The sequence below is a fragment of the Colwellia polaris genome, assembly GCF_002104515.1.
GTDB classification, from domain to species: domain Bacteria; phylum Pseudomonadota; class Gammaproteobacteria; order Enterobacterales; family Alteromonadaceae; genus Cognaticolwellia; species Cognaticolwellia polaris.
Window position 1 is genome coordinate 1 of record NZ_NBOE01000006.1, and the last position, 230686, is coordinate 230686.

Below are 230686 nucleotides of genomic sequence, written 5' to 3' on the forward strand. Positions count from 1 at the left end.
CAGAAGATTCAACGCACACCAGTGTAAAGCTGCGCTGCGAGCAAGCCACACAAAGCCAACAACCCAAAACCCTCATGCCCTTTGTTGGAAACCCCAGAGAAAACATGCCCAAAGGCCTACCGTTTGAATTGACTGACTATTTACAATTAATCGAACTCACCGGTCGTTGTATCAGAGAAGATAAACCCGGCTACATCGACGAAAACCTACCAAGCATATTGAGCCGATTAAACATATCACCTGAAAACTGGCTAATCATCACCACTGAATTTAAAACACAGTTTCATGGTGCAATAGGCCGCGAAGATGTACTCAGTGATTATTGCGAACACCAACAGCTCAAACGACGACAAAACTTAAGCCACTGCAAAAAACTCTTTGCGTAAACTCCAGATTTACCGATTTTAAACACCATAAAGTCAACAAGTCAGTACTTGAGGTTGATACTTGCCAGAAAATTGATGTATTAGTATAGTTTAGGCCTAAAATGTTAATTTCGTTTCTATTCTTTGTTAAAAGCAGTCATTTGGCCATGACAAAGAGCAAGATATTATAATATCGCTGGTATGTGATGAGGCTTTATTTAGAATGAGTGTCATTATTAATTTGAAACCCTCTCTTTAAAAGCAGTGAAACCTACCATACAGAGCAAGAAAAACGGCGATTAAAACGCAGTAAAGGCAGGCCAAGGCTCTTTACACAAGGCGACTTTAATTTTGACCCAACCAGCAATAGCTGCATTTGCCCTGCAGGCAAAACCCTTTGGCGACAAAGTACAAGCATCATCAGCCAAGGTAAAAGCTACATTCGATTTACGGGCTATTTAAATGACTGCCGGTTTTGCCCACTGCAAAAGCAATGTATGCGAAAGCCGCCCAAATCAACCGGACGACAAGTCCAGCTCTTAACGAACCTGGTACAAAATGTCAGTCACAGTGACCGAATGAAAGTAAAAATAGACAGTCCCATTGGACGACGGCAGTATAGTAAAAGATTAGGCGCAATCGAACCGGTATTTGGCAATATCACCGTCAATAAAGGTATGAATAAATTCACTTTGCGTGGACAAGATAAAGTGAACACCCAATGGAAAATGTATTGCCTTGTTCATAATATTGAAAAGTTAAGAAACAATCTGCATTAAGGCCTAAAAGCCCAACATCACACGAAAAACCAGCCTCAAAACGACATAAACCACTTAATCATCACCCTTAATAAACCTTTAACGATGCAAAAATAAAAATCGTCCAAAAACGTAAACGTTTTTGATTGTTAAAAGAAAATAATCCAGTTAGAGTATTTTGATTAAAAATTATATAAAAAACGAGTAATTCTACAGGCTCGTTAGGTGTTTCTCTAGTGCGGGTGAATTTAAAAAGTATTCTAGGAATAATCATTGCTGTTTTATCTACGGTTATGGTGTTTTTCGGTCTTCAACTTATCGGCGCCCTACACTGGGTTACCAATGTAGGCACTTATAAAGAAATTGAACTCACTAAAAGTCAGTTGATGGAAGAACCCCAAGAAGATGTCGTTGATTTATTTCTTGAAATTTTACAGCAACATAATGGCTTTATGCTCAAAGAAAATGAGTTATATTCATTTGCATTCTATGTTGTAATTGGTTTGGTTTTATCGCTCATAGCATCGCTAATTTATAATTGGTATTGTGTTAAAACACCTAACAAGAAAATTAAGCGGGACTGCTAACAGTTTGCTCGGTTTCGCTCCGCTTCACATTTTAGCAAACTATTAATCAGTCCCTTATTTGGGCGTTATAACCCTAGGGGAAGTCTTGCTAAAATTTGATAAGTTTGCACTGTACTTGATGATACCGTTAGTTATTATTTTGTTTATTGTCGGTATGGGGCACGATTTTAGACCAAACAGAAATCCATTTTTGAGCCTACTAGGTATAGTTTCTGCCGCAATTATTTCAATTTATTGCTTTAGGTACCAATTCTTCGTTTGGTTACCGAAGAATAAAATAAAGCGGTACTCAATTAAGTGGACTATTAATGTATTTATCACTCTTTCTGTTATCCCCTTATTAGCCCTATTTTTCGGTAATATTGCATTTTCTTCAGGTGTAGGGAAAATATTAACTTCTTTAACAGGTACTCAGTTAGAACCAACAATTGTAGGGGCTGAAGTTGTTTATGTTACTAATTCAAGAACGTGGTGTCATAAGTACCTTGAATCCGAAGCGCTAGGGGGTGGGACGATTGGAATTAAGTTTTGCATTGACGATGATGTATATAATCACATCAGTAATTCAGTAGAACTTAAACTTATTAGTAAACAATCAAATTACGGATATTTAGTCGAAGAGTGGAGTGTTATCGGGTTATAACAACACGCCCTGAGGTGGACCGCAAGCATTAAAACTTGTTTTCCACCGCATATTTTAATAGCGGCGAGCCTTTGCTTTTTAAGGCCGCTAAGTACGTTGATTCATCATACGCTGTCTTTGTTTTCCAACACCGAAATAATATTCTTATCCACTTAAAAGCCAGTGACCTTATGATAGTGTTATGTGGCTTTCCTTTACTTTTTTGTTGTTCATAATACGCCTCGGCCCAAGTTGGCCTCTATTTAAGCTGACCATTTAAACATTAGCCTAAAAGCGCACAGGGCAGCTCTCAAAAAAGCTCAGCGATAGTAATACCCATTGGAATAAATAATCGATCAGTTTAAGGCGGTTTAAATCGTCAATAACTGCGTTGTTTTCAATCCCAATAGCCCGCTATTACTCGATAATATGCTCCTGCATTGCCCGAATGACTTACATCCATGTAATAATCAATCAAACGCCTTGTTATTGAACAACTTATCCTCGCTTAATATTGGTCAATAACTTATTACATTTGGTATAAATATAAACTATCGCCGAATATTAACGTAGCCAATTTATTCAGCTAATTTACTAACCAAAAAGACCTTTTAATTTATCTTTGAGTTTGTCTTTAACCTTTTCTTTTACTTTATCTTTAGCGCCGGAGCTTACATCAGGGCGTATTTTTACTTTATGAAATGGTCCGGTAATTTTAATCGGTATTACCACACCAGAGTCAGTACTTTCTGCTGCTTGCCCTTGAGTTGACGCTACTAATTTTGATTTAATATGCAAGTTAACCTTGGTTTCAGGTAAGTCGATATCACCAGTGCCCGATATTCTGATAAAGGGATTATCTAAAGACAAATTATCAGTATTAGCGACACCGTTATTAAGTGTAAATTTCCCGGTTAAAGCGGCAAAGTCGGTTTTTTCTGCATTACTAAAGTCACTGTCTAAACTTACTGCAGATAAGTTACCTTGCATTATGTTACTCGCACTTTTTGCAATAGCGGCTAAATTTAAGCCTTTAACTGCACCGTCGATAAAGCTAATGTCGAGCTGGCCATTAAGTTTATTAATAAACTCACGTTGGCTAAGCCCTTGAGTTGAAAGATCCCAAGATAATTGACCTTTACCTAGTAGTTTGTCAAAGCCAATTGCATCGGTAAGTAAGGGCTCGGCGTTAATATTAGCTAGCTCAAATTTAGTCGTGATCTGGTAAGGCTTTTTACTCGCATTAACGCTAATTTTACCGCTGCCATTACCTTCATAACCCTGGAAACTTTTTAATTGCACATCAGCAACACTATTGTTTAACACAATCGCTAATTCATTTTTACCAAGCTTGATATCACGTACCAATAGTTGACTCGATTGAATTGAAATATTGGCATTTATTGACCCTAATGCTGACAAATCAACCGGGGTATTATCCCAAACTATGGGTTGAGCCGCTTTATCATCGCTTGGTGGTGTTTCAACGACAGTGCTTGGTTCAGGCAAGTATGGATTTAGATCAAGCACGCCTAAATCGATTTTACTGGTAATATTAACTGGCGTTGTTAAAGCTATGCTAGTTGTGCCTTTAAACTCGAGGGCGTCTAAACTAACAATTAACTGTTCTAGACTCAGCTTATTGTTAGTAAAGCCAATATTACTTTTAATTGAAAACTTATTGAATGCTTCATCTTTAGCTGGCAATTGAATATTTTGCCAGTTGAGTAGCTCTTTAACCGAGTCACCGGAAACCGATAACTTGCCGCTTAACTCTTTGCCCTGTTGTATAACTTCACCTTGGTAATTTAATTTCAGCAAAGCGGATGATAAATCTAATTCTACAGAAAATGGCTGATTATTTATGGCCTTAGCGGGTGAAGTTATGCTCGATTCAAGCTCAAGCACTTGCGCCATATACCTTACACTGCCTGTGAGTTTAAGAGGTTGTTGTAAAGAAGGCAGTTTTACCGCTAAATTTAGTTGGTCGATAACCTGTGTTTGCTTATTTTGATGATCAATAAAAGTGAGCTTGCCACCATTAATTTCTACTTGGCCTAAACTAATATCAAAACCGTCGGGCAGGTTTACCGACTGACCTTTATTTGATTGCTCCTCTGCATTATTTTCTTTACTGTTTTCTGTAGTTTTTTCAGCGCCTGTTAATGTTGAAAACTGCCAATTAACACTGCCATCAATATTCTTCTCTAAGAGGATGTCAGGATTATTAATCACAAACTTTTCAATCGCCAATTCTCCCGAAAACACTGAAAGCCAAGGGATATGAATCAGTAACTCGTTAATACTCGCCATGTCTGACTTAGAGCCACCAGCCGCATTAGAAAAATGCACATCTTTTAATGTTACAGACAAGCTAGGAAAAACACGTAAACTCTGCTCGCCATTAACCGTTAATGTACGTCCGGTAGATTGTTCAACGTTAGTACTGACCCGGTTAACAATATCTTCTGTTGAAATTAACTGTGTTGCAACCACAGCTAATAAAATAATGGCAAGAATAAATATAATGAAGGATTTTAAAAATATGTTCATAGCAGCTCTTAGGTAACTAAAGTTATTGCCTACTATAGTAAAAAAGAAGATTAAATTCATCGAATAGGCAAATAAAGACTCGAGTATTTTGTAAACCAAGCAAATAAATGCATTAAGTAAATTTGCTGTACAAATAGGTTGGGGTTCATGCCGTAATATAGGTTTTAAAAATCGTATTATACCTATAACGTTACTAAGTTATCGTGATGCTGACTCACCTAAAACACTCGTGAAAAATATACAAACAAACACAAAAAATGTATTGATTAAAAATAAATTAGACATATTATGTCAAGGTTGCGATCAATTACTGGAGTTTAACATGCAGCGTATTGTCTTATTCTTATTAACTAACTTAGCGATTATGGTTGTGCTAAGTATTACCATGAGCATTTTAATGTCAGTATTTGGCATTGATCGTCAGGGCATGGGCGGCTTACTGGTTATGGCGAGTGTTTTTGGTTTCGGTGGTGCTTTTATTTCATTGCTAATGTCTAAATGGATGGCAAAGCGCTCTGTTGGTGCTTATGTGATTGAACAACCAAAAAATAACACTGAAAAATGGTTACTTGAAACGGTTAAGCGTTATGCCCAACAAGCTAAAATTGGTATGCCTGAAGTAGCCATTTTTGATTCACCCGATATGAATGCTTTTGCAACCGGTGCCAATAAAAATAATGCCTTAGTAGCGGTTAGTACTGGTTTATTGCAGCACATGACACAAGAAGAAGCTGAAGCAGTTATTGGCCATGAAATTAGCCATGTCGCTAATGGAGATATGGTAACGCTAACGCTAGTGCAGGGGGTAGTAAACACCTTTGTAATTTTCTTGGCTCGAGTGATTGCTGGTCTTATTGATAACGCTACTCGAAGCAATAATTCAAATGGTGCAGGTTTAGGTGGCTTTGCTTATTTTGGTATCGTATTTGTATTAGAAATGCTGCTAGGTGTGCTAGCGAGTACTATTGTGGCTTGGTTTTCAAGAAAAAGAGAATTTCGTGCAGACATTGGCGGTGCAAAGTTAGCTGGTACATCAGCAATGATTGGTGCTTTAGAGCGACTTAAACGTAGTCAAGAAAGCCATTTAGAGGGTTCTATGATGGCATTTGGTATAAATACTAAGTCTTCATTTAGCCAATTATTTGCAACGCATCCGCCGTTAGAAGACCGCATTAATGCATTAAAGTCTATCTAGAAATACGGTTATAAAAGCAAAGTTTTATCGGTAAACACGCTTGCTAAATGATATGTAAAAAGCGCTAACCTTGGTTAGCGCTTTTTATTTTCAGTGCACCGACCTATAAGTAGCTTAACGAATATTTAAAGCGCCTAATGCTGTTAATTTGGTGCTTTTGTGAATTCTTACCCTGCTAGAAAGATAAGTTCCTTTCAACAAATTTATAATGCAGGAGCATAGTGCTCAGGGTGTGCTAATTTAAAATCATTAATAACATTTTGAAATTCTTTGTTTTTATAAAGTTCTTCCGATAATTGTTGATATTTTTTAGCTGAATGAGCAATTTTAGATTTTTTTGATAAAGCAATAAAAAGTAATGCGGCATCATCTAAATCGACGGTCATTTTCTTCATACCTTTATTACTCGAACTTTGAAACTTTTCGAGTTCGTTAAACTCAGTTGAAATGACAACGTCAACTTTACCCGCGGCTAAAACACGAAATGCAGCCGCCATATCATTAACGTAAACTTTTTCAAAGTAGTCATCGGGCGCATTATCAAATTTTTCAAACTGTTTTATGCCCTTTAATACCGCTATTTTTAACCCCTTAAGATCTGCAAACTTAGTTATTGTTGGGCCGTTTTGGTTAACATAAAGAGACTTCTTACTTAATGATCCATATACCAGTAAATGTGCGAATTCTCGGCGTTCAGGTGCGTCTAAAAGGCCCGACATAATATCCACTTTGCCAGCTTTTAACATGCCTAAACAACGCCAAATAGAGTTGTCCTTTGTATATTGAATTTCATAACCGAGTTTATTAAATAAATAGCTTGTAGCGGCAATATTTTCACCAATAGGTGCTTGATTGGGCTGTACAATCTGGTAAGGCGGAAAATGTGAAACGCACATGGTTAATACTTTATCTTTAGCAGCAAAGACTGAGTTTGTGTGGGAAATTGATAATATAAATATCAAAAAAGGAATATATTTTTTTAACAATGTAAGGGCTCAAAACTAGGGCGTAAAACTTTATATATTATAAGGTAAGTAAAAAAAGAAATACAATATAGAGAGCAAGAGACTTTATTTGAAATAAATGATACTGACGGGTAACTAGGTTACAGTAAAGTTAAGCCACCTCAACTATAAAATAAATTTCAGACGATAAGTTTAGGCCTGCTGATTACACAATAAAAAATATATTTTTTAATATTATGCGTTAAATTCATTTGCTAAATTATTATGTCCAATTATTTTACAGTAATTATAACGTTGTGAATTTTAAAATATTTAATATATTGAAATTTAATAATAAATTATAGTTGGCTTGCTTTGTGCTTTTAGCTGTTTTGTGGATTAATGAGTGTGTCTAGCTTAGAAAACAGTAAGTGATGTTGTTTCACTTTAGTATTTACCTCAAGAGAGTTTGCTGAGGGATTAAAAGGAATATCAAATGAAATTTAAAATTTTGAAAGTTGCAATTGTAAGTATTTTTTTGTCTGTAAGTAGTTTTGCTAGTGCTACTTTGATACCTTTTGGTATACAAACCGATATCGATACAAGTACCTTAACCAATAACGGATGGAGTTTAAACTTTCAGTCAAGCTGGGGATCACAAGACGCCCATGACTACGATATGTTTGCTGGAATTGCTCTAGATGAATATGTCTTTATTGGCGCATTAGATATAGGAACTAATAACATAGCCTTAGGCTCTGCTGTGCTTTATTCTGATTTGTTAAACTATACCTTAGGTAATGCTACGAACGACTATAACGGTGCATCTTGGTATTTTAGAAACGATTACTCAATGGGCTTTGTTGATATAGGTGAAACAGTGACTTTAAACTCCGCTGATACATCTGCTGATAATGGTGCTTTATCAAAGTTATCATGGCATATGCATGATGACTATACTGCTGGATACAAAGTTGGAAACTATGCTAGTAACAGTAGCGGAGTGTATGAAAAAGTTGTATTTAGAGCTTCGGCAATCGACGTTCCAGAGCCATCTACATTGGCCATTTTTGCTTTAGGTATTATGGGCTTAGCATCACGTAAATTTAACAAGAAAGCTTAATGATTTCTTCTTTAAATGTGTAAAAACATCAATTGTTATGATTGGTGTTTTTTTGTATCTGGTGAATTCAAATATGCAGCCTAGATGCATTAAGTTTATTAATTTTTGAAGTTATTGTTTTGTTATTTACTGCGCTATTTAAGCTGCTTGGAGTGTACTGTTTTAGATATTATTGATATCAATAGATAGCGTTAACGAAACTAGCTCGGCAAACTAGTTTTAAATTATGCGCCCTTGAAGGTACATTTTTTAGTGTTTATATTATTGAACCACCATGACAGGTTTTATAACAAAATATTAAATAGTTAGATTTTTATCAAATATTCAATTAGTTAGTAACTTGTTTATGTCGAATTATTTTACAGTTAATAAATAGACAATAAACCCTGTAAATTTATTTTATTGAAATTTATAGGGTTTATTCTTTTGGTGTGCTTTTTGCTTTACTTCAGAAGTAAAAGTAAAACACAGGTAAAAGCTTGTACTAGTTCATTTACCTTATATAAAAGAAATAATAAATAACTAAGGGACATTACATGAAATTTAAATTATTGAAGGCGACAGTTGCTAGTTTGGCTTTATCTGTTTATGCAAGTTCAGCATTTGCTGGATTAATTACAAATGGTGATTTTGAGACAGGTGATTTTTCAGGTTGGTCTGTTTCACAGTCTGGCGGCTCGACACAAACAGTTCTTCCTGCATCTGGCGATCCAAGTCTGGGGGCATCTCCTACTTCAGATTTTTATGCATTCGCTGGAAATCAATCAGGTCCAAGTCAGAACATTTTTTGGCAATCAGTTGTAGTTCCTAATAACCTTTTATCAGCTAATTTCTCTTTTGATTATGCCTATCAAAACTTCGGTAGTGGATTCTCTAGCCCAAATACTTTAGCGTTCAATAATGTAAGTAACCAACAATTTCGTGTAGAGATTCTACTAGGCAGTTCACTTTTCGATTCTGTTGCACCAAGTGATATCGTATTTAGCGCGCTTCAAACAAACCCTGGAGACAATAATACTCAATCATGGACATCTTTTAATCAAAATATAACTGCTTCACTTTTAAGTTTGCAGGGACAAAACGTTTTAGTTCGATTTGCTCAAGCTGATAATAGTGGTCCATTTGATATCGGGTTTGATAATGTCTCTATTACTACAGAAACCACTAGTGTTCCAGAGCCATCCACATTGGCCATTTTTGCTTTAGGTATTATGGGCTTAGCATCACGTAAATTTAACAAGAAAGCTTAATAATTTCTTCTTTAAATATCTAAAAACATCAATTGTTATGATTGGTGTTTTTTTGTATCTAGTGGACTATAAATTAGAGAGAACTGTTAAATTTATGTTGTTGATAGTTTAAATGTTTAGGTTGGAACAATAACGTGAACTTAACTGAGTTTCATTAGCTTATTTATAGTTTATATAGTTTATATAGTTTATTTATAGCGAAAAATTGCCTGTTACTTGGTCATGTCAGTAATAATAAACGCTATGTAATATGTACCTTGCAGCAATAACGTAAGGTACATATTAATTAAAGCTAAGCTTTTTAATCTTATAATTATTTAATCTGAATACTATTTAAATGTACCCAGGCTGAGTCGCCATTATTAGAAAATTTGAATTGTATATAATTACCTTCAACTGAGACAAATTTCTTTATCGGTAAGGTATTTACGCCTCTGGCATAAGAGGTTAAGTCAACACAGTCAGCAGGTATTGCTCTTTTTACATAGTGTAAACTACCATAGCTGTTTTGCAGTTGTGTGATTCTATGAATTGAATTGAAATAAAGGCAGGTATAAGTGCCTCGCTCAATATATCCGGATCCATTTTTAATTTTTTCTACTTTAAGCATCTTAGGGGTTTTATATCCTAATTCAATCGCTTTACTATGGTTTACATCTCCGCCAATACCTTTGTAAATCATCTCTGCTAGTCTGACTTTACTGGCAGAGGAAAGGGATTTTAAGCCTTTTTCATAATACGTTCTTGCAACCTCAAGGTTTTTTGTTACACCAATACCACTATCATAATATTCACCAAGGTAGGCGTAGGTTTGTGAAGGATTTCTGTTTTTACTAAGCTGTTTATCTAACAGCTTATGTAGTAGCTCCACAGATTTACTTTTTTTATCTTTCGCATCGTAAATACGTTTCAAACCATAAGTGACCGAATCTATATTTGCAGAGAGTAAAGCATTATACATAGGCTCAGCTTTGGCATAGTCGCCTTTATTTAAATACCCTAGAGCTAAATTTGCTAACACTTGGTGTAGTTTATTTGTATGTTGGGAATTCTCTTTGGCCTTAACTCTTAATTTTTGCTTTTCTGTTGGTGATAATTTATTTTCTGAATTACCAGATATGCTGGTTATTATGCTCTCTGACTCTTCAGCAATAGTCGCGTGCAAATCTAAAATCAGCTGTTCGGCTTCTACTAAATAATTACGCTGAATAAGTTTATTTATCAGCATAATCTGATTTTTTTTCTCTTTTAGTAACCCAATTGTTGTTAATGCACTGTTGATCTTTTTATTGTCTATTTGTGCTATAGCAACTTTAATTCTGTGCTTATCTACATCATTTTGTTCAAACATAGCTGCGCTACAAGCCAGTACCAAAACTTCATGCGATGAAAAACGCTCTAAAACAGCTTTTGAATAATACTTGTGCTCTTGTTTGACATCTTTACTCGAGTTCCACTCATTACATAACTCTACTGCGTGGCTTGCAACTTGCATTTTTAAATACCACTTAGCCTGGGTTACTTCAAAAAATAATTTAGATATTACAACGCCAGAAATCAATATTAAGGATAATCTAAAGTATTGCGAATAATACTTGTAAGCTTTATTTATTGCCCACTGATCGGCGGCAGTCTTGTTTTGTTCTTTGTCAGCCAAAATTAATATCAGCCCAGTAAAAGAACCTAAAAAAGCACCCAATGATAAAGAAACAACGAACACGGTATTTGAGTTTATGAACTCATAAGATTTAACAAGCATCATAATGAAATACACAACAGCCATGAAGAAAAATGCTGATGCTATTACAATTTTACTTTTTTTTAATAACATAAATTTCTCCTAAAGTAATAAAAGCCAATTAATAATGCCAAAACTACCTAGCAATATTGAGGCTACTAGCAGTAGATTTCCTAAAAAGGTTGTAGGTGCTTTATATCCGCAGAAAGAGCATTTGTGTGCATTTGAAGATATTTGCTTTTCGCAATCAGGGCAGTTTATTAAACTCATTTTTTATTTTTACCTTTATATTAGCTTTGGTTAACGTGCGTTGGTCGTTAACTTACTGAGCTGGGAACAGTAAAAATATCGTAATATTAATGGTTTGTACTTGCTTTAACTAATCCGACTTTATGATGAACATAACCGACAAAAGATTATAAAGTGCTGTTAATTCAGCCTATTGCTATTAATAGTGCTTAGTATTCTATTTGGGTTGAATAAAATCGGAAGGCGATTTTTTGAAAGCTGTTTTAAAGCTGCGACTAAAATAGCTTGATGAATTAAAGCCAACTAAATCAGCAGTATTAGAAATTGATTTACCAGCGAGTAATAATGCTTTTGATGCTTGTAATCGATAATTACGAATAAACTCGGCTGGCGTTTGATCAAATAATGCTTTCATTTTTCTTTGTAATTGTCGTTCGCTCATCGCTATTTGATCGACTAACTGTTCAACACTAAAGTCGCTATTACTATAGTTTTTTTCAACGATGTTATTCAATTTAGTATTAAAGTGCGTATCTCGCTCAGATATGTATTGAGTCTCATGACTTTGAGATGTGCTATTAGACAAGTTAAGCAATGAAGTTCTTTTAGTTAACGTGTTTTGCACTTTTAGTAATAATTCTTTGGTATCAAAGGGTTTTGCAATGTAATCAATAGAGCCAAGTTCAAGCCCTTTTAATTCACTTTCTTTATCCGCTTTAGCGGTGAGCAAAATAACGGGGATATGACAAGTGTTGTCATGCTGCGCTAGTTGTTGCACTAATTGATAACCATCAAGCTCAGGCATCATTACATCTGAAATAATGATGTCGGGTATTTCTGCTATCGCAATTTCTACCCCTAATAAACCATTTTTTGCTGTTATTACTTGGTAATGAGTTGAAAAAATTTCAGCTAAAAATTCACGCAACTCATTGTTGTCCTCAACAATTAGAATGTTTTGTTTTCCGGGTACTGTACGGGGCTTTTTATTCGCTGCTAAGAGACTTATTTCATTTTGTGGTGTTGAGATTTTTTGTGGTTGAACAATACCATAGTCATTAATAGTTAACATAAATGATACAGAGTGGCTTGCAATGCTAATACATTCAATTTTCCAACTGTTTTGTTGGCAAATTTCTCTAACAAAAGCTAATCCTAGGCCAAAACCTTGTTCACTATCTGGCTGCCCTAAGCGTTCAAATCGCTCAAAAACTTTTTCAGTTTCTAATGTTGTTAATCCTTGGTGTGCGTTTTCAATGACAAGTTGATATTGACAACCTTTAATTCTAGAGTGCAGCTTTACCCAACCATTACTCATTGTATATTTAAGCGCATTACTGAATAAATTTTCGATTACTGATGATAACTCATGATTATCAGCATAAATTGTGGCGTTACTATGCACATTTTTTGATAATTTAATGTTTTTAGCCTGTAATAACGGCTCAAAGGCAATAATGTATTTATGTAATAACTCATCAATAGCAATGTTTTCTTGGGCTTTATCTTGTTTATCGATAGATGTTAAATGCAGTATTTTTTCAACTAAACTAAAAAGCCTTTTACTGTTGTTATTGGCCATTTTTAACAGTTTATTCTGTTTAGTGTTAAAAGTATTATCTGTAATTAACTGCTCTAATGGCGCTGTAATTAAGGTAAGTGGGGTGCGTAGCTCATGTGAAATATTAGCAAATAAATTTTGTTTTTGGATTAATAGGTTATTTACTTCAGCCGTTCGCTCTGCAATTTTATTCTCGAGTTCTTTTTGGGCTACTTTTGAACGTTTTACACGAATACTGTAAGCCGTAAAAATAAGACTAATTATTATCAAGAAATATAGCGTGTAAGCTATGTTGGTTTGCCAAATTGGCGGATGAACATTAACCGTTAGTAATTGAGTGTTTGGTTGCCAAATACCTAAATGGTTAGTTGATTGTACTTCAAGCTTTAATAATCCATATTCTTGATTGAGAAATTGAATTGTTTGCGTGTTATCAAGCTCGTTCCATTTTCCGTGATTAAGTTTATATCGATATTTTAATTTAGCGGGCGAGCGATAATCATCAACAATTAAAGTAATACTGAAACTATTTTCATCCGCACTTAAGTTAAGTGCGCTTTCACCGATAATTCGCTGTTTTTTATCTGACTCAAGCAAGTGCAAAGTTACAAAATTAATTGTTGGTGCAAAGTTACTCGAGGTAAACTGTTGAGTATTAACCTTAGTTACACCTTCAGTGCCTGAAAAATATAACCAACCATCTGGCGCTTTGAAGATACCTTTGGTATTAAACTCGTTCCCTTGCACACCGTCTTTTTTAGTGAATTTAGTGGTTTCATTATTAATTAAGTTAACGCGATATAAGCCATTAAAGGTGGTTAGCCATAATACTTCGTCTGACTCTTCTGCTATAGCCTGAATATATTGGCTGTCTAAAGTTAACGGGAAAGCAGTGAATTTATCTTCTGTGGTTGAATATCGATATAGACCAAAGTTAGTGCCTAGCCATAAACCACTTTCACCTTCAAAAATATAATAAACGGTTGCATTGATATATTCATCGTCGAGCAAAGTGTAATTGGTAATGCTGTTTAAGTGCTGATTGTATTTATCGATTCCGGCTCTTGAACCAATCCAAATATTGCCTTGTTTATCTTCTTTTAGGGCATATATTGACAAACTTTGTAATTCACCTCGGGGATCGTTTAGTTGGCCAATATTATCGAACTCAGCCGTTTTCTCATCTATTAACCGGCTAAATCCACCTTCCCAGCTCGCCATAAATATATCGCCATTACGTGCTTGAATTACATCTAATACAGCGTTCTCTCTGATGTAATGACTTGAAAAGTCGTTTTTAGTGAAGTGCGATAGCTCTTTTAACTGTTTGTCTAAATGCACAAGCCCTTGGTTGGTTCCTAGCCAATATGTATTGTCAGATGATTTAATTATTTTTAAGGCGAAAGCTTGATGTACTCTATCTAAAAAAGAAAGCTGTCCATTCTCACCAAGTTTGTAGCGAAATAGTCCACTGATAGAACCAGTCCACATTTCGTTATTTTCAACGAGTAAAGAGTTAATATCATCAGACTTTAAACTTACATTATTTGCAGCGTATTGGTAGCTTTGGAACCTAAAACCATCATTTGGAATTGATATTACACCCATTTGCTGGCTGCCAAACCACACAGTACCATCGGCACTGGTATAAGATGAGCGGTTAGAGCGATAAAGCCGGCCTGCTTTATTTGCTCGTATTAGCTTATATCTTGTAAAAGTATCAGTTGCCCTATGATAAATTGCAGAGCCTCTAATTGTGCCTATCCATAATTCGCGTTTTTCATTTTCTGTAAAAGACAGTGCCATATTGTGCGGTAAAGTGGTTGGGTCATCGGTTTTAGCAAGATAGGTTTTAAAGCATTGGCAGTTTTTTTGGTATTTATTTAACCCTTTTTGTTCAGTGCCAACCCAAACTTCATTGTAACTATCAACATACACACTACTTACTTGATTGCTGCTAAGCGAATGAGGGGTATCAGCTTGATGCTGAAAATAAGTATAAAAATCTTTATCATTTGAATATTTGTTTAAACCACCACCTAATGTTCCAATCCATATATTGTTGTTATTGTCTTTTGTTAATGAAGATATTTTTGCATGGTTTGTACCTGAGCCATTTTGTTGGCTGTGTGCAACTCGTTCAATTTTTAAAGTGCTTAGGTTTAATTTTGAAATACCTGAAAGAGTTCCAATCCATAAATGTTTGTTGTCACTCTCTAATGAAGTAATAGCATTACTACTGATAGTATTTAGGTCCAACGTGTTGTGCCTAAAATTTAAAAAATCATCCGTATCTGGCTGATATAAGCTTAACCCGCCGGTTTCTGTTCCAACCCATAGTTGTTTTTTTGAATCTACATGAAGGCTAGTAACTCTTACGCCTGCAAGGCTATATTTTTTATTTGGGCTGTAACGGTAGACTTTAAAGTTATTTCCATTAAAACGATTTAAGCCATCTTGGGTACCAAACCACATAAAACCGTCACTATCTTGCGTTATTGCGGTAACAATATTATTAGATAAGCCACTTTCTGTTGTATATGAAATAAAATTTGGATCTGGTTGATAAGTGTTTTCTAGTTCATTGGAGAGCGAGCAGAAAGAAATAATAAGTAAACAGTAAAGTAAAACATGAGGCATTTAGCTTTTTCTTATTTTAATTAGGTAAATAAACAAGTTATGACATACAGAGCTTACAAATATGTAAGCTTATTCACAAGTAATTCAGTTGTTCTTAAAAATTAGATTTAAAAGTTGTGACGAACCGTTAAAACGTGCTCTCTTTTTCTGTCTAAATCACTTAAAACGGTAGCTTTCAAATATTCTGCAATAAATTCAACTGGTTGATAGGGATTTTCGTGTCAGTTATTTTTACAACTGTACGAGTGTAAAAATAGAGCATATAACTAATGCATTGAATTTAAAGTGTAATTTTTTTTGGTGTGTTTTTTGCTTTTTGCACGTTAAGTGGGTTTTACTTATAAGGACTTACTTGCCAAATTTACTTTAAAAAAAACAAAAGGGATAAAGAATGAAAGGTTTTTCAAAAACGAAGTGTAAGTTTAGCAAAATGGTTTTTGCTAGTTTAATGTTTGTAATGTGCAACGCTGCAACTGCGGGCATTATTTTTGAATTTAAACTTGATAATATTAATGCTAATTCGGTAAATAATTTTGCTTCTGGAGACATATTTACCATTGAATTTGTAGATGATAGTAATTTTGGAACAGGGGTGACACTCGCAGATATAAATTCAATGTCATATGACATTGCATCACTAGGTGCTCCAGTATCACTACTTAGTCCTTTGGAGTACCTTAATATAGATAACTTATTTAGTTTTAGTAGTTTAGGGAATAATAATTGGGAGTTATCACTGGAAGTAGGAGGTGGCTACAGTGAATCTGCCTATCTAGTTTATGATCATACAAGCAATATAAGCCGCATGCAGTTAACACAGAATGAATACTCTACTTACTTGTTTTTTAGAAATGCGAATGATGAACAAGTATTTTACAATGATGACCAAATTCTTAACTTTACTACAAGTAACACCCAAAGCTTGGTTCAGGATCCAACACTACAAGTTCCAGAGCCTTCTACATTTGCCATTTTTGCTTTAGGTATTATGGGCTTAGCAGCACGTAAATTTAAGAGAAAAGCTTAATAACTTCTTCGCTGTGAGTGCTAAAAACATCAATTGTAATGATTGGTGTTTTTTTGTATCTGGTTTTTGATATCCTTATTATTCATAACCATAACCATAACCATAACCATAACCATAACCATAACCATAACCATAACCATAACCATAACCATGCATATTAAAATCTTGAGGTTATGAAAGGCTTGATTCTTTAATATGGTTAGGATATTTCAATAGTATTTAAGAGTATCCGAACCATAGTATTTATTTTTACTCGGTGCTTAAAGTTTAATGCAGATCTTCATTTATATAGCGAACAGATTTTGATGAACCTGCTATTTTTATTACTGTCTATTTTAAACGCTAAAGCTTTGAGGTAAGCGTTAAAATTTGAAATTAGCGAGTTCCTTAGTTTTTACCTCAGTGCCTTAAATGCTTTAATATTCAACTGATGTTTTTGTAATTTTCTATATAAAGTTCTAACGCTTACTTCTAAGCTTTGAGCTATAATTTGTGGTTGATTACCGTGTTCATTAAGTAATTTAATTATATGACTTTTTTCGTTAGAAATTAGATTGATTGGCGATTCTTCTAAGCTTGTTAGCGCAATGATATTGTGTGGCAAGTTTTCCACATTTATGAGGTCATCATCACTGAGTAAAGCACTTCGTTGAACGATGTTTTTAAGCTCTCTTATATTGCCTGGGTAATGATAGTTAGCTAACTTATTCAGTGCTTCATCAGTGAATTTTTTCACTGAAAACTCACTTTTAGACAATAAATGTTCTGCTAAGAGTGCAATGTCGTCTCTTCTTTCTCTTAATGTTGGTAAGGTAATAGGGAATGCTGCAATGCGATAATATAAGTCTTCTCGAAACTCACCTCGTTTAACCATTTGTTCTAAGTTTTTATGACTGGCACATATTAATCTAAAATTGGCTGTTTGTTTTTCAACACTACCTACGCGGCGATAATTTCCTGTTTCCAATAATCGTAATAATTTTACTTGCAAACTCAGTGGAATATCACCTATTTCATCTAAAAATAGGGTACCGCCATCTGCCATACAAACTAAACCTTTTTTACTGGTACTTGCACCTGTAAATGCTCCTTTTTCGTGCCCAAATAACTCAGATTCAAATAGAGATTCGTTAAGTCCAATGCACTCAACTTCGATGAAGGGTTTATCGGCGCGTTTACTTGCGTGATGTATTGATAAAGCGGTAAGCTCTTTGCCTGTTCCTGTTTCCCCTTGCAGTAATACGCTGATATTACTATTAGCGCTGCGAGTAATCATTTTAAGCAGCTCTTGAAACTTTGCACTTTTGCCTATTAGCTTTAAATCGCTACTCACGCTACTTGCAAAATCTACCTTCTCAAGTATCTCTAAAAAACCAATAGTAATACCTTGATTATCTTTAACTAACTTCATCAAAATATTGCAGTAAAGATCTCCAGAACCTGTTTTATGAATATGAAGGGCTGAGGTATTCTTACCTGTTTCTTTACATGATTTTAACGGGCAGTCCTCGCCTTTTTGATCGCAGGGCTTGTTGGAGTTATGTGATACCTCATAGCACTTACTCTCCCCCAGAATTACTTCAGTAGGATAAGTATCGCGGTATGCTTGATTTACTGCTTCGATTGCATAATCAGGCGTGATGAATATTGCCGGTTTTTCGATTGCTTCGATGATTGACTGTATTGTTTGATGAACCACTATTAAAGTACTCTTGGTTTTTAAGTCACAAGTGACAGTGCATGTCGTTAATTAATGACAATAATGACGTAGCTAAGGTGCTTTTTATAGTTTATTTTTATTTATTATTTAATATTCTTATTTAACAATGGCTTACTGATTTTGTTTTTGTGGCCCATTTTTTGCTGAGTTGCTGAGTGTGTGGTGAGTAAGTATTTGTGAACGATGAAATTTTAGTATTTTTATATTGAGTAAATAAGAACATTCTCGCTAAGTAGGCTATTTTTAAAAACAGTTGTTAAGTAAGTCAAAGTGTATTGTTAAATCAGCAATACAAGGAGAGCAATAAAGTGATAAATGAAACATTAGTTGAGTTATCGCGGTGGCAGTTTGCTATTACCGCATTATTCCATTTCTTATTTGTTCCGTTAACTCTAGGGTTAACGTGGATTTTATTTATTATGGAATCTGTTTACGTTATGACAGGTCGAGAGATCTATCGTGACATGACAAAGTTCTGGGGAAAATTATTCGGTATTAACTTTGCTATTGGTGTAGCTACTGGCTTAACCATGGAGTTCGAATTTGGCACCAACTGGTCATATTACTCTCATTATGTCGGTGATGTTTTTGGTGCGCCATTGGCTATTGAAGGCTTAATGGCCTTTTTTCTCGAGTCTACCTTTGTAGGGATGTTTTTCCTAGGTTGGGACCGATTAAGTAAACGCCAGCATTTAATGGGTACTTTTCTTATGGCGCTTGGCACAAACCTTTCTGCACTCTGGATCTTGATTGCAAACGGTTGGATGCAAAACCCAGTCGGAAGTGAATTCAATTACATGACGATGCGAATGGAGCTGGTAAATTTTAGCGAAATAATTTTCAATCCAGTTGCACAAGTAAAATTTATCCATACGGTAGCGGGTGGCTATGTTGCAGGTTCAATGTTTGTATTGAGTATTAGCAGCTATTATTTACTTAAAGGGAGGGATGTTGCATTTGCGAAACGCTCTTTTTCTGTGGCAGCAGGCTTTGGTTTAGCGGCTATTCTTTCTGTTATTTTACTGGGCGATGAGTCAGGTTACGAAGTAGGTGAAGTGCAACGGGTAAAACTGGCCGCTATAGAAGCCGAGTATCATACTGAACCAGCACCTGCGGCATTTACTTTAATTGGTTTACCAGACGATGAAGCAATGGAAACCCATTATTCAGTAAAAATACCTTATGCGCTGGGTATTATTGCTACGCGCTCTTTAGACGAGGAAGTTATTGGTTTACGCGACTTACAAAAAGCGCATGAGCCTCGCATTCGTAACGGTATGATAGCTTATGAATACTTAATGAAATTAAGAAATGGTGAAGACACACCTGAGAATATTGTTAAGTTTAATGAAGTTAAACATGACTTAGGTTATGGATTACTACTTAAGCGTTATACCAATAATGTAGTTGATGCCACTGAAGCACAAATTCAAATGGCGGTTAAAGACTCTACACCTGCTGTAGCACCTGTTTTTTGGGCTTTTCGCATGATGGTAGCATCTGGTTTTATTATGTTATTGCTATTTGCTTTAGCTTTTTATTATAACGCTCGACGTGAAATTGAACAAAAACGCTGGCTATTAAAAGCAATATTTTTTGCCTTACCGCTACCCTGGGTAGCAATAGAAACAGGTTGGTTTGTAGCTGAATTTGGCCGTCAGCCTTGGGCTATTAGTGAAATTTTACCAACATTTTTATCTACGTCTGATCTCGCTGTAGGCGATGTTATGTTTTCTCTTGTTGCCTTTATTGTTGTTTATAGCATTTTGTTTGTTATTGAAATGTATTTGATGATTAAGTTTGCACGCCTAGGTCCGAGTTCATTACATACTGGACGTTATCATTTTGAACAAGCACCAGAGTTAACATCTGGTCTTCGCAGCCAGAATTCTTAAGGAGAAAATACATGTTTGATTACGAAACATTAAAATTTATATGGTGGTGCCTTATTGGTTTTCTTTTTATAGGGTTTGCGATTACCGATGGAATGGATATGGGGGTAGGCGGTCTATTACCATTTGTAGCGAAAAGTGATGCTGAAAGTCGAGTGGTAATTAATACCGTGGGTGCTCATTGGGATGGTAACCAAGTATGGTTTATCACTGCTGGTGCATCTTTATTTGCTGCGTGGCCTTTAGTGTATGCAACCGCTTTTAGCGGATTTTACTTTGCGATGATGCTAACCCTATTTAGTTTGTTTTTACGTCCGTTGGCTTTTGATTATCGCAGTAAAATAGATTCTTTAAAGTGGCGTACTAATTGGGACAAGGCGCTGTTTGTTGGTTCAATGGTGCCGCCATTAGTTTTTGGTGTCGCTTTTGGTAATTTACTACAAGGTGTGCCTTTTAATTTCGATTCATTAATGCGGGTAACGTATACAGGTTCATTTTTTGCGCTGTTTACTCCATTTACGCTCTTAACCGGTATCGTGAGTGTAGCCATGATGCTAATGCATGGCTCAACTTGGTTGGTAATGAGAACAGATGAAGACGTTGCTCAGCGTTCAGCTAACTTTGGACGTGTTATAGCAATAGTGTTATCGGTTTCTTTTATTATTGCCGGCTTAATGGTTTGGCATAATGTTGATGGCTATTTGGTTGTTAGCGCTATTGATACATTAGGGCAATCACAGCCAACCATCAAAAGTGTAGTAACAAGTTCAGGTGCTTGGTTAACTAACTATAAAGAGACGCCATTATTATGGTTAGTACCAATTACAGGCATACTTGCACCATTTTTAGTTGCCGCTTTACTGAGTGTTAAGAAAAAAAGCACATCAGTAAAAGTTACCGCTTTCATTGGAAGTTCTATCACAATTATTAGCATAATTTTAACCGCTGGTATTTCGATGTTTCCTTTTGTTATGCCTTCAAGTAGTCATCCTAGCCATAGTTTACTGATGTGGGACACTGTTTCGAGTGAGGGCACGTTAAATCTTATGCTTATTGTGGTGGCTATATTTGTACCTATAATTTTGGGTTATACAATTTGGTGTTACAAAAAGATGTGGCGAACAGTTACTGTTGCTGAAATTGAGCAAAACAGTCATACCGCCTATTAATTTAGTTGGAATTAAACTGAGCGTAACAGTGATAAAAGTAACGTTACACTCAGCAATATATAAAATAATTGAGGAAAAATAATGTGGTATTTCAGTTGGATATTAGGAGTATTACTCGCCGTTGCTTTAGGTATTATTAACGTGATGTGGTACGAAATGGAGCAACACATAGACAATGTTTCTAAAGATCAAAATAGTGATGAAGAATAATTTTTTTAGTTATTAAAACAATGAGCTAGTACTACACAGGTTATTATGACAGAGCAAAGTGCAAAACAAAAAAAGCAAGTTAATAGCTGGCTCAAATATCAAAGAAAATACGCTCACGGTAAGCTAAGTCGTGCTATTGCATTTGGATCATTAAATGGACTATTAATGATTCTACAAACTGGAGTGCTTGCTTACCTTATTGATTTATTTATATTTGCTGAAACAGATGTGAGTTTGAATAAAAGCGAAATTACGGCAGTTAATAGCAATGTGATTTTTAATGATACAACACTAATAATTATATTATTGGTGTTGGTTATTTGTTGCAGGGCTGCTTTAGGCTATTTTAGTGAGTGTTATAGCCGTCGTGGTGCTATGGATATTAAGGCGAACATTCGTTCCCGTTTACTCAATAGATTATTTCAATTTGGTCCGGCTTTTACACAGACTAAAGGTAGTGCCAAGTTAGCTAATTTACTGCATCAAGGCATAGATTCGTTAGAGGATTATTTTGCGGGCTACCTTCCTGTTATTGCTTACTGTGCGGTTATTCCTATAGCAATACTTGTTGCTGTGTTTCCCGTTGATTGGCAATCAGGTTTAATTTTATTAGTAACTGCGCCTATGGTGCCATTTTTTATGATACTTATTGGTCATAAAGCACAGCGTTTAAATGAAGAGCATTGGTCTAAGTTACAGCGAATGAGTAGTCATTTTCTTGATATAATACAAGGGCTAACCCAACTTAAAATATTCAACGCTTCGCGCAGAGAAATTGCTGCAGTTAAAAAAATTAGCGACGACTATGGTGATGAAACCATGGGGATTTTAAAAATTGCTTTTCTTTCGTCGTTTGTTTTAGAGTTTTTGGCGTCTATTTCAATAGCATTAGTCGCAGTTATATTAGGTTTTCGTTTATATTATGGTGATGTTGATTATCTTTTGGCTTTATGGGTTTTATTACTCGCCCCTGAGTTTTATTTACCTTTTAGGCAACTAGGTGCGCAGTACCATGCAAAAATGGCCGGGGTAACAGCTGCCGAAGATCTTGTTGATATTTTAAATTCCCCGCTGTTATCTAACTCGCAAGAAATAATATTTACTGATCCTATTTCCATTAAACTTGAGCAAGTAGATTACGCATACCCCGATCGTTGCAATGCCCTTACTCATGTTGATATTGAGTTTTCATCACCAGGCTTATATGCCGTTATTGGTGAAAGTGGTTCGGGGAAATCAACACTCATTGATATGGTATTGGGCTTTATTGCGCCTAGTGCTGGTAAAGTAACAATAAATGGTAATCGACTATCTTCTGAAAATAGAGATCACTGGTTAAAACATTGCGGGTGGATCTCACAGCAAGCACAAGTTTTTTATGGCTCACTAGCCTTTAATGTCGGGTTGTCAGAAACTTATCAAAATGAGCGTGTGATAGAAGCGCTTGAAAAATCAGGATTAGCTGATTTTGTAAAAAACCTTGAGTTAGGCGTTGAAACTATTATTGGTGAAGGCGGTGCTGGCCTTTCAGGCGGGCAAATACAGCGTTTAGCGTTGGCGAGAGTGTTTTATCATCAACCTGATGTTTTAATACTTGATGAGCCTACTAGTCACCTTGATCAAAATACAGAGGAGATTGTCACTGCTTCAATTAATGAATATGCTGAAAACCATATTGTGATTGTTATTGCCCACCGTTTACACACGGTTATTGGCGCTAAAAACATCATTGTACTTGAACAAGGAAAAGTTATTGAGTCGGGCAATCACCAAGCACTGTTAGAACGTAATGGCTATTATGCACAACAGGTGAAAATATGAAAATTTATCTAAGTGTTGAAAACCAGAGCATAGAGGTAGGCAAATGAAAATATTTTTTCGCTTAATTATTTTATTTAAACCTCAGCTGCCTTTAATGTTACTCGGTGCGTTTTTATCCGTTATTACCGTGTTAGCGAATATTAGTTTATTGGCTGTTTCTGGATGGTTTATTACATTGATGGCCATTGCCGGCACAACCGGCATTACAGTGAATTACTTTACCCCGGCAGCCATTATTCGGTTTTTAGCAATAGTGCGAACAGCGGGACGATACGCAGAGCGTATGTTAACGCACAGAGCGACATTTAATGCACTGGCACATTTACGGCATTATTTTTATCAACAGCTTGAGCCCTTATTGCCTTATTATCAGCTTGATTTGCGCTCAGGTGATTTGCTCGCTCGCTTGCAGCAAGATATCGACAATTTAGATAATTTTTATCTACGTGTGCTGCTCCCAATTGTAGTCGCCTTAATTTCAGTACCCATTGTTTGCTATGCGCTCGCCATTTTTTCTCAAACTATTGCTTTGCTTATGTTAAGTACGTTATTAATTGTTGCTATAGTTTTACCCGTGATCAGTTATCTAGTATCAACTGAACTTGCCAAAGAAAAAACTCATTTAGAGGGGCACCTCACCACAGAGTTAGTTAATGGTATAGGTGCAATTAAAACATTATTAGTTTACCAAGTAGGCATAAGCTATCAGCGTTCAATAGCAAATATTACACGAAAATATTACGCGGTGCGTTATCGCTTAGTTAAAATTAATGCTGGTTTAAATGCGATAACCTTTTTACTCATCAACCTATCGGCGCTAGCGTGCTTATTCATTTTATTGCCACAACTATCTAGTGGCGAAGTCGACAGTAAATCCTTGGTAGCTGTTATCTTACTGGTATTAGTAAGCTTCGAAACAGTAAGTAACATGCCATTAGCATTACAGTTATTACCGCAAAGTTTAGCTAGCGCGGCAAGGTTGTTTGCTATTATCGATAAAGAAAAACCTATTGATATTGGTGTTGAAGCTATTATGCGTAGCGATATTCATTTTAATAATTTAACTTTTAGTTATCCGGAACAAAAAAATAAGAGTTTAGTCGATATTAATTTATCAATTAGCGCAGGCGAAAAAGTCGCCATTATCGGGGCAAGTGGAGCAGGGAAATCAACCTTAGTTAATTTATTAATGGGCTTCTGGCCAACAGGTAAAGCGGTGTCAGAAACTAATCAATATAACAACGGTTTGATAACTATTGGTGAGCGTGATTTAAGTTTAATTAAACGTGAATCATTACGCGAACATATTGCCTTAATGAGTCAGCAGGGGCATATTTTTGATGCCAGTATTGCCGATAATTTACGCTTAGCAAATGATAAGGCAACTTTTGAAGAAATGCGTGAAGTTTGCCAATTAGTTAATCTACTCGATTTTATTGATAGCTTACCAAATGGGCTAGATACTTGGTTAGGCTCAACGGGGACTGGCTTGTCAGGTGGACAAGCCCAACGATTACAAGTAGCCCAATTATTACTTCGCTCTGCCAGTGTTCTTATTCTAGATGAGCCTACCAAAGGATTAGAGCGTCGCAACGAAGAACTCGTGATGAGTAATATATTAGCTCATGTAAAAAAGAACAAACAAAGCTTATTGGTTATTACACATAAACCACTGATGTTAGACAAAATGGATAAAATCATTGTAATGGAACATGGAAAAATTACTGCTCAAGGGAGCCATCAACAGCTTTATAGCAGCAATACGTATTACCAGACCCTACTTAATTATTTTTAGCCTAATTTAACTTTAGGCATATCGTGCTTTTAACCTTAATAAATAGCACCACAAACACGTTATGGAGAATGTTATCAAAACAAAAAGCATTAATATGTTAATAGCCTGTACTTCGTCATTACTGATATTTTTTGCAAATGCAGAGGAGGGAGCTGTTAATCCACTAACCTTGGAAGCAAGGACATTAGCAAAAGCTTTTGGTGGTGACTTAAAAGCGGTATTAAAAACTTCTATGAAATCTGGAGGTCCTGAAAGTGCGCTACAAGTTTGTAACCTTCAAGCGGGAGCCATTGCTCATAAAAGTGCTATTTCATCAGGTTGGAACATAGGACGTACAGCACTGAGAGTGAGAAATATAAGTAATGCGCCAGATGAGTGGGAGCTGAACACTCTGCGTCAATTTGAACAGCGTAAAGAGGCAGAAGAGACTCTAAAGCACATGGAGTATTCTGAGGTAGTTAAAACAGGTGAAAAATCAGTATATCGCTATATGAAAGCAATACCCACTGGCGAGGAATGTACAACGTGTCATGGGAATAATATAGATGAAAAAATTAGCGGTAAAATTAAATTACTGTATCTAAATGATCAAGCTACTGGTTTTAATGTTGGTGATATTCGAGGTGCATTCACACTCGAGAAAACACTTAATTAGTACTGCGCTTAAATAACACTTATGTACTTTTAACTGTGTTTATTTAAGTTGTAAACGCTTTTAGGTTAATTGATTTTTTAATAAAAAAAATCCATTGGTGAAGTTCAAAACTCATACCTATAATCAGCCGAGTTCGGTTCGTTGAAACATAACTGATTTATGTCGCCTGCTGATATTGGTATATTGCACGGCTCTTCTTAAACGCATTTAAAACCTATGGGATCAGCTTCGTTGAAATTACTAGAACTTTGGTCTGCCTTGAATAAACTTAAATAAGTAATAAATTGCAGACGAAAAAAAACCTTAACATTGCTATTAAGGTTTCGTTTCTTCTCGTTAGAGAATAAATGGTGCCGACTGCCGGAGTCGAACTGGCGACCTACTGATTACAAGTCAGTTGCTCTACCAACTGAGCTAAGTCGGCACACGAAGAACGTGTGCGATAATTATGTTCTAGGAACTAATTATCTTGGCACCGAATCAACATCGGAACTTGTTGATTCTACAGTTAACTTAATTAAAAGCTAAAAGTGTAAATGGTGCCTCGACCCGGAATCGAACCAGGGACACGAGGATTTTCAATCCTCTGCTCTACCGACTGAGCTATCGAGGCACATTAACAATCAATTTGATTGCTCTGTACATTGTCTTCTTGGCTGTGCCTTGAAGACGGGGCGTATTAAACTGTTTTTCGTTTACCCCGTCAACCCTTTTTTTTAAATAAATGTTTGTTTGCCGATTTTTTCTACGTATTGTGCTTTTATGGAGCAGTTTTGTGGTTTTATTTCTTGTTTTGGCCGTTATTGGGGGATCTAAAGATTAAAATATCGAGGGAGAGTTCTATTAATTTTGGGGTTGAGTAAGAAAAAATTAATCACAAAAAGGTGCAATTTAATTATTTTTTATAAATTAAATGCAAAAAAGCAGGTAAATAATATTTATTTCCCTGCTTTTTTTAAATTTACTACGCGGTAATTATTTTTTTTCTGGGGTGTAACCTTCGATTTCAGGTTCTTTACCGTCGAATAAATACCCAACCATGGCAGTTTCTAAAAATGCACGGTCGTCGGGGTTCATCATGTTCATTTTCTTTTCGTTAATTAGCATGGTTTGCTTTTTTTGCCAAAGCCCCCAAGCTTCTTTCGAAATATTGTCAAAAATACGTTTGCCAATTTCACCCGGATAAAGTTGAAAACCAAGGCCTTCGGCTTCTTTTTGTAAGTTTTGGCAAAAAACGGTGCGGCTCATAATCAATTCTCTTTTTGTCTAATGTATTTGTATGGATAAATTAGTTAAACAGGTAGTTGTTCAAGCTGTTTAATTAATTTTTGCGTTGAAGCAGCTAAACCCACTGACGCGACTGTGGCTAAATTGTACCATTGCAAGGTGCTATTTTCGCAAATTTCTTTTGCGGGTAGCATTTCGCAGTCTACAACAATAGCCTCTATGTCGAGATGAAAATGGCTAAATGTATGGCGAAACTTGTCTAACGCGAATGTGCTGGTTTGTTTTAGGTTAAGTTTAGTTAACAAGCTAGGCAGTTCGCTAGTATCTGACATTTCTAGAAAACACCATAAGCCTCCCCAAATACCTGCAGGAGGGCGCTTTTCCATCAGTACTTGTTGTTGAACGCGTGGAATAACCATAATAGTGTGTTTTTCAGGTATGGTTTTCTTCGGCTTTTTTTGTGGATAGCTTGCTTGCTCGTCGCTAGCACTTGCTAAGCAGCTAGCATTAAGCGGGCAAATGTCACACTTAGGTTTAGAGCGAGTGCAAACCATAGCGCCTAAGTCCATCATGGCCTGATTAAACTTTGCAACGCCAACTTTTGGTGTTAATGCTTCAGTAATTGGCCATAAGGTTTTTTCATAAATAGCCTGGCCCGCATGGCCTTGTACTTTGTAGCAGCGCGCTAAAACGCGTTTTACGTTTCCGTCTAAAATTGCATGGTGCTTATTTAACGCTAAGCTTAATATTGCACCAGCAGTTGAGCGACCAATACCGGCTAAGGCAATAACCTCGTCAATATTTTCAGGGAATTTTCCTTGGTATTCGTCGCGTATTATTTTAGCTGTTTTGTGAAGGTTTCTTGCTCGTGCATAGTATCCAAGGCCGGTCCAGTGATGTAGTACGCTATCTTCATCTGCATTGGCTAAATCGATAATATTAGGAAAGCTTTCCATAAACCTTAAATAGTAAGGGATAACTGTTGCTACTTGCGTTTGCTGTAGCATAATTTCAGAAATCCAAACACGGTAAGGGGTTTTGTCTTGCTGCCATGGCAAGTGTTTTCTGCCTTGCAACTCAAACCAAGATAATACTTGGCCGCTAAATTGTTGCGCAGATTTGGCTGATATAGTGGTTTTATTTGTCATAATGGCGACAGTGTAGCGAATAAAGCTGAGATTTTCATTGCAAAAATTTCTATTGCCACTATCCTCACGCTCAAGAGTAAATATTTATAAAAATTAGCCTTGGCTTGGGCCAAGTCGTAAGGATTTAAAATGAAAATAGATGCAAAAAACCGTAGCAACCGTTTACGTAAAAAATTACGTGTTGATGAGTTTCAAGAGTTAGGTTTCGATATTGCGTGGAAACTAGATGATGGCGCTGATGATGAAACAATTGATGCATTTTTAACGAAATTTTTTGATGAAGCAATTGATCCAAACGGTTTAGGCTTTGGCGGTGAAGGCGATACTTTATGGCATGGTTTAATCTGTACACAGCAATTAGGTAAGTGTACTGAAGAGCATCGCCAATTAGTTGATAAGTGGTTAACAGATAATGGCGCTAGCTCAGTTACGGTAGGTCCATTATACGACGTTTGGTGGGCAGAGTAATCATTTAGCCTAACATCCGTTAAGTGCTATTCAAGCTAGCACCTTGCTAGCTTGAATAGCGTGATTTAGAAGTGATATTTTGCTAATAAATTTAAATTTTTCTCGTCAACCCCATCTATCCCAAACTTATTTTGCCAATAAACATATTCAAACCCAACAAAGAAGTTTGTCTTTAAATTTAAGTGCTCTGCTAGATTGTACTTTAATTGAGAAGTCAAATTCATACTTGAATGCTGATCTCCAGTTGCAATAACATAGTCAATAAAACCGTCATAAGTTAATGGGCCAATAGGTAGCGCCCAAGTAAAGGTAACTTGTTGATTGTTTTTTGCTGAGTCATTATTGCGGTGATAAATGTTGATGTTAGCGTAAGTAAAGTTAGGGATATTTAGCTTGGTACCTAGACCAACTAAGTAATGAGTGAAACCATCGCCAATTTCTGCTGTTGTAGCAATATAGATATTTTCGAATGCTTGATTTTTATAATCTGAAATTTGCAGCCGAGGCGCAATTTCAGCATAAGTTTCTTTGTCGCCATTTGATGAGTGAAGACGATCAACAAATAAAAAGCTATCTCCCCAGCTATAACCCGCGGCATGTTCGAAGGTAAATACAGTACGTTTATTATCACCAACTTCATAATCGTTGCCTCGCAATAATGTGGCACTGACATCTGACCATAATGTTTCTGCAACACTATTAAAGGCGGTAATTGCGCTAAACGTAAATATTGCTATGGTATATAGCTTCATATAATTTCCTTATTCGGTTTTAAATTGTGACACTAAACTTTGCAACTGATGCTTCTGTACATCAAGTTCATTCATTACCTGTGATGTACTGTCTGATAATATAGATATTTCTGTTGCCATGTCAGCAATTTTCGTCACATTCTGATTAAGTTCATCAATTACACTTGCTTGCTCTTTGGTTGCGGTTGCTACTTGAACGTTCATCGCGGTAATTTCTTTGATATCAGAAACCACTTCGCTCAATACGAGCTTCGCGTCATTTGTTTTGCTTAGCCCTTGTGTTGCCAAATTGGTATTTTCCTGCATGGCACTTACTGTTTCGTTGGCTTGTCCTTGTAAGCGTTGTATAACGTCGTTTATTTCTTTTGTCGAGCTTTGAGTTCTTCCGGCTAAGGTGCGTACTTCGTCAGCAACAACGGCAAATCCACGACCTTGTTCGCCGGCTCTGGCTGCCTCAATAGCGGCATTTAGTGCAAGTAAATTTGTTTGTTCAGAAATACTACTGATAGTGTCAATTACCGAGCTTATGGTTTGTGTTTGTAGCGCTAATTGGGTTATTTTTTCTTGGGTAGTATGATTGCTTTCTTGGAGCTTAAGCATAACATCACTAGATTCATCAACCCTCTGACTTGAAACGCTAATTTGTTTTTCTGACGTTTCTGTTTTAGTGGCTGTACTGCCTGCTAGTTCGCTAACTTCTTGAATGCTATGGCTCATTTCATTTGTTGCGGTTGCCACAGATTCAGATTCTATTTGTTGACTCATCACTAAGCTGTTTACGGTGTTGCCCATTTCTCGTAATTGCTCGAAAGATGTTGTCATAACATTTTCTGCTTTTTTTATCTCAACCATAATCTCTTGAACTTTAATTAAAATGGCATTAAAACCTTTAGCTAGCAGCCCAAGCTCATTGGTTCGACTATCGTCTAATCGTAAGGTTAAATCACCCCCTATATCTGCCATTTCAAGTAATCTATCGCCGATCAGTACAATGGGTTTTGTGATGCGATTAGCAACCAATACCATTAGTAAAATAAAACTTATTACAATAATAAGTGTAAATATGGCTGTTTTACTTAGCGCTGTATGAATTTTTGATAATGGCTCTGACTGAGGTAGCATTGCGAAAACTTTCCAGTTTACTTCAGGCAAACCAACACTAGCAACGTAGAAGTGATCACCGTTATGTGTTACATGATCAAAAATATAATCGCTTCCATTAGTGAGTAACTTCCCACTTGTACTACTAAAGCCATCGAGTTGTTGTAATGTTTTCGAAGCAAGCTTTTCTATTTGTGGATGTATGATGACGTTACCTTGATAATCAGTCACAAAGACATAACCATTTTCGCCTACTTTATTTGATAATATGTCAGCACTAATTTCATCTACAGGATAGCCCAAACCTGCAATCGCTAAGTTTTTTCCGCCGTGCTCTACTTTATAATTAATAAATGCGGTTAATTTTGATGTGCCTTCCTCGAGATCAAACGCTATTTCAAAAGGCTTGTTTTGTTGTATAAATTTATAAAACCAAGCATCAGTTTGTTGATTTATAGTTTTAATTACACCGGTTTGATTAAGATAGTTATTAGAAACATTCGACACCCAAAAAACCGTTAATGCATTATTCTTCTCTTGCATATGCTTAAGGAAATCGACAGCTTGTTGTTGTCCACTTTCGGGCTCTCCTGCCATAGCCCAGTCAATTAAAAATTTGTTTTGTGTAATGGATTTAGAAAGCTCAAGTGGTGTACTAAGTTTAAGTTTTATTCTAGCTTCAATTTTTGCTAATTGGTTTGGGAGTAAATCCTGTTCAATATTACGTTCAAAAACAGAAGTGAAAATATTACTGTTTAGGGCAAGTGTGACAATAGACAAAGTGACCAGTGAAGCTGAAATTACTACAATAAGTGATTTTCTTATTGAAATGTTATTAAGCCAATTACTCACAAGTACCTCTCGTTAATTTTCTTGTTTATACTATAGTTGTAGACCACTAAAACTTATTTCACAATTTGCACAGGTAAAGTTATTTGTGTTTGAATTTATTTGCTGAAACATAGATAATATGCGCCTTGATTTTTCTTTAAGAACGACTATGACTGAAAGAACCCATAAAACTATTGAGCAAGCAGAACAAGAAGGTAAGTACATTCGAAAAGTACGTAGCTTTGTTAAACGTGAAGGGCGCCTGACTAATGGTCAAGCTAAAGCCTTAGAAGAGTTTTGGGGTACTATGGGCTTAAACCACACAGATGGTTTACTTGATTTTAGTACTTTGTTTGCAAACAATAATCCTGTTGTGCTTGAAATAGGTTTTGGTATGGGCAAGTCGCTGGTAGAAATGGCAAAAAATGCCCCTGAGCTTAACTTTATTGGTGTTGAAGTTCATCGTCCTGGTGTTGGCGCTTGTATTGGTTTAGCACAGGAAGAAGGTGTAAATAACCTTAAAGTTTATGAGCACGATGCTATTGAAGTTTTAGCCGATTGTATTCCCGCTGAAAGTTTAACAACCGTACAGTTGTTTTTCCCTGATCCTTGGCATAAAAAGAAGCACCATAAGCGCCGTATTGTTCAAGCTAGTTTTGTTGAAGCTATTCGTGAAAAGTTAAAAGTTGGTGGTGTGTTTCATATGGCAACCGACTGGGAAAATTACGCTGAATGCATGTTAGAAGATATGACCTCGGCACCTGGTTACAAAAATTTATCAGCGAACAATGATTATGTACCACGTCCAGACTCTCGCCCATTAACTAAGTTTGAAGACCGTGGTCAAAACTTAGGTCATGGCGTGTGGGATTTACAGTTTGAAAAGTTAGCGTAATTTTGTAACGCGTATAAGCTTAACAAAGTAATTAATGAAAAAAGAGCGAAGTCGCTCTTTTTTTATCTTTGAAATATGCGTTTTAGCTTATACCGAGCGGATTAAATATTAATGAACTAACGGTGCAGTTTATCTCGTTCAACATGAAATAGGTGCTGACTATTTCGTAAGTTTCCCGTTGATTTTAACCATTGTTCATCAATAATCTCTCGCATTAATGCTGCTTGCAACACTCTACCTGCTGAAACACTCCAGTAAAGTATAGTCGCTTCTTGATGTGCAGAGTTATTCGGTAAATGCTCTGACCGTGTTTGCGACATTTCTTCAATAATATTCGCGATAACTTTGGGTTTTAATTCTTGTATTATTTGACGTTTAAATTGGGTGAAATGTTTAGCACGCATAAACTGCCAAATTAACCAAGCCAAAAACACAACCGCGATAACTGCAATAATTTCCAAAACTATACTCAAGTAATTCTATTTAAAATCGACAATATCATAACAGGATTTAAATCTTGTCTATATTTTTTTATGTTGTTTTTTATACTGTTTATTTTCAATTTTATCTTATGTAACCTGAACTCTGGATAATGAGTGCTTGAAACTCAAGTGAACCAAAAGCTTAGGTAATAAAGTAAATGCTATAGCCAGGTGAACATCACGAATAGATATCATCAATGCTTCATTTTATGCCATTTCCAAGGCAAAACGTTTATGAATAGCGGGCTATTTATCGACGTTTTAGCGCAGAAAATGGCTTAAAAGGGAACATTGAGCAAGTGCTGCTTATCCAGAGTTCAGGTTATGTAATAACCATCGTAAAACAAGACGGTGCAGTAATATGTTTAGGGTTTAAATTGTGCGCCTTCGTGCATTAATAATTTAGCCTTCAGTGCTAAACCACCAGCATAACCAGTTAACTTGCCATTACTACCAATAACTCGGTGACAAGGTACAATTAATGCGATTGGGTTGGCGCCATTTGCTGTACCTACTGCTCTAACGGCTTTTTCGTTATTAATACTTTTTGCGATCCAGCCATAACTTTTAGTTTCACCACAAGGTATTTCGGTTAATGCTTGCCACACTTGTTTTTGAAAGTTAGTACCTTTTGGCGCTAAGGGTAGATCAAAGTGCTTTCTCTCACCGCTAAAATATTCATCTAATTGTTTTACAACTTTAGTGAATTTACTGTGGTTTTCAGATAAGCCAGTAAAATCAATTGGAGATTTTCCAGTTTGAAAGGCGAGGGCACTTAACCCTTGCTCGTTTGCCGTTAAAGCAATTTCCCCTAATGGAGATTGATAAATACAGTAATACATGTTTTTGCGTCCTTAGAAATTTGTCTTTTGTACATTATTTTTATTGTGTTGCCAGCGATTGCCATAAATAAATAGCAGCATAAGCTCGCCAAGGGCGCCAATTTTCAGCCAATGTGAGTATATCTTTATTCTTAGGTTTAACTTCATTAAAAGTAAGGGCTTTAATAATGCCTAAATCAGCACTAGGAAATGCGTCTGGGTCGCTTAAACCTCGCATACCAATATAGTTGACTGTCCATGGCCCTATGCCTTTAAGTTTTGTTAATGAAGCTTCTAATTCTTCAATGGTTAAACCTTTGGAAAATATATTTTCATGTTGTTGAAAGTAAGTAACCCAAGTTTGTAATGTGGCAATGCGAGAGCGTGTTAAGCCAATGTCTTGATAATCTACATTCATGAGCGCTGCAATTTTTGGGAAGTACTTTGTTGTATTAATATTATCTGGCTGCTCAATATCAACAACATTTTCGCCATATTTTTCTACAATGCGTTGGGCCAAAGTTGTTGCGCCTTTAACCGATATTTGTTGACCTAAAATAGCTCGGATTGAAAACTCAAAAATATCCCAACAACCCGGTAAACGCAGACCTGGAAATTTTTCGATTACAGCTGCTAATGTGGGGTGAGATTTTAAATGCTGATGGATAAGTTGCATGTCGGCATCTAGGTCGAACATTCGTCTAACGCGGGCAATAATTTGATTTAAATAGCTATAGTCAGTTAAATTAACAGTAAGGTTTAAAGCACTTTTATTCTCGTGATGCGTTACTTTTATCCAGCCTTGGCAATTATCTAACTCTAGGGTACGAAAATAATGTTCTGTAGTAATATCTTCAATATTACTCATTTTTCTTGAACGAAAAAAGCTCAGCATTAATGGCCAGTCAAATGGTGCTTTATAGGGTAATAAAATAGTAACTTGGTTATCTGTTGTTGGTGATTTTTTACCTCTGATCTCACTTGGAGATACTTTGTAAGCCTGCAAAATTACTTCATTAAATCGACGGATACTGTTAAAACCTGCCGCGAAACCCACGTCAGTAATACTTAAACTTGTTGATATAAGTAATTTATGAGCAAGCAACAAACGTTGTTGATGAAAAAACTCACTCGGTGGAAGTCCATAATATTGCATAAACAAACGTCGAATTTGTCTGTCACTGGTTTCTAGTTGCTCAGCACATTTTTGCAAACTGTAATTATTCTCGTAATAGGCTTGGGTAATTTGTTTTATTTTTCTAGGTAATGGCAAATGTGGCGCAAGTTGCGGAAAACATCGTTTACAAGGTCGAAAGCCTGATTGTTGTGCAAGTTCAGCATTTGCATAGTAAGTGACATTTTCTGGCTTTGGAGGCCTTGCCGGACAAATAGGACGGCAAAAAATGCCCGTTGTGATCACCGCGGTAAAAAATTTACCATCGAAGCGAGCATCTCGACTTAAACGTGCATTTTCACAAACTTCTATACTGAACATACTTTTCCTAAATTTACTTTTTGAGCGCTAACTTAATTACTGAGTGATCATACGGCAGATAATGTAAATAACTAGCGATAATCGGACACCACCTAAAATATAAGCAATTTACTTTAAATTAACACTGATGAGGCATATAGTGATTAATAGATTAAATTAAAGCGATTAGTGTTATTACCCAAGCATAGCTATTTTTTAATCTGGTGAATATATTCAACTAAAGTTTGCTATTCCGCTAAGCTATAAGCTAAAACTTACAATAAACTAGCAATTGATAAATATAGGCATGAATAAAGTAATGAATGAAAAAAGTGCATTTAATAGTAAATTAAGCCGGCGTGTCTTTATTTACATTTTTTTGTGCAGTGCTTTATTGTCAGTGGCTTCTACTTTTATTCAATTGTATGTCGATTTTCAAGATGGTGTGGTAAGGTTAGATAAGCGTTTTGATAATATTGAATTAAGTTATAAGCAATCAATTTCTACTAGCTTATGGGATTTTAATGAGGAGCTCATCGAACAACAAATTGCCGGCGTACAGCGACTTCCCGATATTCGCCATGTGCAACTAACAACAACTTTTGGGAAAATATATCAAGTTGGTAACCGTGTAAAAGAAGCTAAAAAAGTTGAAAGCTACCCTATTGTTTTTGAAGGCACTGCAATAGGTAATATGACTATTTCTGCCGACTATCAAGATATATATAATCACTTATGGCAAAAAGCTGGTTTTATTGTTTTTACTGAATTTATTAAAATTTTTATCGTTGCACTCTGTACTTTTTTTATTGTTCATTGGTTTATCACCCGCCATCTATATCGAATTACCCTTTATTCTCAAGCGATGAGTGGAGATAGCTTAGACAGACCTTTAATGTTAGAGAATAGGAGCAATAAAACTGACGAACTCGACGAATTGGTTGCTGCAATTAACGATATGCGTCTGACACTTCAAAACGACATCATTAAACTAGAAGATGCTGAGAATGCATTGATTAACCTTAACGGTGATTTAGAAATTAAGGTTTATGAACGAACGTCGAAACTTTCTGAAAGTAATCAGCAATTACAGCGTTCGCTTGATGCACTAACCTTGGCCAAAGATCAATTAGTACAGTCAGAAAAAATGGCATCATTGGGGCAATTAGTAGCAGGTGTTGCACATGAGGTGAATACGCCGTTAGGTATTTGTGTTACGTCGCTTAGTGCGATGAAAGAAAAGTTTACTGAGCTGGAGCAATCGCTTAGTAGTGAAACTTTAACCAAAAAGCAACTAACTACGATGTTGGTTCTGTTTGAGGAATATGAAAAAATTATTGATCGTAGTCTACATAAAGCGGTTGATTTAATTCGAGGCTTTAAATCTGTAGCGGTTGAATATCATACCGATCCTAAAATAAAAATTAATCTATACCAACATGTTCATGACATTGTAAATACAGTGAAAACTTTATTTAAACAGAAAAATTATACAATTAATATACTTGTTAACGAGGATATTAATTTGGTTACTTTTCCCAGTGCTTGGAATCAAATATTAACGAATTTTCTGACTAACTCACATTATCACGGTTTTGAAAATACTCAAGATGGTGAAATTTCTATTAAATTTGAATTGAATGATGAAAGCCTTGTGCTGACTTATCAAGATAACGGTAAAGGGTTAGATGACAAAGTTAAAGACAAAGTATTCGATCCCTTTGTTACTACAAAGCGTGGTCTAGGCGGCTCAGGCTTAGGGATGAATATTGTGTATAACTTAGTTAATACTAAACTTCGCGGAAGTATTAAGCATGTATCTGTTGAACAAGGGTGCTGTTTTGTTGTTGAGGCACCTTTAGAGGGAAGCTCTAATGACACCGATAGCGAAGCTGGGCCGGAGTTAACCTTAATTCCATAGGTTTAATTCGATAGGCTTAATTCCATAGGCTTAATTCCATAGGCTAAACGTCATAAACTGATAAAGCTATTGGTTATAGTTTGTCGTCGCTTAATTAATTACTACCGCTCTTTCATCTCAATAATCAATACCTCATGGCTTAAGTCATGATTTAAAGCCACTAATTTATTTATACGCTAAGCTCTAAAGTTTAGGCTATACAAATAGGTATGCGGTTAATGTCCAAAGTACCCCTGCAAATGAAGCCGCTAGTGCGGCGGGTACAAGTTGTGATTTTACATGGTCCATTAAGTCACAGCCTGTTGTCATTGCACTTAGAATAGTGGTATCTGAAATTGGCGAACATTGATCACCAAAAACACTACCGTTTAATACTGTCGCGAAGCAAAGCATCATAAATAACTCTGGGTTTGCTACACCTTGGCTTTGACAAATTGCCCATGCTAGAGGCATTGCTAGCGGAAAAGCGATAGCATAAGTTCCCCAACTAGTACCGGTAGAAAATGCGATGATCATAGTGATTAGCTGCAAAATTACCGGTAAACACCAAAATGGCAGGTGCTCTCCTAGTAAAGACACCAAAAATAGCCCGCCTCCGGTTTCTTTACTAATACTGCCAATAATAACCGCGAGCATTAAAATCACTGAGGCAAATACCACTCCTTTTAATCCATTACCGAAACCTTCAACAACGTGGTCTAAAGACATACCTTTAATTAAAGCCATAATGGCAGAAAGCAAAAGTGCAGCGCCAAAAGCCCAGTTAATTTTAGGGGTCCCCAGTATTACAAAACTACCTACTGCAATGGCAGTTAAAGTAACTAAGGGTAAAATAAACTCAAGCACATGTGGTTTATAACCTTGAGGTATGTCTGTGCTTTGTAATTCTTTAGCACTTAATGGTTTGGCGTCAGGAGCGTCTAATTGGCCATAGGTTTCAGCACGAAATTTTGCTGCACGTATACGCTTACCTGAAAAAATAGTGACATTAAGACTAAGCAGCAATGTACCCATAACTGCAAACATACTGTAAAAACTAAATGGAATACTTTGAAAGAAAAAGCTAATGCGATCTGCTTCTGTGGCTAAAAAAGATACGCCGGGTATAAATATTAATGCTTGAACATAGGCTGGCCAAGCATTAAACGCTAATATTGATGCAATAGGAGAAGCCGTCGAGTCTACAATGTAACTCATTTCTTCGTGGCTTACTTTTGCTTTATCAGCTAAAGGTCGCACTGTTGTTCCTACTAACACTGTACTCATAGTGCCACCTTGGAAAAATAGCATACCAAGTAGCCATGAAACCACTTTCGCTGACTTTCTCCCTTTGACAAAGTGCTTAGTCATAAAATTGGCAAAAGCTTGTGCTGCACCTGTTTTCGACCATATACCTAATAAACCGCCAAGTAGCCATAAATACAACAATAACAACGCTGCTGTGCCTTCTTGTGCAAGATTAGGAATGATGACTTTATCGGTAAGATCATAACGACCGAGCATAATAGCGCCCACGACAACTCCGCCAAGTAATGCTGTTAGGGGCTCTCGGGTTAATAAGCATAAAATAATAGTTATTAAAGCGGGTAAAAGTGAGCCAATACCAAAATGAAAGGCCGGTTTAAGAAGTTTTAATTGTTGATTATCGTCTGTTACCCATTGCTGCTTAAGTGTTGGTGGTTTGCTTATATTGTTGAGGTTTTGTTGATTAAGCGGCGAGTTTTCGTAGCTAACTACAGCATCAATTATTACTCTTTTTTCTTTATAAATGTAACTCGAAACGCCTAGGGCATCAGTACTTACATCGTATACATAACTCTGTTCAACCCAATGAGGTGGAATAAACTGCTTAATATACACAGCCGACAATATGGCAAAAATAAAGGTAATTAATGCGATGCTATTATGTTTTTTTTGTACTTTTTCAGGCATTTGGTTTGGCATAAAAAATTATCTTTTTTAATTATCTATTTATTGAGATGTTTTTTATTCAGTCATAGCTACTTATGAAACTACTGAGTTAACGTGAAAAGCGCTATGCATAATTTATCTCTTAACGATAACAGATTTTAAAAGGTATGAAAGAGCATTGGTCTTGTTATGTTCACTTTTTAATGAGTAGCTAAATTAATATTTTAAAATATCTTAATTTAATAATTTTCAGGTGATTACGCTGGAAACTGTTGTAAGTTCACTTTGACTTTATCGCTTTGAGCATCTGCTATTGTTTTGTGTTTATCCCACGGTTCTTTATAATGGCAACAATATTTTTAGGAAGCCTTATATGAGCATTGTATATAAAACTAGAACTCAATTAGTTGTTGAAACACTTAGAGAAAAAATATTAAGTGGTGAGATTAAAGCAGGGCAACCTTTAAGACAAGCCGCGCTTGCAAGTGAGTTAAATGTTAGCAGAATTCCGGTTCGAGAGGCTTTATTGCAACTCGAAGGTGAGGGCTTAGTGGTTTTTGAACCGCATAAAGGAGCAACGGCAACTGAGCTTAATGCTGATCAAGTAGATGAGTTATTTGAGTTACGCGCTATACTTGAATCTGACTTGTTAGCTAATTCGTTGCCAAACATTAGTGACGAGAAACTAGAAGAAGCCACCTTGTTACTTGCAAAGTTAGATAAGGCGCTTGGTAAAGAAAATGCGGCTAACACTTGGAGTGAGCTTAACTCTAGTTATCACAATTGTTTGTATTCAGGCGCTAATCGACCACAAACTTTAGACTTGGTGAATACCCTTAATAAAAGTGCAGATCGCTATATTCGTATGCATTTACTTTGGGCTGGCGGTATCTCAAAAGCTGAATCTGAACACAATGACATTTTAGCATTCAGTAAAGCACGTAATATTGAAGCCGCAGTGGCGATGCTAAAACAACATATTCTGGGGTCACGCGATGAGATAAAGGCTTTCTTAGAAGCGCGAGAATCTAAAATGAATGGCTAACTAGTTGAATATCATGGTTATATTTACAATTGTTTAATGAGCTTATTTACCAAGATATTTAGTCTTTTTCTTCAAAACATACAAGACAAAATACAAAGCTTCTGACATAGCTTCAGTATTGCGATTTTTTCGTCACACAGAGCATAGATTATTAATCCTAGCGATAATGCTTAAAAGCATTTAAATGATTTTGTTGGGTAATGCTGATTAATCTTTTTAGGTAACTATATTGAGGCTAATTATTGAGACTAATCGGTTGAAAGTCACTTTAGTTTTAAAAGCCGGTTCTTTATAAATATTTACTTGTTATTCTTGTTATTTTTCTTGATGTTAATTTGAGCAAATATTGACATTTAACGAGTATTTCTATAGTATTCCGGCGCCTTCAAATCCCGAAAGATAACGTTTATCGTTGAACTTGCTTGGTACACATTATCATTCAGTAATATATTTTTTGGGCTACATCCAATGTAACTAAATTCAAGCTAGTTTTTTAAATTATGCTTGTTTTTTGATGTTCTAATCAAAGTAGAGATAATAATGTTTGAATTACATGCCAGTAAAGTGGCAAATTTAAAAAATGATGTTCTGTCAGGTTTCACTGTAGCCCTAGCATTGGTACCTGAAGCGGTAGCATTTGCTTTTGTTGCTGGTGTTGAACCATTAGTGGGTTTATATGCTGCATTTATGGTGGGTTTAATTACATCTATTTTCGGTGGTCGTCCTGGCATGATCTCAGGTGCTACTGGTGCTATGGCCGTTGTTATGGTGAGTTTAGTTGCTATTCATGGGGTCGAATATTTATTTGCCACTGTGGTGCTAACCGGAATACTGCAAATATTAGCGGGGCTATTTAAACTAGGTAAGTTTATTCGCTTAGTACCTCACCCTGTTATGCTCGGTTTTGTTAATGGTTTAGCTATTGTTATTTTCCTTGCACAACTAGGTCAATTTAAAGTGACCGATGAAAATGGCGTTTTAGCCTGGATGCAAGGTAGCCAGATGCTTACTATGGCTGGTCTTATTGTATTAACTATGGCAATTATTCACTTTTTACCTAAGTTAACTAAAGCAGTGCCTTCATCTTTAGTCGCGATTGTTGTGGTTACCATTTTGGTTCAAAGCCTTAATTTAGATGCCAGAACAGTCGTTGATTTTGTACGTGATATGACAAATGACCCTATGGCTTCTATTGCCGGCGGTCTTCCTGTTTTTAATATTCCAAATGTTCCTTTTAACCTTGAAACCTTACAAGTTATTTTACCTTTCGCATTAATTTTAGCGGCTATTGGTTTGATTGAGTCGTTGTTAACACTCACCTTGATTGACGAACTAACCGGCACACGCGGTAAAGGCAATAAAGAATGTGTTGCGCAGGGTGCGGCAAATACCGTAACGGGTTTCTTCGGTGGTATGGGTGGCTGTGCCATGATTGGTCAATCTATGATCAATGTTAACTCTGGTGGTCGTGGCCGAATGTCAGGTGTAACGGCAGCATTAGCGTTACTTGGTTTTATATTATTTGGCTCTAGTTTAATTGAACAAATACCTTTAGCTGCTTTGGTTGGTGTTATGTTTATTGTCGTTATTGGCACTTTTGAATGGTCTAGTTTCCGTATTATAGGCAAAGTGCCAAAAGCTGATGCTTTTGTCATTATATTGGTATCGGGTGTAACTGTAGCTACTGATTTAGCCATAGCTGTTGTTGTAGGTGTTATTGTTTCTGCCTTAGTATTTGCATGGGAACATGCTAAACATGTTGCGGTTCATCGCTCTGTTAATGCCAATGGTTCAACGGTATATGATGTGTCTGGCCCGTTATTTTTCGGTTCAGTTGCTAGCTTTTTAGAGCAATTTGATATGGAAAATGATAGTAATGACGTTATTGTTGAATTTAAAAACTCACGCGTTGCAGACCATTCAGCCATTGAAGCCATAGATACTTTAGCCGAACGTTATATTAGCCGTGGTAAGCAAATGCATTTAAGACATTTAAGTAAAGAATGTACGCAACTGTTAACTAAAGCTGGCAGTTTAGTTGAAATTAATGTTATTGAAGACCCTGAGTATTGTATCGCCACAGATAAGCTGGGTTAATTAATTCTTTTTCTTTAACGTAATTATTGGGTATATACTTAACCGTATCTACCCAATGGTTTAATTCAACTTTAGCCATTGATATTTTATGTTGTAAATATGATCAAGTGGACTAATTCATTGATAAATTTCAAATGCTTTATCCGTTTAATTTTTCCGTTGTGCTCAGTCACACGCCTTAAAATTGAACCGTTATTTGCCGTAAATGAAGAACAAACATTTAACCTGTTTGGTATAACATGCAATTAGAGTTTTTTGAAGTACCTAGTCCTTGTGTTGGCATTTGTCAGTCTGATGACAAAGGCCAATGTTCGGGCTGCTATCGTACGCGAGACGAACGCCTGAACTGGATCGCCTTCGACTCTAATGAACGGCAAAAGGTTATTAAACGTTGCTTACAGCGTAAAAAACGTAAAACACAACCTACCAGCCCCAAAGTAGCAGAAGTTATTGTTGAAAATAAGCAAGCTTCTTTACTTGATCCACCAAGCAAAACACGCATTGAAAACAGTAGCGAAATTGACTTTGGTGACTTTGAACTTTAAGTTGAACTAGTTTTTAGCACCCATTTATCGCAGATAGCTAACCGTTCAACGCAATTGCTTAACTCCTCAATAAGTCTGACTTGTTGTCAGCGACATTTCATAATAATGTAGCTATTAATCTCTTGTTAACATAAGTTAATGAACCTCAAAACTGTAGGTTCATTAACTTATGTTAACTTTAATTAACCCATAATAGCGCTTACAAATCTGCTAGAAAGTTCCATACTTTCTGCAGAGTACTGAGTAAAACAGGAATAAATCTATGCAAAAATTTCTACCATCTTTAGTGTCTGCAGCGCTTGCTGTTGCGCTAACAGGTTGCCTGCAAAGCGAACAACAAAACGAAAGAGTGGTTATAAAGAAAAACCCATATCCAAGTACTTATAAAGTATTACCTTTGCAAACCACCCTGATAAAAAATGCCACGGTGTTAACGGGCACAGGCTCACGTTTAGATAATGCTGATGTTCTGATGGTAGATGGAAAGATCAACCAAATAGGTACAGACTTAGTTGCAGAAGGTGCTGTTGAAATTGATGCTAATGGTAAATGGATAACTCCTGGTATTATTGATGTGCATTCACATTTAGGGGTTTACCCTAGCCCGTCTGTAGAGTCGCATGCTGACGGGAATGAAATGACTTCGCCTAATACCTCAGAAGTATGGGCTGAACATAGTGTTTGGCCACAAGACCCTGGTTTTGAGGCTGCACGGGAAGGGGGAATAACAACATTACAAATCCTACCCGGCTCAGCAAATTTATTTGGTGGTCGTGGTGTGACTTTGCGAAATGTACCTAGTCATACCATGCAAGGTATGAAGTTTCCTGATGCACCTTACGGTTTAAAAATGGCTTGTGGTGAGAATCCAAAACGGGTTTATGGTAGCCGCAAAGTATTACCATCAACTCGTATGGGTAATATGGCGGGCTATCGTATGGCCTGGGCTGATGCAACAGAGTATAAGCGCGCATGGGAAAAGTACGATGCTGATTATGATGCCGGTAAAAACCCTTTAGCACCAGAGCGTGATATAGAGTTAGATACCTTAAAAGGTGTGCTCGATGGCGATATCTTAATTCATAACCATTGTTATAAAGCTGAAGAAATGGCAATGATGATAGACCTAGGTAAAGAGTTTAATTACCATTCGGGCACTTTTCATCATGCGGTTGAAGCATACAAAATAGCTGATATGTTGGCAGAAAATGGCAATTGTGCAGCCATGTGGCCTGATTGGTGGGGCTTTAAAATGGAAGCTTATGACATGGTGCACGAAAACGTTGCCATTGTTGATGCAATGAAAAACTCATGTGCAGTCGTTCATTCAGATTCTGATAGTACAATTCAGCGACTGAACCAAGAAGCGGGTAAGGTTATGTATCGTGCAAACGAAAATGGTTTTGAAGTAACGCCTGAACTTGCTATTACTTGGATCACTTCTAATGCCGCAAAATCACTAGGTTTAGCTGACGAAACCGGTAGTTTAGAAAATGGTAAAAAAGCGGATGTAGTTATTTGGAATCAAAACCCATTCAGTGTTTATGCTCAAGCTGAACAAGTGTTTGTTGATGGTGCTAAGGTGTACGATCGCTTTGATGAAAAATACCAAGCGAAAAGCGATTTTCTGTTAGGTCAAAGGTAAGGTGAAGATTATGAAACATTTTAAATTATTTAAATCATCGCTAATTGCATTGGCACTAGCAAGTTCTACGGCGAGTTATGCAGAAAGTATTGCTATTACTAATGCCACAGTACACACAGTAACTGAGCAAGGTGTGTTAGAAAACGCAACTGTCGTATTCGAAAATGGAAAAGTTACCGCGATTAACCCTGAAACTATTAGTGCTGACACCATTATTGATGCCGAAGGAAAAATTTTAACCCCTGGCTTAATTGGTTCTATGAACCAGCTAGGTTTAGTAGAAGTTAGTGCTGTGTCTCGTAGTCGAGATGCTAGCGATAAAAAAGCTGACATTACTTTTGATGCTAGCTTAGCTTTTAATCCTCGTTCTACGGTTGTTTCACATAGCCGCAAAGGTGGTATTACCAGCAATGTTGTTAGCCCTCGTGGTGGTGAAGACATGTTTAAAGGGCAAACTTTTGTCGCTGATCTTTCTGGTGAGTTTGATAGCATTAGAGTGAACAATAATAGTGTATTGATTGACTTAGGCGCTAAAAGTGAAGGCTCGCGAGCGCTAAGCTTGCAAAACCTTCAATTTAAACTTGAAGACGCCGTTAAAGCTCAAGAGAAAAAAGGCACTAAAAACAAGAAAGAAGCTAAAGAACCAAGCCGTGAAGAACAAGTTATTAATGCCTTGCTTGCTGGAGATAAAGCGTTAGTTGCTCATGCCGATCGTGCAACTGACTTACTCGCTTTGTTGAAAATTAAACAGCAATTCGGACTTGATTTAGTGTTTGTTGGCGCGGCCGACGCTGTTTTAATTGCTGATAAAATAGCACAAGCGAAAGTGACCGTTGTGATGAATGCTTTAGATAATTTGCCAACGAGTTTTGACACTTTGCATTCTTCACTTAAAAATGCGGCAAAATTAACGAATGCAGGTGTAAAAGTTGCTTTATCGGTGAGCGGCGATACTCATAAACTTTATGAGCTGCGCTTTCATGCCGGTAATGCTATTGCAAATGGTTTATCAGCTGATGACGCATTAGCAGCTGTAACGGCTAATGTAGCACAAGCCTTTAATCTTGATTCGGGCACTATTGCCGTTGGCAAAACTGCTGATTTAGTATTGTGGAGTGCTGACCCATTTGAACTTAGTACTCAGGTTAGTCAAATGTGGATTAATGGTGAAGAATATTCGACTATAAGCCGCCAAGATGCTTTGCGAGATCGTTATACAACGTCAAGTGATATGCCTAGATCTTACGTGAAATAATGCAAAAACAGTGTGTTATATAAGTTTTTAAAACGCTGAATAATACTCAACCCCGTTAGTACAAGCTAACGGGGTTCCTTTCTTACTTTCAATTAATCCTTATAAGTTATCGTTAACTTAACCTCACTCAGACTTGCTAGAGTTCAGTTAATTATCTGCTCACTTTTATAGATCAACAAAAATTACCGCTTTAACCGTGCTGTAGAAGACAATTAATAAATGCATATGTTTGTTAAAACTCTTTTTTAGTTTTTTAGACCGGAAGCTAAGAACGTAAATACTACGACCAATGAGTAAATTTTACATACTATGAAATGACAAACTCAGTTGGTGATTTTTATATTATTGTTTTTATTGGTTTTATTGAGTTAATTTATTGGTCTAATCTTTGCAAAATGATTACTCACATAACATAGGTACTATCAAATGTAAGCATTTGGGACTTGGTTCAGTACTTATGCTCAAATTTAGGCAGTAGCAACAGGAAAAATATTGCTGTTAGCTATAGTGCTAAAAAGTCATCTTAAGGAGTTTACTTGACCAGTATATCAAAACCTAGAATTGCCATAACTGGACCTAATAAATCAGGCAATGTAGCTTGGTTTTTTACTGCTTTGAATATAAGGATTGCGGGAGGAAAGCCAATTAGGGTAACGCCTGAGTCTTTTGATGGCACGCTCGATTATGACGGCGTTATTATTGGAGGAGGTTCAGATATTCATCCAGAACACTTTATTAAAGAAAACACAGCGCCAGTAACTCGCTCTTTTTGGACGCAATTAAAAGAATGCTTATTGTATCCGATGGAATTAATGAGCCATTTTAGTTCACACCAATACGACAAAGAACGTGATGATATGGAAATTCAGTTTATTCATTATGCTTTAGACAACAACTTACCGCTTTTAGGTATTTGTCGTGGTCATCAACTACTAAACGCAGAATTAGGCGGTTCAATGTATGAGTCTACCTTACCGCTTTTAAAGGAGAGCGCTAGGATCCGAAGCCCCTTTCCACGCAAAACCGTGCTGTATACGACTAATGATTCCTTAATTTCAAAAATAGCAGGAGACGACCCTTTAAAGGTCAATGCAATACACTCTCAAGCCGTTGCTAAGCCAGCAAAAGAGTTAAAAGTTACTGGCAAAGAAGAAGCGGGTATTAATCAAGTTATTGAAAGTAAAAATAGTGACAAGGTATTAGGTGTTCAATGGCATCCAGAGTACTTATTCTATATGAAAGCCCATAGAAAAATCTTCAGTTGGTTAATACGAGAGGCGATAAAATGAAACAGGCAAACATTATAAAATTATGTCTATTATTTGGTGTTGTTATTGGGCTTTTATCTTTGTACTTTTTAACCCCCATTAGTGACTACCTTGAAATAGACAAAATTAGTCAATTAGCAAGCGACATACCTGATAATGCATTAACCGCGATGATCTTTTTAGGTGTTTTCTTTATTGGGGGAGCTCTTCTTATACCTGTGCCATTAATGGCATTTACGGTTAGCTTAGTTTTTAATATTTGGATCAGCGTATTAATTTGTATACCTGGTTTTCTTTTAGCTAGTTTAAGCGGATATGGAATAGGCCGTGCTATTGGAGGAGACTCTTTTGGAGAAGGCGTAAAAAAGCATACTGAAACAATAAAAGAAAAAATGGATAACAAAGGGGCATGGGCCATTTTGGCATTGCGTTTGGCACCCACACCACCTTTTACCGTAACAAGTATTCTAGCAGGTTCACTTGAAATAAATATTTTCAAATTTATGCTAGGCTCGACAATAGGTATTGCTCCTTTAGGGTTAAGCGCCGTATTTTTTGGTAAAGGTGCGCTCGAGCTAATGAAAGAGCCCTCGGCATTGGCAGTAACATCGATTATTGCTGCTATTATTTTGTTCGTGGTGTTCATGTTCCTAAGAAAAAAACAAGCAGAGTAAATACTAAAGCTGCTATTGATAAAGGTTAAGCAAGATTTTTATCTTTTAATGATAAAGCATAAACACGGAAAATAATTTACCTTAAAAATGCCTGACTAAGGCGAAAGGAGAATAATGTGAAAGTTTTAAATAAACATATATCGACACTAACCGTGCAAGGCAAGGATTATCACTACTTCGACCTATCTAGGTTGAACACAGACACAAAGCGATTGCCGCTGACTGCAAAAATATTACTAGAAAACTTACTCCGCCATAGCGATGAAAAGTATGTGCAGGAAGAAGATATTGAAAACTTAGCTAAATGGGATACGGCATTTGCCTCTGATACCGAAATAGCATTTGTACCTTCTAGAGTTGTTTTACAAGACTTTACTGGCGTTCCAGCCGTTGTTGATTTAGCTGCAATGCGTAACGCGATGTTAGACCTAGGTGGTGATCCCAATAAAATTAATCCGCTTAAACCCGTTGATTTAGTTATTGATCATTCAATAATGGTAGATGAATTTGGTAAGGCTGATTCGTTTGAGCGTAATACTGAAATTGAGGTTGAGCGTAATAAAGAGCGTTATCAATTTTTAAAGTGGGGGCAAAGTGCATTCGACAATTTCAAAGTCGTTCCGCCAGGAAAAGGCATAGTACACCAAGTTAATTTAGAGTACTTAGCGCGAGTAACATTTATTGATGAACAAAAGAGTACACCGCTACTTTACCCTGATACCCTAGTCGGTACCGATTCGCACACAACAATGATAAATGGCTTAGGTGTACTTGGTTGGGGCGTAGGCGGTATTGAAGCTGAAGCTGCTATGTTAGGCCAACCTGTTACCATGTTAATACCTGAAGTTATTGGCATGGAATTAAAAGGTAAATTACCTGCTGGAGCCACTGCGACCGATTTAGTACTTGCCGTTACTGAGCAACTACGTGCATTCGGGGTAGTAGGGAAGTTTGTTGAATTTTTTGGGGCAGGTTTAAAACATTTAACTGTGGCAGACAGAGCAACACTCGCCAATATGTCGCCTGAGTACGGTGCAACTTGTGGCTTATTTCCCATTGACGAACAAACAATTAAATACTTGGAGTTAACGGGTCGAAGTGATCTACAAATCGAGATTATTGAAGCTTATTCAAAAGCACAGGGTATGTGGGGAAGTGAAGCACAAGAGCATGCTGAGTATCATGCAACCCTCTCTATGGATTTAAATTCTGTTGTTCCTGCTATCGCTGGGCCTAAACGTCCGCAAGACAGAATTAACCTTGATCAAGCATCGACTTCATTTCAACGTTGGATAACAGAACAAAATGAATTAATTATCCCACCTAGCAGCAAACAAAAAGCAAACTTTGATGGTGAAGGCGGCGTAGAAAATATTGGCTCGAAAACGACTGTGGCCTATCGCGATAATAACCAAGACTTTGATCTTAACGAAGGCGCGGTTGTAATTGCTGCGATAACCAGTTGTACCAATACATCGAACCCTTCAGTGTTAGTTGCTGCTGCGTTGTTGGCCAAAAAAGCTAATGAATTAGGGCTTAAGGTTAAGCCCTGGGTTAAAACCAGTTTTGCTCCTGGTTCACAAGTGGTGACTGAGTACCTCAACAAAGCGGGGTTATCCCAAGAATTAGATAAAATGGGGTTTAACTTAGTCGGTTACGGTTGTACCACCTGTATTGGTAATTCAGGCCCATTACCCGAAGCTATTTCTAATGCGATTAGGCAAGGTGATTTAACGGTAACATCAGTGCTATCAGGTAATCGAAACTTTGAAGGGCGAATTCATTCAGACGTTAAAGCGAACTATTTGGCGTCACCGCCTTTAGTGGTAGCCTATGCATTGGCGGGTAATATGAAAGTTGATATCACCAAAGAGCCACTGGGTACGAGTAGTGCGGGCAAGCCAGTGTACCTGCAAGACTTATGGCCAAGCCAACAAGAAATACAAGAGATTGTTACTCGTGTAGTCAATAAGACCATGTTTACAGAGAAATATGGCTCTGTTTATGATGGTGGTGATATCTGGGAAAAACTAGAAACGGTTGACGCTGATATTTATAACTGGCCAGACAGTAGTTATGTGAAAAAACCAACATTTTTTGAAAACATGCCAGCAGAGCCAGAAGCAACTAAAGCTATTGTAAATGCACGCTGCTTATTAAAACTATCAGACAGTGTTACTACAGATCATATTTCACCGGCCGGCGCTATTGGTAAAGAAACTCCGGCAGCAGATTATCTTCGTGCTCATAACGTTGAACAAAAAGACTTTAATTCTTATGGTTCAAGACGCGGAAATCATGAGGTGATGATGCGGGGAACCTTTGCAAATGTTAGATTGAAAAATCAACTTGCCCCTGGCACAGAAGGCGGCTTTACCTGTAAACAACCGAGCGGTGAACAAATGACGGTATTTGAGGCCGCGAATCAATATATTGCTGAAAATACTGCGAGTATTGTTATTGCAGGTAAAGAGTACGGTACAGGCAGTTCTCGAGATTGGGCCGCAAAAGGACCTTTGTTATTAGGTGTAAAAGCGGTTATTGCTGAAACTTATGAACGCATCCATCGTTCTAACCTTATTGGCATGGGGATATTACCACTGCAATTTAAACAAGGTGAAGGCGCAAGTACTTATAATTTAACCGGTGCAGAGCAGTTTTCTATTCAGGCGATAGATGCAGGCCAGAAACAGGTAAAAGTAGAGGTGTTAAAACCTGATGGCGAGAATATTAGTTTTGAAGCAGATATACGTATTGATACCCCCAATGAGTTTGAATATTTCCGCCATGGTGGGATCCTTCAGTACGTGATCAGATCACTACTTTAGAGACTAACCTACAACGAGTAAAAATAGTCTGTATGGATTAAGGCATGCAGGCTTTTATTTAAGTAACCTGAACTCTGGATAAGCAGTACTTGCTCAATCCTCCCTTTTAAGCCATTACCTGCGTTGAAACGTCGATAAATAGCCCGCTATTCATAAACGTTTTGCCTTGGAAATGGCATAAAATGAAGCATTGATGGTGTAAATTAGTGATGTTCACCTTGCTATAGCATTTACTTTACCACCTAAGCTTTTGATTCACTTGAGTATCAAGCACTCATTATCCAGAGTTCAGGTTAAGTAATAACCTAGTTTTTTATGATACCTAGGTTAATCATCTATGCACCCATACACTTCAATTACCATACTATAAATTTATTCGTATTTTTAGAAACTTTAATAAGCTTGTATTACGCTTTGACAAACTCGTTTATTATTATCAAAACCTAGCAATAATTAAGCAATAATTAAGAAGTAGATTTGGATACAACTATAATGTTGAAAGTCACTTATCAGCCCTTAACTAATGGCCAATAAAGCTTTCATCCAAATTTTTAATTACTTAGAATAACAATACAACAATGACTATTACAAACTTGAAGAGACAAGGTTAAATGCTGAATGTACTTTTAGAAAATGAATTTGGACGTATTGAGCAATATGAACTTAGCCAAGGTCTGCAAGCATTACGCTTTGTTCATCAAAAAGGGCAAGGCTCAATTAGCTTATATGGCGGACAAGTGCTTAGTTGGCAACCTAGCGATCAACAGCCTGTATTTTGGCTCAGTGACACGAGTCATTATAGCTCAGGCAAAGCTATTCGTGGTGGTGTGCCATTATGCTGGCCTTGGTTTGGTGGAGAGGTAAAATTATCTGGTGGTGAGCTTAATCAAGTCAGTAACCATGGCTTTGCTAGACAAAAACAATGGGACATTGCTGAGATTGAAGTCTTAGCTGCTTCGGTTAAAATTACTTTAGTTTTGTCTGGAGAAAGTTGCTCGCCTTATTGGCCTGCAGCATTTGAATTAAAACAAACTTTACTGTTTGATGAGTCATTTCATCAAACGTTGACCATGACCAACCAGTCTAATAAAACGGTAGAATATACCGGTGCATTACACAGTTATTTTTGCGTTGGAAACCCACAAAAATCGGATATTCCAATGTTAAGTGAGCAGTTTTATGATGACAAAATAAATGGCTGTAATAAACAAAAGTCAGTGCTTAACAATTGTATGGGACCAATTGATCGTATTTACCATAATAACGATAGTATGTTGATAACTGACCATGAATGGCAACGCAAAATTGAAGTAACAAGTCAGGGGTGTGAAAACTGGGTATTATGGAACCCTGGTAGTAAAGATGCTAAAAACATGGCGGATGTTCATACAGGTGGAGCGTATGAATTTGTTTGTTTAGAAGCGGCAAATACTAACTGGCAGCCTATAGGTAGTCAACGTAGTGTCAGTATTAGTCAAACCATTAAAGTACATACACTTTAAAAGCGATAAAATTCAAAAAACAAAAGATTATACCCACTTGAATAACAAGATTAGCCGCTGCTTATCTGTAAATATGAGCAGCTAATAAATCAATTTGGTATTAGTTAAAAATTACACTTTGATTCCTACCATTGCTTTTAGCTTGATATAAAGCCTTGTCAGCACCTTGTATATAATCTTCTATATTCTGACTTTTTATGGGAGATTCACAAATACCAAAACTAATGGTTGTAGTAAAAGAACCGCTAGTTGTTGAGATAGGAAAAGAAATAGCAGCAATATTTTTTCGAATACGTTCAACAATAATATGGGCTTGATCTGCTGAGGTTTCAGGCAAAAGCATTACAAACTCTTCTCCACCCCAGCGGCCTACAACATCAATTTTACGTAACGTTTGTGATAGTTGCTCTGCAATAATACGCAAAACGTCGTCACCGACTAAGTGGCCATATGTATCATTAATATTTTTAAAGTTATCAATATCGGCGAGTACTAAGCATAAATTGTTATTGTTTTTGACGATTTCATCAAAGCGCCAATGAATATGACTTCGGTTGGGGAGTTGTGTCAGGTGATCCGTTTGGGCATGCTTAATTAATCGCGACTTTAAATAATTAATAATGGTCAGCAGCACCATATAAAAAACAATCACTATGATGAAAAACAACATAAAGCGGCTAATAAATATTGTCCAATATTCACTTTGCTCTGTAGCTGGCGGAGAAACAATAAACATTCGCCAATTAAGCTCTTGAATTGGCATCTGAGAAATTAATAAGCCTTCTTTAGTCGTGTATATAACGTCTGAATTTAATTGACTATCGGAAGGATTACTTTTGATAAGTGACTGATACCATGGCAAATCATTTAAACGTGTGATTAATTCTATTCTATGATGACTTTGAGATTTTATTATTTTGTTAGAAGACAAGGTAATAATATTATTGTTATCAACAAAATATAACTCAAAGCCAAAGCGGTCATTGTATTCTTGAAACTTGTTAGCAAAATGCTTTAAGTCAAGGGCTACACCGGTAAAACCAATAAATTCACCTGTATTACTACGGATTTTATTATCAAAAAATAAATGTGGGTTTTCAGCATTACCTATATCTGTAAATTGTTCACCAGGTAATTTTTTAAGCCGATGAAACCATTCTAAATTATTGCTATCTAGTGTGGCTACCTTCTTATTCGAATCTAACATAATGTCATGTTTTTCTAAGGCGATAAAAGCAACCATATTATAGGCTTTGGAGATTTTTTCTAAATATGAAATTAAGTAATCGTTCTCTATTTCTTTTTGTTGTGCATAATCAATAATTAGCTGATTTTTAGCCATAAAGTTAGAGACATTAAGAGGCCGTAATATTTCACTAGTCACTAAAGAAAATAAAGGCGTAACAGCACTTTGAATTTCTTTGTCATGACTATTAATAATATCTTTTAACGTAAAGTAAGATGTTAAAATTACCGTGAAAATTGTGACGAAAAAAATGACGGCGATGTAACGATCAAATGTATTACCAAGCTTCATTGCGAGAGAGTATTTCCTATAATAGTTCTGATTTAATATACTACGTGGTTAACCATTTTTGGCTATATTTTATTTATAATTTCTTTCAAGCTTAATCTTAAGCTTAAGCTGTGTCTAATTTATCCGTAGATGCTTGTTTAATAATGCTTGAGTAAAAGCGGTTTTTAAATAAAAGCCTCGAGGTAAAGTCATAAAAGGTTGGCCGTGGCGATTAAAAGCTTGAGTCTTGACACTACTATTAGCAGCTTTAGGACGTAATTGTAATACTTGCCCATGTTTACCGTGTATGTTCTCAACATTGCCTAATACGATCATATCTGTCAACTCTTGCCAATCGAGGGCTAATAGCTGCTCTTCTTCTGGCGAAGGTGACCAAATAAAAGCGGTACCTACCATGCGATCTGCTATCGCGATACTACGTTCTGAAATTACCGGGATCCACAACACGCGAGCTAATTTATTTCTTATGTGACTAGTTTTCCATTGCGCACCAACCAACCCGGTGAGCGGGGCAACACAAACAAAAGTAGTTTCTAGCGGCTTGCCATGCGCGTTTATCGGTAACGACTTTAGTTCAATACCTAAGTGTGGAAAATCAGGCTCTGGCCTTGAGCCTGCACTAGCACCTAATACTTGTTCAAGTAACAAACCTATCCAACCTTTTTCACGCTTTAAATCTTTCGGTACTTCAACATTAATTGCGGCCGCAATTTCTCCTAGCGACATACCGGCTAAATTTTGTGCACGAGTAAGTAACTCCGTTTCGTTTTTAGGAATGTTTCCGCTTTGCAAGTTAGACCCTACAATTGAGTGTTAATGTTCTTATTATCATTCAATTTTAACTACATGAGCAAGGCAATTAATTTTTTAGGTTAATGTTATTGAATGTTTGACTTAATACAATGAAGCGTAGCCGTATATTGTAATGATTTTTGTGAATAAAAGTTTGCCCCAAGGTGCAGAGTGTGGAAGAATAAAATTATAATTTAATGCTGTCAGGAGTTCCTGTGATAGATGCCGAAGGCTATCGAGCCAACGTCGGCATAGTAATAATTAATGACAGGGGGCAAGTATTTTGGGCAAGGCGTTTTGGTCAACATTCTTGGCAATATCCACAAGGTGGAGTTGATGAGGGTGAGTCTGCAGAACAAACTATGTATCGGGAATTGGACGAAGAAGTTGGTTTAAAACCTGAACATGTGAAAATTGTAGCGACCACAAAGCACTGGTTAAGATATAAATTACCGAAAAGGTTAATTCGACACGACAGTTTACCAGTATGTATTGGTCAAAAGCAGAAATGGTTTTTACTGCAATTGACCGCACCAGAGTCAGCGGTTGATTTATTACATTCAAGTCATCCTGAGTTTGACGACTGGCGTTGGGTATCTTACTGGTATCCTGTTAGGCAAGTTGTGTCTTTTAAGCGCGAAGTTTATCGCAAGGTAATGAAAGAGTTTGCGTTAGCAGCAATGCCCAGTTATCGACAAGAGCGTCGACGACGACGTGCTTAATCGTTTTATCTAAGATTATTATTATGCATTATAAAATAGCTCACTCCGGTGAGCTATTTAGTTTAAAGTTATTAAAAAATATAGATAATAACTTCAATATCACTCAATTGTACTGAGTTAGTACAGTTCAACCTCATCATACTAGTTTGTATGATATCAATATGAATAGCCAAAGAATGAACTAAAAGGGACGGTAATGCTTACTATTTTACGTCGAATTGTTCTAGAGTTTAGCCAAGCATCAGAGCTTGATCAGGCGTTGCTACGCTTAGTTAGCCAGGTTAAATCTGCTCTTAATACTCAATGCTGCACGGTATATTTAGCCGACCATCAAAAACAACACTTTATTTTAATGGCGTCAAACGGCTTAGCTGAAAATGCTTTTGGTCGAACTAGCGTTGGTTTTACTGAGGGGCTTGTTGGGCTTGTCGGCCAGCGTGAAGAGCCAATTAATATTGCGAACGCACAACAACACCCAGATTTCATTCATGCACCTGAGGTAGAAGAAGAAAACTTTAAAGCCTTTTTAGGTACGCCGATTATTCATCAACGTAAAGTCCTGGGTATTTTAACCGTACAACAAGAAAAATCTCGTGTTTTCACTGAAATGGAAGAGGCCTTTTTAGTGACCTTATCTGCACAACTTGCAACGGCGTTAGCCAGTGTAGAGGCTCAAGGTATGATTGAGCTTAATCATAATGCTCAAGGTATAGGTAAAAATATCTCCGGTATTGGTGGCGCACCAGGCATTGCGATTGGCGAAATGGTGGTTGTACACCCTAAAACAGATTTAGCGAATATTACGATTGAGAAAGCCGAAAAAATTGAGCCACAACTTATTATTTTTCAAGATGCTATCAGTCAAACTGTCTCTGAACTTACGCAAATGAGTGAAAAGCTTAAAGCGATAATATCTGACAATAGCCTTGATATATTTGATGTTTATAAGCACCTCCTAGGAAGTGATAGCTTTAAATCGGAAGTTATTGAAAAAATAGATAATGGTTTCAATGCTGAAAGTGCATTAAAACTCGTGGTTGATAGTTATGTCTTGCAGTTTGAAGCGCTCGATGACGAGTATTTACGTGAACGAGCTTACGATATTAAAGATTTAGGTAATCGCTTATTAAATAATATTAAAAATATTAAACAAGATGAACAGCTGTTACCTAATAAATTTATATTGGTTGCCGAAGATGTTAGTGCAACTATGTTAGCTGAGTACCAACACCTTGGTTTACAAGGGATTGTTTCTATTACTGGCTCAAATAATTCTCATACTGCTATTCTAGCTAAAGCATTAAATATTCCTGCAATAATGGGGGTTGATTATCTTACCATCCGCCAATTACATAAGAAAAAAGCAATTTTAGACGGCTACGGCTGCCAACTTTATGTAACACCTAGTCAAGCACTCATTAAAGAATATCGTCACATATTGGCGGCAGAGAGTGCACTTAATGCACAGGTGAAAGAAGTGGAACATTTACCTGCGACTACAATAGACGGCTTTTGCGTTAGCCTATTGATTAATGCAGGTTTATCAGCTGGGTTTGAGTATTCGCAAAATGTAGGTGCAGATGGCGTAGGTTTGTATCGCACTGAGATTCCATTTATGAACCGTAGCTGTTTTCCTTCTGAATCAGAACAAACAGCTTTATATCGAGATGTTTTAGCCTCATTCAAAGGTAAGCCGGTAACAATGCGCACTTTAGATGTTGGAGGCGATAAGTCATTACCCTATTTTCCTATTATTGAAGCTAATCCTTTCTTAGGTTGGCGTGGAATTCGAATAACTTTAGATCACCCAGAAATATTTTTAGTACAAATTCGCGCTATGATGAAAGCTAACCACGGCATAGGTAATTTGGCTATAATGTTACCTATGATTTCAAGTATTAGTGAGGTTGATGAAGCTATTAGACTCATTAATCAAGCTTACTTTGAGCTTTCAACTGAATTGTTTTGTCACGAAGATGAGCCCCTTATTCGCCCCAAAGTTGGTGTGATGATTGAGGTTCCCGGCATTATATTTCAGTTAGAAGACTTAGCTAATAAAGTTGATTTTTTCTCGGTGGGAAGCAATGATCTTACGCAATACTTATTAGCTGTGGACCGAAATAATAGCCGGGTAGCAAACTTGTATGACTTTTATCACCCGGCCGTTTTACGTTCTTTGTATTATATTGCACAAAAAAGCCAAGGCCAAAATATGCCAATAAGTATTTGTGGAGAATTAGCGAATGAACCCACAGGTGCACTTTTACTCATTGCTATGGGTTATAAAAATTTAAGTATGAGCGCACACAGTTTGGCGAAGGTAAAATGGGTTATTCGTCATGTTGAACATGACCAGCTGAAACAAATTTTAGATCATGTATTAACATTAACTCATACGAGTGATGTACACAGTTTTATGCACGAGCAATTAGTGCAACTAGGTTTAGGAGACTTTGTTCATGCAAGACTATAATCACTGCTATCAAACCCGTTTTTTACACCTTTGCTGCTTAAGTGATGCTAATGTTTACTAGTGTTTTTATCGCATGTGCTTTTTTGGGCGCTATTGTTGGCTTTTTTGCTGGTTTACTCGGTATAGGTGGCGGGCTTATTATTGTGCCTGTGTTAGTGTACTTGCTACCACTGTTAGGTATAAGTGCTGAGCTGGCATTTCCTATGGCATTAGCAACGTCTTTAGCTTCGATTATTTTCACTTCTACTTCTGCTGCTTTTGCTCACCATAAAAATGGCAATATTCCTTGGCCGCTTGCCAAAAGTTTGGTAGTAACTGTCGCTATTGGCGCAGTGCTTGGGGCTATTATTGCTGGGTTATTGTCATTACAGGCGTTAACAACCATATTTGGTAGTGCCGTGCTTATTCTGGCGCTCTATATGTTTTTATCGATTAAAATTGAGCGCAGTATCCCCTTACCATCTAAATGGTGGTTACAATTTATTGGTCTTTTTACTGGTATTTTAGCGAGTTTAATGGGCATTGCAGGTGGTGCCATACTCGTACCTATTTTAATGTACTGCTCTCTTTCTATGCGTCAGGCGATAGGTGTAGCTACCGCAAGTGGCATTATCGTCGCGCTATTTGGTACGCTTGGCTATATATTTGTTGGTTTAGGGCAAAGTGAGTTGCCACCTTGGAGTATTGGCTATATTTACTTACCTGCTTTATTAGGCATAGTGTTAACCTCGTCGCTATTTGCGCCGCTGGGTGTTAAAGCCGGCGCAAAATTGTCATTACCTTATTTGAAGAAAGGTTTCGCCATGTTTTTAATGTTAGTTGCCATTAAAATGATGTGGTATTAGCTAAATTTCTTAAAAGCACTCGATTATCCCCTTTATCCTGTTGTGAATATTTAGGCATTATTTACTCGATAAACACGTGCCAAAAATTGCTAAATACTGATAAACTCTACATAGTGAAGTTTAGTTTTTTACATTTAATTTTAGACCTAAATTTTGGCAGAACTGTCTGTTGTTATTTATAACCTTGAGGGAAAACTTAGTGAAAGCATATCTTGATCTAATGCGTCATGTCAGAGATGAAGGGGTTGAAAAATCTGATCGAACTGGCACAGGAACAAAAAGTATATTTGGTTATCAAATGCGTTTTGATCTTGCAAAAGGGTTTCCGCTAGTTACCACAAAAAAATGCCACCTTAAATCGATAATTCATGAGTTATTATGGTTTATTAAAGGTGAATCTAATATTGAATATTTAAAACAAAACGGTGTGAAAATTTGGGATGCTTGGGCAACTGAAGAGGGTGAGCTTGGCCCTGTTTATGGCGTTCAATGGCGAAATTGGCCGGCACAAAACGGCGAAACTATTGATCAATTGGCACAATTAATTGATGATTTAAAAAATAATCCAGATTCTCGTCGCCATATTATTACTGCTTGGAACCCCGCATTACTGCCAGATACATCGATTAGCCCTGACGCAAATGCGGCAATAGGCAAGCAAGCATTGCCTCCGTGTCATACTTTGTTTCAGTTTTACGTGCTAAACGGCAAGTTAAGCTGTCAATTGTATCAACGCAGCGCAGACATTTTTCTTGGCGTACCTTTTAATATTGCAAGCTATGCATTATTTACTATGATGATCGCTCAAGTATGTGATTTAGAGTTAGGCGATTTTGTTCATACATTTGGTGATGCTCATTTGTATTTGAACCACCTTGAGCAAGTAGACGAGCAGTTATCTCGCGAACCACTGGCTTTGCCAAGTATGTGGATTAATCCTGAGGTAAAAAGTATTTTTGATTTCACCTATGAAGATTTTGAACTTCAAAACTATCAGGCACACCCTCATATTAAAGCGGCCATTTCGGTATAGAGTGACCTATGTGGTAATGTTTCATAAAATATCAGACTAAGAGTGCTCTAAGCACTCTTTTTTTTTTAATACTTTTCTTTATTGCTGAAAATTAATAGTATCATTAATAGCTTGTATTACACTCTCAGTCTATTAGCCAAATTTGCTGAGTAAAACGTTAAAGTTTAAGTAAGTCGAGCTAATTCACGCTTAAGATTTATCAGTAGAATAACTACTGACTAAGTTTAATGACTGATAATCCTCTATTTTCCCGCATGAAAAAGTAGAACATTTAAATATTTAACCGTTTGAATATATGTTTTTATTAATAATTTGCAGGTTAAAAAATATACTTTTAATTGCTTGGTTTTCAATGTACTGTGTTAAATAAAATGGATTTAATTTTTTAGCTTCGCACAATAAAGTAGAGCAATTAATTAAATCGTTTAGTATTAACGGCTGTTTTTTAACTTTAAAAGAAGGATACTTTGATGAGCGCAGAAAACGCACTTTATATAATACTTATTGAAAAAATAAAACAAGATGCGTTAGTACTGCCTACGTTACCTGAAGTCGCTTTAAAAGTTAGACAAGCTGCTGATGATCCTGATATCAGTTTAGCTAGAATGAGCGATATTATTAGTCATGATGCAGCGCTTTCTTTAGGCGTTTTAAAAGTGTCTAATAGCGTTGCTTTTGGCCGAGGTGTAAAAGTAAACTCTGTTCCTACAGCCGTTACTCGCATCGGTTTAAGACAAATTAAAACTATTGCTACGGCAATGGCTGTTGAGCAAATGTTTGTTTCTGACAATCAAGTTGTATCTCAATACATGCAAAAATCGTGGCGTAAAACTATTGATGTAGCTTCGGTTGCTATTACTTTGATGACATTTTATTTACAAAAAAATAAGCAATCTAATTTTACCCTTGAATCATTAACGTTAGCCGCACTGATACATAATATTGGTATTTTACCTATTTTAGCTGAAGCAAAAAATCACCCTGACGTATTTGCAAAATCGGCTTTTTTGAATAAAGTGATCGTTAAACTCTCCAATGAAATAGCCGCTGAAATGACAAATGCTTGGGGGTTCTCAAAAGACTTTAGAGAAGTTGTGATTACATGGAACGACTTAAGTGTATTACCGAAAGAAGCACACTACATTGACTTCATTCGAGCTGGTGCCGTTTATCATGAAATATTTAAAAATGAATCTACCCAAGAGTTTTTATTGGAAAGCTATGTTGAAAAAGGCATTTTACCGAATTTAAACTTTATGAAGACAGAAGAGTTTACTGACAGGTTAGCGCAAGTTAAATCAATGTTTTAAAATCCACCTCTGCAATATTGTAGAATTCGAAACTTTACTTATTGATACTAAAAAGACGCTGAAAGCGCCTTTTTAGTTACGAGTAAACTTCTTTGATAAACCGCGATATTATACTTCTAAATAATCACTCGCTTTTAGTGAAAACTCAGCTAATAAATTATCTATAAAACGATTTAACTCGCCAGCCATTAAGGCAAAATCTGCATCGAGTTTGGCAACAATATCATCACTATCAATATCGTCATTCTGCTCTTGTATTACGTCATAGAACTTAAGGCGTTTAATCGCTAAGTCGTCACATAAGATAAACGATAATGACTCATCCCATTCTAGTGCTACTTTTACAACATATTTGTCTGCATCTAAGTGGGCTTTAATCTCTTCAGAAGTTAAGTCTTGATTCTTAACGCGAACTACAGCACCGTCATCTCCAAGGGCATTAAATTCTGCTTCCATGCCGAGTTGGAAATTAGCGCCTAAATTGCTTTCTACTAACCACTCTGTCATTAGCTCATCAGGTGCTTTTTCTGGTGAAGGTGTTGTTACTGGCAAGGTGCCAAGTGATTTACGTAAAAGCGCTAAAAAGTCTTCGGCTTTACCTCTGCTACTGGTATCAACAACAATAATGTTGTGTACAGGGTTGATATAAGCACGGGTATCACTAAAACGAGAAAAAGCTCTAGGCAGTAATTCAAAAATAATATCTTCTTTAAATTGCTCTTTTTCTTTCTTTGTAGCACCGCGAGATTGTTCAGCTTCTAATTGTGCTACTTTTTGCTCAAGCATGTCTTTAACAACAGGAGCTGGGAGAATTTTTTCTTCTTTACGGGCGCATAATAAGTAATTGCCGTTTACACCGTGTACTACAGTATCACCATGTTTACCTAACGCGTTAACCCAACCAAAATGTGATTGCTCAGTTGATGCACAAGGAGTAAATAAATGCTCAGATAATTGTTTCTCTAAATCTTCTTCAGAACATTCAAAAGGGCGGGTAAAAGCAAAAAAGTATAGGTTTTTAAACCACATTAAAATAATCCTTGCCCTGTTACTGTGGGCGAATAATTGAAAAACGACGGCTATATTACCGTACTTATATCAATCACGCACGCCTTAGATTAATCCAACGATATACTCAGTATTTAATGCATATTATTAAATTTTATTTCGTAAGCTAAGCCTTCATTAACGACAGAAGTTGCATGAATACTACCACCTAAGGTATCGGTGACTAAGTTATGTACTATATGAGTGCCTAAGCCAGTTCCACCTTTGGTGGCTTTAGTAGTAAAGAATGGATCAAACAAATGTGCTAATTGCTGCTCAGACAAACCGTGGCCGTTGTCTTTATACATAATATGAACTTGTTCACCATTAAGTTGAATATCTATTGTAATTTTACCTCGGTTGATATCCTTTAAGCCATGCACTACTGAGTTGATGATGAGGTTAGTAAATATTTGAGAAATAGCCCCCGCGTGGCAATATATTTCTGCATCGTTAGGGCAATTAACCTTAATTGTGTGATTGGTTTTTTTCAGCTTAGGGTGCAAAGAATGAATAATCTCGTCAAGGTATTGAGCTAAGTTAATTTGACGAATTTTTTCACTTATTTGATCAACTGCCACTTGTTTATAGCTAGTAATTAACTCTGAGGCCCGTTCAAGGTTGTTAAGCAATAAATCTAACCCTTGTTTTGAGTTATTGGTAAAATCGTTAAGCTCACGTTTTGAGAGTTTATTACTGTCGATGTCTGACTTAAGTTTACTCAGTAAATCTGTTAGATAAGTGGTTGAAGTTATACTGACGCCAATTGGGGTATTAATTTCATGGGTAACTTCTGCCGACATGCTCCCAAGTGCTGCCATTTTTTCTGTATCAAGTAATCGCTCTTGGGCTTTTTTTAATTCCTTTATTGAGCCTTTCAATTCATTATTAGTTTCTAAAAGGGTTTTTTCAGTAAGACTTCTTCGGCTATTTTCAGCTTGAAGTTTTTGTTGTTGCTCTAATAGCTCTCGTTGTTGTAGTTCCATTTTTAACATAGTGGTGCTTAATGAAGATGTTTTACGGGCGACCTCTTGTTCTAGCATTAAATTTTGTTCATCTAATTTACTGTTTGCTGAAATAACTTTACTTTGTGTTAAAGCTAACTTTTCTTGGTAGATCACGAGTTCATCAATTAAATTGTTGTATGCATTTTGAAGAATATTTAACTCATTATTTTCATAATTAATAACATGTAGTTTAGAGGCTTCAGGATCATCTATATCAAATTGATTAATTTGCTCGGTTAATTCGTTTAGTGGGTGCGTTAATAGGCTAGAAAAGGCTAAAGAAAAGAGCAATACAAGTGCTGCGGTTTTGACCATAGCATTACCAATGAGAAAATATATGCCGACTTGTATGCGATTGAAAATCACCTCGTTACTTGATAATAATGTCACAGAGCCAACTTTGGTTGTACGGCCTGAAAACTCAAAAATTAATGGAAAAGCATGGCCAAATAACCCTGTATTGTGTGAGCTAACATTAAAGTATTTTTGATCATCACCTGTTTTATTTGCATTTGAAGATTCTATAAAGAGGTTATCTTCTCCAGTTGTAACACCTAATTGGGCAATAACAAAATTATTCTCATCGGTAACTGTTATACCTTTAATCATAGGGATAGCGACTAAACCTTCGGCAATTGATATTGCCTGTTGGGTGTTAAGTTCCCATACTGCACGCGTTAAACTGCCACTAAAAGTTTTTTCTAAGGTGAGTAACTCGCTGGCAATGTGGTTTTTGGTATTTATATATTCTGCGCCAATCTGTACACAAGTAACGATAAATGTCAGCACAAAGTACAATGACAATACGCGCGTTAGAAGCTTTCGTGACAGACTTGTTGTTTTCATTAAATAGTTCTTCTATTAAGTGGTTGTTAACTCTTGCGGTTTTAAAAAGTTCGTGCTTTCAATGTTCAATGATAGATACCAATAGATTAGGCATTTAATAAGCCTAACTTCTCCGTGTAGTTAATTCAATATACGATATTAACTGCCTTATTTCTCTTAAAAACTTAAAAATAGTTCTAGGTATCAATAAATAAAAACAATTTTTTTAAAATTTCAAAAAAATAACTTCTTGTGTCACAAAAGTGTCATAAAAGTTTGGCAATATAGTCGAAATAATTTTTAGCCATACTTAAATTTACAAAGGTATCACCATGAAACATACTTACAACAAAATCGCTGTAGTTTTATTGTCTTCTTTATCAATGTCGGCATTTGCAGCTAATGTTGAAGTTTACGGTAAAGCAAATCTTTCTCTACAATCTTCTGATGAAGGAGAAGGCTCTTTTACCGAAGTAAAAAGTAACGCTTCGCGTATTGGTCTAAAAGGTTCACATGACCTGGGCGATGGCTTAACGGTAATTTATAAAGCTGAGTTCCAAGTTGACTTAGATGGTGATAGCGACAAAGGCGACAGCATTACAGATCGTAACCAATATGTTGGTTTAGCAGGTAACTTTGGTGAAGTATTATTAGGCAAAAACGATACTATGCTTAAACAATCACAAGGTAAAGTTGATTTATTTAGTGATTTAAATGGTGATATTAAAAACTTATGGAAAGGTGAGAACCGCATGGCGGACACACTTTCTTATAAATCACCTAAATTTAGTAATTTCCAACTAGGTGTTACTTATATTGCAGAAGATGCCGTTGATGCTGAAGATGGCGTTTCGGTTGCTGTGTTCTACGGTGACGCTAAATTGAAAAAAACTAACCTTTTTGCTTCTGTTGCTGTTGATTCAGACGTAAACGGTTACGACATTACGCGTGCTACAGTTCAAGGTAAAGTGTCGGGTGTTGTTTTAGGTGCCATGATACAGACTCAAGAAAAAGTAGACGGCTCAGGCGAAATGGATGGTTATATGCTGTCGGCTAAATACAAAATGGACAAAATAACTTTTAAAGGTCAATACCAAGCTGCTGACTTTAAAGACGGTGATGACAAATCAGGTATTACTGTAGGTGCAGACTATGCATTAGCTAAAAGCACAAAGTTATATACGTTTTACACAACTTTCGATATGGACAGTGGCGAAGATCAAAACTATTTAGCTGCAGGTGTTGAATATAAATTTTGATATTGATGATAAGTTGTCATTAAATCAGTGGGTCGAATTTTAGTTAAGACTCATTATAATTAAGCCGCATTTTGCGGCTTTTTTCTTGCCTATTTGTTTTGTATTCTTGATCATGATGTTGTTTAATTTATTATATAAACTAATGCAATTTTAGTTATAATTTTGCCGTTGTCATGAAACTGTCATATTTTTTTATCACAATGTTCACTATACGATTAAGCTATTAGGACGGATACATGAATAGACAGATATTAGTTGTTGAAGACGAAGCAGCAATTAGAGAAATGATAACGTTTGTTTTAGAGCAAAATGGTTTTAATGCCATAGAAGCTGAAACTATAGAACAAGCGCAAGCTAAAATTAAAGAACCATACCCAGATTTAATTTTACTTGATTGGATGTTACCCGGTGGTACAGGCGTAAAGTTAGCCAAATCATTAAAGCAAAACGAATACACGCGTTCTATTCCTATTATTATGTTAACCGCACGCGCTGATGAAGACGATAAAGTAAAAGGCTTTGACGCGGGTGTTGATGATTATGTAACTAAGCCTTTTTCCCCTAAAGAATTAATTGCTCGAATTAAAGCTGTTATTCGACGGGTGGCTCCAACCGCATTGGAGGAGTCAATCGACTTTCATGGTATAAACTTAGATCCAGTTGCACATCGTGTTTCTATTAACGATAAAGCGCTTGAACTTGGACCAACGGAATTTCGCTTGTTACATTTTTTTCTTACGCACACCGAGCGTGTGTATAGCCGAGAACAACTCTTAGATAATGTTTGGGGAACCAATGTTTATGTTGAAGACAGAACGGTTGATGTGCATATTCGTCGTCTACGCAAAGCTATTGCTGGTGATGGCCATGAAGAATTTATTCAAACTGTTCGAGGTTCGGGCTACCGTTTTTCGGGCAAAATTAAAACCTCAGGTTAGTCGCTAATATATGTATTTTCGTATTTCAGCCTCGGTACTCCTAACACGAGTTATTAGTGGGCTAATTGCTAGTGCTGTTCTGGGCTACATGCTTGGACAAACGTTTCTTGTTGTTAGCATAGTAGCCATAGCTTTACTTGCATGGCATTACAATCACTTATTTAAATTAATACAATGGTTATGGCAAGGTAAATCAATTTCTCCGCCTCAAGCAAATGGTATTTGGGGGCGAATATATGACGGCATGTATCGTCGCATTCGTAAGCAGCGCTTGAAACAAAAGCAATTAAATGAGCGACTTCGTAAATTTAGAGATGGTGCAGAAGCTTTACCTGATGGTGCTTTAGTGCTGTCAAATGAGCTTAATATTTTGTGGGGAAATAAAAAAGCCTCACAACTTATAGGTGTTCGTTGGCCTAGCGATGTAGGGCAGCGTATTGACAACTTGATTCGGTTTCCTGAATTTTCTAAATATTTAGTAAGTGGCGACTTCGAGAGTCCTTGTTTGATTATTTCTCCAATAAATAGCGAACTACAGCTTGAGCTGCGCATGATGGCTTATGGTAGTGATCAAATTTTACTTTTAGCGCGTGATATCAGTAAAATTCAACGACTTGAAGAAATGCGTAGAGACTTTGTCGCAAATGTCTCTCATGAATTAAAAACCCCGTTAACGGTAGTGCGGGGGTATGTTGAAATGGTGCAAGCGAGTGAAACAGCATTAGCGCCTCACTGGCAAAAAGCTTTTTCTACCATCGAAACCCAAGTATCGCGAATGGACAGGCTAGTTGAGCAGTTACTAGTATTAGCCAAGGTTGAAAATAACCTTGATTCAGACAACCATCAACAAGTTGATTTATCACGTTTAACTTTGACAGTAGTAGAAGACGCACAATGGTTAAATCAGGATAAAAAGCATGTTATACATTGTAATATAGCGCCTGATATTAGTATTAAAGGGAATGAGCACGAATTAAAAAGTGCCTGCCTAAATTTATTATCCAACGCAATAGCCTATACCCATGAAAATGGCACTATTGATGTGACATTGCGAATTGACGGGAATAAAATTCGCTTTAGTGTTAAAGATAATGGTCCTGGTATTAAACCAGAGCATGTTAACCGATTAACTGAACGTTTTTTCAGAATTGACAAGTCTCGCTCAAGAGATACTGGTGGTTCAGGGTTAGGCTTAGCAATAGTTAAGCATGTGCTTAATCACCACAATGGTGAGCTTTCTATCGAAAGTGACTGGCAACAAGGCAGTGAATTTATTATTCACTTTAAACCGACTTCAACGAGTTAACTTAAGTCATTCTTCTTTTAAAAGGTTTAAGTTAACTGCATTTTTCTGTTCAATTGTACTCCTACTTTAAATTCCCTCTTAACAGTGTAAACATAATGCTTTTCATTGTTAGCACTTAACTTCACTTAACTTCTCTTAAATTCGCTTAAACTTAGCGCTAGCCATCAAAAATAAATTGGCCTTTTATGATAAAAAAGTAATAGAAAAATTTTTTAATGCTTGTCATACAAGTGTCACAAACTTTACTTATTATTGTCATATTCACTTTCTATAGTGTACTCAATTTAATTATATATCTCATCGGAGAGTAACATGAGTTTAAAACGTACCTTAGGCGTTATTGGTTTATCTACCCTTATCAATTTTTCTGCATTTGCAGTTGATAGCGATTTACCAGTTTATAAAAAAGTAAGTGGTGTTTCAGGCAATGTATCGTCTGTTGGTTCTGATACATTAGCAAATATGATGACATTTTGGGCTGAAGAGTTTAAGCGCACTTACCCTAATGTAAACGTGCAAATTCAAGCAGCAGGTTCTTCTACAGCTCCTCCAGCGTTAACTGAAGCAACTTCTAACCTTGGACCTATGAGCCGTAAGATGAAGTCGCGTGAAATTGAAGCCTTTGAGAAGCGTTACGGCTACAAGCCTACGGCAGTTCGTGTTGCCATTGACGCCTTAGCTGTTTTTGTTCACAAAGATAACCCAATTAAAGGTCTACGTATTGATCAAGTAGACGCTATTTTTTCAAGTAATCGTAAGTGTGGTGCAGAAAAAGATGTAGATCGTTGGGGCGACCTAGGTTTAACCGGTGATTGGACAGGTAAAGACGTTCAATTATACGGTCGTAACTCAGTATCGGGCACATATGGTTACTTTAAAAAGAAAGCCTTATGTAAAGGTGATTTTAAAAATAGTGTGAATGAGCAACCAGGTTCTGCTTCTGTTGTGCAATCAGTATCTGCTTCATTAAACGGTATTGGTTACTCTGGTATTGGTTATAAAACTTCAGGTGTTAGAGCTTTACCTTTATCGAAAAAAGGCGGTAAATTTATCGAAGCTAACATGGAAAATGCTGTTTCTAAAACATACCCGCTTTCACGCTTCTTATATGTTTATGTTAACAAGCACCCGAATAAGCCTTTAGCGCCAATGGAAGCAGAGTTTTTGAAAATGGTACTGTCAAAATCAGGACAAACCATCGTTGAAAAAGACGGTTATATTCCACTACCAGCTTCAGTAGTAGAAAAAGAGTTTAAAAAGTTAGGTTTATAACAACTAACGTTATACTCAAAAATAAAAACAAAAAGTCCGTAATCAGTAATGATTGCGGACTTTCTTATTTTGATTTTTGTTTGAAGCTAACCAGCTAAATGAATATTAACCCATTAAAGCGTTTATTCTTAGCGAGAAATATCTACCATCAGGTCATCAGCTAAATTTTCAAGCGCATCAGTCATGGTATCTATTGTACTTTTTGCTGCTGAAACTGTAATTTTTGCTTTAAATAATTCATGACCGGCATGTGGTGCAATTTCTTGTGTACTGACTAATTTTAGTAAGTTACCACCGTGATGATGGATAATTGATGAAATCTCTTGCACTATGCCTGATCTATCATTTGCTGTTAATTCTAGAACAAAAATGCTTTCAGAAGCTGAATCTTGCTGTTGAACATGTTCAATTTGCATTTTAAAGCCAGGTAGCTCAGCCAGTTTATCCGCTAAATCTGTAGAATTTTCAACGGGTACTGCAATTTCCACAACACCAGCGAAAACGCCCGATATTTGATGTAAACTTGATTTTTCCCAGTTAGCGCTATGTTCAGAAATTAAATCAGATAAAACTTTAACTATACCGGGGCGATCAGCGGTCATAAATGAGATTATAAGATGGTTCATGATAAGTCCTTTGAAAATGTATTAAGAGTTAAAGGTAATTAAGTTCGGCTAAGTCTTGAAAGCTCTTTATTGAATTGTTCTTCGTCAGCGAGATTGAGTTCAATTAATCGACGTAATGAGCTGACACTATCGATATCAATACCGCTGCACTGCACGCGAATATCTTTTTTTTCTTGATGCACCACAACAACATTCATTATGATTTTTTCATCTGCTTGATTTAATCTAAATGAGAGTAACCCCATTTTATTTGAAAATATCGCTTCCTGAGTGTCTGCACAAAGTAACGCGCCGTTTAAAGATAGATCTATGATATTCACACCTAAACAGTGTTCGTCAATAGCTAGTTCAGCCTGTATTGAAAAAAGTATTCGGGTAAACTGACGTCTATTCTTCATGAGTAATATTTATAGCAAAGTAGTTTCTTCAGCATAGCTCGCTTTTAGCAAAAAGGCACCTTAATTAATACATTAAGCTGCCTTTATCTTATTGTTAACTAGGTGGTTATATATTAGTTAACCAATTTTTTTATACTTTATACGGTGTGGTTGAGTCGCCTCGGCGCCATAGGTTTTCTTCATCCATTCTTCGTATTCAGTATAGTTACCTTCATAGAAGTTGATTTGGCCTTCATCACGGTAGTCGAGTATATGTGTGGCGATACGGTCAAGGAACCAGCGATCATGAGAAATAACCATAGCACAGCCTGGAAACTCTAAGAGTGCCTCTTCGAGTGCACGTAAGGTTTCAACATCTAAGTCATTGGTTGGTTCATCGAGTAATAATACATTGCCACCTGTTTGCACTAATTTAGCTAAATGTACCCGGTTACGTTCACCGCCAGATAAATCACCAATAATTTTTTGCTGATCATTGCCTTTAAAATTAAAACGGCTTACGTAAGCACGACTAGGTATTTCGAATGTACCAATGTGCAAAATTTCATGGCCTTGAGATATTTCTTGATAAACAGTTTTGCTGTTGTCCATGTCATCACGGAACTGATCAACGCTGGCAAGTTTTACCGTATCACCAAGCTCTACGTTACCAGAGTCTGGTTGCTCTGCACCTGACATTATTTTGAATAAAGTTGATTTACCTGCGCCGTTTGGCCCAATAATACCGACGATAGCACCTTTAGGTACGCTAAAGCTTAAATCATCAATTAGTACTCTATCGCCAAAAGACTTAGTGACGTTATTAACGTCTACCACTTTATCGCCTAAACGTGGGCCTGATGGAATATATAATTCGTTTGTTTCATTACGTTTTTGATGATCTTGGCTATTAAGCTCTTCAAAACGCGCCATACGTGCTTTGCTTTTTGATTGACGAGCTTTAGGGTTTGAGCGAACCCATTCAAGTTCTTGCTTTATGGTTTTTTGTAATGCACTTTCACTTTTGCTTTCTTGTTCAAGACGAGCATTTTTTTGCTCTAACCATGAAGAGTAATTGCCTTCGTAAGGAATGCCGTGGCCTCTGTCAAGTTCTAAAATCCAGCCTGCTACATTGTCTAAGAAATATCTATCATGGGTAATTGCTACAACAGTGCCTGGGTAGTCATGTAAAAATCGCTCTAACCATGCAACAGATTCTGCATCTAAATGGTTGGTTGGCTCATCAAGTAGTAGCATGTCAGGTTTTTGTAATAACAAACGACAAAGCGCAACACGGCGACGTTCACCACCACTTAATACAGCAATTTTTTGTTCCCAGTCAGGTAAACGTAAAGCGTCAGCGGCACGTTCAAGCACGTTGTCAATATTATGCCCGTCGTGGCTGTTAATAATATCTTCTAACTGGCCTTGTTCTTTGGCTAAGGCATCAAAGTCGGCTTCAGGTTCAGCGTACTCAGCGTAAACTTGGTCTAAACGTGCCATAGCACTTTTAACTTCAGAAACTGCTTCTTCTACAATTTCACGAACGGTTTTTGTTTCATCTAATACTGGTTCTTGAGGCAAGTAGCCAATATTAGTACCTGCAAGCGCTTTTGCTTCACCTTCAAATTCGGTATCAAGGCCTGCCATAATTCGCAGTAACGTTGATTTACCAGAGCCATTGAGGCCAAGTACACCAATTTTTGCCCCAGGGAAAAATGAAAGCGAAATGTCTTTTAATATAGTGCGCTTAGGTGGAACGACTTTAGAAACGCGGTTCATCGACATGATGAATTTATCTGGTAATGGTTGTGCCATGGAAAACCTTTTTGAAGCAGGATTAGTATGGTAGCTATTCTAGGTTAATAGCTACCTTGTTGGCAATGAGGTTTTATGGTTGATTTTCAGCGAAATTTATACTTTCTTGATATTAATGAAAGAGCTTTAATCCATTAAATATACATGATTACGACCATGCGACTTTGCTTTATATAACGCCATGTCAGAGCGTGAGTAAAGAGCTTGGAAGTCGTTATCGGTTGCCTTTAACACAGATACTCCTAAGCTAATCTTAATCGGTAACTCGAGGCTATTCACCCTAATTATATTATTATCTAATAACTCACGCAGTCTTTCTGCTGCATGTAAGCTATCTGTTGTGGAAATATTGGGGAGCATTATTGAAAACTCTTCTCCACCGATGCGAGCAAAAATATCTTCGGCTCTTATGGTTGGAGAAATTAACTGAGCAATTTTTATTAACACCAGATCGCCAATAGGGTGACCATAATGATCATTTACTGATTTGAAATGATCAACATCTAAAGAAATAACGGCTAATGGTTGCTGATACCTTCTAGCTCTTTTAAATTCTCTATTAGCATTTTCAAAGAAATATCGGCGATTATAAATACCGGTTAATTCGTCTGTATTGGCGAGTTGTTCAAATTTTTCTTTTAGTTGGTATAGCTCAGTTACATCAGTAGAAAAAGCTATCATGGTTTGCAGATCACCTTTTAACTGAAAAGGTACTTTTGTGCTCAGGTAATGATGAATTTTATTGTCTGGCCCTTTTAATTTTTCATTCATTACTACTTTTTGGTTTTTCTCAAAAACAGCTTTATCACTTTTCCAAAAATCTGCTGCATACTTCGGAGGAACAACGTCATGATCGAATTTTCCAATAATATCTTCAGCGGGCAGGCCGATAAGATCAGCTACACGACTGTTGACATACCTATAGCGACGATTAGCATCTTTCATATATATGTAGGCATCAACATTATTTAACACAACGTCAAGCAAGTGTTTTTTATTTTGATTATCTGCTTCGAGTGCTTTTTGTTCTGTTATATCTGTGGATATTCCTGAAAGGCCTATAACTTCATGGTTATCATTGTATAGCGGGCTTTTAACAGTTCTATAGGTATGAATTTTCCCTGTTGATTTAATAACAGTGTCTTCTTCGATTGTTAAAGTAATGTTTTCATTCATCACTTGCTGATCGCTTTCTATAAGATCGTCAAGTATATCTAAATCAAAGAAATGAGAATCATCTTTGCCGATAATATATTCAGCTGGCTTTTGAAATAAAACTTCAACGTTAGCATTAGCATAAGTATATTTACCGGTTAAATCTTTGCTAAAAACGTATGAACCAATATTATCGAGTACTTTAGACATTACAGAAATTTGTTGCGATAACGTCTTTGTATTATTATTTTTATCTGACATAAATATATTCCACCATTGCTATTTTAACCTTTCTCGATTTCCTTTCGACACTTAATTTACAGGTTGTTAACAATTAGTGACTCGTCATGAAAAATACACTTCCCCTGAAGTTTTCAGACAGTTAATTAATATCAACTTTATTATACAAAATTGCAAATGTTAATTTAAATACCTATTAATAAGTATTGTATAGCGCATTAATTAAAGCATGTTTAAAGTAAAAATTTATTGTCACACTATAATTGAGCTTACCAGCAACACTGTCTTTAATTAAAATTAATAAACCTTAATTTTTCAAGTGTAATATATTGTGCTTATAGTTGAATTCAATGTGTGTTGGGTTGATACTAACTATCTTGCTAAATAGAGAGTACTTATTGCTTTGTCTGCTATTAAATTTACCTTAGATAATAAATTCACTAACACGTTTACTGCTGATGAAATTGCAGAGAATTACCCGCGACAAGTTATGTCAGCATATTCTTTTGTTGCGCCTAAAAAAACAGCAATGCCAACATTAATTGCCAGCAGCGAACTTGTTGCACAGCAAATAGGGTTGACTGAAGAGCAAGTCAGTTCACCTGAATTTTTACAGTTATTTTCGGGCAATGGTTTGTTAGAAAATATGCAGCCGTTCGCTATGTGTTATGGCGGACATCAATTTGGTCATTGGGCCGGGCAATTAGGTGACGGGCGAGCCATTAACCTTGCTGAAATAATAACCCCTAATAACGGTCACAAAACCTTGCAACTTAAAGGTGCTGGGCCTACGCCATATTCCCGTACGGCTGACGGTTTTGCAGTTTTACGTTCATCGGTGCGAGAGTTTCTTTGTTCAGAAGCTATGTTTCATTTAGGTGTTGCCACAACCCGAGCGTTAAGCTTGTCGCTTACAGGTGATAACGTAGTTAGAGATATGTTCTATGACGGACACGCTAAGGCAGAGCCTGGCGCTGTGGTTTGTCGTGTTTCGTCATCATTTATTCGTTTTGGTAGTTTCCAGTTACCTTCGTCAAGAAAAGATTTAAGTTTGCTCACTCAATTGGTTGATTATGTTATCGAACGTGATTTTGCGCATTTGGGTGCGCCAAGCACTGAGGTTTATTTAGCGTGGTTTAATGAAGTGTGTAACAGAACATGTAAGCTCGTTGTTGATTGGATGCGTGTTGGTTTTGTTCACGGCGTAATGAATACCGATAATATGTCGATCATTGGTGAAACGATTGATTATGGACCTTATGGTTGGATTGACAATTTTGACTTAAATTGGACCCCTAACACGACAGATGCAAATGGTAAGCGGTATCGCTTTGGTGTGCAGGCCGAAATAGCACAATGGAATTTATTTCAGTTAGCGAATGCCATATTCCCTTTGATTAAGGATGTTGAGCCTTTAGAAAAAGCACTAAATAACTTCTCTAAAAACTATCAACAACAATGGCAAACTATGATGGCGGCTAAACTTGGTATCGAACTACCCGTTGATGCATTTACTGAAGGGGCGAGTTCACTAGAGCGCAGTTTGTTTATTGACCTTGAAAATCTATTGATGATGATTGAAACCGATATGACCATTTTCTATCGTCGTTTAGCTGATTTACCTGATGATAAATCATTTTGGTTATCACATTTGAAGACATGTTTTTATAATGAAAATGAAATAACAGCTGACTATAAAAGCGTTTTATTTAATTGGCTTGAACGTTATAGCCAATTGCGTGATAACAGTAATAAGCATCGTTCTGATATTAGCAAAGCGATGAATGAAGTAAACCCTAAATATGTTTTACGTAATTACTTGGCACAACAAGCTATTGAATTAGCTGAAAAGCAAGACTATACCTTGTTAAAGCAATTACAAAAGGTTTTGGAAAATCCATATGATGAACAACCAGAATATGACCAATTTGCTGAAAAACGTCCGGATTGGGCAAAAAATAAAGCGGGTTGCTCAATGTTATCTTGTAGTTCGTAAGCCTTTATTTAATTTTTTACCTTTAGTATGAAAGCTTAATCTGCGCATTATTTAGCGCAGTTAAGCCTGCTTCAACTTTTGACGGTATTGGATTGCAATAAGCTTAATAATATCGCGCCAAGTAACAATACCAATAGCTTGTTGTTTTTCATTGGTAATAGGCAAGCACGATATCCTGTGATCATGGAATAACAATACAGCTTCAGTAAGACTTGTTTCTTCAGTTGCAGTGATAAGCTCTCGAGACATGATTAAATGCACTCTTTTATTCATCGAAAAACTATCTTGTGGCGTTTCGTTTCGGGTACCAACCGTTGGGCTAAGGTTTTTCCATAAGTCTCGGTCGGTAATTACGCCAGCTAGTGTCGATTCATTTTTTATCAAAATATGATGCATGGTATGTGTTTCAAACAACTTTTTTGCATCGTCTAACGTGTCATCCATATCAAGCGTTATTAAATCTCTTCGCATTATTTGACTCACGTTCATACTTCACCTGTTTAATTAAAATATTATCTGTTTCGAACGAAAAATAGCGGGTCATATTCACTTTATATAATCAGCGTAACATAAGCTATTAATAATCAGAGAATTGTTGTTTTAGTTTATTTAAGTACCAGTTTTTCGCTAATAACGCTTTGTCACAAAACTGTCATGTTAGTGTTTTATAATCGCTTCAGTTATAAAAATCATTATAGTTAAAGGTATTTTTAAGTGGCCATTGCTTCTAAATCAGCAAACTATCGCAAAGTGAAAAATTCATTAGCAAAATGGATGATCACCTTAGGCGGTATCAGTGTTTTATTTACTTTAGTTTTAATATTCATGTATTTACTTTATGTGATAAAACCTATATTTGAATCTGCAAAAGTTGAGCCTACGGCACAATTTGTTATTACTGAGCAAAGCAAAGTACTTGCAACCGGTGTTGATGAGCTTAAAGAAGTTGCTTATAGCATTACTGAGCAGGGCTTTATTAATTTTTACCAATTAGTTGATGGCGGCGGTCATAAAGCCGGCGATAAAATATTGTCAGAGCAACTAACTGATGACGGTGTTTATATCAAACAACTCGTTAATGTTGGTCAAGAAAAGAAGTTGTTACTTGATAGTGCTGGTAATGTAAGGCTTGTTGTTCCACACTTTTTTGCGAACTTTGATAGCGGCGAACGTGTAATTGTTCCAAGTATTCGTTACCCACTAGGTGAAGACTTTTTACCTCTTGACGAACAAAGCGCTGCTTTTACTAAGCTCTCGTTTGCTATGGATGATGAAAAGGCAGTTTTTGTTGGTTTTACCGAAGACAAACGCTTACTTAAAACAACCTTATTAGCAGAAGACGATTTCAGTTATGACACCGCCTTTGATACCGAATATGAAGAAGTCGATTATACAGCTAAAGCAATAAACGATATTTTAGTATCGCCAGATTTAGCGATGGTATTTGTTCGTCAAGGTGATCAAGTTGCGGTATTTTCATTAGACGATGAAGAGGCTGAATTAAAAGCCACCATTATCCCACAGCTTTCTCAAAATAAATCGCAACCGTATCATATTACCTCAATGGCTTTATTATCAGGTGGTAGTTCTATTTTACTTGGCGATGATAATGGCTCAGTAAGTCAATGGTTTGAAGTGGCAACAGATCAGGGGCGAGAATTTAAAGAAATTCGTCGCTTTAATGTTAGCGAAAACGAACCTGTAAGTGCTATTTATACTGAGCAATATCGTAAAAGTTTTTATACCGAAACGCCGTCAGGTGAAATGGGCATGTTTTACACCACCAGTGAAGCTGACTTATGGCGTGGTAAACTACATGAAGGTAATGCACAAGCTTTTGCTATTGCACCTCGCGCAGACGGAGTCGTGCTGTTTTCAGACAATGAATTATCAATTTTTTCAGTTGAAAACGAGCACCCAGAAGTTACTTGGCAAGCACTATGGCAAGAAGTTTGGTATGAAGGTTATCCTGAGCCCGAGTTTATTTGGCAATCAACTTCAGGCTCTGATGATTTTGAAGGTAAATTCTCTTTAGTTCCTATTTCTTTTGGTACGATTAAAGCGGCTACATATGCAATGATATTTGCTGTACCAATTGCGCTAACTGCCGCAATTTACACAGCATATTTTATGACCCCAGGTATGCGCAGAAAAGTTAAGCCAACCATTGAAATGATGGAAGCACTACCGACTGTAATATTAGGATTTTTAGCTGGACTTTGGCTCGCGCCAATCATTGAGATTTATCTACCGGCGATTATTTTATTATTAATATTTATTCCCGCCTCTGTATTTATAACCGCGTTTACATGGCATAAATTACCGAGAGAAACTAAAACACGCATTCCTGAAACATGGGCACCTATTATATTAATTCCTGCGATTCTTATAGCTGCTTATGCTGCGTTCGCATTATCACCAGTGCTTGAGTTACATATGTTTGGTGGTGATATTAGACAATATATTACTAATGATTTAGGTATAGATTTTGACCAACGTAATGCGCTAGTGGTAGGTATTGCCATGGGGTTTGCGGTTATACCAACAATATTCTCTATGGCTGAAGATGCCATATTCAGTGTGCCTAAGCACTTAACTAGCGGCTCATTAGCCTTAGGTGCTACTCAATGGCAAACCCTAATTAAAGTGGTACTACTTACCGCAAGCCCAGGTATATTTTCTGCGGTAATGATGGGGTTAGGGCGCGCTGTAGGTGAAACCATGATTGTATTAATGGCCACAGGTAATACGCCAATTTTAGATTGGAGTATTTTCCAAGGTATGCGCACGCTAGCAGCAAATATTGCTGTTGAAATGCCGGAGTCAGAAGTAGGAAGTTCGCATTATCGAATTCTATTCTTGGCAGCATTTGTTTTATTTGTATTTACGTTTGTATTCAACACGCTTGCTGAGTTTATACGTCAGCGTTTGCGTGAAAAATATAGCTCAATGTAAGGAAGGCTAGATAGTATGAATAATTGGTTTAAGTCTGGCTCGCCTTGGGTGTGGTTGTCAGCAGGTGGTGTAAGCATCAGCCTGATATCGGTTTTAGGTTTATTATGGTTAATTGCATCACGCGGGCTAAGTTATTTCTGGCCAGCAGATATTTATCAGTTTGATATGACTGATGAGCAAGGTAAGCCTTTAACGGTTATAGGTGAAATTTACGACAGAGAAAGTATACCAACGGCTCAATTAGTACATTTAAATCTTGATATCGATGAATCGGCAGAAACAATTGAGAGATTATTAATTAAAACCGGTAACCGAGAGCTTGTTAGTTTAGATTTTCGTTGGATTTTGGTTCCGCAAATTAATAAAACCTCTTTACCTGAAGAATTGGTGGTTATTGAACGTAGAACTAATGGTAATTTCTATGGTTATATCGAAGACATTATTCTAGATGGCGAGGTTGTTGGTCAGCAAAAAATGGCCGAGCTTGTAGAGCGTGTAAGCGATTTTCAAACAGAAATAGAAGCTTTACAAAAGACTGATATTGGCGCAATTAATTACCAAATTGAACGCACACGTTTAAAAGAGCGTAAGCATAGACTTGATGAAACACTGACCGCTGAACTAGAACAAGCGTTTAAAGATGAAGTTGCCAGTTTAAAGGCTGAATACCAAGTACTTGAAAAGCAGCTAATGGCTTTGCGTGAGAAAGTATCTCGCGACCAAATTGTGGTTCGTGCTATGGACGGACAAAAAGTTACGATTAACTTCGAAGATGTTTTACACATAACGTTTAATAATAAGTTGAGTGTGTTTGGTAAAATGAAATTATTTTTCAGCCAAATCGCCGCCTTTATTGTTGATGACCCACGCGAAGCAAATACCGAGGGCGGGGTGTTTCCTGCAATATTTGGTACGGTATTAATGGTATTGTTGATGACAGTTATTGTGTCGCCATTAGGGGTAGTTGCCGCCATTTATTTACATGAATATGCAGGTAATAATGCTTTAACTAAGCTCTTGCGCATAGCCGTGATTAACTTGGCGGGCGTACCTTCAATTGTTTATGGTGTATTTGGCTTAGGCTTTTTCGTTTATATGGTTGGGGGCAGTTTAGACCAATTGTTTTATGCTGAAACACTGCCAAGCCCTACTTTTGGTACGCCTGGGGTTATGTGGTCAGCACTTACCTTAGCGATTTTAACCTTGCCGGTAGTTATTGTATCAACAGAGGAAGGTTTATCACGAATTCCTTCTTCTATGCGCCACGGTAGCTTGGCATTAGGCGCAACTAAAGCTGAAACTTTATGGCGTATTATTTTACCAATTGCTAGCCCTGCCATTATGACCGGTATAATTTTAGCTATTGCTCGTGCCGCGGGTGAAGTAGCACCGCTTATGTTAGTGGGTGTAGTAAAAATGGCGCCGAATTTACCGCTTGATGGAAACTTCCCGTTTTTACATTTAGATCGTAAGTTTATGCACTTAGGTTTCCACATTTATGATGTTGGTTTCCAAAGCCCTAACGTTGAAGCGGCTAGACCTTTGGTATATGCCACAGCTTTATTATTAGTAACAATTATTGTTGCTTTAAACATGACAGCGGTTTCTATTCGTAACCGTTTGCGCGAAAAGTATCGTATGTTAGAGCATTAATACTGACTGAAAATAAACGACTTACGCAAATTTATAAAATTAAAAATATACGGGCATTTGCCCCTCTATTGAATAAGATTTAAAGAGAACACTATGATTTCTGTTACGCCAAAAACTTTATCAGATCAAAATGTTAAACTTGATCTTAATAATCTTTCGCCAGAGCAAGTCGCGTTAGAAATTAAGAATCTAGATTTATATTATGGTAGCAAACAAGCATTGCAAAATATTTCAATGTCGATACCTAAAGGCCAAGTAACGGCGTTTATCGGGCCAAGTGGTTGCGGTAAATCTACATTACTTCGCTGTATTAACCGCATGAATGATCTGGTTGATATTTGTAAAATTACTGGCCAAATCAATCTTCATGGTGAAAACATTTATGATCGCCATACTGATGTAGCGGCATTACGTCGTAAAGTAGGCATGGTGTTTCAACGCCCAAACCCGTTTCCTAAATCAATTTATGAAAATGTAGTTTATGGCCTTCGTATTACTGGCGAGAACAATCGCCGAGTATTAGACGAAGCCGCTGAAAACGCATTACGCAGTGCTGCATTATGGAATGAAGTAAAAGACAGGTTACATGAGAGCGCTTTAGGGCTTTCTGGTGGTCAACAACAGCGTTTAGTTATTGCACGAGCGATAGCGATTAAACCTGAAGTACTGTTGCTAGATGAACCAACTTCAGCCTTGGATCCTATTTCAACATTGACCATTGAAGAGTTGATTAATGACTTAAAGAAACAATTCACCGTGGTTATTGTTACTCATAACATGCAACAAGCTGCACGTGTATCTGATCAAACGGCGTTTATGTATATGGGTGACTTAATAGAATATAGTGACACTAATACCTTATTCACCACGCCATCAAAGAAGAAAACAGAAGATTATATTACTGGCCGTTATGGTTAATTTTTATTTATTAACTTAATTTACTAACTTAATTGGTCTAGCTAAATAGGCGATAAGCAGAGGGTTTTACCGTGGATAAATTAAATGTTGGCCGCCATATTTCTGGCCAGTTTAACGAAGATTTAGAACGTATTATTAATCATGTTATGCACATGGGGGGGTTAGTTGAAAAGCAATTAGCCGAAGCATTAACTTCAGTGTGTGACGCTGATGAAGAATTAGCAAAAAAAGTATTAAGTAATGACTACCTTATTAATAATGCAGAAGTCAGTATTGATGATGAATGTACACGAATTATAGCAAAGCGTCAGCCAGCAGCGGGTGATCTACGTTTAGTTATGGCCATTGTAAAAACCATTACAGATCTCGAACGTATTGGTGACGAAGCGGGGAAAATTGCTAATGTAACTTTAGAAAGCTTTTCAGGTAAGCATAAAGATTTATTGTCAAATTTAGATAATTTAGGTCGACATGTTTTAACCTTTTTACAAGCAACCTTAGACGCATTTACACGTATGGATTTTGATGCGGCGGTAAAAGTGCATCAAAGTGATGATAAAATTGACCGTGAGTACGAGGCACTGATGCGTCAACTTATGACCTACATGATGGAAGATCCTCGCTCTATTCCACAAATAATGAGCGTTATATGGTCGGCCCGAGCATTAGAGCGCATTGGTGACCGATGTCAAAATATTTGTGAATACATTATTTACTTTGTTAAAGGTAAGTCTGTTCGTCACACGACAGCCGAAGACTTTGAATCATTATCTTAAAAAAATAGTATTAGTATTAAGCTAAATTAGCTGTTATTAGTTTAATAGGGTATATACTTTTACTTGTTTAATAAGGTATATACTTTTAAGTGAACTGATAATAACTAATCATTCTATAAACAGCCGTTATCTTGCTATAAAGCCTTTGAATTAATTCTCAAATGCTTTAATATCCGCGGCGAATAAAAATAAAGAGCATAAGCTCCTGGAAATTAATTATGGCCAGAAATTCAATCATTGGCATATTTGCAAAATCGCCAATAAAACCGTTAGAAAAACACATCCGTATAGTACACAAATGTTGTAGTCAACTTGTACCTTTCTTCGCAGCTGTTACTGAAGAAGATTGGAGTGCCGCAGGTAAAATGCGTACTAAAATCTCTAAATTAGAACGTGATGCCGATGAATTAAAACGTCAAATTCGTTTAGAACTTCCGGGTGGTTTATTTATGCCCGTTGATCGTGCTGATTTACTAGAGTTACTATCTCAACAAGACAAAATTGCTAATCGCGCAAAAGATATTGCAGGACGTATCTTTGGCCGCAAATTAACCATTCCTACTGAATTACAAGAACAGTTCATTGCTTATGTTGCACGTAGCATCGACGCTGCTGAAAAAGCTGCAGACGCAATTAATGAACTAGATGACCTACTAGAAACTGGATTTCGTGGTCGTGAAGTTGAACTAGTTACGAAAATGATTAGCCAACTTGACGAAATAGAAGATGAAACAGATGGTATGCAAATTAAGCTACGCAAAGATCTATTAAATATTGAAAAAGATTTAAATTGCGTAGACGTAATGTTTTTATATCAAATCATCGATTGGGTTGGCGACTTAGCTGATCTTGCCGAACGTGTTGGTGCACGTTTAGAAATTCTTTTAGCTAGAAAATAGGGCTAACTCATGGAAATTTTATTATCACATGGCTCTACGCTAGTCATGATCGCTGCTGTCGTAGGTTTTTTTATGGCATGGGGCATAGGTGCTAACGATGTTGCTAATGCAATGGGAACATCAGTTGGCTCAAAAGCATTAACTATTAAACAAGCGATAATTATCGCAATGGTTTTTGAATTTGCTGGCGCATACCTAGCAGGTGGCGAAGTTACATCAACTATACGTAAAGGGATCATTGATCCTGCATTGTTTATAGATATACCTGAATTGCTTGTTTTTGGTATGATTTCAGCCTTGTTAGCTGCAGCAACTTGGTTATTAGTGGCTTCTATTTTAGGTTGGCCTGTTTCAACAACTCACTCTATTGTTGGTGCGATTATTGGTTTTGCCGCTATCGGCATAAGCCCAGATACAGTAGCATGGGGTAAAGTAGGTGGCATTGTTGGTAGTTGGGTTATTACACCACTAATATCAGGTGTTATTGCTTTTATCATTTTTAACAGTGCTCAAAAGTTAATATTTGATACTGATAAGCCGTTAGAACAAGCTAAACGTTACGTACCTTTTTATATGTTTTTAGCGGGTTTTGTACTGTCGTTAGTGACGATTAAAAAAGGTCTAAAGCATATAGGCTTAGACAATATTAATATTGGTTTCTACAACTTTGAAGTAGCCGGAGCTGGTGGATATTACCTTGCCATTATTGTTGCTATTATAGTTGCCCTTATTGGTAAGTATTTTGTTACACGCGTTAAATTTGACGATAATGCCGATAAATCAACTCATTACGCTAATGTAGAAAAAGTTTTTGCTGTATTAATGGTTGTTACCGCTTGTTGTATGGCATTTGCGCATGGTTCAAATGACGTTGCTAATGCTATTGGGCCGTTAGCTGCTGTTGTAAGTATTGTTGATAACGGTGGTGAAATTGCGAAAAAAGCTAGCCTTGTATGGTGGATATTGCCATTAGGTGGTTTTGGTATTGTTGCTGGTTTAGCATTGTTTGGACACCGTGTTATTGCCACGATTGGTAAAGGCATTACACATTTAACACCAAGTCGTGGTTTTGCTGCTGAATTAGCTGCTGCATGTACTGTTGTAATTGCTTCAGGTGCTGGTCTGCCTATATCTACAACGCAAACTTTAGTTGGTGCTGTGTTAGGTGTAGGGATGGCACGTGGTATTGCTGCAATTAACTTAGGCGTAGTGCGTAACATTGTTATTTCTTGGGTAATCACTTTACCTATAGGCGCTGGACTTTCAATTATTTTCTTCTGGATAATGAAAGCAATATTTAGTTAATAAAGCCTTTAGCTCCCGTCCTGTAATAAGTTGACGGTTTTAATGAAGCCAGCATTGATGCTGGCTTTTTTATGTAAGCTATTTAAGGTTAATTCTTAGCAAAGTTGTTATACCAATTGATATAAACAATCGATCATTATAAAGCGGTTTAAATATCCAGTATCTACGTTGCCTTCAATCCCAATAGCCTGCTATTGCTCGACAATATGCTCCTGCATTGCTCTAATGACTTACATCCATGTAAGAATCAATCAAGCGCCTTGCTACTGAAAGTTTATCCTCGTTTAGAATTGATCGATTCATTAAGTCAATTGGTATTAGATGTTAAAAGTAGCAAGATAGGGAAGATCTAGCAGATAAATATAGCGATAAGATTATTTTTAAATATCTAAAATGTGCTGAGTAATATGCTTTTTGTTGGTTTTTTCAACGCTCTCAGTACATTATTAGCACGAGTTAAGTTTAACGAGTAAAATGGCTTGCGAGTGAGCTAAAATCTCGATACTATGTCGCCTCTTTCGAAATTAACTTATAACCTATTTGTTTGTTTCAGAGAAGAGTGTGCCTTGATAGCTCAGTCGGTAGAGCAGAGGATTGAAAATCCTCGTGTCCCTGGTTCGATTCCGGGTCAAGGCACCATATTATTACAAGTAATAAATGAAAGCCTTAACAGTGAAATGTTAAGGCTTTTTACTATTTCATTGAATGCTAATTTATTGATAGACTTTTAGACAAAAAAATACCCACTTATTAAGCAGGTATTATATTTGATTACTACGCGATACTAATCTTGATGAATCGTTATTTCTTCTGAGCCTGCTTATTAGCGCTCTTTGTCGCTCTTCGTTCAGCAATGACTTGTTTTATGTCACCGCCAATATGTTCTTCACCACGTGCTTTAGCAAGGTTAATTTGTTTTTCACGTTCTTGAAAACTACTTTTTTGTTCATCAGTGTACTTGTCAAAACAACGATGACAACTTACCCCTTGAATATAATGTTCGCTGGTTTTATCTTCTTCGGTAATAGGGTAACGACAAGCAAAACATTGGTCGTATTTGCCACGCTCTAAATTATGATTTACAGCCACTCTAGCGTCAAAAACAAAGCACTCACCTTGCCACATGGTTTCTTGCTCAGGTACTTCTTCGAGGTATTTTAAAACGCCACCTTCCAAGTGATAAACTTCGTCAAACCCTTGCTCTTTCAAGTAAGCGGTAGATTTTTCGCAGCGAATGCCACCAGTACAAAACATCGCCACTTTTTTGTGCTTGTTTTTATCTAGGTTTTTCTCAACATAATCTGGAAATTCTCTAAATGTTTCGGTGTTTGGATTAACCGCGTTTTCAAAAGTACCAATTTCTACTTCATAATCATTACGGGTGTCTATTAATAAAACTTCAGGATCAGAGATGAGTGCATTCCAATCTTTAGGTTTTACATAGGTACCTACAGTTAGGGTTGGGTCAATGCCTTCAACACCCATGGTGACAATTTCTTTCTTCAACTTAACTTTTGTACGTTGAAAAGGGTTTTCTTGATGAAATGAAGATTTAGTGGATACGCCAGATAAACGTGTATCGCTGTTTATAAAGGCTAATACTGTATCTATACCTGCTTGTGTGCCGGCTATAGTGCCATTGATGCCTTCTAGCGCTAGAAGTAATGTGCCTTTTACGGCGTTATCTTCCATTATTTTTTGTAATTGCGGTTTAATTGCTTCGAAGTTCTCTAAACGTACAAATTTATATAAAGCACAGACAGTAATGTTATTCATTTTTTATTGACCCATTGAGCGAGCCTGATAGTAAGTCAGGAGCTATAGATTGAAAGATATTCCACCATATAATATGGCGGTGTTTGTTTATCATCTTATGATAAAACGCCGGCATTCTAACAAATGTCGCTCAGAGCTAAAAGTACTTAGTTTGAAGTTTATTTATATTAAGCAAATAGCGGTTGTAAACTTGGCCCTGCAACATATTGTTGACAGTTGTTTTTCAGGTAAATTTTATTGGCATAGCCTTTATTAGATCGCTTGTTATAATATTGCCCATTGCATATTCAATCACGTGTAATGCAAACACGTATTTTATCTATTTTCTGGAGTTGTTTAGCCCATGTCTAACACTAATTTACTGAATGAAACGCATAACCCAGCTTTAAGTAGTTGGGTAAAGTCTGCTAATGTCGAAAATTGTGACTTTCCCATTCAAAACCTACCTTTTGCCAGTTTTAAACGAAAGCATAGTGAAGAAGCGCTGCGTGCTGGTGTTGCTATTGGTGATCAGGTTGTAGATTTAAAAGCGTTATATGAGCTTAATATTTTTGAAGGCGATGCTCAATTAGCGCTAGAAAAATGTTGTTCAGCACAGTTAAATGATTTTATGTCGATGGGGAAGCGCTTTTGGAGTGCTTTACGTCAAGCTTTATCACTTTCGTTAACACAAGGGGCTGCGCATGAAGCCAAGTTAGCTTCTTGTTTAGTAGCGCAAACAGATGTTGAATATGCTTTACCTTGTCAAATTGGTGATTACACCGATTTTTATACGTCAATTCATCATGCAACTTCTGTGGGTAAAAAATTTCGTCCAGACAACCCATTACTGCCAAATTATAAATGGGTTCCTATTGGCTATCATGGCCGTTCTTCTTCAATTGAAGTATCTGGGAGTGACTTTAAACGTCCTAAAGGACAGACAAAAGCACCAACAGCAACCGAACCTTCATTTGGTCCATGTAAACGTTTAGATTATGAAATGGAAGTGGGTATATTTATTGGTAATGGTAATGACTTAGGTGCGCCAATTAGTATTGAAAATGCTGAAGACCATGTCTTTGGTATGTGCTTATTCAATGATTGGTCTGCTCGTGATATTCAAGGTTGGGAATACCAACCTTTAGGGCCATTTTTATCAAAAAGCTTTGCCTCGACTGTTTCTCCGTGGATTGTTACTTTTGAAGCCTTAGCACCTTTTCGTGCTGCCTGGACAAGAGATGAAGCTGATCCACAACCTATGCCTTACCTAGAGTCTCAACAAAATAGAGACCTTGGTTCTTTAGATTTAAACTTACAGGTGTTGATCGAAACTCAAGCTATGCGTAAGGCAGGCGAAAAACCTGTACAGTTGTCGCAGTCAAACTTTAAAGACTCATACTGGACAGTGGCTCAAATGGTTGCTCACCATACGGTTAACGGTTGTAACCTTCGTGCAGGCGATATGTTTGGTAGTGGCACTCAATCGGGTCCGAATCCTGAAGAAGCGGGTTCAATGCTTGAATTGTCAAATGCAGGCTCAGAACCTATTACCTTACCAAATGGCGAAACACGTACCTTTTTAGAAGATGGTGATGCAATAATTATGAAAGGTTGGTGTAAAAAATCAGGTTCAGCTCGTATTGGCTTTGGTGAGGTTAATGCGACTATTTTAGCCGCCGATTAAAAAGTTGTTGCTGATTGGCAGCTAAGATTAATCTACTAAAAGCTCCACAATGTTGGGGCTTTTTTATGCACAAAATATAATTTTTATACAGTTTTCTAATATGACTTTCGTACAGTATTAAAATGCTATTAACAAGATATTAACTTTGTACACCTATACTTTACTGCACTTGACGTTAAGGTAAATCACTATTCACAAAAAAGTTCAACTTTTTTTACATTTTTTTTATTTTATTTTTGATGATTAAATATACAGTTAAAGATAGGTTTAATACGAATATTTTCGCACTTTGTTTGTTTGAATACTTTTCTCTAACTAAGGCTAAATGCAGGTTACAGTTTGATTACATATACTATTCATCTTTTGCATAACTATAGTTTACATTTGCATTTCAATTCTATTAATCCACTCCTTGTTGAAAATCCCTTAAAAACATTACTTGTAAAGCACTTATAACTATTTTATAAATAATCATGCCATTTAGATTGTTGCACTAGTATTTATAAAATAGTTGTACAGCAATTAATGTAATGGAGAAAATATAACTATAAAAATAGTAACTAGAAAAAACATATTCATATATTTAGGAAGGAAATAACATGTCTACAACATTTCGTACCGGTACATTAGCTTTAGCTGTTGGCTTAGCATTAGGAACTGCTCCTAGCTTTGCCGCAGGTTTTGCAGAAGAAGCCGCTAAAAAAGAAAGCGTAGAACGTATCGCCGTTATCGGTTCACGTTCTGCTCCTCGTTCAGTCGCAGAGTCTCCAGTACCAATTGATATTATTGGTGGTGATGAGTTAGGTAAAAATGCGTCAAGTGACATGCTAGATATGTTAGTTGGTGCTATACCGTCGTTGAACTCACGTGCTCAACCTATTAGTGATGCTGCATCTTTAATTCGCCCAGTCAATTTACGTGGTTTACCTTCAGATTCAAGCTTAATACTTTTAAATGGTAAGCGTCGTCACCGTGCATCAGTAATTGCTTTCCAAGGTGGTGGTATTAATGATGGTGCTCAAGGTCCAGATATTTCAGTTATCCCAAGTGTTGCACTTAAGCAAGTCGAAGTATTGCGTGACGGTGCTGCAGCACAGTACGGCTCAGATGCTATTGCAGGTGTAATGAACTTTGTACTGAAAGATGATTCAGACGGCGGTTCAATGTCTGTTAAGCATGGTTCATATTACGAAGGTGATGGTGATCAAACTATTATCGACGGTAATATTGGCTTACCTTTTACTCAAGATGGCTTTGTTAATTTAAGCTTTCAATTAAAAGATGCTGATGCAACTAGCCGAAGTGTTCAACGTCCAGATGCACAAGGTATTGCTGATGCAGGTAATACTTCAATTCAAGACCCAGCACAAATTTGGGGTAACCCTGAAGTTAAAGATGATATTACTTTATTCGGTAATGTTGGCTTAGACTTAGGCGATGATAAAGAATTTTACATGTTCGGTAACTACTCTGAGCGTGATGTAACAGGTGGCTTCTACTACCGTAACCCACATAACCGTGGCAATGTATACTCTATTGATGGCGGCGAAACATTACTTGTTGGTGATATCGCACAATCACAAGGTGCAGCGAGAACTTGTGCTGTAGTTCCTGCAAATGTAGGTAACGTGCTTAATACTCCTGAATATCAAGCAATGGTTGCAGATCCTAACTGTTTCTCAATGAACCAAATATTCCCAGGTGGTTACACACCACAATTTGGTGGCAACATTACTGATACTTCATTAACGATTGGTACTAAAGGTGACATTAACAGTGGCATGCTTGAAGGTTGGTATTTTGATTTAAGCGGTTCAGTAGGTCGTAACGAATCTAAATTTAATTTACAAAACACCTTAAACCCATCACTTGGTTTAGAAACACCAGTTGATTTTGAAACGGGTAGTTATATCCAAATGGAAAAAACCTTTAACTTTGATTTAGTTAAAGGGTTTGATATGGGCCTAGAAGAACTAGTCAATGTTGCAACTGGTATTGAATGGCGTGAAGAGAGCTTTGAAATTGTTTCAGGCGAGAAAGCGTCATGGGAAGCTGGTGTATATGCTGACCAAGGCTTTAACATTGGTTCACATGGTTTCAAAGGCTTTGGTCCTGAAACTCAAGGTCGTAACGACCGTCGCAATATTGCCGCATATGTTGATGTTGAAGCTCAAATATCGGAAGACTTTTTACTTGGCGCAGCAGTACGTTATGAAGATTTCACAACGTTTGGTAATACAACTAACTACAAGTTAACTGCACAATATACGCTTAACGATGAGTTTTCATTCCGTGCCTCTCACAGCACTGGCTTTAGAGCACCTACAGTTGGACAAGCAAATGTTGTGAATACGCAAACATCACTAGTGATGGGTGAGCTAATTCAAACATTCCTTGCACCACCAACTAACCCACTTTCTGCATTTTATGGCGGTAAAGAGTTATCACCTGAAGAATCACGCAGCTTTGCTGGTGGTATGGTTTATCAAACGGGTGATTTCTTCTTCACACTTGATTACTACAATATTGAAGTAACCGACCGTTTAGCTCAATCTAGCCAAATTGATGTTGAAGCTGAAGACTATGCTGAACTTGAAGCGCTTGGTGTAGCTAACCCAGAGTTAATTTCTGCGGTAACATACTTTGCGAACGACTTTGATACAACGACTCAAGGTGTTGATATAGTTGCAAACTACTCAATGGAGTTATTAGACGGTGATACCATGTTATCATTAGCTTATAACTGGAATGAAACAACTGTTGATAAGTTTAACCCTAATACAACAGATGAAGGTAAGGTACATCGTTTAGAAGAAGGTATGCCTGACACCGTGCAACTTTTACTATTTCTCAAACTTGGGATAGTGTAACGAGCTTTGTACGTGTGAATTACTTTGGTGAGTACTTTGCAACGCATGCTGATGATACATGTGCAATTGGCTGTTGGAATGAAATTGCTGATTCAGCAATTACTGTTGATGCAGAAGTAAGTTACTTCTTAAATGACAGCATTACATTATCTGCTGGTGCAAATAACCTTTTCGACCAAGAAGCGCAAAAGTTACCTGAAGAATCTTACGGTGTACTTGGTGCTCAATATTACGAAAGTGGCCCGTTTGATTACAACGGCGGTTTCTACTACGTAAAAGCAACTTATAACTTTTAATCTAAAGTAAGTTAAAGCTAAAAAACCATATCAATTGATATGGTTTTTTTATGCCTAACATTTTATTAAATTAAGCAACGAGCCTATCGAGTGTTAGATTTAAGGTGACTTAGCTGAAGGTTTATTCGGAAATACTATTCTGCTGTATATAGTTAACCTTAAAGTGTGTTAAAACCTTAAGTCTCTGCTGCGAGATAGCTTCTTTTATTTGTAGCCCTTTCAAACCTTGCTCAACAAAAGGTTTCGCTGTGATAAGCGTTAACTTTTCAAATGCTTGGTAAAGATAGTCTTTTTGTAGATATTGGCGTGTTTCAAACCCTAATCTGCCAGTAAAGTCGGCTTGGCAACACAATAAAAAGTCTTCAAACTCTGTTGGTTTTCGCCAAACGTCGAGTTGATCAAATAGCTTTAAGGTAGTGCTAGGCTTTAATTCAAACGCTTTATGTACATGCAAATGGAACTGACAAACTTTTAAGGCTAAGTTTTTGTGTGCTGTTGGCACTCTTAAACGAGTACAGAATTCTTCAATTAGTGGTAGGCCAGCAGTTTCATGACCCGGATGTGACGGTAGTGTTTCATCTTCAGTTAACGACTTGCCTAAATCATGACAAACACTGGCGAATCTTACGGTGGTTTTTGTTGATAATAGTACCGCTTGTTTCAATACCATCATGGTGTGCAAACCAGAGCAAATTTCAGGGTGCCATTTAGCAGGGTTGGGAATGCCCCATAAGTTATGTAAATCAGGCCAGAGCGACTTTAATGCTTGGCATTGATATAGCACTTGAAAAAATACTTCAGGATTATTATCAGCTAAGCTGCGCTCCATTTCTTGCCATATCCGCTCACCCGATAAGCTCAATAACTCGCCGCTTTCACTCAGTTGTGTCATCAAAGAAAGTGTTTCAGGTGCGACTGTAAAGCCATATTGATGATAACGTGCCGCAAATCGCGCAACCCTTAAAACGCGCAAAGGATCTTCAATAAATGCTGATGAAACATGACGCAGTACGCGGTTTTTTAGATCGAGTTGGCCATGATAAGGATCAACTATTTTACCATCTGTAGCCATTGCCATAGCGTTAATGGTTAAGTCTCTGCGCATTAAATCTTCTTCAAGAGTAACATCAGAAGAGGCATTACAGTGAAAGCCAGTATAGCCTTGGCCTGCTTTTTTCTCTGTGCGCGCTAACGCATATTCTTGTTTACTTTTGGGGTGAAGAAATACCGGGAAATCTTTACCAACTTGGATAAAGCCAAGTTTAAGCATTTCATCAACACTTGAGCCGACAACGACATAATCGTTATCAACAACGGCACGATTAAGCAGCGAGTCACGCACTGCACCTCCGACTAAAAACGTATTAAGTTGTTGGGTTATATCTGCCATGTAAGCGCTTTAAACCTCTGAAAATAAATAAGTAAATAATAAGGGATTATTATACCAACAAACTCTAACACAAATGCAGCTGATTTTTGACATATGCCTGCGTTCAGGTTAATTTCACAGGGTCGATTCACTAGTTAAGATTTTCTATGTATACAAGCTACTTTGGTTTAGAAGAAAAGCCATTTTCAATTGCACCAAACCCTGATTATTTGTTTATGAGTGATCGTCACCGCGAAGCACTTAATCATTTAACTTATGGTTTGGGTGACACAGGTGGTTTCGTACTGCTTACCGGAGAAGTAGGTACTGGAAAAACTACCATTAGCCGTCGTTTAATGGAGAACTTGCCTGAGAATACCCAAGCGGCTTTTATTCTTAATCCAACACTTTCCAGTCAAGAGTTACTGGCAACTTTGTGTGATGAATTAAAAATTCGCTATCGAAAAACAGGCGCTACGTTAAAAACACTAACCGATAAAATCCAGCAAAAATTACTGAAAAATCACAGTGAAAATATTAATACACTGCTAATAATCGATGAAGCTCAGCATTTACAGCCTGAAGTGCTTGAACAGTTAAGATTATTAACTAATTTAGAAACTAATACTAAAAAGCTTTTACAAGTTATTTTAATTGGGCAACCAGAACTACAACAATTATTACAGCGCCGAGATTTACGCCAATTAGCGCAACGAATTACCGCAAGATACCATTTATTACCGCTAAACAAGCAAGAAGTGGCTCAATACCTTAAACATCGCTTATCGGTAGCTAAGTGCTTTCGAGAGATTTTCGACAAAAGTGCTGTTAATGCTATTCATAAAACCTGTAAAGGGATACCGCGCTTAATGAACCTGTTAGCAGAGCGCTCTTTAATGAACGCTTATAACAGTAACAATGCTGTGGTTAATCGTAAAATGGTGTTACAAGCCGCATACGATGCCTTAGGTGATGAATTTGAAGTTACCCCTTGGTGGAAAAATCGCTTTGTTAAAGTTGGTGGTTTAGCTCTTGCATTAGGCCTTGTGCTGGTTATTGGAATTTGGTGGGGATCATATCAACTGCAGGGTTTTAAGTCTGCGCCACACTTAACTGCTATTGAAAATGAAAACAACAGTAAGGTAGACCAAGCTGTAATACAGGAAAAAATCACTTCTCCTGTTGATAATAATACGAATGCATTAGTACAAAATACGGCTGCTGATACACAAGCCCTGATTAATGAAAAAACAGTATCTGATAACGAATCTGTCATCTCTAATAATAAAGTAGAGAGCTCTGAGTTGGTTGATACAGCTGAGCAACAGTTATTAGCCACTAATAAAAAGATACTTGCAGCGGAAAAAAAATTAGCTAGCCTACAAATTGCCCAACAACAAAGCATGCAACAACAAAGCACGGAAAAACAAAGCGCAGACGCCTTTATCGAACCAGAAAAAAAACTAACACCCAAAAACTTTGTTGTTGAAGCTGAAGAAGGGGTTTCAGACGCATTATTGGCAAGTTTTCAATCGGCGATTGAAGAAACCAAGCAAGATGAACAGCCTATTGAAAAACCGGCTGTAGAAAATGGTGATCTTATGCCACTGACACAAATGCCTGTTTGGGTGCAAGATGGTGTGCCGTCGATAGCTTTTGAAATGCATATATACGCTAGTGATGGCCAAGGTTGGGTAAGAGTTAATGGCCGAGATCGTTATGAAGGTGATTATATTGGTCGAGAATTACTGTTAAATGAAATACTGCCACAGAAAGTGGTACTAAGCTTTCGAGGTGAAAAATTTACCATGGACGCACTAACGTCTTGGAATTAATTGAGTTTAGCTAATTTCGTTGAATGGATATATGGTTGAATGCTTGGTTTAGCTGAGCTAGCTGATAATTCATGAATCTTACGCTTTTAAATTAAGTACAACATTTAAGCCATCAGTTTTATGACTGATGGCTTAAATTATTAACTTACTGCCAAGCTGGCATTTTTGCTTCGTAACTTTCTATTTTTGCAATTTTATTTAACGTCCAACCAACACTATCAACACCGTTTTCAAGGCAGTACTTATGAAAAGGCGTCATAGTAAAGCTATATTCCTTATCGGCAGACTTAACCTTGCTAGTGGCTAAATCAACAGTTAAATGTTGTAAGCTATCTTTTGATTGTTTAAATAACTCGGTTATTTCTGCCGCTGTTAAGGTAATGGGCAATACCCCAATATTAATACAGTTAGCGTAAAAAATATCAGCAAAGCTCGGGGCTATAATGACTTTAAAACCGTACTCTTGCAAAGCCCAAGGCGCATGTTCACGACTTGAACCACAACCAAAGTTTTCACCTGTTAGCAAAATACTGGCGTCTTTATACTCAGGCTTATTCAGAATAAATTCTGGATTATTTACTTTGCCGTCATTATCTAAATAACGCCAATCATTAAATAAGTGCTGGCCAAAACCAGTACGAGTCGTCTTTTGTAAAAATTGTTTCGGGATAATTTGGTCAGTATCAACATTCGCTGCATCTAATGGCACAACTAAACCATAATGTTGGGTAAAATTTTCCATGTTATGCTCCTTTAGCGGGTGAGTTAATCGTTGTTAAGTCGACAAAGTGTCCTGCGATTGCAGATGCTGCGGCTAGCTCAGGGCTAACTAAATGTGTACGGCTACCGCGGCCTTGTCGACCTTCAAAATTACGATTACTGGTTGAAGCACAACGGTCACCTTCAGTTAATACGTCATCGTTCATGCCTAAACACATTGAGCAACCGGGTAAGCGCCATTCAAAACCGGCATCAATAAAGGTTTGTGCTAAACCTTCTGCTTCGGCTTGGGCTTTAACACGGTAAGAGCCCGGTACTACAATAGCATCAACAGTTGGTGAGACCTTTTTACCTTTAGCAATAGCCGCTGCTGCGCGTAAATCTTCAATTCTAGAGTTTGTACAAGAACCAATAAATACTTTATTAATGGTGATATCGGTAATTTTTGTTCCAGCCGTTAAGCCCATGTATTTTAGGGCCGCAACGCAAGAGTCGCGCTCAACAGGATCAGAAAAGTCTTCTGGTGATGGTATAACATTATCAACTTGAGTAACTTGACCAGGTGTGGTTCCCCAAGTTACTTGAGTTTTAATGTCTTTTGCTTCAAGTGTTAAGTAGCTGTCAAACGTGGCATCAGTATCTGATTTTAATTGTTTCCAATCAGTTACGGCTTGTTCCCAAAGCTCACCTTTTGGTGAATAATCACGACCTTTTAAATATGCAAATGTGGTTTCATCTGGCGCGATTAAACCCGCTTTAGCGCCAAATTCAATACTCATATTACACACTGTCATGCGCTCTTCCATGGTTAAGCGTTCAATCGCTTCGCCACAGTACTCAACTACATAACCGGTTGCACCTGCGCTGCCAGTTTTACCGATAATCGCTAATATAATATCTTTAGCACTAATACCAGCAGCTACTTGGCCTTTTACTTCAATGCGCATGGTTTTAGCTTTAGTTTGTCTTAAGGTTTGCGTTGCGAATACATGCTCAACTTCAGAGGTTCCAATACCAAATGCTAAGGCGCCAAAAGCACCATGAGTAGCAGTATGTGAATCGCCACAAACAATAACTGTGCCTGGTAAAGTTAAGCCTAACTCTGGCCCCATAACATGCACAACGCCTTGGTTTTTGTGGCCCATGCCAAATAATTCAACGCCAAACTCTTTACAGTTTTTTTCTAGCGTTCTTAATTGATTGGCTGCGCCTTCACCAGCGGCATTAATTTCAATCGAGCGAGTTGAAATATTATGATCCATTGTCGCAATAGTGCGTTCAGGGTGGCGTAATGCACGATTATGAAACTTTAAATTGGCAAAAGCTTGTGGTGATGTCACTTCATGAATTAGGTGACGGTCAACAAATATTAGTGGCGTTTCGTCGGCTTTTTCTTCAATGATATGATTTTGCCATAATTTTTCGTATAAAGTGCTGGCCATGCTATTTTGCTCCTGAAGTAGGTTGGTTTTCACGAATATATTGGCAGATAATATCGCCCATTTCGTTGGTCGATTTAGCGTTGTGGCGCTCTTCTGGACTTAACAAGTCGCCAGTAAAGTTACCTGCATTTAGTGTTGCTGCTACAGCATTTTCTATCGCCGTTGCTGCTTCAGCTTGATTTAAGCTGTGACGTAACATTAATGCCGCTGAAAGAATTTGTGCTATAGGATTTGCAATACCTTTACCAGCAATATCTGGCGCTGTTCCGCCGGCAGGTTCATACATGCCAAAACCTTGCTCGTTTAAACTTGCAGAGGGTAAAAGCCCCATAGAACCGGTGATCATGGCGCAGATGTCAGATAAAATATCGCCAAACAAGTTCGAACATAGCATCACGTCAAACTGCGCAGGGTCGCGCACTAATTGCATAGCCGCGTTATCAACATACATATGCTCAACAGCTACATTTGGATAGTCTTTAGCTACGTTATTAACCACTTCTCGCCATAATTGTGATGAGGCTAATACATTGGCTTTATCGATAGATATAACCTTATTACGGCGTTTTTCAGCTGCTTGAAAGGCAAGGTGCGCGATGCGGCTAATTTCTTTACGAGAGTAAATCATGGTATCAAAGGCTGCTTCATCTTCTTGCCCTTGATTTTTGCGACCTTTAGGCTCACCAAAGTAAATGCCACCGGTAAGTTCACGAATTACTAAAATGTCAAAACCTGCTTGTGAAATATCAGCACGTAATGGTGAAAGGTGAGACATAGCACTTTGTAACTGTGCTGGTCGCATATTACAAAATAGCCCAAAGTGACCACGTAAGCCTAATAAAGATGCTCTTTCTGGTTGTTCTGTTGGTGGCAAGTTACTCCATTTAGGACCGCCAACTGAGCCAAATAAAATAGCATCAGCTTGTTCACAACCTTTAACGGTACTTGCAGGTAACGCTTCACCGTGATTGTCGATAGCACAACCACCTACATCATAATGTGTGGTAGATAATTCAAAATCATATTGTTTGGCAACCGTCTGTAATACTTTTTCTGCTTGTGCCATAACTTCTGGCCCGATACCGTCACCGGCTAATATTGCAATCTTCGACATAGTATTGTTTTAAACCTATAAATTTTATTTAATAAATGAATCTGATTCACAGCTAACCTTAATCAAGCGAGCTGTAACTTGTTAATCACTCGCTTATCTATATTTGGTTTTTGCCATCAATAGCAGCTTCTTTGTTGAAATCGGTTTTCATTTCTGTTTTTAATTCAGCAATGGTAATCGCACGATGAATACCATTAAGCGCATTAACTAAAGCATGTCCTGATGCTTTAATTACATCAGTGTCTAAGCCATAGCCATGGAAGTTTCGACCTTGCCACGATACCACTATATCAGCCTTACCTAGGCCGTCTTCGCCTTCACCTTTGTTAGAAATTTTGTAATCACTTACTTCAAATTCAATATCAATGGCTTTTTTAATCGCACGATAAAGTGCATCGACAGGGCCATTACCCGTTGCTGAAACAATCTTACTTTCTTCACCTAATGCTAGTTTGATGCTTGAAGTAGAAAACTCACTACCACCACTTTGCACATTAACGGTTTGTAAGTGATAAAAGTCTTGTTGGTCTTGTTGTTTAATATTGAAAAGTAAGGCTTCTAAGTCGTCATCGAAGACTTGGCCTTTTTTATCTGCTAATGCTAAAAAGTCAGCATAAAGGGTTTCAATTTCGTAGTCTGACTCTTGGTAACCTAAACTTTCCATTCGGTGCTTAATAACGTGGCGACCGCTGCGTGAAGTTAAATTCAATTTTGTTTTACTAATACCGACACTTTCTGGTGTCATAATCTCGTATGTATTACTGGCTTTTAACATGCCATCTTGATGAATACCTGAAGAGTGGCTAAAAGCATTGCCGCCAACAATAGCTTTGTTCAATTGCACGGGCATATTACAAAGTTGACTGACTAATTTTGAGGTGCGGGCAATTTCTTGGTGATTGATACCCGTATGAACACCCAATAACTCTTGGCGAGTTTTCATGATCATGGCAACTTCTTCTAACGAACAATTGCCTGCACGCTCGCCAATGCCATTAATAGTACATTCGATTTGTCTTGCACCCGCTTGTACCGCTGACATTGAGTTAGCAACTGCCAAGCCTAAATCGTTATGACAATGCACCGAGATAACCGCTTGGTCGATATTAGGTACGCGATTAAATAAGGTTTCTATAATGCCGCCAAATTCGTTGGGTAAAGTGTAACCTACGGTATCTGGAATATTTACGGTCGTAGCACCGGCTATAATCGCCTGTTCAACCATACGGCATAAATTGTCGATAGGGGTTCTGCCTGCGTCTTCACACGAAAACTCAACGTCATCGGTAAAACGTCGAGCATATTTAATTGCCCGTACGGCCATGGCTTGCACATCGTCAAAACTCTTTTTTAACTTTTGTTGAACATGCACGTCAGAGGTAGATATAAACGTATGAATACGAAATTGGTCAGCAGGTTTTAACGCATCAGCACAAGCTTTAATGTCGCCTTCAACGGCTCGGGCAAGGGCACAAACTCGAGAGTTTTTCACGGTTCTTGCTATTTCTTGTACGGATTGAAAATCACCCGGTGAAGAAACTGGAAAACCCACTTCCATAATGTCGACACCTAAACGTTCAATAGCGTGGGCTATTTGTAATTTCTCGTGTACCGATAAACTCGCGTTTAGTGCCTGTTCGCCATCACGTAATGTGGTGTCAAAAATAATTACTTTATCGTTAGAAATGCCCATGTTTGTCCCTGATTTTAAAGTTTTTGCGCTAAATAACGAGCATAAAAAAACCCGCGTTGAATAGCGCGGGTTTAGTGTTTTATTATGTAATCTATTTATTTTTCAAGCAATAAAACCTAGCCGCGCGTTGATAATGCGAGGAGGAGGCTAATACGAATCATGTTAGTGAAATTTTTCATTTATGCTTTTACTTAGTATTTTGGTTAAATAAATAGTTAGTACGTTATTAATAGCGCATTTATCACTGTGCTGTCAATTGTGATTTTGTTATATATTATAAGTTATAAGGTTTTTATTTTGCATATAACCTTATTTTTAATCTCGATTTATCTGTAGCTGATTTTTAACATATAACTTGCTAATATCTATCACTCTCCTATTGCACTATTTTATGAGCCCAAAATGCAAGCAAAAAAGTTTGTTTTAAATATATCTCAAAACTATAGCTTCGCTATTTTAAGACCATTACAAGAAGCCATTCGCAATAGCAACAGAGATGTTTATTGGTTTGTACAGGGTAGTGCGGTTAATTTATCCTATTTTACTGCAGACGAAAAAATATTAAAGAGTGTTGATGACGTTATTAAATATGATCCTGATGCTGTTATTTTTCCTGCCAATATAGCACCAACATTTTTCCCAGGAATTAATGTTGCGGTTTTCCATGGTTTTGATGCAGGAAAAGTAGATAAAAAAGGACATAATGATCATTATAAAGTGCGTAATTGTTTTGATTTATATTGCACGCAGGGGCCAGATTCGACTGCTCAATTTCAACGTTTAGCTGAAAAGCATCAAACGTTTAAAGTCATTGAAACAGGTTGGTGCGCATTAGATCCTTTATTTACCAATAATAACGTCGATAAAACAGTAAAGTCGACAATATTAATGTGTTCAACATTTTCTAAGCAATTAACCTGTGCACCACACCTTTTTGAAACAATAAAATCTTTAAGTGAGACAGGTAAATGGAATTGGTTAATTCAATTTCATCCTAAAATGGATAGAAGCATAGTTGATAAATATAAATCAATTCAAAATGAACACTTAAGCTTTGTTGAAACTGATGATGTTATCCCCCTGCTGAAGCGAGCAGATATTATGGTTTGTGATACCTCTTCTGTACTTATCATGTTTTTATTACAAGGTAAGCCAGTTGTTACTTTCAATAATATATCACCAGGTGATTATTTAATTGATATTAATTCAGCTGATAAACTTGAAGAGTCAATTGAGTATGCCCTGCAAAAACCTCAATGTTTAATGGATAATATTCAGAAGCATATTGATTGTACGCATCCATACATGGATGGAAGGTCATCTTATCGCCTGCTAGATGCGATTGATAAGACTATTGAAGAGAAATCAAGTCTTAAACCTAAGCCCTTTGATCTATTTAGACAATTTAAAATGCGTAAAAAATTGAAATACTGGAAGCTTTAATCTCATGCGTTAAAAATAATGTTATTAAGCGATTATAACTCTCCTGATAAGTGCGTTTTCCTTAAGTACCATAAGTGTATTCTGTATTTTATATTACGAATGAAATTGGTGCTTTTAGTACCATGAAACCCACCATTCAATAGTGTTATATCACTAGCGAAGTTCTTGTTTTCACTAATCGGATAAGGGCGTAAACCAAATACAGACAAGTCTAGCTCTTGACAAAACTGCATATCAATATCAACAGGGCGATAGAACTTATCTCTTGCAAGCAGCTTTTTAGCACCAGCTAGATTAAGCGTATAACCTGTTGCACAGTTAGGGATTTTTGTAAAATTGATTAATTCAAACTGTTGATCTAATGAACTAATTTGTTTGGGTTCATGGTTTCTATTATCAGCTAATTTAATCAGATCGTATTTGCTTAATGTCTCGGAAAGTGAGAAGAGTTGGATAAAGTTACTTTCAATATTCATGTCATCTTCTAGTATAACCGCAAAGGCTATATTTTCAGCGACCATTTTACGCCAAACATTTCTGTGGCTAATGTAACAGCCAATTTCACCCATGCTTAAATCTGCTCTAAAATACTTCTTATTCAGTATTTTAGAATATTCTTGGTTAATTTCAGTAGTTGTTAAATTGTTACCTTTAACGGCAGGAATTCTTTCAAAGGCGACATTTATCTCTGAAAGTTGTTTGTCCATATTTAATAATCGTTCAGTTGCACAGTCTAAATTAATGACATATACGGGACAGTTATTGATTATGGACATCTTAATTACCTTTTATTGCTCATGATTTTTAAGTCATGAACTCGCAGTTTAGAAAAAATTTATTTAAGTAATTATATTTTTACCTGTGTTAAAGATTATATTCAACTTTTAAAAATAAGTTTGCTTGTTTTTTATCTTTAATGTCATTTTCAAATGTAGATCGACTGAGGTCTAAACCCAAGGTGTATCGCCAGTTTTTATAACTATGTTGAACCTTAGTCGATACCATGATCAAGTCTTCAGCCACTTCTGTAAGCGGATTACCAATAATATTATTCCCTGGTGCTTTATCATTGTTATCTGTATTCAGTTGTAAGTGACGAATTTTGCTCGTTACATTTGTATTTTGATCAATGGTAGAAATAAAACCTAAAACCACGCTCGTTGCATCATTATCGTATAAGTTACCTAAGGTTCTTTGCTGGTAACGCATGCCTGTTTGATAAATATGATGCTCATAGTAGCAATTACCAATACTGCTATTATTCGTATCTGTGCAATCAGCGTAGGTGTCGGTATATTCTAAGTAAACCTTTGTATGAGCTGAAAAAATCTTTAAGTCAGTATCAATACCTACTTGCACTTTGGGTTCTGTTAAAAAGCTTAATGAAGAGCCACTGTTATCACCGTCTTCTGCAAAATATTGGCCATACAAACCCACAGGGGTATTTAGTACGTTGAATGAGTAACGTAAATCGTACCCTGCTTGTTGATTACCCGGTTCGTTTTCTTTATTTACGCCGCAATCAAGTCCTGAAGCGCCACAATTGTCTTTGCCTAATAATACATCGAAAAAAGTGCTTAAGCTTTTTGAACGGCCTTTACCGCCAAACTGTGCTAAACGAGTAATGCCAACCTCTAAACCGTCGAACGGCTGAAAATTTAACCTGAAGCCCCACAACAGCGTGTCATCAATAACGCGTTTATCGTCCATAACGCCCATAAATGAAGTTACGGTCCAAGGGATTTCAATTTCAGTGAATGGAATTTCTAAAGGTATTGCTGACCTGCGGGATATTGAAAGCGCTGGAATAGGCCTAGCGTTATTAGTTAAGCTTAAGTTGCTATCCCAGCCTGGGCCCCACCATCTATCTTGCTTACCAAGTGAGACCACCCAATTACCAATAAAGCCTGCAACATAACTACCATCAAATCGTGTTTTGTCATTATCTTCTGGAGAAAACGTATAATTGGTAGAAAGACCAAAAGCAAACGAGTCTGTCATATGACTTGTTTGGATTTTTATATTGTTTTTGTCTCTAAAGTCCTCGCCAAAACTTGTAAAACGTTTGTCTTTATTGGCAATGTTAAGCTCTAATTTTTTGCTGTTATTTTTTGCCATTCGAAATTGATGATTTACATAATCAAAGGCTTGTTTTTCCGAGCTATTTAAAGAAGAGTAATCAACATGCTTTAAGTCACGCCCAATATCGAGCCACATTAATGGAAATGTAGTAACGGGTGTTTTTATGTGGCCTGCATCAGCAAGTTGTTGAATACTTGATCTAAGATAAATATTTGATGTATCAATCCAAGGTTCTGCAGACGTGAAAAAGCAAAACAAAAATAGCGTGTAAGATAATTTATGTAATTTCAAAATAAGATTTTCAGTTCTTTAAGTGATATTTAGCCTAACTTTTAAATTCTAATTTAAAAGTTAGCCCCAGTTTTCCATACTAGATTTACGTTTTGAAAATAAACGCGGTAAGATCAAACCAAATAGTAAACCAATACCTAAGACGATTGCGCCATTAAAAAACCATTGTTTTTTAATACTAGTGTCTTGATTTTTCAATTGTGATTTTGTTTGTGTTAAGTCCATGTTGAGTGCAGAAATGCTGTTTTGTAGATCACTGCGTTCAGACTTTAATGTGTCAATTTCTAAAATGGCATCATTAAGTTGCTGAGTCATGTCACTTTTGCCTGATTGAAAACTAGCGAGTTTTTCATTTAAGTCAGCGATAACATAACGCATGCCTGGTTTGGTTGAAACATGCTTGCTTTCGATCCAACCTATTCGGTCTTTATCAGTAATGATTTCGCTGTAATCATTATTTGAATTGCCAGTTAACTCTACTTTTTCACCAGAATTAACAGTACCTTGTATGCGATAATTTTTGCCAGCACCGGTATGCATATAAACAATTAAATCTTCAGAGATATAGCCAGCCGTGGACGATGAGTCGGCCTCTTCGGCGAAAGAAAATAAAGGGGTTAAAAATAGTAGAGTAACGAATGTTTTTTTTATGTTCATCATGAAATAACCAATAGCGCCATTTTAAACAGAGAATGGCAAAGATAGTAGGACTTTGCAGGAGTGATAGCAAGTGATAGCGCCTAGATTTCTAAGATTTTTGCTATAAAATAACAATCATGTAAGATTGAGACTATTATTTGCTGTAAATGTGCAAAAATTTTGTAACTGCAGTTAATAAGCTTGATTTATAACTACTATTGGAAAAGTATGACAACCGAAATAGAGCTTAAATATTTAGTTTTAGGCGATAACACCGAAGAAAAAATCAACCAAGCCTTAAATCGTGAAAACATTCAATTTAGCTATCAGGAAAAGCAATTAGCTAATTGTTATTTTGATACGCCAGATCTTAATTTACGTCATCACGATATGGGTTTAAGAGTTCGCCGCAACAATGACCATATCGAGCAAACGATTAAAACTGCTGGGCAAGTTGTTGGTGGTTTACATAGTCGACCTGAATACAATGTTGATATCGTAAGTGAATTTCCAATACTATCGCTTTTTCCCAATGAAATTTGGCATCAAAGCCAATCGGTTAGCACTATTCAGCGAGACTTGGTAGCCTTGTTCGACACCAACTTTAAACGTTGTACTTGGTTAATTAGCGATTCAGTAGGTAACGTAGTTGAGCTCGCTTTTGATCAAGGGGAAATTACTAGTTCAGAAAATAAAAAGGTTATTCATGAGCTTGAGTTTGAACTGGTTGAAGGAGACAAGTCCGCACTTTTTAATCTAGCCAGACTATTATTTGATGTACTTGCACTACGACCAGGCATAAAGAGTAAGGCTGCACGTGGTTATTCGCTTTGGAAAAAACAGCCAGAGAGTACCCAAACTCAACAATCAAATTATATTTGTGAAAATCGTCGCGACTCTATTGCTGCTGCTTTTACTAATGGACTAAGTCTTAGCCTTACTGGCTTACAAAAAGGTATTGAACGTTATTTACTTGCCCCTAGTTTACAGGCATTAATACAGATCAAAGCTGATTTGGCAACATTGCGTCATGGTTTTTGGTTATTCGAAGAGTACTTATCAGCACAAGAGTTGCTTGTTAGAGACGAATTAAGCCACTTTATCCATTTATTAGCATGGGTTGATAACGCTATACATTTGCAAGAGCTAACAAATAAAACAGGAAATTATCGAAAAAAGTTAGAATTTAGTCAGCAACTTATCGAACAGTTAAGAATTGAAAAACGCCTCTTCCCAAGCAATGAAGATATTTCTCAGCTTTTACATAGTAGCCGATTTAATCAGTTACAACTTTCGATTCTTGAGCTTTTTTTAACGCGCAGTCAGCAACACAATACAACAAATGAAGTTTCAGATGATGCGTTACTTAAGTTTGCTCAAGATAAAATAGAGTTCAGTTTAAGTGAACTAAGTGTGCAGATGAAAAACACCTCGAGTTTACAGAGTCAGCAGTACCTAGAATTAAGTAAACCGCTTTATCGAAGTTCATTAACCGGTACTTGGCTTGCTGGCTTATTTGAAAACGAATTACGTGATAAGTTTCGCCACCCTTGGCTAGATTTACAGCAAGGTATTACAGAGTTACATTCTTTATGGATTATTCAGCTGCAATTAGAAAAACTAGATAATCCACCTAAAAAAATGGTTCAGTGGCAAAATAGCAAGGTTGACAGTTTACTTATCGCATTAAATCATACGAAAGCTATTGCAGTTACTATGCCTCCTTATTGGTATGAATAAATAAGCACTCTGTTCTTAACGTGCTGTGAGTTAATAGCATCTGGGTAATGAGCCATTAACTCACATAAGCTAACCTGAAAAGTGATTGTTGTAATCTTATGTCAAATATATTGATAAATACCTTTGCGCGTAAACTGTTTATGTTTGTTTTTACACTTAATTCAATCTCATTTTTAAGTTATGCAAAAACTTATAGTTTACCTCAGGCAGGCTCCAGGCTAATTGGAGAAAAGCAATATCATGTGGTTGTCAAAGGTGACTACTTTCAACTTATTGCCGAAAAGTATGATGTTGGTTTTCTCGCCTTAATGGCCGCTAACCCCGGTATTGACCCATTTTTACCTACAGTGGGACATCAGTTAGTTATACCAAGCCAAATGTTGTTACCTTTTGGTAAACGTGAAGGCATTGTAATTAACCTGCCTGAATTACGCTTGTATTATTTCCCTGAAAATAGCGACAAGGTACATGTTTTCCCTGTAGGTATTGGTAGGGAAGGCTTAGCAACACCAAAAACAACTAGTTATATAAGCGAAAAGCGAAAAAATCCCATTTGGCGGCCGACTAACGAAATGAAAGCACGATATTTTGCAGAGCATGGTAAGCAACTCGCTAATGAAGTGCCTGCGGGGCCGAATAATCCGTTTGGTAAATATGCCATGCGATTAGGCACTAGTGTTTACTTGTTACACGGTTCTAATCAGCGTTTTGGAATAGGAATGCGTGCCAGTTCAGGCTGTATTCGTTTATATGACGATGATATTGAGTGGTTATTTCAACATGTTGCCATTAATACTCCTGTAAAAATTATTGAGCAAACAATAAAGTTATCTTATGAACCAGGAAAAAAGTTGCTAGAAGTACATAGTCCTTTAACGAGAGAAGATGGTGAAGAAAGAGTAGCTGAAATCACCGATAATATTAGTCATTTTGTAGGCGATTTAGCTGAAAATAAAAAAATGTTAATTGAACAAGTCGCTAACCCGCAAGGATTGGTAACTGAATTATATACACGCTAAATATCGCTGCAAAAACAATAAAACACCAAACAAAGTTTAGTGTTTTATTTATGCTCATATACAATATTTAGTAACTATAAATAGTCGCTTAAATTATTTTTTGTAACTCGCCACTACATTATCAATGCGTTCATTGGTATCTTTCACCGCTTGATTAGTTTTTTCTTGCGCCATACCTAATGCGTTTACTTCGCCAGATACTGCTTTTGTTTTAGCAGATAAGCTATTAACTTTATTAGTTAAATTATCAATTTTTTGATTTAATTGCGAAATATTTGCTTCTAAGGCAGTGTTGTTTGCACAACCGCTAATAATGGCAACAATGGCTACGAGTGTTAATTTTTTTAATATCATAAAGAGATCCCTGTATTTCTATTAAATTAATATGCTAAGAGTGGTCAGGTTTCAGTATGGCACAAAAATAGTACGGTTTAAAATAGCAACTAGCTTGCAAGAGTTTGTAACTCGACACTTTAGTCGGAGCAAGCACTAACATTGAACAACAATTATTAGTAGAAACGTTGTATTAGGTATTAGCACTCTTGTTGGGTATTATTGTATTTGGGGGCAAGGTAGATTATTTATCGAGGGATTTTGTCAGTGCCTCTAACTTTTCTTCTAAGGCTAAAAGCTTTTTCGCCATTTCTGTATTTTGAGCAATAATTTGTGAGTTCTGCATTCTAAGCTCGCGATTTTTAATGTTGGTATCGGCAAAGCCAAATATTTTATTAACAAATACTGCTCCTATTCCACCTAATATGCCTACGCCTAAAATAAACATAACAAAAACGCACGTTCGACCGATCAGAGTAATAGGATAAACATCACCGAAGCCAATGGTAGTTGCAGACATGACCATTAGCCAAATAGCATCGCTGTAAGTTTGAATTGGCGAAGCTTCAAGACCTACTTCTGCTTGATAAGTAAAGTAGCCTAGTGAAATGTTTAATGTTAAGAATAAGAGTAAAGATATAGTGCCAATAAAACCGTAGTTATAATTTTTCACTCCAAAGTCATCTATGCTGTATAAATGAGTTTTTTCCATGGCTTTTTGTACGACTATCATTGCAATCTCTACGTTATTTTATTTAATAGAATTGACCGTTAAGTTGAGTAGCACTTTACTCATCCGGTGTATGATCAACATAATTAATTAAATCATCCATCAATTTTTTTTTAATTTCAAGTTGTTGTTCAGCAGACAGACCATATTTTTCAGCAAGTAGTACATAATCTTCACCCGATAAACTAACCGTTAACCTTGGGCGTTTAGGACGTTTATTGGTTGGCAAACCTAGAATATCTCTGATTTGTTCAGAAGGGCTAATACCTGCCTTTAGCGCTTTTTGTCGAATGGCGAGTTGAATCTTTTCGTCCATATCAAAAGCAACTTGTACCGCTTTAACTGCTTTAACTGATGACTGCCATTTCTCTGGGATTTTTCGTGACATAATTAGCTCCCTGGATACATGTCCACAATATCTGTGGTAGGTCTAAAAAGGGTCAAAAATACTTCAGTGTCGCCATCTTGCCAAACTTCAATGTCTACACCTTTGTCTTGATCTTCGTTAAACAATGCATAAAGTTCAAACTGCTCGCCACTGTCTTTGCCTTCATAAGCAGAAAGAGCATCTGTTCTATAATCTTTGCGATGGAAGTACCCAACTTCAGCGTAGCTACTTTGTTGATATGCTTCGCTACTCCAGCCTGATGTGGTGTCATTGTCAGCAAGGCGGGTTAATTGTGCCTCACCGGGTTCATCGAAGACTTCAGCGAATTGCTCTAGATCAAACAAGGTTTCTACATCTTGATGTAATATTTTCAGAGAGAATTTTAAGTAAGTTTTATCGTCTATATCTAACGTTAAGTATAATTCTAGTTCATTATTGCCTTTAAGTACCCACTCTGCTTGAGTTTTATGCTCAAATTCGTAGCTATTTACGGCGCTAACTTGAAACTCTTGTGCTCGTAATGCGCTGGGTAAACCAAAGCTGTCTGACATAACAATAATATCACCTAAGGTAAGATCTTTTACATTATTGAGTTTGCGCTCTGGTGTTGGTTTTTTGAATATATTTTTGAAAAAACTCACTTTGTGCTCCGAATTTTTGGCAGATAGTTGAGCTAAATAAAGCTAAAAAACCGCTTTGCATCATAGATACAAAGCGGTAAATCAAATTGTTGATTTATTTTTGCTTGGCTTTTAAGCGCTCTAGTACTGAATTAGCGCTGTTATCACTAGCACCAATACCTGCTTCTTTTAGCTTAGCTTCTAACGATGTATCTGAGTTTTCAGACTCTAATACTTCGGCAGCTTTCATGCGATCATCAAACTTCTGTTGTTTAGCTTTAATGCGTTCTAACGAGTCTTTAGCATTTAATAACTTTGAGTTACTTGATGAGAAGTTATCCGTAATGGCTGAAGTTGCTTTTTGTACGCTTTCTGTGGTTTTAACCATAGATAATTGGCGCTTATACTCAGCCACTTGGCGTTCGCTCTTTTTAACTAGCTCTTTTAAACGCTCAGCATTACCTTGAAAACTATCAAGTGCTTGTTGCTGTGTTGTAAGCTCATTCTCTAGCGTAGAAATTTTTTCAGCTACTGCTAATGCAAGTGCTTCATCACCTTTTTCTAAGGCTTGAACAGCATAACCTTCATGTTCAGTAATTTCGCGCTTAATGCGTTCAACGTCACGGCTAGATGACATTTGTTGTGCCATAACACCGGTTAAATCACGTTTAGCTTTAGTTAAGTGATTTTCTGCATCACGAATTTCTTGTTCAAAAATGCGAGTGGCATTTGAGTCAATAATTGATTCGCCAACTTCAGTTGCACCGCCGCGAATAGCGGTCATAATTTTTTTAAATATACTCATAATAATACTCCTAAGGTGGCTGCTTAAATTAAGTAATCACTCATGTCGTCAATAATTTCTAGTGCATTGTTACTCAATACCGCTAGTTCGTGTTCTATGTCATTAAAAGTTGAGCTAATCGCTAGGGCGCCAAAAATGACATATTTATCACCGATTTTCGAAAATGAAGACAGCGGCATTGGAATGTTCATCTCTAGCATGCTTACGTGCATCTCATTGATTTTATCGGCTTTAACTTCTTCTTCACCCCAGAGGTAAGTAATGCAAAGAATTTGGTCATCTGTTACTGATACAAATATAGGCAGCTCTTCGCGACCAAATACAGATATTTGCAGTACATCTACTTCACCTGAAATAGGTTGGCAGTCAAAGGTCATACCTGTGTCCGAATCATCGGCCAAAGCATTTAAATAGTCAGCTATCTTATGAATATTCATGTTCTTCCTCATGTTCTAATAAGTAGCGTAAAACCAATTAACTTGATTTTACTGACGACATATTATGTCGTGTTGGGAGTAATTTAGCATTATGACATATTATGTCAAGTGCTAATTGATTTTATTTTGTAAGCTATAGTAATCATATTTATTGTAAATGGGCATTATTTAGCCCTTGTTGATCTTGCCATGCTTTTTGATGCAGTTGATAAATGGCATGACTACCGAGATAATTAACGGGTACTGAGTCGCTGTCCTCATAAAAGCCTTTGGAGAACTCAAAGGCATTAATAGTCATAGGTAAGGTTAGCCAATGATGAGGTGTAGGGAATTCTTCCATACTTTTTAATCTTGTAAGCGGCGAAGCACCAATTTTACTAGCGATAGTCCAACCCCATTCACCAAAACTTGGCACGTTGTCATGATATTGTTGCACGCTTGAGTAGCCAGCAGCTTGTACCGTTTTTCCTATCGCAATAAAGGCATTCTTAGCGTGATAAGGGCTAGCAGATTGAATGCCAATTAAGCCATCGCCCGCAAGCAACTGTTTTAAGCGGGCATAAAAATTAACTGAATAAAGCTTATTAAGATCCGGATGACTAGGGTCGGGCAAGTCAACGATAATAGCGTCAAAGGTTTGCTGGCTTTGCAGTAATGTGTCAATAGCAATAAAGGCATCAGCAGAAATAATGTTAACTCTTTCATCACGTAAACTGGCTGCGTTTAACGTTTCAATTTCATTAGCTAGAGAGTGAGGTAATTTTTCATGCGGTTTTTTAAATAACTGCATCAACTCAGTATCTAGGTCAACTAAAGTGACGTGTTTAGGTTGCCATTGCAGCACATCTCGTAAGGCGAGTCCGTCACCGCCACCTATGATAAGAATATTGTCATGGCGTGCAGAACCCGCTAGAACTGGGTTTACGAGATAACTGTGATATATAAACTCGTCGGAAGAAGAAAACTGCAAGCGGCCATTCAAATAAAAGTTAATAATATTTCCGCTTTCAGGCCCCATATTTCGTTTAGTAAAGGTAAGTTGTTGGAAGCGCGTTTTATCACTATAAACAACTTTGTCGAGGTAAAGTAAGTTACTCATTTGGCTCAACCACCCATTACCATAATGATATATAGCCATGATCATTACTAATAAAACTCCATGGGCTGTAATTAAGGTTTTTCGCCAAGTAAGCCTTTGCCAATAGTAAAGTATGAAAATAACGCCGGCCGTTAAGTTTAAAGCGGCGGTTAATGCACTGGCTTTGCTAATGTCGATTGATAACAGAAAAACAACCCAAATAGCTGCGCCAATACCTGCGCCGATATAATCTGCTCCGTAGATGGTGCCAAGATTATTTTTTAGGTGTTTTTGGTGTATTTCTTCGCGAATTCGAGCAATTAAGGGGATTTCCATACCAATAAAAAACCCTAAGATTAAGCCGAAAAAATAAGGGCTATTAAATGCAAGAAAACTAAGTTGTTTAAAAATACCACCTCGCGGGTAGGCGTCTGGTGGCAGGTTGAACATACTGCCTAGTATTTCAGGGAAGGTTTGGGTAATAGCGATCAGCCCACCAATGATCAATATTGAGCTACTGCCTAAAAATGCAATGGTGAGTTCGAGCCATACAAAACCATTAAAAGCACATTGAATTTTACGCGCGGCAAATGCTCCTAAGCCCATGGCAACGATCATTAAGCCAATCATGGCATATATGGTGCTTTCCATTATGCCTAAAACACGACCTGCATAATGCGATAATAGATATTCGTATATCAATCCACAACCAGCTAAAACAGCCATAGTTAAAATCAGCAGTGTATCGTCCCATAGCCGGTTTCTTTCGATTATCATGGATGTTCCTAGCAGTTAATGTGCGGTACTTATTGGTTAGAAGGCAATCAAGCGCATAATTGCGCTTGATTTAATGTAGAGGTTTTAGCGGTGATTAAGACATTAACGCCGTTAGTAGTAGTGCAATTGAAATGCTGATTGCCATTTCAACACAAGCAACACCGATATTGTGCTGATGATCTACTTCTTCTACTAAATTGATACCCATGAGCACTAGACGCTTAGCAATAGATGTGAGTAGGGCAACTAATAATGTCATGGTTATACCAAACACTAACCAACCAACTAAGTTAACCATTAAGGTTTCTGGACTATAAGTTAAAAAATGACTAGCTGCTGTAACAGCTAAGGCAGTACTTATAGCCTGGCCTGCATAACGAATGGCAAGTGCAACATGACCTTGTGCAAAGGCATTTTGCATGCTGCTATTCTGATTGTTTTTCGAGTATTGGCGCTCTTTCAGTCGGGTAACTAACACTAGCATGGCTTGTGAAACAACAAAGCCAGCGGTAATAGCGGCAAAGGTGCTTATATCTAGGCCATAAACCCAAAGCAATACGGCACGAATGACAATTGCTGTAGCAATAGCACCAGAGGCATCAACAATGCCAACGGCAATATTGCGTGATTTAATTTGTGCATTCTTGTCAATTTGGTTTAAAGCAAAGCGGTCATGAAAAATGCGACCAACTTTAATTAAGATTAAACCAAAAATGCCATAACTTGCCATGCCGATAATTTCCATTAAATAACTATCTGCATTTTCTCCGGTTATAGCACCCGTTAATACAATACCTAGGGCAGCCACACTGCCGGCAACACTTATACCAAAGGCAAAATTATCTTCTTTAGAAAGTTCGTCTGTTGAGTTAACCTTTGCTGATAAACCACTGATAAAGCGCATAGCGCCCAGTAATATAATAGCGATGGTGATATCAATGGCTAAGAAAATTAATAGCTCTAGATTGAGGCCGGTTATTTCAATAAATGTATTCATATTTATCCCTACTTTCCACGTCTAAAGCTACGTGACGTTGTACTCTTACTGTTTCTAAAACTAGCATTTTTAGCACTTTTACTTGATTTAGCATAAGCGCTTTTATTGGTTGTTTTGCTAGCAAATCGATTGGCACTGGTTTGTGCGCTTTTACTTTGACGAGAGATACTTGACGCGCCAGTTCTGTTTTTACTATAGGTGCTAGTATACTTTTGTCCGCGGCGTTCAAATGATTTTTTAGTACGAGAGTCTATATCATTTTGCTTACGCAGTTGATCAGGAGAACTGTAGCGTTTACGGCCATAATCATTGTAATAGCTATAATTTCTATTTCGGCCCCAATCATTATAACTCGTGCGACGAGAGCCAAATAAATCACCCATCATTGAATACATGCCATACCAAGCCCAGAAAGACATACCATTTGAACCGGTTGTCCAACTGCCGTAGGAAGGGTTGCCAATAAGTTGTTCGCCGGTGCCAAAGTCTTGAGCTTTATTAGCCGACATACTTTGTGCTTTTGACATGGCATTGACGCGTGGCAAAGTTCCGTCGGACATATCAGCTAAAACGTTGAGCGGATCGCTTAAGGCATCAGAATATAAAACCGGATCAGCAGCCTGATATAAATTTAGTAGCTCGTCGTAAATAGCTTGAGAGCTTTCAAACATTTGTGGTTGATTTTTTACCGTGTTTAATCGATCAACTAATGCTAAAAACATAGGACCTTGGGTGCCGGTGTCTTTTAAAAATTCATTAATTAACGGTTTATAACTTGGTTTAGCAGTTAATAGCCTTGCGCCGTACTGACCAATTAAATTAGCGTTACGAACCTCGCCATTAGCAAGCGCTTTAGCAAGCATGTCAATGCGTTGTTCTGTGAGTGGAATTTGCTGAGTAATTTTCTCTTTAACTGGATCTGAACAAGCAAAGAGTAGTAACGTCAGCAAAAGTATCATTAATTTTAGGGGCTGCATTCCTGCCATACTGTCCTCAAAAATGCTATGGTAATCATTCATTAATACCATTTATGACATATTATGTCTAATGTTTTAGGTATATCAGTGAAATTTATTTATTGTACATTATAACCGTATGCTCATTTGCATTTGTAACTATTTTCGAGGATAACGTGCTTAATTCATCTCCTTTGTCATTTTCACCACTACTTGTAGAACAACAAGATAAAAGTTGGTTACAGTTTTCTCAACAATTTCCTAACGCGGCTGATAGCCTTACACCAGAGCGATTAGCACTATTTAAACGCGCAATCGCTTTAAGTGACTTTATATTACGCAGCGCCATACAGGCTCCAATCGTAATTGTTGAGCTGTTTAATAGCGAGCAGTTACTTACGACAAACACCCCTAATTATGGTGGTGTAATTAAAGAGAAGCTGGAACCATGTAAAACAGAAGAGCAATTACAGCATTGTTTGAGGATGTTTCGTTTAGAGCAGATGGTTCATATTGCTGTTGGTGATTTTTTGTTAGGCATATCGCTTGATGAGTCATTAAAAAGGTTGTCGTCTTTGGCAGATCACCTAATCATCGCAGCGAATGATTGGTTATCAATATTTTGTCAGGAAAAATGGGGCACTCCAGTTAACGCTGAAGGGGTTCCTCAACGTTTACTGGTTTATGGTATGGGAAAGCTTGGCGGCAAAGAGTTGAACTTCTCTTCTGATATAGATTTAATTTTTGTTTATCCTGAAGCTGGTGAAACACAAGGTGTTAGGCGCAGTATAGATAACCAATTATTTTTTACCCGTTTAGGTCAAAAATTAATAACGGCTTTGAATCAACAAACGGCTGATGGCTTTGTCTATCGTGTTGATATGCGTTTACGACCTTTTGGCGAAAGTGGACCATTAGTTTTATCATTTACTGCCATGGAGAACTATTACCAAGATCAAGGACGTGATTGGGAGCGCTATGCCATGTTAAAAGCACGTTTGATTGGCGAAAGCGATTATCATGATCAGTTGTCGACTATGCTTCGCCCTTTTGTATATCGCCGCTATATTGACTTTAGTGTTATTGATAGTTTGCGTCGTATGAAAGCTTTGATTGCACAAGAGGTTAGGCGAAAGCAACTGACCAATAATATTAAGTTGGGCGCTGGCGGTATTCGTGAAGTAGAATTTATTGTGCAAGTTTTCCAGATGATCAGAGGCGGTCGTGATACCGACTTGCAACATCGTAATCTATTAAAGGTAGTGCCCTTACTCGTAACCCACGGTGAACTTACCCCTCAAAGCGCGCAGGTGCTAACTAATAGCTATCGTTTTTTACGTCGAGTTGAGAATATTATTCAAGCAATAAACGATCAACAAACTCAAACGTTGCCTGAATGCGAATTAGATAAACAGCGTTTGGTGGCTATTCTTGCGGATAGCCAGTGTAGCGATTGGGCTACTTTTCTTACACAGCTTTCATTTCATATGCATGGTGTACATCAACAATTTGATGAACTTATTGGTGAGGAAAGCCCAAATAGACAAGCTGTAGATCAATACTGGACAACATTATGGGATAGCCAATGGAGCGATGAAGAATCTATTGCTTGGATTGAACATTCGCCACAATTACTTGATACCGCTAACGGGGTAATTTTTACCCATAGTGAATCTTTATGGCTTACATTGAGAGATTTTCGTCGTGAAATGGTTAAGCGAAGCATGGGAAGTCGTGGTAGGCAAACTCTTGATAAATTAATACCAACAGTACTTTGGCACCTTGCAGAGTTGAAATTAACCGATGAAACCTTAGCGCGGGTATTAGGGGTGTTAACTACAGTTGCCACTCGAACGGCTTATCTTGAGTTACTATTTGAGAATGAAGGAGCGTTAAAACAGTTAATACATTTATGTCGAAATAGTAGTTGGGTGGCTGAGCATATAGCCAAGTTTCCTATATTACTAGATGAGTTGATTGACCCCAAACTCTTCCATCAGCCACCGTTATTATCTTCTTATGTCGCTGAGTTGCGAGAAACTATGTTGCGAGTGCCTGAAGATGATCAAGAAGCGCAAATGATCACGCTACGTCAATTCAAACAAGCTAAACAATTGCGTATCGCTGCTGCAGATATCACAGGTATTTTACCTATTACCAAAGTCAGTGACCATTTAACCGCGCTCGCAGAAGCACTAGTAGAAGAAGTCGCCAACTTAGCATGGCAGCAAATGGCCTTACGCTTTGGTGTTCCTACGAGTAAATTAGATTGCCAAGATAAAGGTTTTGCGGTTATTGGCTATGGGAAATTAGGGGGGATTGAACTCGGATATAGCTCAGATTTAGATTTAGTTTTTGTACACGATGCTGATTTAGCTGAAATGACTTCAGGCGAAAAGTCAATTTCGGCTGGCCAATTCTATTTAAAACTTGCGCAAAGAATGATGCATTTATTTAATACACGAATGGCAAATGGTATTCTGTATGAATTGGATATGCGTTTAAGGCCTTCAGGTAATGCTGGCTTGTTAATGGTGCATATTGATACTTTCGCCCATTATCAAAATAATGATGCATGGACCTGGGAGCACCAAGCTTTAGTGCGCACGCGTATTATATATGGTCATAAAGCATTGGCATTAAGGTTTAAAGAAATTAAGCGCGACGTGTTAATGAGAAAACGTGACAAAGCAATATTACGTGAAGACGTGTTAAAAATGCGTGATAAAATGCGGCGCCATCTGGATAAATCATCATCAACTGAAATTGATATTAAACAAGGACTTGGTGGACTGGTTGATATTGAGTTTCTCGTGCAGTATTTGGTGCTCGCACATTCAGTAGAACACCCTAAGTTAAGTGCTTACTCCGATAATATTAATTTACTCGAATACTTAGCTAGTATTGATATTATTACTGTGCAACAGCAGCAAACTTTGGTTGAAAACTATTGTAAGTTACGTGATTTAAGCCATCGTGCAACGTTACAAAATAGCCCAGCAATGATGCCTACGTCAGAGTTGACCTCAGAGCATAACCCAGTAATGAATATTGTTACAGCGATACTGCATCAGAAAAATAGCGCAGCATTAGGTCTGCGCTAATAACTTTTATCTTTGGGTAATTTTAAACATTCTTTAGCTAAGTAAGGAATATCGTACTCTATTAAAACAATAGCACGTTGCTGGTAACAAAAATAAATTGAAAGGCCATTTTCAAAGTGGCCTTCAATGGCTTTACCTACTTGATATGAGGTTTTAATAATATCTTTATTGATTCTAAAAGGGCTTTTGACGATAAAATCACGATTTAACCACCAAATTAATTCAACATCATTGATTTTAGAATACTCAGTTAACTTCTGATACAAGGTTTCACCAAGGCGAAATGGGTGGTTGTCAGTATTGCCAGTCCAACTTCTTCGTAAAGGCCGAGTATTTATGCGCCTTTCTTCTAGTATTAACGCTAAATCTCCTTCTGGCTCAGATAAATAAACAATATTATTGCGAATCTTTGGACCTTTGCCGTCCATTTCGCCATGTAAATTGGCATAATAACGTGAGAGTCCATCGGCTGCCGCATTGCTATTTTTCTTCACGACGTTTTCAGTTTCACTTTTTTTCTCTTCTACAGACACATTTTCTGGCGTTGTTTCGCTTTTATGATGGTGATCTACATTCGTAACTGCAGGTACCTGCGAAGTACTTTGCTTGTCTCCGAATAAATGGGCTTTATTTAGCCAAAGAGCAGCACCTAAACCGATTAAAATAAGGCCTATAATAATTTTAAAAAATAATTTCATAAATCACTTATTGTCGTATGTTATTTAATTTTTATCATAGTTTGCCGTTTTGTATATATATTTAACAACTTATTTTAATTATACAATGAAGGATCGTCTTCGTTAGGTCGTGTTTTAAAGCGACGATGTAACCACATATATTGCTCTGGCTTAACCATAATAGCTTTTTCTAATTCTTGATTTATTCTTAAAACGTCTGCTGTATCGTCACCGGTAGGGAAATTATCCAGCATAGGCTTTATCTCTAATGTATAACCACTGCCATCGTCATTTCGAGTTGGAATTAGCATATGAGTTTGGGTGTTTTTTTGTCGAGCAAAAATTAATGTGCCCGTGGTTGAAGCGGTTTCAGGGACATTAAAAAAAGGTACAAATACGCTGCGATTTCTTCCGTAATCTTGATCGGGTAAATAAATACATGCTTCGCCATCTTTAAGGGCTTTAAGTAAACCTTTAACATCACGTTTTCCTAACATATATTTATTCGAACGGCCACGACCACGAAACTGAAAATATTCCATTAAAGGATTATTGTGTGGTCGATAGAACACCACCATTGGATGACCATAACCAATGCCGCGACAGTTAATTTCAGCACTCAGGTAATGCATGGCGAGTAGCAATATACCTTTACCTTGCTTCTGTGCTGCTTCAATATGTTCAAGGCCGATAACTTTAGTTTTGCGTTTTACACGCCAATTTGGCCACCACCAACCCATGCCGGTTTCTAGCAGTGCAATACCCGTATTTTCAAAGTTGCGCTTGAGCATAACCTGGCGTTCGGCGTCAGACATATCAGGAAAGCACAGCTCTAAATTTCTTAAAGCAACTCGTTTTCGACTTGAGCCAATTTTATAAAGAATTCGGCCGATTATTCTTCCTAGAAATAGCTGAAATTTATAGGGTAGCCAAGAAATGCTATAAAGAATAAACACTCCAATCCACGTTAGCCAATATTTAGGTAATAGGTAAGATATTTTAAAATTTGGTTGTAAAACTTTGTTTTTACTCACGGGATGATTTCAACTCATTGAATTGCTTGTGATACAATATTGGTTATTATATCTGTTATAGGGTACAGGATGAAAGTAGATATTCCCGCTTTTGAAAAAGCGCGTGTTTTAGTCGTTGGTGATATCATGTTAGATCGTTACTGGTCTGGACCAACACAACGTATTTCACCCGAGGCACCTGTGCCTATTGTTAAAATACATCAAGATGAAGATCGCCCAGGAGGCGCTGCTAACGTAGCTTTGAACATTGCCTCGTTAAGCGGTCAAGTTACATTGCTCGGTATTACTGGTGCAGACGAAGCCTCAAAAACATTGCAAACACAGCTGTCTGCAATGAAAATAAATTGTCAATTTATTCAGTCAGCAGATCATCCAACGATCACAAAATTACGCATTTTAAGTCGAAATCAGCAATTATTGCGTTTAGATTTTGAAGAATCTTTTGTAGAAATGGATAAAAAACCTCTGACAGAACAAACTAAAGCTTTAGTCGCTCAACATGATTTATTGTTATTGTCAGATTATGACAAAGGTACTTTGTCAGAAGTACAGGCACTTATTCAAGCGGCAAAAGAACAAAATATTCCGGTGTTAGTTGATCCAAAAGGTACTGATTTTTCAAAATACCGTGGTGCAACTTTAATTACGCCAAACCTTGCAGAATTTGAGGCGGTTGTTGGGCATTGCAAAAATGAAGCCGAAATTGTTAGAAAAGGTCAAGCGCTGCTTAAAGAGTTAGATTTAACGGCAATGTTGGTCACCAGAAGCGAGCAGGGAATGACCCTGTTAATGCATGATCAGCAAGAGTTTCATTTACCTACTCAAGCGAAAGAAGTTTATGACGTAACAGGAGCGGGCGATACCGTTATTGCTACTTTAGCACTTTCAATTGCCGCTAAAACCGGTTTTGCTCAAGCCAGTGCTTTAGCAAATATAGCAGCAGGTATTGTTGTTGGTAAATTGGGCACTTCAACGGTGAGCGAAGCAGAACTTAGCGCTGAACTTTTATCTGGCCAAGAAAGTGGCTTTGGTGTAATGACTGAAGATCAACTTAAAATTGCGGTTGAATTAGCGCAAGCGCGCGGTGAAAATATTGTGATGACAAACGGGTGTTTCGATATTCTTCATGCGGGTCATGTTTCATATTTAACCACAGCCAATACTTTAGGAACGCGACTTATTGTTGCCGTTAACGATGATGCTTCAGTTACCCGCTTAAAAGGGCCAGGTCGTCCTGTTAACCCAGTAGACCGTCGTATGGCTGTACTTGCTGGATTAGGTGCTGTTGATTGGGTAGTACCATTTAGTGAAGATACGCCACAACGTTTAATTGCCAATATCTTGCCAAACATTTTAGTAAAAGGCGGTGATTATAAAGTGGAAGATATTGCAGGTGGCGAAGAGGTAATAGCCGCAGGTGGTGAAGTTAAAGTGTTGAACTTTGAAGATGGTATTTCTACCACTAAAATTATTAACGCGATTAAACAAGAAGATTAAACTCTCATTGTTGATAACCGTATCGATTATAAGTGTTCATCTTACATATGTAACCTGAACTCTGGATAAGTAGCACTTGCTCAATGCTCCCTTTTAAGCCATTTACTGCGTTAAAACGTCGATAAATAGCGCGCTATTCATAAACGTTTTGCCTTGGAAATGGCATAAAATGAAGCATTGATGATATCTATTCGTGATGTTCACCTGGCTATAGCATTTACTTTATTACCTAAGCTTTTGGTTCACTTGAGTTTCAAGCACTCATTATCCAGAGTTCAGGTTATGTAATAAACCGCTATTTCAAATAGAAAAAAAGCAGCATATAAATGCTGCTTTTTTTATGTGATTTAATTAACGCAGGAATTGTTACTCAGCAGCAATTAAGCCTTGGTTAATATCTTTTAAGTCTTGTTCTGTTATTGTACCGCCGGCGCGTTTAAGTGCTAAAACGTTTTGAATATAATCGTATCGTGTTGAAGATAGATTACGTTTAGCGTTATAAAGGTTTCTGGTGCTATTAAGTACATCAACTATAGTACGAGTGCCTACTTCAAAACCTGCTTCTGTAGCTTTTAATGCACTTTGTGCACTTACCACAGATTGTTCTAACGATTTTATCGCTGATACTGCCGCTATAACAGTATTATAGGCATTACGAGTGTTACGTACTACGTTGCGGTAAGACTGCTCCATATCTTGACTAGCCGCAACATAATTACTTTGAGCTTGTCTAACGCTGCTTGAAATAGAGCCACCAGAATAAATTGGTACGGTTAATGTTATTCCGATCGAGTGACTATCTAGAGCAGGGTTATTAAAGTCAGTGTTGTTAACTTCACTATCTTGCTCTCTACTACCGTAGCTTCCTGATAGAGCCAAAGTAGGGTAATGGCCAGATCTTGCTAAATTGATATTTTCTTTTGCGATATCAATGTTTATTCTTTCAGCAATAAGCTCCAAGTTTTTAACTTCAGCGGTTTGTTGCCATTCGTTGGCACTGTCTGGCGCGGGGCGAGAAGTGCTAAAACGTTCCGTGTTTAAAATGTTTAAATCGCGAGGATAAACGTTGGTGATAACCCGCAATGCTTCTTCAGCATTAAATACTTGGTTTTCAGATCTAATTTCGCTAGTAACCGCATTATCATACTGTGCTTGGGCTTCATGAACATCAGTTATTGCTGTTAAGCCTACTGAAAACCTTTGTTTTGTTTGCTCTAATTGACGTTCAATGGCGGCTTTTTCAGCTTTTGAAAATTCTAAATCATCTTTGGCACTGAGTACTTGAAAATAAGCTTGAGTAACGCGAACAATTAAATCTTGTTTAGCTAATTGAAATGAAACATCGCTTTGGTGAGCGCGTTTTTTGGCATTATCAAGTTTTAACCAAGTACTGTGGTTGTACAATTCCATATCCAAATTAATACCGAAGCTAGTTGTATCAGTATTATTAGTTAGAATTTGACCTGAAGACTCTCCTGTGTCTGAGGTTGGAATAAATTCGCCCTTGCTTTTTGTATAGCTTGCAGAGCCGTAAATTTGTGGTAATAGCACCGCGCGAGCTTGTTCAATGCCTTCTTCAGTCGCTAAAAATTGCGCCTGAGCTCGAAGAACAACCGGATCATTTGCTTGTGCTTGTTGGTATACTGATAATAAGTCTTCGGCATTAGCTAAAGAGCTACTTGCAGTATAAGCAAGGCCAATAAATAGTGCGGTTATTGTTTTTTTCATCTTGAAGCGATTCCTGTAATAATGAACATGCTATTATTTTTTTAATTGTAACTATCTTAACGCGAATATTATATTAGCTAAATAAAATAAGTGTATAAGGAAGTACTCTAGTGTAACAAAATGTTAAACACTAGTGTATCGAAAAATCTCTTATAAAAAGGCCAGTTATAATAGAGGAACCCTTTAAATGAATATCACTCGAGAACCGCTGTTGCGCTTTGACTTAAGCGATGTAAAAGTGCAAAAAAAAGTTCGAAAATATCAAGGTTTTTTTGCACTAGATGAGTACCAGTTTCAGCATAAACTTTATGCTGGTGGTTACAGTAAAGTGTTAACAAGAGAGGTTTTTGAGCGCGGAAATGCTGTAGGGTTATTGCCTTATGATCCGAAAACTGACTCTGTGGTATTAGTCGAACAATTTCGAGCGGGTGCGCTTAAAAGTAAAACAGGGCCATGGCAATTAGAATTAATCGCGGGTATGTGTTCTGAGGATGAAGTGCCTTTAGACGTTGCCATTAGAGAATCTAAAGAAGAAGCAAACTTAGACTTAGCGCCAGAAAATGTAATTAAAGTCATGGACTATCTTTCAAGCGCCGGCGGTATGAGTGAATGTATTCATCTCTATTGTGCGCGTATAGATAGTAGCAATATCTCGGGTGTTTATGGCTTAGAATCTGAAGGGGAAGATATTTTAGTACACGTTATGACAAGAAAAAATGCCAATAAATTACTTGCTGAAGGAAAGATCCTTAATGCAGCAACTATTATTACGTTACAATGGCTAGCTCTGAATGTAGATAAATTTAACTCAAGCTGGAAATAAATGCCTGTTGTAGAAAAAAAATACCGTCCTCATTTACCCACATTAATGGCTTTATGTGAGATTAATTACATGTTACTACTTCGTATACTTGCCGATAAAGAGCAGGTAGGCGAACAAAGATGCTTTTTTATCTCAGATTTTTTAAGTTATCGCATTACTGTTAATGAGGTAACAAAATACACAACCTTGATCACGATTAATCAAGAAGCCAATATTCGCGGATATAATTTAACTGAGCTTTTTCGACCAAAAATGGTCGTACGTTTATATCATGATGCACGCATGGCTGAAGTGATAAGTAATCAAGATGTTCAACAAATTAAACCTCGTTATGATTACCCTAACGAGAAAATGCACTTACCTGATGAAAAACAACAAGTGAACTATTTTTTAAAAGAGTGGTTGCAGCTATGTTTAAAGTTTGGGCAAGTGAATTTCGACATTCCTAGAATTTGATCACCCCCATGCTAACGAAATTATCATCAAACCACTCAAGGTTAAATACACTGACTATTGCGCAATTAAGCGATAGTCATTTATTTGCAAACCGAAATGGTAGGCATCATCAAGCTAATGTATATGAAAACTTAAAACATGTTTTGTCTGCGATTAAAGCGCAACCGCTAATTGATGCTATTGTTTTCACAGGCGATTTAACTCAAGATCACACAGAAGCGTCATATCAGCTGTTTGTTAATGCTTTTGAAGCATGTGAAATTAATGTACCAGTTTATTATGTTTCAGGTAATCATGATGAGCCTTCGCTGCTAAATCAATATTTATCAAAAGCGCCATTTTGCCAACACAAGGTAATAGAAAATAATTATTGGCAAGTGTTATTAATAGAAAGCAAAAGCGACACACCTGCAGGAATCATTACCAATGGGGAATGTGAGCAGGCGGCTAAAGTCATTAACAGTGCTAAATCACAGTTACTATTAACCCATCATCACGCCGTTGATGCTGGTTTTTTTATTGATCAGCATGGCTTAATAAATAAAAATGAGTTTCATCAATGGGTAAGCAAATTTCCTTCAATTAAAGCACTTGGTTGCGGTCATATTCATCAGGCGTTAATTTTACCGGTGCAACTGGCCGGACGAAGTGTGAATTTATATACATGTCCTGCCACATCAATTCAATTTGATATGAACTCTTCTAAACCAGCGCCTAATGGTCAGCCGCCAGGTTATCAAGTATTTACCCTCACCAGTTCCGGTGAGTTAACCCGAAAAGTATTTTATGTCGACTATAACGAGAAAAAGTGATTATGATTAACCTATTGTATATTCATGGTTTTAATTCTTCGCCACAATCCATGAAAGCAGAGCAAACGCGAGAATACATAGCCAAAAACCATCCAGAGGTAAAATTTTATTGCCCACAGATTATTTCTTCGCCTAGCGCTGCCATTAAGCAATTAGAAGATATCATTGCGCTTGAACCAAGCGATTCATGGTACATAGTAGGCTCTTCATTGGGTGGGTTCTTTGCGACTTATTTTGCTGAAAAATATCAAATAAAAGTGGTACTCGTTAATCCTGCGGTTAAGCCATTTGATTTAATGGCAGATATACTTGGAGAGCAAGTAAACCCATATACGCAAGAACGATATCAAGTGCTTGAACAGCATATTGACGAGCTTAAAGCACTTGAACAAGAAAATATTTCTAAAAATAATTACTTGGTCATGGTACAAACAGGTGATGAAGTGTTAGATTACCAACAAGCTGTTGAAAAATACCGTCATTGCGAATTAATTATTGAGCAAGGTGGCGATCATAGTTTTATTAATTATGAAAATGCCTTGCCTAATATCGCGTTATTTTTCAACTTACCTCTATTAGCAGCACAATGATCAGAACATATAAATGAGCGAACAATATAATTCCGACTCCATCGAGGTCTTAAGTGGCCTTGACCCAGTACGCCATCGTCCTGGCATGTATACCGATACAACTCGGCCTAACCATTTAGGGCAAGAGGTTATCGACAACTCTGTTGATGAAGCCTTAGCTGGTCATGCACAAAATATTACGGTGATCCTTGATAAAGATCAGTCATTAGAGGTGATTGATGACGGTCGCGGTATGCCGATTGATATCCATCAAGAAGAGGGCGTATCAGGCGTTGAGCTTATATTTTGTAAGTTACATGCTGGTGGCAAGTTCTCTAATAAAAATTATCAATTTTCTGGTGGTTTACATGGTGTTGGTATTTCAGTGGTCAACGCGCTATCTACACGGGTAGATGTTGCTGTTAGGCGCGATGGTAAACTTTACGAAATGGCTTTCGAAAATGGTTTTAAAGTCGAAGAGTTAACCGAAACGGGTACCGTGGGCCGACGAAATACAGGAACACGTGTTAAATTTTGGCCTGATGCTAACTATTTTGATTCAGCTAAATTTTCTGCACGCAGATTAGTGCATTTGTTAAAAGCTAAAGCCGTTCTGTGTCCTGGCCTAACGATTAAATTTCATGATAAAAACGAAGACGCTAAATACCAATGGTGCTATGAAGATGGCTTAGTTGATTATTTAAAAGAATCGGTGAAAGCTTATGAAAGCTTACCAGAAGAACCATTTGTTGGCAGTTTTAGCTCTGTGCATGAAGCGGCTGACTGGGCTGTAACATGGTTACCTGAAGGTGGCGAGTCTGTTGGAGAAAGTTACGTAAACTTAATTCCAACAGTACAAGGTGGTACTCATGTAAACGGACTTCGCCAAGGCTTGTTAGAGTCAATGCGAGAGTTTTGTGAATTTAGAAATTTAGTACCACGGGGAGTTAAGTTAACACCTGATGATATTTGGGATAAATGTTCCTATATTCTTTCAGTGAAAATGGAAGACCCACAATTTGCGGGTCAAACTAAAGAACGACTTTCTTCACGCCAATGTGCTGCATTTGTTACAGGTGTAGTAAAAGACTCTTTCAGCTTATGGCTTAATGAGCATACTGAAATTGCAGAAGCATTAGCTGAATTTTGCATCTCCAACGCGCAACGTCGTTTGCGCGCTAGTAAAAAAATTATTCGTAAAAAAGTAACCCAAGGGCCTGCATTACCAGGTAAGTTAACTGATTGTGGTAGTCAAGACACTTTACGTACCGAACTTTTCTTAGTTGAGGGTGACTCAGCCGGCGGTAGTGCAAAACAGGCGCGAGATCGTGAATTTCAAGCAATAATGCCATTGCGCGGTAAAATTTTAAATACTTGGGAAGTCGACTCAGGGCAAATTTTAGCCTCGCAAGAAGTACATGATATCTCTGTTGCTTTAGGCATTGATCCCGATACCGATGATTTATCAGGGTTACGTTACGGTAAAATTTGTATTCTTGCCGATGCTGACTCCGATGGTTTACATATAGCCACCTTGCTTTGTGCGTTGTTTACCCAGCATTTTTTACCTTTAGTGCAAGCAGGTCATGTTTACGTTGCTATGCCTCCGCTGTATCGTGTTGATGTCGGCAAAGAAGTGTTTTACGCGTTAGACGAAGCAGAGAAAGACAGTATTTTAGACCGCATTGAAGCAGAGAAAAAACGTGGTAAAGTTAATGTTCAACGTTTTAAAGGTTTGGGTGAAATGAACCCTTTGCAATTGCGCGAAACAACTATGGACCCTAATACTCGACGCTTAGTACAATTAACGGTTGATGAACACGCAGAGACGATGGAACTTATGGATATGTTACTGTCGAAAAAACGCAGTGGCGATCGCAAAGACTGGCTTCAATCTAAAGGCGACTTAGTTGAGTTAGATTAGTCATGTAAGTAACTAAAAAATGAATTAGTCATTTTTTGCGTTAATTTATCAAGGTATAGTTTTTAATAACTATACCTTTTTATTTTTGAAAGGAACATTATGATTGAGCATCGACGTTTACGAAGTATATGTCACGCATCAGTGGGGACTAATGATTTAAAGCGTGCTAAGGCCTTTTATACGCCAGTGCTAGCAACATTAGACATTACTTTAGTGAGTGAATATGAACAAGCCGTAGCTTACGGTAAAGGTTATCCTGAGTTTTGGCTGCAACAGCCCTTCGATAAAATGCCTGCGACAGCTGGAAATGGTGTTCACTTTGGTTTTGTTGCGTTAAATAAGCGACAAGTAGATGAGTTTTATCAATGTGCTATTGCTTTAGGCGGAAGGTGTAATGGCACACCAGGTGCAAGACCAGAATATGGAACACCTTATTATGGTTGTTTTATTATCGATTTAGATGGTAATAAAATAGAAGCAAGTTATTGGCAAGTTACTGAAAAGTAATGGTATGTTGCTAATATTCAACGACCCATTAATTACTTTTTTATCAATATAAATAATAGTTTATCATTTACACAAAATCGTTTTATACTGTATTTGGTACATAATCGCACATGCTGTTGGAGCGAGAATTTGTTTAGAAACATTGTAAAATTCACTTTTCAAAACTGTGCCCAAATTCTCTTTGTTTTATTGTTAATTTCTTGTAAATCAAATGCATTGCAATCGTTAACAAATAACGATTTTAATGCTTTTCTAGTACGTGCTGAGCAATTAAATAATAGCGATCCCAAAGCCGCTTTAATTCTCTTAAATTCACATAAAGATTCATTAAACACTCAACCAATATCTAGCCAAGTAAACTATTACCGTATTCAATCTGCGGCCTATTCAGACCAAGCACTTTACAGTTTAAGTGAAGCATCGGCAGAAAAAGGGTTAATGCTAGCTAAACAAATGAGTAATCCAAGTGTATTTATTGCTGAGCTCGCTTACACCAAAGGTTTTTCATTAGAAAGCCAAGGTGATTTCGAAAGCGCATTGCAAATATACCAAAATGGCTTAGACGTTGCCCGCTCGATGAATAATCAACAACTTACTGCTCGTGGGTTAACGAATATAGGGGCAATATTATATTTGCAAAAAAACTACAAACAGTCGTTAATAACGCTAAACCAAGCGCTAACCTTAGCGAATAATATTGCAGATGAAGCTCTTTTAGGTGACATCAATAGTGAATTAGGTATTTTATACGGTTACATAGGTGAAGAGAAACAAGCAAATAATTACTTTCAACAGTCATATCAGCACTTTAAAAAAGCAGGGAAACATAATTACGCACTGAATAGTTTGCATAATGTGGCTAATAACCATGCTAATGAAAAAAGGTATGAAGAAGCCTTAGAAGTTTATAGAATTTTAGAAAGCGAGATTTTACCTAATACGAGTAACCACTTCATCGCTAGTATTTACCGAAACATAGCTTGGGCATTGGTTAATCAAAAAACGCCCGATACAGAAAACGCTTATCGCTATATCATTTTAGCTGGTGAATACGTAAAAGAAGTTGAACAACATGCGGTAAAGCTACAATATATGGTTAATAAAGTTTTTGTATTAGAGAAAATGGAGCGTTATCAGGAGGCATTAGATAACTTAGATCAAGCGCAAGCTTTATTAGCGCTTAAAGACAGTAATATCTATGATACCAGCGAATTAAATATTCTATTTTTGAGAGCTAAATTACAGTCTGTTTTAGGCGATTACAGTCAAGCTATTGAAACTCAATCTACATTCTTTAAAAAATCAATTGCATATAAAAAAGTACGAGAAACTAATGAGGTTGATGAGTTAATTTTACAATATGAAAGTGAAACCGCTCAGCGGCAGAATGACATCCTAGAGAAAAAACAACGATTACAAGATTTACAACTACAACAAATGACAAGTAATGCTGATAGTCGTGAGATACTTGTTATAATTTTAGCCGTATGCACTTTGCTTTTAGCTTGGTTTTTACTGCGAGTTATTACCGGGCAAAAAAACTTAGTTCGAGTAACCAGAATTGATAGTTTAACCGGAGTAGTTAATCGGCGAAGGTTGCTTGAATTAGGAGAAGACTTATTCAAGCAGTCGAAACAGGAACAACAACCATTTAGTGTTTATATGATAGATATTGATTTTTTCAAACAAATAAACGATAAATTTGGTCATAGTGTCGGCGATAAAGCATTACAAGAAGTTGCTATTTTAGGGCAAAACTTAATGCGTGATAGTGATGTATTTGGCCGATTTGGTGGTGAAGAATTTATTGCGCTATTGCCTGATACTGATCATAAACAAGCGTTTGAAGTTGCACAGCGACTAAGACAGCACATTGAAGAAACAAACTGGCAAGCGCTACAACTTAGTCAATTAACGATCAGCGTTGGCGTAGCGACATTTGAGAGTGACAATTATAACGATTTTTCAATTTTGCTAAAAGCTGCCGACGAAGAGTTATTAAAAGCCAAGCAATCTGGTCGAAATAAGGTTAGTTCAGATGTATAGATATTCTAGCATTAGATCTTATCTAATATCTTGTTCACTCATGCTCTTTAGCTTTCAAGTTTTTGCTGATGAAGCTAGTAATTCACAACAAGTATTTACGTCTGCTGATAGTCCACAGATTTCCCTGGCTCAATCAACAAAAGTTATGGTGATAAGTGGAGCGGTATTCTCATTAAAAACCTTGAGTGAACATGATAAGAGCGCAGCGCAAATTCAACTTTTAGAGATACAGTCTTCAGGGGTAACGTTCAATATCGCTGAACAATACTTACTAAATGTAATTCGTGCCAATATCTCTAATACTGAAGGGCAAGAGCATAAAGTTATTAACTGGCTCAATAAAGCAATCTCACTTGAACCATCGCTTGCTAAAAAACAGCTCGACTCACCCTTATTTGCAGATGCTTATTTGCTGTTATCAACTGTATATCAACGCCAAGGTCAAGATAAACTGGCTTTTGATAATAAGAAAAAGTACATCAAAAAGTATTTCTCACACTTAAAGCAACAAAAAGAGCTACGTGTTAAGCGTTTAAATGAAATATATAATATTGAAAAAAAACATGAAGAGAACGAACTGCTCGCCCAAAACAATGAAATAAAACAATATGCACTTTCTCGTGCAGAGTCTGACCGTACACAACAACACATTCATATTGCGATTTTTATTATCGCTGTCAGTGTGTTTTTCTTATTATTAGTTCGGCAGTTTAAAATACGTCGAGCATTAAAGTTATTAGCTAAAACAGATAGTTTAACGCAATTGCCAAATCGGCGTTCATTCTTTAGCTGTGGCGATACCTACATGAGTAAAGCATTGTCTTCTGATAAAGAGCTTAGTATTTTAATGCTTGATATTGATGACTTTAAAACGATAAACGATAATTTAGGTCATGATGCTGGCGATAGTGTTATTTGCAATGTTGCCACTTTAGCGGCCGAGACTATGCGCTCACGCGATTTTTTTGCTCGTATTGGTGGTGAAGAGTTTGCAGCGATTTTACCTGACGCTACCATAGAACAAGCACGTTCTATTGCAGAGCATATACGTGAGAAAATTCAAGATAACGCCAGTGCTAATATCAGTGATAATGAAAACCATAAGCAAACGGTAACTGTTAGTATTGGTATTGCGAGTATCAGAGATGTAAAAAAAGATTTCGATAGTTTATTACATGCCGCTGATTTAGCCATGTATCAAGCTAAGATTAAAGGCTGCAATCAAGTTTATAGTTTCACTAAAGCAGAAAAATAAAACTAAAATTAATTACCGTTGTGAGATATTTATCCGCTAAAAGTATTCTTTCCTCAAGTATAATCAGCTAAGCTACCCCTAGAACAATAATAATAGAAGTTACGTTTAATAACTCGGCATTAATCGAACTTTTAAGGAACAATTTCATGTCAGATGCGATCGACTTTAGTTTAGACGGTATTGAACAACGCCCATTAAGGCAGTTTACCGAAGAAGCTTATTTAAATTACTCTATGTATGTCATTATGGACCGTGCCTTGCCGCATATTGGTGACGGATTAAAACCGGTTCAACGTCGTATCGTTTATGCAATGTCAGAACTTGGCTTGTCTGCGTTGGCAAAATATAAAAAATCTGCGCGTACGGTAGGGGATGTATTAGGTAAATTTCATCCTCATGGTGACTCAGCTTGTTATGAGGCTATGGTGTTAATGGCACAGCCATTTTCATACCGATATCCATTGGTTGACGGACAAGGTAACTGGGGTGCTCCTGACGACCCTAAGTCTTTTGCGGCAATGCGTTATACCGAAGCCCGTTTATCACGCTTTAGTGAAGTTTTATTAGCAGAATTAGGCCAAGGCACCGTTGATTGGTCGCCGAACTTTGATGGCACAATGAAAGAGCCTAAAACGTTGCCTGCACGCTTACCTCACATATTACTTAACGGTATTACCGGTATTGCTGTCGGTATGGCAACTGATATTCCACCTCATAATGTGAGAGAAGTGGCCAGTGCTTGCGTGCACTTAATTGAGCAACCTAAAGCAGAACTGTCAGATTTACTTGAGATTATTCAAGGTCCTGATTACCCAACCGATGCCGAAATAATTACTCCTAAAGCCGATATAGAGAAAATTTATCAAACGGGTCGCGGCAGTATTAAAATGCGTGCAGTGTATGAAATATTGCATGGTGAAGTGGTTATTACCGCTTTGCCACATCAAGCATCTGGCGGGAAAATATTAGAACAAATTGCGAATCAAATGCAGGCTAAAAAACTGCCAATGGTGGTAGATTTACGTGACGAGTCTGATCATGAAAACCCTATTCGCTTAGTTGTTGTTCCACGTTCAAATCGTGTAGATATAGAACAATTAATGCAGCACTTGTTTGCCACAACGGATTTAGAGAAAAACTTCCGTGTTAATTTAAACATGATAGGTTTAGACAATAAACCAGCGGTTAAAGATATTAGAACCATTTTAAGCGAGTGGTTAGAGTATCGTCGTGAAACTGTGCGACGTCGTTTACAGTATCGATTAGATAAAGTGTTAGCGCGTTTACACATTTTAGACGGCTTACTTATTGCCTATTTAAACATTGATGAAGTTATTGAAATTATAAGAGGTTTTGATAATCCTAAAGCTGAGTTAATGTCTCGTTTTGACTTGTCTGATCGCCAAGCTGAATCAATATTAGAAATTAAATTACGCCAACTTGCTAAGCTAGAAGAAATTAAAATTCGAGCTGAGCAAGACGAGTTAAATATTGAACGCGAATACCTTGAAAAAACACTTGGCTCAAAAGCGCGTATGAATACGCTAATGAAGAAAGAGATATTAGAAGCAGCTGAAAAGTATGGTGATGATCGCCGTTCAGTTATTGTAGAACGTAGCGAAGCAAAAGCATTATCAGAAAAAGATTTAATGCCGAGTGAGCCAGTTACTGTAGTGGTTTCTCAAAAGGGTTGGGCACGTTGTGCTAAGGGGCATGACATTGACGCGCAAGCACTTAGCTACAAATCAGGCGATGAATATTTATGCTCAGCTAAAGGGCGCAGTAATCGCCCTGTGGTGTTTATTGACTCAGCAGGTAGAGCATACGCTACCGATGCTCATAGCTTACCTACAGCACGTAGCCAGGGCGAACCATTGACAGGGCGATTCAACTTAGCCAGTGGCGAGTATTTTGAAAAAGTATTGATGGCTGATGACGAAAGCCGATACTTGTTAAGTAGTGATGCAGGTTACGGTTTTGTCGGTAGCTTTGGCGATATGGTTAGTCGAAATAAAAACGGTAAAGCGCTGTTAAGCTTGTCGGCTGCGGCTAAGGTAATGACCCCACGGGTTGTTAATAATATAGATACTGAATTGGTGCTTTCAATTACTTCAGAAGGGCGAATGTTAGTTTTCCCAATTAAAGATTTACCTGTGTTAAGTAAGGGTAAAGGTAATAAAATTATTAATATTCCAACCGCAAGGGCAAAAGCGCGTGAAGAATATGTAACTTTGCTTGAAGTATTACCACCAGGCAGTGCTGTAACTTTACATGCGGGTAAACGAAAGCTTACCTTAAAAGCGAGTGATATTGAGCACTATAAAGGCGAGCGTGGTCGTCGAGGTAACAAGTTACCTAGAGGGTTACAACGTGTTGATAATATTGTTGTTGAGCAAACAGGTGCAGGGATAGAGCCTGAAATGCCTGAAAGTGAAACTTAGCAGTATCAACCATTATAAAAATGCAGAGCACATAACTCGCTAGTAATGTGTGTTTAGTTGAACTTCAATGAAGCCTTAAGTATAAATATCTTAAGGCTTTTTTATATCTGGTCAAAAGTATTACTGCTAAGGCTAGTGTCATTTTCTACTTTTATTATTCTTCCCTTTACTCAGGCTCACTTGAAGTACTTAATAATTAATTTGAAAGTTAAGATATTTATTAGCCTAGCTGCTAGGTAGCTGATGTTTCAGATGGTAATAATTGCTTAATCAACCCAGCTAACTGTATTATTTTGACATTCGATAGTTGTCGATAATCGAAATATGGACAGATAATTAAACCTAATTCAGTATTCATTGCAAAATCGTCACTCAGCCAAGTACTTTCATTAGTTAGGCTAAGTTCTTGCGCATATCCTTTGCCCAACACAATATGTAATGTTGTATCGGCTGAATCTTTTGTAACCTTGGTAAGGCGTGTAGCTTGCGAATTAGAATTAGTAGGCTGACAAAAGGCTTTATCAGTCGATAAGCTTGGTATTAATTTAGGCGCTGAAAAAAGTAAGCAGTGCTGACTGTGTGCTTGTAAAAGCTGGTCATCTCTTAATTGTTGCCAGCTAGAAAACTTATCAGCTGATAATTCAAATAATAACTTAGCATAAACATTAAATACTTTACGCCAATGATTACCGGTTTCTTGGCATATATGGCTAACTTCACCAGGTATTAGCGGTTTAACACTATTGAGGTTTTGATACGTTTTGAGGGGCGGGCGATTACGAATATAGAAAATAATATTGGCGTTATCGTTGCCAAGACCAACAGGGAGATTAAGCATTTTGCTTCTTATACTCACATGATATTAATTAACTGTTAATAAAAAACCCGGGTAAATACCGGGTTTTTAGTCGTTTTAAATATTTTATTAGCACTACATTGCTTAGTTAAAACTCTTTCAGCATACTTTCCAAAGAATCATCATATGCTTTTAATTCTTTTTCCAGCTGAAATTTTTCTTTCAGTTGTTCGATTTCACGCCACTTTCTTTTTTTATTATTACTCGGACTTGCTTTCGGCTGAGCGCCTATTGAATCCAATACTTGTTGAAATTTTTCCATGGTATGCTCCTTATTTCTACAACTGCAGCTTTTTAATACCACAGTTGCCGATAAAAAAGAAACAATTTTTTGCATTTTAATTACAAAAATTTACATTTCAACTTGCATCTCAACAAGTTTGATAAAAAATTTAAAGCATTGCTTTTAATTGTTGCTCTAGTTTTACTTGGTCAATGGTGAAGTTACGAATACCTTCTGCTAATTTTTCAGTTGCCATAGCATCTTCATTCATTTGCCATCTAAACTGCGCTTCAGTTAAAGCGGCTTCTTGCGCGATTGGTGCTTGCTCACTAAATAACTTTTGCTCAACTGTTTCTGTTGAATTCGCTAATTCGTCCATTAGGTTAGGGCTAATCGTTAAGCGATCACAGCCGGCTAATTCAAGTATTTCGCCAATATTGCGGAAACTTGCACCCATTACAACCGTATTATGACCTTTTGCTTTGTAGTAATTGTAAATGCTAGTCACTGATACAACACCAGGATCTTCACTTGCTGAATAATCGGTGCGGCCAGTGTCTTTTTTGTACCAATCTAATATGCGGCCAACAAAAGGAGAGATAAGGTAAATTTTAGCTTCAGCACAAGCTTGTGCCTGCGCAAAGCTGAACAGTAATGTTAGGTTACAGTTTATACCTTCACGCTCTAATTGTTCAGCAGCTTTAATGCCTTCCCAAGTAGAGGCTATTTTAATTAATATGCGATCATTATTAATGCCAGCTTCGTTGTACATAGCGATTAGTTTATGTGCTTTTGCAATCGATGCTTGCGTATCAAATGAAAGACGAGCATCAACCTCTGTTGAAATTCTACCGGGTACTATCTTTAAAATTTCTAAACCAATTAATACTGACAGTTTATCTGCAGCATCAATCACTTGTTGATCAGCATCAGCAGATTGAGTTTTTGCCCATTCTACCGCTGTTTTTAAAAGTTGTTGGTAATTTGGTAACGACGCTGCTTTTAATAATAGCGATGGATTTGTTGTGGCATCTTGTGGTTGAAACTTAGCAATAGCTTCAATGTCGCCAGTATCTGCAACAACGGTTGTCATCGCTTTTAATTGTGATAATTGGTCGGTCATAATATGTCCTTGATATAAATAGTGGTACGTATGAGCACGTAAAATTTGATGAAATATTACAACGTTTTTCGAGCAAGATAGGTGAAATTGCTAGGTATCTGTTTTATTCGCTACTATTTGTATCAAATTTTCATAATTTTTCAAGTGCGATAATGAAATAAATTAGATAAAAACGTTATTGTAAGCGGTATAGGCTATTAGTTAGATGATTAATTAATAATGCCGCTAATTATATTCGTTTTCTCCTGTGTTATAGTGTGAAAAATTTTTTAAAGTTGAGTAGATATATAATGTTGCTTGTTGTTTCTCCCGCTAAGAATCTTGATTATGAATCCCCCGTTGCTACTGACAAATATACCCAACCTGAGCTGTTAGAACACAGCGAAGTGTTAATAAAAAAGTGTAAAACATTAACCCCAGCAGATATCAGTTCATTAATGGGCATTAGCGATAAATTGGCAGGGTTAAACGCTGCACGTTTTGGTGAATGGTCAACCCCTTTTACCCCAGGCAATGCTCGCCAAGCGATCTTAGCCTTTAATGGCGACGTGTATACAGGACTAGACGCTCAAACATTCAGCGAGAAAGACTTTGAATTTGCTCAACAGCACATGCGGATATTGTCGGGTTTATATGGCCTGTTAAAACCGTTAGATTTAATGCAAGCATACCGTTTAGAAATGGGGAAAAAGCTTGATAATGATCGAGGTACCAATTTGTATCAATTTTGGGGCGACATTATTACCGAAAATTTAAATGCGGCAATTGCAGCGCAAGGTGACGATGTTTTAATTAACCTTGCATCAAATGAATACTTTAAATCGGTAAATAAGAAAGTATTAAAAGCTGAAATTATTACCCCAGCATTTAAAGATTGGAAAAATGGTCAATATAAGATGATCAGCTTTTTCGCTAAAAAAGCCCGTGGTTTAATGGCGCGTTATATCATTGAGAACAAAATTACAGATGTTGAAAAGTTGAAAAATTTTGATGTGGCAGGTTATCAGTTTTCAAGTGAATTTAGCAAAGGTAATGACTGGGTATTTACCCGTAAAGAGCTTGATTAAGTTAAGTATGTTTAATTAAAATAACCGCTATTAAGGTTAGGCTTAATTATTTAAAGCGGTTAAGAGAAAGCACAATATGAACCATAAAACCGGCTCATACTGTGCTTTTTTAATATTAGTACGCGAGGTAATAATCGGTTAGTTAACCGGGTTATATTTATTTAGGAACTGAATTACTTTTTCATAATAGGCAATTCTATTTTTAGGCTTGTAAAAGTAATGCCCTTCATTTTCAATTTCAAGCCATTGATATTGATTCTTATACTTCTTTAATTGTTTTATTAATACCTCAGCTTGTTTTACATCCACTGTGTCATCTTTGGTGCCGTGTACTATTAATACAGGGGACTTTAAATGTTCAATAGCGTTAATGGGTGAATGATTGCTTTGTATATCCTCTAATCCTATTCTTTTAGTTAAGGCTCTGCCAACTTCTGGCTTTTCATCTTCAACTTGCAGTTGTATATCGTAAACACCTGAAGTTGCGATTGAGCATTTGAATAAATCAGGTGCGATAATACTACTTTGAATCGCGCTATAACCGCCAAAGCTCGCCCCCATAATACATAGACGACTTTTATCTAAATATTGTTTTTCGACTAGGTAGTCTATGCTGTCGAGAATATCAAATTGCACTTTTTCTCCCCATTGTTTAAAGCCAGAAGCTTCAAACTCCCAACCGAAGCCAGTAGAACCACGAAAATTAACTTGAACAACGGCATATCCGCGTGACGACAACAGTTGTACTTCAGGGTCAAACCCCCAATAATCACGTGAATGTGGACCACCGTGGACTAATATCACTGCAGGAGGTGGTGCATTGTCTATTTTTACCGGCAAGGTTATATATCCCTGAATAGGAGTGTTATCTCTTGCCATAAAGTTAAAAGAATATTGAGGATTCAATTGCTCTGTATTGACATTCTTATTGCTGTTAGCAACAAAAGTTAGTTTGTTTTTTTCGCTATCAAACAAGTACCATAACCTTGGTTGAATATCACTTGAGAGGGTAATAAGTGCTTTTGTTTCGTCTGTACTGTTCCAGTTTACGTTTACTCTATAGCCTGCAAACTTTTCTAAAAAACCAGAAAGTTGCTGTGCCATAGTATGGTGGTTATCTAAAATTTTATATTGTGGGTATTCATCAAAGTACGAAACAGCATAAGGGATGTTTTCTTTATCTAAATACAACCAGTTGGTATCATATCCATCAACTTGATATAAAGGGCTTAGCTCTTTATTCATTGGGTCAAAAAGGCAAATAGATATTGTATTGTTGCCACAGTAATCACTAACGATGAGTTTTTCTTCATCTTTGTATTTACTAATGATTGATAAATTATCGCTAGCATCAAATAATGGATACTCTAGCCATGACTCATCTTCAAAATCATAACGCGCTATAATGTTATTTTCATTCTCTTGTTTGCTACTAAGCCAAAGCTCTTGGTGAGTATCAAAGTAATGTAATCTAGTTGATTTGTGGTCTGCGTTGCTATCATCAACCTTCGCTAACGTTTCTGTTTTTCCGTTATATATATTTAATTTAAAGACCCACATGCCCTTATCTTGATATTGCGATGTTGAAATGATGATGTGCTCAGGATCATTTTCTAATATGCTGATTATTTTAGGGTGGGCTAAATGTTTTTCGTAGTCGAGAGACTGAACATTCTTCTTGATTTTTCCTCTACTCACTAAAGAACGAATGCCAAAAATAAACCTTCCTTCAGCTTCATCGATGTTAATACTATAAATTTCACCGTAATAGGCATCTCTTTCTTTTTTTCTTTGCTTACTAGAGAGAAAAATAAGTAACCTTTCGTTATTCGCCCATGAGTAGCTTCCAACATTGTCTTTATTGGCAAAAGAAATTTGATTAATTGCTTTCATCGTTTCAACGGCAACTACGATAAGAACTGACGTACCTTGTTGATTCTTTATTAAAGCAATATGTTTACCGTCTGGAGATAAACGAACATCTCGGTAGTCATCGTCCTGAAATAGGGCGCTAATAGCTAATTTTGGGGTTTTAACATTGTTTGATACTTGTGCTGAAACTATTAAACTGCAGCCAAATATAAGGCTAAATAAGATAATAATCTTCATTGTTCGAAGGTACATAAAACATCCTTTTATTATTATATTTTGAACGATTATATCTGCCCTTTTTAATAAAGGGCAATCTTCATAGCTATTAAATTAGTTTAAGTTGTTAGAATTATTATGTTTTTAGATAGCTATAATGAAGCTTAAATAAATTGAAGTGGTGTGATGGTTTTTGTTGATGTTCGTATTTTTACCTGACAATTAATCATACTTTAAGAACGTACTCGTTTAATTATCAGTCGTTTAGTCATAGTTCTAGTTTAACAATCACTAAAACAAAAAAACCTAAACGAGATCGTTTAGGTTTTTGGCTAATAACTGACAGCTAATAACTGACAGCTGAAAGCTTGTAACTTAAAGCTTTTTTAAAACAGTTGTTACTTCTTCGCGCGTTTCGCCATTTTTTTAGCTTTAGCTTTCTTTTGAGCAACAGTTCTTTTAACTTTGGTTTTTTTTGTGGCAACACGTGCTTCTTTGTATTTCGGTCTTAGTGTTTCAATGACGCGACGTGCTAAGCGCTCTTTAATGTAACGCTCAATTTTACCGATAACTGTCATATCGTGGGCTTCTACCAATGAAATAGCAGTACCTTTATTACCCGCACGACCTGTGCGGCCAATACGGTGTAAATAAATATCAGCGGTACGAGGCATATCAAAGTTTATTACATGGGTTATATCATCGATATCAAGACCGCGTTCGGCAACATCGGTGGCTACAAGCACATTAACAGTGCCATTGCGTAAGCGTTCAACAGAGGTGTTACGCTTGTCTTGTTGCATTTTGCCTTCAAGCCATACACAAGGCATGTTTTCAGCATAAAGCTTGCCTGATAGATACTGCACGGTTTCACGTTTATTGGCAAAAACAAGCGCTCGTTCGACTTCTTCTTGTTGCAATATGTTCATTAACAAAGCGAATTTATGTTCTTTGTCGTCTGCTAAGTGCATCCATTGATGAATTTTAGCTTTTTCTTTGCGCGAAGGGTTCGCTTCTAAAAATACGGGATCGTTTAAAAGTTCACGAGAAAAACGTACTACAGCAGCGCCTTCAAGCGTTGCAGAAAACAACATAGTTTGTTTACGCCAGCGCGCTTCACCAACAATGCGATTAATCGTTTCCGCAAAACCCATGGCAAGCATGCGATCGGCTTCGTCTAAGATAAGAATTTCTATTTCACGGCTGTCAAATTGCTCGCTTTCAATGTATTCCATTAAGCGACCAGGCGTTGCAACTAAAATATCAGTATGGCCGGTAAGCACTTCTTTATGGCTACCATAGTTAACACCACCAGTAATTACCGCAGATTTAATGTTGGTTAGCGCAGTTAATTTTACACACTGTTCATAGGTTTGAATGGCAAGTTCACGCGTTGGTGACAAAATTAACACACGCGGAAAACCTTGGCCTCGTCGAGGATAATCCAGTAAATGCTGAGCCGCAGGTAATAAAAACGCTGCTGTTTTTCCGGTTCCTGTTGGGGCTGAAGCTAGTACGTCTTTGCCGGTCATAGCAACAGGAAGTACTAATTCTTGGATAGACGTTGGCTTTTTAAAGCCTGCTTTTTCAATCCCGCCTAATAACGCGGAATCTAGGTCAAACTGCTCAAACATGTAATAATTTTCTTTGGGGATTAATAACGCGGATTATAATGGCAAAATCAGTTTTTTCCTAAAGATCTTGCCAAATTAGTCTATTTATTATCATATTTCGCTTAATCAGTGAGAATCTCAGCGATTTCAAGGTTAATTTGTTGGCACCAAAGTTTAATACGCTCTTCACTGGCATCGTATTGGTTGTCTTCATCAAGCGCTAAACCAACGAATTGTTGTTTATCTTCAGTTAAGGCTTTTGACTCGGCAAATTCATAGCCTTGATTTGGCCAATAGCCAATAACATAGCCACCTTGAGCCTGCACTTGCTCATGCAGCATACCCAACGCATCTTGAAACCAATCAGTGTAGCCAATTTGATCCCCCATACCGTACAGAGCAATAATTTTACCTTCTAGATCAATATCAGCAATTTCAGGCCAGTGTGATTCCCAATCTTCTTGAATTTCACCATAGTCCCAAGTAGATATTCCCAAAATTAAAATATCGTGATTTGCCATTTCAGTTAATGGTGTATCTTTTATATTAAATAAACTGACCATATCAGCGCCAAGTTCTGCTTGAATTTTTTCTGCAGCTATTTCGGTATAACAAGTGGTTGAGCCGTAAAATAATGCGATGTTCATTTATAATTTACCGAGTTTTAATACAAACCACTTTCGGTGGTTAGTGAGCTAATGGCGAGATTTTAACAAAATCTCAGTAAATAAGAAGCTTTGCATGCGTGGATAAATAAATACTTTATTGTAAATATTGGTTATTGGTAGGCTTAGTGTTATTGCAATTATACTATTTTCACTGTAATTTTAGCGGCATTAGAGCGGTCTTTGTATTTACCCTAAATTGCAATTGTAATTTTCCGCTAATTTCCGCTCACTCATTAAGGTTTGGATTTACTTATGTATAAAAAAATTATATTGGCTGCCACATTCGGTGTACTAAGTTTAACGAACAATGTTACTGCATTCGCTGAGCCTGTTTCGTCTGCGAATAACAGTGTAATGTTACCTGCGGCGCAATCAGCTGAAATAACTGCTGTTAAAGCAAAACTTTCACAAACGTTAGGTTTTAATGTTGCTAGTATTAAAGCTTCACCAATGCCAGGTGTTGTGGAAGTATTAACAGATCAAGGGTTGTTTTATGCAAGTGCTGATGGCAACTTTTTGTTGCATGGAAAAATGTATGGTTTAGGCGATAACGTTAGTAATTTAACGGAAGAAAGTTTAGCGCAAGTGCGTGTTGATGGCATGGTTAAATTTACCGATAATATGATTGTCTATCCAGCTAAAAACGAAAAACATGTGGTAACAGTATTTACTGATATTACCTGTGGTTATTGTCGTAAAATGCATGAACAAATGAGTGCCTATAACGACAAAGGTATAACTGTACGTTACTTAGCGTATCCGCGTGCTGGTGTGAAAGATCGTAACGGAAGTTACTCTCAAGGTTTTAAAGATCTTCGCTCAATTTGGTGTCATGAAGATGCAGAAACTGCACTAACAAAGGCAAAAAGTGGTTCGTCTGTTGCTGCCCGTATTTGTGAGGCGCCGATAGAAGAAGAATTTAATTTTGGTCGTCAAGTGGGCGTAACAGGTACACCTGCAATTATGCTCAAAAATGGCATGATGGTGCCAGGCTATCAAGACCCTGATAAACTATTTGCCTTGCTAGAAACTACTCAACAAGGTAGTTAATACCCCGTAAATAATACACTTGTGTTAGGTACAGCATTGTTTTTATTGAAAATGGCAAGTAATTAACTTGCCATTTTTGTATCTATCGTTTTTGGCATTAATCAGTATTAAGGTGCATTTATGCATAAAGAAATCATACGTCGAGATCAAGTCAGCGACGAGCATTTACCTGATAGCTTGCATCCTATTATTCGACAAATCTATGCAAGACGTGGGGTTAAAAGTAAAGACCAGCTTGAATTGACCGCATCACACCTTTGTGCTGTTGACACTTTAAAAGGGCTGCCAGAAGCTTGCGAAATTTTATATCAAGCGCTGAAAGATAAAAAGAATATTACAATAATAGGTGATTTTGATGCTGATGGTGCTACGAGTACGGCGTTAATGATGGAAGCTTTGCAAATGCTAGGCTCTTCAAATCATCATTTTTTAGTACCTAATAGATTTAAATATGGTTATGGACTAACCCCTGAAATAGTTGATATTGCCGCTTCAGAAGGTGCGCAGGTATTAGTGACTGTTGATAATGGTATTAGCTGTATGGCGGGTGTTAAAAGAGCGAAAGAACTAGGCCTGCAAGTCGTGGTGACAGATCATCACCTACCTGGAGCCGATACACCGCCGGCCGATGCCATTGTTAACCCAAACCAGCGTGGTTGTAATTTTGCGAGTAAATCGCTGGCGGGTGTTGGCGTAGCATTTTATTTTATGTTGGCATTAAGAAAATACTTACGCGAACACCAATGGTTTGAAGCACAAGGCTTTAAAGAGCCTAATATTGCGCAATTACTCGATTTAGTGGCCTTAGGCACAGTTGCCGATGTGGTTTCACTTGATGCCAATAATCGCATTTTAGTTGAGCAAGGCTTAAAGCGTATTCGAGCTGGTGCCACACGCCCAGGCATACAAGCGTTAATTGAAATAGCAGGGAAGAGCCAACAGAAGTTAGTTGCTAGTGATTTTGGTTTTGCTTTAGGGCCACGAATAAATGCCGCAGGGCGTTTAGATGATATGGCCTTTGGTATTAATTGTTTATTGGCAAAAGACTTATCAACAGCAAGAGTAATGGCGGCCGACTTAGATGATTTAAATAAAGCACGTCGTGAAATTGAACAAGGTATGCAAATTGAAGCTGAACAGGTGCTAGCGAGTTTAAAGTTTAGTGAAGACAATTTACCCAATGGCATTAGTTTGTTTCATAGTGACTGGCATCAAGGTGTTATTGGCATTGTGGCTGGGCGATTAAAAGAAAAATATCATCGACCGAGTATCGTTTTTGCGAAAGGTAACGACGATCTTGATGAGCAAAGCGCTGCGGTTAATTCGGCAGAAATAAAAGGCTCTGCTCGTTCAATTCCAGGCCTGCATATTCGAGATCTATTAGAATATATTGACAGCCAACATCCGGGTATTATTATCAAATTTGGTGGCCATGCTATGGCTGCTGGTTTATCGATAGCGGCGGATAAATTTCAACAGTTTTCAACACTTTTCGAGAAGTATGCCAAGCAGTGGTTAAGCAAAGAAGCGCTTACGGGCACTATATCTTCTGACGGCGAGCTATTAACAAGCGATATCACGCTGACATTTGCTCAAGTATTACGTGAAGCGGGCCCGTGGGGGCAAAATTTTCCAGAGCCGGTATTTGATGATACTTTTACCTTAGTTCAGCAGCGTATTGTTGGCGAAAAACACTTAAAGTTAGTGGTAGAAAAAGATCAGCAAATTTTTGATGCTATTGCGTTTAATGTTGATATTAAACGTTGGCCAGATCATCAAGCAAAGCAGGTTAAGTTAGCTTACCGTTTAGATATTAATGAGTTTCGAGGTAAACAAACGGTGCAATTAATGGTTGAACAATTGGCTTGAAAATTATCAGAAAAATTGCCGTTTTATTTACTTAGATTATTGAAGTTAAAAAACAGTTAGCAAAATATAAAAAAATGACATTTCAAAGCACAAGCAAGCGTTTATTTAGTCGTATAATTAAGCTACAATGCGCGACTGTTTTTTGGTTCTATTGACCAATTATATTCAACCATAACGGCGTATCAGTAAAAGTATGTTAGAAGTAAACCCTGTACTCAATAAAGTTAAAGAAATTCGCGAACGCACCAACTTGCTTCGGGGGTACCTTTGACTACGACCAAAAGTCAGAACGTTTGGTTGAAGTTACACGCGAATTAGAGTCAGCTGATGTTTGGAATGATCCAGAACGAGCACAAGCTTTGGGTCGTGAGCGTGCAGCGTTAGAAGCTGTTGTTGAAACCATTGACGAGATGGACTCTGGTTGTGAAGATATCGAAGGCCTAGTAGAACTTGCTGTTGAAGCTGAAGATGAAGAAACTTTTAACGACGCAGAAGCGGAAACAAAAGCGTTAGAAGCCAGCCTTGAAAAATTAGAATTTCGTCGTATGTTCTCTGGTGAACATGACGCTAATAACTGCTACTTAGATATTCAGTCAGGCTCTGGCGGCACAGAAGCACAAGACTGGGCTGAAATGTTGATGCGAATGTATCTGCGTTGGGGTGAAGCTAACGGATATAAAACTGAAGCAATTGAAGTAACCGGTGGTGATGTTGCTGGCATTAAAGGTTGTACCATTAAGTACACCGGCGAATATGCTTTTGGTTGGCTGCGAACAGAAACCGGCGTGCATCGTTTAGTAAGAAAATCTCCGTTTGACTCAAGTGGTCGTCGTCATACATCGTTTGCTTCTGCATTTATTTATCCAGAAATTGACGACAATATTGAAATTGATATTAACCCAGCAGATTTACGCATAGATACCTTTCGTGCTTCAGGCGCTGGTGGTCAACATGTTAACAAAACTGACTCTGCTATTCGTATAACGCATGTTCCAACGGGGGCTGTAGTGGCTTGTCAAGCCGATCGTTCTCAGCATAAAAACCGTGCAACAGCAATGAAGCTATTAAAAGCTAAGCTGTATGAAATGGAAATGCAAAAACAGAATGAAGGTAAGCAAGAATTAGAAGACGGAAAATCTGATATCGGTTGGGGGAGTCAAATTCGCTCTTATGTTTTAGATGACAGCCGCATTAAAGATTTACGCACCGGAATAGAAAACCGCAATACGCAAGCCGTATTAGATGGTGATTTAAATAAATTTTTAGAAGCTAGTTTAAAATCTGGCTTATAATAACCATTTCATGACGTTATTAGTCACTTGTGTTAGCTAAAACAATTCAAAGCGCTTTATCTTGATTTGTTTTTCTTTGCACAATAAATTGATAAACCTAATGAAGCAGTTATAAACACATTCATTAACTTAAATAGAATATTACGTTAAACACGAGAAATAAAATGACTGATCAAGCAAACCAAGACGAAAACAAATTGATTGCCGAGCGTCGTGGCAAATTAGCAAAAATTCGCGAAAACTGTCCGGCTAATGGCCACCCTAACAAGTTTGACCGAAAACATTATGCTGCTGATTTACAAGCCCAGCACGGTGAAAAAGATAAAGAAACGCTTGAAACTGAAACTGCTGAATACAGCATTGCTGGTCGTGTTATGGCAAAACGTGGTCCATTTTTAGTACTACAAGATATGACCGGCCGTATTCAGGCTTACGCGCATAAAACAGTGCAAAAAGATATTAAAGAGCGTTGGGGCACTTTAGATATTGGCGATATTATTGGTGTAACCGGTACTATGCATATGTCTGGTAAAGGTGATTTATACGTTAACATGGACAAGTACGAACTTTTAACAAAGTCGCTTCGTCCATTACCAGAAAAATTCCATGGTTTATCAGACGTTGAAACTAAGTATCGTCAACGTTATGTTGATTTGATCATCAACGAAGATACCCGTAACACTTTTAAAGTTCGCTCAAAAATTGTTGATGGAATTCGTAAGTTTCTAACTGACCGTGATTTTATGGAAGTTGAAACACCAATGCTACAAACTATTCCTGGCGGCGCATCAGCTAAACCATTTGAAACTTTCCACAATGCTTTAGACATTCAAATGTATATGCGTATTGCACCAGAGCTTTACTTAAAGCGTTTGGTTGTTGGTGGTTTTGAAAAAGTATTCGAAATTAACCGTAACTTCCGTAACGAAGGTTTATCAACTCGTCATAACCCAGAATTTACTATGATTGAATTCTACCAAGCTTATGCTGACTATCATGATTTAATGAACCTTACTGAAGATATGCTACGTACGTTAGCTGAAGACGTAATGGGAACTTCTGTTATCCGTAATACCGTTAAAAATGCTGATGGCGAAGTTGTGGAAGAGAAGTTCTATGATTTTGGACAGAAATTTACACGTTTATCAATGGTTGATGCCATTTTATTACACGGTAATAATTTAGACGAAAACATTTTACGTAACCCAGAAGAAAACTTTGACGCGCTTAAAGCAATGGCAAAATCTGTGGGCGTAAAAGAAACAGATGCATCTAAAGTGTGGGGCGCAGGTAAATATATTTGTGAGATTTTTGAAGAAGTTGCTGAGCACATGCTTGATCAACCAACTTTTATCACAGAATACCCGTGGGAAGTTTCACCATTAGCGCGTCGTAATGACGATAACCCATTTATTACCGACCGTTTTGAGTTCTTTGTTGGTGGCCGTGAATTAGCCAATGGTTTCTCTGAGCTTAATGATGCAGAAGACCAAGCAGAACGTTTCCAAAACCAAGTTGAAGGTAAAGACGCAGGTGATGACGAAGCTATGCACTTCGATGCTGACTACATACAAGCATTAGAATATGGTTTACCGCCAACAGCAGGTGAAGGTATCGGTATCGATCGATTAGTGATGTTATTTACTGACTCACCAACGATTAAAGACGTTATTTTGTTCCCACACATGCGTCCATTAGCCGAGTAAACTTATTTTGGGGGAATTTAATCATTACTGGTTAAATTCAAACTAAGTAAATATTGGTAGCTGCGATTTTAGTATGAGCTAATAGCTCTGTCTTAAATCGCAGTTATATCATTCCAAGTTGGTATTACATCATTCATTCTTTAACGTTAAATTTCTGACATACCTTTCAATATCTTTGCTAGATATTTTTTTGTTCTATCTTCTTTATGCTGCCTTATTTGTACTCCTTCTTTTATTATTTTCACTGTTATTGTGCTTAAAGATTTTTTGAATTAAATCACTGATCTATTTATCGGTATTGATATAATGCTTAATATTAAAAAAGTTGCTTAACTCTTTCGGCTACATCAATGTATTCGACTATTTAACCTGAACTCTGGATAATGAGTGCTTGATACTCAAGTGAATCAAAAGCTTAGGTGGTAAAGTAAATGCTATAGCAAGGTGAACATCACTAATTTACACCATCAATGCTTCATTTTATGCCATTTCCAAGGCAAAACGTTTATGAATAGCGGGCTATTTATCGACGTTTCAACGCAGGTAATGGCTTAAAAGGGAGGATTGAGCAAGTACTGCTTATCCAGAGTTCAGGTTATTTATGTTATTGAAAATTAAAGTGCTAATAGGATGCATAGTATGAAAATAAAAGTGTGGGACTTACCTGTTCGGATTTGTCATTGGTTATTAGTCATTATTATTGCTTTTCAATTTATCAGTGTAAAAGTGTTAGATGAATCAATGCTCTCTAATGCGACTCAATGGCACTTTTATGGTGGATACGCTTGTCTTGCTATCGTAATTTTTAGAATTTTGTGGGGAATACTAGGTACTTACTATGCTAGATTTAGCCAATTTATACAGTCTCCAATAAAAACCTTACAATATTTACGTGGTAGGGGAGAACAAAATCATTTAGGTCATAATCCCGCGGGTGCTTATTCTGTTATCGCTTTGTTATCATTAATACTTGCGCAGACAGTTAGTGGTTTATTTACTACGGATGATATTTTTAATGATGCCCCTTACTACGGTGTACTAAACGATTCATGGCAAACAGTGGTTAACTTTGTACATCATAATGTTGTGTATGTGCTTTTAGGTTTTATTGTGTTGCATATCGGCGCAATTGTATTTTATAAAGTTAAACACAAAGAAAACTTAACCAGTGCAATGGTTACAGGTAATAAAATAGTACATAAAAGTGTGCAATCTCAAGGGCCGTTTCCATGGCTAGGCTTTATCGTCTGTTTAGCGATTACAGCGCTAACCGTTTACTTAATTATTGAAGTATGGCCACCTGAGCCAGTAGAAGATTATTTTGGTTATTAATGGCCTAAAATTGATAGATTAAGTAAATCTTTTGTTTTTCAATTGTTTAGGGGGTGGTAGGGAGAAGATAAAAAAGTGTGCTCTCATTGATTTTGTTCACTCAGAGCACATATTTGATAATGCCAATTTGATTAATTAAGTGAGCTACCTTTTCATTTTAAGCATTAAAAATGAGTAGCTAAATAATCAAATTTCTATAAGTATTTAATCTTTTTTGTAGTCGTCGTGGCAAGACTTACAGCTTCCACCAACAGCTCCAATAGCTTTTTTAAAGCTACCTGTCTCATTATTTTCACCAGCCATTTTTAAGTTATTAGCAGCGGTAACTAAGTTATCTACTTTATCGCTAAAATCTTTATGATTAGTCCAAATGCTGTCTTTAGCATCAGTGTTTATATTGAATTTTGAGGTATCTAGTGAAAAGTAGTCATGCATCATAGGTGCTAAAAAGGCGATACGTTCAGCATTTTTCGTGATCACATCAGTATCCATTGGGATTTTACCTTTCGCCATAGCGCCTAACGGCCCCATATTACTGCTAATTAGCTGAAATACAGACTTACGGTAGGTAGTTACTGCTTGAGCTTGTTTTTCATTGCTTGCTTGCTTTACTTCAGTGGCTTGCGCGCTACTTGATAATGCTAAGAAGCTTGCTGTTGATAAAGCTGCTGTAAGTAATATTAGGCTTGGTAATGTTTTCATGGGCTTTCCTTATTAATAAAATTGTACTTTGACTTAATTTACCTCAAATACCCAAGGTAGTCTATTTAAGTGCTATGGTGAATTGACTGACTCAGTTACCTATATGCAAATTGTTAATTGGTGATAAATAACATTAAGACAAAAAAAGCGATGATGGTGCCATTAAAAGCAAATATATAACCAAAGCCTTTTAAACCCTCTTTTATCGTATAGTTATTGCTTTTTAAATACCAATACCAAATAGCACACATAAGAATGGGAACGAGAAAAAATAGTTTGATCATATTTACGCTATCTCCTGCGTTGTTTGTTTAGTTGGCTCTCGCCATGGTGCAACTTTTAAAAGCATTAACATACCGGGTACTGCTAATGCTGTGCACATAAAATAAAAATTCGTCCAACCTATTTGCTCAACAATAACCCCTGTAGTGGCATTAGCGAATGTTCTAGGCAATGCGGTAAGTGCTGTAAATAGTGCAAATTGGGTTGCAGCAAATGCAGGGTTAGTCGCTCGAGCAATAAAGGCAGTAAAAGCCGCGGTGCCAAGTCCAACGCCTAAATATTCAAAGCCCATAGCAAAAGCTAAAGCGTAGGTGTTATGGCCAATTTCTGCTAAAGCCGCAAAACCTAATATACTGACTATTTGCACAAAACCAAATAACCAAAGGGCACGATTAATACTTAATTTAATCATGACTATACCACCAACGGCTAAACCAATGGTCATCGCAATTAATGATGCCGTTTTGGCGACAACACCAATTTCTGTTTTAGTAAAACCTAAGTCGATGAAGAATGGGGTTTGTAAGGCGGTTGCCATACTATCACCAAGCTTATATAAAAATAAAAAAGCAAGAATTTGTAGCGCTGATTTTATTCCTTTTCTATTAATAAAGTCTCTAAAAGGTAGCACTACCGCTTGGCGTAGTGTTTTAGGTGCCTGTAGTGTGTTGTTAAGCTCTTTAATGGTAAGGCTTAAGAAAATACCGATTAACATGAAGGCTGCAACTATCAAAAATACTGATTGCCAACTGATATGATCAGCAAGAATAAAAGCTAATGAGCCGGGCACTAAACCAGAAAGCCGATAAGCTTGTACATGAATGGAGTTACCTAAGCCAAGTTCATGTTCGGGTAATAATTCTCGTCGATAAGCATCTAACACAATATCTTGGCTTGCACTAAAAAATGCTACAGCGGCAGCTAAGTAAGCGACACTCCAAATGTTCATTATGGGGTCAACAAAGCCAAATCCGGCAATAGAAAATAGTAAAAGCACTTGTGTGAGTAACATCCAACTGCGGCGACGACCCAGTACAGGTAATGAGTACCTGTCCATTAATGGTGCCCAAACAAACTTCCAAACGTAAGGAATACCTATAAGTGAAAATAGGCCGATTTCAGTTAGGCTAACTCCTTCAGAGCGCAACCATCCAGGCACAAGTTGATATAAAATAAACAGTGGTAACCCAGAGCTAAAGCCCATGAAAATACAAATTAGCATGCGACGATTAAATATCGCTTGCTTAAAGGTAGGAGACTGCATTGATTAAGCCTAATGAAAGCGAGAAGGTAATGGTAATAGGCTACCAAAATGTACTAGTAAACAGAAGATTAATCTTTTGAAACAGGTAATTAGTTACTATAGATTTACCTATTGTTTTCTGAATTAGTGTAGCCGTATACCAAGGGGAATTAGTGAGTTAGTTACGGCAGCGGTCGCCAGCCTATACAATCAATCGGATAACTACCCTTGCCAGAGAAAAAATCTAAGCAGGTTGATATCTCACTCTTAAAGTAAAGATCGCGCTCGAGATCATGGGCACTATGAAGAGATAGTTCATGCATAATATGCCAAAAAACACGCTCTCTAGCATTACTCGGTGTTTCGTCATTCACACGGAGTAAAGTCCATTCTGCCATTGTATTATCGACAAAATGGTCGAGCTCAGTGTAATGGATAGAGTGATTTATAACCGCGATGATGTAGGCACCGATTTGGGTGATTTTTTCATTGATAAACTGCTCAATTATCATGACATTCCTTTTGAATTATTAAGCCAATACATAATTTAGCGTAAGAAATAAACAGTAATAGTTACCATGCGTTGTTGTTTGTACAGTTTAGTTATCGTAGAGAAAACTAGTATTGTCAAAGTTATAAGCCGGTAAAATTGTAACTGAAACTTTATTTTCTAAGCCTAATAGCGTATTTCACACACTATTTTTGGAGTTGTATATTGACCGTTAATTTTATTATTATTATTTTTTATGTTTGAAATGCGCTACATTTTCTGAACATATATTCGTGCTAAAGATATCTTATAAAGCAGGTAATAAACTAGCTTTAATTAACATTATTGGTTCTAAAGGAACATCCTCCCAGCCCATAGCTTCGTTGTAGTCTGTTGCAACTAATGCCATAGCGTCTACCACTTCTTGGCCTTCGATTACTGTACCAAAAACTGCATAGCCCCATTTTCTACCTGGATCTAAACTGGTATTGTCGCCCACATTGAAGAAAAACTGTCTGTTAGCGGTATGAGGGCGGCTTTCTTTTGCCATAGCAATCGTACCTATTTCATTTTTTAGCCCGTTACCCGATTCATTTACTATTTCACCCAGTATTTTTTTAAGTTCAAAGTTTTCATTATATCCGCCACCTTGAACAATAAATTCACTTACAACACGATGAAATATAGTGTTGTTGTATTCATCTGAAACAACATAAGTTAAAAAGTTATCGACAGTTAGTGGAGCGCGAATTCTATCAAGCTCAACAACAATAACGCCCATCGATGTCTCTAATTTTACCTGTGGAAATAAATTGTCAGGATCTATCGATAAGTTATTAGCGCTAGAAGTAACTGACAATAAACATAAAAAAATAACTGAAAAAAATTTCATTAGCTAACTCTCATTGTGAAAATCTTTAATCAGGCAACATAAAATTAATTATTGCATGAATTGCTGTAACTCTTCGTTTTGAACGATTTGTGATAATAATTTGGTTAGTTGCTGATTAAAGTCACGCTCTAAAACTGCCAAGTCTGCCTTTAACGGGCCGTTACTGGTACCTGTAACTTTAAATGCTTTTGATAAAGTGCCTTTACTATTATGTATAACAACACGAATATTCATAAGATTACTCGCGCTATACTTCAACATTGCTTGCTTAACACTGACTAAGGCATTATCAATAATTATTTCAATTTGATTTGCCGCAGGGGTATTAAATCGCAAACCATTAGCTTTTAATGCTTTGGTCAGCGATATCTCTACGGTCTCTATAATAGCTTGTTGCGGAGAATATAATTTTGTGGCTTCACCTGTGCGCAAAATTTGTACTATATGAGGAGAGGTGCGTAAATCACGCATAAGTAATTGTGCTTGCTTTAGCTGGTAAGCGTTGCTACTGCCAATATTCAACTCTGGACTTACAATTACTTGCTGTGTTGGTGATGAGCAAGCCATTAATAAAGTCGTTGTACATAAAAGCATGAACTTAAATATAGTTGATTTCATATGAGTTTCTTAAGCGTTAAGTTGATTAACTATCGTTTGATTGCTGAAATAGTAACAAATTTATCGTTACTAGCAATCAATGTTTCATTACCAAAAATTCTTTTTAATTTAATATGATAACCGAGTTGTCGATTGCCAATAATGCGCAATTCACCGCCTTTTTTCAACACTCTATGACTATCTTTAAACATCTGCCATGCAATATGGTCTGTGGTCGCTGTTTGTTGATGAAACGGTGGGTTGCATAATACTAAATCAACACTGCCTCCTTCAACGCTGGTTAAGCAATCGTTGACTTGGAATTGGCATTGCTCGGCAACGGAAGGTAAATTTTCGCTGATGTTTAATTTAGCAGATGCTATCGCCATGTATGACTCGTCTATAAAGTGAACATGTGCTTCGGGTTGTTTTGATAATACATTTAAGCCAATTACACCGTTACCACAGCCGAGATCGATAACTTTAGTGTCAGCAGAAATGCTTGGTAAATTCTCCATAAAGTATCTTGCGCCAATGTCGAGCTTTTCTCTTGCATAAACATTTGCGTGATTATGTAAAGTAAAGTTGGTGTTTTCTAGTGGCCAAGATGTAGGGAAATTAGCATGTGTGGGCTTTTCATTATCGAGTTCACAAAATACCAATCGTGCTTTCTTAACCGCTAGCGATGTTTTAGTTGTACCAAGATATTGCTCAAATACTTTCAGTGTTGAACTATGAATTTCTTTAGCTCGATCACCAGCAATAAATAAAACGTCTTTGCTAAGCTTTTGCTTTATAGCGCTAAGTTGTTGGCAGAGTAACCCTTTGCTTTTCGGTATTTTATAAAGCACTACATTTATATCGCTCGGTAACTCATCTAAACTACTAAGCAAGGTTACATTTTCATTAGATAAGCCATTTTGTTCTAAATTAAGCTCAATGCCTTGGTGACTTAAAAAAGAGTCATTAACACAAAACACTTGATGTTCAGTTAAGTTGCAGGTGATAGCACCAAAATTATCGTTGAAAATTAGAACTTTTTGTTTTGGTTTATCTAAGTCTTGTTGCGCTAAATAGCTAATAATATATTCATCAGCAGCATCCCACGCCTGTAGGCTTCGGTTCACTTGTCCGGTAGGAAAACGATCGAGAAATAGGTTTTTGTCATTGATAATAAAAGGGCTGATCATAGTGATAAATACTTAGTTGGCGTAACAGATATTGTGACAAAGTTTATCTCTACGAGCTAGCTAATTACTAAAATTATAAGATAATGAGACTAAAAAAGACAAAACAAACACTTAAGGTGATTAAGGAATAGTAAAATTTGAAGATTAACTGTGCAGATGCTGATATTTATTATATTGAAAATTTTTACCTTAAAGATGAAGCTGAAACTATTTTTCAAGACTTAAAGCAAAATCTAGCTTGGCGGCATGATGATATAAAAATATTCGGGAAAGTCATGAAAATACCAAGGTTGCAGGCTTGGTATGGCGATAATCACTTACGTTATAGCTATTCCAATATAACCTTAATTGCTAAACCTTGGTCAGAGCGCTTATTAGAAATTAAAGCTAAAGTGAGTGGTTATTGTCAGCAAGACTTTAATGCGGTACTGGCAAATTTATATCGTAATCAAAATGATAGTGTAGGTTGGCACAGTGATAACGAGCCTGAGTTAGGAAATATGCCAACGATTGCTTCGTTATCTTTTGGCGCTGAGCGAGAGTTTCAACTTAAACATATTATAACTAAAGAAAAAGTTAATCTAACGCTTACCTCGGGTAGCTTGCTAATCATGAAAGGTAAAACACAACATTATTGGCAACATTGCATACCTAAAAGAACTAGAGCGATAACCAGTAGAGTTAATTTAACCTTTCGCAAAATTTGTATTTAGCGTTATTCTTCATCAATCAGGCTAGCTTGAGATTAAAATATTAAATTACGCTGTTACTCACATAGATAGATGGCATAATTACCTTCAGCGACTAAAATTAAACTGATCATACTATCGATCAATTTCAGGGAATACATATGACTATTGAAGCCGTAATCGAAGAAAAATTACTTTCTGCTTTCTCACCTATTCATCTCGACGTTATAAATGAAAGCCACCAACACAATGTTGCCCCAGGTAGCGAATCACATTTTAAAGTTATTATCGTTTCTGAAGAGTTTGAAGGCGAGCGTTTAATTAAGCGTCATCGTGCAATAAACTCCATTCTAGCCGAAGAACTCGCAGACAAAATTCATGCATTAGCGCTGCACACTTATACGGAAAAAGAGTGGAAGAGTTATTATGCTGAGAACACCCCATTATCGCCAAAATGTTTAGGTGGTAGCAAAAGTAGTACTTAATAGCCAAAGCTTATTCACTTGAATAGCAACCTAAAAATGAAGTTACAAAGGTTGGTTTTTTCAATATTCATTAAAAAATATCGAATATTGTCACTGGTCGCACCTCATATTGGTGCAAGCAAGAGTAAACTAGGCGACAATTTCATTTTATAAATCAATTTTTCACTTAATAATCTCAGGTAGTCGGCTAAAATTATTAGCCTTAGTTTTTGATTATTAATGTGATATTAAGAAGGTATAGTTATGGTTATCAAGCCAAAAATTCGTGGTTTTATTTGTACTAATGCTCACCCTGCAGGATGTGCAGCGCATGTTAATGAGCAAATTGCTTATGTTAAAAGCCAGCCGCAAGCTGATGTTAAACCGAAAAACGTATTAGTTATTGGTGCATCAACAGGTTATGGCTTGTCTTCACGAATTACAGCTGCTTTTGGTAATAATGCAAAAACATTGGGTATTTTCTTTGAAAAGCCACCAACAGAAAAGAAAACCGCTTCAGCGGGGTGGTATAATACTGCCGCCTTTCAAGCTGCTGCTGACAGTGCAGGTATTTGGTCAAAAAACATTAATGGCGATGCTTTCTCACATGAAATTAAAGCCAAAGCCATTGAAACCATTAAAGCTGAGTTAGGTGAAATTGACCTGATTGTTTATAGCTTAGCATCACCGCGTAGAACGGATCCTGATACCGGCGAAGTATACTCGTCAACATTAAAGCCAATTGGTCAAAGTGTTACCACTAAGAATTTGAATACTTCTAAACGTATTATTGATTCAGTATCGGTTGAAGCTGCTTCAGAAGAAGAAATTCAAGGTACAATTGATGTAATGGGCGGCGCAGACTGGGAACTTTGGATAAAAGCCCTAGGCGAAGCAGGTGTTTTAGCTAAAGGCTTTAAAACGGTTGCTTATACTTATATCGGGAAAGAGTTAACTTGGCCGATATATGGCCATGCCACTATTGGTCGCGCAAAAGAAGATTTAGATCGCGCCTCTACAGCCATAAAAACTACAACAGCTGATATTAAAGGCGAAGCTTATGTTACTTCACTTAATGCAGTGGTAACTCAAGCAAGTTCAGCTATTCCTATTATGCCTTTGTATATTTCAGCTATGTTTAAAGTAATGAAAGCTGACGGTACTTACGAAGGTTGTATTGAACAAATACAGGCGCTATTTAGAGAAAATATATACGGTAAAAACCCAACACTTGATGAAGCAGGGCGTTTACGTCAAAACAATAAAGAGCTTGAAGACAGTGTTCAACAACGTGTAACTGATATTTGGAATACAGTAGATAGCGACACAATTGACGAATTAACCGACTATGTTGGTTATCATCAAGAGTTTTTGAAACTGTTCGGCTTTGGCGTTACAGGTGTTGATTATGATGCTGATGTTAGTCCAGAATTAGCGATAAATAACTTACTATAAGTTAGTTATTACTGTTTGGTTATAACTGAATTCGCAAATATTTATTGATACAAAAACCGGCGAATTGTCGGTTTTTTTATGTCAGTCTACCTTGTAAATATCGAATAATTTCAACTTTATAGCGGAGTAAAAATAATCAAGATTTACCTTTTTTTAACCTCTTTATTCAAAAGTTAGCGTTTAAAAAAGTATATTTTGTTCTATATTTGTTCTAAATAAAGATTATTCGACTAAATTATTATTATTTGTGGTGCTTAAGATAGAATCAAAATATGGTTTTGTGTTAGAATCGCGCCAGAAATTTTAACTAGAGCCAGTGAAGCTTAATTTATTGAAACTAAATTAAGATTTTACTGAAATACACTGAAATCGGTCTTTTATGTTATTAATTTGCATTTATTGTGGATTTTCGCAATATGTAAGTGTTTTTAATAACGCATTAATTGATTTTGATTACTCCCATCAAAAGTAGTGCAAGTGTTTATGATTACGATAAAAAAAGGTCTGGATGTTCCTGTAGTAGGTGCCCCCCAGCAGGTAATCCATGATGGTCCGTCCATCAAAACTGTTGCAACATTAGGTGAAGAGTTTGTGGGTATGCGCCCAACCATGTTTGTTAAGGTTGGAGATAGCGTTAAAAAAGGTCAGGCACTTTTTGAAGATAAAAAGAATCCTGGCGTTAAATTCACAGCTCAAGCTTCAGGTGTTGTTAAAGAAATAAATCGTGGTGAAAAGCGCGTATTGCAATCTGTTGTTATCGAAGTCGGTGGCAATGAGCAAGAAACGTTTACCCGCTATGCCGCCAATGAACTTAATTCAATAGCACGTGAAGATGTTGTTGCAAACCTTGTTAATTCAGGTTTGTGGACTGCATTGCGTACACGTCCATTTAGTAAAGTTCCTGCTGTAGATGCAACGCCTGTTGCTATATTTGTTAGCGCATTGGATACCAATCCTTTAGCTGCAGATCCAGCGGTTATTATTGCTGAGAAAAGTGAAGCCTTTGTTAATGGTTTAACTGTTCTTGCTCGCTTAACCGAAGGTGAAGTATTTGTTAGCAAAGCACCAGGTAGCGATATAGCTGTTAATTCAGCCGCTACAGTTACTGAATTTGCTGGTAAACATCCTGCCGGTTTAGTTGGTACACAAATGCACTTTTTGAAGCCAGTTAGTGCTGATAAAGTTGCATGGCATGCAGGTTACCAAGATGTTATTGCTATCGGTGAATTATTTACTACCGGTGAATTAGATAACAGTCGTGTTATTTCTTTAGCAGGTCCAGCAGCAAAAAATCCTCGTTTAATTCGTACGGTTTTAGGTGCAAGTTCTACTGAGATAATTGCAAAAGACAAAGCTGATGGCGAAGTGCGTGTAGTTTCAGGTTCATTATTACATGGCTCTGTTGCTTCAGGTGTTCATGGCTACCTAGGTCGTTACCATACACAGCTTTCTCTTATCCTAGAGGGTAGAGAAAAAGAATTTATTGGCTATATGTATCCAGGTCCTAATAAATTTTCTGTAACACGTGCTTATATGGGACATTTCTTTCCTAAGAAATTGTTCAACATGACCACAACAACAAATGGTAGTGCACGCGCTATGGTGCCTATTGGTAATTTCGAACGCGTTATGCCGTTAGATATTTTACCAACTATGTTATTGCGCGATTTATGTGCCGGCGATACAGACGGTGCGCAACAACTTGGTGCTTTAGAGCTTGATGAAGAAGATTTAGCCTTATGTACATTTGTTTGCCCAGGCAAAACAGATTACGGCGTGATCCTTCGTGATTGCCTAACCACAATTGAGAAGGAAGGTTAGTCATGGGCTTGAAAAAGTTTTTTGAAGATATTGAACCGCAATTTGAAAAAGGCGGTAAGTTTGAAGCTTGGTATGCACTTTACGAAGCTGTAGCTACCGGGTTATTTACTCCTGGCCAAGTTAACAAAGGTCAAACGCACGTACGTGACAGTATTGATCTTAAACGTATCATGATCACAGTTTGGTTAGCGGTTTTCCCTGCCATGTTCTGGGGTATGTATAACATAGGTTTTCAAGCAACTGACGCATTAGCGGCTGGTTATGCTTTACCTGATACGTGGCAAGTAGGTTTGTTTGAAATGTTAGGCGGTAGCTTATCGGCTGAATCTGGTTGGTTCACGATGATGCTATACGGCGCCGTATTTTTCTTACCTATTTATGCAACGGTATTTATTGTTGGTGGTTTCTGGGAAGTATTGTTTGCCTCAGTGCGTAAACATGAAGTTAACGAAGGTTTCTTTGTTAGCTCAATTCTTTTCGCGTTAATCCTGCCGGCAACTATTCCATTATGGCAAGCGGCTATCGGTATTACTTTTGGTATTGTTATTGCCAAAGAAATATTTGGTGGTACAGGTAAAAACTTCTTAAACCCAGCGTTAGCGGGTCGTGCGTTTTTATTCTTCGCTTATCCAAGTGAAATCTCAGGCGATGCTGTTTGGGTTGCTGCTGACGGTTTCTCTGGTGCTACAGCATTAAGTGCTGCAAACCAAGGCTTAATTGAATATACCATTAATGCTGACTGGTGGAATGCATTTTGGGGTTATATCCCAGGTTCTGTTGGTGAAGTATCAACGGCCATGATTTTACTAGGCGGTGCATACATTCTTTATAAAGGTATCGCTTCATGGCGTATCGTTTTAGGTGTATTCGGCGGTATGGTTGTGACGGCTATGCTATTCAACGCTATTGGTAGCGATACTAATGCGATGTTCGCTATGCCTTGGTATTGGCACTTAGTTACTGGCGGTTTTGCCTTTGGTATGATGTTTATGGCAACTGATCCTGTTTCAGCGTCATTTACGAATACAGGTAAATACTGGTTTGGTGCTTTAGTTGGCATCATGGTAGTGCTAGTACGTGTTGTTAACCCTGCATTCCCAGAAGGTATGATGTTAGCTATTTTATTCGCTAACTTGTTTGCACCTCTTTTCGACTACTTTGTGGTTCAAGGGAATATCAAACGGAGGCTTGCTCGCAATGTCTAGTAATAAAGAAACGTTTGGCAAAACGATTGGTTTTGTATTTGTTGTTTGTTTAGTTTGTGCGGCTTTAGTGTCAATTTCAGCTGTAAGCTTAAAACCATTACAAACCGCGAATAAGTTGCTTGATAAGCAAACTAAAATTCTTGAAACTGCTGGTCTTTTAGACGCAGCAGGCGACGATATTGTTGGTACATATAACCAACGTGTTGACGCTAAAATGATTAACTTAGCTACGGGTAAAGTTGTTGAAGGTGATGTTAATACTTTTGAAGAACGTGCAGATGCACGTGACGCTAATAAAAGTTTTAAGCCTGAAAATGATATTGCTGGTTTAAACCGTGTTGCTAAAAATGCAGTAGTTTATCTGGTTAAAGATGAGCAAGGTAAAGTAACAACAATAGTTTTACCTATTGTTGGCTCAGGCTTATGGAACCTAATGTATGGTTTTGTTGGTTTAGAATCAGACATGAATACTGTTAAAAGCGTAATTTACTCAGACCACAGTGAAACTCCTGGATTAGGCGCAGAAGTGCTTAACCCTAAGTGGAAAGCACTATGGCCAGGTAAAAAAATGTTTGATGAACAAAACAATGTTGCTATTAAAATTGTTAAAGGCGGCGCAAAAGCCGGCGATGTTCATGGTGTAGATGGCTTGTCTGGTGCAACATTAACCAGTAATGGTGTTGAAAACACATTGCGCTTTTGGTTAGGTGACGAGGGCTATGGTCCATTTATTTCTAACTATCGCGCTGGAGGACTGAACTAATGTCTCAAGATACTAAAAAGGTTTTATTTGGACCTATTGTTGATAACAACCCTATTGCTTTGCAAGTACTTGGTGTTTGTTCTGCGTTAGCGGTTACAAGTTCTCTACAAAATGCTTTTGTTATGACAATTGCGGTAATGTTAGTAACAGGTTTCTCTAACTTGTTTATTTCACTTATTCGTAATCAAATACCTTCAAGTGTTCGTATTATCGTGCAAATGGCGATTATCGCATCATTGGTAATTGTTGTTGACCAAGTGTTAAAAGCATTCTCTTATCAGCTTTCAAAAGAGTTGTCGGTATTTATTGGTTTAATCATTACTAACTGTATCGTTATGGGCCGTGCTGAAGCTTTTGCAATGAAAGAAAAGCCTGGTGTGAGCTTTTTAGATGGTATTGGTAATGGTATGGGCTACGGCGCAGTATTGATTGTTGTTGCTTTTTTCCGTGAACTATTTGGTTTTGGTACATTGTTTGGTATGGAAGTGTTTACTTTGGTACAAAATGGCGGTTGGTACCAAGGTAATGGCTTATTAGTTTTACCATTTAGCTCATTCTTCATTATAGGTTTAATTATCTGGGCAATTCGCCAGTACAAACCAGAACAAGTAGAGAAGGACTAAGCTGTCATGGAACATTATATAAGTTTATTTGTTAAAACCATTTTTATTGAAAACTTGGCATTAACTTTCTTCCTTGGTATGTGTACTTTCTTAGCTGTTTCAAAGAAAGTAAGCACGGCTATAGGTTTAGGTGTTGCTGTTGTTGTGGTACTAGGTATTGCGGTACCTGTTAACCAAATCATTTATCAAGCTATTTTAGCGCCAGGTGCGTTAGACAGTATGATGGGTGTTACGGATGCTGCTGATTCTATTGATTTAAGCTTTTTGTCTTTCATTACCTTTATTGGTGTGATTGCGGCATTAGTGCAAATTCTTGAAATGGTATTAGACAAATACTTCCCTGCTTTATATCAAGCATTGGGTATTTTCTTACCGTTGATCACAGTTAACTGTGCCATTTTCGGTGGCGTGTCATTTATGGTAGCGAAAAACCTTACCTTAGGCGAAAGTGTTGTTTACGGCCTTGGCTCAGGTGTTGGTTGGATGTTAGCTATTGTATTAATGGCAGGTATTCGTGAGAAGATGAAATACTCAGATGTACCAGATGGCTTAAAAGGCTTAGGTATTACGTTTATTACTGCAGGATTGATGGCATTTGGCTTTCTTTCTTTCGGTGGTATTTCACTTTAGGTTAATGTCGGTTTTAGCTTGTTTTCATTTTAGTGTGAATACCAAAGCTAAAACCCTTAAAGAAGATTAAAGGAAAAGTCGATGGAAATTATTATTCTCGGCGTATCGATGTTTACCGTGATAGTGCTTGCTTTGGTAATGGTTATTTTATTTGCCAAGTCTAAGTTAGTATCTTCAGGTGACGTTACGATCAGCATTAATGGCGACCCAGAGAAAGCTGTAACTACAGCGGCCGGTGGTAAACTTTTAGGTGCACTAGCTGACCAAGGTATTTTTATACCTTCAGCTTGTGGTGGCGGTGGTACTTGTGGCCAGTGTCGCGTAGAAGTGCATTCAGGTGGTGGTGATATCTTACCAACTGAATCAGGCCATATTAATAAGCGTGAAGCAAAAGCAGGTTGTCGTTTAGCATGTCAAGTGGCAGTTAAACAAGACATGGATATTGAACTTGAAGATGAAATCTTTGGTGTTCAACAGTGGGAATGTGAAGTTATCTCTAACGATAACAAAGCTACGTTCATTAAAGAACTTAAGTTAAAAATTCCTAATGGCGAATCTGTACCTTTCCGTGCAGGTGGTTATATACAAATTGAAGCACCAGCTCATCATGTGAAGTACAGCGATTTTGATATCGATGAACAATACAAAGGTGATTGGAATCATTTTGGTTTCTTCGATGTAGAGTCAAAAGTTGATACAGACACATTACGTGCTTACTCAATGGCTAACTACCCTGAAGAAGAAGGCATTATTATGCTTAACGTGCGTATTGCTACGCCGCCTCCTGGACGTTTGCATTTACCAGCAGGTAAAATGTCATCATATATCTTTAGCTTAAAAGCTGGCGATAAAGTGACTATTTCTGGTCCATTTGGTGAATTCTTCGCGAAAGAAACTGAAAACGAAATGGTATTTATTGGTGGTGGTGCAGGTATGGCGCCAATGCGTTCTCATATCTTCGATCAACTTAAACGTCTTAAGTCTAAGCGTAAAATGTCGTTCTGGTATGGTGCTCGTTCTAAGCGTGAAATGTTTTATGAAGATGATTATAACGGTCTTGCGGCTGAAAATGACAACTTCGAATGGCATGTTGCGTTGTCAGATCCTCAACCAGAAGATAACTGGGAAGGCTTAACTGGTTTTATTCATAACGTATTGCATGAGCAGTACTTGAAAGACCACGAAGCCCCTGAAGATTGTGAGTACTACATGTGTGGTCCTCCAATGATGAATGCTGCCGTTATTCATATGCTTAAAGATTTAGGCGTAGAAGACGAAAACATTATGTTAGATGATTTCGGTGGCTAATTTTCGCCAATGAATTCATTGAATAATAAGGCGACCTAGGTCGCCTTTTTAATATCTCATGCTTGTGGAACGACAAGCTTTTTCAAAAGTAACTGAGATTTATTTAGTTAAAGCAGCAATAAACAGCAGATGTTTTAACTCAATAAATTTTATGAAGGTATTGTTATGCAATATAGTTTTAACCTTAAAAAAAGTAGGCAAACGATTAAACTAGCGTTGATAGCCGCTACATTGGTGATACTTGCAGGGTGTTTTCCGAGTAATGATCTTGGTCGTGAAGAATATTTACTACAAGGTAGAACTATGGGAACAACCTATAATATTAAAGTGGTAGGAGAAAATATCGATACTGAAAAGTTACAGCAAGGCATTGATGCAAAGCTAGTCAAGTTAAACCAGGAAATGTCGACCTATATTAAAGATTCAGAATTATCGATATTTAACCAATCAACCTCGCTTGAGCCAGTTAAGGTATCTGAAGGCTTAGGTCGAGTGATTAACGAAGCTATACGTTTAGGTGAGTTAAGTGAAGGGGCGCTTGATGTTACCGTGGGGCCTTTGGTTAACTTATGGGGCTTTGGCCCAGAATACCGTCCTGAAACCGTGCCAAGTAAAGAATTACTAGCAGCAACCAAGTCACGCATTGGTTTAGATAAACTTACCTTTGAACATGGCATGTTAAGTAAAAATATTCCAGATCTTTATGTAGATTTATCTACCATAGCCAAAGGTTATGGGGTTGATTTAGTTGCAGAGTTTGTCGAGGCCAATGGTATTAATAACTACCTAGTTGAAATTGGCGGTGAAATGCGAATTAAAGGTTTTAAGCATACCGGTGAGTTGTGGCATGTTGCGATTGAAAAACCGGTGAATAACGAGCGTTCAGTGCATCAAATTATTATTCCTAAAGATAATGCCGTAGCAACGTCAGGCGACTACAGAATTTACTTTGAAGCTGATGGCCAACGATTTTCGCATATCATAGACCCAAATACTGGGAAGCCAATTAACCATAAACTGGTCTCTGTTACTGTAATACATCCATCTTCAATGACCGCTGATGGTTTATCTACAGCAATGATGGTCATGGGAGAAGATAAAGCTATAGCATTTGCTGAAGCACATGATCTGGCTGTTTACATTATTGCTAAAACAGAGCATGGCTTTGTTGAGCAAAGCACGGTAAAATTCATGCAATATCTTAAGTAGGTTTGCACTTTTACTTAAATAAGTTAATTTGTTTAATATTTTTTAAAGGAAATAGTTGTTTCCAAACGTTTATATAAAAAATATTGATATGTTATAAAATAGGTAGGCACACATTATGGCTATATTTTTAATCACCTTCGGCTTTTTTCTCGTTATTTTTGCAGCAATGGCTGTTGGTTATATTTTTCAAAACAAAACCCTTGCTGGTAGTTGCGGCGGTTTAGCTAGTGTTGGTATTGATAAATCATGTAATTGTGATAACCCATGCGAAAAACGTCAAGAACGTGATCGTGTTGGCGCGTTAGCTGTTGGTGATATTAATGTGAAAAACATTTAGGTTAAAACTGATGAGATAAACAATAGAAAAGGTGAGCTTTAGCTCACCTTTTTCATTTATAAACGTTTACTTTGTTGCTTAGTCGTTTAAAAACTATCAATACTTGTATGAAACCTAATGGCTCTCAATGTAAATCATAAAGTCGATAGAACTTATAAACCTATCCTAGCAACCGTTCAAACAGCCAATAGGTAGCCATAATAGCGATAGCACCATTCAAGTTTTTTACCAGCCTAGTTTGATACCAGTTTTTGTTCCTAAACGGTAGTAAACAGATAAAAGCTAAAGCAATAACTGTTAGTTGTCCAAGTTCAACACCGATATTAAAAGAAATTAAACTCAAAGCGTATTGGCTTTGCGGTAGCCCAACATCTGCTAATACCGATGCAAACCCTAGCCCATGTAATAAACCAAAAGCGAATATTACCGGCATACGAGTATGGCTTAAGGTATTACTTTTCGCGCGGTGGATATTTTCTAGAGCAACATAAACAATAGAGAGTGCAATTAGCGGCTCAACAATAGCGCTAGATACTTCTACAATGCCATATATTCCTAGTGCTAAGGTAATAGTATGAGCAAGCGTGAATGCCGATACCTGCCAAAGTAAAACTGCACGGCTTTTGGCAAAAAGTAATAATGCTAAAACAAAAAGAATATGATCTAAACCGCGCGGAATAATATGAACAAAACCTTGATAAACATAATCAAGCGCATTGCTAACCTTCTCGGGCATTATTATTGAGTTTTCAGCCAATCCGGTGATGTTATCGTTTACAAGATAGCGTTGACTTAATGTTGTTGCAGTAATCATTTCTTGTTGAGGTCGAACGACTTTAAGCACAATGTCGCCAAATAAAGGAGAGAAACGCACAGCAATGCTATTCGAACTTGAAGGAATATTACCGTTTGCAAATAACTTTGCCTTATCGCTGGTTAGATTTACTTGCTGAGCTAGTAATTGTTTTAGCTGTTGTAATGTTAAGCCGCTAAAAGAGACACTTTGCTGCTGTGTTGTTGCTGATGTTGTGGTGTGTTGATAATTTTCTTCTGTCTCAATGTCTATTTGAACATTATTATCGGCAGTGTTATCTGCAGTGTTATCAGTGTTATCAGTGTAGTCAGCAGTGCTAGCAACATTATTAGCTAAAAATTCAAATTGAATGCTAGTTTGATCACTCAAAATAGTCTTTACGTTTTCAAGTAGTTTTTTTTGTTCAAAAAATGATAGCTGATTGATTAACTCTATAACTTGATTATCGCTATTTGTAACAGCTAAATGCTTTTTTAACAGATGAATAAAATCAACCTCAACAACTAGTTGAAAGCTTTCAGCGTTCTCTAACGATAACGTTGCTTGGTTAATCTCATTAGAATGGGCCGAACTCGTTGATGAAAAAAACGAGGCAGTAACAAGAACAATGCAAAGGTAAAAAAATGAAAGTGTGCGCATAGGTACAGTATTTAGCTCTTTGTAAGATAAAAAATAGCGTTACGCTATAGTATCTTTTATTAAATTAACAGCATTGTTTGTTGAAGTAACAAATTTTTTACATTATTCCAGATTTACACTAGTAATTGCGTTTATAAAATTAAAGTTTGTTTCTTTAGAAGGTGCTTTAAGCAAAGGTGGAAACTAAAAAGCAGGCTGTTTTATTTGATAAAGGCTGTCTGATAAAGGTTGCTTGGTAATGACTTTCTGGAAAAGGGGCGTACAAATTATTAGCAATATTTTTTACTCTGTCGGTGTTAGTTCTGTAAAACAAATTGATACATTAAAAGCGGAGTAAGTCACACAATTAAAAGGGAAAATAACCACTCTAAAACTGACAAAGCAACTTATCTATTCGTTCGCTTTAATAATCAGAACACTACTCGTTCAATTAGGTCACTGGTCATTATGATTAAAAAAATAGTATTAATTGTCTTACTTTCCTGTATTTCTGGTACTTCTTGGGCTGCGGGCCCTGGCAGTATAGATTTAACCAGCTCGGTACTTGGTTTTACCGCCCTTATTTTGTTCTCCGTTGCTTACTTATTAGTGATTGGTGAAGATGTTATTCATTTAAGAAAGTCAAAACCTGTGTTGGTTGCAGCAGGTATTATTTGGCTGATTATTGGTTGGATTTACACGCAAAATGGTATTCCTTTAGAAGCAGAAGAGGCCTTTAACCATAACTTACTTGAATATGCCCAACTTTTATTATTTCTATTAGTGGCAATGACCTACATTAATGCTATGGAAGAAAGAGGTATTTTTGATGGTTTACGTTTATGGATGGTGTCTAAAGGCTTAAGTCTAAGATCATTGTTTTGGTTAACCGGGGTTTTAGCCTTTGTTATTTCTTCTTTTGCTAACAACCTAACTACCGCGATGTTGATGTGTGCCATTATATTGAAGGTCGCTTCAAAAGATAAAAAATTCATCAACATTGCCTGTATTAACATTGTTGTTGCTGCTAATGCCGGTGGCGTATTTAGCCCATTTGGCGACATTACAACATTAATGATTTGGCAATCAGGTTTGGTAAAGTTTGAACAATTTATTGTCTTGTTTATTCCATCTTTGGTTAATTTTTTGGTGCCAGCTATTATTATGAGTTTTTTCATTTCTAATGAAAAGTCAGTGGTTGATATTAGTGAAACTGTCGAAATTAAGCGCGGAGCTAAAAGAATTGTCGGGTTGTTTATTTTAACTATCGCCACCGCTGTTTTATGTCACAGTGTAGTTAATATGCCGCCAGTGCTTGGCATGATGATGGGACTAGGTTACTTAAAGTTTTTCGGTTATTACTTACGAATGAGCCTACCGCGATCTTTAGATAAAAAGCGTAGCAAAGCTGAAGCAGCGAATGACGCTGAAGAATTGAAAAAGTTAGGGAACATAGTCCCTTTTGATATTTTCGATAAAATAGCGCGCGCAGAGTGGGACACTTTATTGTTTTTCTATGGTGTTGTGATGTGTGTTGGCGGTCTTGGCTTTATGGGCTATTTAAGTTTAGTGTCAGAAGCGTTATATAGTAACTGGAGTCCTACGTATGCCAATATAGCGGTTGGGGTGTTATCTGCCATTGTAGATAATATTCCGGTTGTATTTGCCGTATTAAGTATGAACCCAGTAATGGATCTTCAACAATGGTTATTAGTAACGATGACCGCAGGTGTTGGTGGCAGCTTATTGTCAATTGGCTCTGCTGCTGGTGTTGCTTTAATGGGGCAAACTAAAGGCGTTTATTCATTTATGGGTCACCTTAAGTGGAGTTGGGTAATTGCGCTAGGCTACGCAGCAAGTATTGGCGTGCACTTTTTAATTAATGGCTAACCTAATTACTTTTCATCGTTAACTGATTATTTTTCTGCCTGTTATTAATAAGCTTAAATGACAGGCAGTTTACTTTTTAAACCTCAAAGGCGTACTGATTGTCTACAGCTTAAAAACAAGCTGTAATCCTTATGCTTACATCTAAAACTAATTAACAGAGCCTTGATTATTCTTCTGTATTGACGTTAGCGCTATATATGGTATCGTTACTGTGTTTATATACAGCTTCGTTGTTAGTGTCATTCCTCAAGTTTATTAATATGGAACGGTAAATGTTTAGAGGGTACCAGAGTCAAAGAAAAATAATTTACATCGATACACCCTGTTATTGGCAACATAGCCGTGATGAAAAAACATCAGTTTCAGTTTATATCCCTTCAACATCTTTGTTCATGTCTTTATTTTATCGTGTGAAAAGTGCGTATGTTTTTTTAAAACGAGCTAAGTCATGAAAAAAATCATTCATGTTGATATGGATGCCTTTTTTGTCTCTGTTGAAATCAGAGATAACCCACAATTAGCAAATAAAGCCGTTGCTGTTGGTGGCAAGTCTGACCGACGCGGCGTGTTGTCTACCTGCAATTATATTGCAAGGCAGTTTGGTGTTAGCTCTGCTATGCCTTCTGCTGTTGCTTTAAAAAAGTGCCCTGATCTGGTTATAGTGCCGGGAAGAATGGCGGTATATAAAGAAGCTAGTCAGATAATTAGAGAGGTTTTTGAAAGATATACGGATAAAATTGAACCGCTTTCATTAGATGAAGCATACCTAGATGTAACTCATGTAGAACTGCATAACGGCTCAGCTACCTTAATCGCGCAAGAAATAAGGGCAGAAATATACAAAGCAACAGGCTTAACCGCTTCGGCTGGCATTGCGCCGTTAAAGTTTGTTGCAAAAATTGCCTCAGATCTAAACAAGCCCAATGGCCAGTGCACCATTGGGCCAAATGACATTGATAACTTCCTTGAAAACTTATCCTTAAGAAAAATTCCAGGTGTTGGCAAAGTGACTTCAGAAAAGCTAAAAAACCTAGGTTTTGAAACCTGTGGGGATATAAGAGCTTCCAATGAAGCTTATTTGATAAATAAATTTGGTAAATATGGCCAAGTGCTCTGGCGAAGAAGCCACGGTATTGATGAGCGAGAAGTGCAAGTGACTCGCATTAGGAAGTCAGTAGGGGTTGAAAGAACGTTTGATAAAGACGTTAAAAGTCTTCAAGTGATGGATGAGATATTAAAAGAAAAACTAATACCAGAGCTTATTAAAAGGGCTGCTAAGCATTTAGAGACCAGAAAAATTAGCAAGCTGGGTGTAAAGGTTAAGTTTAATGATTTTCATCAAACAACAAAAGAGCAAACGTATTCAGACATAAATCCTAAGTTATTTTCTGAGTTATTAACTGAGGCGGTTAATCGTGGAAATGGCAAACCTGTCAGGTTATTAGGCGTACATATTGGGCTTGCCGATGAAGCGGAAAAAACATTACAGCTTGGGTTAGACTTATAATTAATTACAAGTTTGACTCAAACCTACGATTATAAAAAACAGCGTGAAAGTGCCACAAGGCTTATTATCATTAACATCTCTTTTATAGCGTTGTTAGGCTCAATATCATGTTAAGACAGTTTTGTTAAACATAGCTAATGACAATGAATTTAGTTTTGCCATATAGGATCTTATTATAGGCTTTTGGCTAGTATTATTTGCTGCGAGTGATCTAAGTTTTGCCTTTTCGAGTAACTTAGCGAGTAAACAAGCGAGTAAACAAGCGATTAAGTTAATTCATATTCATTTTAGTAAAGCGGCCAAAAATCAGAATAGTAAAATAAATACCTACAAGAATTTTATGTGTAAGGTTAAAGTGATAAATAAGGTCTACGCTATTACCTATAAGTTTAGGTTTAACAATTATAATAAGACGAGGAAATTATGTTTAAAAAATCTTTAGTGGCGGTAACGTTGTTTTTTAGTATCGCAGCAACGAGTACAGCAAATGCACAATCTATGGCTGATAAAGAAATAACCGTACAGCAGGCTGCAGGCGATGTTTATATGCTTCAAGGCCCAGGTGGCAATATTGGTGTATTAGCGACAGATAAAGGCTTACTATTAGTTGATGATAAGTTTGCACCATTAGCTGAAAAAATTGAAAGTGCGATGAAAGGGCTAGAAGACAAAGATCTTAAATATATTATTAATACTCACTTTCATGGTGATCACACGGGCAGTAATCAATTTTTCTCTCATAAAGCGCCTATTTTTGCGCATGAAAATGTCCGTAGCCGCTTGAGCAGTAAAGCAGAACACAGCGTCGAAAGCTTACCTGTAGTAACATACAAAGATGGTATTACTATTTATTTAGATAATGAAGAAGTTCAGTTAACGCATTTACCAAAAGGTCATACAGACGGCGACACTTATGTTTACTTCAAAAAGGCCAATGTATTACATACCGGCGACTTATTCTTTGAAGTTGGCTTTCCATATGTCGACTTAAAAAGCGGTGGTAGTGTTAAAGGTTATTTAGCTAGCGTTAAACACATGCTGAAAAACACACCAGACGATGTCGTTATTATTCCTGGTCACGGCAAACTCACCAATAAAGAAAGTTTACTAGCGTTTGCTGAGATGATCAGCTTCAGTATTGATAGAGTTGCATCAGCACTTGCGGCAGGAAAATCAGAAGAGCAAATACTTAGCGCAGGTATTGGTGAAAAATATAAGCATTTATCTTGGGCGTTTATCACAGAAGAAAAGTGGTTAAAAACCTTGGTTGCAGATTTAAAGTAGCAGCGAGTAATAGTAACGAAAAACTGTGATATTAGCTTCTTACACGTTAAGTTAATTATCATTTCACTTGGCTGTATTTTGGATTGATGAAAGGGCATTAAAGCCCTTTTTTTCATGATGAGTGTTAAGTGATGTAGTTTCTAAACTTGAGTAAAGCCGGCAGGTAAATAGGTTATCGTTTGATTGTTAAAATAAGCGATAGCATATTGGTATAAATTTATTTTGAAATAGATGGTTTTGCCCCTTTACGGCTATTCAATCTATAAGTTTTATCGGCAGCTTATCCGACATTGCGGACATTATAATTGTATTATTTATGGGGGAGCTTAAAATAATGATTTTAAGCTCCCCCAAACAACTAATACGATCTAAACTTTCTTAAATCTTACTTTCGGCAGCAGCTACCATATCTTGTAAATAATCTATTACCGAATGGTCGGTTATGTTTTTTTTCTTAACAATTTCAAGTGCTTTTTCAAAGTGCGATTTTGCAAAAGAAAACTGCTTTGTACGCATGTATCCGCTCCCTAAATTGGAATGTGAAAATGATGACTTTGGATAAAGAACGGTAAATTTTTTCAATGTTTCAATTGCTTCACTATTTCGTTGATTTAAAAATTGTCCATCTGCTAAGTCTGAAAGCACAATTTCAGGAATTAATATTTCATACTTGTAGCGCTTCGATAAAGAAGAGTAATAGTTTTGAATATCAATAATTGAAGCATATTTTCCATGGTTATCGGTTACTTTAAAATTTAAATCATCGAATAATTTAACTAAGCCTTCGTAAATGCTTGGGTAAATTGTTGATTCATGAGTCTCGTTCTCAAATTGATTAAACCCCCAAGTAAATGATGCTGGTGCAACTTCTTCCAACTTAGAAGCGATTCTTAGAGCATTCGAATACATTCCTCGACCTTCATTCGCTACTGTCAAAAACAAGTTACCACTAAAGTTATTATGGGCCTTACTAAAAGTAGCTAGGTTTTCATCTATCTCATTATCTCCCCACCAAGCAGCAGGACTTATCAATAAATAATTTGTAAATATATTTGGTGAAGTGACTAATGTGTGCAACCCAAATACACCTGCGTTTGAATATCCTATCATGGTTCTATTTGGTAGCACTTGATAAGCATCTTCTATATAAGGAAAAAGTTCAGATTCCAAAAATTTAGAAAAGTTCTTTGTGCCACCAAATTGAGGGAATTTGTTTTTAATCCAGAGTTGATGATTGTTTTTGGGATCTCCATCAATGGGTGGTAAATAGTCCCTAACTCTAATTGTCGTTTCGACTCCTACAATAATTGAGGGTGGAATTTTCCGAGAGTTCACTAAAGCTTTTACAATACCAACTGTTGAGGTGAATAAATATTCTGCATCAAATAGGTAGATGACTTGATATTTTTTACTAGCGTCAAAATCACTAGGCTTATAGACCAAAATATTGCGGTTTTCGTTCAGGGTATTGGAGTGGATGGTTAGTTTTGTGCCAATGGTAATCGCTTCTTCTTTAATAACTTGAGCGAATGTTGATGTGGTAAACAATGTTACAACTAATAGAGAGTAAAAACGGAGGCGCATATTCTTTCCTTAAATTAAACATTAAAATCTCAATGTGTTACGGTAGCGAAAGTCATTCATTAATAACAATAAAAAACCTGATTTTTTGTTGATTTTCACCTGAAATTTTAAATAGCTAAATGAAAAGTAATAATTTTGTACTTGGACAGCATCATGTTGATGTTGCTCGTAATCTAATAAAAATTAATGGTCAAATAAATCGGCTACCGCCCAAAGCAATTGCTTTATTATGCGTACTTGCCGAAAACCAAGGCGAAGTCTATAGTATTGAAGATATTATGAAAATTGTTTGGGAAGATAGGATTGTTTCTTCCAATTCCTTGCAAAGCTGCATATCACAACTAAGAAAAGCTTTAAATGATGATGCGCAAACACAAAGGGTTATTAAAACCCATAGCAAAAAAGGTTATAGTCTAGAAATACCTGTTACTCACTTTGACTCCTCAAGTTCAAAAGCTAGCTACCTTAGACTCAACACATTTTGGCGTATTTTATTTGTCACTTTAATTGTTGTGATTGCCTACTGGTTTCATCCTCTCTCAGAAAAAAATAAACAACATATTGAAGTTTCTCCTATAACAAGTAGTGATGATTGGGAGTCTGGTGCTAGTTATGGGCCTGGAGGCAATTTTATTATTTTTCAACGGTATATAGACAATTGCTATAGTAATATTTGGTTAAAAGAGGTTTCGAGCCATAAAGAAAAACAACTTACGTATAATAAAGGTGTTTATGGCAAACCTAGTTGGTCCAATGATGGTAACCACATTACTTTTACAGAGCGCAATGCATGTAAACCAAGTCAAGTTGATGAAGAGTATTGTTGGTCTGTTAATACATTAAGCGTACTCGACGCAATAACGTCTCCTCAGAAGCCAGTAAGGAGGCTCGAATGTCAAAGCAACCCTGCTTGGCTCGCTAAGTGGTTGCCGACTGGGGATATCAGCTATTTAACTGAGAAAGACGGTAGTACAATGATTCAGCTATATAGTCCTAAAACTCAGAAAGTTATAACTTTATTTGAGGTGCTTAGTAGTTACACATATAGTTATGATTTCTCAGTCGCAAATAGCACTTTTGCTCTTTTGAGTCTTAATGAAAAAAATGATCATGTATTTAGAGTGCTTAGCTTGACTGGCGAAGTGATATCCAAAGCTTTAATTAAGCTACCACTTAATTTTCCAAGAGATAGAGCGTTAAAAATTAAGTATCATCCTTCTGGGGAGTATGTAACTGTAAGCTCAGATAGCCGTATATACAGGCTGGATGTAGATGGAGAATTATCAAAAATTGATATCGGAGGAAGACTAAATCTCACAGATTTTTCTTTCCACCCAAACGGCCAATTGCTTATCGCAACAGAGATCGTTGCTGACACTGATATTGTTTTGTTACCCAAAACACTTTTCAGAAAAAATATAGAAATATCATCTTTAGATGGGTACAAGTTGGCTAGATCTAACCTCAGTGAAGATATGCCCAAGTTTCAACCCTTGGGTGAACGAATCGCTTATACTTCAAATCGTTCAGGGATAAGACAACTTTGGCTTTTTAATAAAGAAAATGTGCAGTTAAGCCAAGGTGAATATGGGTTACAGAGTAAAACAATTGCTTGGTCACCTACCGGTACTATGATTGCTGGAATATCTGAAAATAAAGTTCAAATCTGGCAACTAGACGGGCATTACCAGAAAATTGAAACAAAGCTCCATGTAGAGTCTGTTATGCAATGGTACTCGGTTAACGAGTTATTAGTTACAGCGATAATTGATGGGCATAGCACTTTACATAAACTCAATATTAAAACTAAAGCAATGAAAAATTTAGGAATAAAAAATATACTTTGGGCAAATTATGGCGACAATGGGCAACTTTTTTACTTAAAACGTAACGGCAAGTTTTGGCGAAATGCAGTAAAACCTGTTGAAATGCCTAAATTAAACAATCAGTTTGAACAGCCTTTTGCTGTTTATAATTCTGGTGAGTTATATGGAATAAATAATGACCGACAACTTTGGGTCTATTCTATAGCTGATGATACCTTTGGAGTTTTATCTACGCTTCCTGAAAATGTACGCTACTTATCTGATTTTAATGGAAGTGATTTCCTTATTACTCAAATGAAACAACTTAAAAAGGATCTGTTATTAATAAAACATAATGAGCAGTAAACGGTTCCTATTAACGCAAATATGTTTTAGTTATTCGAAGTATGAATGTCTGCACAGCTTCATACAGCCTCAGAAAAGAGCAACAACACCCTAAATATGAACATGGTTTCATAAAGGCTAATGTCCGCTTTAGGCTCTTAGCAGCCTGTCAGATTAGATAAACCTAATCGTCAAAGCTGCATGTTCAAATATTAGCGACTACAGATAAAAGTCACTAATTTAGCATTGCTAATAACTCAGCCTGTTGTTTCTCACGAGAAACGTACTTAATCCATTGCTTAGCTGTTTTTTCGGAAGCTTTTATGCTTTCTGCTTGCTGAAAAGAAGTAAGTGACTGACTAAATAATTTTACGTTGAAATAGCTCATACCAAGAATTAGATGCATATCACCTTCACGACTAATTCCACCTCTATCTAACGCTTTTTTAGCCGTTTCAATTGCCTTATCCCAGTTTTCTAAATTTAAGTAAGCTTGTGCAAGTTGTGCATCAAACTTGCCTGTGTCAGCAATTTCTGCTGCTTTAGCTAAAACAGGGATCGCCTTTTCATCATTTTTTGCCGCTACATACGATTGCGCTAGCATTTCTAAATGTTTTACAGTTGCTACTACTTTACCGCTGGCAATGGATTCATCAAGTAGTTTAGCTGCTTTAAAAGGCGCACCATTAAATCGGTATAGTTGAACTAAAGTAATAATATCTTGATCTTTAGTTATATAACCTGCTTGCCAAGCAGTTTCCATTGCGCCCATTTGTTTTTTCTCTTGGCCAATTTCACCGTACATGCTCGCAAGCTGTATCCAGTACTCGGGTTTACTATAAAGTTTGACCATAAGCTCCATCACTTCCGTAACTTTCTCTGGTTGCTTCAACTCATAATAATTTGCTCGCTGCAAGATTAACCAATTTTCTTTAGCTTTTTGATTATTTGCATTGGCGACTTCAATCGCATTACCGATTGAAATAAGCGACTGAGTAAAGTTGTTATCTTGATAGTGCACTTGAGCAAACAGCATATGTTGACTAGCTGTTAGGGCTTTAGTGTTAACCTCTTTCCAAAGGTTTAAATAATTAAGTGTTTCTTCATGTGCTTGTTGTTGCATTGATAGCTGAGCAAGTGAGTACAGAGTAGATAATCGCAGTGACTCTGGTATTGCATCTTGTGCAACTACATTTTTAAAACTCGCTTTGGCCTGCACTAAATCTTCATTAGCATAATGCATAAAACCATAGAAATTCCAAAGCATGGATTTTTCATAACTATTTAAGCTTTCTAAACGATCTTTTACAGCATCAAGTACCGCAAGGCCTTCTGCTTTATCGCCGTTATCTGCAATTTGCTGAGCCCTGGCAAGCTGCGTGTAAACCCTGTTTCGCATCGCAGGAACGCGCACTGATTTTTTTGTTTCTTCTGCTTGCGCTTTAGCTAAGCCGCCAACTAAGACAGGTGAAGCATATAGCGTGCTTATTGATAAAATAGTACACAATATTTTTTTCATCACTTACTCTCTTTTTTAACCGTCAATTTCAAATGAAATTTTGTTTTGAACACCGGCTACTTCTGTAGCTACGCCATCGACTACTCGCGGTTTATATTTAAACTTTAATGCGGCATCCATTGCAGCTCTATCAAAAATCCCTTCAGGTTGGGACTCTATAACTAAGGGATTTCGTACAGAGCCATTTTTTGTCACTGTAAATTCAACAATAACGTAGCCTTCAATACCTCTTGATTGTGCACGCCGAGGATAAATTGGCGCCACTTTTACAATCGGAAGATAATCACCGTCTGCACTTTCTAGATTTAGCCCACCAGACAACCCTGAATCAGTTTGAACATCAGCGGTAAAACTTGTACTTACCGCATTAGTGTTAGGGTTAGCTTGTTGCATTTGTGGCTGTTGCATTTGAGGTGGAGGCTCTTTAGGCGTAGGCGGCTTTTGCGGCTTTCGTTCTTTTTTCTGCACTGTTTCATCTTGTTTTAAGCGAATAAAATCAAGTACATTACCTCGAGGCGGCTCGGACAATACGTCGTTACCACCAGCGATCAGGCGCTGCATACTCCACAAAAGAGCTATGGTTACCATTACAGCTAATACTAAAGATATTGCGTAACGTACTAGGTTCGTCCCCATAACTAACTCTCTTGCGTCGCAATTGAGACATCAAATACGCCAGCAGCACGAGCAGAATCCATAACCTTGATTAATAAGTCGGTCGTGGCTTTTTTATCTGCTTGGATAACCACTGTACCCTGTGGATTTTCAGCTTTTAAGCGTTCGATATTTGCTTGCACTGCACGAACATCAATGCGACGTTTGTTAATCCAGATATCGCCTTTATCACTGATAGCTACTAGGATATTCGCTCGTTCTTTTTTAACGGCTGTAGCAGCTTCCGGACGATTAACTTCAATACCTGCTTCTTTAACAAACGAGGCTGTAACAATAAAAAATATCAATAGAATAAATACAACATCGAGCATTGGCGTCATATTAATTTCTTCCGCTTCTTCTTGCTCTTGTAAAACTTTTGCTAATTGAGAGCGCATGTTCTAAACCCTTTTAATTCGTTAGTGCGCCATTGGCAGCGCATCTTCAATCTGTTCTGTGCGACGTTTAGTTTTTCGTTGCAACCAAGTGACAATAAATACTCCTGAAAGTGAGCCAACCATGCCTGCCATTGTAGGAATAGTTGCCCTAGATACACCCGATGCCATTGATCGTGCGTTACCACTGCCTGAAATGGCCATTACATCAAACACTTCTATCATCCCTGTCACTGTCCCAAGTAACCCCATTAAAGGGCATAACACAACTAAACTTTGGATAAGCGCTACATTATGATTTAGTAATGCTGTAACACGCGATACGTTAGCTATTCTTATATGTTCAGCATTCCAAGATTTTCTTTCACCTCGTTGTAGCCACTGTTCGACAATTTGCTTTTTCACTTTTTTATAACCATAAAGAAAAAAGTACAAACGTTCAAAAATCAGTAGCCACATCAGGCAGATAACACCGGCGATTGCCGTTAACACCTGACCGCCAGTATCTAAAAATTCACGAATGCTATTCATCAACTCGATGAATAAGATCATGGTTTACGCTCCCTTTAACTTAAGCACTTCATTTTCTGCACGCTCAGCAATAATGCCTGCACTTTGTTGTTGCAAGGTAGTGATAATGCCGCGGCTTAGCGTGTTAAGTAGGGTTGAAATAAAGACCATTGGAATCGCTACTACCAGGCCAAGTACAGTTGTAACTAACGCTTGAGATATTCCACCTGCCATCAGTTTTGGGTCACCAGTACCAAATAAAGTGATGGCTTGGAAGGTATTAATCATACCGGTAACCGTTCCGAGTAAACCGATAAGCGGTGCGACAACTGAAATGATTTTAATTAACGTTAAACGATTGGTTAACTTAGGCACTTCAGCAAGAATTCGCTCTGATAGTTTCAACTCTAATGTTTCAGTGTCTGCATTTTTATTTTGGTCTTTAACTAACATCACACGACCCAATGGATTATCGTTAGATGCCACATCAGTTTTAACTTGACGTTTCACTTTGCTACTCACTAAAAATAGAGAAATAAAGCGTTCTAGTGCAATTAATAATCCGATTGCACCTAAAGCAAGTATTACATAACCTACTGGGCCACCTTGGTCTACACGTTCTTGCGTATCTGGTGCCTGCACTAATAGCCCTAGAATAGAACCACTAGTTGGGTCAAGAGCAAAAGCAGTTTGCTGTCCGTTACTTTCTGATAAATCAGCAGCAGTATTTAAATAGCGACCTGTAGGTTGGCGAATAAGCTCAGCAACCGAGCCTGTTTCATCAATATATTCTAAGTATTTCCCTTGCGATACTAAGTTAAAGCCACCAACACGAACAACTTCTTGATCACTTTTTGAGCCGTCTGCTGCAACAACTTCTCGTGTAAACGTGTGAACTTTACCGGATTCAGTCATTTCGCGTTGTAACTCAAACCAAAGTCGCTCTATTTCTTCAATAGAAGCAAGCTTTGACGATGACCCCATGCTTTGAGCAAATTCATCTAAGAATACCCCACGACCAGGTATTTGTGCCGAAACTACAGAGGTTTGAAATTTACTGCGTAAATCTCCAGATACCTGCTGTAAAACACCAAATAATTCTTTTAACTCGCCCATTCGCTTATTTAAAGCGTCAGTACGGTTACCAATTTTAATTTCATTATTTTGAAATGTAGCTTCAAGCTCGGTACTCAAGTTAACGGCGTTATCACGTGTATTCCTTGCGCTTGCAAGCATTTGATCTTGTTCTGCTTTGCGAGCATCAAACTCAGCTTCACGTTGCTGATTCTCTTTGCTTTGTGCTATTTGTCCTTTCTCTAATTGAGAAAGTAACTGATCTAAATTCGTAGCATCTTGTGCCAAAGTTAGGTTTGCAACTGAGCCTAGCACTAACGCTGACAATACTTTTGTTACTAATTTCATTTTATGGTCTACCTTATTCAGCCGAATTTTGTGCGACTGGCACAACAATTAAATCTGGTGCTAATTGCTTACGGGCAATTCGCAGAGCTTTGTTTAGGTCTGTACGATACTCAGCACCAAGTGGCTTCCAACTTTGGCTACCTTCATCCCAAACCCCCATACTTTGTCCGTCACGAGTGCGATAAACAAAACTCACGCGACCTATACGCAGAAAGTCTACGTCTCGCTCTTGACCATTAACGTTTTGTAAACCTGTATAAGCTTCAATAGTGCGGCCGTACTCAACTTCTACTTGATAGGCTTCAAGTACTTGACGAAATTTCTCTGCAACAGAGACATCTGCACGGTCTATTGCCGTTCGTAAGTTGGTTATACGTTGAGAGCGTTCTTCCGGTAAGAACGGCACATCCAACTCAACAAACTTTGCTAAAGTGTCTATCATACGTGCCATTAAAGGAGAAACTTGACGTTCGATAACACTCACTTGTTCCATCGAGTTAGCAAGCTGAGACAGCTCATTTAATTGGTTATCTATTTGTGTTTGCATTTGACCGTTATAAACATTTAAACCGTCAATTTCTTTATTTACGTTTTTGAATTGTTGCAGTTTGCTTAGGATTTGCTCACTAATACGATCCACACGCTGTTGCGATTGATTTGCAGATTGCGTGATTTTCTTGCCAGCATCAACGACCTCATTTAAGTCAGTCTCTTGCGCTGAAAAGCCATAAAATGACAAGGTAGCAGAACTTAAGAAAACACCTGCTTGTGCCAGTTTGGACAATTTCATAGTTAAACCTTTATTATGATTAAAGCTGCAATGTTGCAGTTAGCCCAAAAGCATTGCTTTGTTTTGAGCTTGATAAACGACTATGAAGAATTCTAAAGGTGAATTATGACGGCAAAGTTTCAGTAATATTGCAACTTTATTAAATGACAAAAAAGTTACAAAAATCTTACAATTACAAAGAAATTAAATAACAAAAAGCGAATTGAAAATCGCTAAAACTAAGCATAAATTGTCTATATTACGGTTTAATGTCAAACAGATGTAAACGATTAACTAATGGGAATAAAAAACCTCTTACCTAAACAGGGTAAGAGGTTTTGTGTTTTACGTGCAGGAATACTTAGCTAAGTATTCTTAGGGGTTAATGACTAAATAAGACCAGCTTAATCAAATTCCCATTTAAATTGAATGTCGAACCCTATGCCACGTGTTTCGCTGCGAAGTAGTGTGTCGTCAAATTCAATCTCTTTTTCTTCATCTAGAATGTTTTGTACTTTAAACTTCAACGTTGTCGCAAACGTTGGGTAATAAGTATAAATTAAGTCTAAAGAATGAACCGGTTGCTCGTATGCGTCGTCTTTATTATCAATGCCAGGAATGATGATACGTTCGCCAAATACATTGTATGCTAATGTTGCTGTGTGATTTCCATTTGGGTGGTCATAACCTAGGTTCATGTTAACAACATATTCAGAGTGGCCTGTCATACGACGAGTTGGGTTAGTAATAGCTGTTGAAACACCTGTTTGCTCAACCACTTTTTGCGTATCGATGTTAATTTCTGAATCTGAAAGCGTTACGTTACCTGATAAGAAGAAGTCATTTCCCATTCCACCTAAGAAAGCGAAATCTTTCATAAACTCAACTTCAACACCGTATACTTCACCATCATCAGCATTTGCAATTCGAATTAGCGGCGGACCATCTTGAGAGGGGGATTGCACTGATTCAATAGGGTCTTCCATATCTTTGTAGAATAAACCTACCGATAAGTTTTCACCTGTTTCCAAATACCATTCCCAACGCAAATCATAATTTTTAATTTGCGTACTACGCACAGCAGGTGTACCACCAATAGGGAATTCAGTTAATGGGTCAATATAAGTTGCAGGCGCTACTTCACGTAGGTCTGGACGAATAGTTGTTTCACCGTAAGAAGCCCTAAACTGCATCGTTTCATCTAAAATATAGGTAAGTGCTAAAGCGCCGTAGTAGTCATCTTCTTTAAAAGTTAACTCAGCCAAGTCTTCTTTCGTTGGCTCTGCAGGAATATCAAACTGTCCTGTTGCGGGATCTAATGGAGCCACAACTTGACGGAAGTCTTCCCAACGAACTCCACCACTAATACGCCAGGTATTATCTAAAAAGACATCTACTTCGAAATAATAAGCATCAACTTTTTGTGCCGATAAGTAATCATCGCCCGCAATAGAGGTATCGCGTATTAAACGTTCACTACCCGTTAATGGATGGTTTAATACCTTGTCATCATTAAGGATTTCATTCATCTCGTAGCCAGATAAATCTAAATTATCGAAAGCTAACGTGTTAACGTCGATACGGCGCGCAAATGCTTCACGTGTTTTCTCGATATATTTAGCACCCGCTTTTAATTCAACTTCAGTTGTATCGAACATCAGCGGTAACGAAAGATTCCAACCAGCATCTTCTACATCATCATCCAAATTTTGGAAAGTATAACGAGATGCTGTTGTTGCTTTTCGCAGAGAGCTTTCGTTTGCTAAATCAAATACACCATCTTCATTCTCATCTGCTAATATATAGCGAGTAGAAATATTTCCTGGTGCATAACGATTTGAGCGCGAGTCTGAATATAACCAATCAAACCCAATAAACCAGTACTTTGAAAAAGTATGGCTACCACGTAGCTGATTAACGATTAATTCACGCTCTTCATAGGCAACATCAACATCACGTACACGTAAACCATCAGACAACAATACGTTGTTAGTGTTACCGTACTTCTCTTTGATTTGATCGCGAGTATCATGAAGAATCGTCGAACTAAAGTCGATCTTATGATCGCGCAGATATTCAACACCAAAGTTAAACATGCCAGACCATCTAACGGAATGCTCTGTAGAAATTACATCATCAAAGCCTCGAATAAGCTTATATGACTCATCAGCTTGTAACGCAAAATCTTGACCTTCGAACTCTTCAGAAACCTGCCATTCATTATCATAAGATAATGCGGTTAAGAAACCGTAGCGGAAATCACCTGAGTCAGAGTCAAAACGATTACCAATAGTCATATCTAGACCAAAATCTGGTATTGGATCTTCAGACTGAGGATCGTAATCTTTATATAAATCTGCTGCAATTACTCGGTTTTCTTCTTGAGATAAATCACCTAATGCATCGTAATTTTTCCACAAAGTGCGAAGTGCTTTTGGAGCTTGTCGTGTACCGTCATCAAGACCATACCAATCATCACCGCCACCTTCATACGTTAAGCCGTTATTACTATTCTCCGAACTACCGCCAACATTGCCAGCAATATTAAATACAAACGTTGAGGGAATAGACTTTAAACGGATATCAACATTACCACCACCGAAGTGAGCAGGCATTGATGGTGAATATGACTTTTGAACCGATAATGATTCAATAATCGATGATGGAAATAAATCGAGTGGGATAACGGTACGTGTTGGATCTGGAGAAGGTACAGCGGCACCATTTAATTGCGTACTTGAATAACGTTCACCTAAACCACGTACGTAAATAAATTTACCGTCGACCAGTGTCAAACCTGTCACACGACGAAGTGCTGCAGCTGCGTCACTATCACCGGTACGCGCAATTTGTTCAGCACCTAATATGTCAGCAACGAACGCTTGGTTTTTACGCTCTTCAATAACGGCATTTGCGGTACCTTTTAAGCGACTAACTTTAACAACAACTTCTTCAATTGCTTCGTCGCTTTCTTGTGTTGGGCTAACTTCTTGTGCAGTCGCCTGAATACCTATTAAGCCTGACAAAACAGCCACAGCTAAACTTGATAAACCAAAGCGCTTAATATTCGTGTTCATTTCAAACCTCTTTAGAATGGCTAGCTCGAAATAAATTTGCAAGCTAGTTGTAGAGCTTAGGGTTAAAACCTAAAGGAAGTTATTAGTGTCGGTTGCAGAGAACTCATGTGAGAGCAAAGAAGAGGCGCTTTAACTTATAAATAACTTACAAGTGTAAATAAGCACCTCTAATAAAGCTATCGCAAGAATTCGCAATAACCTAGCTAATTACTCTAGACCTACTGTCCACCCTGCAGTCCAATCATTGCTTTCTGATACCGCACCGATGTGGTCAGCGTTATCGAAGAATGCATGTGAACCGAAGCTGTAAGGCACTGTAGCATCGATTGTGTAGATACCGTTGATAACATCTGCAATACCAGCTTCTGTGCTGTTGTCAGCGTTGATGTTGATAACCCAATCCATGAGGTCAAATGCACCTGTTGAGCTGTCTTGGCTCTTAAAGTTTTCGTTACATGCAAATACTGAGTTAGTAATGACTGTTTCGTTCGCAATAGCTTGGTCAACGGTCACACCAGTCTCTAACTCTAAACACTCACCAGCAGCATTAGTTACTACGAAGTTATGTAATTGAGCACGAGTACCTTCACGTAAGTAGATACCTTCAGAGTCTTTATCGGCAGTATCGAATGAGTTACCAATAATTGTCATGTTAGCAATCGTAGGGTTTGATTGAGGATCTTTGCTTGGATTTGAACCGTCATTATCCGCTTCAATTGCACGATTAGACTCGCCGCCATTTTCGTCATGCTTAACTAAAACGTATTGCATGTTACCGCGGAAGCCGTTATCCCAATCAACTGAGTCATCTTTGTTAGATGTTAAAACAACATACTTAGCGTTAACCGCACCACCGAAGAATTCAACACCATCATCCGCATTTTCATGAACTTGGATAAACTCAACGGTTGTTGCTGAACCAACACCACCAAACGTAATACCGTTTAATTCGTTATCCGGTGCAACTTCAAAACCAGCATGTTTAACAACTACATAGCGTAATGTACCTGAGTCATCTTCCCAGTTATCACCACCGAATGTTGCACCTTCTTCAACACCTTCAACTTGTAATGAACAAGAAGGGTCAATAGCACCACCAGCTAATGTAGGACACTTATTAGAAGGAGCGTTACCTAGAAGTACCATACCACCCCATTGGCCAGAGCCAGTTTCTTCACCATTAATATCTTGGCTAGAAGTGAAAGTGATTGGTGCTTGAGCTGAGCCTAGTGCTTCAATTTTCGAATCGCGGCTAACGACTAAGTAATCGCCACCTGAACGACCAAAAACAGTTGTTCCTGCTTCGATTGTTAACGTAGCTGAGTCAGCACGGTTGTTACCAACGAATACTGGGCCGTCTAATGCGTATAAGTTATTAGACGTTAAAGTTAAATCTGAAGTGATAGTACCTGAGATCTCACAAGTAGTTTGACCATTTACTGGTGCAATTGCAGAAGTCCCGGTAGGACAACCTTCTTCTTCTGGCGGCTCTGTAATTACACCACCACCGAAACCAAATGCCCAACCTTCACGCCAGTCAGTTGCACCATCAAAAGCCCCTTGGTAGTCAGTTACATCGAACCAAGTATCAACAGCTGATGTATCTTGACCTGTACCTAATAATGGCGATTGTGAGCTTGGCACACCGTCTTCATCGATAAGAATTGAAGTGCTAACCATGTTAGTTGCTTCACCGGTAAACCATGCCTCTAAATCGAAGTCACCAGCGTTTTTGAAGTTTTCGCCATTGTTACAAGCGATCGTGCTGTTTTGAATAACAATGTTACCTGACTCAGCATTTGTTACTGTTTGACCAGCTTCAAACTCTAAACACTCGCCCATTTCAGCAGGACCTGTAATTACTGTGTTGTAGATGCTCGCTGAGGTACCTTCACGTAAGTAGATACCTTCTGAGTCTTTATCAGCAGTGTCGAAATTGTTACCCATAATTGTCATGTTCGACAGAGTAGGGTTAGACATTGGCTCTTTATCTGGTGTTGAACCGTCGTTATCAGCTTCGATAGCTCGATTTGCTTCACCAGCATTTGCAGCATGTTGTACGAAGATATGCTGTAAACGACCTTTAAAGCCATTATCCCAGTCAATGCTGTCATCCTTGTTACCCGTCAACACTAAGTGCTTAGCATCTACGGCACCACCAAAGAATTCTACACCGTCATCAGCATTGGCGTGAACTTGTAAGTAATCAACAGTTGTACCTGAACCAACGCCACCGAAAGTAACACCGTTTAATTCATTGTCTGGTGCAATTTCATAACCTGCGAACTTAACAACTACGTACTTAAGTACACCTGAATTATCTTCCCAGTTGTTACCGCCAAAGACAGCACCTTCACCCACACCTTCTATTTGAAGTGCACACTCACTGCCGTCTGATGGACACTTATTAGAAGGAGCATTACCTAAAATTACAATACCACCCCATTGGCCAGCAGAAACTTCTTCACCTTTAACATCTTGTAATGATGTGAAGATAATTGGCTCTGATTTAGTGCCTTCTGCCATGATCTTAGCATCACGATGAACAACTAAGTAATCGTTACCAGATTGACCAAATAACACTGCATCTTTATCAATAGTTAACGTAGCACCACCCATAATTTCTAAGCCACCGCTAATGGCATAAAACACAGGTTTAGAACCATCACTGCTTGCTAAAGTAGTGTCTTCAGTAACTTGTCCGTCAACTACTTGAACTTGTACATCAAAACCTACTGCTGCGCTTACTTCAGCAGATAAAGATGAAGAAGGGATACCCGGTAACTCTACACCTAGATCTGGATTTACTGGTGCAGGGTTATTAATAACAGTATCGCCAACTGAATTATCTACGTCTGATGATAGTTCAATGTCACCACCACAACCGGCTAATACTAAAGCTGCTGAAATAGCACTTATTCTAAAAAATTTTGTCATTTGCATCTTAGTTACCCACTCCGCAGAGTTTATTGTTTTAATAAAATTGCGGTCATGCTACGTCGCAAAAATGACAGAAATATTTTAGAAATATGTAGTTTTTGTTTAGGAAAAGTGACAGTTAGATGACAGACTAAAGGTGATTATAAATAAATAAAATAGTACGTATGCTAGGTAGATAAAGGGATAAAGCTTATATTGAATAGCTAAAACAATGACAGTTAAATTGCTTAATCTTTAATTTAAATCACGACTAATTTTTAGGTAAATGCGTTCAATTTATATTTTTAAGTTACTTTGAAGACTATGTTAATCTTTATCTCACAAGCGATAAGTTTGAGTGTAGTTTCCTACTTACAGCACTTTATTAGTAACATCAATGAATGGCCGCTTAAGGATCATCATTGTTATTAACTTAAGCTTAAGTTAATAACATTGTTAGGCTCCAAGCAGTTTTTAGCTTTTAGTAACTTTAAGCCTCAAACAGCTTTCACCCAATCTTAATATTCCCTATACGCTAAGCACTCTAGCAAACAAAGCTATGCGTGCTTTTAACTTTCTCATCACTCATTCAAGTTAGCTTTAAGCGTTTGGGATAATTGAATAAAGTCAGCAACTTCTTCAGCTGAAACATTGTTGACCATTTTATCGAATAGCTGTTTCTCAGCTGTTTTAAATAACGTGATTATTTCAATGCCCTTAACCGATAAGGTTAATAAATGACTACGTTTGTCTTTTTCATTATCTGTTTTGATAATGAGCTCTTGGCTTAGTAGCTCTTTAATTAATCTATTAATTTGGGCTTTATCTCGGCCCATAAAGTCAGCTAACTTTTGCCCTGTGCATTCATCTATGTGTGATATTACTTTTAAAGACTTTAAGTGCATTGGAGATAAATCTATGTTTAATAGTTTTATTTCTTGCTTCATGTTGTTACGTACTGCGTGCACTAAATTAAAAAGAGCTTCACTTAATTCCATCGTTATTTCCGCATAAATTAATGATATAAAAATATAGTTGACAATATCAACCAATATACAATATAGTAGACCTTATTAACTATATTGTATTGAGAGTTGTTATGCCACTTAAATTTAAAAGAGTAACTATTATGTTTTTGGTGATGCTGTTCATGGTCGCTAGTATTACGGCGATTATGACCATTGCAAATCTTGAGGGCTCACAGGGTTTTCTTAATGTTTGGTTAAATGCTTTTCTGTTTACCTTTTTAGTATTAATTCCTACCGGAGGCTGTGTTTTTATCATATTAAGTAAGCTGATAAATCATTACTGCTCAGCATGGTCTGTTTTGCAAAAAAACTTATTACAAGGTTTGTTAATGGCTGTCGCTATGGAGTCGATTATGGCAGCAGTTCTGACCATAAAAAGTGGTGTTTATGAATCAATAACACACTTTTTTGCATTATTTTTTAATAGTTTACTTTATGCATTACCCGTAGGGATTACGTTGTCGCTTATTATGACGTTAGTGATAAAGCCAAAGCTTGATGAAGGTGTTGTTTAGCATGTTATACCAATTGATATAAACAATCGATCATTCTAAAGCGGTTTAAATATCCAGTATCTACGTTGCTTTCAATCCCAATAGCCTGCTATTGCTCAATCAAGCGCCTTGCTGCTGAAAATTTATCCTCGTTTAAAATTGATCGATTCATTAAATCAATTGGTATTATTTAATTTAGATAAAAAATAGGAGAATATTATGGGACCCACTATGCGAATGACACAGGTTTTATCTATTAATGATTTATCGCCACACATGAGAAGAATTACCTTAACGGGAGATTCACTTGCTGACTTCCCAGAGGGTAAAGAAAGCGCCCATGTAAAAGCCATTTTTCCTGCGCCTAGTTCAAGTAATAAAAAGCCTAAACTAGGCGTATATTTGGGCTTTAAGAATTTCATGCGCTCTTATACCATTAGATCGTTTGATAAAGAAAATTTAGCGTTAACGATTGATTTTGCTGTAAACGATCACCAAGGTTTAGCGACTAATTGGGCACTTGCAGCGAAAACAGGTGATTATCTTGGTATAGCTGGGCCAGGCGATGCAAAACATGCCGATTTAAACGCACCAAATCACTTGTTTTTTGGTGATATAACCGCATTGCCCGCCATTGCTGCAACATTGGAGAAACTGCCAGAGAATACAGCGGGACATGCTTATATTCAAATACCTAACGAGCAAGATAAACAAGTGATAGCAGCGCCAAAAGGAGTAAAGCTACACTGGCTTGTAACAGCAAATAAATTCACAGAAGATTTCCTTATAGGACTTAAGTCACTAGGCAATGATATCAGTGATACCGCGATATTTATTGCTGCAGAGGCTAGCGTTGTTAAGCAATTAAAGTCGCATTTAAACACCAGCTGTGAATATGATAAAACTAAACTTTATGCCAGCGCATATTGGAATCAGAAAAGGTAAATAGCGCTAGGAGTGTATATTTTAATCATGATGACTTAAGTTTTACTTTCAGCAATAAAAAAACCGCATTAATGCGGTTTTTTATTATTTATACTTTATCTATTTTACTCGCTTTGCCACCTGTTTATGTGGCTTAAAAATAGGCGTATACATTTTTCCTGCTCTTATTGATGAGAGCGCAATTTTAATGTTGATGTGCTGGCGTCATAAATAATTACTCGCTGGTACTCTGGCAGAAAATAATGCTGTTTTGGACTATCAGCAATAATTAATTCTGACCAAAGTTCAACTTGAGCAGCATTGTATTTAGTTAATACCATTCCCTGTGTTTGATCAAAGCGATAGAAATAACTGTTGTCTTCGGTATCAGAGATTGTATTAATGGTTTGAACATTAGCATTTGTGTGCAGTAAGCCATTATCGGTATATGTTGTACCGTCAAAACTTGCCCATTCAGAAGTGCTATTGGCGCTATAAATGGTGTTGCCATCATGGTTCAAACTTATGCTTGTTAGGCTGACAAAAGCGTTATTAGTATAAGCTGGGTTATTCATTACTGAAACCATTTCACTGGCATAGGCATTATAGCTAAGCGCATAGCGCTCTAATGACGTTGTTGATTGCTTGTATGCCATTACAATATCAGCGCTATTAGCTTGTCCAATAGTTGAGGTAAAGTAAGCATTTTCTTGATCCCAATACTGGCGAACTAAGTTTAAATCAGCGTATTCAAGAGTTTGTGTGATAACAACCGGTGCGCCAGCGACTATTTTAATTAAAACTGGGCGAAACGCTATGGTGATATTCTCACTGTCGATTTCACTAAACTGATAATTACTTAAGTTAAATTGGTAATGATTCACCCGTGTTTGTTCAACTTCATTTTCATCTAAATAGGTTTCACTGTTAGATGCCAATAGCATTGAACCGTCTGGATGAATAACTAAGTTAGTTAAATCTACATCAGCCAAGGGGGAGTTAGCAGTATTGATTAAGGTACCAGAAATAACGTGGTAAGTATTAATTTTGTCACCTGAAGCGATATAAACATAAGGTCGCATTGGGTCAAGTACTAAACCTGAAGCATTGACCGTAACACTTTCAACATCAATATCTGCACTGTCATCAGCGCCTTTGTTAAACGTTACGTTAATGCTACCCGCTAAAGCTGAACCTTCGGTCGTCGGTGTTAAGTTAATTACTGCGCTATAGACACCGTCAGCAGTTAAATTAGCAGGAATTGCGTTAATGCTAAGGGTATTATTTGTGTTGTTTGCTGACAAAGACAACCAGTTAACATCGGTGCTTGCTTGCCAAGCAATAGGTGTTTCGCTGTTCGTTATAATATCAACGGTATGTTCTAAAGTTTGTTCGGTCGCTAAGCTGTTAAAGGCTAATGATGGATAGTTGCTACTTAACCTTATCGCGTCAATCGCAAGTTCTACCGTTATAACTTTTGTTGTGCCACTTGCAGGGTCGAATATAGATATACTGGCAGACATTAAGCCCCAACCTGTAATTAGGCTGCGATCGATATCAATTAAAATAGCATCGCCATTTTCATCGCTTTGCTGGGTTAATATCAACCAAGGAGCGCTGGCAGATGCTTGCCAATCTGCGCCAATATTCGACAGTGTCAGTGTTTGTTGGTTAATAACACTATCACCAAAATTGGTGGTAAAGCTTAAGGTTTCAGAAGAAGTAGAAAATTGACTTAAATTAATAACATCTATGCTGTTAGCGTTTGGCGAAGGTAGCACAGCTCTGCTATCACCGTTGGCTATTAGCATTTGAGTGGGTTGGTTTGAACCTAATGTAATACGGTTAGCAATGGTTTGTTCTTCGTTATAAACATCAATGCTAAAGCCTGTTTCGGGATCAAATCTAACAAAGTGAGGGCGATCATTCGCTGTATGTGCTAGCGCTAAATCTATAATAGCTTCGTCGCTATTAAGTACACCATTGTCAGTAAAAGTTGTACCATCAAAGCTTATCCATTGGCTTGTTGGGCTTAGGGCATAAATGTTTTTTTCATCTGAAGTAACATAAAAGTCATTAATTTGATCGTTCTCACCTAATAACTCTGGGCGGTAGCTGTGACTAATGCTGGTTGTAATCGGGTTACGGCCAAAGTCGTTCACCATAGCTTCAATACGCTTTATCGACATTAAATCATCAGCTGAACTAATATCTAAAGCAAACAGAGTTTGATTTTGTTCTGCGACATTAAATGCTCTGGCGAAAAAGGCATTAGCGGTATCAAAACCAACTTGCATAAGGTTTTCATCAGCAAACTCTAAAAGTGCTGTTGCAACAAAATAGCGGCCGTCAATGCGAATAAATTTAACCGGCTCATTGATAATATCGATATCGGTTAATTCAACAAAGCTCATATCGTCAAGATTAATTTTATATCTGTGTACTGTGGTTTCAGTGGTGTCTTCATCAATAACAACGGTTTCAGTCGCCTTGGCTAGTATTATGCTAGCGTCAGGGTGGATGATCAGTTGCTCTAATGTTGTTTCTTCAGGTGAAATTACCGTTGATGATAATAATTCGTTGCTATAAAGGTGATAGCTTCGTAGCTCGTTATTAACGGCTACATAATATTGCGGCAATAAAGGATCAGTAACTATGCCATCGGTATTAGCAATAATGTCTAAAGAATTGTTTTCAGTGTTCAAGTCAGATTTATAAAAGCTCACTTGTATTGTGTTTGCCATTGCTGTGGTTTGATCATTTGGGCTAAGGGTTATTTCAGCCAGGGTTGTAGTGTTATTGGCTAGTGCACTGCTGTCAGCGGTAATGGTTAATTGGTTATTATCGTTGTCAGGCGTCAAGGTTAGCCATGTTGCTTCAGTGCTTGCTTGCCAGCCCCAAGGTAAAACACTATTTGAATTTATATTCAGCACTGCTTTACGGTTGTTAATATTACCCGTTTCGGCCAAGGCAACATTGACTTTATCAGAAAAAATATGAATATTATCTAAGCTTAATTCAACCGGATATTTAGTTGTGCCTAGTGGGCTAGTAATGTCGATTGTGGCAGGGTAAAAGCCTGATTGACTAAACTCAGCCAAATTAGGTGTTGCAGTAATGGTGGTAATACCGTCAGTAAAGGTTTTTTCAACACTTAGCCAAGGTACTGAGCTCGTTAGTGATAAGTTGTCTGCGCTAGAGCTTAACTCGATAGTTTTTGCAGGTGTTGATTCAACGCCATAAGTGTCATCAAAGGTAAGTGCTTGCCATACCAATAATGAAACATTGATATCTGCATGCGCTAAATTTGTTGTGGCTGGGTCGCCACTTGATAGCCTTAATGTTGTGCCGTATAAGTCAGCAGCAATGATATCAGCGTCAACAACATCAATATGAATGGTAGCTGAGTTTGCGGTTAGGTTTTCAATACGATAATTCAACCAAGCAACTGGCTGCGCCGTTGGAGCAAAACCAAGTAATAAACCCGAGCCATCAAAATTTACATCAATGGCGATGGTATTGCTCTCAGTTTGTAAAAACTCATTAGTAAATGCTACCGATGAAACCGATGAACTAACGGTGAATGTTGGAGCCTTTTCGTTTGAGCCGCCACATGCTTGTAAAAATAGTGAGCTAAATAAAATAACTAACATTAAACGCATGTTTTTCATTTGTCCCTTCATACAGGTCCCTGTTTTTATTAATTGCTAAACAATAGCTTATATTGATAACTGAATGTCGCTCTAAACTTGCTAATTCACTATTTCAATTGGTTAAGTTTATTTTGCGCGATTATTAACATAATGTAAAACTTATCATCATTATTACAATATTTTTACATTTACAGACTATTTTTGTTTAATGTAAAAGTAAGGCTCCGCCTAAAGTTTTCCTTTGAAACGACGCTAAGTACTTATATTTAAAAGCTAGCTTTACATTAAACCTTAGCTTAAAGCCCGATAAACCCTCAGTTTGTTATGCAGTTTTTATTTTTAGAAAACTCATCAATACTGGTATGGAATTGAGGTGCTGAGTCTGAATAAGTACCATAACAGTGTAAATTATCAAGCGACACTTCCCCTGTAAAAACTTACGCTATTCAACAGTAATGTGAATGAAAGTTAATGTTATCGACTATTTTTATGAAATTAGGATTAAATTCTTAAATACATTGGTATATTCAAGCAGAGGTTGCGTATAATATGCGCTTTGGTGCGTCCCTAATAAAGAACAAAAAGTTCAAGCTTAAATACTACGCTTTACAATAAGATGGTTTCTCATTACATGAAATCATGACACTATTAAACGCTTAAACAGATATAATTTTTCGAAAAGTTGGAAATTCACATGATTGAAACTAGTGCCCAATTGCGTCAGGCATTTTTAGATTTTTATGCTTCTAAGCAGCACCAAATTGTTGCGAGTAGCTCGCTTATTCCTGGTAACGATGCGACATTATTATTTACCAATGCTGGTATGGTGCCATTTAAAGATGTTTTTTTAGGCGATGATGTTCGCAGTTATACCCGAGCAACTTCTGCGCAACGTTGTGTACGTGCTGGTGGTAAGCACAACGATTTAGAAAATGTTGGTTATACCGCGCGTCACCATACTTTTTTCGAAATGCTAGGTAACTTTAGTTTTGGGGATTACTTCAAAGAAGAAGCGATAACTTATGCTTGGGAATTTTTAACCAACATATTGGCATTACCGAAAGAAAAATTATTGGTCACCGTTTATGAAAGTGATGACGAAGCTTATAATTATTGGTTGAATGAAATTGGCGTGCCAGCCGATAAAATTATTCGTATAGGTGATAAGTCAGCCGATAAAAAGTACGAGTCAGATAACTTTTGGTCTATGGGTGATACTGGTCCTTGTGGTCCTTGTTCTGAAATTTTTTATGATCACGGTGAAGAAATTTTCGGTGGTCCTCCAGGTTCGCCAGATGAAGACGGCGACCGCTTCATCGAAATTTGGAATATAGTTTTCATGCAATACAACCGTCATGCTGACGGCACAATGGAAAACTTACCAAAACCTTCAGTGGATACAGGCATGGGCTTAGAGCGCATTGCCGCTATTACACAAGGTGTGCATAGCAATTATGAAATAGATATTTTCCAAAACTTAATTAAAGACACCGCTAAATTACTTGAATGTAACGATTTAGAGCATAAGTCTCTGCGTGTTATTGCCGACCATATTCGTTCATGTAGTTTCCTAATCACTGATGGTGTTATGCCTTCAAATGAAGGGCGTGGCTATGTATTACGCCGTATCATTCGCCGTGCTATTCGCCACGGTCACAAATTAGAAGCTAAGTCATTTTTCTTTCATAAATTAGTTGCCTCACTTGCAGAGCAAATGGGTGCTGCATATCCTGAACTTGTTCAACAACAAGCAACTATTGAGAAAATTTTACGTATAGAAGAAGAGCAGTTTGGCCGCACGTTAGACCGAGGCATGGCATTACTAGAAGATATATTATCTGATCTTAAAGGCAACACTATTGCTGGCGATGATGTATTTAAGTTATACGATACTTATGGCTTTCCAGCTGATTTAACCGCTGATATTGCTCGTGAGCGAGCGCTTAATATCGACATTGAAGGCTTTGATGCCGCCATGGCTCAACAACGTATTCGTGCCCAAAAAGCCAGCCAGTTTGGTACTGACTATAACGAAACACTAAAATCAGAACATCGCACTAACTTTAAAGGTTACACGCGTAATGAAATGTCATCTACTGTGGTAGAACTGTTTAACAATGAGTCTTCAGTTAGCACATTAAACGCAGGTGAAACGGGTATTGTTATTCTTGACCAAACGCCATTTTATGCTGAGTCAGGTGGACAGGTGGGTGACAGCGGTACATTAATCCTAGAAAACGGTGTTTTTGAAGTTACCGACACAACCAAGCTTGGCAATGCATTTGCGCATAAAGGTATTGCTCGACAAACCATTGGTTTGAATAGCCGAGTTACCGCCAAAATTGATACTGAACGTCGCGATGCTATTGTGAAGAACCACACGGCAACGCATATTTTACACGCTGCGCTTCGTAAGGTGCTAGGCGAGCATGTTACTCAGAAAGGCTCATTATGTGACGCCGAAAAACTGCGTTTTGACTTTTCTAATTTTGAAGCAGTAACGCCAGAAGAGTTAAATACGGTTGAACGTATGGTAAACGCACAAATTCGTAGTAATTTGGGGCGTGACACTAACCTAATGGCAATAGATGAAGCCAAAGCAAAAGGTGCAATGGCCTTATTTGGTGAAAAATACGATGATGAAGTTCGCGTTGTTACCTTAGGTGACTTTTCTACAGAGCTTTGTGGTGGTGTACATGTTAATCGTACCGGTGATATTGGTTTATTTAAGATTACTTCTGAGTCAGGCATTGCTGCGGGTGTTCGTCGAATTGAAGCTGTAACAGGTGAAGCGGCATTAAACTATTTTGAAGCACAAGAGCAAACCTTAAATACCATTGCAGCGTTAGTGAAAACTGAGCCGGCTAATGTCACAGGTAAAATTGAACAAGTGATATTACGTAATAAAGAGTTAGAAAAAGAACTCGCGCAATTTAAGCAAAAGCTTGCCAGTGCGGCCGGTGCAGACCTAGTAAGCCAAGCTAAAGATTATAATGGTGTTAAAGCGCTTATTGCTAACTTAGAAGGCGTAGAAGCTAAATCATTGCGTGGTATGGTTGATGACCTGAAAAATAAAATGGGCTCAGGCATTATTTTACTTGCGACCGCGAGCGATAATAAGGTGAGCTTAATTGCTGGCGTAACTAAAGATTTAGTCGGGCGAGTTAAATCAGGTGAGTTAGTTAATGTAGCGGCTCAAGAAGTAGGTGGTAAAGGTGGCGGTCGTCCTGATATGGCACAAGCAGGTGGCAGCCAACCAGAAAACCTTGAAGCGGCTCTAACAGCAGCTCAGAACTGGTTAACTGATAAACTGAGCTAAGCAATAGCATCATATAGAAATTAACTAAAGGGACCTTGTGTCCCTTTTTTTGATCTAGGGTTTTATAAAACTTTAAACCTAATAATTTTACGGATTAAAAAACTAAGAGATTAAGGGCTTTTACCACCGAGGCAACCAGGAGAGATTAGTGATAAGGAAATTGAGTATAGGTAAGATCTTACTTTCATGTGTTTTGCTCTTCTCGGTGCAGGGAGAAGTCCCTCGGTGCCTCGGTGGTGATATATCTTTGCTGTGCTTTTTGGCTGTACGCATTTATCACTGAGCTCTTTTTCGTAAGAGATAAAAAATAAAGGGCTACTACCACCGAGGCACCGAGGCGCTGCGCGCTACACCGAGAAGAGAACAGTGATAAGAGCAGTGTATGCGGGTAAGATATTTCATTAATGTCTTTGCTTTTCTCGGTGCAGCACGAAGTCCCTAGGTGCCTCGGTGGTGATATATCTTTGCTGTGCTTTTTGGTTTTACGCTTTATCACCGAGCTCTTTTTCGTAAGAGATTAAAAAATTTAAGGGTTGCTAGCACCGAGGCACCGAGAAGAGATCAGTGATAAGAACAGTGATAAGAACAGTGATAAGAACAGTGATAAGAACAGTGATAAGAGCTGTGTATGTGAGGTAAGATCTTACTTTAATGTTTTTGCTTTTCTCGGTGCAGGACGAAGTCCCTCGGTGCCTCGGTGGTGATATATCTTTGCTGTGCTTTTTGGCTTTAAGCTTTATCACCGAGCTCTTTTTCGTAAGAGATTAAAAAATTTAAGGGTTGCTACCACCTAGGCACCGAGGCGCTGCGCGCTACACCGAGAAGAGAACAGTGATAAGAACAGTGATAAGAGCAGTGTATGCGGGTAAGATCTTGCATTAATGTTTTTGCTTTTCTCGGTGTAGGAAGTCCCTCGGTGCCTCGGTGGTGATATATCTTTGCTGTGTTTTTTGAGAGGGCTGGTTTTACGATCCTACTAATAAGTTCTCTATTCATTTAAAAGTAATATTTTTATTTCATTTCCAGTGGAATTATTTTGTAGTTAACAGGTCTTATGTATAGAAGACTAGCCGTTTATGTTAATAAAACGTGAAATCGGACCAGTTTAAAAGGTATTTAGAAAATAATTTACCAAAATAACAATTAATTAAGCATAAACTGTTTATTGTTTCATTAAGGTTGGTAAAATAACCATGAATTGCTTAAATTGCATTCTACTCTTGATTTACACATTCTTATTTAAATACTTAAAAACTGACATTGATAATGGAATTTTCAATGTTTAATAAGTTTTTTAAATACTTATTGTAATCTTTAGTGCACTTTTGCAAAAATTAGACTAAATTTAATTTGTTACTAGCTTATATATATTTAGTGGATCTCGTTTTTAAACATAAAGGAAATTAAGATGTTAATATTAACTCGCCGAGTTGGTGAAACGTTGATGATCGGAGACGACGTCACAGTGACAGTGTTAGGTGTAAAGGGCAATCAGGTTCGCATTGGTGTTAATGCGCCGAAAGAAGTGTCAGTTCATCGTGAAGAAATATACATGAGAATTCAATCAGAAAAAGGTGAGGGTGAAGCCTCAGGGAATGAAATCTAAGTATTTTCTACTAATTAAAGCCGACATCAGTCGGCTTTTTTGATCTAGTAACATAATTTATTCAGAGTAAAAGGCGCCATTTTTAGTAACTTAATGTTGGGAAATTAACCGTATTGTTTGAATTCTCATCAAACAGTCAAAAAATATAAATAAATGCCGAAAAATGTTTGACTTATTTTTTTAATCCCTTATTATTCGCACCCATTGGAGAGGTGGCCGAGTGGCCGAAGGCGCTCCCCTGCTAAGGGAGTATCTGGTTTATCCCGGATCGAGGGTTCGAATCCCTCCCTCTCCGCCATTCTTTTAGATTGGCACCGTAGGAACAACGGTATTGAAATAGTTCATTATGAATGTATATAATATTCACTAGGTCGTTTTACCTAAGTTAATGTTGTTAGTTCATTATCTCTTAAACTAGAGATATAAATAACAAGTTTGAATAAGGACGCGTAGCTCAGCTGGATAGAGTACCTGGCTACGAACCAGGCGGTCGCAGGTTCGACTCCTGCCGCGTCCGCCACTTTTCTTTAAGTGGATAAATAATAAAGAGTAGCTAGTATTAAAGCTAATAAAAAATAAATATATGATTTATATTAAGTTTTAATTTGATATAAATTTATCTTGAATCAAGATATAAAATAACGATTGACCGCGGACGCGTAGCTCAGCTGGATAGAGTACCTGGCTACGAACCAGGCGGTCGCAGGTTCGACTCCTGCCGCGTCCGCCACATTAAAAAAACCAGTCTTATGACTGGTTTTTTTTCGCCTAAAATTTATCATTACCTCTTTTAAAAGCATCCGATTATTTATTTCAATTGCTATAACCCATTGCTCAGTTAAGTATTAGCGAGAAATAGATTAATTTTCTTAAGTGATAAAGGCATTAATGCAATTGCTTTAACTTATTGATTACCTATAGATGATCTAATCATTAAACTTTTCATAGTACAACCTCCTAATATAACCCCTAAATAGTGCGTTAACGTCGGTAATGCGCTTTTGTATTAACCGTATAGATTATTTCGATGAAGATTTCTCTGGGAGCTTGTTATTGAATGACTAGTTTTACCTCATTTTTATTCTAAGAGGAAAGCTAACTAACCTGTTTGGTATTACATAGCCAATATTCTTAATAAAAGTGGACTCGAATAAAGCGTGGATTTAATAAAGCTAGGTTCTGCCAAGTGACATTTTTCACTCGATTATTGTATCGACTACTGGGCGATGAATAGCGATTTGTTAAATTGACACGGTAAAGCCGATGTCAATTGTTTAGAAGCATATAGGCGTTATTAGTTTGTTCCTTAGTAATATTGTAGTTTGATTTTTGAACGATATTTATTTGTTCGGGATACGGCTTGATAGTATTGGATATTGTATATTATCTTGGGTTTTCTTTTTATAATAGCCGCTATTCATAACTTTGATATTGTATACAATCTTTGTTTTATATTCGATTGTATAAAATAATGATGAAATTACGCTTAAAATAGTGCTTTTTTTAACCTGTTGTAACTTGACATTACTTTATTTTATCAATTTGTAAGAATTTGTTTGCTTTTTACACATTGGAGTGATTATTCTAATTATATAAATATTACTTGAGAGTAAAAAAATGGAAAATCTTCAACAGTTATTTATTGAAGCAGGCACTTTGATGTTAGCCGGAATGGTGTTTGTTTTTGCCTTTTTAGGTTTATTGATTGTTTTTATCAATATTGTGCTTGTGAGGTTGGCAAATAAATATCCTGATGCCGTTGTCGAAAACAGAAACTCAAGTAAAAGAAATAAGAAAAAAGAAGACGGTAAAAATGTATCACCTGCAGTTGTCGCAGCAATTTCTTCTGCTGTTACTCAATATCGTCAACAACATTCAGCTCAGAAATAGGAACTACCATGACCAAGCCTTTAGGAATTACTGAAGTCGTATTACGCGACGGCCACCAATCATTACTTGCAACGCGTTTGCGTTTAGAAGATATGTTACCCATTGCTGCGAAAATGGATGAAATTGGGTTTTGGTCAATTGAGTCATGGGGCGGTGCAACATTTGATTCTTGTATTCGTTATTTAGGTGAAGATCCTTGGGAACGTATTCGAGCATTAAAAAAAGCCATGCCAAACACTAAACAGCAAATGTTGTTTCGTGGTCAAAATATTTTAGGTTACCGCCACTATGCTGATGATGTAGTAGAGAAGTTTGTTGAACGCGCACATGTAAATGGTATTGATGTTTTCAGAATATTTGATGCGATGAATGATGTTCGCAACTTAGAAACTTCAATTAAAGCGGCGGTAAAAGTTGGTGCACATGCACAAGGTACATTAAGTTATACCGAAAGCCCTGTTCATACCCTTGAGGGTTGGTTAACTATGGCCAAACAGCTTGAAGACATGGGCGCACACTCTTTATGTATTAAAGATATGGCCGGCTTATTAAAGCCTTATGATGCTGCTGAGTTGATAGGGCGATTAAAAGAAACGGTAGCTCTGCCGATAGCCTTGCATTGTCATGCCACAACAGGGTTAAGTGTTGCTACACACATGAAAGCGATTGATGCCGATATAGATGTTATTGATACGGCAATTTCTTCAATGAGTATGACTTACGGGCATTCTCCAACAGAAACGATTGTTTCTATTGTTGAAGGCACGCAACGTGATACTGGTCTTGATATGACTAAGTTAGCTGAAGTTGCGGCGTACTTTCGTGATGTTCGTGAAAAATATACTCAGTTTGAAGGTAGCTTACGTGGTATCGATGCACGTATTTTACTCGCACAAGTACCAGGCGGCATGTTAACTAACATGGAAAGCCAGTTAAAAGAGCAGGGTGCAGCTGATAAGTTAGATGAAGTATTAACAGAAATTCCTAAAGTTCGTAAAGAACTTGGTTATATTCCATTAGTTACGCCAACCTCTCAAATTGTTGGAACACAAGCTGTATTAAACGTTCTTACAGGCGAGCGTTATAAATCAATTACCAAAGAAACTGCCGGTGTTCTTAAAGGCGAATATGGTAAAACAGCGGCTCCAGTTGATGTGGCATTGCAAGCTCGTGTACTTGATGGCAAAGAGGCTATCACGTGTCGTCCTGCTGATTTACTTGACCCAGAAATGGAAACAATATCTGCTGAGTTACAACAAATTGCCACTGAGAAAAACATTACCTTAGCGGAAGATACTATTGACGACGTGTTAACTTACGCATTATTTCCACAAATAGGGCTTAAATTTTTAGAAAATCGCAATAACCCAGACGCCTTCGAACCGGCTCCAACTAAGCCAGAAGCTAAAAGTGCCGCAGTATCAGCATCTACTAGTAGTTCAGAAAATACTGGACCTGAAAGTTATGCCGTAAGTGTTGATGGTAAGGTATACGATGTTGTTGTAGCTCCGGGTGGTTCAATTGAAAATATTCAACAAACCACATCTACTCCAGCACCAAGCTCTGCAGGCGGAGAAGATTTGAAAGCGCCTTTAGCGGGTAACATTTTTAAAGTTTTGGTAAATGAGGGTGACAACGTTGAAGAAGGCGAAGTTGTTCTTATTATGGAGGCTATGAAAATGGAAACTGAAATTAGAGCGACCAAAGCGGGTGAAATATCTTCTATTCACGCTAGAGAGGGTGACTCTGTTGCCGTTGGCGATGTATTGTTAAGCTTAGTTTAGGAATATCGATGGATTCTTTAAAATTATTGTGGATGTCCACAGGCTTAGCAAACTTTGAGCTAGGCCAAGTGATCATGATGCTTGTGGGTTGTGGTTTACTTTATTTAGCGATTGCGCGCAACTTTGAGCCGCTTTTATTAGTGCCAATGGGCTTTGGTGCTATTTTAACTAATATTCCAGTGGCTGGTTTTTCTGAGGTAGGTGGTTTACTTCATTACATCTATTACGCCGGTATAGATACCGGTATATTCCCACTGCTTATTTTTATGGGCGTTGGGGCTATGACTGATTTTGGCGCATTAATTGCGAATCCAAAAACATTGTTGTTAGGTGCTGCCGCTCAATTTGGTATTTTTGCCACTTTATTTGGCGCTATAGCATTAAACTTTGTCGGTCTAGACTTTTCAATGAAAGACGCTTCTGCTATCGCTATTATTGGCGGTGCTGATGGCCCAACTGCTATATTTTTAGCGTCGAAACTTGCACCTGATTTACTGGGGGCTATTGCTGTAGCAGCTTATTCTTATATGGCGTTGGTACCTATTATACAACCGCCAATTATGCGCGCTTTAACCACTGAAAGTGAGCGTAAAATAGAAATGGCACAATTACGCCATGTTACTAAAGTAGAGAAAATTATCTTTCCGCTTGGCGTATTATTAATGACCATATTCTTCCTACCTGCAGCAACGCCATTAGTGGGTATGTTTTGTTTAGGTAACTTAATGCGTGAGTGTGGTGTTGTTGATCGCTTAAGCTCAACCGCGCAAAATGAGTTGATCAATATTGTGACTATATTCCTAGGCTTAGGTGTTGGCTCTAAATTAAGTGCTGAACAATTTTTAAACGGGAAAACCTTAGGTATTTTAGCATTGGGCGCAGTTGCCTTCTCTATTGGTACTGCAACCGGTGTACTGATGGCGAAGTTAATGAATAAGCTGTCAAAAGAAAAGGTAAACCCACTTATTGGTGCAGCAGGGGTATCAGCAGTGCCTATGGCGGCTCGTGTTGCTAATAAGGTTGGCTTAGAATCTAATCCACATAACTTCTTGTTAATGCACGCTATGGGACCAAACGTAGCAGGTGTATTAGGTTCAGCGGTAGCAGCAGGTATTTTGTTAGCCTTAGTTGGTTAATGTAAGTATTGGGCTTGAAAATTAAGCACTAAAAAGGGAAGCATTGCTTCCCTTTTTTTATAATCTGTTTGCGCTTAGTTAATAGTTAACTTGATATCAAACTTTCAAAAAAACATTTATGGTTGCAACTTGAAATTATTCCAACCCGTTGTGCTTTTTTCAAAACAAACCCTGTCATGCAAGCGACTAGCGCGACCTTGCCAGAATTCAATAAAATTTGGTTTTATACGCCAGCCACCCCAAAACTCGGGCAATGGCACTTCTTTGCCAGCAAACTTTTTCGTGTAGTAATCTACACTTTCTGCCAACTCGCTATCGCTTTGAATTTTGCTACTTTGTCTTGAAGCCCAAGCACCAATCTGACTGCCACGATCTCGACTATGAAAATACTCTGCAGATTGTTCAGCGCTAACTTTTTCAACAACGCCTTCAATACGAATTTGACGTTGCAGTACATTCCAATGAAATAACAAGGCTATTTTGTCATTTTCGTTTAATTCTTGGCTTTTTCTACTTGCGTAATTGGTATAGAAAATAAAACCATCTTGATTAAATTCTTTAAGTAAAACCATGCGGCAGCTTGGTTGACCGTCTTGACTCACACTGCTAACTGACATCGCTTCAGGTAATAAAATACCTGATTTATTTGCTTCGTCGAACCAGAGTTTAAACAATGCAAGTGGATCAGCATTATCGTCAATAACAGGTAAGGGCAGGGCAACACCTTGGCCGAAGGTTAATAAACAGCGCAGTTTTTCAAATAATGTCATGTAGAGGCCGTATAAGTGGAAAGTTTATGAAACTAATAATAGCAGTTTTTTATTACTAACAAACAGTTAGCGTAAAGATATAACGGCTTTAAAGTTAATAATGATACTTTAAAGGAGCACAGCTAATTATTAGCTACCAGTACTGACGGTTAAAAGTCCCAGTCGTCAGCATCATCTAATAGCGCTTTTAGGCGCTTTTTTTCGAGTAACTCTTCAATACGATTTCTTACCTCTTTGTTACTAGTAGACTTTTGATCTTTAGGTAAGTCTTTATCATATTGCTCTTGTTCTGCCTCTGACGAAGAGTCGTCTGTTAAATCGTCTGTTAAATCATCGTTCATGTTTATACCTATGGCTTTTGTAGTGCTAGCTACAATTACACAAAATAGGGCCCTAAATATGCGGGTGTTAAGTAAGCACTAATTTATTAATGGCTCATCATTGCTACTATGTAAAATTATGCTAAATATTTTTAATTCGCGATATCTTAAAAATGACTAGGTTATAATCACAGTGTATATACCGCGAGTTAACTTATATCTGATCCATATTTTGAACATAGGCAACTAAAATCGGATTTTCAACTAATAATTTTTTCATTTCAACAAAAATTTACTGCTCAATTGATTAGTTGCTGATTTTATATGCGGATTTACCTGAGCCAAGCGATTTAGCTATGGCAATCGCTCTGATAGACTAAAGAGCATAGTGATAGCCAAAATATTTATGAAGGTTTACTTGAATGTTAAATGAAGATTTTTCAGCTTGGTGCTTTAAATTACAACAAGTTACTCAGCAAAAACGCTGGCGTAGTTTATTGGTTTTAGTGGGAGATAAAGCATGGACCAACCAGCATGTTGAGACGAACATTAAGGTTTTTTTATCTGAACAAACAGCTCAATTTATGCAACCCAAGCAAGGTCTTATTTATGGTGATATTGATGGTAATTGTTTACCTTCACAACTTTCTGTTGTTAACCGAAAAACCTTTAATCAATATTTAGGCACGGAACAACAACTGGTTTTCTTTCGTCTCTCAGAGCATATTCAAAAACAAGCTCAAAGCAATATAAGTGAAATCGAAACTGAACCTAAAACTGAAACAAAGAGTGCGAGTGACAATGAGTTTGATGTTGATGCCTTTGCAGCACTCTCAGGCACGATAGTTTCAGGCGGAGTGTTGGTGTTATTAATTTCTCCAAACCAACTTCAACATGCTCAGGAAAATGACTACTTTCTTCAACGCTTCATGCAGCAATTAACCCGTGAACATTGCTATGTGATCAAACAATCAGACACCTTATTGCCAGATTTAAATGCTGTGATTAAAGCGGCAGTACCCAAAACAGGCACAAGTAACGCTCAAGCCGCTGCAGAATTTGGTGGTATAAACGCTTTACCCTACGGCTGTATTACCCAAGAACAAGTTTCAGCCGTTGAGGTTATGCTAAAAGTACTCTCAGGTCATAGGAACAGGCCCTTAGTGTTAACAGCAGATAGAGGGCGGGGTAAGTCAACGGCATTAGCACTTGCGGCTTGTCAAATGTTGAAAAACGCGACCCAACCATTGAAAATATTAATTAGTGCACCTAGCAAGCAAGCACTCACGATATTTTTTCAACAAGTAGCACAACAATTACCTGAAGCTAAAGTCAACGGAGCTTCTGTTGAGCATGCGAATGGTAGTATTAATTTCTATCCGATTGATACGCTTCTTAAAGAGCAGCCGATTGCCAGTATTGTTATGGTTGATGAAGCTGCAGCTATCCCAGTATATCTTCTACAAAAGCTATTGAGCACTTACCATCGGTTGATATTTGCCAGTACTATGCATGGCTACGAAGGCGCAGGGCGAGGTTTTAGTATTAAATTTCGTCAAGTTTTAAAACGCATAATGCCTAACTGGCGAAATATGCACATTAATGAAGCGATAAGATGGGCTAGTGATGATCCTCTTGAGCAGTTTGTTTTTGATAGTTGTTTACTCAACGCCCAATTACCTAGTGTTGATAAAACGTGTCAGTTAAAAGCGAGCACTAACTTTACAGATGATACACTATTAGAAGTTACACTGATCAGTGTTGAAAACTTACTTGAAGATGAAGCGCTATTACAAGCAGTTTTTTCCGTGTTAGTAACCGCACACTATCAAACATCACCGAGTGATTTGAAACTATTATTAAATAACCGCGCTATTTCATTATTTGTACTAAAACGAGAACGCAGCGTAGTCGGTGTTGCTATGTTGATGCAAGAAGGCTTAGTTGGTGAAAATCTTGTAGATAAAGTACTTGAAAACAAAAGGCGTTTACGTGATCAGTTTTTACCTCAATCTTTATTGATGCATTGTGGTGTTAAAACAAGTTTTGATTATAGCTATCAGCGGGTTATGCGTATTGCTGTGCATCCTGAACTTCAAGGCTTAGGTTTAGGGAAGCTCTTTTTAACTGCAATTGAACAGCATAGCTTGATGAAAGACACAGACTTTATCGGCGCCAGTTTTGCCGGTAATGCGACCTTAGTTCGCTTTTGGCAACAAAGTGGTTATAGCATAGCTCGAGTAGGGTTTAACAAAGATAAAGCCAGTGGCGAACACTCTTGCTTAGTAACTAAAGCATTAACGCCTAGGGCGAGCAACTTACAGCATGTCTTTAATGAACAGTTTTATCAGCAACTTAATTTTTGGCTTACAGACGAGTTCAAGCATATGCCTGCACAGTTAGTTTGGCAGTTGCTTAATGGCAATGCTGGGATAAAAGCCTCTAGCCTTAGTGCTGAAGTTTCTCAAAGTGTTAATGACTTTACGTCAGGACAAAGGCAATTGAGTAGCTGTATTTATGCCTTGCATCAATGGTTATTAAAACACACCACAGTAGATTACGACTCAAATGTTTTGCCCCTTATCGCCCGAATACTGCAAAAAAATAGCATCGAGAGCGTTTGCGAGCAGTATGGATTTACGGGGAAAAAGTCTTTAAATCAGCATATTATTAATTATATTAATTTGAATTCTGGATAAGCAGCACTTGCTCAATGCGGCCTTTTAACCCATTTCCAAGGCATAAAATGAAGCATTTTATCTTTGCTTAAAATGGGTTAATAACTTGTTACATTTGGTATTAGTTGGCATTAGCATCAAATTTAATGGGGATAAATAATGTGCATTACTATATTTATCTAGCCTGAAGTCGCCATTGCCAATATGTTTTCATTTTATGATAACAGCAATAACAATCGGCGAGTTGCTCAAAGTCTTCATGTTCTATAATTGCATTGATGTATGTACATATAGACTGTATCGATTGTTTACTTGCAGATAAATTATAGCGCTTTATCAGCACGTTTAACCAATATTCAAGTGAGTTAATATCAACTTTTGATTGCTCAGTCATTATTTTATAGCTCCGCTTGGTTGAAGTTAGTACATGAGTTAGTGCTTAAATTAGTACTTAAATTAAGTAAAGACTGCCACATGATTTTACGTGCATTGTTATCAAGACATACACAGTCAGTACCAATTAACATACCTGAGCTGATTAATTGCGCTAATAAAGCCGTAGGTATCTCAACTTGAGCTTTGCTGGCACAACCTTCGTTTACTTGTCTATAACCCATAATAGTTCCTTTTTTAATCGCTGCTGGATAAGCTAAATAAAACAATAATAGAATAACCAATCAAATGCAAATGATAATTGTTATCATTTGTTGTGTGTTAACAGTTTTCTAGTATTAATAATTTGAATGTATCGTTAGAATAAAGCATAAGCATTATTGAGGTGTGTCATGCAGGAAGTTATTCGCGTTGAGAATTTAACTAAAAGTTATAAAGATGTTATTGCGGTAGACAATATTAACTTTGCTATCAAGAAAGGCCATTGTTTTGGTTTACTCGGGCCAAATGGCGCAGGTAAAACAACCACAATAGAGATAATGGAGGGCATTATTAAGGCGAGTAAAGGTCAAGTTTATTATTACGATAAGCCTATTGATGAATCTATGTCTCAACAAATAGGTATTCAATTTCAACATACTGCTTTGCAAGACTTCTTAACCGTCAAAGAAACCTTAAAATTATTTACTTCTTTTTATCAACATACCGTACCACATGATGAGTTGATTGAACTATGTGACCTCAGTGAGTTTTTAAATCGAGATAACCGCTTATTATCGGGTGGGCAACGACAACGTTTGCTTTTAGCATTGGCATTAATTAACGACCCTGATATTGTTTTTCTTGATGAACCTACTACAGGGCTTGATCCTCAAGCACGACGAAATTTTTGGCAATTAATTAAAAATATTAAAGCAAGAGATAAAACCGTTATATTAACCACGCATTACATGGACGAAGCGCAGCAACTTTGTGACGACGTACTTATTATGGATCATGGTCAAGTTATTGCGCGTGGAACACCTAGACAGCTGCTCAAAGAGCATTTCAACGAGGTGTTTATTTATTTACCTGCAGAGCAAATACCCAATGCACTTTGCACAAAATTTAATTGGCAAGTTCATGAACAACAAGTGGAAATTATTACAACTGATGTTGAGGCAACGATAGCCTTGTTATTAGCAGAAAATGTTTCATTGACCGGCTTACATGTAAAGTCGCCTAATTTGGATGATTTATTTTTGAAATTAACTGGCCACTCATTAAGGGATTAATCATATGAATTTTTCACGTTTCTTTGCGGTATTTAAAGCGCGAAATATTGAGTTTTTTCGAGATCGATCTTCATTAGGTTGGAACTTAATTTTCCCAGTATTAATGTTAGTGGGTTTGTCATTTGTTTTTTCAGGCGATGGACGAGCCATATATAAAGTTGGGGTTATAGATTTAGCTCAAAGTAAATCTAGCTTTCTTGAAACCAAATATATGAGTTTTATTGACTATCAAGAGGTTGCTTTAGCCACAGTTAAACTAGAGCAACATAGTATAGATTTATTGGTTGATTTTAATGCTAAAAAATATTGGGTAAATCAAGGTGCGCCAAATAGCTATTTAGTAGAGAAAATATTTTTAAGCGATAACAGCAATTACCAACGCATTGAAACACAAGGGAAGAAAATTCGCTATGTTGATTGGGTGCTGCCGGGTATTTTAGGCATGAACATGATGTTTAGCTGCTTGTTTGGTGTAGGTTACGTTATTGTACGATACCGTAAAAATGCTGTTTTAAAACGCTTGAAAGCCACGCCATTATCAGCGTTTGAATTTGTTTCGGCACAACTTTTTTCACGCTTATTTATTGTGATATTTTTATCTTCTGTGGTCTATATTGGTTGTAATTTGTTTTTTGATTTTTACATGCTTGGTAGTTATTTTGATTTATTAATTGTCGCTATATTAGGTGCATTTAGCTTAATTACTTTAGGTTTACTGGTTGCTAGTCGAAGTAAAAGTGAAGAATTAATTGGTGGGTTATTAAATTTAAGCTCATGGCCAATGATGTTGTTATCGGGCGTTTGGTTTAGCTTAGAAGGCGCTCCTAATGCAGTGAAGGTATTTGCTGAATTTTTACCATTAACACATTTAGTGGCTGGTGCACGTAAGATTATTACTGAGGGAGCAACATTGGCTGATATTAGCTATCACGTATCAATTTTAATGTTGATGAGTACAGTATTTTTAGCTTTAGGCGCATATTTCTTTAGTTGGAATACAGATCGTTAAACTGAAATATTACAAAGCCTTTATAGACAAGGTTGATAAGTAGATATTTTTAGCTGACTAATTTGTCTTATTTATGTATAAGTATATAAGTGAATATCTGGCTATCCCTTAGTGATTTAAATTTTAGATGTTTTTGTTAAAGCTTTGAATATATAAAGCTATTTATTTTCTAAGGTCTACACTTAGATATTAGATATTAGATATTAGATATTAGATATTAGATATTAGATATTAGATATTAGATATTAGATATTAGATATTAGATATTAGATATTAGATATTAGATATTGATCAAGAGCGAGGCGTTTAACTGATTACAGGAAAAACTGACCTGGTCAACTAAATTCAGACACCCCAGTTAAGTTCGTTAAGCTACCTTTTTCAATTCTCTTTCTTTGTATTCAAATACATTTGGACTTTGGTAGCCCAGAAATGAGTGCAATCGTTTGCTGTTGTACCACATCGTTATGTAGTTCATCACATCTTGTTGAGCGTCATAACGGGTTTGATAGTTACGCCAATGCACGCGCTCTTGTTTTAAGCTACCAAAAAAGCTCTCCGCTACCGCATTATCCCAGCAACAACCTTTCTTACTCATACTGCCCACAAAGCCATGTAATCTGAGTATTCGTCTATATTGATGACTCGCATATTGAACGCCTTGATCTGAATGTACTATCAATCCAGCTTTAGGCTTTCGTTGCCACATAGCCATCGTGAGCGCATCGCAAACAAGTTGAGCTTTCATCCGTGTGCCCATGCTCTAACCGACGACTTTACGTGAGTATAGGTCGATTACTATCGCCAAATATAGCCAGCCTTCTGAAGTCCAGATGTAGGTTATATCTTGTACCCACGCTTGATCAGGTTGCACAACATCAAAGTGTTGTTCAAGTTCGTTTGGGTAAACGGGTTTATTGTGTTCGCTATTGGTTGTTGCTTTATATTTTTTCTTATAACGTACCCAAACGTTTGCTTCTTTCATTAACTGCGCTGTTTTTCTGCGGCTAACAGGGAAACTGAGTGCATTTAAGGATTTTTGAATACGTCTTGCGCCATAAGTATTGTCGCTAAACTTAGCGATGTCTTTCACCCATTCCAACATCTCTTGATGTGCTGTATCAATGGGCTTTTGAGCCTTTCTTTTTTGATAACTATAATAGTTATTGCTCCTTACAGCCAATACGCGACACATCAGTATCACGGGCCAGATCTTCTTATGTTGGGCAACAAACGAATATTTTACTTCGTTTCCTTTGCAAAGAAGACCGTCGCTTTTTTTAATATTTCACGCTCCATTTCTAGGCGCTTGACTTGGGCTTTAAGTTTACGGATTTCATCTTGCTCTGGCGTAAGCTTACCGTTACCTCTAAAAGCATGACCATCATCATTTTCAGCTTCTTTGATCCATCGACCAAGCACTTGCGCACTGACGTCTAGATTTCTAGCAGCTTCAGCTACAGGATAGTTTTGATCCCTAACGAGGGCGATTGCATCTAGCTTGAATTCTTTTGAATAAGTTTTACGGTTTTTCATTTGTATCTCCAGTTAAGTCAATTATGTCTTAACTGGGGTAGTCGAATCAATTAGACCACGTCATAGTAAAGTGTTCAGAGTGTGGTTCTGCTATGCATTTTCAAAAAAACTCGCACTGGAAACAAGCATATTTAATTTGTACTGTCGCACGTAGAAATAAAGCTTGTAGCAATACAACTATTCGATATGATTATTTTGAAAATATATTTTTCAAATTATTTACTGAATTTAATTTTTCTTCTTTATTCAGTGCAAAAAGTTCAACCATCAGAATTCAAAGTATTGATAATCAAATACAGCCTTTACTCCCTGCGATCAATGAAATTTCTCGTAAAATAACAGCTCAATCAAGTCTATTAAATATGCTTGGAGAAGAAAGTATTGTTGAAATATCCACTGCTATTAGCTCATTGAATAATGAGAAGAAAAAATTAAGCCTTAAATTAAATGAGCTTAAATTCAAAAAAGAAAATCAACAAACAGAAAGTAACCTTCAAGAAGCATTTAACCTTTATAAACACATAAGAAAAAATGAAGATTACGAGAAAAGATATAAAATTCATCAAACTTTAGCCAGATTATTATCTGTAGTTGTTGCTGATGGTAAAACTAATCAATGTTATGCCGTTTTAAACATGCCTGAGTTCAAAGAGGTAATGCTTAGCAGTTTTAAAATCATTAATAATCAAGTGGTATTTGAACACCACCCTGACGATTTTGATGGTCATTTTGCCCTTTTAATTTCATCAGATCGTGCAACTAATACAACCGTTAATAAATCTGAAAAGTTACCTGTTAACAAAATAAGAGATTTTCTGGCATTAGAACATCATGATAAATTAAAAATTAATGAATCAATAAAAATAATTAATAAAAAAATAATAGGTGATGAAATTAATTTACTGCCATCAGCAAGCTTTGGGGAATATTTAGCACAACTTGCAAATGAAGAGGTTTATAAGCTTTACAAAGGAGAACCATCTTACATATCTATTGAAGGAGAATTAGACGTAGGTTTACTATTTAATAGAAAGGATATATTTGTATTTCCTAAATTATTTAAAATCCCACCATTACCAACTAAAGATGAATTACATGATAGTTGGGGTTGTAAATCACCAGAATTTGCATGGCTTATTGATAATGACTATTGGTTTAAATATGCTGATTTTGTTAATGATGGTAATCAGAAAGAAACAGATAAATTAATAGCTTTGGCATTATCAAACATTTAAAAATGTAAATTAATCGTGTTATAAACTATGAACATAAACAATTTTTAAATTGTTTATGTTCATGAATGAAAGAAGTTCATTTTTTATCTTCATTTGTTACTTATAACGGGCAGTTTTAAGTTTCATAGTTGTTGTAAATAATTTGTCTAAATGGTTATTAAAACAATTATTGAGCCTATCAAGCTTTGGGGCTACATAGCTCTATAGTAATTATCATTACTTTGTAGTTAGCTTGAACAATTAGTATAAAATTTCTAATGCAAATATATATAAACGGAAAAGTACTTTCTTATGTTTGTACTTTTCCGTATGAATTCAAGAAAAAATATAATGTCTGCTTGAATTAAGGAACTTCTTTATCTTCCTGTGGTGTATCTGTTATTACTACACGGCAAATATTACAAAAACCGTTCCATCCCCAAGAACCTGAACCCCCTATTCCGAAGAAGCTGGCACCACCTAGTGCATCAATATATGAATTCCCATACGGAAACCTGATGAACAAGTCTTTAAAGTCTTGCATAGTAAAATCATTTGACGTTTCCTTGCCTGCCTCTGCGAATTTAATACTGCTATATCTACTTAAATATTTAAACCGCTTTATTATTCCATCTTTAAATTTGACATGGTAATACTTGCCAACTCGCATCCGTAAATGCAAGCCCGCACGTTGCATATTGGAGGAGTTGATTACGTCAATATCACTATATGGTTGATCTACGTAAAACGGGGGGGGGGTAGCATTTGCAATTGATACGATACTTATATTAATAAAAAAAAACAATATTAACAATAAACCTTTATTTTTCATCACGAAATCCCTATTATGTATGTTAATGAATGATTAACAGGAGTGTGTTGCATGAATGTTAGGAAAGTGTCAATAGTGTCAATAGTGTCAATAGTGTCAATAGTCTTATATTTTCAAACAAAAAATAGTGTGAATGAGGCTACTATAAAAGTTAATGGAAACCAGCCTCTTATCGTTAAAAAAATTCAAACTGCACCTTCTCAAGACAAATTAAAAAATAGTAATATAGCTTTAACACCTGACGATGAGCATTCGTGGCGTGACATCGGCAACAGTACAGTAAACCCCTTTGTACTAGAAGCATCTACATTAGGTTTGGCAAGTATTTATCCGATATCACCATTAGAACTTTACCAAAATAACATTGAAAAGGCAGAGCTTGGAGATCCAAAATCTCAGTACCTTGTAGCTCGAGCGATAAGAGAATGTAAAGGATTAGCCAATGAGAGTAAGGTGCAAGAACTAACGAATGAAAATTTAGTTGGTGAAGATGTTTTACTGGTAATTAAGGCTCACGCATCTTATTGTAAAGATTTTGTTGAAGCTTTTCCTACAATTGAATTGGACGATTGGAATTCTCATTATGAATGGCTAGTTAAGGCCAAAGAAAATAACAACCATGATGCAATGGCATGGTATATGGATTTGCATCCAGATCAATTTAGCCAAGAGCAAGCACTTGATATATTAAGCAATGCCTTTGATAGTAGAAAATCAGATGATTTTTTGGTATACACAAATGCATTGACATATATTTCAAATTTTGTGCCTGATAGTAGCACTGTGAGAGATTCTTGGGAATTAGCTATTTGTGAAGTAAGAAATATGTGCGATGAATCCACGATGAAAGCTTACATCACTTATCATAATGATGTGCTTACAGCTGATGAAATTGCGGAAAAGTCTAAAGAAGTTGTTGAAGCCATGTTAGCTAAAGACACTGTAATGTTAAAAAAATTACTCGAAGGGGCTTATTAAATCTGTCATTTTGATATATGGACAGATGTTATTATATCTACTGTTTTACAATTTTATTGGCAGAGAAATCGACTCAGAAGTAATGTTATAATTCATCTGAAACTTTACAGAATCAATAGCCACTACGGTAGATTTTAAAACCATCTATTAGATTAAGACCTAGAAGCTCAATGTATCGCTTGAGCTTCTACATATAATATTAAGTAATACTATCGCCTTTTATGTTTATGCCCCTTTGTATCTTTACCTTTATCAATGCTTACAACTATTTCCTGAATTGCTAAGTTCTTTAAAATTAACTTTTTTGACTCGGTATGGTCTATTTCCCATAAAATAAATTGCTGTTTATTGTATCTATGATTAAAACAGAACCTCAGAGCGGTAGAAAATAAAAATCCCGCCAAAAGGTAATGCGATAATCTCAATTTATAAAGCGTTTCTGGTTTGAACCCTCGAAGATATAATCGTCTAGTTTTCTTGTTTTTTCGTGGCGATAAAATATATGCTGAAATAATATCAGAAATACTTAATGTACCAGATTGACTATCTATATAAGATTCAAGCTCAGGATATTTTTTTAATAAATACAGTACTTCTTCTGTTAACCAACTCTCAGCATTTTTTAGGTTATTATCCTTTGCCAATTCAGTGACTAAATTTTGGGCTGATTTCCAACTTGCCATTAATTCAACTCCCTTCTCGAATTTAGCTTTGCTTTGTTAACAGTGGCTTTTTTCGAGTAATTTAACTTATACTCAGGTTCAAGTTCAGGAATTTCAATACGGGAAATATGATTAATAAATAAATTATTTTTTTGATAATAATCTGAATTATACCTCTTACTTCTTTTAGTTTGTGGCTGATAATCGCTCGGTGATATTTTCAAACTATTTAATACCGCGTAGTTAAATGTCTTTTTAAGTGCAGTAATTATGCTTTTCTTTTGAAGTTCAGTTTTAACATTTCCACTAATTATTTTTGATACTACAAGATTTAAATGTGGATTTTTTTCATCATTAATATTAACAAAAATATGCTTGGTAATTTCTTCTTTTGATGTGTTGGTGAAAAACATCAATGTATTAATAAGCTCTTTAGTTATATAAGACCATTCAGCCTTAGTAGGGTTTATCCCTAACCTTTCTGGGAGGGTGAACACTGACGTGGTCTAATTGATTCGACTACCCCAGTTAAGACATAATTGACTTAACTGGAGATACAAATGAAAAACCGTAAAACTTATTCAAAAGAATTCAAACTAGATGCAATCGCCCTCGTTAGAGAGCAACACTATCCTGTAGCAGAAGCCGCTAGAAATCTAGACGTCAGTGCGCAAGTGCTTGGCAGATGGATCAAAGAAGCTGAAAATGATGATGGCCATGCTTTTAGAGGGAACGGTAAACTTACGCCAGAGCAAGATGAAATTCGTAAACTTAAAGCCCAAGTCAAGCGTCTAGAAATGGAGCGTGAGATATTAAAAAAAACGACGGTCTTCTTTGCAAAGGAAACGAAGTAAAATATTCGTTTGTTGCCCAACATAAGAAGATCTGGCCCGTGATACTAATGTGTCGCGTATTGGGTGTAAGAAGTAACAACTATTATAGTTATCAAAAAAGAAAGGATCAAAAGCCCATTGATACAATGCATCAAGAGATGTTGGATTGGGTGAAAGACATCGCTAAGTTTAGTGACAATACTTATGGCGCAAGACGCATTCAAAAATCCTTAAATGCACTCAGTTTCCCTGTTAGCCGCAGAAAAACAGCGCAGTTAATGAAAGAAGCAAACGTTTGGGTACGTTATAAGAAAAAATATAAGGCAACGACAAATAGCGAACACAACAAGCCTATTTACGCGAACGAACTTGAGCAACACTTTGATGTTCAACAACCGGATCAAGCGTGGGTGCAAGATATTACCTACATCTGGACTTCAGAAGGTTGGCTATATTTGGCAATAGTAATCGACCTATACTCGCGTAAAGTTGTTGGTTGGAGCATGGGCACACGGATGAAAGCTCAACTTGTTTGTGATGCGCTCACGATGGCGATGTGGCAACGAAAGCCTAAAGCTGGATTGATAGTACATTCAGATCAAGGCGTTCAATATGCGAGTCATCAATATAGGCGAATACTCAGGTTACATGGCTTTGTGGGCAGCATGAGTAAGAAGGGTTGCTGCTGGGATAATGCGGTAGCAGAGAGCTTCTTTGGTAGCTTAAAACAAGAGCGCGTGCATTGGCGTAACTATCAAACCCGTTATGACGCTCAACAAGATGTGATGAACTACATAACGATGTGGTACAACAGCAACCGATTGCACTCATATCTGGGCTACCAAAGTCCAAATGCGTATGAAGGCAAAGAAAGAGAATTGAAAAAGGTAGCTTAACGAACTTAACTGGGGTGTCTGAATTTAGTTGACCAGGTCATCCACCACCTAGCCATTTTTGGGGGTACTCTACTTAGAATGAGTAGAAATATAAATCTTATGATTCAATAAAATGACTATTCATATTAATGATTGTCGCTTCTGATATTTTTTGAGACTTTTTAGTTTCATAATCAAAATGCACCATTACAGCAGTACCAGAGGCACACTTATTACCTTCCTGCCAAGCTTCTTGATATACGTCAAATGAACTATTACCAATACGGCTAATATAAGCTCTTAATTCAACATCAGCCCCATATTGCAATTCAGCATGAAATTCGACTGTCGTTTAAGCTAAAATCAATTTCCAAGCATTTAAATTTAGATCTGGCGTAAACCATTTAAAAATAGGATCTCTAGCACCTTCAAACCACTGTGCAACAACAGTATTATTAATGTGACCTAATCCATCAGTTTCGCAAAACCTTGGTCTAACAGTTTCATTAATCATTATTTTTTCCTAAATTATTTTTATTATTATATTTTTAATATAAATAACAATCAATTATCTTTTTTTGTTAAATGTTGCACATAGTGTTGCTCATATGTCCCTTTGTTTTTCTTTTACGCTTACCTATTGCTGATAACAATATGAAAGTAATATCGACCGTGAAGTTAATAAAGAGTGAACAGGTAAGCGAGGCGGAGCATTAATGCCTGTTGTCCTCATCCTGTGCGGTCAGTGTTATAAAGTAAAAGCTAGCAGATCATGCTAAAGCCTTACCAACCAATATTGCAAGGTGTGAAGGTAACGTTAAACCTAATGCTATTTCTTGCCCTCGCGTTGACATTTTTCCCCACGTTAATTGTAATATCCGGATGATTTTTTCGTCATTGTGCTTGGCGGCAAAGGCGTCAAAGTAATATTGCAAAAATACTAAACAGGCTACGTCTTCCAGGGTTTGGCTTTCAGTATTTGACTTTAAGTTTTCTTTTCTAATAATTGCCGCGGTTTTACTCGCTTCATCTTCACTGTAACCAAAATCTAGCATCAAAGCCTTAGCTGTTTCCGCGTGAAAAATTCCAAGTTCCTTACGCCATGTAAAATAGCCTTTTTTACCTTCAGAAAATTCAGTACGCTTTAAGTGCCATCGTTTTACATGTTGTGCACGAACAGCAATTTGTAAACATTCACTAGCGTCTGGCCAATAATTATCGAGACAAGCTGACATATATTGGCCGTATAATAATTCTTTTGGATGGCTAATGCCGTCGACAATAGTGAGGTTGATATCTGCTGAGTTAATTGCGTCGATGGCGTGTAGTACTTTTTGTAATTGGCTCATAGTCATTTGTTTTTATTTATTGAAAAGTAAAACAATAGTTTAGCTCTATTTTCATTAACAATACCAATTGAAAAAACAAAAAAGTAGCTTAGCGGGCTTAAATGTTAAATAACAGTATGACTTTTAACCATATATGTTCACTATTGCATAATAAAAAATGACGAAATTTTAGTCATTTGGACGAGGTTTATCAATCCAGTGCTAATTATGCAAAAATACTTTAAGGTCAATATATAAAGTGTTAATAAAAATTTGTGCAACTAGATGCATTGATCTTATTGTTGTGCGCACGGCTTTTCAGTATAATACTTTCCCGTCCTACTAAATTCATTTGTTTACCAAATAACAAATCAATTTAGTGCAAAATTTCTGTTTTTCCTGACTCTGGGTATCGCATGACAACTAGATATATTTTTGTTACTGGCGGCGTTGTATCGTCTCTTGGTAAAGGTATTGCTGCAGCATCACTAGCAGCAATTCTCGAAGCACGTGGTTTAAAAGTTACCATGCTTAAACTTGACCCTTATATTAATGTTGACCCAGGCACAATGAGCCCAATTCAACATGGTGAAGTATTTGTTACTGAAGATGGTGCAGAGACAGATCTCGATTTAGGTCATTATGAACGCTTTATTCGTACCAAAATGACTAAGCTTAATAACTTTACCACGGGCCGAATCTACCAAGATATTTTGGCACGCGAACGTAAAGGTGAGTTTTTAGGTGCAACTATTCAAGTTATTCCTCATATTACTAACGACATAAAACGTCGCGTTATTGAGGGAGCTGAAGGTTACGATATCGCTATGGTAGAAATTGGTGGTACGGTAGGTGATATTGAATCACAACCTTTCTTAGAAGCTATTCGCCAGTTAGGTGTTGAGCTTGGCCGTGAACGCGCAATGTTCATGCACTTAACTTTAGTACCTTTTATTGCTGCCGCAGGTGAAATTAAAACCAAGCCAACACAGCATTCTGTTAAAGAGCTACGTTCTATTGGTATTTTCCCGGATATTTTAGTTTGTCGAAGTGAACGTGCTATTCCTGCTAACGAGCGCGCTAAAATTTCATTATTTACTAACGTCGAAGCAAAAGCTGTTGTTTCAATGCGCGATGTTGACTCTATATATAAAGTGCCTGCGTTACTTAAATCACAAGGTACTGATGAATTAGTTGTTAAACGCTTTGGCTTAGATGTGCCAGAAGCTGACCTAACTGATTGGGAACAAGTGCTTTACAAAGAAGCTAACCCGTCAGGTGAAGTTGTTATTGGTATGGTAGGTAAATACACCGAATTACCTGATGCCTATAAATCAGTAAATGAAGCGTTAAAACATGCCGGTATTACTAACCAAGTTAAAGTTAGAATTCAATACATTGATTCACAAGATGTAGAGTCTAAAGGTGTAGAAGTTTTTAAAGACTTAGATGCTATTTTAGTACCAGGTGGTTTTGGCGAGCGTGGTGTTGAAGGTAAAATTTTAACCGCTCAATATGCACGTGAAAATAAAGTACCTTACTTAGGTATTTGTTTAGGTATGCAAGTAGCGTTGATTGAATATGCCCGTAACGTTGCTGGCTTAACTGATGCGCACAGTACTGAGTTTAATCCAGAAACATCGTCTCCAGTCGTTGGTTTAATCAACGAATGGTTAGATGAAGAAGGCAAAGTAGAATACCGCAATGCAGATTCTGATTTAGGTGGAACTATGCGTTTAGGTTCACAGTTGTGCCACATAGTGAAAGGTACCAAGACCTACGACGTATATGGTAGTGAAACAATTTATGAGAGACACCGCCATCGTTTTGAGGTAAACAATAACTACCGTGAACAATTAAGCCAAGCTGGTTTAGTGTTTTCGGGATTATCTACAGATAAAACGTTAGTTGAGGTGATAGAAAATCCAAATCACCCTTGGTTTATTGCTGGGCAGTTTCATCCTGAGTTTAATTCAACTCCTCGCGATGGTCACCCACTTTTTGCTGGCTTTGTGGCTGCCGCTTTTGAACACCAAAAGCAGCAATCAAGCTAAACCTAACTTATGAAAACCGTAGCTAATTGCTGCGGTTTTTTTTTATAATATTGAGTTTTAATACTTAATACTGTTAACAAAATTAATTTAATGTTTATAACCTGCCGTGTGCAGCTAGTAAGGAATAGGGAATATAATGTCGAATATTAATAAAATTATCGCTCGCGAAATCATGGATTCTCGTGGTAACCCAACAGTTGAGGTTGATGTTTTTCTTGAATCTGGTGCTTGGGGGCGAGCTGCAGCTCCTTCTGGCGCATCAACAGGCTCGCGTGAAGCATTAGAATTACGCGACGGCGATAAAGCACGCTATTTAGGTAAAGGCGTTTTAAAAGCCGTTGCCGCTGTTAATGTCAATATTTCGAATGCGCTTATCGGCCAAAGTGCTTTAGATCAAGCTAACATCGATCAAATCATGATTGATTTAGATGGTACAGAGAACAAAGAAACATTTGGTGCTAATGCTATTCTTGCTGTGTCATTAGCAAATGCAAAAGCTGCCGCAATGGAAAAGAAAATACAATTATTCGAACATATTGCTGACCTTAATGGTACGCCAGGCCAATACTCTTTGCCGTTACCTATGATGAATATCATTAACGGTGGTGAACATGCCGATAATAACGTAGATATTCAAGAGTTTATGGTACAACCTGTTGGCGCTAAAAGCTTTACAGAAGCACTACGTATGGGGGCAGAAATTTTCCATGCACTTAAAAAAGTATTATCTGCAAAAGGTTTAAACACGGCTGTTGGCGATGAAGGTGGTTTTGCTCCTGATTTAGCCTCTAATGCCGATGCATTAGCTGTAATAAAAGAAGCTGTAGCTGCAGCGGGTTACGAGTTAGGTAAAGATGTAACGTTAGCGATGGATTGTGCTGCTTCTGAATTTTACGATGCAGACAAAGGTATTTACGACCTTAAAGGTGAAGGCAAGCAATTTACCGCGAACGAATTCTCTGATTTCTTAGCAACACTTTGTGAAGAATATCCAATTGTTTCAATTGAAGATGGCTTAGATGAGTCAGATTGGGACGGTTTTGCTTACCAAACTAAATTATTAGGCGATAAAGTTCAAATCGTTGGTGATGATTTATTCGTCACTAATACTAAAATTTTAGCCCGTGGTATTGAGCAAGGTATTGGTAACTCAATCTTAATCAAGTTCAACCAAATTGGTACATTAACTGAAACGTTAGCCGCAATTAAAATGGCAAAAGATGCTGGCTTTACTGCGGTTATCTCTCACCGTTCAGGCGAAACTGAAGATGCAACGATTGCTGACTTAGCGGTAGGAACAGCAGCAGGTCAAATTAAGACAGGTTCACTTTGTCGTTCTGATCGTGTTTCTAAGTACAACCAATTACTTCGTATTGAAGAATCCCTTGGCGATAAAGCTGTATTTAATGGTCTATCAGAAGTTAAAGGCCAATAACGTTAAATTAATTGCGTGATGGCACTCTGACGGCGTCAGTTGTACTCACTGACACTTGTCAGCTCCGTGCAACTTCCTTGTCAGAGCACCATCACACGGCTAATTTAATCGTTATTATTTACTACTCATTGTTTTAAGTGAAAAAGTCAGCGAATTTGCTTGTTTTATTTATATTACAAGCTTGCGTGTGGACCAAATACTTCGTAATGAATGTTGTTTTCGCCTACGCCAAGTTTTAACAGTTGTTGTTTGGCAAATTGCATAAATGCGATAGGACCACATAAATAGAAGTTACCATTTTCAGTTGGCAAATCAACAGTTGATAAGTCCATCATTCCTTTATTAATATGAGGTTGTTGTTCAGTTTTGTTTTTATACCAAACCTTTTGCTGCCAGCTATTACTTTGTACTAATTCATGAGTACGCTTTGAAAAAGAGTGTTGCTCTGTGTCCTCACAAGCATGTAAAAAGTATACTTGATGGCTATGTTTTCTATCTGCTAATGTTTCTAGCATGCTTTGCATCGGTGTTATGCCAACACCGGCTGAAATTAGCACCGTAGGTGATTGTCTATCAATAAAGAAAAAATCCCCAGCGGGCGCGTAAAGCTTTACTTCGTCGCCAACATTAATTTCATCGTGTAAGTAATTTGATACCTTGCCCGGAACCCCTAACTGTTCTCGTTTTACAGAAATACGGTAGTTTTTACCATTAGGTTTATCTGACAACGAGTATTGACGAATTTCTTTATAATCATTGCCTGTTGGTTTAACTTCAAGCCCTAAATATTGGCCAGGTATAAAATCGATCACTGGTCCTTGATCTATAGGAGCAAAAGTAAAACTTTTAACTAAAGCTGATTCGCTAACAGCCTCAATAACTTTAAATGTTCTTGCCCCTTGCCAGCCGCCAATAGCTAGTGAGCGTTGTTGGTATAATTCGTCTTCACGGTTAATAAAAATACCCGCTAAAAATTGATAAGCACTAGTCCAGGCAGACTCAACTTCAGGTGTAAATGCTGCTGTTGCCAATTCACGCAGTGTTTCAATTAAATGATGTCCAACTATGGCGTAATGATCTGGCTGAATATTAAAGCTTGTGTGTTTTTGCGCAATACGTTCAACAGCTGAGGTTAATGCACTTAAGTTTTCAATGTTTTTTGCATAAGCCGCTATTGCTTCAAATAACGCTACTTGTTGTCTGCCTGTTTTTTGATTCGACATATTAAAAATATCTTGTAACTCTGGATTATGAGAGAACAAGCGTTGGTAGAAATGTGAGGTTAGTGCCGGGCCAGCATTTTCTAATAGTGGAATCGTACTTTTAATTATGTCGATGTGTTTGTCGGTTAGCATTTTTTTTCCTAAGTAGGTATGTAGATGTAAAATTCTTATATAAAAACCACAAGGTTATTAAAGGGCTTCTCTGTAGGTAAATTTATTTCTCAACGAGTTAAGCTAAAAGTTCTTGTTACCAAAACCGTGTAAAGCCACACAGCGCAGAACGTAGCCAAGCTTTAATGCACCAGCAAAAATAATGGTCGAGATATGCGCAAAAACTTGTGTTGGAATGGCAAAGTAGTTATCAAATACAAAAGTCACTGTGATACTCAAAGCAATAACAATGAAAGAAAACAGCATCATGGTATTGCCTAGAGTTAAACATTTTTGAAAGTTGAGTGCGTGCTTAACTTCAGGTAAATGTTTAGCAATTGAGAATTGTGCGTACATCATTAACTCCTTTGTTACTGTTTAATAAAACAATAAATAACGTGATTACTTGCACAGATTTATGCAGCTACAAGTTATATGGCAAATTAAATGCCATATTTTTATTTACTTTAATATCAAGGTTTTATTTTTATTATTTACTTTGTGTAGTCAAATGGACTCCTTGTGTTTGTAGTCTTAATGACTCTTGTGTGTTATTTTGTTTTTGTGTCTATTGAGGAGTTCGTTCATGAACCAAATATCATCAACCGCTATTATTGAGCTAGCACTAGATTTAGCCAGTAGCCTTAACAGTAAGGATCGATTTGATCGCTTGCTTGATACCGTAAGAAAAACCATTACTTGTGATGCTGTTGCTTTATTATCGTTTCATGGCGATATACTCACTCCAATAGCAATACAGGGACTGAGCAGAGACACTATTGGGCGACGTTTTTTGCTTACTGAGCATCCTAGGTTTGATGTTATTTGCCAATCTAAGCAACCTATTCGCTTTGCTACAGACTCACCTTTACCTGACCCTTACGATGGGTTACTTATTGATAGAGAAGATGATTTACCCGTGCACTCATGTATGGGGTTACCGCTATATTACGATGACAAGTTGTTAGGGCTTTTAACCATAGATAGCTTAACGCCTTATGAATTTGACAATATTCCCGAGCGAACATTAGTTGTGATATCTGCAATAGCCGCAGCCACATTAAATACCGCATTTTTAATTGAGCAATTAGAAACTCGAGCTGATCACTCTCAAAAAGTGGTGGCAGAGCTAACCGAAGAAGCCTGGAAGCGTGATGGTGGTGAATTAATTGGCGAAAGTTTGGTTATGCAAAAGCTTAAAGAAGAATTAGCCATTGTAGCCAATTCAGAATTTAATATTCTAATTTATGGTGAAACAGGGGTAGGTAAAGAATTAGTCGCTCGAACTTTACATCATAAATCACCTCGCCAACATGGACCTCTGGTTTATGTTAACTGTGCAGCCCTGCCAGAAAATTTAATTGAAAGTGAATTGTTCGGCCATGTTAAGGGCGCGTTTACCGGAGCAGAAAAAAACCGTGCAGGTAAATTTATATTAGCGAACGGCGGAACCTTATTTTTAGATGAAATTGGTGAGCTCACTTTAGCCGCCCAAAGTAAAATTTTACGCGCTATTCAAAGCAATGAAATACAGCCTGTAGGTCAAGACAAAGTAGAACAAGTCAATGTTCGTATAATTGCGGCAACCAACAGAGACTTAAAAGTAGAAGCGCAAAACGGTCGTTTTCGTTTAGACCTTTATCACAGGCTAAGTGTTTACCCTATTAAGGTGCCCAACCTTGAAGAACGTTTAGGTGACATTCAAATACTAAGTGGTTATTTTGTTGAAAAAACAAAACGTAAACTCGGCGTGGCGCAATTAAAAATAACGTCTGAAGCTATCAATTATCTTGAGCAATATCATTGGCCTGGTAACGTTCGAGAACTAGAACATGTAGTCAGTCGTTCGGCATTAAAAGCTCGTGCACGACAACAAGGCAAGAAAATAATATCGATTGAAAAACAAGATTGCGGTAGGTTACTCAATCTTCAATCTACAGCTGTAAAAGCAGATAATATAGAAATTAATACCAATGCAGACATTAACTTATCTCAAACAACTATTAACCTCAGAGATGAAACTGAGCAGTTTCAACGACAAGTTATTAAACAGGTGTTAATACAAGAAAATGGTAATTGGGCAGCTACAGCAAGAAGGCTATCTGTTGATCGTGCTAATTTAAATCGCATTGCTAAAAGACTCGATATTAAAGTCATTAAAAGTATCTATTAGCGCTGCCTAAATCGGTGTTTGTTCTTCGAAAGCAAACTTAGTATGGTAATAACTTAAGTATAGTTATATGAAAGTTACTATTATCTGTGCGCTAATTCAGAGTAATGATATACCTTTGAGTGGGTAATAAATGAATAAATTATTGCTAATATTTATGTTGATAATATCTAATTTTATCATCCCAGCCGTTGCGGAAGATAAAAAGCTTTATGTTTATCTTGATGCTGATCTTTCTGATAATAAAGCCTCTTCAAAAGCTATACAGCAGGGCATTGAGCTTGCTTTTAGTGAAATAGATAACACACTTAACGATTTTACCATTGCATTTAAATATTTAAATCATCGTGGCAATGCTATTAGAAGTAAGCGCAATTATCAGGCGTTTATCAATGACCCTAATGCCTTAGTTATTTATTCAGGTATTCATTCACCTCCACTGATCAAAAACCGAACTTATATTAATGAGAATAAAGCGTTAACTCTTATTCCTTGGGCGGCGGCTGATTATATAACACGTTATCCATCAACAGAGAATTGGATGTTTAGGCTGTCTATTGATGACAGCAGAGCAGGCCCATTTCTTATTAATTACGCTATAACTGAGCAACAATGCAAAAAGCCACATTTGTTGCTCGAAAAAACGCCCTGGGGTGATGCCAACTTAAAAACGATGTCAGAAGCTTTAAAAACTCATGGCATAGATAAACATGAAACAACACGCTTTTCTTGGAATATAAAAGCAAAAGCAGCAGCGGTAATTGTAAATGAAATTGCCCACTCACAAAGCGATTGTATCGTTTTGGTTAGTAATGCAACGGAAGGTGCGGTAATTGTAAATGAAATTTTGAATAAACCTGAGAACCAACGTTTACCCATTATTAGCCATTGGGGTATTACTAGTGGTAATTTTCATGAAATTATTTCAAATGAACGTCGTAAGACATTACAGTTAAACTTTATACAGACTTGCTTTGCTTTCACAAACCCTTATCAAAGTTCATTTGCAAATGACGTTTTTTCGAAATTAATTGCGCATTCTAAAGGAGAAATAACGGAACCAGCAGATTTAAAGTCTGCAGTTGGCTTTATTCATGCTTATGATCTTACTAAGTTATTTATCCAAGCGGTTAAACAAGTTGGTCTATCTGGGGAAATGAATATAGATCGAAATAACATTCGTTTAGCACTAGAAAATATTGATAAACCAATTCAAGGCTTAGTTAAAAACTATATAAAGCCCTTTTCGAAATTTGATCAAAAAACCAATAATAATGCTCATGAAGCATTAGACTTAGATTCTTATTGTATGGCTAAGTTTGGTAAAAGTGATGAGATTTTAATTGCTGTAGATTTATAAGTGAACTTAGCCACTATCAAAATGAATTACAGTATGCTGTCAGCTGAACGTATTTGGGTATTCTAATTGAGTAGTCTAGTTACTTTTGATTATAGACCTGAGCTAATTTAGGGCAGGTCTATACATTAATAACTAACCTAAGACTTTAGTTACTGAGTTTATCTTTTGGTAATATCAAGTTTAATCCAATGGCAACTAACGCACACAAACTAATACCTTGAATGCTAAATCCGCCTAAATTTAATGCCATTCCACCAATACCAAAAACCAACACTACGGCAAAAATAATGAAGTTTCTAGGTTGATCAAAGTCTACTTTTGCTTTCACTAAACTACCTAAACCGACACTGGCAATTAAACCAAATAGCAACATCATAATACCGCCCATTACGGCACCAGGAATAGTGTGCAACAAAGCGCCAAGCTTGCCAACAAAAGCCATAATAATTGCCGTACAAGCAGCCCAAGTCATAATTCTAGGGTTAAACGCTTTGGTTAGCATTACAGCACCAGTAACTTCTGAATATGTCGTATTAGGTGGGCCACCTAACATTGAAGCCGCTGTTGTAGCTATACCATCACCGAATAGTGTGCGGTGTAAGCCAGGCTTTTTAATGTAGTCTTTACCGGTTGCAGAGCCAATAGCTAAAATATCACCAATGTGTTCAATAGCAGGGGCAATTGCAATGGGTAACATATAGATAATGGCCTGCCAGTTAAATTCTGGTGCGCTAAATTTAGGCATGGCAAACCATGCGGCATTTTGTACTGGAGTAAAATCAATAATGCCATGATATAGCGATAATAAATAACCGACAGTAATACCTGATAAAATCGGCATTAAACGCATAAAACCTTTACTAAATGCTGAAACTAAAAGGGTAGTTAAAAGCGCAGGCAGTGAAATACTTAATGCTACCGACTGAGATATAAGCTCTGCAGAGCCGTCACCTGTTCGACCCAAAGCCATATGAACAGCAACTGGTGCTAGTGATAAACCAATAACCATAATAATGGGGCCAGTAACAATGGGCGGCAAATATTTACTGATAAAACCTACACCACGCGCTTTGATTAAACCACTGAAGCACATGTACACGCCGCCTACCACAGCAAGAGCGCCCATAGTTGCCGGAATTCCCCAAGTTTGTGTGCTGTACATAATAGGAGCAATAAAAACAAACGAAGAGGCTAAAAAAACCGGTACTTTACCTTTGGTGACTAATTGAAATAATAAGGTACCAATACCGGCAGTGCATAAAGCAACATTAGGATCTAAGCCGGTGAGCAATGGCATTAACACTAGCGCGCCAAAAGCAACAAACAACATTTGAGTGCCAGTAATTATTTCTTTAAAGAGAGATTGTTGTTGAAGATTTTCTATTTGGCTATTTTCTGTGGTCATATATTGCTCTTTAAAACTGCCAGCAGACTGACAGTTTAATCAGGTTAAACCATTTTATGGCGAAAGTTATATTAACTATCGATAATTAGCACTATTTAGTGCCGAAAATTTTATCCCCAGCATCACCTAAACCCGGCAATATATAACCAGCGTCATCTAAGCAGTCGTCTACAGAAGCTGTATATAATTCAACGTCAGGATGCGCTTTTTCTAGGGCAGCAACACCTTCTGGTGCGGCAACTAAAACAAGCGCTTTAATATTAGTTGAACCACGCTCTTTAAGAAGATCTATCGTAGCGACCATAGAGCCACCCGTAGCCAGCATTGGATCGATAACTAAGGCTAAACGTTCTTCAATTTGACCAGCAAGCTTTTCAAAATAAAATACAGGCTCTAATGTTTCTTCATTTCGGTACATGCCAACAACAGAGATTCTAGCACTAGGAATAAGCTCTAAAACCCCATCCATCATACCTAAGCCAGCACGTAAAATTGGTACAACCGTTACTTTTTTACCTTTAATTTGTTCTACTTGAATTTCACCATTCCAACTATTAATTGTTGTTGTTTCTACTTCCATATTTTTCGTGGCTTCATAGGTTAATAAACAGCCCACTTCAGAAGCAAGTTCACGAAAACGCTTCGTGCTGATATCGGCTTCACGCATTAAGCCAAGCTTGTGTTTAATTAGGGGATGTTTTACTTCGATTACGCTCATTATTTGCTCCAGAAGCTTGATGAAAATATTTTTTCGATATTATACCCAAACAACCTAAAAATGCTTGCTTGAGAGGTGATAATTTTTTGTTTTATTGTTAACGATTAAATCTTATGTATAACTTGGGTATTTAAACACTAATAAATCAGTTTATTTTATCTAATTAGCACTAATTTTACCAAAACTTAACATTGTTTAAATGCTTCCTTTAAACGCATAGTATAATCAAGGTTTTGTTATGTTCGGCCATTAGAAACACACAAAATGATGTTTTAAAGCTAGCTGTTGAACAGTGAATAGCAAAAACTTGATGTGCTATTTTATCTTTACACAACAATCGAGTATGCTTAAATTATCAGCATCTCTTAAAGTAGTAATTAAATTCATGGTGACTCAATCATTATTATGGCAATCGCAACAACAGTCTTCAGACTTTGCTGAGCTTTGTAATGCCCTATATGAACGAGAACTAACCGCTTTAGCTCGAGATGAAAACGTAATACTCACCAGTTTGCAAAACCGCATAAAAAGCTTGCCTCATTATGTAAAACGCACCGCTTTTGCGCTACTTAATGCGCAAACACCTCTCGAATTAGATATTCAAAATGCGAGTTGGTCGGCTAAGCAAGGCAATGCTCATCCATCAATAAGCCAACTCTCAGATGATGAAAATGTTATGACATGGTATCGAAACCAATCTTTGGTGCTTGGCTTAGTCGTGCCAATAGGGCTTAATAGCCATATTGTACTGGACAGCATTGACAGAATAGATCGAGAAAAACAACGTATTCGCACTAATGTGTATGGCTGGTTTTACTTAACTACTAATTCCTCTGATAACCATGAAGATAGCGAACTACTGAAAAATGGCGTTAATTTACTTAAGCCGACGAAAAAAATTATGACAGCAGCTTGCGCAGGGCATTGCTGGCAAAATAGTCGTAAGTCGCAACCTATCATGCCATCATTACGTGAATTACTACTTTCTTGTACAATTAATTGGCGTAATTTCAAACAACCTAGGGTAAATTAGACTAACAATGGCTTTTAAATCTCGTTGGGTGTTTACAGCAGACGGTACGCATTTATAATAGCGTATTAATAACCTTCTTTAATTTCAACTTTAGATATTTTATGCGGCTTATCACGGCAGTTTTACTACTTTTTCTCATACTTTTACAATACCGACTTTGGTTTGGTAAAAATAGTGTGCCTGATTATTTAGCTTTAGAAGACGAGGTTAGTCGACAAGTTGTAAACAACAATAAGCTTAAGCAAAGAAATAAATTACTGTATGCCGATACCGACGATTTAAAGTCTGGTACTGAAGCCATTGAAGAACGAGCTCGTCATGAGCTAGGTATGATTAAACAAGGTGAAACTTTTTTTCGTGTGATACCTAATGATGATGCCGATGAAAAGGAACGATTGCGATAATGAGCGATTCAATAGGGCATTTTACCGTAGTTGTGCCCGCAGCAGGCGTTGGTAAACGCATGCTTTCAGCCTGTCCAAAACAATATTTAAGTATTGAAAATATCACCATTTTAGAGCATACCGTTCAGCGTTTACTGAGCCACCCAGCAATTGCCCACGTTGTTATTGCCTTAGGTGAAAATGACGAATACTTTTCTCATACTGCATTATCAAACAACCCTAATGTTACTCAAGTTGTTGGCGGTAAAGAGCGAGTGGATTCAGTTCTTGCAGGACTAAAACATGTAAATGCAATGAAAGAGCCTTGGGTTTTGGTTCATGATGCAGCAAGACCTTGCGTTCGACATTGTGATTTAACTCAACTGATAACTTATTGTCTTGAAAATAATCATGGCGGCCTGTTAGCTTCTCCAGTGCGTGACACCATGAAACAGGCAGATAATAAACAACGGGTGGCATCAACATTAGATCGCAGCCAAATGTGGCATGCGTTAACGCCTCAAATGTATAAAACTGTTGAATTAACCTCAGCGATAACTTCAGTGCTAGCTAACGGTATTGATATCACCGATGAATCCTCAGCGATGGAAGCGCTAAGTTATGATAGCGGCTTAGTGAAGGGAAGTAGTGATAATATAAAAATAACTCAGCCAGAAGATTTGTTTTTAGCCGAGTTCATACTAAATCAACAAAAAAATAATTTAGCTGTAGAGGCAATATGAGAATAGGACATGGTTTCGACGTTCATAAGTTTGGTGGTGCAGGACCGATAGTTTTAGGTGGTATTGAGATCCCTTTCGAGTATGGCTTTATCGCTCACTCTGATGGTGATGTTGCCATACACGCATTATGTGATGCCATTTTAGGCGCATTATGTTTGGCTGACATAGGTAATCATTTTCCCGATACTGACGGTGAATATGAAAATATTTCCAGCCGAATTTTATTACGCCATGTTGTTGGCTTAATGCAAGAAAGAGGTTTTTGCTTGGGTAATGCCGATATTACCGTGTGTGCTCAAGCGCCTAAAATGGCACCGCATCTTCTCGCCATGCGTGAATGTTTAGCACAAGATTTACAAGCAGATATAGACCAAATAAATGTCAAAGCAACAACAACTGAAAAACTAGGTTATGTTGGTCGAAAAGAAGGCGTATCAGTACATGCAGTAGTGCTATTGATGAAAGACAGCAATGACAATAAAATAAAATCGCCAATTAAAGCCGCGGTTAATCATGATGCTGAAGTACACAAGCATAGTGCAGCATCTTTAACTGATCAAAGCATATCTGCTTTGCCTGAATTTGCATATTTATATGGTAAACCTAAATCTACCGGTTTATTAAGACAACACAGGTCAGATTTTAAAGTATTTGAAAAAATACCTTTCAAACCCTGTGGTGAAGGTGAACACCTTTATATTCATATTCGAAAAACCGGTGCCAATACCGCTTTTGTTGCTAAGCAATTAGCACAGTATTTTTCCGTTAAAGAGTCGTTAGTTTCTTATGCTGGTTTAAAAGATCGCTTTGCGGTAACTGAACAATGGTTCGGGGTGCATTTGCCGGGCAAACAAAACTATGACTTAAGTGATTTAAGCATTGAAGGTGTTGAGGTTTTATCATTTAAACGTCATAACAAAAAATTGCGTATTGGTGGCTTAGACGGCAATCGCTTTGAAATCACTTTACGTGATGTAACCGATATTGATGAACTCGTTAGGCGTTGGCATGTTGTAAGTAACTTTGGTGTGCCTAATTACTTTGGCGAGCAACGTTTTGGTATTAGTGGCGGTAATATTGAAAAAGCTATTGGGTTATTCTCTGGCCAAAAAGTTAAAGACAAGAAAAAGCGTGGTATGTATTTATCTGCGGCACGTTCGTTAATTTTTAATCAAATGCTAAGTCAACGTATTGAGCAACAAATATTCGACAACATAATCAATGGCGATGTTTTAATGTTAGCGGGCACGCAATCGGTATTTTTAGCCGATGTTAGTGACGAAAGTTTAACAACGCGTCTTAATGAACATGATATTGATATTACCGCGCCAATGTGGGGCGCAGGTGAGTTAATGACAACCGACGAAGCCCGTACTTTTGAACAAAGTATTGCCGATTTACAACCAACACTTTGCGAGGGCTTACCTCGCTTTGGTTTAAAACAAGAACGTCGTAGAATTCGTCTCAATATTAAAGAAACCGATATTACAGTAGATAACGATATAGTTACGTTGTCATTTTTCTTGCCTGCTGGCGCTTATGCCACCACCATCATGCGAGAGCTCATTGATTATACCGACCTTACAGAGCGTGTAGATATAAACATGAATAGAAACTCAACGGCGATCACTCAGGCTGAGCTTAATATTTCAGCCGATAACACGGAGTTGAAAAACTGAACATGAGAATATTATTAAGTAATGATGACGGTGTTCATGCCGACGGAATTAAAGTTTTATATGATGAGCTTGTAAAATATTTTGATGTTACGGTTGTTGCTCCCGATAGAAACTGTAGCGGCGCTAGCAATTCATTAACTTTATTAAATCCCTTGCGTGCCCAAACATTAGAAAATGGCTTTATTTCTGTCAATGGCACGCCTACAGATGCCGTGCATTTAGGGGCCGCTCAACTAATGCAGCCTCAACCAGATTTAGTTGTGGCGGGTATTAACCATGGTGCTAACTTAGGTGATGATACTATCTATTCAGGTACGGTTGCTGCGGCAACTGAAGGGCGTCATTTAGGTATGCCTGCAATAGCGGTTTCATTAGTATCCTCTAATCCTAAGCACTTTCAAACGGCAGCGGTGGTTACAGCAAAATTTATTGAACGCTTGAAGCTTCACCCACTGCCGAGCGATCAAATTATTAACATTAATGTACCTGATATATCGCTTAAAGAACTCAAAGGTATACAAGTAACTCGGCTAGGCAACCGTCATAAAGCAGAAACGATGAAAAAGGTGAAAGATCCTTGGCAACGTGATATTTACTGGTACGGCCCATTAGGACAAGAGCTTGATGCCGGTACAGGTACTGATTTTTATGCTGTAGCTAATGGCTATGCCTCAATTACCCCGTTAACAATAGATATGACCGCTTATAAAAGCTTGGCAAAAATGACTGAATGGATTAATGAACTTTCAATATGAGACAAAGTAATATCAATACCAGAGTAAGCAGTAATATCAGTGGTAAATCGGGTCGTAGTGGTGAATTACTGGCTCAAAAATTACTGGTTGAGGGCATCAAAAATCAACAAGTATTAAGAGCGATAGCAAGTTCTCCTCGACATATATTTGTACCCGAAATTTTAGCGCATAAAGCTTATGACAATACGGCGTTGCCCATTGGACAAGGTCAAACTATTTCACAACCTTATATTGTGGCAAAAATGTCAGAATTGTTACTTGCTGATGGCGTGCCTGACAGTATTCTAGAAATAGGCACGGGTTCTGGCTACCAAACCTCAATATTGGCGCAATTAACCCCTAAAGTGTTTTCCGTTGAGCGTATTAAGTCACTGCAATGGCAAGCAAAACGTCGTTTACGTTCGATGGATCTACATAATGTTTCAATGAAGCATGGCGATGGTTGGCAAGGTTGGCAAAGCAAAGCACCTTTTCAAGCAATCATTGTAACGGCTGCTCCAACTAAAGTGCCCCAAGCATTATTAGAGCAACTTGCCGATGGTGGACGTTTAATTATTCCTGTTGGTGAACAAAGCCAAGTGTTAAAATTAATTACCCGTCAAGGTGATGAATTTAACGAGCAGCAAATTGAAGCTGTCCGTTTTGTTCCTTTAGTACCTGGCGCGTTAGGATAGTTTGTGAAAATATTTTCTGCATTATACGAATGGACACTTAAATGGGCTGAGCATCAATTTGCTCCAAGAATCTTAGCGGCTTTAAGCTTTGCTGAGTCAGTTTTTTTTCCGATCCCTCCCGATGTATTACTAGCGCCTATGGTAATGGCGCAACGCGAAAAAGCTTGGCGTTTTGCAACCATTACCACTATTGCCTCAGTGCTGGGTGGTATAGTTGGCTATGGCTTAGGCTACTTAATGTTTGAACCTTGGATACAACCACTGATAACTGAATTTGGTTATCAAGCGCGATTCGATAAAGCTATGTTATGGTTTAGTGAGTGGGGAGTTTGGGTGGTGTTTATTGCCGGTTTCTCTCCAATCCCTTATAAATTATTCACCGTAAGTGCGGGTTTTTTAAGTATGGCGTTTTTACCATTTCTAATTGCCTCCGCAGTTGGTCGTGGCATGCGATTTTTTATGGTAGCCGGCATTATTCGTTGGGGCGGTGCCGCGATGGAGAAAAAACTGAAACAGTGGGTTGATGTTTTAGGTTGGCTGGTTGTTATTGCCATTGTTGTTGCTTATGTCGCAACACGCTAAAAGGTAACTTTATCATTATGACGAAATGGATGCAGGGTCACTCAATTAGCACTAATCATATATTGGTACTAATGCTGCTAATAGCCATTAATGGCTGTTCTACGCGTAGCAAACCTGCTCCTGTTGTTGATGTTCAAGGTTCGCTTCCTTTAAGCCAAAGATTGAAAAATAGCGTCACAGGAAGTGAATATATAGTCAAAAAAGGTGAAACGCTATATTCAATAGCATGGCGAGCAGATGTCGATATTCGTACCTTAGCGGCTATCAATAATATTAAAGCACCCTACAATATTTACCCGCAGCAAAAACTGCTTTTAGTTAAAAAAGCGAGTAAACCTAGCGCTAATAACACTAACAGTAAAAGCCGCACATCATCAAAACAAAAAGTTATAAAAAAACCTATTGCGCAGAAGAAAAAGCAAGCGTATGGTGGAAGTGTAGCTGAACGAAAAGTAAGCAACAATGATCAGCAACAAACCACTGTCTTTTCACAAAAAATACGTAATTGGCGGTGGCCTGCTAAAGGAAAGGTTATTCGTAATTTTTCCACAGCAAAACAAGGAAATAAAGGAATCGACATTGCGGGGCGTCGCGGTGATTCGGTAAAAGCAACAGCAGACGGCAAAGTAGTTTATGCCGGTGGTGCCTTGCAAGGGTACGGTCAATTAATCATAGTTAAACATAACGAAGATTACCTCAGTGCTTATGCACATAATGATCGCATTCTAGTGAAAGAGCAGCAGGTTGTAAAAGCCGGTCAAGTGATTGCTAAAATGGGTGATACAGACGCTGAAAGAGTCATGCTTCATTTTGAGGTTCGCTTTCGCGGAAAATCAGTTAATCCTATGAAGTATTTGCCGAAATAATAATAAAAATTTATAAAAATAAATTGGAGCCAATGTGAGTAATTAGTCAGTAAATTTAGCTTAAGCTAAAAAGGGAGATATAACATGGGTATAAAGAAAGAACCAACATGTTCTGATGTTGCCGTTAAGGAAAAGTTAACCAGCACTACGGTGGAAGCACCTGAAGAAACTTCTTCTAGTCTGG

General features: G+C 37.3%; 184 protein-coding genes, 6 tRNA genes and 8 pseudogenes (1 of these 198 cut by a window edge). 112 read left to right on the top strand and 86 right to left on the bottom strand.

The features are described from left to right. The 4 genes and pseudogenes from B6A32_RS19280 to B6A32_RS10915 form a co-directional block, all read left to right on the top strand. Positions 1 to 386 (top strand): annotated as a pseudogene (locus B6A32_RS19280) (transposase); the annotation flags it as partial. 224 nt (positions 387 to 610) lie between these two features. Beyond that, positions 611 to 1144: pseudogene (locus tag B6A32_RS10905) on the top strand (transposase); the annotation flags it as partial. 221 nt (positions 1145 to 1365) lie between these two features. Further along, the gene (locus tag B6A32_RS10910) at positions 1366 to 1710 is read left to right on the top strand and encodes a hypothetical protein (RefSeq protein ID WP_143327902.1); all 345 of its coding nucleotides are present in this window, start codon (positions 1366 to 1368) and stop codon (positions 1708 to 1710) included. 85 nt (positions 1711 to 1795) lie between these two features. Next, positions 1796 to 2353: a hypothetical protein gene (locus tag B6A32_RS10915; RefSeq protein ID WP_085303890.1), complete on the top strand. Its 558-nt coding sequence runs from the start codon at positions 1796 to 1798 to the stop codon at positions 2351 to 2353. A 28-nt stretch (positions 2354 to 2381) separates the two neighbouring features. Here the strand turns inward: B6A32_RS10915 and B6A32_RS19440 are convergent. Beyond that, positions 2382 to 2582, bottom strand: a pseudogene (locus B6A32_RS19440) (IS110 family transposase); the annotation flags it as partial. Between the two features lie 344 nt (positions 2583 to 2926). Continuing rightward, a complete protein-coding gene (locus B6A32_RS10925; RefSeq protein WP_158088477.1) occupies positions 2927 to 4885 on the bottom strand; it encodes an AsmA family protein in 1959 nt (652 codons plus the stop codon). A gap of 322 nt (positions 4886 to 5207) precedes the next feature. Between B6A32_RS10925 and htpX the strand changes: the two genes are divergently transcribed. Then, a complete protein-coding gene (htpX, locus tag B6A32_RS10930) occupies positions 5208 to 6080 on the top strand; it encodes a protease HtpX (protein WP_085303906.1) in 873 nt (290 codons plus the stop codon). Positions 6081 to 6283: 203 nt separating this feature from the next. Here the strand turns inward: htpX and B6A32_RS10935 are convergent, their stop codons facing one another. Next, positions 6284 to 6976 carry a transporter substrate-binding domain-containing protein gene (locus B6A32_RS10935; protein ID WP_085303908.1) on the bottom strand — a complete coding sequence of 231 codons (693 nt, stop codon included), beginning with the start codon at positions 6974 to 6976 and terminating at the stop codon, positions 6284 to 6286. A gap of 544 nt (positions 6977 to 7520) precedes the next feature. Here B6A32_RS10935 and B6A32_RS10940 point away from each other — a divergent pair. Both B6A32_RS10940 and B6A32_RS19445 read left to right on the top strand, forming a co-directional pair. Beyond that, positions 7521 to 8147, top strand: a complete 627-nt coding sequence (locus B6A32_RS10940) for a PEP-CTERM sorting domain-containing protein (RefSeq protein ID WP_085303910.1) — start codon at positions 7521 to 7523, stop codon at positions 8145 to 8147. Positions 8148 to 8683: 536 nt separating this feature from the next. Beyond that, positions 8684 to 9397: a PEP-CTERM sorting domain-containing protein gene (locus B6A32_RS19445; RefSeq protein ID WP_233131391.1), complete on the top strand. Its 714-nt coding sequence runs from the start codon at positions 8684 to 8686 to the stop codon at positions 9395 to 9397. A gap of 313 nt (positions 9398 to 9710) precedes the next feature. On the opposite strand, the gene B6A32_RS10950 is transcribed toward B6A32_RS19445, so the two are convergent. The 3 genes from B6A32_RS10950 to B6A32_RS10960 form a co-directional block, all read right to left on the bottom strand. Continuing rightward, positions 9711 to 11228, bottom strand: a complete 1518-nt coding sequence (locus tag B6A32_RS10950) for a hypothetical protein (protein WP_085303913.1) — start codon at positions 11226 to 11228, stop codon at positions 9711 to 9713. A 9-nt stretch (positions 11229 to 11237) separates the two neighbouring features. Beyond that, a complete protein-coding gene (locus B6A32_RS19625) occupies positions 11238 to 11405 on the bottom strand; it encodes a zinc ribbon domain-containing protein (protein ID WP_085303915.1) in 168 nt (55 codons plus the stop codon). Between the two features lie 196 nt (positions 11406 to 11601). After that, a complete protein-coding gene (locus B6A32_RS10960; protein ID WP_085303930.1) occupies positions 11602 to 15585 on the bottom strand; it encodes a two-component regulator propeller domain-containing protein in 3984 nt (1327 codons plus the stop codon). Positions 15586 to 15976: 391 nt separating this feature from the next. Here B6A32_RS10960 and B6A32_RS10965 point away from each other — a divergent pair, with 391 nt between their 5' ends. Continuing rightward, the gene (locus B6A32_RS10965; RefSeq protein ID WP_085303932.1) at positions 15977 to 16612 is read left to right on the top strand and encodes a PEP-CTERM sorting domain-containing protein; all 636 of its coding nucleotides are present in this window, start codon (positions 15977 to 15979) and stop codon (positions 16610 to 16612) included. 394 nt (positions 16613 to 17006) lie between these two features. Here the strand turns inward: B6A32_RS10965 and B6A32_RS10970 are convergent, their stop codons facing one another. Beyond that, complete coding sequence (locus B6A32_RS10970; protein WP_233131392.1) at positions 17007 to 18311, bottom strand: sigma-54 interaction domain-containing protein; 1305 nt, start codon at positions 18309 to 18311, stop codon at positions 17007 to 17009. A 329-nt stretch (positions 18312 to 18640) separates the two neighbouring features. Here B6A32_RS10970 and B6A32_RS10975 point away from each other — a divergent pair, with 329 nt between their 5' ends. The 6 genes from B6A32_RS10975 (at position 18641) to B6A32_RS11000 (ending at position 25874) form a co-directional block, all read left to right on the top strand. Further along, positions 18641 to 20227 carry a cytochrome ubiquinol oxidase subunit I gene (locus B6A32_RS10975; protein ID WP_085303934.1) on the top strand — a complete coding sequence of 529 codons (1587 nt, stop codon included), beginning with the start codon at positions 18641 to 18643 and terminating at the stop codon, positions 20225 to 20227. A gap of 11 nt (positions 20228 to 20238) precedes the next feature. Then, positions 20239 to 21393, top strand: coding sequence for a cytochrome d ubiquinol oxidase subunit II (cydB, locus tag B6A32_RS10980; protein ID WP_085303936.1), 1155 nt, complete (start codon positions 20239 to 20241; stop codon positions 21391 to 21393). An 81-nt stretch (positions 21394 to 21474) separates the two neighbouring features. Further along, entirely contained in the window at positions 21475 to 21603 is a 129-nt protein-coding gene (gene cydX, locus B6A32_RS10985; protein WP_085303938.1) for a cytochrome bd-I oxidase subunit CydX, read from the top strand. Between the two features lie 45 nt (positions 21604 to 21648). Next, a complete protein-coding gene (gene cydD / locus B6A32_RS10990; RefSeq protein ID WP_085303941.1) occupies positions 21649 to 23424 on the top strand; it encodes a thiol reductant ABC exporter subunit CydD in 1776 nt (591 codons plus the stop codon). Positions 23425 to 23467: 43 nt separating this feature from the next. Then, positions 23468 to 25219, top strand: coding sequence for a thiol reductant ABC exporter subunit CydC (cydC, locus tag B6A32_RS10995; protein ID WP_085303943.1), 1752 nt, complete (start codon positions 23468 to 23470; stop codon positions 25217 to 25219). Between the two features lie 94 nt (positions 25220 to 25313). After that, positions 25314 to 25874 (top strand): Tll0287-like domain-containing protein, encoded by a 561-nt coding sequence (locus B6A32_RS11000; RefSeq protein ID WP_085303945.1) that lies wholly within the window; start codon positions 25314 to 25316, stop codon positions 25872 to 25874. Between the two features lie 348 nt (positions 25875 to 26222). Here B6A32_RS11000 and B6A32_RS11005 read toward each other — a convergent pair. The 4 genes from B6A32_RS11005 to mutY form a co-directional block, all read right to left on the bottom strand. Then, positions 26223 to 26298 (bottom strand) — tRNA-Thr (locus tag B6A32_RS11005). Positions 26299 to 26411: 113 nt separating this feature from the next. Continuing rightward, positions 26412 to 26487, bottom strand: a tRNA-Phe gene (locus B6A32_RS11010). 362 nt (positions 26488 to 26849) lie between these two features. Continuing rightward, on the bottom strand, positions 26850 to 27122 hold the full coding sequence (locus tag B6A32_RS11015; RefSeq protein ID WP_085303947.1) for an oxidative damage protection protein: 273 nt from the start codon (positions 27120 to 27122) through the stop codon (positions 26850 to 26852). Between the two features lie 44 nt (positions 27123 to 27166). Further along, complete coding sequence (gene mutY, locus B6A32_RS11020) at positions 27167 to 28249, bottom strand: A/G-specific adenine glycosylase (RefSeq protein WP_085303949.1); 1083 nt, start codon at positions 28247 to 28249, stop codon at positions 27167 to 27169. Between the two features lie 129 nt (positions 28250 to 28378). On the opposite strand from mutY, the gene B6A32_RS11025 reads away from it, so the two are divergent. Then, positions 28379 to 28717: a YggL family protein gene (locus B6A32_RS11025; protein WP_085303951.1), complete on the top strand. Its 339-nt coding sequence runs from the start codon at positions 28379 to 28381 to the stop codon at positions 28715 to 28717. 65 nt (positions 28718 to 28782) lie between these two features. Here the strand turns inward: B6A32_RS11025 and B6A32_RS11030 are convergent, their stop codons facing one another. Together B6A32_RS11030 and B6A32_RS11035 are read right to left on the bottom strand one after the other, a co-directional pair. Next, the gene (locus tag B6A32_RS11030) at positions 28783 to 29469 is read right to left on the bottom strand and encodes an outer membrane protein OmpK (protein ID WP_085303953.1); all 687 of its coding nucleotides are present in this window, start codon (positions 29467 to 29469) and stop codon (positions 28783 to 28785) included. Between the two features lie 9 nt (positions 29470 to 29478). Then, positions 29479 to 31422, bottom strand: a complete 1944-nt coding sequence (locus tag B6A32_RS11035) for a methyl-accepting chemotaxis protein (protein WP_085303955.1) — start codon at positions 31420 to 31422, stop codon at positions 29479 to 29481. Between the two features lie 148 nt (positions 31423 to 31570). On the opposite strand from B6A32_RS11035, the gene trmB reads away from it, so the two are divergent. Then, positions 31571 to 32296, top strand: coding sequence for a tRNA (guanosine(46)-N7)-methyltransferase TrmB (gene trmB / locus B6A32_RS11040; protein WP_085303958.1), 726 nt, complete (start codon positions 31571 to 31573; stop codon positions 32294 to 32296). Positions 32297 to 32412: 116 nt separating this feature from the next. On the opposite strand, the gene B6A32_RS11045 is transcribed toward trmB, so the two are convergent. From B6A32_RS11045 to B6A32_RS11055, 3 genes are all read right to left on the bottom strand, one after another. Further along, complete coding sequence (locus B6A32_RS11045) at positions 32413 to 32757, bottom strand: hypothetical protein (RefSeq protein ID WP_085304319.1); 345 nt, start codon at positions 32755 to 32757, stop codon at positions 32413 to 32415. A gap of 386 nt (positions 32758 to 33143) precedes the next feature. Further along, positions 33144 to 33620: a methylated-DNA--[protein]-cysteine S-methyltransferase gene (locus B6A32_RS11050; RefSeq protein ID WP_085303960.1), complete on the bottom strand. Its 477-nt coding sequence runs from the start codon at positions 33618 to 33620 to the stop codon at positions 33144 to 33146. Positions 33621 to 33660: 40 nt separating this feature from the next. Continuing rightward, positions 33661 to 35094: a DNA-3-methyladenine glycosylase 2 family protein gene (locus tag B6A32_RS11055; protein WP_085303961.1), complete on the bottom strand. Its 1434-nt coding sequence runs from the start codon at positions 35092 to 35094 to the stop codon at positions 33661 to 33663. 298 nt (positions 35095 to 35392) lie between these two features. Here B6A32_RS11055 and B6A32_RS11060 point away from each other — a divergent pair, with 298 nt between their 5' ends. Further along, positions 35393 to 36994 (top strand): sensor histidine kinase, encoded by a 1602-nt coding sequence (locus tag B6A32_RS11060; RefSeq protein ID WP_158088478.1) that lies wholly within the window; start codon positions 35393 to 35395, stop codon positions 36992 to 36994. A gap of 195 nt (positions 36995 to 37189) precedes the next feature. Here the strand turns inward: B6A32_RS11060 and B6A32_RS11065 are convergent, their stop codons facing one another. Next, complete coding sequence (locus B6A32_RS11065) at positions 37190 to 38938, bottom strand: Na+/H+ antiporter NhaC family protein (protein ID WP_233131393.1); 1749 nt, start codon at positions 38936 to 38938, stop codon at positions 37190 to 37192. A gap of 340 nt (positions 38939 to 39278) precedes the next feature. On the opposite strand from B6A32_RS11065, the gene B6A32_RS11070 reads away from it, so the two are divergent. The 9 genes from B6A32_RS11070 (at position 39279) to B6A32_RS11110 (ending at position 51764) form a co-directional block, all read left to right on the top strand. Then, complete coding sequence (locus tag B6A32_RS11070) at positions 39279 to 39950, top strand: GntR family transcriptional regulator (protein WP_085303963.1); 672 nt, start codon at positions 39279 to 39281, stop codon at positions 39948 to 39950. Between the two features lie 540 nt (positions 39951 to 40490). Further along, a complete protein-coding gene (locus tag B6A32_RS11075; protein WP_085303964.1) occupies positions 40491 to 42047 on the top strand; it encodes a SulP family inorganic anion transporter in 1557 nt (518 codons plus the stop codon). A 239-nt stretch (positions 42048 to 42286) separates the two neighbouring features. Further along, on the top strand, positions 42287 to 42592 hold the full coding sequence (locus B6A32_RS11080) for a DUF1289 domain-containing protein (RefSeq protein ID WP_085303965.1): 306 nt from the start codon (positions 42287 to 42289) through the stop codon (positions 42590 to 42592). 262 nt (positions 42593 to 42854) lie between these two features. Next, positions 42855 to 44237, top strand: coding sequence for an amidohydrolase (locus tag B6A32_RS11085; RefSeq protein ID WP_085303966.1), 1383 nt, complete (start codon positions 42855 to 42857; stop codon positions 44235 to 44237). Positions 44238 to 44247: 10 nt separating this feature from the next. Then, complete coding sequence (locus B6A32_RS11090; protein WP_085303967.1) at positions 44248 to 45492, top strand: amidohydrolase family protein; 1245 nt, start codon at positions 44248 to 44250, stop codon at positions 45490 to 45492. A gap of 536 nt (positions 45493 to 46028) precedes the next feature. Continuing rightward, entirely contained in the window at positions 46029 to 46781 is a 753-nt protein-coding gene (locus B6A32_RS11095; protein ID WP_085303968.1) for a gamma-glutamyl-gamma-aminobutyrate hydrolase family protein, read from the top strand. After that, positions 46778 to 47434 (top strand): TVP38/TMEM64 family protein, encoded by a 657-nt coding sequence (locus B6A32_RS11100; RefSeq protein ID WP_085303969.1) that lies wholly within the window; start codon positions 46778 to 46780, stop codon positions 47432 to 47434. Before B6A32_RS11095 ends, B6A32_RS11100 begins: the two co-directional genes overlap by 4 nt. Positions 47435 to 47550: 116 nt before the next feature. Then, positions 47551 to 50262, top strand: a complete 2712-nt coding sequence (acnA, locus tag B6A32_RS11105; protein ID WP_085303970.1) for an aconitate hydratase AcnA — start codon at positions 47551 to 47553, stop codon at positions 50260 to 50262. A 611-nt stretch (positions 50263 to 50873) separates the two neighbouring features. Then, positions 50874 to 51764 carry a D-hexose-6-phosphate mutarotase gene (locus tag B6A32_RS11110; RefSeq protein ID WP_085303971.1) on the top strand — a complete coding sequence of 297 codons (891 nt, stop codon included), beginning with the start codon at positions 50874 to 50876 and terminating at the stop codon, positions 51762 to 51764. Positions 51765 to 51864: 100 nt separating this feature from the next. On the opposite strand, the gene B6A32_RS11115 is transcribed toward B6A32_RS11110, so the two are convergent. Beyond that, complete coding sequence (locus B6A32_RS11115; RefSeq protein WP_085303972.1) at positions 51865 to 53301, bottom strand: sensor domain-containing diguanylate cyclase; 1437 nt, start codon at positions 53299 to 53301, stop codon at positions 51865 to 51867. 114 nt (positions 53302 to 53415) lie between these two features. Next, entirely contained in the window at positions 53416 to 54093 is a 678-nt protein-coding gene (mutH, locus tag B6A32_RS11120) for a DNA mismatch repair endonuclease MutH (RefSeq protein ID WP_085303974.1), read from the bottom strand. 215 nt (positions 54094 to 54308) lie between these two features. Between mutH and rppH the strand changes: the two genes are divergently transcribed. The 5 genes from rppH to B6A32_RS11150 all read left to right on the top strand — a co-directional run bounded on the left by rppH (position 54309) and on the right by B6A32_RS11150 (position 60476). Continuing rightward, the gene (gene rppH, locus B6A32_RS11125) at positions 54309 to 54815 is read left to right on the top strand and encodes an RNA pyrophosphohydrolase (RefSeq protein WP_085303976.1); all 507 of its coding nucleotides are present in this window, start codon (positions 54309 to 54311) and stop codon (positions 54813 to 54815) included. Positions 54816 to 55011: 196 nt separating this feature from the next. After that, positions 55012 to 57288 (top strand): phosphoenolpyruvate--protein phosphotransferase, encoded by a 2277-nt coding sequence (ptsP, locus tag B6A32_RS11130; RefSeq protein ID WP_085303978.1) that lies wholly within the window; start codon positions 55012 to 55014, stop codon positions 57286 to 57288. Positions 57289 to 57338: 50 nt separating this feature from the next. Further along, positions 57339 to 58133, top strand: a complete 795-nt coding sequence (locus tag B6A32_RS11135) for a sulfite exporter TauE/SafE family protein (protein WP_085303980.1) — start codon at positions 57339 to 57341, stop codon at positions 58131 to 58133. 199 nt (positions 58134 to 58332) lie between these two features. Beyond that, positions 58333 to 59166: a thymidylate synthase gene (locus tag B6A32_RS11140; protein ID WP_085303982.1), complete on the top strand. Its 834-nt coding sequence runs from the start codon at positions 58333 to 58335 to the stop codon at positions 59164 to 59166. A gap of 470 nt (positions 59167 to 59636) precedes the next feature. Next, complete coding sequence (locus tag B6A32_RS11150) at positions 59637 to 60476, top strand: HDOD domain-containing protein (protein WP_085303987.1); 840 nt, start codon at positions 59637 to 59639, stop codon at positions 60474 to 60476. Between the two features lie 108 nt (positions 60477 to 60584). Here the strand turns inward: B6A32_RS11150 and rdgC are convergent, their stop codons facing one another. Further along, positions 60585 to 61505, bottom strand: a complete 921-nt coding sequence (gene rdgC / locus B6A32_RS11155; protein WP_085303989.1) for a recombination-associated protein RdgC — start codon at positions 61503 to 61505, stop codon at positions 60585 to 60587. 113 nt (positions 61506 to 61618) lie between these two features. Then, positions 61619 to 63376 (bottom strand): sensor histidine kinase, encoded by a 1758-nt coding sequence (locus B6A32_RS11160; protein WP_085303991.1) that lies wholly within the window; start codon positions 63374 to 63376, stop codon positions 61619 to 61621. A 311-nt stretch (positions 63377 to 63687) separates the two neighbouring features. Here B6A32_RS11160 and B6A32_RS11165 point away from each other — a divergent pair, with 311 nt between their 5' ends. The 4 genes from B6A32_RS11165 to B6A32_RS11180 all read left to right on the top strand — a co-directional run bounded on the left by B6A32_RS11165 (position 63688) and on the right by B6A32_RS11180 (position 68130). Continuing rightward, positions 63688 to 64614: a porin gene (locus B6A32_RS11165; RefSeq protein ID WP_085303993.1), complete on the top strand. Its 927-nt coding sequence runs from the start codon at positions 63688 to 63690 to the stop codon at positions 64612 to 64614. Positions 64615 to 64850: 236 nt separating this feature from the next. Further along, on the top strand, positions 64851 to 65552 hold the full coding sequence (gene phoB / locus B6A32_RS11170; RefSeq protein ID WP_085303995.1) for a phosphate regulon transcriptional regulator PhoB: 702 nt from the start codon (positions 64851 to 64853) through the stop codon (positions 65550 to 65552). 10 nt (positions 65553 to 65562) lie between these two features. Next, the gene (gene phoR, locus B6A32_RS11175) at positions 65563 to 66858 is read left to right on the top strand and encodes a phosphate regulon sensor histidine kinase PhoR (protein WP_085303997.1); all 1296 of its coding nucleotides are present in this window, start codon (positions 65563 to 65565) and stop codon (positions 66856 to 66858) included. A gap of 312 nt (positions 66859 to 67170) precedes the next feature. Continuing rightward, positions 67171 to 68130: a PstS family phosphate ABC transporter substrate-binding protein gene (locus B6A32_RS11180; RefSeq protein ID WP_085303999.1), complete on the top strand. Its 960-nt coding sequence runs from the start codon at positions 67171 to 67173 to the stop codon at positions 68128 to 68130. A 128-nt stretch (positions 68131 to 68258) separates the two neighbouring features. Here the strand turns inward: B6A32_RS11180 and B6A32_RS11185 are convergent, their stop codons facing one another. From B6A32_RS11185 to B6A32_RS11200, 4 genes are all read right to left on the bottom strand, one after another. After that, entirely contained in the window at positions 68259 to 68756 is a 498-nt protein-coding gene (locus tag B6A32_RS11185) for a glycine cleavage system protein R (RefSeq protein WP_085304001.1), read from the bottom strand. A gap of 38 nt (positions 68757 to 68794) precedes the next feature. Then, complete coding sequence (locus tag B6A32_RS11190) at positions 68795 to 69154, bottom strand: PilZ domain-containing protein (RefSeq protein WP_085304004.1); 360 nt, start codon at positions 69152 to 69154, stop codon at positions 68795 to 68797. 117 nt (positions 69155 to 69271) lie between these two features. Beyond that, a complete protein-coding gene (gene ettA / locus B6A32_RS11195) occupies positions 69272 to 70951 on the bottom strand; it encodes an energy-dependent translational throttle protein EttA (RefSeq protein WP_085304019.1) in 1680 nt (559 codons plus the stop codon). A 126-nt stretch (positions 70952 to 71077) separates the two neighbouring features. Next, positions 71078 to 72367: a sensor domain-containing diguanylate cyclase gene (locus B6A32_RS11200; RefSeq protein ID WP_085304021.1), complete on the bottom strand. Its 1290-nt coding sequence runs from the start codon at positions 72365 to 72367 to the stop codon at positions 71078 to 71080. Positions 72368 to 72749: 382 nt separating this feature from the next. Here B6A32_RS11200 and B6A32_RS11205 point away from each other — a divergent pair, with 382 nt between their 5' ends. Continuing rightward, positions 72750 to 74342 carry a protein adenylyltransferase SelO gene (locus B6A32_RS11205; RefSeq protein ID WP_233131394.1) on the top strand — a complete coding sequence of 531 codons (1593 nt, stop codon included), beginning with the start codon at positions 72750 to 72752 and terminating at the stop codon, positions 74340 to 74342. Between the two features lie 60 nt (positions 74343 to 74402). Here B6A32_RS11205 and B6A32_RS11210 read toward each other — a convergent pair whose 3' ends face one another. Then, positions 74403 to 74825 (bottom strand): CBS domain-containing protein, encoded by a 423-nt coding sequence (locus B6A32_RS11210; RefSeq protein ID WP_158088479.1) that lies wholly within the window; start codon positions 74823 to 74825, stop codon positions 74403 to 74405. 291 nt (positions 74826 to 75116) lie between these two features. Here B6A32_RS11210 and B6A32_RS11215 point away from each other — a divergent pair, with 291 nt between their 5' ends. From B6A32_RS11215 to B6A32_RS11245, 7 genes are all read left to right on the top strand, one after another. Then, on the top strand, positions 75117 to 77297 hold the full coding sequence (locus B6A32_RS11215) for an ABC transporter permease subunit (protein WP_085304325.1): 2181 nt from the start codon (positions 75117 to 75119) through the stop codon (positions 77295 to 77297). Between the two features lie 15 nt (positions 77298 to 77312). Beyond that, a complete protein-coding gene (pstA, locus tag B6A32_RS11220) occupies positions 77313 to 78950 on the top strand; it encodes a phosphate ABC transporter permease PstA (protein ID WP_085304025.1) in 1638 nt (545 codons plus the stop codon). Between the two features lie 93 nt (positions 78951 to 79043). Further along, the gene (pstB, locus tag B6A32_RS11225; protein ID WP_085304028.1) at positions 79044 to 79868 is read left to right on the top strand and encodes a phosphate ABC transporter ATP-binding protein PstB; all 825 of its coding nucleotides are present in this window, start codon (positions 79044 to 79046) and stop codon (positions 79866 to 79868) included. 71 nt (positions 79869 to 79939) lie between these two features. Next, the gene (gene phoU / locus B6A32_RS11230; RefSeq protein ID WP_085304030.1) at positions 79940 to 80644 is read left to right on the top strand and encodes a phosphate signaling complex protein PhoU; all 705 of its coding nucleotides are present in this window, start codon (positions 79940 to 79942) and stop codon (positions 80642 to 80644) included. A gap of 218 nt (positions 80645 to 80862) precedes the next feature. Further along, positions 80863 to 81543, top strand: coding sequence for a TIGR00153 family protein (locus tag B6A32_RS11235; protein ID WP_085304032.1), 681 nt, complete (start codon positions 80863 to 80865; stop codon positions 81541 to 81543). 9 nt (positions 81544 to 81552) lie between these two features. Beyond that, a complete protein-coding gene (locus B6A32_RS11240; RefSeq protein ID WP_085304034.1) occupies positions 81553 to 82848 on the top strand; it encodes an inorganic phosphate transporter in 1296 nt (431 codons plus the stop codon). Between the two features lie 563 nt (positions 82849 to 83411). Further along, positions 83412 to 83487, top strand: a tRNA-Phe gene (locus tag B6A32_RS11245). A gap of 162 nt (positions 83488 to 83649) precedes the next feature. On the opposite strand, the gene trhO is transcribed toward B6A32_RS11245, so the two are convergent. Then, entirely contained in the window at positions 83650 to 84624 is a 975-nt protein-coding gene (gene trhO, locus B6A32_RS11250) for an oxygen-dependent tRNA uridine(34) hydroxylase TrhO (RefSeq protein ID WP_085304036.1), read from the bottom strand. A 343-nt stretch (positions 84625 to 84967) separates the two neighbouring features. On the opposite strand from trhO, the gene fahA reads away from it, so the two are divergent. Together fahA and B6A32_RS11265 are read left to right on the top strand one after the other, a co-directional pair. Next, positions 84968 to 86290, top strand: coding sequence for a fumarylacetoacetase (gene fahA, locus B6A32_RS11260; protein WP_085304040.1), 1323 nt, complete (start codon positions 84968 to 84970; stop codon positions 86288 to 86290). Between the two features lie 599 nt (positions 86291 to 86889). After that, positions 86890 to 89456, top strand: a pseudogene (locus B6A32_RS11265) (TonB-dependent receptor plug domain-containing protein). 121 nt (positions 89457 to 89577) lie between these two features. Here B6A32_RS11265 and B6A32_RS11270 read toward each other — a convergent pair. Continuing rightward, entirely contained in the window at positions 89578 to 90846 is a 1269-nt protein-coding gene (locus B6A32_RS11270) for a multifunctional CCA addition/repair protein (RefSeq protein WP_085304042.1), read from the bottom strand. 146 nt (positions 90847 to 90992) lie between these two features. Between B6A32_RS11270 and B6A32_RS11275 the strand changes: the two genes are divergently transcribed. Next, the gene (locus B6A32_RS11275) at positions 90993 to 92660 is read left to right on the top strand and encodes an AAA family ATPase (RefSeq protein WP_085304044.1); all 1668 of its coding nucleotides are present in this window, start codon (positions 90993 to 90995) and stop codon (positions 92658 to 92660) included. 145 nt (positions 92661 to 92805) lie between these two features. Here the strand turns inward: B6A32_RS11275 and leuD are convergent, their stop codons facing one another. From leuD to leuA, 4 genes are all read right to left on the bottom strand, one after another. Next, on the bottom strand, positions 92806 to 93402 hold the full coding sequence (gene leuD / locus B6A32_RS11280) for a 3-isopropylmalate dehydratase small subunit (RefSeq protein WP_085304046.1): 597 nt from the start codon (positions 93400 to 93402) through the stop codon (positions 92806 to 92808). 1 nt (position 93403) lies between these two features. Then, positions 93404 to 94822 (bottom strand): 3-isopropylmalate dehydratase large subunit, encoded by a 1419-nt coding sequence (leuC, locus tag B6A32_RS11285; protein WP_085304049.1) that lies wholly within the window; start codon positions 94820 to 94822, stop codon positions 93404 to 93406. A gap of 1 nt (position 94823) precedes the next feature. Continuing rightward, on the bottom strand, positions 94824 to 95936 hold the full coding sequence (gene leuB / locus B6A32_RS11290; protein WP_085304051.1) for a 3-isopropylmalate dehydrogenase: 1113 nt from the start codon (positions 95934 to 95936) through the stop codon (positions 94824 to 94826). A 97-nt stretch (positions 95937 to 96033) separates the two neighbouring features. Then, positions 96034 to 97629 carry a 2-isopropylmalate synthase gene (gene leuA / locus B6A32_RS11295; protein WP_085304053.1) on the bottom strand — a complete coding sequence of 532 codons (1596 nt, stop codon included), beginning with the start codon at positions 97627 to 97629 and terminating at the stop codon, positions 96034 to 96036. Positions 97630 to 98031: 402 nt separating this feature from the next. Between leuA and B6A32_RS11300 the strand changes: the two genes are divergently transcribed. Next, positions 98032 to 99072, top strand: a complete 1041-nt coding sequence (locus B6A32_RS11300; RefSeq protein WP_085304055.1) for a CDP-glycerol glycerophosphotransferase family protein — start codon at positions 98032 to 98034, stop codon at positions 99070 to 99072. Positions 99073 to 99104: 32 nt separating this feature from the next. On the opposite strand, the gene B6A32_RS11305 is transcribed toward B6A32_RS11300, so the two are convergent. The 3 genes from B6A32_RS11305 to B6A32_RS11315 all read right to left on the bottom strand — a co-directional run bounded on the left by B6A32_RS11305 (position 99105) and on the right by B6A32_RS11315 (position 102105). Continuing rightward, positions 99105 to 99848 carry a glycosyltransferase family 25 protein gene (locus B6A32_RS11305; RefSeq protein WP_085304057.1) on the bottom strand — a complete coding sequence of 248 codons (744 nt, stop codon included), beginning with the start codon at positions 99846 to 99848 and terminating at the stop codon, positions 99105 to 99107. An 88-nt stretch (positions 99849 to 99936) separates the two neighbouring features. Next, complete coding sequence (locus B6A32_RS11310; protein ID WP_158088480.1) at positions 99937 to 101445, bottom strand: capsule assembly Wzi family protein; 1509 nt, start codon at positions 101443 to 101445, stop codon at positions 99937 to 99939. Positions 101446 to 101505: 60 nt separating this feature from the next. After that, positions 101506 to 102105: a TIGR04211 family SH3 domain-containing protein gene (locus B6A32_RS11315; RefSeq protein WP_085304061.1), complete on the bottom strand. Its 600-nt coding sequence runs from the start codon at positions 102103 to 102105 to the stop codon at positions 101506 to 101508. Between the two features lie 207 nt (positions 102106 to 102312). Between B6A32_RS11315 and B6A32_RS11320 the strand changes: the two genes are divergently transcribed. Both B6A32_RS11320 and B6A32_RS11325 read left to right on the top strand, forming a co-directional pair. Then, positions 102313 to 103824 carry a CYTH domain-containing protein gene (locus tag B6A32_RS11320; protein WP_085304063.1) on the top strand — a complete coding sequence of 504 codons (1512 nt, stop codon included), beginning with the start codon at positions 102313 to 102315 and terminating at the stop codon, positions 103822 to 103824. Positions 103825 to 103922: 98 nt separating this feature from the next. Beyond that, positions 103923 to 104843 carry a L,D-transpeptidase family protein gene (locus B6A32_RS11325; protein WP_233131395.1) on the top strand — a complete coding sequence of 307 codons (921 nt, stop codon included), beginning with the start codon at positions 103923 to 103925 and terminating at the stop codon, positions 104841 to 104843. A 93-nt stretch (positions 104844 to 104936) separates the two neighbouring features. Here B6A32_RS11325 and B6A32_RS11330 read toward each other — a convergent pair whose 3' ends face one another. The 9 genes from B6A32_RS11330 to B6A32_RS11370 form a co-directional block, all read right to left on the bottom strand. Further along, positions 104937 to 105197 carry an LPP leucine zipper domain-containing protein gene (locus B6A32_RS11330; RefSeq protein ID WP_085304065.1) on the bottom strand — a complete coding sequence of 87 codons (261 nt, stop codon included), beginning with the start codon at positions 105195 to 105197 and terminating at the stop codon, positions 104937 to 104939. Positions 105198 to 105420: 223 nt separating this feature from the next. Next, positions 105421 to 105909: a potassium channel family protein gene (locus B6A32_RS11335; RefSeq protein WP_233131396.1), complete on the bottom strand. Its 489-nt coding sequence runs from the start codon at positions 105907 to 105909 to the stop codon at positions 105421 to 105423. 55 nt (positions 105910 to 105964) lie between these two features. Continuing rightward, the gene (locus tag B6A32_RS11340; protein WP_085304067.1) at positions 105965 to 106294 is read right to left on the bottom strand and encodes a hypothetical protein; all 330 of its coding nucleotides are present in this window, start codon (positions 106292 to 106294) and stop codon (positions 105965 to 105967) included. A gap of 2 nt (positions 106295 to 106296) precedes the next feature. Continuing rightward, positions 106297 to 106935, bottom strand: coding sequence for a hypothetical protein (locus B6A32_RS11345; RefSeq protein ID WP_085304069.1), 639 nt, complete (start codon positions 106933 to 106935; stop codon positions 106297 to 106299). 94 nt (positions 106936 to 107029) lie between these two features. Continuing rightward, the gene (locus B6A32_RS11350) at positions 107030 to 107719 is read right to left on the bottom strand and encodes a PspA/IM30 family protein (RefSeq protein WP_085304071.1); all 690 of its coding nucleotides are present in this window, start codon (positions 107717 to 107719) and stop codon (positions 107030 to 107032) included. A gap of 23 nt (positions 107720 to 107742) precedes the next feature. Continuing rightward, complete coding sequence (locus B6A32_RS11355) at positions 107743 to 108156, bottom strand: YjfI family protein (protein WP_085304073.1); 414 nt, start codon at positions 108154 to 108156, stop codon at positions 107743 to 107745. A 148-nt stretch (positions 108157 to 108304) separates the two neighbouring features. Further along, positions 108305 to 110011 carry a polyamine aminopropyltransferase gene (locus B6A32_RS11360; protein WP_085304075.1) on the bottom strand — a complete coding sequence of 569 codons (1707 nt, stop codon included), beginning with the start codon at positions 110009 to 110011 and terminating at the stop codon, positions 108305 to 108307. Between the two features lie 94 nt (positions 110012 to 110105). After that, on the bottom strand, positions 110106 to 111008 hold the full coding sequence (locus tag B6A32_RS11365; protein ID WP_085304077.1) for a DUF350 domain-containing protein: 903 nt from the start codon (positions 111006 to 111008) through the stop codon (positions 110106 to 110108). 8 nt (positions 111009 to 111016) lie between these two features. Further along, positions 111017 to 112027: a hypothetical protein gene (locus B6A32_RS11370; RefSeq protein WP_233131397.1), complete on the bottom strand. Its 1011-nt coding sequence runs from the start codon at positions 112025 to 112027 to the stop codon at positions 111017 to 111019. 113 nt (positions 112028 to 112140) lie between these two features. Here B6A32_RS11370 and glnE point away from each other — a divergent pair, with 113 nt between their 5' ends. Further along, a complete protein-coding gene (gene glnE, locus B6A32_RS11375; protein ID WP_233131398.1) occupies positions 112141 to 115068 on the top strand; it encodes a bifunctional [glutamate--ammonia ligase]-adenylyl-L-tyrosine phosphorylase/[glutamate--ammonia-ligase] adenylyltransferase in 2928 nt (975 codons plus the stop codon). Here glnE and B6A32_RS11380 read toward each other — a convergent pair. Together B6A32_RS11380 and lpxL are read right to left on the bottom strand one after the other, a co-directional pair. Next, complete coding sequence (locus B6A32_RS11380; RefSeq protein ID WP_085304079.1) at positions 115065 to 115766, bottom strand: TcpQ domain-containing protein; 702 nt, start codon at positions 115764 to 115766, stop codon at positions 115065 to 115067. The two genes, glnE and B6A32_RS11380, sit on opposite strands and share 4 nt — an antisense overlap. Before the next feature lie 74 nt (positions 115767 to 115840). Beyond that, complete coding sequence (gene lpxL, locus B6A32_RS11385; protein ID WP_085304081.1) at positions 115841 to 116779, bottom strand: LpxL/LpxP family Kdo(2)-lipid IV(A) lauroyl/palmitoleoyl acyltransferase; 939 nt, start codon at positions 116777 to 116779, stop codon at positions 115841 to 115843. A gap of 69 nt (positions 116780 to 116848) precedes the next feature. Here lpxL and hldE point away from each other — a divergent pair, with 69 nt between their 5' ends. Beyond that, positions 116849 to 118276 (top strand): bifunctional D-glycero-beta-D-manno-heptose-7-phosphate kinase/D-glycero-beta-D-manno-heptose 1-phosphate adenylyltransferase HldE, encoded by a 1428-nt coding sequence (gene hldE, locus B6A32_RS11390; protein WP_085304084.1) that lies wholly within the window; start codon positions 116849 to 116851, stop codon positions 118274 to 118276. Between the two features lie 366 nt (positions 118277 to 118642). Here the strand turns inward: hldE and tolC are convergent, their stop codons facing one another. Then, positions 118643 to 120004, bottom strand: a complete 1362-nt coding sequence (tolC, locus tag B6A32_RS11395; protein ID WP_085304086.1) for an outer membrane channel protein TolC — start codon at positions 120002 to 120004, stop codon at positions 118643 to 118645. A 187-nt stretch (positions 120005 to 120191) separates the two neighbouring features. Here tolC and B6A32_RS11400 point away from each other — a divergent pair, with 187 nt between their 5' ends. From B6A32_RS11400 to parC, 9 genes are all read left to right on the top strand, one after another. Next, positions 120192 to 120827: an NUDIX domain-containing protein gene (locus B6A32_RS11400; protein ID WP_085304088.1), complete on the top strand. Its 636-nt coding sequence runs from the start codon at positions 120192 to 120194 to the stop codon at positions 120825 to 120827. After that, entirely contained in the window at positions 120828 to 121283 is a 456-nt protein-coding gene (locus B6A32_RS11405) for a DUF1249 domain-containing protein (protein ID WP_085304090.1), read from the top strand. A gap of 8 nt (positions 121284 to 121291) precedes the next feature. After that, positions 121292 to 122095 (top strand): metallophosphoesterase, encoded by an 804-nt coding sequence (locus tag B6A32_RS11410; RefSeq protein ID WP_085304092.1) that lies wholly within the window; start codon positions 121292 to 121294, stop codon positions 122093 to 122095. Between the two features lie 2 nt (positions 122096 to 122097). Further along, complete coding sequence (locus tag B6A32_RS11415; protein ID WP_085304094.1) at positions 122098 to 122685, top strand: YqiA/YcfP family alpha/beta fold hydrolase; 588 nt, start codon at positions 122098 to 122100, stop codon at positions 122683 to 122685. Positions 122686 to 122698: 13 nt separating this feature from the next. After that, positions 122699 to 124588, top strand: coding sequence for a DNA topoisomerase IV subunit B (gene parE, locus B6A32_RS11420; protein ID WP_085304096.1), 1890 nt, complete (start codon positions 122699 to 122701; stop codon positions 124586 to 124588). Between the two features lie 99 nt (positions 124589 to 124687). Next, positions 124688 to 125095 carry a VOC family protein gene (locus B6A32_RS11425; protein WP_085304098.1) on the top strand — a complete coding sequence of 136 codons (408 nt, stop codon included), beginning with the start codon at positions 124688 to 124690 and terminating at the stop codon, positions 125093 to 125095. Positions 125096 to 125224: 129 nt separating this feature from the next. Further along, a complete protein-coding gene (locus tag B6A32_RS11430) occupies positions 125225 to 127141 on the top strand; it encodes a GGDEF domain-containing protein (protein WP_085304100.1) in 1917 nt (638 codons plus the stop codon). Positions 127142 to 127181: 40 nt separating this feature from the next. Continuing rightward, on the top strand, positions 127182 to 128396 hold the full coding sequence (locus tag B6A32_RS11435; RefSeq protein ID WP_158088481.1) for a GGDEF domain-containing protein: 1215 nt from the start codon (positions 127182 to 127184) through the stop codon (positions 128394 to 128396). 146 nt (positions 128397 to 128542) lie between these two features. Beyond that, the gene (gene parC, locus B6A32_RS11440; RefSeq protein WP_085304104.1) at positions 128543 to 130837 is read left to right on the top strand and encodes a DNA topoisomerase IV subunit A; all 2295 of its coding nucleotides are present in this window, start codon (positions 128543 to 128545) and stop codon (positions 130835 to 130837) included. Positions 130838 to 131069: 232 nt separating this feature from the next. On the opposite strand, the gene B6A32_RS11445 is transcribed toward parC, so the two are convergent. The 3 genes from B6A32_RS11445 to tal form a co-directional block, all read right to left on the bottom strand. Beyond that, positions 131070 to 131675, bottom strand: coding sequence for a DUF6942 family protein (locus tag B6A32_RS11445; RefSeq protein ID WP_085304106.1), 606 nt, complete (start codon positions 131673 to 131675; stop codon positions 131070 to 131072). 106 nt (positions 131676 to 131781) lie between these two features. Then, positions 131782 to 131955 carry a DUF3545 family protein gene (locus B6A32_RS11450; RefSeq protein WP_085304108.1) on the bottom strand — a complete coding sequence of 58 codons (174 nt, stop codon included), beginning with the start codon at positions 131953 to 131955 and terminating at the stop codon, positions 131782 to 131784. A gap of 130 nt (positions 131956 to 132085) precedes the next feature. Beyond that, a complete protein-coding gene (tal, locus tag B6A32_RS11455; protein WP_085304110.1) occupies positions 132086 to 133039 on the bottom strand; it encodes a transaldolase in 954 nt (317 codons plus the stop codon). Between the two features lie 290 nt (positions 133040 to 133329). Between tal and yaaA the strand changes: the two genes are divergently transcribed. Beyond that, positions 133330 to 134106: a peroxide stress protein YaaA gene (gene yaaA, locus B6A32_RS11460; protein WP_085304112.1), complete on the top strand. Its 777-nt coding sequence runs from the start codon at positions 133330 to 133332 to the stop codon at positions 134104 to 134106. Positions 134107 to 134244: 138 nt separating this feature from the next. Here the strand turns inward: yaaA and B6A32_RS11465 are convergent, their stop codons facing one another. The 3 genes from B6A32_RS11465 to fldB all read right to left on the bottom strand — a co-directional run bounded on the left by B6A32_RS11465 (position 134245) and on the right by fldB (position 138454). Beyond that, entirely contained in the window at positions 134245 to 136230 is a 1986-nt protein-coding gene (locus B6A32_RS11465; protein ID WP_085304114.1) for a S9 family peptidase, read from the bottom strand. A 362-nt stretch (positions 136231 to 136592) separates the two neighbouring features. Further along, positions 136593 to 137828, bottom strand: coding sequence for an ATP-dependent RNA helicase SrmB (srmB, locus tag B6A32_RS11470; RefSeq protein WP_085304116.1), 1236 nt, complete (start codon positions 137826 to 137828; stop codon positions 136593 to 136595). A 101-nt stretch (positions 137829 to 137929) separates the two neighbouring features. Further along, entirely contained in the window at positions 137930 to 138454 is a 525-nt protein-coding gene (gene fldB, locus B6A32_RS11475) for a flavodoxin FldB (protein ID WP_085304118.1), read from the bottom strand. A 273-nt stretch (positions 138455 to 138727) separates the two neighbouring features. Between fldB and dsbC the strand changes: the two genes are divergently transcribed. From dsbC to B6A32_RS11500, 5 genes are all read left to right on the top strand, one after another. Then, a complete protein-coding gene (gene dsbC, locus B6A32_RS11480; RefSeq protein WP_085304121.1) occupies positions 138728 to 139525 on the top strand; it encodes a bifunctional protein-disulfide isomerase/oxidoreductase DsbC in 798 nt (265 codons plus the stop codon). A gap of 120 nt (positions 139526 to 139645) precedes the next feature. Then, positions 139646 to 141394: a single-stranded-DNA-specific exonuclease RecJ gene (gene recJ, locus B6A32_RS11485; RefSeq protein ID WP_085304123.1), complete on the top strand. Its 1749-nt coding sequence runs from the start codon at positions 139646 to 139648 to the stop codon at positions 141392 to 141394. A gap of 193 nt (positions 141395 to 141587) precedes the next feature. Further along, positions 141588 to 142686, top strand: a protein-coding gene (gene prfB, locus B6A32_RS11490) for a peptide chain release factor 2 (protein ID WP_198946907.1) whose coding sequence is annotated in 2 segments (ribosomal slippage) — positions 141588 to 141662 and positions 141664 to 142686 — 1098 coding nt in all. Because the reading frame shifts where the segments join, the coding sequence is not laid out codon by codon here. Positions 142687 to 142850: 164 nt separating this feature from the next. Continuing rightward, positions 142851 to 144392 carry a lysine--tRNA ligase gene (gene lysS / locus B6A32_RS11495; protein WP_085304125.1) on the top strand — a complete coding sequence of 514 codons (1542 nt, stop codon included), beginning with the start codon at positions 142851 to 142853 and terminating at the stop codon, positions 144390 to 144392. 639 nt (positions 144393 to 145031) lie between these two features. Then, on the top strand, positions 145032 to 145724 hold the full coding sequence (locus tag B6A32_RS11500) for a cytochrome b/b6 domain-containing protein (protein WP_158088482.1): 693 nt from the start codon (positions 145032 to 145034) through the stop codon (positions 145722 to 145724). 204 nt (positions 145725 to 145928) lie between these two features. Here B6A32_RS11500 and B6A32_RS11505 read toward each other — a convergent pair whose 3' ends face one another. The 7 genes from B6A32_RS11505 to B6A32_RS11530 all read right to left on the bottom strand — a co-directional run bounded on the left by B6A32_RS11505 (position 145929) and on the right by B6A32_RS11530 (position 151120). Further along, positions 145929 to 146426 carry a c-type cytochrome gene (locus B6A32_RS11505; protein WP_085304129.1) on the bottom strand — a complete coding sequence of 166 codons (498 nt, stop codon included), beginning with the start codon at positions 146424 to 146426 and terminating at the stop codon, positions 145929 to 145931. Positions 146427 to 146539: 113 nt separating this feature from the next. After that, entirely contained in the window at positions 146540 to 146710 is a 171-nt protein-coding gene (locus tag B6A32_RS19350; RefSeq protein WP_198946908.1) for a hypothetical protein, read from the bottom strand. Positions 146711 to 146712: 2 nt separating this feature from the next. Beyond that, positions 146713 to 147972 carry an AmpG family muropeptide MFS transporter gene (locus B6A32_RS11510; protein WP_085304131.1) on the bottom strand — a complete coding sequence of 420 codons (1260 nt, stop codon included), beginning with the start codon at positions 147970 to 147972 and terminating at the stop codon, positions 146713 to 146715. A gap of 161 nt (positions 147973 to 148133) precedes the next feature. Next, entirely contained in the window at positions 148134 to 148349 is a 216-nt protein-coding gene (locus B6A32_RS11515; protein WP_233131399.1) for a hypothetical protein, read from the bottom strand. Between the two features lie 399 nt (positions 148350 to 148748). Next, positions 148749 to 149333, bottom strand: coding sequence for a peptidylprolyl isomerase (locus tag B6A32_RS11520; RefSeq protein ID WP_085304135.1), 585 nt, complete (start codon positions 149331 to 149333; stop codon positions 148749 to 148751). A 48-nt stretch (positions 149334 to 149381) separates the two neighbouring features. Further along, positions 149382 to 149951, bottom strand: a complete 570-nt coding sequence (locus B6A32_RS11525) for a YajG family lipoprotein (RefSeq protein ID WP_085304137.1) — start codon at positions 149949 to 149951, stop codon at positions 149382 to 149384. A gap of 29 nt (positions 149952 to 149980) precedes the next feature. Continuing rightward, positions 149981 to 151120 carry a methyltransferase gene (locus tag B6A32_RS11530; protein ID WP_085304149.1) on the bottom strand — a complete coding sequence of 380 codons (1140 nt, stop codon included), beginning with the start codon at positions 151118 to 151120 and terminating at the stop codon, positions 149981 to 149983. A 137-nt stretch (positions 151121 to 151257) separates the two neighbouring features. Between B6A32_RS11530 and B6A32_RS11535 the strand changes: the two genes are divergently transcribed. The 11 genes from B6A32_RS11535 to nqrM all read left to right on the top strand — a co-directional run bounded on the left by B6A32_RS11535 (position 151258) and on the right by nqrM (position 161624). After that, the gene (locus B6A32_RS11535) at positions 151258 to 151833 is read left to right on the top strand and encodes an alpha-ketoglutarate-dependent dioxygenase AlkB family protein (RefSeq protein ID WP_085304151.1); all 576 of its coding nucleotides are present in this window, start codon (positions 151258 to 151260) and stop codon (positions 151831 to 151833) included. A gap of 137 nt (positions 151834 to 151970) precedes the next feature. Then, entirely contained in the window at positions 151971 to 152294 is a 324-nt protein-coding gene (bolA, locus tag B6A32_RS11540; RefSeq protein ID WP_085304153.1) for a transcriptional regulator BolA, read from the top strand. 243 nt (positions 152295 to 152537) lie between these two features. Next, positions 152538 to 153728, top strand: coding sequence for an enoyl-ACP reductase FabV (gene fabV / locus B6A32_RS11545; RefSeq protein WP_085304155.1), 1191 nt, complete (start codon positions 152538 to 152540; stop codon positions 153726 to 153728). A gap of 483 nt (positions 153729 to 154211) precedes the next feature. Further along, entirely contained in the window at positions 154212 to 155549 is a 1338-nt protein-coding gene (locus B6A32_RS11550) for a Na(+)-translocating NADH-quinone reductase subunit A (RefSeq protein WP_085304157.1), read from the top strand. Positions 155550 to 155551: 2 nt separating this feature from the next. Then, positions 155552 to 156754: an NADH:ubiquinone reductase (Na(+)-transporting) subunit B gene (locus B6A32_RS11555; protein ID WP_085304159.1), complete on the top strand. Its 1203-nt coding sequence runs from the start codon at positions 155552 to 155554 to the stop codon at positions 156752 to 156754. Further along, positions 156747 to 157517 carry a Na(+)-translocating NADH-quinone reductase subunit C gene (locus tag B6A32_RS11560; RefSeq protein ID WP_085304161.1) on the top strand — a complete coding sequence of 257 codons (771 nt, stop codon included), beginning with the start codon at positions 156747 to 156749 and terminating at the stop codon, positions 157515 to 157517. Before B6A32_RS11555 ends, B6A32_RS11560 begins: the two co-directional genes overlap by 8 nt. Then, the gene (locus tag B6A32_RS11565) at positions 157517 to 158140 is read left to right on the top strand and encodes an NADH:ubiquinone reductase (Na(+)-transporting) subunit D (RefSeq protein WP_085304164.1); all 624 of its coding nucleotides are present in this window, start codon (positions 157517 to 157519) and stop codon (positions 158138 to 158140) included. Before B6A32_RS11560 ends, B6A32_RS11565 begins: the two co-directional genes overlap by 1 nt. Positions 158141 to 158146: 6 nt before the next feature. Continuing rightward, on the top strand, positions 158147 to 158770 hold the full coding sequence (nqrE, locus tag B6A32_RS11570) for an NADH:ubiquinone reductase (Na(+)-transporting) subunit E (RefSeq protein ID WP_085304166.1): 624 nt from the start codon (positions 158147 to 158149) through the stop codon (positions 158768 to 158770). A gap of 81 nt (positions 158771 to 158851) precedes the next feature. Next, positions 158852 to 160078 carry an NADH:ubiquinone reductase (Na(+)-transporting) subunit F gene (gene nqrF, locus B6A32_RS11575; protein ID WP_085304168.1) on the top strand — a complete coding sequence of 409 codons (1227 nt, stop codon included), beginning with the start codon at positions 158852 to 158854 and terminating at the stop codon, positions 160076 to 160078. Between the two features lie 165 nt (positions 160079 to 160243). After that, on the top strand, positions 160244 to 161287 hold the full coding sequence (locus B6A32_RS11580) for an FAD:protein FMN transferase (protein ID WP_101685954.1): 1044 nt from the start codon (positions 160244 to 160246) through the stop codon (positions 161285 to 161287). A 115-nt stretch (positions 161288 to 161402) separates the two neighbouring features. After that, entirely contained in the window at positions 161403 to 161624 is a 222-nt protein-coding gene (gene nqrM / locus B6A32_RS11585) for a (Na+)-NQR maturation NqrM (protein ID WP_085304171.1), read from the top strand. Positions 161625 to 161784: 160 nt separating this feature from the next. Here the strand turns inward: nqrM and B6A32_RS19355 are convergent, their stop codons facing one another. Next, positions 161785 to 163077, bottom strand: a complete 1293-nt coding sequence (locus B6A32_RS19355; RefSeq protein WP_198946909.1) for a HupE/UreJ family protein — start codon at positions 163075 to 163077, stop codon at positions 161785 to 161787. 447 nt (positions 163078 to 163524) lie between these two features. Between B6A32_RS19355 and nhaD the strand changes: the two genes are divergently transcribed. The 3 genes from nhaD to B6A32_RS11605 all read left to right on the top strand — a co-directional run bounded on the left by nhaD (position 163525) and on the right by B6A32_RS11605 (position 167737). Next, on the top strand, positions 163525 to 164946 hold the full coding sequence (gene nhaD / locus B6A32_RS11595; protein WP_085304173.1) for a sodium:proton antiporter NhaD: 1422 nt from the start codon (positions 163525 to 163527) through the stop codon (positions 164944 to 164946). 448 nt (positions 164947 to 165394) lie between these two features. Next, positions 165395 to 166453 (top strand): DNA polymerase IV, encoded by a 1059-nt coding sequence (gene dinB / locus B6A32_RS11600; protein WP_085304175.1) that lies wholly within the window; start codon positions 165395 to 165397, stop codon positions 166451 to 166453. Positions 166454 to 166876: 423 nt separating this feature from the next. Further along, the gene (locus B6A32_RS11605) at positions 166877 to 167737 is read left to right on the top strand and encodes an MBL fold metallo-hydrolase (protein ID WP_085304178.1); all 861 of its coding nucleotides are present in this window, start codon (positions 166877 to 166879) and stop codon (positions 167735 to 167737) included. Positions 167738 to 168115: 378 nt separating this feature from the next. Here B6A32_RS11605 and B6A32_RS11610 read toward each other — a convergent pair whose 3' ends face one another. Beyond that, positions 168116 to 169321 (bottom strand): alpha/beta hydrolase-fold protein, encoded by a 1206-nt coding sequence (locus B6A32_RS11610; RefSeq protein ID WP_085304180.1) that lies wholly within the window; start codon positions 169319 to 169321, stop codon positions 168116 to 168118. A gap of 119 nt (positions 169322 to 169440) precedes the next feature. Between B6A32_RS11610 and B6A32_RS11615 the strand changes: the two genes are divergently transcribed. Next, positions 169441 to 171492, top strand: a complete 2052-nt coding sequence (locus B6A32_RS11615; protein WP_085304182.1) for a winged helix-turn-helix domain-containing protein — start codon at positions 169441 to 169443, stop codon at positions 171490 to 171492. Between the two features lie 214 nt (positions 171493 to 171706). Here B6A32_RS11615 and B6A32_RS11620 read toward each other — a convergent pair whose 3' ends face one another. From B6A32_RS11620 to B6A32_RS11660, 9 genes are all read right to left on the bottom strand, one after another. After that, a complete protein-coding gene (locus B6A32_RS11620) occupies positions 171707 to 172990 on the bottom strand; it encodes a tetratricopeptide repeat protein (RefSeq protein ID WP_085304184.1) in 1284 nt (427 codons plus the stop codon). 15 nt (positions 172991 to 173005) lie between these two features. Continuing rightward, positions 173006 to 173626 carry an energy transducer TonB gene (locus tag B6A32_RS11625; RefSeq protein WP_085304186.1) on the bottom strand — a complete coding sequence of 207 codons (621 nt, stop codon included), beginning with the start codon at positions 173624 to 173626 and terminating at the stop codon, positions 173006 to 173008. Positions 173627 to 173628: 2 nt separating this feature from the next. Then, the gene (locus tag B6A32_RS11630; protein WP_085304188.1) at positions 173629 to 174042 is read right to left on the bottom strand and encodes an ExbD/TolR family protein; all 414 of its coding nucleotides are present in this window, start codon (positions 174040 to 174042) and stop codon (positions 173629 to 173631) included. Positions 174043 to 174063: 21 nt separating this feature from the next. Next, positions 174064 to 174591: a MotA/TolQ/ExbB proton channel family protein gene (locus tag B6A32_RS11635; RefSeq protein ID WP_085304190.1), complete on the bottom strand. Its 528-nt coding sequence runs from the start codon at positions 174589 to 174591 to the stop codon at positions 174064 to 174066. A gap of 3 nt (positions 174592 to 174594) precedes the next feature. Further along, positions 174595 to 175971, bottom strand: coding sequence for a MotA/TolQ/ExbB proton channel family protein (locus tag B6A32_RS11640; RefSeq protein WP_085304192.1), 1377 nt, complete (start codon positions 175969 to 175971; stop codon positions 174595 to 174597). Positions 175972 to 175984: 13 nt separating this feature from the next. Further along, positions 175985 to 176761 (bottom strand): DUF3450 domain-containing protein, encoded by a 777-nt coding sequence (locus B6A32_RS11645; RefSeq protein ID WP_085304194.1) that lies wholly within the window; start codon positions 176759 to 176761, stop codon positions 175985 to 175987. A gap of 383 nt (positions 176762 to 177144) precedes the next feature. Continuing rightward, positions 177145 to 179817 (bottom strand): TonB-dependent receptor domain-containing protein, encoded by a 2673-nt coding sequence (locus tag B6A32_RS11650; RefSeq protein WP_085304196.1) that lies wholly within the window; start codon positions 179815 to 179817, stop codon positions 177145 to 177147. Between the two features lie 207 nt (positions 179818 to 180024). After that, entirely contained in the window at positions 180025 to 182760 is a 2736-nt protein-coding gene (locus B6A32_RS11655) for a hypothetical protein (protein ID WP_085304198.1), read from the bottom strand. Between the two features lie 557 nt (positions 182761 to 183317). Beyond that, positions 183318 to 183734 carry a MarR family winged helix-turn-helix transcriptional regulator gene (locus tag B6A32_RS11660; protein WP_085304211.1) on the bottom strand — a complete coding sequence of 139 codons (417 nt, stop codon included), beginning with the start codon at positions 183732 to 183734 and terminating at the stop codon, positions 183318 to 183320. A 101-nt stretch (positions 183735 to 183835) separates the two neighbouring features. On the opposite strand from B6A32_RS11660, the gene B6A32_RS11665 reads away from it, so the two are divergent. Then, the gene (locus tag B6A32_RS11665) at positions 183836 to 184279 is read left to right on the top strand and encodes a DUF2798 domain-containing protein (RefSeq protein ID WP_085304213.1); all 444 of its coding nucleotides are present in this window, start codon (positions 183836 to 183838) and stop codon (positions 184277 to 184279) included. Between the two features lie 198 nt (positions 184280 to 184477). Then, complete coding sequence (locus B6A32_RS11670; protein WP_085304215.1) at positions 184478 to 185203, top strand: siderophore-interacting protein; 726 nt, start codon at positions 184478 to 184480, stop codon at positions 185201 to 185203. Between the two features lie 164 nt (positions 185204 to 185367). On the opposite strand, the gene B6A32_RS11675 is transcribed toward B6A32_RS11670, so the two are convergent. Continuing rightward, a complete protein-coding gene (locus B6A32_RS11675; protein WP_143327903.1) occupies positions 185368 to 188865 on the bottom strand; it encodes a hypothetical protein in 3498 nt (1165 codons plus the stop codon). A gap of 664 nt (positions 188866 to 189529) precedes the next feature. Here B6A32_RS11675 and alaS point away from each other — a divergent pair. The 8 genes from alaS (at position 189530) to B6A32_RS11715 (ending at position 198570) form a co-directional block, all read left to right on the top strand. Next, positions 189530 to 192154, top strand: coding sequence for an alanine--tRNA ligase (gene alaS / locus B6A32_RS11680; protein ID WP_085304219.1), 2625 nt, complete (start codon positions 189530 to 189532; stop codon positions 192152 to 192154). A gap of 1408 nt (positions 192155 to 193562) precedes the next feature. Next, the gene (csrA, locus tag B6A32_RS11685; protein WP_085304221.1) at positions 193563 to 193760 is read left to right on the top strand and encodes a carbon storage regulator CsrA; all 198 of its coding nucleotides are present in this window, start codon (positions 193563 to 193565) and stop codon (positions 193758 to 193760) included. Positions 193761 to 193966: 206 nt separating this feature from the next. Then, a tRNA-Ser gene (locus B6A32_RS11690) sits at positions 193967 to 194058 on the top strand. A gap of 145 nt (positions 194059 to 194203) precedes the next feature. Then, positions 194204 to 194280, top strand: a tRNA-Arg gene (locus B6A32_RS11695). Between the two features lie 133 nt (positions 194281 to 194413). Next, a tRNA-Arg gene (locus tag B6A32_RS11700) sits at positions 194414 to 194490 on the top strand. An 887-nt stretch (positions 194491 to 195377) separates the two neighbouring features. Continuing rightward, complete coding sequence (locus B6A32_RS11705; RefSeq protein ID WP_085304223.1) at positions 195378 to 195650, top strand: OadG family protein; 273 nt, start codon at positions 195378 to 195380, stop codon at positions 195648 to 195650. A gap of 8 nt (positions 195651 to 195658) precedes the next feature. Beyond that, positions 195659 to 197434 carry a sodium-extruding oxaloacetate decarboxylase subunit alpha gene (gene oadA / locus B6A32_RS11710; protein WP_085304225.1) on the top strand — a complete coding sequence of 592 codons (1776 nt, stop codon included), beginning with the start codon at positions 195659 to 195661 and terminating at the stop codon, positions 197432 to 197434. Positions 197435 to 197442: 8 nt separating this feature from the next. Next, complete coding sequence (locus tag B6A32_RS11715; RefSeq protein WP_085304227.1) at positions 197443 to 198570, top strand: sodium ion-translocating decarboxylase subunit beta; 1128 nt, start codon at positions 197443 to 197445, stop codon at positions 198568 to 198570. A gap of 116 nt (positions 198571 to 198686) precedes the next feature. Here B6A32_RS11715 and pdxH read toward each other — a convergent pair whose 3' ends face one another. Then, complete coding sequence (gene pdxH, locus B6A32_RS11720; protein WP_085304229.1) at positions 198687 to 199340, bottom strand: pyridoxamine 5'-phosphate oxidase; 654 nt, start codon at positions 199338 to 199340, stop codon at positions 198687 to 198689. A 149-nt stretch (positions 199341 to 199489) separates the two neighbouring features. Next, a complete protein-coding gene (locus B6A32_RS11725; RefSeq protein WP_085304231.1) occupies positions 199490 to 199681 on the bottom strand; it encodes a PA3496 family putative envelope integrity protein in 192 nt (63 codons plus the stop codon). A gap of 401 nt (positions 199682 to 200082) precedes the next feature. On the opposite strand from B6A32_RS11725, the gene B6A32_RS11730 reads away from it, so the two are divergent. Continuing rightward, positions 200083 to 202359 (top strand): GNAT family N-acetyltransferase, encoded by a 2277-nt coding sequence (locus B6A32_RS11730; protein WP_085304233.1) that lies wholly within the window; start codon positions 200083 to 200085, stop codon positions 202357 to 202359. 154 nt (positions 202360 to 202513) lie between these two features. On the opposite strand, the gene B6A32_RS11735 is transcribed toward B6A32_RS11730, so the two are convergent. Both B6A32_RS11735 and B6A32_RS11740 read right to left on the bottom strand, forming a co-directional pair. After that, positions 202514 to 202732, bottom strand: a complete 219-nt coding sequence (locus B6A32_RS11735; RefSeq protein WP_085304235.1) for a hypothetical protein — start codon at positions 202730 to 202732, stop codon at positions 202514 to 202516. A 4-nt stretch (positions 202733 to 202736) separates the two neighbouring features. Next, on the bottom strand, positions 202737 to 202955 hold the full coding sequence (locus B6A32_RS11740; protein ID WP_143327904.1) for a hypothetical protein: 219 nt from the start codon (positions 202953 to 202955) through the stop codon (positions 202737 to 202739). 168 nt (positions 202956 to 203123) lie between these two features. On the opposite strand from B6A32_RS11740, the gene B6A32_RS11745 reads away from it, so the two are divergent. Then, a complete protein-coding gene (locus tag B6A32_RS11745; protein WP_085304239.1) occupies positions 203124 to 204005 on the top strand; it encodes an ABC transporter ATP-binding protein in 882 nt (293 codons plus the stop codon). Positions 204006 to 204009: 4 nt separating this feature from the next. Further along, positions 204010 to 205014, top strand: a complete 1005-nt coding sequence (locus B6A32_RS11750; RefSeq protein ID WP_085304241.1) for an ABC transporter permease — start codon at positions 204010 to 204012, stop codon at positions 205012 to 205014. 367 nt (positions 205015 to 205381) lie between these two features. On the opposite strand, the pseudogene B6A32_RS11755 reads toward B6A32_RS11750, so the two are convergent. Beyond that, a pseudogene (locus tag B6A32_RS11755) lies at positions 205382 to 206550 on the bottom strand (IS3 family transposase). Positions 206551 to 206612: 62 nt separating this feature from the next. On the opposite strand from B6A32_RS11755, the gene B6A32_RS11760 reads away from it, so the two are divergent. After that, the gene (locus B6A32_RS11760) at positions 206613 to 207785 is read left to right on the top strand and encodes a zinc ribbon domain-containing protein (RefSeq protein WP_269844043.1); all 1173 of its coding nucleotides are present in this window, start codon (positions 206613 to 206615) and stop codon (positions 207783 to 207785) included. Positions 207786 to 208128: 343 nt separating this feature from the next. Here the strand turns inward: B6A32_RS11760 and B6A32_RS11765 are convergent, their stop codons facing one another. Next, positions 208129 to 208596, bottom strand: a complete 468-nt coding sequence (locus B6A32_RS11765; protein ID WP_085304245.1) for a hypothetical protein — start codon at positions 208594 to 208596, stop codon at positions 208129 to 208131. A gap of 93 nt (positions 208597 to 208689) precedes the next feature. On the opposite strand from B6A32_RS11765, the gene B6A32_RS11770 reads away from it, so the two are divergent. Beyond that, positions 208690 to 209574, top strand: a complete 885-nt coding sequence (locus tag B6A32_RS11770) for a hypothetical protein (protein ID WP_143327905.1) — start codon at positions 208690 to 208692, stop codon at positions 209572 to 209574. 209 nt (positions 209575 to 209783) lie between these two features. Here the strand turns inward: B6A32_RS11770 and B6A32_RS11775 are convergent, their stop codons facing one another. Together B6A32_RS11775 and B6A32_RS11780 are read right to left on the bottom strand one after the other, a co-directional pair. Continuing rightward, positions 209784 to 210257 (bottom strand): hypothetical protein, encoded by a 474-nt coding sequence (locus B6A32_RS11775; protein ID WP_085304250.1) that lies wholly within the window; start codon positions 210255 to 210257, stop codon positions 209784 to 209786. Then, the gene (locus B6A32_RS11780; RefSeq protein ID WP_085304252.1) at positions 210257 to 210733 is read right to left on the bottom strand and encodes a hypothetical protein; all 477 of its coding nucleotides are present in this window, start codon (positions 210731 to 210733) and stop codon (positions 210257 to 210259) included. The genes B6A32_RS11775 and B6A32_RS11780 overlap by 1 nt, the downstream gene beginning before the upstream one ends. A 63-nt stretch (positions 210734 to 210796) precedes the next feature. On the opposite strand from B6A32_RS11780, the gene B6A32_RS11785 reads away from it, so the two are divergent. Then, a protein-coding gene (locus B6A32_RS11785; protein WP_101685955.1) for an IS3 family transposase occupies positions 210797 to 211965 on the top strand; the annotation gives its coding sequence in 2 pieces (ribosomal slippage) (positions 210797 to 211046 and positions 211046 to 211965; 1170 coding nt in all). A gap of 97 nt (positions 211966 to 212062) precedes the next feature. Here B6A32_RS11785 and B6A32_RS19630 read toward each other — a convergent pair. Beyond that, positions 212063 to 212458, bottom strand: a pseudogene (locus B6A32_RS19630) (acyl-CoA thioesterase). Between the two features lie 256 nt (positions 212459 to 212714). Then, positions 212715 to 213293 (bottom strand): DUF4202 domain-containing protein, encoded by a 579-nt coding sequence (locus B6A32_RS11795; RefSeq protein ID WP_233131400.1) that lies wholly within the window; start codon positions 213291 to 213293, stop codon positions 212715 to 212717. Between the two features lie 395 nt (positions 213294 to 213688). Between B6A32_RS11795 and B6A32_RS11800 the strand changes: the two genes are divergently transcribed. Beyond that, complete coding sequence (locus tag B6A32_RS11800) at positions 213689 to 215326, top strand: CTP synthase (RefSeq protein ID WP_085304257.1); 1638 nt, start codon at positions 213689 to 213691, stop codon at positions 215324 to 215326. 136 nt (positions 215327 to 215462) lie between these two features. After that, positions 215463 to 216761: a phosphopyruvate hydratase gene (gene eno, locus B6A32_RS11805; protein ID WP_085304259.1), complete on the top strand. Its 1299-nt coding sequence runs from the start codon at positions 215463 to 215465 to the stop codon at positions 216759 to 216761. Between the two features lie 173 nt (positions 216762 to 216934). On the opposite strand, the gene hmpA is transcribed toward eno, so the two are convergent. Both hmpA and B6A32_RS11815 read right to left on the bottom strand, forming a co-directional pair. Next, positions 216935 to 218116 carry an NO-inducible flavohemoprotein gene (gene hmpA, locus B6A32_RS11810; protein WP_085304261.1) on the bottom strand — a complete coding sequence of 394 codons (1182 nt, stop codon included), beginning with the start codon at positions 218114 to 218116 and terminating at the stop codon, positions 216935 to 216937. Positions 218117 to 218218: 102 nt separating this feature from the next. Beyond that, the gene (locus tag B6A32_RS11815; protein ID WP_233131401.1) at positions 218219 to 218494 is read right to left on the bottom strand and encodes a hypothetical protein; all 276 of its coding nucleotides are present in this window, start codon (positions 218492 to 218494) and stop codon (positions 218219 to 218221) included. Between the two features lie 226 nt (positions 218495 to 218720). On the opposite strand from B6A32_RS11815, the gene norR reads away from it, so the two are divergent. After that, positions 218721 to 220307 (top strand): nitric oxide reductase transcriptional regulator NorR, encoded by a 1587-nt coding sequence (gene norR / locus B6A32_RS11820; protein ID WP_085304265.1) that lies wholly within the window; start codon positions 218721 to 218723, stop codon positions 220305 to 220307. Between the two features lie 130 nt (positions 220308 to 220437). Next, positions 220438 to 221664, top strand: a complete 1227-nt coding sequence (locus B6A32_RS11825; RefSeq protein WP_085304267.1) for an ABC transporter substrate-binding protein — start codon at positions 220438 to 220440, stop codon at positions 221662 to 221664. A 145-nt stretch (positions 221665 to 221809) separates the two neighbouring features. Here the strand turns inward: B6A32_RS11825 and B6A32_RS11830 are convergent, their stop codons facing one another. Both B6A32_RS11830 and upp read right to left on the bottom strand, forming a co-directional pair. Then, a complete protein-coding gene (locus tag B6A32_RS11830; RefSeq protein WP_085304270.1) occupies positions 221810 to 223069 on the bottom strand; it encodes a uracil-xanthine permease family protein in 1260 nt (419 codons plus the stop codon). Between the two features lie 91 nt (positions 223070 to 223160). Continuing rightward, positions 223161 to 223787, bottom strand: a complete 627-nt coding sequence (gene upp / locus B6A32_RS11835; protein WP_085304272.1) for a uracil phosphoribosyltransferase — start codon at positions 223785 to 223787, stop codon at positions 223161 to 223163. Between the two features lie 343 nt (positions 223788 to 224130). On the opposite strand from upp, the gene B6A32_RS11840 reads away from it, so the two are divergent. From B6A32_RS11840 to rpoS, 11 genes and pseudogenes are all read left to right on the top strand, one after another. Next, complete coding sequence (locus B6A32_RS11840) at positions 224131 to 224820, top strand: hypothetical protein (RefSeq protein ID WP_233131402.1); 690 nt, start codon at positions 224131 to 224133, stop codon at positions 224818 to 224820. A 101-nt stretch (positions 224821 to 224921) separates the two neighbouring features. Then, a complete protein-coding gene (ftsB, locus tag B6A32_RS11845) occupies positions 224922 to 225224 on the top strand; it encodes a cell division protein FtsB (protein WP_085304274.1) in 303 nt (100 codons plus the stop codon). Continuing rightward, complete coding sequence (gene ispD / locus B6A32_RS11850; protein ID WP_085304276.1) at positions 225224 to 225946, top strand: 2-C-methyl-D-erythritol 4-phosphate cytidylyltransferase; 723 nt, start codon at positions 225224 to 225226, stop codon at positions 225944 to 225946. Before ftsB ends, ispD begins: the two co-directional genes overlap by 1 nt. Next, positions 225943 to 226407: pseudogene (gene ispF / locus B6A32_RS19360) on the top strand (2-C-methyl-D-erythritol 2,4-cyclodiphosphate synthase); the annotation flags it as partial. The gene ispD and the pseudogene ispF, both read left to right, overlap by 4 nt. Positions 226408 to 226542: 135 nt before the next feature. Further along, positions 226543 to 227001, top strand: a pseudogene (gene truD / locus B6A32_RS19635) (tRNA pseudouridine(13) synthase TruD); the annotation flags it as partial. Between the two features lie 81 nt (positions 227002 to 227082). Next, complete coding sequence (gene truD / locus B6A32_RS19640) at positions 227083 to 227625, top strand: tRNA pseudouridine(13) synthase TruD (RefSeq protein ID WP_408607671.1); 543 nt, start codon at positions 227083 to 227085, stop codon at positions 227623 to 227625. Between the two features lie 2 nt (positions 227626 to 227627). After that, complete coding sequence (gene surE, locus B6A32_RS11860) at positions 227628 to 228380, top strand: 5'/3'-nucleotidase SurE (protein ID WP_085304278.1); 753 nt, start codon at positions 227628 to 227630, stop codon at positions 228378 to 228380. Next, positions 228377 to 229054, top strand: coding sequence for a protein-L-isoaspartate(D-aspartate) O-methyltransferase (locus B6A32_RS11865; protein ID WP_085304280.1), 678 nt, complete (start codon positions 228377 to 228379; stop codon positions 229052 to 229054). Before surE ends, B6A32_RS11865 begins: the two co-directional genes overlap by 4 nt. Positions 229055 to 229057: 3 nt before the next feature. After that, complete coding sequence (locus tag B6A32_RS11870) at positions 229058 to 229636, top strand: YqaA family protein (protein WP_085304282.1); 579 nt, start codon at positions 229058 to 229060, stop codon at positions 229634 to 229636. Positions 229637 to 229653: 17 nt separating this feature from the next. Beyond that, positions 229654 to 230502: a peptidoglycan DD-metalloendopeptidase family protein gene (locus B6A32_RS11875; protein ID WP_233131403.1), complete on the top strand. Its 849-nt coding sequence runs from the start codon at positions 229654 to 229656 to the stop codon at positions 230500 to 230502. Positions 230503 to 230586: 84 nt separating this feature from the next. Beyond that, positions 230587 to 230686 carry the 5' end (the start) of an RNA polymerase sigma factor RpoS gene (rpoS, locus tag B6A32_RS11880; RefSeq protein ID WP_085304284.1) on the top strand. The gene runs 827 nt beyond the window's last position, so only the first 100 of its 927 coding nucleotides appear in the window; its start codon is at positions 230587 to 230589; its stop codon lies off the right edge, out of view.

Coding starts and splice junctions, on each gene's coding strand:
- B6A32_RS10925 (WP_158088477.1), bottom strand. CDS start 4,885: ATGAACATATTTTTAAAATCCTTCATTATATTTATTCTTGCCATTATT.
- htpX (WP_085303906.1), top strand. CDS start 5,208: ATGCAGCGTATTGTCTTATTCTTATTAACTAACTTAGCGATTATGGTT.
- B6A32_RS10935 (WP_085303908.1), bottom strand. CDS start 6,976: ATGTGCGTTTCACATTTTCCGCCTTACCAGATTGTACAGCCCAATCAA.
- B6A32_RS10940 (WP_085303910.1), top strand. CDS start 7,521: ATGAAATTTAAAATTTTGAAAGTTGCAATTGTAAGTATTTTTTTGTCT.
- B6A32_RS19445 (WP_233131391.1), top strand. CDS start 8,684: ATGAAATTTAAATTATTGAAGGCGACAGTTGCTAGTTTGGCTTTATCT.
- B6A32_RS10950 (WP_085303913.1), bottom strand. CDS start 11,228: ATGTTATTAAAAAAAAGTAAAATTGTAATAGCATCAGCATTTTTCTTC.
- B6A32_RS19625 (WP_085303915.1), bottom strand. CDS start 11,405: ATGAGTTTAATAAACTGCCCTGATTGCGAAAAGCAAATATCTTCAAAT.
- B6A32_RS10960 (WP_085303930.1), bottom strand. CDS start 15,585: ATGCCTCATGTTTTACTTTACTGTTTACTTATTATTTCTTTCTGCTCG.
- B6A32_RS10965 (WP_085303932.1), top strand. CDS start 15,977: ATGAAAGGTTTTTCAAAAACGAAGTGTAAGTTTAGCAAAATGGTTTTT.
- cydB (WP_085303936.1), top strand. CDS start 20,239: ATGTTTGATTACGAAACATTAAAATTTATATGGTGGTGCCTTATTGGT.
- cydX (WP_085303938.1), top strand. CDS start 21,475: ATGTGGTATTTCAGTTGGATATTAGGAGTATTACTCGCCGTTGCTTTA.
- cydD (WP_085303941.1), top strand. CDS start 21,649: ATGACAGAGCAAAGTGCAAAACAAAAAAAGCAAGTTAATAGCTGGCTC.
- cydC (WP_085303943.1), top strand. CDS start 23,468: ATGAAAATATTTTTTCGCTTAATTATTTTATTTAAACCTCAGCTGCCT.
- B6A32_RS11000 (WP_085303945.1), top strand. CDS start 25,314: ATGTTAATAGCCTGTACTTCGTCATTACTGATATTTTTTGCAAATGCA.
- B6A32_RS11015 (WP_085303947.1), bottom strand. CDS start 27,122: ATGAGCCGCACCGTTTTTTGCCAAAACTTACAAAAAGAAGCCGAAGGC.
- mutY (WP_085303949.1), bottom strand. CDS start 28,249: ATGACAAATAAAACCACTATATCAGCCAAATCTGCGCAACAATTTAGC.
- B6A32_RS11025 (WP_085303951.1), top strand. CDS start 28,379: ATGAAAATAGATGCAAAAAACCGTAGCAACCGTTTACGTAAAAAATTA.
- B6A32_RS11030 (WP_085303953.1), bottom strand. CDS start 29,469: ATGAAGCTATATACCATAGCAATATTTACGTTTAGCGCAATTACCGCC.
- trmB (WP_085303958.1), top strand. CDS start 31,571: ATGACTGAAAGAACCCATAAAACTATTGAGCAAGCAGAACAAGAAGGT.
- B6A32_RS11050 (WP_085303960.1), bottom strand. CDS start 33,620: ATGTATTACTGTATTTATCAATCTCCATTAGGGGAAATTGCTTTAACG.
- B6A32_RS11055 (WP_085303961.1), bottom strand. CDS start 35,094: ATGTTCAGTATAGAAGTTTGTGAAAATGCACGTTTAAGTCGAGATGCT.
- B6A32_RS11060 (WP_158088478.1), top strand. CDS start 35,393: ATGAATGAAAAAAGTGCATTTAATAGTAAATTAAGCCGGCGTGTCTTT.
- B6A32_RS11065 (WP_233131393.1), bottom strand. CDS start 38,938: ATGCCAAACCAAATGCCTGAAAAAGTACAAAAAAAACATAATAGCATC.
- B6A32_RS11070 (WP_085303963.1), top strand. CDS start 39,279: ATGAGCATTGTATATAAAACTAGAACTCAATTAGTTGTTGAAACACTT.
- B6A32_RS11075 (WP_085303964.1), top strand. CDS start 40,491: ATGTTTGAATTACATGCCAGTAAAGTGGCAAATTTAAAAAATGATGTT.
- B6A32_RS11080 (WP_085303965.1), top strand. CDS start 42,287: ATGCAATTAGAGTTTTTTGAAGTACCTAGTCCTTGTGTTGGCATTTGT.
- B6A32_RS11085 (WP_085303966.1), top strand. CDS start 42,855: ATGCAAAAATTTCTACCATCTTTAGTGTCTGCAGCGCTTGCTGTTGCG.
- B6A32_RS11090 (WP_085303967.1), top strand. CDS start 44,248: ATGAAACATTTTAAATTATTTAAATCATCGCTAATTGCATTGGCACTA.
- B6A32_RS11100 (WP_085303969.1), top strand. CDS start 46,778: ATGAAACAGGCAAACATTATAAAATTATGTCTATTATTTGGTGTTGTT.
- B6A32_RS11110 (WP_085303971.1), top strand. CDS start 50,874: ATGCTGAATGTACTTTTAGAAAATGAATTTGGACGTATTGAGCAATAT.
- B6A32_RS11115 (WP_085303972.1), bottom strand. CDS start 53,301: ATGAAGCTTGGTAATACATTTGATCGTTACATCGCCGTCATTTTTTTC.
- ptsP (WP_085303978.1), top strand. CDS start 55,012: ATGCTTACTATTTTACGTCGAATTGTTCTAGAGTTTAGCCAAGCATCA.
- B6A32_RS11135 (WP_085303980.1), top strand. CDS start 57,339: ATGTTTACTAGTGTTTTTATCGCATGTGCTTTTTTGGGCGCTATTGTT.
- B6A32_RS11150 (WP_085303987.1), top strand. CDS start 59,637: ATGAGCGCAGAAAACGCACTTTATATAATACTTATTGAAAAAATAAAA.
- rdgC (WP_085303989.1), bottom strand. CDS start 61,505: ATGTGGTTTAAAAACCTATACTTTTTTGCTTTTACCCGCCCTTTTGAA.
- B6A32_RS11160 (WP_085303991.1), bottom strand. CDS start 63,376: ATGAAAACAACAAGTCTGTCACGAAAGCTTCTAACGCGCGTATTGTCA.
- B6A32_RS11165 (WP_085303993.1), top strand. CDS start 63,688: ATGAAACATACTTACAACAAAATCGCTGTAGTTTTATTGTCTTCTTTA.
- phoB (WP_085303995.1), top strand. CDS start 64,851: ATGAATAGACAGATATTAGTTGTTGAAGACGAAGCAGCAATTAGAGAA.
- phoR (WP_085303997.1), top strand. CDS start 65,563: ATGTATTTTCGTATTTCAGCCTCGGTACTCCTAACACGAGTTATTAGT.
- B6A32_RS11180 (WP_085303999.1), top strand. CDS start 67,171: ATGAGTTTAAAACGTACCTTAGGCGTTATTGGTTTATCTACCCTTATC.
- B6A32_RS11185 (WP_085304001.1), bottom strand. CDS start 68,756: ATGAACCATCTTATAATCTCATTTATGACCGCTGATCGCCCCGGTATA.
- B6A32_RS11190 (WP_085304004.1), bottom strand. CDS start 69,154: ATGAAGAATAGACGTCAGTTTACCCGAATACTTTTTTCAATACAGGCT.
- ettA (WP_085304019.1), bottom strand. CDS start 70,951: ATGGCACAACCATTACCAGATAAATTCATCATGTCGATGAACCGCGTT.
- B6A32_RS11200 (WP_085304021.1), bottom strand. CDS start 72,367: ATGTCAGATAAAAATAATAATACAAAGACGTTATCGCAACAAATTTCT.
- B6A32_RS11215 (WP_085304325.1), top strand. CDS start 75,117: ATGATCACCTTAGGCGGTATCAGTGTTTTATTTACTTTAGTTTTAATA.
- pstA (WP_085304025.1), top strand. CDS start 77,313: ATGAATAATTGGTTTAAGTCTGGCTCGCCTTGGGTGTGGTTGTCAGCA.
- pstB (WP_085304028.1), top strand. CDS start 79,044: ATGATTTCTGTTACGCCAAAAACTTTATCAGATCAAAATGTTAAACTT.
- B6A32_RS11235 (WP_085304032.1), top strand. CDS start 80,863: ATGGCCAGAAATTCAATCATTGGCATATTTGCAAAATCGCCAATAAAA.
- B6A32_RS11240 (WP_085304034.1), top strand. CDS start 81,553: ATGGAAATTTTATTATCACATGGCTCTACGCTAGTCATGATCGCTGCT.
- trhO (WP_085304036.1), bottom strand. CDS start 84,624: ATGAATAACATTACTGTCTGTGCTTTATATAAATTTGTACGTTTAGAG.
- fahA (WP_085304040.1), top strand. CDS start 84,968: ATGTCTAACACTAATTTACTGAATGAAACGCATAACCCAGCTTTAAGT.
- B6A32_RS11270 (WP_085304042.1), bottom strand. CDS start 90,846: ATGGCAGATATAACCCAACAACTTAATACGTTTTTAGTCGGAGGTGCA.
- B6A32_RS11275 (WP_085304044.1), top strand. CDS start 90,993: ATGTATACAAGCTACTTTGGTTTAGAAGAAAAGCCATTTTCAATTGCA.
- leuD (WP_085304046.1), bottom strand. CDS start 93,402: ATGGAAAATTTTACCCAACATTATGGTTTAGTTGTGCCATTAGATGCA.
- leuC (WP_085304049.1), bottom strand. CDS start 94,822: ATGGCCAGCACTTTATACGAAAAATTATGGCAAAATCATATCATTGAA.
- leuB (WP_085304051.1), bottom strand. CDS start 95,936: ATGTCGAAGATTGCAATATTAGCCGGTGACGGTATCGGGCCAGAAGTT.
- leuA (WP_085304053.1), bottom strand. CDS start 97,629: ATGGGCATTTCTAACGATAAAGTAATTATTTTTGACACCACATTACGT.
- B6A32_RS11300 (WP_085304055.1), top strand. CDS start 98,032: ATGCAAGCAAAAAAGTTTGTTTTAAATATATCTCAAAACTATAGCTTC.
- B6A32_RS11305 (WP_085304057.1), bottom strand. CDS start 99,848: ATGTCCATAATCAATAACTGTCCCGTATATGTCATTAATTTAGACTGT.
- B6A32_RS11315 (WP_085304061.1), bottom strand. CDS start 102,105: ATGATGAACATAAAAAAAACATTCGTTACTCTACTATTTTTAACCCCT.
- B6A32_RS11320 (WP_085304063.1), top strand. CDS start 102,313: ATGACAACCGAAATAGAGCTTAAATATTTAGTTTTAGGCGATAACACC.
- B6A32_RS11325 (WP_233131395.1), top strand. CDS start 103,923: ATGTCAAATATATTGATAAATACCTTTGCGCGTAAACTGTTTATGTTT.
- B6A32_RS11330 (WP_085304065.1), bottom strand. CDS start 105,197: ATGATATTAAAAAAATTAACACTCGTAGCCATTGTTGCCATTATTAGC.
- B6A32_RS11335 (WP_233131396.1), bottom strand. CDS start 105,909: ATGATAGTCGTACAAAAAGCCATGGAAAAAACTCATTTATACAGCATA.
- B6A32_RS11340 (WP_085304067.1), bottom strand. CDS start 106,294: ATGTCACGAAAAATCCCAGAGAAATGGCAGTCATCAGTTAAAGCAGTT.
- B6A32_RS11350 (WP_085304071.1), bottom strand. CDS start 107,719: ATGAGTATATTTAAAAAAATTATGACCGCTATTCGCGGCGGTGCAACT.
- B6A32_RS11355 (WP_085304073.1), bottom strand. CDS start 108,156: ATGAATATTCATAAGATAGCTGACTATTTAAATGCTTTGGCCGATGAT.
- B6A32_RS11360 (WP_085304075.1), bottom strand. CDS start 110,011: ATGATAATCGAAAGAAACCGGCTATGGGACGATACACTGCTGATTTTA.
- B6A32_RS11365 (WP_085304077.1), bottom strand. CDS start 111,008: ATGAATACATTTATTGAAATAACCGGCCTCAATCTAGAGCTATTAATT.
- B6A32_RS11370 (WP_233131397.1), bottom strand. CDS start 112,027: ATGAATGATTACCATAGCATTTTTGAGGACAGTATGGCAGGAATGCAG.
- B6A32_RS11380 (WP_085304079.1), bottom strand. CDS start 115,766: ATGAAATTATTTTTTAAAATTATTATAGGCCTTATTTTAATCGGTTTA.
- hldE (WP_085304084.1), top strand. CDS start 116,849: ATGAAAGTAGATATTCCCGCTTTTGAAAAAGCGCGTGTTTTAGTCGTT.
- tolC (WP_085304086.1), bottom strand. CDS start 120,004: ATGAAAAAAACAATAACCGCACTATTTATTGGCCTTGCTTATACTGCA.
- B6A32_RS11400 (WP_085304088.1), top strand. CDS start 120,192: ATGAATATCACTCGAGAACCGCTGTTGCGCTTTGACTTAAGCGATGTA.
- B6A32_RS11405 (WP_085304090.1), top strand. CDS start 120,828: ATGCCTGTTGTAGAAAAAAAATACCGTCCTCATTTACCCACATTAATG.
- B6A32_RS11410 (WP_085304092.1), top strand. CDS start 121,292: ATGCTAACGAAATTATCATCAAACCACTCAAGGTTAAATACACTGACT.
- B6A32_RS11415 (WP_085304094.1), top strand. CDS start 122,098: ATGATTAACCTATTGTATATTCATGGTTTTAATTCTTCGCCACAATCC.
- parE (WP_085304096.1), top strand. CDS start 122,699: ATGAGCGAACAATATAATTCCGACTCCATCGAGGTCTTAAGTGGCCTT.
- B6A32_RS11425 (WP_085304098.1), top strand. CDS start 124,688: ATGATTGAGCATCGACGTTTACGAAGTATATGTCACGCATCAGTGGGG.
- B6A32_RS11435 (WP_158088481.1), top strand. CDS start 127,182: ATGCTCTTTAGCTTTCAAGTTTTTGCTGATGAAGCTAGTAATTCACAA.
- parC (WP_085304104.1), top strand. CDS start 128,543: ATGTCAGATGCGATCGACTTTAGTTTAGACGGTATTGAACAACGCCCA.
- B6A32_RS11445 (WP_085304106.1), bottom strand. CDS start 131,675: ATGCTTAATCTCCCTGTTGGTCTTGGCAACGATAACGCCAATATTATT.
- B6A32_RS11450 (WP_085304108.1), bottom strand. CDS start 131,955: ATGGAAAAATTTCAACAAGTATTGGATTCAATAGGCGCTCAGCCGAAA.
- tal (WP_085304110.1), bottom strand. CDS start 133,039: ATGACCGACCAATTATCACAATTAAAAGCGATGACAACCGTTGTTGCA.
- yaaA (WP_085304112.1), top strand. CDS start 133,330: ATGTTGCTTGTTGTTTCTCCCGCTAAGAATCTTGATTATGAATCCCCC.
- B6A32_RS11465 (WP_085304114.1), bottom strand. CDS start 136,230: ATGTACCTTCGAACAATGAAGATTATTATCTTATTTAGCCTTATATTT.
- srmB (WP_085304116.1), bottom strand. CDS start 137,828: ATGTTTGAGCAGTTTGACCTAGATTCCGCGTTATTAGGCGGGATTGAA.
- fldB (WP_085304118.1), bottom strand. CDS start 138,454: ATGAACATCGCATTATTTTACGGCTCAACCACTTGTTATACCGAAATA.
- dsbC (WP_085304121.1), top strand. CDS start 138,728: ATGTATAAAAAAATTATATTGGCTGCCACATTCGGTGTACTAAGTTTA.
- recJ (WP_085304123.1), top strand. CDS start 139,646: ATGCATAAAGAAATCATACGTCGAGATCAAGTCAGCGACGAGCATTTA.
- lysS (WP_085304125.1), top strand. CDS start 142,851: ATGACTGATCAAGCAAACCAAGACGAAAACAAATTGATTGCCGAGCGT.
- B6A32_RS11500 (WP_158088482.1), top strand. CDS start 145,032: ATGAAAATAAAAGTGTGGGACTTACCTGTTCGGATTTGTCATTGGTTA.
- B6A32_RS11505 (WP_085304129.1), bottom strand. CDS start 146,426: ATGAAAACATTACCAAGCCTAATATTACTTACAGCAGCTTTATCAACA.
- B6A32_RS19350 (WP_198946908.1), bottom strand. CDS start 146,710: ATGATCAAACTATTTTTTCTCGTTCCCATTCTTATGTGTGCTATTTGG.
- B6A32_RS11510 (WP_085304131.1), bottom strand. CDS start 147,972: ATGCAGTCTCCTACCTTTAAGCAAGCGATATTTAATCGTCGCATGCTA.
- B6A32_RS11515 (WP_233131399.1), bottom strand. CDS start 148,349: ATGGCAGAATGGACTTTACTCCGTGTGAATGACGAAACACCGAGTAAT.
- B6A32_RS11520 (WP_085304135.1), bottom strand. CDS start 149,333: ATGAAATTTTTTTCAGTTATTTTTTTATGTTTATTGTCAGTTACTTCT.
- B6A32_RS11525 (WP_085304137.1), bottom strand. CDS start 149,951: ATGAAATCAACTATATTTAAGTTCATGCTTTTATGTACAACGACTTTA.
- B6A32_RS11530 (WP_085304149.1), bottom strand. CDS start 151,120: ATGATCAGCCCTTTTATTATCAATGACAAAAACCTATTTCTCGATCGT.
- bolA (WP_085304153.1), top strand. CDS start 151,971: ATGACTATTGAAGCCGTAATCGAAGAAAAATTACTTTCTGCTTTCTCA.
- fabV (WP_085304155.1), top strand. CDS start 152,538: ATGGTTATCAAGCCAAAAATTCGTGGTTTTATTTGTACTAATGCTCAC.
- B6A32_RS11550 (WP_085304157.1), top strand. CDS start 154,212: ATGATTACGATAAAAAAAGGTCTGGATGTTCCTGTAGTAGGTGCCCCC.
- B6A32_RS11555 (WP_085304159.1), top strand. CDS start 155,552: ATGGGCTTGAAAAAGTTTTTTGAAGATATTGAACCGCAATTTGAAAAA.
- B6A32_RS11560 (WP_085304161.1), top strand. CDS start 156,747: ATGTCTAGTAATAAAGAAACGTTTGGCAAAACGATTGGTTTTGTATTT.
- B6A32_RS11565 (WP_085304164.1), top strand. CDS start 157,517: ATGTCTCAAGATACTAAAAAGGTTTTATTTGGACCTATTGTTGATAAC.
- nqrE (WP_085304166.1), top strand. CDS start 158,147: ATGGAACATTATATAAGTTTATTTGTTAAAACCATTTTTATTGAAAAC.
- nqrF (WP_085304168.1), top strand. CDS start 158,852: ATGGAAATTATTATTCTCGGCGTATCGATGTTTACCGTGATAGTGCTT.
- B6A32_RS11580 (WP_101685954.1), top strand. CDS start 160,244: ATGCAATATAGTTTTAACCTTAAAAAAAGTAGGCAAACGATTAAACTA.
- nqrM (WP_085304171.1), top strand. CDS start 161,403: ATGGCTATATTTTTAATCACCTTCGGCTTTTTTCTCGTTATTTTTGCA.
- B6A32_RS19355 (WP_198946909.1), bottom strand. CDS start 163,077: ATGCGCACACTTTCATTTTTTTACCTTTGCATTGTTCTTGTTACTGCC.
- nhaD (WP_085304173.1), top strand. CDS start 163,525: ATGATTAAAAAAATAGTATTAATTGTCTTACTTTCCTGTATTTCTGGT.
- dinB (WP_085304175.1), top strand. CDS start 165,395: ATGAAAAAAATCATTCATGTTGATATGGATGCCTTTTTTGTCTCTGTT.
- B6A32_RS11605 (WP_085304178.1), top strand. CDS start 166,877: ATGTTTAAAAAATCTTTAGTGGCGGTAACGTTGTTTTTTAGTATCGCA.
- B6A32_RS11610 (WP_085304180.1), bottom strand. CDS start 169,321: ATGCGCCTCCGTTTTTACTCTCTATTAGTTGTAACATTGTTTACCACA.
- B6A32_RS11615 (WP_085304182.1), top strand. CDS start 169,441: ATGAAAAGTAATAATTTTGTACTTGGACAGCATCATGTTGATGTTGCT.
- B6A32_RS11620 (WP_085304184.1), bottom strand. CDS start 172,990: ATGAAAAAAATATTGTGTACTATTTTATCAATAAGCACGCTATATGCT.
- B6A32_RS11625 (WP_085304186.1), bottom strand. CDS start 173,626: ATGGGGACGAACCTAGTACGTTACGCAATATCTTTAGTATTAGCTGTA.
- B6A32_RS11630 (WP_085304188.1), bottom strand. CDS start 174,042: ATGCGCTCTCAATTAGCAAAAGTTTTACAAGAGCAAGAAGAAGCGGAA.
- B6A32_RS11635 (WP_085304190.1), bottom strand. CDS start 174,591: ATGATCTTATTCATCGAGTTGATGAATAGCATTCGTGAATTTTTAGAT.
- B6A32_RS11640 (WP_085304192.1), bottom strand. CDS start 175,971: ATGAAATTAGTAACAAAAGTATTGTCAGCGTTAGTGCTAGGCTCAGTT.
- B6A32_RS11645 (WP_085304194.1), bottom strand. CDS start 176,761: ATGAAATTGTCCAAACTGGCACAAGCAGGTGTTTTCTTAAGTTCTGCT.
- B6A32_RS11650 (WP_085304196.1), bottom strand. CDS start 179,817: ATGAACACGAATATTAAGCGCTTTGGTTTATCAAGTTTAGCTGTGGCT.
- B6A32_RS11655 (WP_085304198.1), bottom strand. CDS start 182,760: ATGCAAATGACAAAATTTTTTAGAATAAGTGCTATTTCAGCAGCTTTA.
- B6A32_RS11660 (WP_085304211.1), bottom strand. CDS start 183,734: ATGGAATTAAGTGAAGCTCTTTTTAATTTAGTGCACGCAGTACGTAAC.
- B6A32_RS11665 (WP_085304213.1), top strand. CDS start 183,836: ATGCCACTTAAATTTAAAAGAGTAACTATTATGTTTTTGGTGATGCTG.
- B6A32_RS11670 (WP_085304215.1), top strand. CDS start 184,478: ATGGGACCCACTATGCGAATGACACAGGTTTTATCTATTAATGATTTA.
- B6A32_RS11675 (WP_143327903.1), bottom strand. CDS start 188,865: ATGAAGGGACAAATGAAAAACATGCGTTTAATGTTAGTTATTTTATTT.
- alaS (WP_085304219.1), top strand. CDS start 189,530: ATGATTGAAACTAGTGCCCAATTGCGTCAGGCATTTTTAGATTTTTAT.
- csrA (WP_085304221.1), top strand. CDS start 193,563: ATGTTAATATTAACTCGCCGAGTTGGTGAAACGTTGATGATCGGAGAC.
- B6A32_RS11705 (WP_085304223.1), top strand. CDS start 195,378: ATGGAAAATCTTCAACAGTTATTTATTGAAGCAGGCACTTTGATGTTA.
- oadA (WP_085304225.1), top strand. CDS start 195,659: ATGACCAAGCCTTTAGGAATTACTGAAGTCGTATTACGCGACGGCCAC.
- B6A32_RS11715 (WP_085304227.1), top strand. CDS start 197,443: ATGGATTCTTTAAAATTATTGTGGATGTCCACAGGCTTAGCAAACTTT.
- pdxH (WP_085304229.1), bottom strand. CDS start 199,340: ATGACATTATTTGAAAAACTGCGCTGTTTATTAACCTTCGGCCAAGGT.
- B6A32_RS11725 (WP_085304231.1), bottom strand. CDS start 199,681: ATGAACGATGATTTAACAGACGATTTAACAGACGACTCTTCGTCAGAG.
- B6A32_RS11730 (WP_085304233.1), top strand. CDS start 200,083: ATGTTAAATGAAGATTTTTCAGCTTGGTGCTTTAAATTACAACAAGTT.
- B6A32_RS11735 (WP_085304235.1), bottom strand. CDS start 202,732: ATGACTGAGCAATCAAAAGTTGATATTAACTCACTTGAATATTGGTTA.
- B6A32_RS11740 (WP_143327904.1), bottom strand. CDS start 202,955: ATGGGTTATAGACAAGTAAACGAAGGTTGTGCCAGCAAAGCTCAAGTT.
- B6A32_RS11745 (WP_085304239.1), top strand. CDS start 203,124: ATGCAGGAAGTTATTCGCGTTGAGAATTTAACTAAAAGTTATAAAGAT.
- B6A32_RS11750 (WP_085304241.1), top strand. CDS start 204,010: ATGAATTTTTCACGTTTCTTTGCGGTATTTAAAGCGCGAAATATTGAG.
- B6A32_RS11765 (WP_085304245.1), bottom strand. CDS start 208,596: ATGAAAAATAAAGGTTTATTGTTAATATTGTTTTTTTTTATTAATATA.
- B6A32_RS11775 (WP_085304250.1), bottom strand. CDS start 210,257: ATGGCAAGTTGGAAATCAGCCCAAAATTTAGTCACTGAATTGGCAAAG.
- B6A32_RS11795 (WP_233131400.1), bottom strand. CDS start 213,293: ATGAGCCAATTACAAAAAGTACTACACGCCATCGACGCAATTAACTCA.
- B6A32_RS11800 (WP_085304257.1), top strand. CDS start 213,689: ATGACAACTAGATATATTTTTGTTACTGGCGGCGTTGTATCGTCTCTT.
- eno (WP_085304259.1), top strand. CDS start 215,463: ATGTCGAATATTAATAAAATTATCGCTCGCGAAATCATGGATTCTCGT.
- hmpA (WP_085304261.1), bottom strand. CDS start 218,116: ATGCTAACCGACAAACACATCGACATAATTAAAAGTACGATTCCACTA.
- B6A32_RS11815 (WP_233131401.1), bottom strand. CDS start 218,494: ATGATGTACGCACAATTCTCAATTGCTAAACATTTACCTGAAGTTAAG.
- norR (WP_085304265.1), top strand. CDS start 218,721: ATGAACCAAATATCATCAACCGCTATTATTGAGCTAGCACTAGATTTA.
- B6A32_RS11825 (WP_085304267.1), top strand. CDS start 220,438: ATGAATAAATTATTGCTAATATTTATGTTGATAATATCTAATTTTATC.
- B6A32_RS11830 (WP_085304270.1), bottom strand. CDS start 223,069: ATGACCACAGAAAATAGCCAAATAGAAAATCTTCAACAACAATCTCTC.
- upp (WP_085304272.1), bottom strand. CDS start 223,787: ATGAGCGTAATCGAAGTAAAACATCCCCTAATTAAACACAAGCTTGGC.
- B6A32_RS11840 (WP_233131402.1), top strand. CDS start 224,131: ATGCTTAAATTATCAGCATCTCTTAAAGTAGTAATTAAATTCATGGTG.
- ftsB (WP_085304274.1), top strand. CDS start 224,922: ATGCGGCTTATCACGGCAGTTTTACTACTTTTTCTCATACTTTTACAA.
- ispD (WP_085304276.1), top strand. CDS start 225,224: ATGAGCGATTCAATAGGGCATTTTACCGTAGTTGTGCCCGCAGCAGGC.
- truD (WP_408607671.1), top strand. CDS start 227,083: ATGTATTTATCTGCGGCACGTTCGTTAATTTTTAATCAAATGCTAAGT.
- surE (WP_085304278.1), top strand. CDS start 227,628: ATGAGAATATTATTAAGTAATGATGACGGTGTTCATGCCGACGGAATT.
- B6A32_RS11865 (WP_085304280.1), top strand. CDS start 228,377: ATGAGACAAAGTAATATCAATACCAGAGTAAGCAGTAATATCAGTGGT.
- B6A32_RS11875 (WP_233131403.1), top strand. CDS start 229,654: ATGACGAAATGGATGCAGGGTCACTCAATTAGCACTAATCATATATTG.